General features: G+C 39.2%; 186 protein-coding genes, 2 tRNA genes and 1 riboswitch (2 of these 189 running past the window's edge). Of the genes, 98 read left to right on the plus strand and 90 right to left on the minus strand.

The window, feature by feature from the left end; all coding sequences use genetic code 11:
• The 15 genes from ACQY77_RS14550 to pdxA all read right to left on the minus strand — a co-directional run.
• A protein-coding gene (locus ACQY77_RS14550; RefSeq protein ID WP_421941434.1) for a M28 family peptidase crosses the window boundary here: on the minus strand, nt 1-575 show its start. 1,060 nt of this gene lie to the left of the window's left edge; 575 of the gene's 1,635 nt are visible here — the first part of the coding sequence; it begins with the start codon at nt 573-575; the stop codon falls past the left edge of the window.
• A 27-nt stretch (nt 576-602) separates the two neighbouring features.
• On the minus strand, nt 603-1,040 hold the full coding sequence (rpiB, locus tag ACQY77_RS14555) for a ribose 5-phosphate isomerase B (protein ID WP_421941433.1): 438 nt from the start codon (nt 1,038-1,040) through the stop codon (nt 603-605).
• Between the two features lie 45 nt (nt 1,041-1,085).
• The gene (gene tatC, locus ACQY77_RS14560) at nt 1,086-1,970 is read right to left on the minus strand and encodes a twin-arginine translocase subunit TatC (protein WP_421941432.1); all 885 of its coding nucleotides are present in this window, start codon (nt 1,968-1,970) and stop codon (nt 1,086-1,088) included.
• A 201-nt stretch (nt 1,971-2,171) separates the two neighbouring features.
• Nucleotides 2,172-3,374: an LVIVD repeat-containing protein gene (locus tag ACQY77_RS14565; RefSeq protein ID WP_421941431.1), complete on the minus strand. Its 1,203-nt coding sequence runs from the start codon at nt 3,372-3,374 to the stop codon at nt 2,172-2,174.
• Nucleotides 3,375-3,537: 163 nt separating this feature from the next.
• The gene (gene accC / locus ACQY77_RS14570) at nt 3,538-4,878 is read right to left on the minus strand and encodes an acetyl-CoA carboxylase biotin carboxylase subunit (RefSeq protein ID WP_421941430.1); all 1,341 of its coding nucleotides are present in this window, start codon (nt 4,876-4,878) and stop codon (nt 3,538-3,540) included.
• Nucleotides 4,879-4,999: 121 nt separating this feature from the next.
• Entirely contained in the window at nt 5,000-5,479 is a 480-nt protein-coding gene (gene accB / locus ACQY77_RS14575) for an acetyl-CoA carboxylase biotin carboxyl carrier protein (RefSeq protein ID WP_421941429.1), read from the minus strand.
• 114 nt (nt 5,480-5,593) lie between these two features.
• Nucleotides 5,594-6,592 (minus strand): beta-ketoacyl-ACP synthase III, encoded by a 999-nt coding sequence (locus ACQY77_RS14580; RefSeq protein WP_421941428.1) that lies wholly within the window; start codon nt 6,590-6,592, stop codon nt 5,594-5,596.
• An 18-nt stretch (nt 6,593-6,610) separates the two neighbouring features.
• Nucleotides 6,611-7,549, minus strand: coding sequence for a phosphate acyltransferase PlsX (gene plsX, locus ACQY77_RS14585; RefSeq protein ID WP_421941427.1), 939 nt, complete (start codon nt 7,547-7,549; stop codon nt 6,611-6,613).
• A gap of 101 nt (nt 7,550-7,650) precedes the next feature.
• The gene (rpmF, locus tag ACQY77_RS14590; RefSeq protein WP_039480510.1) at nt 7,651-7,842 is read right to left on the minus strand and encodes a 50S ribosomal protein L32; all 192 of its coding nucleotides are present in this window, start codon (nt 7,840-7,842) and stop codon (nt 7,651-7,653) included.
• 15 nt (nt 7,843-7,857) lie between these two features.
• Entirely contained in the window at nt 7,858-8,388 is a 531-nt protein-coding gene (locus ACQY77_RS14595) for a YceD family protein (protein WP_421941426.1), read from the minus strand.
• 174 nt (nt 8,389-8,562) lie between these two features.
• Nucleotides 8,563-9,411, minus strand: a complete 849-nt coding sequence (locus ACQY77_RS14600) for a sulfurtransferase (protein WP_421941425.1) — start codon at nt 9,409-9,411, stop codon at nt 8,563-8,565.
• A gap of 1 nt (nt 9,412) precedes the next feature.
• The gene (locus ACQY77_RS14605) at nt 9,413-10,618 is read right to left on the minus strand and encodes an MFS transporter (RefSeq protein ID WP_421941424.1); all 1,206 of its coding nucleotides are present in this window, start codon (nt 10,616-10,618) and stop codon (nt 9,413-9,415) included.
• Nucleotides 10,619-10,645: 27 nt separating this feature from the next.
• Entirely contained in the window at nt 10,646-11,362 is a 717-nt protein-coding gene (locus ACQY77_RS14610; protein ID WP_421941423.1) for a DUF4412 domain-containing protein, read from the minus strand.
• Nucleotides 11,363-11,434: 72 nt separating this feature from the next.
• Nucleotides 11,435-13,738 (minus strand): gliding motility-associated C-terminal domain-containing protein, encoded by a 2,304-nt coding sequence (locus tag ACQY77_RS14615; protein ID WP_421941422.1) that lies wholly within the window; start codon nt 13,736-13,738, stop codon nt 11,435-11,437.
• A 345-nt stretch (nt 13,739-14,083) separates the two neighbouring features.
• Nucleotides 14,084-15,163, minus strand: coding sequence for a 4-hydroxythreonine-4-phosphate dehydrogenase PdxA (pdxA, locus tag ACQY77_RS14620; protein ID WP_421941421.1), 1,080 nt, complete (start codon nt 15,161-15,163; stop codon nt 14,084-14,086).
• Between the two features lie 154 nt (nt 15,164-15,317).
• Between pdxA and rsmA the strand changes: the two genes are divergently transcribed.
• Nucleotides 15,318-16,103: a 16S rRNA (adenine(1518)-N(6)/adenine(1519)-N(6))-dimethyltransferase RsmA gene (gene rsmA, locus ACQY77_RS14625; protein ID WP_421941420.1), complete on the plus strand. Its 786-nt coding sequence runs from the start codon at nt 15,318-15,320 to the stop codon at nt 16,101-16,103.
• A 217-nt stretch (nt 16,104-16,320) separates the two neighbouring features.
• Nucleotides 16,321-16,923 carry a thioredoxin family protein gene (locus ACQY77_RS14630; RefSeq protein ID WP_421941419.1) on the plus strand — a complete coding sequence of 201 codons (603 nt, stop codon included), beginning with the start codon at nt 16,321-16,323 and terminating at the stop codon, nt 16,921-16,923.
• Nucleotides 16,924-17,121: 198 nt separating this feature from the next.
• Here the strand turns inward: ACQY77_RS14630 and ACQY77_RS14635 are convergent, their stop codons facing one another.
• On the minus strand, nt 17,122-17,403 hold the full coding sequence (locus tag ACQY77_RS14635; protein WP_421942377.1) for an ATP-dependent Clp protease adaptor ClpS: 282 nt from the start codon (nt 17,401-17,403) through the stop codon (nt 17,122-17,124).
• Between the two features lie 126 nt (nt 17,404-17,529).
• Here ACQY77_RS14635 and ACQY77_RS14640 point away from each other — a divergent pair, with 126 nt between their 5' ends.
• Nucleotides 17,530-18,576: a 3-oxoacyl-ACP synthase III family protein gene (locus ACQY77_RS14640; protein WP_421941418.1), complete on the plus strand. Its 1,047-nt coding sequence runs from the start codon at nt 17,530-17,532 to the stop codon at nt 18,574-18,576.
• A gap of 144 nt (nt 18,577-18,720) precedes the next feature.
• Here ACQY77_RS14640 and ACQY77_RS14645 read toward each other — a convergent pair whose 3' ends face one another.
• Nucleotides 18,721-21,165 carry a hypothetical protein gene (locus tag ACQY77_RS14645; RefSeq protein WP_421941417.1) on the minus strand — a complete coding sequence of 815 codons (2,445 nt, stop codon included), beginning with the start codon at nt 21,163-21,165 and terminating at the stop codon, nt 18,721-18,723.
• Nucleotides 21,131-22,159 (minus strand): hypothetical protein, encoded by a 1,029-nt coding sequence (locus ACQY77_RS14650; RefSeq protein ID WP_421941416.1) that lies wholly within the window; start codon nt 22,157-22,159, stop codon nt 21,131-21,133. Before ACQY77_RS14650 ends, ACQY77_RS14645 begins: the two co-directional genes overlap by 35 nt.
• Before the next feature lie 31 nt (nt 22,160-22,190).
• Between ACQY77_RS14650 and dtd the strand changes: the two genes are divergently transcribed.
• From dtd to ACQY77_RS14665, 3 genes are read left to right on the plus strand one after another with little or no spacing between them, the layout of a single operon-like run.
• A complete protein-coding gene (gene dtd, locus ACQY77_RS14655; protein WP_421941415.1) occupies nt 22,191-22,643 on the plus strand; it encodes a D-aminoacyl-tRNA deacylase in 453 nt (150 codons plus the stop codon).
• 21 nt (nt 22,644-22,664) lie between these two features.
• Nucleotides 22,665-24,215: an ArnT family glycosyltransferase gene (locus ACQY77_RS14660; RefSeq protein ID WP_421941414.1), complete on the plus strand. Its 1,551-nt coding sequence runs from the start codon at nt 22,665-22,667 to the stop codon at nt 24,213-24,215.
• Nucleotides 24,205-24,531, plus strand: a complete 327-nt coding sequence (locus tag ACQY77_RS14665) for a nucleotide pyrophosphohydrolase (protein ID WP_421941413.1) — start codon at nt 24,205-24,207, stop codon at nt 24,529-24,531. Before ACQY77_RS14660 ends, ACQY77_RS14665 begins: the two co-directional genes overlap by 11 nt.
• A 16-nt stretch (nt 24,532-24,547) precedes the next feature.
• Here ACQY77_RS14665 and ACQY77_RS14670 read toward each other — a convergent pair whose 3' ends face one another.
• Nucleotides 24,548-24,850, minus strand: coding sequence for a DUF4286 family protein (locus ACQY77_RS14670; RefSeq protein WP_421941412.1), 303 nt, complete (start codon nt 24,848-24,850; stop codon nt 24,548-24,550).
• Between the two features lie 158 nt (nt 24,851-25,008).
• Nucleotides 25,009-26,832, minus strand: a complete 1,824-nt coding sequence (locus tag ACQY77_RS14675) for a tetratricopeptide repeat protein (RefSeq protein WP_421941411.1) — start codon at nt 26,830-26,832, stop codon at nt 25,009-25,011.
• Nucleotides 26,833-27,059: 227 nt separating this feature from the next.
• Here ACQY77_RS14675 and ACQY77_RS14680 point away from each other — a divergent pair, with 227 nt between their 5' ends.
• The 3 genes from ACQY77_RS14680 (at nt 27,060) to ACQY77_RS14690 (ending at nt 31,380) form a co-directional block, all read left to right on the plus strand.
• On the plus strand, nt 27,060-28,946 hold the full coding sequence (locus ACQY77_RS14680) for a S9 family peptidase (RefSeq protein ID WP_421941410.1): 1,887 nt from the start codon (nt 27,060-27,062) through the stop codon (nt 28,944-28,946).
• Nucleotides 28,947-28,949: 3 nt separating this feature from the next.
• Nucleotides 28,950-30,623: a sensor histidine kinase gene (locus ACQY77_RS14685; protein WP_421941409.1), complete on the plus strand. Its 1,674-nt coding sequence runs from the start codon at nt 28,950-28,952 to the stop codon at nt 30,621-30,623.
• Between the two features lie 67 nt (nt 30,624-30,690).
• Nucleotides 30,691-31,380 (plus strand): response regulator transcription factor, encoded by a 690-nt coding sequence (locus ACQY77_RS14690; protein ID WP_421941408.1) that lies wholly within the window; start codon nt 30,691-30,693, stop codon nt 31,378-31,380.
• 84 nt (nt 31,381-31,464) lie between these two features.
• Here the strand turns inward: ACQY77_RS14690 and ACQY77_RS14695 are convergent, their stop codons facing one another.
• From ACQY77_RS14695 to ACQY77_RS14710, 4 genes are all read right to left on the minus strand, one after another.
• Complete coding sequence (locus ACQY77_RS14695) at nt 31,465-32,721, minus strand: metallophosphoesterase (RefSeq protein WP_421941407.1); 1,257 nt, start codon at nt 32,719-32,721, stop codon at nt 31,465-31,467.
• A 91-nt stretch (nt 32,722-32,812) separates the two neighbouring features.
• On the minus strand, nt 32,813-34,297 hold the full coding sequence (locus ACQY77_RS14700) for a sigma 54-interacting transcriptional regulator (protein ID WP_421941406.1): 1,485 nt from the start codon (nt 34,295-34,297) through the stop codon (nt 32,813-32,815).
• Between the two features lie 72 nt (nt 34,298-34,369).
• Nucleotides 34,370-35,467 (minus strand): vWA domain-containing protein, encoded by a 1,098-nt coding sequence (locus ACQY77_RS14705; RefSeq protein WP_421941405.1) that lies wholly within the window; start codon nt 35,465-35,467, stop codon nt 34,370-34,372.
• A 183-nt stretch (nt 35,468-35,650) separates the two neighbouring features.
• Entirely contained in the window at nt 35,651-36,529 is an 879-nt protein-coding gene (locus ACQY77_RS14710) for a carbohydrate kinase family protein (RefSeq protein ID WP_421941404.1), read from the minus strand.
• A gap of 93 nt (nt 36,530-36,622) precedes the next feature.
• Here ACQY77_RS14710 and ACQY77_RS14715 point away from each other — a divergent pair, with 93 nt between their 5' ends.
• Nucleotides 36,623-37,048: a YybH family protein gene (locus tag ACQY77_RS14715; RefSeq protein WP_421941403.1), complete on the plus strand. Its 426-nt coding sequence runs from the start codon at nt 36,623-36,625 to the stop codon at nt 37,046-37,048.
• 106 nt (nt 37,049-37,154) lie between these two features.
• On the opposite strand, the gene ACQY77_RS14720 is transcribed toward ACQY77_RS14715, so the two are convergent.
• The 8 genes from ACQY77_RS14720 to hemW all read right to left on the minus strand — a co-directional run bounded on the left by ACQY77_RS14720 (nt 37,155) and on the right by hemW (nt 45,101).
• On the minus strand, nt 37,155-38,420 hold the full coding sequence (locus ACQY77_RS14720; RefSeq protein WP_421941402.1) for a DUF5690 family protein: 1,266 nt from the start codon (nt 38,418-38,420) through the stop codon (nt 37,155-37,157).
• Between the two features lie 85 nt (nt 38,421-38,505).
• Entirely contained in the window at nt 38,506-39,120 is a 615-nt protein-coding gene (locus ACQY77_RS14725; RefSeq protein ID WP_421941401.1) for a sugar O-acetyltransferase, read from the minus strand.
• A gap of 96 nt (nt 39,121-39,216) precedes the next feature.
• Nucleotides 39,217-40,095, minus strand: coding sequence for a cupin-like domain-containing protein (locus tag ACQY77_RS14730; protein WP_421941400.1), 879 nt, complete (start codon nt 40,093-40,095; stop codon nt 39,217-39,219).
• 141 nt (nt 40,096-40,236) lie between these two features.
• Entirely contained in the window at nt 40,237-41,028 is a 792-nt protein-coding gene (locus tag ACQY77_RS14735; RefSeq protein ID WP_421941399.1) for a DUF3050 domain-containing protein, read from the minus strand.
• 207 nt (nt 41,029-41,235) lie between these two features.
• A complete protein-coding gene (locus ACQY77_RS14740; protein WP_421941398.1) occupies nt 41,236-42,117 on the minus strand; it encodes a cupin-like domain-containing protein in 882 nt (293 codons plus the stop codon).
• A 178-nt stretch (nt 42,118-42,295) separates the two neighbouring features.
• A complete protein-coding gene (locus tag ACQY77_RS14745) occupies nt 42,296-42,847 on the minus strand; it encodes a fasciclin domain-containing protein (protein WP_421941397.1) in 552 nt (183 codons plus the stop codon).
• Nucleotides 42,848-43,129: 282 nt separating this feature from the next.
• Entirely contained in the window at nt 43,130-43,912 is a 783-nt protein-coding gene (locus ACQY77_RS14750) for an SDR family oxidoreductase (protein ID WP_421941396.1), read from the minus strand.
• 55 nt (nt 43,913-43,967) lie between these two features.
• Nucleotides 43,968-45,101, minus strand: a complete 1,134-nt coding sequence (gene hemW, locus ACQY77_RS14755) for a radical SAM family heme chaperone HemW (RefSeq protein ID WP_421941395.1) — start codon at nt 45,099-45,101, stop codon at nt 43,968-43,970.
• Nucleotides 45,102-45,388: 287 nt separating this feature from the next.
• Between hemW and ACQY77_RS14760 the strand changes: the two genes are divergently transcribed.
• From ACQY77_RS14760 to gldN, 6 genes are all read left to right on the plus strand, one after another.
• Nucleotides 45,389-46,366: a DUF4271 domain-containing protein gene (locus ACQY77_RS14760; RefSeq protein WP_421941394.1), complete on the plus strand. Its 978-nt coding sequence runs from the start codon at nt 45,389-45,391 to the stop codon at nt 46,364-46,366.
• Nucleotides 46,367-46,382: 16 nt separating this feature from the next.
• Entirely contained in the window at nt 46,383-47,153 is a 771-nt protein-coding gene (locus ACQY77_RS14765) for a uroporphyrinogen-III synthase (protein ID WP_421941393.1), read from the plus strand.
• Between the two features lie 223 nt (nt 47,154-47,376).
• The gene (locus ACQY77_RS14770) at nt 47,377-48,702 is read left to right on the plus strand and encodes an SUMF1/EgtB/PvdO family nonheme iron enzyme (protein WP_421941392.1); all 1,326 of its coding nucleotides are present in this window, start codon (nt 47,377-47,379) and stop codon (nt 48,700-48,702) included.
• A 36-nt stretch (nt 48,703-48,738) separates the two neighbouring features.
• On the plus strand, nt 48,739-49,545 hold the full coding sequence (gene gldL / locus ACQY77_RS14775; RefSeq protein ID WP_421941391.1) for a gliding motility protein GldL: 807 nt from the start codon (nt 48,739-48,741) through the stop codon (nt 49,543-49,545).
• Between the two features lie 43 nt (nt 49,546-49,588).
• Entirely contained in the window at nt 49,589-51,118 is a 1,530-nt protein-coding gene (gldM, locus tag ACQY77_RS14780; RefSeq protein WP_421941390.1) for a gliding motility protein GldM, read from the plus strand.
• A 4-nt stretch (nt 51,119-51,122) separates the two neighbouring features.
• Nucleotides 51,123-52,031, plus strand: a complete 909-nt coding sequence (gene gldN / locus ACQY77_RS14785) for a gliding motility protein GldN (protein ID WP_421941389.1) — start codon at nt 51,123-51,125, stop codon at nt 52,029-52,031.
• A 36-nt stretch (nt 52,032-52,067) separates the two neighbouring features.
• Here gldN and uvrC read toward each other — a convergent pair whose 3' ends face one another.
• The 3 genes from uvrC to ACQY77_RS14800 form a co-directional block, all read right to left on the minus strand.
• Nucleotides 52,068-53,882: an excinuclease ABC subunit UvrC gene (gene uvrC / locus ACQY77_RS14790; RefSeq protein ID WP_421941388.1), complete on the minus strand. Its 1,815-nt coding sequence runs from the start codon at nt 53,880-53,882 to the stop codon at nt 52,068-52,070.
• A gap of 123 nt (nt 53,883-54,005) precedes the next feature.
• Nucleotides 54,006-56,228 (minus strand): transglycosylase domain-containing protein, encoded by a 2,223-nt coding sequence (locus tag ACQY77_RS14795; protein ID WP_421941387.1) that lies wholly within the window; start codon nt 56,226-56,228, stop codon nt 54,006-54,008.
• Between the two features lie 108 nt (nt 56,229-56,336).
• Nucleotides 56,337-59,108: a tetratricopeptide repeat protein gene (locus ACQY77_RS14800; protein WP_421941386.1), complete on the minus strand. Its 2,772-nt coding sequence runs from the start codon at nt 59,106-59,108 to the stop codon at nt 56,337-56,339.
• Between the two features lie 109 nt (nt 59,109-59,217).
• Between ACQY77_RS14800 and ACQY77_RS14805 the strand changes: the two genes are divergently transcribed.
• The 8 genes from ACQY77_RS14805 to atpG all read left to right on the plus strand — a co-directional run bounded on the left by ACQY77_RS14805 (nt 59,218) and on the right by atpG (nt 65,319).
• Nucleotides 59,218-59,445 (plus strand): AtpZ/AtpI family protein, encoded by a 228-nt coding sequence (locus ACQY77_RS14805; protein ID WP_421941385.1) that lies wholly within the window; start codon nt 59,218-59,220, stop codon nt 59,443-59,445.
• Between the two features lie 170 nt (nt 59,446-59,615).
• Nucleotides 59,616-60,005 (plus strand): hypothetical protein, encoded by a 390-nt coding sequence (locus tag ACQY77_RS14810; protein WP_421941384.1) that lies wholly within the window; start codon nt 59,616-59,618, stop codon nt 60,003-60,005.
• A gap of 35 nt (nt 60,006-60,040) precedes the next feature.
• On the plus strand, nt 60,041-61,216 hold the full coding sequence (gene atpB, locus ACQY77_RS14815; protein ID WP_421941383.1) for a F0F1 ATP synthase subunit A: 1,176 nt from the start codon (nt 60,041-60,043) through the stop codon (nt 61,214-61,216).
• A 43-nt stretch (nt 61,217-61,259) separates the two neighbouring features.
• Entirely contained in the window at nt 61,260-61,466 is a 207-nt protein-coding gene (gene atpE, locus ACQY77_RS14820) for an ATP synthase F0 subunit C (protein WP_010601523.1), read from the plus strand.
• 91 nt (nt 61,467-61,557) lie between these two features.
• Nucleotides 61,558-62,052 carry a F0F1 ATP synthase subunit B gene (locus ACQY77_RS14825; RefSeq protein ID WP_421941382.1) on the plus strand — a complete coding sequence of 165 codons (495 nt, stop codon included), beginning with the start codon at nt 61,558-61,560 and terminating at the stop codon, nt 62,050-62,052.
• 95 nt (nt 62,053-62,147) lie between these two features.
• Nucleotides 62,148-62,687 carry an ATP synthase F1 subunit delta gene (gene atpH, locus ACQY77_RS14830; protein WP_421941381.1) on the plus strand — a complete coding sequence of 180 codons (540 nt, stop codon included), beginning with the start codon at nt 62,148-62,150 and terminating at the stop codon, nt 62,685-62,687.
• 87 nt (nt 62,688-62,774) lie between these two features.
• Nucleotides 62,775-64,349, plus strand: a complete 1,575-nt coding sequence (gene atpA, locus ACQY77_RS14835) for a F0F1 ATP synthase subunit alpha (RefSeq protein ID WP_421941380.1) — start codon at nt 62,775-62,777, stop codon at nt 64,347-64,349.
• Nucleotides 64,350-64,434: 85 nt separating this feature from the next.
• Nucleotides 64,435-65,319 (plus strand): ATP synthase F1 subunit gamma, encoded by an 885-nt coding sequence (gene atpG / locus ACQY77_RS14840; RefSeq protein WP_421941379.1) that lies wholly within the window; start codon nt 64,435-64,437, stop codon nt 65,317-65,319.
• A 79-nt stretch (nt 65,320-65,398) separates the two neighbouring features.
• Here atpG and ACQY77_RS14845 read toward each other — a convergent pair whose 3' ends face one another.
• On the minus strand, nt 65,399-66,121 hold the full coding sequence (locus ACQY77_RS14845) for a hypothetical protein (protein ID WP_421941378.1): 723 nt from the start codon (nt 66,119-66,121) through the stop codon (nt 65,399-65,401).
• 152 nt (nt 66,122-66,273) lie between these two features.
• Between ACQY77_RS14845 and ACQY77_RS14850 the strand changes: the two genes are divergently transcribed.
• From ACQY77_RS14850 to ACQY77_RS14860, 3 genes are all read left to right on the plus strand, one after another.
• Complete coding sequence (locus ACQY77_RS14850; RefSeq protein WP_421941377.1) at nt 66,274-67,041, plus strand: 5'-nucleotidase, lipoprotein e(P4) family; 768 nt, start codon at nt 66,274-66,276, stop codon at nt 67,039-67,041.
• Between the two features lie 57 nt (nt 67,042-67,098).
• A complete protein-coding gene (locus ACQY77_RS14855; protein WP_090885190.1) occupies nt 67,099-67,317 on the plus strand; it encodes a hypothetical protein in 219 nt (72 codons plus the stop codon).
• 465 nt (nt 67,318-67,782) lie between these two features.
• The gene (locus ACQY77_RS14860) at nt 67,783-68,625 is read left to right on the plus strand and encodes a DUF4349 domain-containing protein (RefSeq protein ID WP_421941376.1); all 843 of its coding nucleotides are present in this window, start codon (nt 67,783-67,785) and stop codon (nt 68,623-68,625) included.
• Nucleotides 68,626-69,139: 514 nt separating this feature from the next.
• Here ACQY77_RS14860 and ruvC read toward each other — a convergent pair.
• Entirely contained in the window at nt 69,140-69,727 is a 588-nt protein-coding gene (gene ruvC / locus ACQY77_RS14865; RefSeq protein WP_421941375.1) for a crossover junction endodeoxyribonuclease RuvC, read from the minus strand.
• A gap of 43 nt (nt 69,728-69,770) precedes the next feature.
• Between ruvC and ACQY77_RS14870 the strand changes: the two genes are divergently transcribed.
• From ACQY77_RS14870 to ACQY77_RS14880, 3 genes are read left to right on the plus strand one after another with little or no spacing between them, the layout of a single operon-like run.
• The gene (locus tag ACQY77_RS14870) at nt 69,771-70,748 is read left to right on the plus strand and encodes a hypothetical protein (protein ID WP_421941374.1); all 978 of its coding nucleotides are present in this window, start codon (nt 69,771-69,773) and stop codon (nt 70,746-70,748) included.
• Entirely contained in the window at nt 70,726-71,862 is a 1,137-nt protein-coding gene (locus ACQY77_RS14875; protein WP_421941373.1) for a glycosyltransferase family 2 protein, read from the plus strand. The genes ACQY77_RS14870 and ACQY77_RS14875 overlap by 23 nt, the downstream gene beginning before the upstream one ends.
• Nucleotides 71,862-73,004: an ABC transporter permease gene (locus tag ACQY77_RS14880; RefSeq protein WP_421941372.1), complete on the plus strand. Its 1,143-nt coding sequence runs from the start codon at nt 71,862-71,864 to the stop codon at nt 73,002-73,004. Before ACQY77_RS14875 ends, ACQY77_RS14880 begins: the two co-directional genes overlap by 1 nt.
• On the opposite strand, the gene ACQY77_RS14885 is transcribed toward ACQY77_RS14880, so the two are convergent.
• A complete protein-coding gene (locus tag ACQY77_RS14885; protein ID WP_421941371.1) occupies nt 72,994-73,344 on the minus strand; it encodes a TfoX/Sxy family protein in 351 nt (116 codons plus the stop codon). The two genes, ACQY77_RS14880 and ACQY77_RS14885, sit on opposite strands and share 11 nt — an antisense overlap.
• A 279-nt stretch (nt 73,345-73,623) precedes the next feature.
• On the opposite strand from ACQY77_RS14885, the gene ACQY77_RS14890 reads away from it, so the two are divergent.
• From ACQY77_RS14890 to ACQY77_RS14905, 4 genes are all read left to right on the plus strand, one after another.
• Nucleotides 73,624-74,232, plus strand: a complete 609-nt coding sequence (locus ACQY77_RS14890; protein ID WP_421941370.1) for a ribonuclease HII — start codon at nt 73,624-73,626, stop codon at nt 74,230-74,232.
• A 21-nt stretch (nt 74,233-74,253) separates the two neighbouring features.
• The gene (locus ACQY77_RS14895) at nt 74,254-75,456 is read left to right on the plus strand and encodes a glycosyltransferase (RefSeq protein WP_421941369.1); all 1,203 of its coding nucleotides are present in this window, start codon (nt 74,254-74,256) and stop codon (nt 75,454-75,456) included.
• A 223-nt stretch (nt 75,457-75,679) separates the two neighbouring features.
• Nucleotides 75,680-76,759 (plus strand): glycine cleavage system aminomethyltransferase GcvT, encoded by a 1,080-nt coding sequence (gene gcvT, locus ACQY77_RS14900; protein WP_421941368.1) that lies wholly within the window; start codon nt 75,680-75,682, stop codon nt 76,757-76,759.
• Between the two features lie 69 nt (nt 76,760-76,828).
• Nucleotides 76,829-77,545, plus strand: a complete 717-nt coding sequence (locus ACQY77_RS14905; protein ID WP_421941367.1) for a 2-phosphosulfolactate phosphatase — start codon at nt 76,829-76,831, stop codon at nt 77,543-77,545.
• On the opposite strand, the gene ACQY77_RS14910 is transcribed toward ACQY77_RS14905, so the two are convergent.
• The 4 genes from ACQY77_RS14910 to gldB form a co-directional block, all read right to left on the minus strand.
• Complete coding sequence (locus ACQY77_RS14910) at nt 77,542-78,450, minus strand: hypothetical protein (RefSeq protein ID WP_421941366.1); 909 nt, start codon at nt 78,448-78,450, stop codon at nt 77,542-77,544. The genes ACQY77_RS14905 and ACQY77_RS14910 overlap by 4 nt on opposite strands.
• Before the next feature lie 72 nt (nt 78,451-78,522).
• Entirely contained in the window at nt 78,523-79,326 is an 804-nt protein-coding gene (locus ACQY77_RS14915) for a M12 family metallopeptidase (RefSeq protein WP_421941365.1), read from the minus strand.
• A gap of 291 nt (nt 79,327-79,617) precedes the next feature.
• Entirely contained in the window at nt 79,618-80,388 is a 771-nt protein-coding gene (locus ACQY77_RS14920) for a patatin-like phospholipase family protein (protein WP_421941364.1), read from the minus strand.
• Nucleotides 80,389-80,449: 61 nt separating this feature from the next.
• Nucleotides 80,450-81,484, minus strand: coding sequence for a gliding motility lipoprotein GldB (gene gldB / locus ACQY77_RS14925; RefSeq protein WP_421941363.1), 1,035 nt, complete (start codon nt 81,482-81,484; stop codon nt 80,450-80,452).
• Between the two features lie 25 nt (nt 81,485-81,509).
• Here gldB and ACQY77_RS14930 point away from each other — a divergent pair, with 25 nt between their 5' ends.
• Both ACQY77_RS14930 and ACQY77_RS14935 read left to right on the plus strand, forming a co-directional pair.
• The gene (locus ACQY77_RS14930) at nt 81,510-82,184 is read left to right on the plus strand and encodes a porin family protein (protein WP_421941362.1); all 675 of its coding nucleotides are present in this window, start codon (nt 81,510-81,512) and stop codon (nt 82,182-82,184) included.
• Nucleotides 82,185-82,238: 54 nt separating this feature from the next.
• Nucleotides 82,239-83,879: an NAD+ synthase gene (locus ACQY77_RS14935; protein ID WP_421941361.1), complete on the plus strand. Its 1,641-nt coding sequence runs from the start codon at nt 82,239-82,241 to the stop codon at nt 83,877-83,879.
• A 142-nt stretch (nt 83,880-84,021) separates the two neighbouring features.
• Here ACQY77_RS14935 and ACQY77_RS14940 read toward each other — a convergent pair whose 3' ends face one another.
• The 5 genes from ACQY77_RS14940 to rsmI all read right to left on the minus strand — a co-directional run bounded on the left by ACQY77_RS14940 (nt 84,022) and on the right by rsmI (nt 88,107).
• Nucleotides 84,022-84,438 carry an OsmC family protein gene (locus tag ACQY77_RS14940; RefSeq protein WP_421941360.1) on the minus strand — a complete coding sequence of 139 codons (417 nt, stop codon included), beginning with the start codon at nt 84,436-84,438 and terminating at the stop codon, nt 84,022-84,024.
• 80 nt (nt 84,439-84,518) lie between these two features.
• Nucleotides 84,519-85,064 carry a signal peptidase II gene (lspA, locus tag ACQY77_RS14945; protein WP_421941359.1) on the minus strand — a complete coding sequence of 182 codons (546 nt, stop codon included), beginning with the start codon at nt 85,062-85,064 and terminating at the stop codon, nt 84,519-84,521.
• A 9-nt stretch (nt 85,065-85,073) separates the two neighbouring features.
• Nucleotides 85,074-86,702: an apolipoprotein N-acyltransferase gene (gene lnt / locus ACQY77_RS14950; RefSeq protein WP_421941358.1), complete on the minus strand. Its 1,629-nt coding sequence runs from the start codon at nt 86,700-86,702 to the stop codon at nt 85,074-85,076.
• 11 nt (nt 86,703-86,713) lie between these two features.
• The gene (locus ACQY77_RS14955) at nt 86,714-87,358 is read right to left on the minus strand and encodes a PH domain-containing protein (protein WP_421941357.1); all 645 of its coding nucleotides are present in this window, start codon (nt 87,356-87,358) and stop codon (nt 86,714-86,716) included.
• Nucleotides 87,359-87,393: 35 nt separating this feature from the next.
• Nucleotides 87,394-88,107, minus strand: a complete 714-nt coding sequence (gene rsmI / locus ACQY77_RS14960; RefSeq protein ID WP_421941356.1) for a 16S rRNA (cytidine(1402)-2'-O)-methyltransferase — start codon at nt 88,105-88,107, stop codon at nt 87,394-87,396.
• 117 nt (nt 88,108-88,224) lie between these two features.
• Between rsmI and serS the strand changes: the two genes are divergently transcribed.
• Nucleotides 88,225-89,496: a serine--tRNA ligase gene (serS, locus tag ACQY77_RS14965; RefSeq protein WP_421941355.1), complete on the plus strand. Its 1,272-nt coding sequence runs from the start codon at nt 88,225-88,227 to the stop codon at nt 89,494-89,496.
• Between the two features lie 101 nt (nt 89,497-89,597).
• Here the strand turns inward: serS and ACQY77_RS14970 are convergent, their stop codons facing one another.
• From ACQY77_RS14970 to fabV, 5 genes are all read right to left on the minus strand, one after another.
• Nucleotides 89,598-89,912 (minus strand): hypothetical protein, encoded by a 315-nt coding sequence (locus tag ACQY77_RS14970; RefSeq protein WP_421941354.1) that lies wholly within the window; start codon nt 89,910-89,912, stop codon nt 89,598-89,600.
• A 96-nt stretch (nt 89,913-90,008) separates the two neighbouring features.
• Nucleotides 90,009-90,704, minus strand: a complete 696-nt coding sequence (locus ACQY77_RS14975) for an SIMPL domain-containing protein (RefSeq protein ID WP_421941353.1) — start codon at nt 90,702-90,704, stop codon at nt 90,009-90,011.
• 289 nt (nt 90,705-90,993) lie between these two features.
• Entirely contained in the window at nt 90,994-91,446 is a 453-nt protein-coding gene (locus tag ACQY77_RS14980; protein ID WP_421941352.1) for a cold-shock protein, read from the minus strand.
• A gap of 103 nt (nt 91,447-91,549) precedes the next feature.
• Nucleotides 91,550-92,083 (minus strand): GNAT family N-acetyltransferase, encoded by a 534-nt coding sequence (locus ACQY77_RS14985; protein WP_421941351.1) that lies wholly within the window; start codon nt 92,081-92,083, stop codon nt 91,550-91,552.
• A 65-nt stretch (nt 92,084-92,148) separates the two neighbouring features.
• Nucleotides 92,149-93,339 carry an enoyl-ACP reductase FabV gene (fabV, locus tag ACQY77_RS14990; protein WP_421942376.1) on the minus strand — a complete coding sequence of 397 codons (1,191 nt, stop codon included), beginning with the start codon at nt 93,337-93,339 and terminating at the stop codon, nt 92,149-92,151.
• Nucleotides 93,340-93,555: 216 nt separating this feature from the next.
• Between fabV and ACQY77_RS14995 the strand changes: the two genes are divergently transcribed.
• Nucleotides 93,556-94,260 carry a DUF2490 domain-containing protein gene (locus ACQY77_RS14995; protein WP_421941350.1) on the plus strand — a complete coding sequence of 235 codons (705 nt, stop codon included), beginning with the start codon at nt 93,556-93,558 and terminating at the stop codon, nt 94,258-94,260.
• A gap of 85 nt (nt 94,261-94,345) precedes the next feature.
• Nucleotides 94,346-95,233 (plus strand): hypothetical protein, encoded by an 888-nt coding sequence (locus tag ACQY77_RS15000; protein WP_421941349.1) that lies wholly within the window; start codon nt 94,346-94,348, stop codon nt 95,231-95,233.
• Nucleotides 95,234-95,379: 146 nt separating this feature from the next.
• On the opposite strand, the gene ACQY77_RS15005 is transcribed toward ACQY77_RS15000, so the two are convergent.
• The 4 genes from ACQY77_RS15005 to ACQY77_RS15020 all read right to left on the minus strand — a co-directional run bounded on the left by ACQY77_RS15005 (nt 95,380) and on the right by ACQY77_RS15020 (nt 101,725).
• Entirely contained in the window at nt 95,380-96,111 is a 732-nt protein-coding gene (locus tag ACQY77_RS15005) for a head GIN domain-containing protein (RefSeq protein WP_421941348.1), read from the minus strand.
• Nucleotides 96,112-96,318: 207 nt separating this feature from the next.
• The gene (locus ACQY77_RS15010) at nt 96,319-97,974 is read right to left on the minus strand and encodes a M1 family metallopeptidase (RefSeq protein WP_421941347.1); all 1,656 of its coding nucleotides are present in this window, start codon (nt 97,972-97,974) and stop codon (nt 96,319-96,321) included.
• Nucleotides 97,975-97,977: 3 nt separating this feature from the next.
• Nucleotides 97,978-99,846 (minus strand): CocE/NonD family hydrolase, encoded by a 1,869-nt coding sequence (locus tag ACQY77_RS15015; RefSeq protein WP_421941346.1) that lies wholly within the window; start codon nt 99,844-99,846, stop codon nt 97,978-97,980.
• A 7-nt stretch (nt 99,847-99,853) separates the two neighbouring features.
• Nucleotides 99,854-101,725 carry a CocE/NonD family hydrolase gene (locus ACQY77_RS15020; RefSeq protein WP_421941345.1) on the minus strand — a complete coding sequence of 624 codons (1,872 nt, stop codon included), beginning with the start codon at nt 101,723-101,725 and terminating at the stop codon, nt 99,854-99,856.
• 197 nt (nt 101,726-101,922) lie between these two features.
• Between ACQY77_RS15020 and ACQY77_RS15025 the strand changes: the two genes are divergently transcribed.
• The 7 genes from ACQY77_RS15025 to ACQY77_RS15055 all read left to right on the plus strand — a co-directional run bounded on the left by ACQY77_RS15025 (nt 101,923) and on the right by ACQY77_RS15055 (nt 111,074).
• On the plus strand, nt 101,923-102,771 hold the full coding sequence (locus ACQY77_RS15025; protein WP_421941344.1) for a DUF6515 family protein: 849 nt from the start codon (nt 101,923-101,925) through the stop codon (nt 102,769-102,771).
• A gap of 252 nt (nt 102,772-103,023) precedes the next feature.
• Nucleotides 103,024-104,190: an esterase-like activity of phytase family protein gene (locus tag ACQY77_RS15030; RefSeq protein WP_421941343.1), complete on the plus strand. Its 1,167-nt coding sequence runs from the start codon at nt 103,024-103,026 to the stop codon at nt 104,188-104,190.
• A gap of 286 nt (nt 104,191-104,476) precedes the next feature.
• Nucleotides 104,477-105,883, plus strand: coding sequence for a dihydrolipoyl dehydrogenase (gene lpdA / locus ACQY77_RS15035; protein WP_421941342.1), 1,407 nt, complete (start codon nt 104,477-104,479; stop codon nt 105,881-105,883).
• Between the two features lie 171 nt (nt 105,884-106,054).
• Complete coding sequence (locus ACQY77_RS15040) at nt 106,055-107,578, plus strand: choice-of-anchor I family protein (protein WP_421941341.1); 1,524 nt, start codon at nt 106,055-106,057, stop codon at nt 107,576-107,578.
• Nucleotides 107,579-108,038: 460 nt separating this feature from the next.
• Nucleotides 108,039-108,134: riboswitch (TPP riboswitch) on the plus strand.
• A gap of 47 nt (nt 108,135-108,181) precedes the next feature.
• A complete protein-coding gene (gene thiD / locus ACQY77_RS15045) occupies nt 108,182-109,114 on the plus strand; it encodes a bifunctional hydroxymethylpyrimidine kinase/phosphomethylpyrimidine kinase (protein WP_421941340.1) in 933 nt (310 codons plus the stop codon).
• Nucleotides 109,111-109,764, plus strand: a complete 654-nt coding sequence (locus ACQY77_RS15050; protein WP_421941339.1) for a TenA family protein — start codon at nt 109,111-109,113, stop codon at nt 109,762-109,764. The genes thiD and ACQY77_RS15050 overlap by 4 nt, the downstream gene beginning before the upstream one ends.
• A 107-nt stretch (nt 109,765-109,871) precedes the next feature.
• Entirely contained in the window at nt 109,872-111,074 is a 1,203-nt protein-coding gene (locus ACQY77_RS15055) for an MFS transporter (RefSeq protein WP_421941338.1), read from the plus strand.
• 174 nt (nt 111,075-111,248) lie between these two features.
• On the opposite strand, the gene ACQY77_RS15060 is transcribed toward ACQY77_RS15055, so the two are convergent.
• The 5 genes from ACQY77_RS15060 to ACQY77_RS15080 form a co-directional block, all read right to left on the minus strand.
• The gene (locus ACQY77_RS15060; protein ID WP_421941337.1) at nt 111,249-112,052 is read right to left on the minus strand and encodes a hypothetical protein; all 804 of its coding nucleotides are present in this window, start codon (nt 112,050-112,052) and stop codon (nt 111,249-111,251) included.
• Nucleotides 112,053-112,951: 899 nt separating this feature from the next.
• Complete coding sequence (locus ACQY77_RS15065) at nt 112,952-116,140, minus strand: efflux RND transporter permease subunit (RefSeq protein WP_421941336.1); 3,189 nt, start codon at nt 116,138-116,140, stop codon at nt 112,952-112,954.
• A gap of 58 nt (nt 116,141-116,198) precedes the next feature.
• Nucleotides 116,199-117,266, minus strand: a complete 1,068-nt coding sequence (locus tag ACQY77_RS15070) for an efflux RND transporter periplasmic adaptor subunit (protein ID WP_421941335.1) — start codon at nt 117,264-117,266, stop codon at nt 116,199-116,201.
• Nucleotides 117,267-117,327: 61 nt separating this feature from the next.
• Entirely contained in the window at nt 117,328-118,668 is a 1,341-nt protein-coding gene (locus ACQY77_RS15075) for a TolC family protein (RefSeq protein WP_421941334.1), read from the minus strand.
• 96 nt (nt 118,669-118,764) lie between these two features.
• Complete coding sequence (locus ACQY77_RS15080) at nt 118,765-119,370, minus strand: TetR/AcrR family transcriptional regulator (protein ID WP_421941333.1); 606 nt, start codon at nt 119,368-119,370, stop codon at nt 118,765-118,767.
• A 166-nt stretch (nt 119,371-119,536) separates the two neighbouring features.
• Between ACQY77_RS15080 and ACQY77_RS15085 the strand changes: the two genes are divergently transcribed.
• The 4 genes from ACQY77_RS15085 (at nt 119,537) to ACQY77_RS15100 (ending at nt 122,930) form a co-directional block, all read left to right on the plus strand.
• Complete coding sequence (locus tag ACQY77_RS15085; RefSeq protein ID WP_421941332.1) at nt 119,537-119,983, plus strand: sterol desaturase family protein; 447 nt, start codon at nt 119,537-119,539, stop codon at nt 119,981-119,983.
• A gap of 1 nt (nt 119,984) precedes the next feature.
• A complete protein-coding gene (locus ACQY77_RS15090) occupies nt 119,985-120,428 on the plus strand; it encodes a hypothetical protein (protein WP_421941331.1) in 444 nt (147 codons plus the stop codon).
• Nucleotides 120,429-121,245: 817 nt separating this feature from the next.
• Nucleotides 121,246-122,262, plus strand: coding sequence for a UDP-N-acetylmuramate dehydrogenase (gene murB, locus ACQY77_RS15095; RefSeq protein ID WP_421941330.1), 1,017 nt, complete (start codon nt 121,246-121,248; stop codon nt 122,260-122,262).
• A 137-nt stretch (nt 122,263-122,399) separates the two neighbouring features.
• Nucleotides 122,400-122,930 carry an RNA polymerase sigma factor gene (locus ACQY77_RS15100; RefSeq protein ID WP_421941329.1) on the plus strand — a complete coding sequence of 177 codons (531 nt, stop codon included), beginning with the start codon at nt 122,400-122,402 and terminating at the stop codon, nt 122,928-122,930.
• Between the two features lie 297 nt (nt 122,931-123,227).
• Here ACQY77_RS15100 and ACQY77_RS15105 read toward each other — a convergent pair whose 3' ends face one another.
• Nucleotides 123,228-124,709 carry a phytoene desaturase family protein gene (locus ACQY77_RS15105; protein ID WP_421941328.1) on the minus strand — a complete coding sequence of 494 codons (1,482 nt, stop codon included), beginning with the start codon at nt 124,707-124,709 and terminating at the stop codon, nt 123,228-123,230.
• A 284-nt stretch (nt 124,710-124,993) separates the two neighbouring features.
• On the opposite strand from ACQY77_RS15105, the gene ACQY77_RS15110 reads away from it, so the two are divergent.
• The 3 genes from ACQY77_RS15110 to ACQY77_RS15120 are packed head-to-tail and all read left to right on the plus strand — an operon-like array spanning nt 124,994 to nt 126,441.
• Complete coding sequence (locus tag ACQY77_RS15110; protein ID WP_421941327.1) at nt 124,994-125,527, plus strand: hypothetical protein; 534 nt, start codon at nt 124,994-124,996, stop codon at nt 125,525-125,527.
• Nucleotides 125,528-126,208, plus strand: coding sequence for a lycopene cyclase domain-containing protein (locus ACQY77_RS15115; protein ID WP_421941326.1), 681 nt, complete (start codon nt 125,528-125,530; stop codon nt 126,206-126,208). It begins immediately after the preceding gene.
• Nucleotides 126,208-126,441 carry a cytochrome b5 domain-containing protein gene (locus ACQY77_RS15120; protein WP_421941325.1) on the plus strand — a complete coding sequence of 78 codons (234 nt, stop codon included), beginning with the start codon at nt 126,208-126,210 and terminating at the stop codon, nt 126,439-126,441. The genes ACQY77_RS15115 and ACQY77_RS15120 overlap by 1 nt, the downstream gene beginning before the upstream one ends.
• On the opposite strand, the gene ACQY77_RS15125 is transcribed toward ACQY77_RS15120, so the two are convergent.
• Nucleotides 126,438-127,265, minus strand: a complete 828-nt coding sequence (locus ACQY77_RS15125; RefSeq protein ID WP_421941324.1) for a helix-turn-helix domain-containing protein — start codon at nt 127,263-127,265, stop codon at nt 126,438-126,440. The genes ACQY77_RS15120 and ACQY77_RS15125 overlap by 4 nt on opposite strands.
• An 85-nt stretch (nt 127,266-127,350) precedes the next feature.
• Here ACQY77_RS15125 and ACQY77_RS15130 point away from each other — a divergent pair, with 85 nt between their 5' ends.
• Genes ACQY77_RS15130 through ACQY77_RS15140 form a run of 3 tightly spaced genes read left to right on the plus strand, consistent with a single transcriptional unit; the run spans nt 127,351 to nt 131,338 of the window.
• Nucleotides 127,351-128,688, plus strand: a complete 1,338-nt coding sequence (locus ACQY77_RS15130; RefSeq protein WP_421941323.1) for a TolC family protein — start codon at nt 127,351-127,353, stop codon at nt 128,686-128,688.
• Between the two features lie 3 nt (nt 128,689-128,691).
• Entirely contained in the window at nt 128,692-129,750 is a 1,059-nt protein-coding gene (locus tag ACQY77_RS15135) for an HlyD family secretion protein (RefSeq protein ID WP_421941322.1), read from the plus strand.
• A complete protein-coding gene (locus ACQY77_RS15140) occupies nt 129,743-131,338 on the plus strand; it encodes an MFS transporter (RefSeq protein ID WP_421941321.1) in 1,596 nt (531 codons plus the stop codon). Before ACQY77_RS15135 ends, ACQY77_RS15140 begins: the two co-directional genes overlap by 8 nt.
• Before the next feature lie 577 nt (nt 131,339-131,915).
• On the opposite strand, the gene ACQY77_RS15145 is transcribed toward ACQY77_RS15140, so the two are convergent.
• Nucleotides 131,916-132,836: a PfkB family carbohydrate kinase gene (locus ACQY77_RS15145; RefSeq protein WP_421941320.1), complete on the minus strand. Its 921-nt coding sequence runs from the start codon at nt 132,834-132,836 to the stop codon at nt 131,916-131,918.
• Between the two features lie 141 nt (nt 132,837-132,977).
• Here ACQY77_RS15145 and ACQY77_RS15150 point away from each other — a divergent pair.
• Both ACQY77_RS15150 and ACQY77_RS15155 read left to right on the plus strand, forming a co-directional pair.
• Nucleotides 132,978-133,051, plus strand: a tRNA-Asn gene (locus tag ACQY77_RS15150).
• Between the two features lie 104 nt (nt 133,052-133,155).
• Nucleotides 133,156-133,232, plus strand: a tRNA-Asn gene (locus ACQY77_RS15155).
• Nucleotides 133,233-133,828: 596 nt separating this feature from the next.
• On the opposite strand, the gene ACQY77_RS15160 is transcribed toward ACQY77_RS15155, so the two are convergent.
• Complete coding sequence (locus tag ACQY77_RS15160) at nt 133,829-135,757, minus strand: LTA synthase family protein (protein WP_421941319.1); 1,929 nt, start codon at nt 135,755-135,757, stop codon at nt 133,829-133,831.
• A 273-nt stretch (nt 135,758-136,030) separates the two neighbouring features.
• Here ACQY77_RS15160 and ACQY77_RS15165 point away from each other — a divergent pair, with 273 nt between their 5' ends.
• The 4 genes from ACQY77_RS15165 (at nt 136,031) to ACQY77_RS15180 (ending at nt 139,667) form a co-directional block, all read left to right on the plus strand.
• The gene (locus ACQY77_RS15165; protein ID WP_421941318.1) at nt 136,031-136,708 is read left to right on the plus strand and encodes a response regulator transcription factor; all 678 of its coding nucleotides are present in this window, start codon (nt 136,031-136,033) and stop codon (nt 136,706-136,708) included.
• Entirely contained in the window at nt 136,705-137,967 is a 1,263-nt protein-coding gene (locus tag ACQY77_RS15170; RefSeq protein WP_421941317.1) for a sensor histidine kinase, read from the plus strand. The genes ACQY77_RS15165 and ACQY77_RS15170 overlap by 4 nt, the downstream gene beginning before the upstream one ends.
• Nucleotides 137,968-138,017: 50 nt before the next feature.
• Nucleotides 138,018-138,839 carry a phosphatase PAP2 family protein gene (locus ACQY77_RS15175; protein WP_421941316.1) on the plus strand — a complete coding sequence of 274 codons (822 nt, stop codon included), beginning with the start codon at nt 138,018-138,020 and terminating at the stop codon, nt 138,837-138,839.
• Between the two features lie 417 nt (nt 138,840-139,256).
• Nucleotides 139,257-139,667: a hypothetical protein gene (locus ACQY77_RS15180; RefSeq protein WP_421941315.1), complete on the plus strand. Its 411-nt coding sequence runs from the start codon at nt 139,257-139,259 to the stop codon at nt 139,665-139,667.
• Between the two features lie 161 nt (nt 139,668-139,828).
• Here ACQY77_RS15180 and ACQY77_RS15185 read toward each other — a convergent pair whose 3' ends face one another.
• Nucleotides 139,829-140,242 (minus strand): VOC family protein, encoded by a 414-nt coding sequence (locus tag ACQY77_RS15185; RefSeq protein WP_421941314.1) that lies wholly within the window; start codon nt 140,240-140,242, stop codon nt 139,829-139,831.
• Nucleotides 140,243-141,204: 962 nt separating this feature from the next.
• On the opposite strand from ACQY77_RS15185, the gene ACQY77_RS15190 reads away from it, so the two are divergent.
• From ACQY77_RS15190 to ACQY77_RS15200, 3 genes are read left to right on the plus strand one after another with little or no spacing between them, the layout of a single operon-like run.
• Nucleotides 141,205-144,537, plus strand: coding sequence for a SusC/RagA family TonB-linked outer membrane protein (locus ACQY77_RS15190; RefSeq protein WP_421941313.1), 3,333 nt, complete (start codon nt 141,205-141,207; stop codon nt 144,535-144,537).
• Nucleotides 144,538-144,545: 8 nt separating this feature from the next.
• Nucleotides 144,546-146,036 carry a RagB/SusD family nutrient uptake outer membrane protein gene (locus ACQY77_RS15195; RefSeq protein WP_421941312.1) on the plus strand — a complete coding sequence of 497 codons (1,491 nt, stop codon included), beginning with the start codon at nt 144,546-144,548 and terminating at the stop codon, nt 146,034-146,036.
• A 37-nt stretch (nt 146,037-146,073) separates the two neighbouring features.
• Nucleotides 146,074-147,459 carry an arylsulfatase gene (locus ACQY77_RS15200; protein WP_421941311.1) on the plus strand — a complete coding sequence of 462 codons (1,386 nt, stop codon included), beginning with the start codon at nt 146,074-146,076 and terminating at the stop codon, nt 147,457-147,459.
• 153 nt (nt 147,460-147,612) lie between these two features.
• Here the strand turns inward: ACQY77_RS15200 and ACQY77_RS15205 are convergent, their stop codons facing one another.
• Nucleotides 147,613-148,365, minus strand: coding sequence for a response regulator transcription factor (locus tag ACQY77_RS15205; RefSeq protein ID WP_421941310.1), 753 nt, complete (start codon nt 148,363-148,365; stop codon nt 147,613-147,615).
• 184 nt (nt 148,366-148,549) lie between these two features.
• Here ACQY77_RS15205 and ACQY77_RS15210 point away from each other — a divergent pair, with 184 nt between their 5' ends.
• Nucleotides 148,550-149,197 (plus strand): DUF1349 domain-containing protein, encoded by a 648-nt coding sequence (locus ACQY77_RS15210; protein ID WP_421941309.1) that lies wholly within the window; start codon nt 148,550-148,552, stop codon nt 149,195-149,197.
• Nucleotides 149,198-149,518: 321 nt separating this feature from the next.
• On the opposite strand, the gene ACQY77_RS15215 is transcribed toward ACQY77_RS15210, so the two are convergent.
• Nucleotides 149,519-150,040: a DinB family protein gene (locus ACQY77_RS15215; protein ID WP_421941308.1), complete on the minus strand. Its 522-nt coding sequence runs from the start codon at nt 150,038-150,040 to the stop codon at nt 149,519-149,521.
• 85 nt (nt 150,041-150,125) lie between these two features.
• Entirely contained in the window at nt 150,126-152,399 is a 2,274-nt protein-coding gene (locus ACQY77_RS15220; protein ID WP_421941307.1) for a GH92 family glycosyl hydrolase, read from the minus strand.
• Between the two features lie 354 nt (nt 152,400-152,753).
• On the opposite strand from ACQY77_RS15220, the gene ACQY77_RS15225 reads away from it, so the two are divergent.
• A complete protein-coding gene (locus ACQY77_RS15225) occupies nt 152,754-154,520 on the plus strand; it encodes a S8 family peptidase (RefSeq protein WP_421942375.1) in 1,767 nt (588 codons plus the stop codon).
• 42 nt (nt 154,521-154,562) lie between these two features.
• On the opposite strand, the gene ACQY77_RS15230 is transcribed toward ACQY77_RS15225, so the two are convergent.
• The 7 genes from ACQY77_RS15230 to ACQY77_RS15260 form a co-directional block, all read right to left on the minus strand.
• Nucleotides 154,563-155,336 carry a polysaccharide deacetylase family protein gene (locus tag ACQY77_RS15230; RefSeq protein WP_421941306.1) on the minus strand — a complete coding sequence of 258 codons (774 nt, stop codon included), beginning with the start codon at nt 155,334-155,336 and terminating at the stop codon, nt 154,563-154,565.
• Nucleotides 155,337-156,269, minus strand: a complete 933-nt coding sequence (locus ACQY77_RS15235; protein ID WP_421941305.1) for a glycosyltransferase family 2 protein — start codon at nt 156,267-156,269, stop codon at nt 155,337-155,339. It abuts the gene before it with no gap.
• On the minus strand, nt 156,266-157,450 hold the full coding sequence (locus tag ACQY77_RS15240; RefSeq protein WP_421941304.1) for a glycosyltransferase family 87 protein: 1,185 nt from the start codon (nt 157,448-157,450) through the stop codon (nt 156,266-156,268). The genes ACQY77_RS15235 and ACQY77_RS15240 overlap by 4 nt, the downstream gene beginning before the upstream one ends.
• Before the next feature lie 84 nt (nt 157,451-157,534).
• Entirely contained in the window at nt 157,535-158,227 is a 693-nt protein-coding gene (locus ACQY77_RS15245) for a sensor histidine kinase (RefSeq protein WP_421941303.1), read from the minus strand.
• Nucleotides 158,228-158,851: 624 nt separating this feature from the next.
• The gene (locus tag ACQY77_RS15250; protein WP_421941302.1) at nt 158,852-159,526 is read right to left on the minus strand and encodes a response regulator transcription factor; all 675 of its coding nucleotides are present in this window, start codon (nt 159,524-159,526) and stop codon (nt 158,852-158,854) included.
• Nucleotides 159,527-159,529: 3 nt separating this feature from the next.
• A complete protein-coding gene (locus ACQY77_RS15255; protein WP_421941301.1) occupies nt 159,530-160,381 on the minus strand; it encodes a hypothetical protein in 852 nt (283 codons plus the stop codon).
• Nucleotides 160,382-160,392: 11 nt separating this feature from the next.
• Complete coding sequence (locus tag ACQY77_RS15260) at nt 160,393-160,677, minus strand: hypothetical protein (RefSeq protein WP_421941300.1); 285 nt, start codon at nt 160,675-160,677, stop codon at nt 160,393-160,395.
• A 191-nt stretch (nt 160,678-160,868) separates the two neighbouring features.
• Between ACQY77_RS15260 and ACQY77_RS15265 the strand changes: the two genes are divergently transcribed.
• Both ACQY77_RS15265 and ACQY77_RS15270 read left to right on the plus strand, forming a co-directional pair.
• Nucleotides 160,869-161,660 (plus strand): DUF4382 domain-containing protein, encoded by a 792-nt coding sequence (locus ACQY77_RS15265; protein ID WP_421941299.1) that lies wholly within the window; start codon nt 160,869-160,871, stop codon nt 161,658-161,660.
• Nucleotides 161,661-161,690: 30 nt separating this feature from the next.
• Nucleotides 161,691-162,203 (plus strand): hypothetical protein, encoded by a 513-nt coding sequence (locus tag ACQY77_RS15270; RefSeq protein ID WP_421941298.1) that lies wholly within the window; start codon nt 161,691-161,693, stop codon nt 162,201-162,203.
• A gap of 49 nt (nt 162,204-162,252) precedes the next feature.
• On the opposite strand, the gene ACQY77_RS15275 is transcribed toward ACQY77_RS15270, so the two are convergent.
• Nucleotides 162,253-162,423 carry a quinol oxidase subunit 4 gene (locus ACQY77_RS15275; RefSeq protein WP_421941297.1) on the minus strand — a complete coding sequence of 57 codons (171 nt, stop codon included), beginning with the start codon at nt 162,421-162,423 and terminating at the stop codon, nt 162,253-162,255.
• A gap of 209 nt (nt 162,424-162,632) precedes the next feature.
• On the opposite strand from ACQY77_RS15275, the gene ACQY77_RS15280 reads away from it, so the two are divergent.
• The gene (locus ACQY77_RS15280) at nt 162,633-164,138 is read left to right on the plus strand and encodes a M60 family metallopeptidase (protein WP_421941296.1); all 1,506 of its coding nucleotides are present in this window, start codon (nt 162,633-162,635) and stop codon (nt 164,136-164,138) included.
• Between the two features lie 74 nt (nt 164,139-164,212).
• Here the strand turns inward: ACQY77_RS15280 and ACQY77_RS15285 are convergent, their stop codons facing one another.
• Nucleotides 164,213-171,538, minus strand: a complete 7,326-nt coding sequence (locus ACQY77_RS15285; RefSeq protein ID WP_421941295.1) for a LamG-like jellyroll fold domain-containing protein — start codon at nt 171,536-171,538, stop codon at nt 164,213-164,215.
• A 758-nt stretch (nt 171,539-172,296) separates the two neighbouring features.
• On the opposite strand from ACQY77_RS15285, the gene ACQY77_RS15290 reads away from it, so the two are divergent.
• The 3 genes from ACQY77_RS15290 (at nt 172,297) to ACQY77_RS15300 (ending at nt 173,994) form a co-directional block, all read left to right on the plus strand.
• The gene (locus ACQY77_RS15290) at nt 172,297-172,581 is read left to right on the plus strand and encodes a hypothetical protein (RefSeq protein WP_421941294.1); all 285 of its coding nucleotides are present in this window, start codon (nt 172,297-172,299) and stop codon (nt 172,579-172,581) included.
• A 14-nt stretch (nt 172,582-172,595) separates the two neighbouring features.
• Entirely contained in the window at nt 172,596-172,832 is a 237-nt protein-coding gene (locus ACQY77_RS15295; protein WP_421941293.1) for a hypothetical protein, read from the plus strand.
• Between the two features lie 340 nt (nt 172,833-173,172).
• The gene (locus tag ACQY77_RS15300) at nt 173,173-173,994 is read left to right on the plus strand and encodes an alpha/beta fold hydrolase (RefSeq protein ID WP_421941292.1); all 822 of its coding nucleotides are present in this window, start codon (nt 173,173-173,175) and stop codon (nt 173,992-173,994) included.
• A 109-nt stretch (nt 173,995-174,103) separates the two neighbouring features.
• On the opposite strand, the gene ACQY77_RS15305 is transcribed toward ACQY77_RS15300, so the two are convergent.
• Together ACQY77_RS15305 and ACQY77_RS15310 are read right to left on the minus strand one after the other, a co-directional pair.
• Nucleotides 174,104-175,690 carry a family 43 glycosylhydrolase gene (locus tag ACQY77_RS15305; RefSeq protein WP_421941291.1) on the minus strand — a complete coding sequence of 529 codons (1,587 nt, stop codon included), beginning with the start codon at nt 175,688-175,690 and terminating at the stop codon, nt 174,104-174,106.
• 131 nt (nt 175,691-175,821) lie between these two features.
• Nucleotides 175,822-176,160 carry a hypothetical protein gene (locus tag ACQY77_RS15310; protein ID WP_421941290.1) on the minus strand — a complete coding sequence of 113 codons (339 nt, stop codon included), beginning with the start codon at nt 176,158-176,160 and terminating at the stop codon, nt 175,822-175,824.
• A gap of 243 nt (nt 176,161-176,403) precedes the next feature.
• Here ACQY77_RS15310 and ACQY77_RS15315 point away from each other — a divergent pair, with 243 nt between their 5' ends.
• A complete protein-coding gene (locus ACQY77_RS15315) occupies nt 176,404-176,544 on the plus strand; it encodes a hypothetical protein (RefSeq protein WP_421941289.1) in 141 nt (46 codons plus the stop codon).
• Between the two features lie 108 nt (nt 176,545-176,652).
• Nucleotides 176,653-177,108, plus strand: a complete 456-nt coding sequence (locus ACQY77_RS15320) for a hypothetical protein (protein WP_421941288.1) — start codon at nt 176,653-176,655, stop codon at nt 177,106-177,108.
• Between the two features lie 258 nt (nt 177,109-177,366).
• On the opposite strand, the gene ACQY77_RS15325 is transcribed toward ACQY77_RS15320, so the two are convergent.
• Both ACQY77_RS15325 and uxuA read right to left on the minus strand, forming a co-directional pair.
• Nucleotides 177,367-177,660 (minus strand): hypothetical protein, encoded by a 294-nt coding sequence (locus tag ACQY77_RS15325; RefSeq protein WP_421941287.1) that lies wholly within the window; start codon nt 177,658-177,660, stop codon nt 177,367-177,369.
• Nucleotides 177,661-177,845: 185 nt separating this feature from the next.
• Nucleotides 177,846-179,042, minus strand: coding sequence for a mannonate dehydratase (gene uxuA, locus ACQY77_RS15330; RefSeq protein ID WP_421941286.1), 1,197 nt, complete (start codon nt 179,040-179,042; stop codon nt 177,846-177,848).
• A gap of 246 nt (nt 179,043-179,288) precedes the next feature.
• On the opposite strand from uxuA, the gene ACQY77_RS15335 reads away from it, so the two are divergent.
• The 3 genes from ACQY77_RS15335 to ACQY77_RS15345 are packed head-to-tail and all read left to right on the plus strand — an operon-like array spanning nt 179,289 to nt 185,890.
• Complete coding sequence (locus ACQY77_RS15335; protein WP_421941285.1) at nt 179,289-182,375, plus strand: SusC/RagA family TonB-linked outer membrane protein; 3,087 nt, start codon at nt 179,289-179,291, stop codon at nt 182,373-182,375.
• Nucleotides 182,376-182,401: 26 nt separating this feature from the next.
• The gene (locus ACQY77_RS15340) at nt 182,402-184,210 is read left to right on the plus strand and encodes a RagB/SusD family nutrient uptake outer membrane protein (protein WP_421941284.1); all 1,809 of its coding nucleotides are present in this window, start codon (nt 182,402-182,404) and stop codon (nt 184,208-184,210) included.
• A 21-nt stretch (nt 184,211-184,231) separates the two neighbouring features.
• Nucleotides 184,232-185,890, plus strand: coding sequence for an endo-1,4-beta-xylanase (locus tag ACQY77_RS15345; protein WP_421941283.1), 1,659 nt, complete (start codon nt 184,232-184,234; stop codon nt 185,888-185,890).
• 71 nt (nt 185,891-185,961) lie between these two features.
• Here ACQY77_RS15345 and ACQY77_RS15350 read toward each other — a convergent pair whose 3' ends face one another.
• Genes ACQY77_RS15350 through ACQY77_RS15380 form a run of 7 tightly spaced genes read right to left on the minus strand, consistent with a single transcriptional unit; the run spans nt 185,962 to nt 196,513 of the window.
• Nucleotides 185,962-187,887, minus strand: a complete 1,926-nt coding sequence (locus ACQY77_RS15350; protein ID WP_421941282.1) for a sialate O-acetylesterase — start codon at nt 187,885-187,887, stop codon at nt 185,962-185,964.
• Between the two features lie 6 nt (nt 187,888-187,893).
• On the minus strand, nt 187,894-189,513 hold the full coding sequence (locus ACQY77_RS15355) for a DUF5597 domain-containing protein (protein WP_421941281.1): 1,620 nt from the start codon (nt 189,511-189,513) through the stop codon (nt 187,894-187,896).
• A 54-nt stretch (nt 189,514-189,567) separates the two neighbouring features.
• Nucleotides 189,568-190,665, minus strand: a complete 1,098-nt coding sequence (locus tag ACQY77_RS15360) for a glycoside hydrolase family 43 protein (protein WP_421941280.1) — start codon at nt 190,663-190,665, stop codon at nt 189,568-189,570.
• Nucleotides 190,666-190,696: 31 nt separating this feature from the next.
• Nucleotides 190,697-193,564: a glycosyl hydrolase 115 family protein gene (locus ACQY77_RS15365; protein ID WP_421941279.1), complete on the minus strand. Its 2,868-nt coding sequence runs from the start codon at nt 193,562-193,564 to the stop codon at nt 190,697-190,699.
• A gap of 1 nt (nt 193,565) precedes the next feature.
• Nucleotides 193,566-194,693 (minus strand): endo-1,4-beta-xylanase, encoded by a 1,128-nt coding sequence (locus tag ACQY77_RS15370; protein ID WP_421941278.1) that lies wholly within the window; start codon nt 194,691-194,693, stop codon nt 193,566-193,568.
• A gap of 48 nt (nt 194,694-194,741) precedes the next feature.
• On the minus strand, nt 194,742-195,482 hold the full coding sequence (locus tag ACQY77_RS15375) for an SDR family NAD(P)-dependent oxidoreductase (RefSeq protein ID WP_421941277.1): 741 nt from the start codon (nt 195,480-195,482) through the stop codon (nt 194,742-194,744).
• Nucleotides 195,479-196,513: a LacI family DNA-binding transcriptional regulator gene (locus tag ACQY77_RS15380; RefSeq protein WP_421941276.1), complete on the minus strand. Its 1,035-nt coding sequence runs from the start codon at nt 196,511-196,513 to the stop codon at nt 195,479-195,481. The genes ACQY77_RS15375 and ACQY77_RS15380 overlap by 4 nt, the downstream gene beginning before the upstream one ends.
• 215 nt (nt 196,514-196,728) lie before the next feature.
• Here ACQY77_RS15380 and ACQY77_RS15385 point away from each other — a divergent pair, with 215 nt between their 5' ends.
• From ACQY77_RS15385 to ACQY77_RS15455, 15 genes are all read left to right on the plus strand, one after another.
• The gene (locus ACQY77_RS15385) at nt 196,729-197,289 is read left to right on the plus strand and encodes a sigma-70 family RNA polymerase sigma factor (RefSeq protein WP_421941275.1); all 561 of its coding nucleotides are present in this window, start codon (nt 196,729-196,731) and stop codon (nt 197,287-197,289) included.
• Between the two features lie 112 nt (nt 197,290-197,401).
• A complete protein-coding gene (locus ACQY77_RS15390; protein ID WP_421941274.1) occupies nt 197,402-198,049 on the plus strand; it encodes a hypothetical protein in 648 nt (215 codons plus the stop codon).
• A gap of 17 nt (nt 198,050-198,066) precedes the next feature.
• Nucleotides 198,067-199,278 (plus strand): DUF4374 domain-containing protein, encoded by a 1,212-nt coding sequence (locus ACQY77_RS15395; protein WP_421941273.1) that lies wholly within the window; start codon nt 198,067-198,069, stop codon nt 199,276-199,278.
• A gap of 249 nt (nt 199,279-199,527) precedes the next feature.
• Nucleotides 199,528-201,912 carry a TonB-dependent receptor domain-containing protein gene (locus tag ACQY77_RS15400; RefSeq protein ID WP_421941272.1) on the plus strand — a complete coding sequence of 795 codons (2,385 nt, stop codon included), beginning with the start codon at nt 199,528-199,530 and terminating at the stop codon, nt 201,910-201,912.
• A gap of 38 nt (nt 201,913-201,950) precedes the next feature.
• A complete protein-coding gene (locus ACQY77_RS15405; RefSeq protein ID WP_421941271.1) occupies nt 201,951-203,156 on the plus strand; it encodes a DUF4374 domain-containing protein in 1,206 nt (401 codons plus the stop codon).
• 10 nt (nt 203,157-203,166) lie between these two features.
• Nucleotides 203,167-204,291 (plus strand): PepSY-associated TM helix domain-containing protein, encoded by a 1,125-nt coding sequence (locus ACQY77_RS15410; protein ID WP_421941270.1) that lies wholly within the window; start codon nt 203,167-203,169, stop codon nt 204,289-204,291.
• Nucleotides 204,292-204,296: 5 nt separating this feature from the next.
• Nucleotides 204,297-206,786, plus strand: coding sequence for an outer membrane beta-barrel protein (locus ACQY77_RS15415; RefSeq protein ID WP_421941269.1), 2,490 nt, complete (start codon nt 204,297-204,299; stop codon nt 206,784-206,786).
• A 422-nt stretch (nt 206,787-207,208) separates the two neighbouring features.
• A complete protein-coding gene (locus tag ACQY77_RS15420) occupies nt 207,209-207,901 on the plus strand; it encodes an RNA polymerase sigma factor (RefSeq protein WP_421941268.1) in 693 nt (230 codons plus the stop codon).
• An 84-nt stretch (nt 207,902-207,985) separates the two neighbouring features.
• Nucleotides 207,986-209,119 carry a FecR family protein gene (locus tag ACQY77_RS15425; protein ID WP_421941267.1) on the plus strand — a complete coding sequence of 378 codons (1,134 nt, stop codon included), beginning with the start codon at nt 207,986-207,988 and terminating at the stop codon, nt 209,117-209,119.
• Between the two features lie 47 nt (nt 209,120-209,166).
• Nucleotides 209,167-212,775 carry a SusC/RagA family TonB-linked outer membrane protein gene (locus ACQY77_RS15430; RefSeq protein WP_421941266.1) on the plus strand — a complete coding sequence of 1,203 codons (3,609 nt, stop codon included), beginning with the start codon at nt 209,167-209,169 and terminating at the stop codon, nt 212,773-212,775.
• Nucleotides 212,776-212,780: 5 nt separating this feature from the next.
• Complete coding sequence (locus ACQY77_RS15435; RefSeq protein ID WP_421941265.1) at nt 212,781-214,205, plus strand: RagB/SusD family nutrient uptake outer membrane protein; 1,425 nt, start codon at nt 212,781-212,783, stop codon at nt 214,203-214,205.
• A gap of 69 nt (nt 214,206-214,274) precedes the next feature.
• Nucleotides 214,275-214,811, plus strand: a complete 537-nt coding sequence (locus tag ACQY77_RS15440; protein WP_421941264.1) for a DUF3347 domain-containing protein — start codon at nt 214,275-214,277, stop codon at nt 214,809-214,811.
• A 58-nt stretch (nt 214,812-214,869) separates the two neighbouring features.
• Nucleotides 214,870-217,314 (plus strand): zinc-dependent metalloprotease, encoded by a 2,445-nt coding sequence (locus tag ACQY77_RS15445; RefSeq protein WP_421941263.1) that lies wholly within the window; start codon nt 214,870-214,872, stop codon nt 217,312-217,314.
• Between the two features lie 889 nt (nt 217,315-218,203).
• Nucleotides 218,204-219,556 (plus strand): Gfo/Idh/MocA family protein, encoded by a 1,353-nt coding sequence (locus tag ACQY77_RS15450; RefSeq protein ID WP_421941262.1) that lies wholly within the window; start codon nt 218,204-218,206, stop codon nt 219,554-219,556.
• A gap of 123 nt (nt 219,557-219,679) precedes the next feature.
• Entirely contained in the window at nt 219,680-220,765 is a 1,086-nt protein-coding gene (locus tag ACQY77_RS15455) for a phosphotransferase enzyme family protein (RefSeq protein WP_421941261.1), read from the plus strand.
• A gap of 13 nt (nt 220,766-220,778) precedes the next feature.
• Here the strand turns inward: ACQY77_RS15455 and ACQY77_RS15460 are convergent, their stop codons facing one another.
• Nucleotides 220,779-221,483 (minus strand): NUDIX hydrolase, encoded by a 705-nt coding sequence (locus ACQY77_RS15460; RefSeq protein WP_421941260.1) that lies wholly within the window; start codon nt 221,481-221,483, stop codon nt 220,779-220,781.
• A 148-nt stretch (nt 221,484-221,631) separates the two neighbouring features.
• Between ACQY77_RS15460 and ACQY77_RS15465 the strand changes: the two genes are divergently transcribed.
• The 5 genes from ACQY77_RS15465 to ACQY77_RS15485 form a co-directional block, all read left to right on the plus strand.
• Nucleotides 221,632-222,684, plus strand: coding sequence for a UDP-glucose--hexose-1-phosphate uridylyltransferase (locus ACQY77_RS15465; protein ID WP_421941259.1), 1,053 nt, complete (start codon nt 221,632-221,634; stop codon nt 222,682-222,684).
• A gap of 3 nt (nt 222,685-222,687) precedes the next feature.
• Complete coding sequence (locus ACQY77_RS15470; protein WP_421941258.1) at nt 222,688-223,872, plus strand: galactokinase; 1,185 nt, start codon at nt 222,688-222,690, stop codon at nt 223,870-223,872.
• A gap of 37 nt (nt 223,873-223,909) precedes the next feature.
• Nucleotides 223,910-225,586 carry a sodium/sugar symporter gene (locus ACQY77_RS15475; RefSeq protein WP_421941257.1) on the plus strand — a complete coding sequence of 559 codons (1,677 nt, stop codon included), beginning with the start codon at nt 223,910-223,912 and terminating at the stop codon, nt 225,584-225,586.
• 772 nt (nt 225,587-226,358) lie between these two features.
• Complete coding sequence (locus ACQY77_RS15480) at nt 226,359-229,364, plus strand: SusC/RagA family TonB-linked outer membrane protein (RefSeq protein WP_421941256.1); 3,006 nt, start codon at nt 226,359-226,361, stop codon at nt 229,362-229,364.
• A gap of 34 nt (nt 229,365-229,398) precedes the next feature.
• Nucleotides 229,399-230,686, plus strand: partial view of a RagB/SusD family nutrient uptake outer membrane protein gene (locus tag ACQY77_RS15485; RefSeq protein WP_421941255.1) — the 5' portion only. The gene runs 224 nt beyond the window's last position; 1,288 of the gene's 1,512 nt are visible here — the first part of the coding sequence; its start codon is at nt 229,399-229,401; the stop codon falls past the right edge of the window.

The raw sequence follows: 230,686 nt of genomic DNA on the forward strand, positions 1-230,686 counted from the left end.
GAAGTTTTTCTGGCTCTGGCCATTAAAAGCTGACGTCCGGTTTGTTTTTCGGCAGATTTTACGGTTGGATCACCACTAGCGAAAATCAATACTACTTTTCCTTCTACATTTAAGCCTTCGTAATCGTTATAACCGTCTTTAGTTACACCGTAACCTGCAAACACAACATCATCTGTACTAAAAGTAAAACCATTTAAACCTACAGCATTACTTGCAATTACAAAATCTTTATAAGCGACTTTAGGTTGGCCATTTATGGTTAACATGCTTTCGCTTACACTGTAATTAGCCAAATCTACAGGCTGAAAATAGGAGCCATTAACAGGTGCTTTTAATCCTAATGATTTGAAATAATCGCGGATGTAATCTGCTGCCATCCACGCACCTTTGGTTCCTGTTTCACGACCTTCAAAAGCATCAGAAGCTAATACTGAAAGGTGCTTATAAGCGTTATCCGGATTAATAGCTTTACTGAATCGAATGGCGTCCTTATTGGCAATAAGGGGTTTTACTTGTGCAAAACAACTTGCGTAAAGCACAGTAGCTAAGCCAAGGGTTAAAAAATTTTTGTTCATTATGATAATAGTTAGTTGAGTTATTGGTTAACAGGAAATTTTATCAATTCTGTTCTGATGGCGACCTGCCTCAAATTCAGTATTTAAAAAGGTAGTGGTAATTTCCTTAGCTAGTGCTTCTGATACAAATCGGGCTGGGATGCACAATACGTTCGCATTGTTGTGTTTACGCACCAATGAGGCTACCTCATTTTCCCAGCACAATCCCGCTCTAATGCCTTCATGTTTATTGGCTGTAATGGCTACACCGTTTGCAGATCCGCAAAGTAAAATTCCATAGGTAAATTCACCACTTTCTACTGCTGCAGCAACAGGGTGGGCAAAATCCGGATAATCTACAGAATCAAGAGAATAAGTGCCGAAATCTTTAAGATCGTAATCTTTTAAGAAACCCTTCAGCACTTCTTTGTATTCAAATCCGGCGTGGTCAGCACCGATGGCAATTTTAATCTTTGTATCAGACATGTTCAAATTTAGAGAGAAATATAAAATCTATTCGTAATGTTTTTGTTAGTTAGCATAGAAAGCAGCTTCGGCCTTTTTCTTTTTCTTTTCAATGAAAGCAGAAACAAAAATACTCAACTCATAAAGTAAGAAAAGTGGTGTTGCTACAATGAGCATTGTCATAATGTCTGGTGTAGGCGTAACAATTGCTGCAATAATCAGGATAATTACAGCCGCATATCTTCTGCTCGATCTCATCAGTTTTGGTGTCATTAGACCCAGTTTAGATAAGATAAAAATGATTACCGGAAGCTCAAAAATAATACCTGTTCCTAAGGTAAGTGTGGCTACCGAAGATAAGTAAGAATCAACAGTGAAGGTATTTTTAATTTCCTCGCTCACTGTATAACCAGTTAAAAAGTTAACTGATAATGGGCATACTACGAAATATCCAAATAGAATACCGATTACAAAAAGTACAGAAGCAAAGAAAACAAAACCACTTGCAGATTTACGTTCATTTTCATGTAGTGCAGGTTTAATGAAACGCCATACTTCCCAAAGGAGATAAGGAAAACCCACTACGATGCCGCACATTACACAAACGTTTAACTGCAGGTTAAACTGCCCGGCCATTTCCGTGTTAATGATTTCACCATTTATCTTGGTGATACACATGTCTTTACCTAAAGAGGGGAAGCGTTCAACCAATTTACACATCATTCTGTAAGTCCAGAAATCAGGTTTTTTAGGTCCGAAGATGACGTTATCGAGGATTTCTTCATTAAAATAGAAAGCGATACCCGTAAAAACGGCGACGGCGATAACTGCTCTAATCAGGTGCTTACGTAAAACATCAAGGTGATCAAAAAAGGACATCTCTGCCTCTAAATTTTTACCCTTTTCTCCTATAGCTTTTATTAGTGATGATTTTTCTTTAGTGCTGCTCATGTTGAAAACAAAAATACCATTCTAAACGAATAGAATGGTATTTACGTGTTAAATATAGAAATAGTTTATATTATTCTGAGAATTGCTTGGCAAAAATAGCTTCAAACGACAAAAATAGGAAGCGAAGCATTTGAAATTTTTGTGCTGTGTTTAATTTTATGGAGAATTCTCACTTCCTGCTTTTAGTTGAAAATTGGAAACTTAATAAGTAAGCGCTTTAATTACACTCATTTGTGACAAGTTTGCGGGATTATTATAGTTAAACTGGTATACGCCATCTTCGCCGGTAACAATTAAAGATTTCGGACCTGCAATTACATCATAGCTTTTAATCTGGCTTAAATGCTGCAGCATATTGTTTCCAATTGCGCTTTTATTTTCGATATTAAAGCTTTTGATCCCAAAAGGGCCCTCGCAAAGAAAGAGGTTATTGTTAATCACACTCAAGCCATGTGGATTTTGCATCTGAAAAACGGCGAGCTGTTTTGGTTTGGTAGGGTCTTCAATGTCTACAACTTCCAGTTGATTAACGGTTTGACGGCAGAAATTGCCCGTACGCAAAGTAACGAAGGCATATTTTCCTTGTACAACTACTGGATCGCAGGCAAAAATATGGCTATAAGTAGATAGTTTTACCGGATTGGCGGCATCAGCAGCACTGAAAATATGCATACCTGTATTGGTTCCGATAAATAACTTGTTTTCGTAAGGAAATATCGTTTCTACACCCCAGCCTAAATTTATTGTTTTTACGAAAGTTGGATTTGAAGCCGTTTTTATATCAAAAAGACTTAAATCCGATTGCCCAACAGTATACAGATAATCGCTTAACAAGGTAAATCTGGCCATTGAGCCTCCCTGCCCGGATGAACTGCCGGTTGAACTGCTGTAACTTGCATCAAACGAGATATTTTTGTAAGTTTCTTTTCTAACAACGGTGTCTTTATAAATAACCACATATTTCAGTACACTGGTTGTAAAAAACTGTTTAAAAACATCATTTACCCTTTTAATTTGCTTGATATTGTTCATCGATGAAATATCAAAAGCCAGTAAATCTACGTAACTGTCAGCATAGAGAATGTTATCACGGATGGCAAGATCAACATTGCCGGGAATTTGTAAAAATGCGAGGTTAACAGGGGCATTCGGATTAACATTGTTATAAATGTGAATACCCTTGTTTGGTTCGTTTATAAAGAGGTAATCATTATATACATAGATTTTCCCGGTTTTTTTTGCTTTGACAGGACTTTTTATACCCACAGGCAATGCTCTCATCTCTTGCAGAGAAATTGCTTTCGCAATTTGTATAACTTCAAATTCATCGGTGTTTTTTTTGCATTGAGTAAGTACAGCCATCGCGAAGATTAGCAGTAATCCGTTAAGTAGATATTTTTTCATGTTGGTTAGGTTTTTTACTAAAACGCAGGCTGTTGTTAAAACGCTACAAGATAAGAAGTTAATGTTTGATTAAAACGGTGAAGTTGTTTTTAGGTGTAATAAAAAGGGCTGTATCAAAATCCTGATACAGCCCTTTTAAAGTTTCAAACTTGAAAAAGTTTAATTATTCTGATAATTCAAATGTTTCCATGAATTTAGTAGTGAAATTTCCTGCTCTGAAATTAGGATCTTTCATCAATTGTAAATGGAAAGGAATAGTTGTTTTAACGCCTTCGATTACAAATTCTCCCAATGCACGCTCCATGGTACAAATTGCCTCTTCACGTGTTTGCGCAACACAAATCAATTTAGCAATCATACTATCATAGTTAGGTGGAATTTGATAGCCTGCATAAACATGGGTATCTACGCGCACACCATGGCCACCCGGAGAGTGGAAATTGGTGATTTTTCCCGGTGAAGGGCGGAAGTTGTTAAAAGGATCTTCTGCATTGATACGGCATTCAATGGCATGCATATCAGGGAAATAATTTTTACCGGAAATAGGAATTCCTGCAGCAACCTTAATTTGTTCTTTAATTAAATCGAAGTTGATTACTTCTTCTGTAACCGGATGTTCTACCTGGATACGTGTATTCATCTCCATGAAGTAGAAGTTACGGTGTTTATCAACCAAAAATTCAATGGTTCCTGCGCCTTCGTAATTAACGGCAACAGCTCCTTTAATGGCCGCCTCACCCATGCGAACGCGTAACTCATCCGTCATGAAAGGTGAAGGCGATTCTTCTACCAATTTCTGGTGACGACGTTGGATAGAACAGTCGCGTTCTGATAAGTGACAGGCTTTACCATATTGATCACCAATAATCTGAATTTCAATGTGGCGCGGATCTTCGATGTATTTTTCCAGGTATAAACCATCGTTACCGAAAGCTGCTCCTGATTCCTGACGTGCGCTATCCCATGCATTTTCGAAATCTTCATCTTTCCAAACTACACGCATTCCGCGGCCACCACCACCGGCAGTTGCTTTTAGAATAACAGGATAGCCCATTTCGTTGGCTATTTTAATACCTTCTTTAACACTGTTTAATAAACCTTCAGAACCTGGTATAGTAGGTACCCCGGCTTTTTTCATGGTTGCTTTCGCCGAAGCCTTATCACCCATGTCGTCTATCTGCTCTGGTGTTGCGCCGATAAATTTGATGCCATACTCTCTGCAGATATTTGAAAATTTAGCATTTTCAGATAAAAATCCGTATCCGGGATGGATGGCATCAGCATTGGTTAACTCTGCTGCAGAAATGATATTAGGTATATTTAAATAAGAATCTTTACTTGGGGGAGGACCGATACAAACAGCTTCATCAGCAAAACGTACATGTAAACTCTCGCGATCTGCGGTAGAATAAACAGCAACAGTTTTGATGCCCATTTCCTTACAGGTACGGATAATACGCAAAGCGATTTCACCCCTGTTGGCAATTAATATTTTTTTAAACATGATTTTTTATTTTTCGTCAATCTGTTTTAAAATAATCGTCATGCTGACTGATCAGCATCTATAATAAAAAGAAGACCCAAATCCCGATGTGTCGGGACTGGGTGACGTCAATGTTTTATAATTAAATAGGCTCTACTAAAAATAATGGTTGATCGTACTCAACAGGAGAAGCGTTATCAACCAAAATCTTAACGATACGGCCAGAAACTTCACTCTCAATTTCGTTGAAAAGTTTCATTGCCTCAATGATACAAACTACTTTACCAGTACCGATTTCATCGCCAACATTAACAAACATTGGTTTGTCAGGGCTAGAAGAACGGTAGAAAGTACCGATCATTGGAGATTTGATGGTAATGTATTTCGAAGTGTCTTCAGCAGCAGGAGCAGCCGGAGTTGAAACAGCAGCTGGTGCAGTAGGTGCAGAAGCTACAGGGGCTGCAGCTTGTACAAGTGGAACTTGTGGTACTGTAGCATGAACAACTGTTGGGTTTTGGTTTGTTTTGATGGTAATTTTAAAGTCTTCTTGCTCAATAGCAACTTCGTTTACCCCAGAACGAGAAACAAATTTAATCAGTTCCTGTATTTGTTTAATATCCATTTTTTAGGCTAGTTATGTAAAAAATAGTGTTTATATGATTTAACTAAGTTATACTTTTTTTGTTTTATTTTTCATCTGATAATCAGACTATAAAGTTCCGGCTATGGATTCAGATTAATTAGAATCGTATGCCCACTTGAGGTAAATTGAGCCCCATGTGAATCCACCTCCGAAGGCAGCCAAAACAATATTGTCGCCTTTTTTAAGGCGGCTTTCCCATTCCCACAAACAAAGTGGGATAGTTCCGTTAGTGGTATTACCATAACGTTCAATATTGATCATTACTTTATCAGTACCTACGCCCATGCGGTTGGCAGTTGCATCGATAATGCGTTTGTTAGCTTGGTGAGGAACTAACCAGGCTACATCATCTGCAGTTAAGTTATTACGCTCCATGATTTCGGCAGCTACATCAGCCATGTTGGTAACGGCGAATTTGAATACCGTTGGGCCTTCCTGGTGTGCAAAGTGTTCACGTGCATCAACACTTTCATGTGATGCAGGTTTTACAGAACCACCGGCTTTCATGCCTAAGAAGTCCCTTCCTGAACCATCAGTTCTGAGAATAGAATCCTGAATGCCCAATCCTTCTTCATTTGGTTCTAAAAGTGCACAACCGCAACCATCACCAAAAATAATGCAGGTTGTACGGTCTTCATAGTTAATGATTGAAGACATTTTGTCTCCACCAACTACTAAAACTTTTTTATGCTTTCCAGATTCAATAAACTGTGCACCAGTGCTTAATCCAAAGATAAAACCCGAACAAGCAGCTTGTAAATCATAGCCCCAGGCATTTGTGGCACCTACCTTATCGGCCAGTACGTTTGCCGTGGCAGGAAAAGTAAAGTCGGGAGTAGTGGTGCAAAAGATAATTAATTCGATTTCCTTTGCATCAATACCTCTTTTTTTAAGCAATCCGTTTACAGCATGTACAGCCATATCAGATGTACCCAAACCTTCACCTTTTAAAATCCTGCGTTCCTTTATACCCGTTCTGCTGGTGATCCATTCATCCGAAGTATCAACAATGGTTTCTAACTCTGCGTTGGTAAGCACATAGTCGGGGACGTAACCATTTACTGCTGTTATAGCAGCGTGAATTTTACTCATTTTAAAAAATTAAATAAACTATTTGAATGCCGTTTTAATTTTATCTACTAATCCTGTTGTAATCATTTCTCTTGATTGAAGGACCATGTTTTTCACTGCTAACGGGCTCGATATACCGTGGCCAATCACTACAGGTGCATTAACACCTAAAACCGGGCTGCCACCATATTGCTCATAATTAAAGCGATCGAAAAACTCATCCTTCATTCCCTTTTTAACAGTCATTACATAAAAAGATTCTGCTAATTTAAGCATAACATTTCCTGTAAAACCATCGCAAACAATTACATCCGCTTTATCGTTGAATAAATCTCTTCCTTCTACGTTGCCTACAAAGTTAAATAAGTTTGTATCTCTCATTAACGGAAAAGTTGCCATGCTTAGCATATTGCCTTTTTCATCCTCTTCACCAATATTCATGAGGGCTACCTTAGGATTGTCTATTTGCAATAAGTTTTCTGCATATAAACTGCCCAGGGCACCAAATTGAAGTAAGATGTCAGGTTTGCAATCGGCATTTGCACCAACGTCTAATAATAAACCGGTGCCGCCTTTAATTTTAGGAAGGATTGTGCATAAGCAGGGGCGGATAATGCCCGGAATAGTTTTAACGCTAAAAACAGCGCCAACTAACATAGCGCCAGAGTTACCTGCACTCGCAAATGAGTCGATTTTTCCTTCTTTTAAAAGGTTAAAGCCAACAGATATGCTCGATTTTGGTTTCTGAACAATTGCTTTTGTGGGGTGTTCGCCCATACCAATAACTTCATCAGTATGAACGTATTCAAAATGATCCGGATTAAAACCTTCTTCTGCAAGGATGGGTTTAATCTGTTCGGTATCGCCGATAAGAACTAAATGTTCTCCGGTATTTAGCGATTGATGAGCAGCTATTGCTCCCAAAACGATTGCTTTGGGAGCATAGTCTCCGCCCATTATGTCGAGGCCTATTTTCATAGAAAAAATCTGTTTGTGTTAAATTAGGGTTAATCCTAAATTTTTCAGTTGACTAAGGTATGACTAAAGCCGCTGAAAACACAAACAATTTTTTAAGAAAATTACCCAATCTGAGTATTTTCAATAACCAGTTTGCCGTTGTAGTATAAGTTACCATCAACGTTATAAGCACGGTGAGGTACGTGGATAGCACCTGTTGCCGAGCATGTTGCTAAAGAAGGAGCCACAGCTTTATAGTGAGTTCTTCTTTTATTTTTTCTCTGTTTCGAGATTTTCCGTTTTGGATGTGCCATTGGTGTATAATCTAATTATTTTTTTAACTTATTTAATGCTTCCCAACGTGGGTCGCTTGTTTGTTCGTTCTCTTCACTCTGATTTTCGATAGAAAGTTTCTCTAATCGATCAATCATTTCCTGGTCGCAATCTTGATTAGCCTGCTCACAGTTCTTGATATATGGAACTGCAACGTTAATCATTTCATATAACGGTTCAGCGATATCAATTGCTGTTTCTTTTCTGCTTAGCGAGATAATTTCATCATCATCGCTCTCCAGCTCATCTTCAGCAAATTTTACAATCTGTCTTTCGTACAGATTTATCGGCAATGGAAATTCAGCTAAACATTTGTCGCAATCTAAATTAACGGTACCGGTTACTTTAAACCTCAGAATTAACATGGTCTCTTGTTTCTCAAGCTCCAGGTTAACCTTCAGGCTGCCACTTTTAATCAGCGAATACTCAAAAGCATTAAAAAAGCGGTCATCAAGCTCAAAATCAAAGTCATGAGTTCCCAATTTTAATCCGGTAAACGGTACTGAAAATTGTTTTAGCGGGTTCAAAGTACTGTAAAATTTTAGCCTGCAAATGTAGGGATAAAATAATTAGATTAAAAATGTTTTTTAAAAATTATTACAAGGCCTGGTTGATTAGTTCATTGGTTCATTGGGCATTGGGTAACTGGATAAGTAATTTAAAACACCAGTTCCATGTTCCCAACCGGATTTAGTCAAAATTTACGCTCCCGGGGCCAAAATCATTTCCTTGTTATTTCTACTCCACTCACTCCATGAGCCTACATAAAGTTTTGGAACAGGTAAACCTGCGTAATCTAAAGCCAACAAGGTATGGCAAGCGGTAATTCCAGATCCACAATGCACAATAACATTTTCGGTTTCTATGCCAGCTAAAGCCCTGGTGTATTTTGCCTTCAATAGTTCGGGCGATAAGAAGGCTCCGGTTGCATCCAGATTTTCTGTGAAGGGAATGTTCGTGGCTCCCGGAATATGGCCTGCTATCAGATCTATTGGCTCTGTTAAGCCTGCAAAGCGATTGGCATCCCTTACATCAATTACCATGTAGTTGTTTGTTTGGGTTATTTTCTCTACCTCATCAATATCCGCTAATGGTAATTCCCAGCTTTTAATCGGGTAAGGCCTGGCTGCTTTTGCGGTTTCTATATGATTAGTGGTGGGAAAACCTGCTGCAACTGCTGCACCGAAGCCGCCATCAATTACCTGAACTTTTTCATGCCCAATGGCTTTTAACATCCACCAGAGTCTGGCTGCAGCATTTCCACCATTTTTGTCATCATATATTACCACATGGCTATCTGGCGAAATGCCAAACTTCCCCAAAATTACTTCAAACTGTTCAAAAGTAGGTAGGGGGTGCCTTCCTCCATCGGCGAAATCTCCTATATTCGCGAGATCGTTGTTTACATCAGCAAATAAGGCTCCTGTAAGGTGATTTTCATCGTATCTCGCTTTTGATCCGGCACTGGCATCAATGATGATGATTTCTTCGGATCTACTTAGCTGAATCAGGTCTACTGGTTTTATAATTGGTGATAATTTTGAATGCATTTTAATATTTATTTTTTCGGTAATTATTTTTCAGTGCCCAAAGTCCTAACACCGGACCTACACCCAGAATCATATAAAGATATTGAGAATTCAGCTGTTTTGATAACACATTAACAATTTGAATACTAACAATTGTAAGGGCAAAGCCAATACAATTTACAATGGTAAGGGATGTTCCACGTGAAGCTTCAGGCGCATTTTGAGCAATTAAAGAAGAAAACAGCGGGGAATCTGCGGTGACTACCAGCCCCCAAAAAAATAGTGCGGCCAGCAATATGAAAACAGAATCGGCATATAAAAAAAATGGAGAACACAGGCAGCATAAACCTGATAGTAATAAGGCTGTTGTGGCTACATTTTTAGCTCCAAATCTTTGAGAGAGCAGCCCGCCCAGCATGCAGGAGATACCACCCGAGGCAATGATCAGGAAGGTAAATAAAGGAATATTGATTGTGCTATTCGCATGGTTGGCATTGTAAACCAAAAATATATTGGGTAAAAATGCCCAGAAAGTATACAGCTCCCACATGTGGCCGAAATAGCCAAATGCGGCAGATCTGAACTGCTGGTTTTTAAAGCCATCTAAAAAGGAACTCAATTTGAGCTGCTGCCCAGCTTTTCTGAATGGTCCATTAGGTACAAAGAGGAAAATCATTAATCCGCCAATTAAAGCAAGCAATGAGGTCGCATAAATGACATATTCCCAGGGGAAATTGGCTGTGAGTGTTTTAAGTAAATGTGGAAATGCAGTACCAAGTACCAGAGCACCTACTAAAAAACCTAAAGATTTACCCAGGCCTGCCTGAAAATAATCGGATGCAATTTTCATTCCTACCGGATAAATCCCGGCAAGCATAAACCCGGTTAAGAACCTGAACAGGAGTAACCAGGTTACTTCGTTTGCCACTAAACAGATCCCCAGATTAAAAAAAGCCGCTGCCAAAGCACATACAAAGAATACTTTAGCGGGAGAAAATTTATCGGATATGGCTAATAATGCAAATATGAATGTTCCGGTTATAAAGCCAAACTGCACCATACTGGTTAAATTGGCTAAAAGATTTACACCGGATGTAAAGTTCTTAACCAGATCGGGGAGTACTGCATTGCCTGCAAACCACAATGAGGTACACAGGAACTGACCAATAACAATAACAGGTAGAACAAATTTGGGTGATGAGGTGCTGATCATTTTTTCTGAGGGCACAATTTTAGCTAAAATTAGCCAGTGTCACTAATGTTTCATTTGTTCTTTCATCAATTTTTCCATCATTTCCCTTTTTTGTTGAGTGGTCATATTTTTGAGCTTATTGGCGTCAAAGTCTACGCTGCTTTTTTTGTAGCCGGCAGGAATGGTAAAGAGTGACGGGCTTAGGTCTTTCGCCTCATGTTTGGTCAGCAACATAGTCAGTGTAGGTGTTTTGGTGCCAGGTTTATACATCACCACTTTTACTGGCATACCTGATATACCTTTGCTTTTTAATTGAGCGAGAACTTTTTTCGTGTTGGCATTATTTCCCATCATTGGAAAATCAAAGGTTGGCAGTTCTTTAGTATACCAGGCATCCCATGATTTACCTTCGGCAGTCATTCTTACATGAGAACAATTGTAGTTGCCAATTTTTTCATTTCCTAAAACGGTAATGTCAATATTTCCACCTGCGTTATTACTCATTTTTGCTTCGGTGTAGGTTTTGTTCATCGAATTAAAAACAAGCGTTACTCCTGGCCGATTTTTAAGCATAAGCAGTGTGGTAGACATTTGCCTGCCTGCAATAATCATATTTGTTTCAGTACGCAGATCTCCATTTTTACCATACATCTTGCTGGTAATGGGTTTACTGCCCGAGGTTGTCATGGTATATTCCAGGTATACGTCTAGTGCAAAGGCACGGTTACTCAATAAAAAAATTGCGCATAGGCTGGTTATTATAAATAATTTGGTTTTCATTACTGTAGTTTTTGGTTTATTAAAGTTAAGCAATGAAAATTCAATCTTAGCTTAATTTGTTGGGTTTACCATTTATTTAATAATACTCAAGCTACCTTTTAAGATTTTTTGCCCATCTAAGTTGATAACGTAGTAATAAACACCCGGTTCACAGGCGTTGCCACGGTAGTCTCCTTTCCATGGATGATCATAACCTTTGGAATAAAATATTAGCGTTCCGTATCTGTTAAAAATCGATACTTTACAATTGGCAAACGAGTGAAGATCTGGGATCTGCCATAGATCGTTTACGCCATCGCCATTAGGACTAAAAGCATTTGCGGGATTAATTTGGACAACTTTGATAACATCAATGTTTAGTATATTAGAAGTTATGTTATTCAGGATTGAGCATGGGGTGGTAACAGTTAATTTACATTTGACCTGATCTCCTTGTTGTAGATTGTTTTTACTGAAAAAACGACTGTTTTCTCCGGTTTGAATTCCATTGACAAACCACTGGTATTGTGGATTTGTTCCCGCGTTGGTTGTGGTGGCTGTAAAATTAACTGTAGATGTGCTGTATATCTTGCTAATGTCGCCCTCTATGCTAATCCCTGGTGTAAGCATGGGATTGATTGTAACGATAATTACATTGCTCGTTGCGCTAGAAGTTACCTGGCAATTTTGAGCATTGCTAACAATTGTACAGCTTACTTTATCCTGATCTTCAAGATCATCAATTTCCAGAATGTCTGAATTCGCATTCAGGTCATTTCCATTTATTTTCCACTGGTATAGCGGGTTTTCTCCCGCCCGGACTGCTGTAGCCTTGAATTTGATGGGTGTTCCCTTACACACTGTCGATTGGTCTGCCTGAATGGTAACAGCCGGAGCATCTGTAATTGGACTATTTAGTGAAATACTGCTGCTGGATATCAATCTATTTGTGACACAGGTTTCGGAACTGATCAGCGTACAGGTTACGACATCGGTTGATGTTAGCCTGCTTGGTTTAAAAGTGTTCATGGTCTCTCCGGAAACATCTCTTCCATTTATTTGCCATTGTAGCACTGGATTAACCCCACCAAATTCAGTAACCGCAGTAAATGTTGGCTGGAAAAGATCACAAACTATCTCTCTGTCTGCCGAAATGGTTATCTTAGGAACAAGGTTTTCACTTATCTGAATGGGATTTGAAGTTGTTATACAGCCATCAGTTGTTGTTATTTTTGCCCGATAGGTTCCGGCTTTTAAAGTAGTGTATGTTCCCGTGAAGATGTTGGAGAATTTAATGATGCGGCCGTTTAGGAAATCTGAAACATATAGGTTATTGAAAGCATCCATTCCAATGCCCGTAGGCATGATCTGGTTTGGGCCGTTCCCCTGGCCGTTGCCACCGGCAATGATAGTGCCTGAACTTGCGCCAGGCAGCCACTTTTGAACCGCGTAGCCTGTATAATCTGATACATAGATATTTTTACTTCCATCTACATATACGCCAAGGGGATTGCCAGAAGTACGGGCAACAGTTGTTCCGGCGCTGGCGCCTATAATCCACTTTTGTACTCGGTAATTGTCTGTATCACAGATGTACAAATTGCTTCCTTCTATGAATAAACCGGTAGGGGCAGCAAGCTGATTAGCAGCGCTACCGTAACCATTTCCTCCGGCAACTATTATTCCTGGGGCCGTTCCTGAGGTATATTTTCTAACCAGTTGTCCATTTTGTTCGGATACATAAACATTATTTTGTGCATCAATACAAATTCCGGTAGGTAAATTGAGAAATGAGGCTATTGTTATTCCAGAGGTTGCTCCCGGCCTGAACTTTTGAACGCGGGAGTTGGATTGATCTACGACATAAAGATTTCCGAGGCCATCAACCGCTACAGCAGTAGGTCTGTTAAACTGGTTGGAAGCATTTCCTGTGCCGTTTCCTCCTGCTATAGTAATACCAGCTACAGCTCCGGGAGCCCATTTCTGAACTCTATTGTTGGCCATGTCAGGTATATATATATTTCCAGCTCTATCCACAAATATTCGATTTGGATTATAGAGTTGGTTAGGGGCAGCGCCACTTCCATTTCCTCCTGCGACAATGACACCATTATTTTGTTTAATGTTGCTTTGTTCTAATATTGAAACATCATCCAATAACCAGGAAATAGTAGCAATGGCGCTGGTGCTGGTTACAGTGAGCTCACTGCCAACACATCCGTTTCCTGTTAACGTAGCCGTGCAGGAGTAGATTAACTTTGATTTATGTGAGCTTGAGCGCTCTTGAACAGGTTTAGGCTGTACTAAATGGTATGTATCCTTTTTATAAAATGCAGCGGAGAAGAATGCCAAAAAAGACAATAGGATTGCATAAATAAAGCATTGGGCAGTTTTCAATAAGAGTAGCGTTTGGTTTAATGCCCGCAAATTAAAGATTAAAAGTTTACTTTCAAAAACCCTTTAATCTTCGCCCTGTCTGGAGTTAAGTAAACCTCATAGTAATGGGAATCCTTTTTGAAATACAAATCTCGCAAAGCTTCTGATGCTTACAAAAAGATTGAAATGAATAGCAGGGCGAAAGTTGCCGATAAAACAAGGTTTGCTTTTCTACTAATTAATCAGCTTATTGATTGAGGGTATTAAAAAAGGTCATGCTAAAATGCTTCGGGCATATGAGGTGGTGAGTATTGAGTAGGTTAAGCCCCCAGCCTCATAACTCACAACCCACATCTTGTAACACCATTAAGAAGCATCGTCCTTAATGTCAAACTGTGTTTCTACAATTTTTCCACCAGATCTCAATTGATTTCCTAACATTTCTTCTTGCTCACGTCTATTTTTTACAATGTGGATGGCTGCAAAAAGTGCTTCTCTGAATGAAGTTTCATCTGCGAGGTTTTTCCCTGCAATATCGTAACCTGTTCCGTGATCTGGTGAGGTGCGTACAAAGTTTAGTCCTGCAGTATAGTTAACACCATTGCTAAAAGCCAGGGTTTTGAAGGGAATAAGGCCCTGATCATGATACATGGCCAATACAGCATCGAATTGTTTGTAACTGCTGTTCCCAAAAAAGCCATCGGCTGGATATGGGCCAAAGCACATGATGCCTTTATCAAAGGCTTCCTGAATGGCCGGGGTAATGATTTCGGCTTCTTCGGAGCCTAATAAGCCATTATCGCTGGCATGGGGATTAAGCCCAAGAACAGCAATTTTCGGTTTTTCAATCCAGAAATCCTTTTTTAGGCTTTCATTAATGAGTTTAAGTTTATTGATGATTTTATCTTTGGTTATTGCAGCAGGAACATCTTTTACCGGAATGTGCCCTGTTACTACACCTACACGAAGACCCTCACTTATCAGGAACATCAACACATCTTTGCTGCCACTTTTTTCCTGTAAATATTCGGTGTGCCCCGGGAAGGCAAAAGTTTCTGATTGGATATTGTGTTTGTTGATAGGGGCAGTAACCAATGCGTCTATATCACCGTTTACCAAATCGCTGGTGGCTTTTTCTAAAGATAAGAGCGCATATTTGCCGCCCGTTTCGGTTACCTGTCCCAGTTCAATCTTCACATCCTCTTCCCAGCAGTTAATCATATTGGCTCTTTTAGCTTGTGCCTGATTGGCATGGTTAATTACGTTGAAGCTAAAATCTCCGAGGCTATTTGCCTTGCGGTGAAACGAGGAAACTTTGGTGTGGCCATAAACAATTGGTGTGCAGTAATTTAAAATAACGGGGTTAGATAAGGTTTTAATAATTACCTCTAAACCTATACCGTTTACATCGCCAATACTGATACCAATTTTAAGTTTATTGCTCATAATTAATGAAAAATTTTAGCGCAAATTACTGATTTTAGCTTAAACACTTTAAAAAAAATGAATCAGGCTAATGTGGGGAGTTATTTGCAAAGCAATAATAACGCTATCTTTGTGCTGATATTTTCAATTTTAAAGCTCCTTTTGGGGTTCAGGTATGAGTTTAGTTAAAGCAAAGAAACATTTAGGGCAACACTTTTTAACCGATAAAGGCATCGCCAATCGCATTGTTGAAAGTTTGGTGAATACTGATAAATATAATCAGGTACTGGAGGTAGGACCGGGGATGGGGATTTTGTCTGATTTTTTATTGCAACGTGAAGATTTGCAGACCTATCTTATCGATATCGATACCGAGTCGTTTCATTTCCTGAATGATAAATACCCGCAGCTTGGCGACCGTTTAATTAATGGCGACTTTTTAAAGCTCGATTTTGATTCTATTTTTCCTAACCAGTTTGCCATTATCGGCAATTTTCCATACAACATTTCTTCTCAGATTTTATTCAAAATTTTAGACAACAGAAATAAGGTAGTAGAAATGGTGGGCATGTTTCAAAAAGAAGTGGCTCAGCGATGTGCCGCACCAGCCGGTACTAAAGAGTATGGCATTCTAAGTGTTTTTCTTCAGGCTTACTATAAAATTGAATACCTGTTTACCGTAAAACCAGGAACTTTTAATCCACCGCCCAAGGTGCATTCTGCTGTAATCAGGTTAACGCGAAACGAAACTGAGCAATTGGATTGTGATGAGAAGTTATTTTGGCGGGTGGTCAAGGCTGGTTTTAACCAGCGAAGAAAAACCTTGCGCAATGCAGTTTCGGCTGTAATGCCAAAGGATAAGATGGATAATCATATTTATTTTGAGAAACGTGCAGAACAATTAACGGTTGCAGATTTTGTAGCCTTAACGCAGCATGTAAGTAAATTGATGTCTGCTTAAATGGTTCCTAGTCAAAGCTTGCAAGTTGTGTAGCGAGTGTTTCATTTCCAATTCGGATGAATCCTGCATGAATTGTTAAATAGATGCTTTGCTATCGGCCGGGATGACAGAAAAAAACTTCTGACAAACCATTAATTTTTCCTGTCGTTTTCTTGCAAACGGATGATTATTTACACCGTTTTTCTCCTTTCCTTTGCGCTGTAATTTTGAAAATGTTATGGTTAATTATCGCGAAATTTTTGAGGAACAAGGATTAGATTATACTACTTACCGTGAAATGGTAGACCGCTTGCTGGCAGAAGGTAAAACAACAGGCCCAGATAACACTGAAGCAATGTTGCACTACAGCAAAATGAATGTTCAACGGATGAGCAGGGTAGATAAAACAGCAAACTTAACCGACGAATTAATTTTAACCATTGAGCGTTTGAAAGGTAATTACAAATTGCTGGTTATTACCGAAGGCTGGTGTGGCGATGCAGCGCAGATTATTTCTGTATTTAACAAAATAGCCGTGGCTTCCGCCGGAAAACTGGATTTAAAATTTGTACTTCGTGATCAAAATCTTTCTTTAATTGATGCACACTTAACCAATGGGGGAAGGGCTATTCCTGTACTTTTGGTATTAGATGAAACTGGTAATGAAGTATTATTGAGCTGGGCTCCTCGTCCTCAAATTTTACAGCACCTTTTAAAAGAGTGGAAGCAGGAAACCAGTGAAATGACCGTCATTGCTGAAAAGCTTCATGGCTGGTACGCTAAAGATAAAACACAAACTACGCAATCAGAGATGAACGAGTTGTTTAAAAAGCTGGGGTAGTTGTTCCTTTAGATTTTTTACTGATTTGAATTCTGCATCTGGTAAGAACACCTTTTCAGCCAATTCACATTCCAGATAACTATCCGAAAGGTCATTGAGGTATTTGTTTTTAACCGGCTTAGCTTTTTGGCACTAAACCTCACCAGGCATGATCGGAAGTAATTGGTTTTGACTAAAGATGTGAATTACAAAACAGAACTAGTCAACAGAAACCGTTAAACCTTCTTGTTGCAAAATTTTCCTGTAAACTTCCATCTCTGTAAATGAACCTTCCAGTACGGCACATTTACCTTCGTTATGTACTTTCCAGGCAATTTTTTCTGCTTGAGACTCACTGTAATCCAGATATTTCATCATGCAAAAAATAACATGATCGAAAGTATTTACATCATCGTTCCATAATATCAGGCGATGTACCGTTTTAAGGGAAGTTAAAATTTCTTCGAGCGTAAAGGTCTCTTCTTTGGTTTCTGTAGACATATTTGCAAAAATAATCATTAGTATCAAGTATTTAGTATCAAGTTTCAAGATTTTGTTGCTGAAGGCTCAATAATACCTTCGTTAATAAATGATTAACTTTGTAAGACCAAATTATAAATAATGACCATGCACCAATCTAAAATTGCGGGAATAGGGTATTACGTTCCGAAAAATGTATATACCAACAACGATTTGAGCCGTTTCATGGAGACGAGTGATGAGTGGATCCAGGAACGTACCGGGATCAAGGAGCGAAGGTTTGCAGATCGGAATGAGGAAACCACTACCACCATGGGTATTGAGGCTGCGAAAATCGCTATAGATCGCGCAGGCATTACACCGAAAGATATCGATTTCATAGTTTTTGCTACACTGAGTCCAGATTATTACTTCCCAGGTTGTGGTGTTTTATTACAACGTGAAATGGGAATGGGAGAAATCGGTGCTTTGGATATCCGTAACCAGTGCTCGGGTTTCGTTTATGCCCTATCGGTAGCAGATCAATTCGTTAAAACAGGTATGTATAAAAATGTTCTGGTTGTTGGGAGTGAGAAGCATTCTTTTGCAATGGATTTTGAAACCCGAAGTCGAAATGTATCCGTTATTTTTGGTGATGGCGCCGGAGCTGTTGTTTTACAACCTACTGATGAGCCTGGAAAGGGGATTTTAAGTACCCACTTGCATAGCGATGGTGCTGATGCTGAGATTTTGGCGATGTATTATCCTGGCTCTCATGCCAATAAATGGATGAAAGATAAACCTGCTTTTCCTGATCAGGAATTGGGTGGTTTATTTATGACCGAAGAAATATTAAACAGTGGAGCAGCATTACCTTATATGGATGGACCTTCAGTTTTTAAGAAAGCCGTTGTGAAATTTCCCGAGGTGATCAAAGAAGCTTTGGCAGCCAATAACCTTAGCGAGAAAGATATCGATATGTTGGTGCCGCATCAGGCCAATTTACGGATCAGTCAATATGTACAACAACTACTTGGTCTAAATGATGATCAGGTTTTTAATAACATTCAAAAATACGGCAATACCACCGCCGCATCGGTTCCCATTGCCCTTTGTGAAGCCTGGGAAGCTGGAAAAATAAAAGAGGGTGATCTGGTTTGTCTGGCAGCCTTTGGTTCTGGTTTTACCTGGGCCAGTGCATTGATCAGATGGTAGATTAAGCCCTCAGTACTTAGTCAGTAGTCTTGTGTCCTTAAAAGAAAGCGTTAAGAGTAGGATTAACAGCCCCTCTTAACGCTCTGATTGATTTTCTCATTTTCTAAATACAGACTCCGGACTAAAGACTTCGGACTAATAAACCTATTTTCCGATAAAGTCCCCTAAATAACTACATTCACCAGATGCCTTTTGATAGAATGGTGTCTGTTTGTATTTCAGTCTTAGTTCTTTGAAGTAGGGATTGTTATAATTAGCTGTTATAAAATCTTTAAACTTCACATCATCTTTGTCGTACCAGCTAAATGATAATGGATAGGCATTCAGAATAATCTGTTTTTGTGCACATTTGGCCAGCATAAAAGTACACTTAGCTTTAAAATCCGGATCATTGCTTAATGCGCGGGCCTTTAAATACCAGGCTTTGGCTGTTTGTGCCTTTTTATAATCTACATCGTAGTTATATTTAGGTTTGCTAAAATTATCATAAGATGACCAATCGTAGCTTATTAAAAACCAGCTGTTGCCGTAATATCCTGTTTGGTATATTGCATTGGCCATTTTATAATAGTAGTAAGCTGCATTTTTCTTATCGCTAAGCGTTAATTTTTGCAAACGCAACATCTGCTGTGCAAACGTTCTTTTAGTCGTTGCAGTTTTACTACTGGCGTAATTTTTAGGATAATCTTTTATGGTCTCAATAAATGGATTGGCGAAGAGTTTGTTGTCATCTCCGGCGTACCAGTTTTGAGGACTAAAATATTGATAATTAGCTGATATTTTGCTGAACATTTCCACAGCCTTGTCATATTGATGGGTTCTGAGATATGTTGTCCCATACAATTCATAAAAATCATCATTACTAAGCTGATTCAAGGCTTTCGATAATAATCCAGGCATATCTTCTGTGCCTGATTTCGTTTTGTAGTTGCTCAAACCCTGCATGCTTTTCGGACTTAAATATCGTTGCCAGAACGAAAGCGTTTGGTAGCTCATGTTCTTGAAAAGTGAATTTTGCGACAAGATTTTGTATTTTAAATCGCCCTTAACCATGGCCAATGCAGCTTTAGCCGTATCGCCTAAACTCATGTATGCTGGCGCTAAAATCTGTTGGTAGAAATTCCTGGTTGTCAGGGTAAATCTTTTGTCTGCATTGCCCCAGGAATCATAATAGTCACTCTTTGGGGCTACGGGGTTTTCTGCGAACCTTTTTTCATCTAACCATTTTAAGCTGGCAACCAATTCATTTTCGTTAAATGTAGCTCCCTTTTTAATTTTGCTTGATTCTAACAGCAATTTCACAATCCTCACCTGATCTCTCAATCGAGTGCTAAGCTTCTCAGAATTCTTAATATTGGATAAATACAATGTTCCCTGATCTGGCTTGTTTTCGATCCAGGATAAATATGCAGCGGTCACATAACCTAGATCAGGTTCAGGATATTTCTTTTCTTTGGCCAGTTTTAGGGAGAAATCCTTGGTGGCCAGGAGATGCTTTAAATTAGCTGCTTTAAGGCTGTCGTTATATTTAGAAGATCTTCCTTCTTCAAAATAATAGCTGTAGGAAACCTTGGCGATATCGCTGCTTTTAATAAGTGCCTCTTCTAATTTATTTACTTCTCGTAATAGCAGCACTCCGTTGATCACACTTTTAGGTTCGAGCTGGTAAACTTTGTTCAAGCTTTTGAGGTCATAATCATAATTCCCAAAGCCGTTAATCGCCCAGATATTGGCGATTTCTGCATCACCCTTGGCATACTTTAATGCAGCATCTGCAGGAGCATCTGTATAATAATAATTTCTGTAAGCCTGGTTTCTACGTTCAGGGTTAGCATTAAACACCTTAGAAAACAAATAGGCGGATTGGCCAGGGTTGCCGGTTTTTCTAACTGCACCAGCGTAAAGTGCCAGTGCCCAGCCTTTTACAGGGCTATTGCCTTTAGCCGTTTTAATATATTGCTCATAAGTAGATTTACACATAGGGTAGTCTCCGCCATAATGAGACATTCTTGCAGATTGGTAGGCGTAACGAAGTTTCAAAAAATCGTCCTTAGTTGAGCTAACGAATTTTAAAGCTTCCTGAGCTTTGTTTTGCATTGCGGCAGTATCCCGGGGTTTCGGATCCCACAAATCGAATGCTACGTTCGCCAGCGGTTCACAAGCCTTTGCAAACTGATAGTATTGTAGCAAATCCTTTTTTCTGGCCATCGCCTGTAAAAAAGTATTGTTCTTAAGACTATCTGGTAACACATTTAGGTTTCCATTGAAAGCCGATAATTTTACTTCGGTTGCACTATCCGTTTGATACATTACCTGTTTAACATCTTGTGCTTTTACATTAAGATTTTTAGCCCAATCCTCGCTATTCACATCCGACTCAGCTTTAACCTCCTGATCATCATAAAGCGAAACCATTTTGTTGAATGCAAAAGGCGCATATTCATCCCCCTGGATGTTGTTGTGAAAATAGGTAATGTAATAATCGTAGGGATCTGCTTCGCCGCCACAGGCAATATTTACGGCAATTTCTCCAAAATAAAAAAGGAAGAAAACGCTAGAAATTAGCGATAACTTTTTGAAAGTCGTCATGGGTATAATGTTTTAATAGGTCGATGTCCAGATGATAAAAAACCAGGTTTCGATCATCTGGCTTTAAATATCGGGATAAAAATTTGGATGAAGCAAGCAAATCGTCTGGAGTAATCTCTTCCCAGCGCACTGCGTCCCCTTTTTTAAGTCCGGCTTGAGGAAGATTAACCAACAGATCAAATAAGATTGATGATCCCCTTCGCTTAAAAATTTTTGGATCTAAAATCTGCTTTTTGTTCAGGCGTTTAGAGATCCCGGCATACGCTTTATTTCTAAAAATAACGGCCCATTCAAATATCGGTAAGGCCACGTCTAGCTTCAGCGGATAATTTTCCAGATCTTTTTTAAGGTAGGTATTCATTTCTTTTAAATCTAGAATGGAATTCTGTTCGCCGTATTTACGCAGGTTCCCCATATTATAGCACATTAAAATAGCCTTCTTTACAGGAGGGATGCCACTGGAAATGATATTTTTTACCTGATGTAGTCGTAAAGTGACCGATATTGATTTATTTTTTAGCAAAGGTTGATCCTGAAGTTGGCGCAGAAAAGTAAAGTAGCGATCTCTCGTGGTTTTGGTCCAATCACAATCAATTTGTAGCTCCGAATAGCTGGTTTTTCCTGCTTGCTTAACCTTTGCATCAACAAATCTGGCAATATGGTTGGCAAGAACATTGCTTTTATTTGAATCGATCGAGTTAAATAGGTTATTTACCAGGTAAACTACGGGTATGATTGTAGTTTTAACAGGTATGGGGTCTCGAAAAGTAATGGGTGAAACAGGTGCAGGTTCTAAAGTATTAGGATCGATGTCTACGTCCATTATGCGAACATAAAGCGCGGGCGATTTGAATCTATTGAGGTAGTCGGTTTCTACTTTTTTATCCTGATAAATGGTTTTCCAGTAATAGAATGTGGGGTGTATAATGGATTTCTCTTTGCAACCTGTTACCAATAAAAAGGTAGAAATTATTAAAATACCTATCTTGCGCATATCAATTTTATTCCTCCAAAAATAGTATAAAATGCGGGCAGTTTTACAAAGGGTTACACAAGCAGGTTGCGTAGTTGATGGAAATACCACAGGCGAAATTAAAACAGGATTTTTAGTTTTATTGGGGATTGAAGAAGCCGACACAGTTGAAGATTTAGACTGGCTGGCTCAAAAAATCGTCGGTATGCGGGTATTTAGTGATGAAAATGATCTGATGAATAAAGCGTTGGCAGATGTAGATGGTGATATTTTGCTCATCAGTCAGTTTACCTTATTTGCCTCAACAAAAAAAGGGAACAGACCAGGCTTTACCAGAGCGGCAAAACCTGGTGTAGCCATTCCGTTATATGAACAAATGATTCAAAAACTTGCTGTGCTAACCAATAAGAAGATACAGACAGGTATTTTCGGTGCGGATATGAAAATCACATTGGTAAATGATGGTCCGGTTACCATTATGATCGATACCAAGAACAAAGAATAAGTAAAATTTAATCGTGAGATTATGCTAGAGACAATCAGAAAAGACAGCCATCTATATAAAGATCAGTTGATATTGTCTTTTTTTCTATTCCTCAAAATAGCTTTGTCTTTCCTGTTGGTTAATAATATTTATGAACTTCATCGAGATGAATTCCTGCACCTCGATCAGGCCAATCACCTGGCAGCAGGTTATACCTCTGTTCCGCCCTTAACAGCTATTTTCTCCTGGTTGATTAAGGTTATGGGTAATGGCTATTTTTGGATAAGACTTTTTCCTGCCCTGTTTGGCGCATTGACCATCTACTTTTGCTGGAAAAGTATCGGGTTGTTAAAAGGCAATCTTTTGGCCAGGTGCCTTGTTGCCATTGCTTGTTTGTGCTCTGCTTTTTTAAGGTTAAATACGCTTTATCAGCCTAATTCATTCGATGTGCTGGCCTGGACAGCTGTGTTTTATTTCCTTTTGGTTTATTTTGGACAAAAAGATCACCGGGCAATATATTGGGCGATAATTTGGCTGGCTTTGGGCTTTCTGAATAAATACAATATCCTCTTTTTGCTGGCTGGATTGTTACCGGCCCTATTGTTGACTTCAAATCGTAAAATTTTTACGCACAAACACTTTTATTTTGCTGCATTGCTCGGCTTGCTGATCATCTCCCCAAATGTAATCTGGCAGATTGTTCACCATTTTCCGGTTATTTCCCACATGAAGGAGTTGCAAAGGAGCCAACTGGTAAATGTAAGTCGGGTAGATTTTTTATTGCATCAGATACTCTTTTTTGCGAACACCATTTTTGTATTATTAGCTGGGGTACTCAGCTTAATATTTTACAAGCCGTTTAAAGCTTATCGATGGGTAATGTTGACTTATATTTTTACCCTTTCGGTGTTCTGTTATTTCAGGGCAAAAGATTACTATGCGCTTGGTTTATACCCCATCATACTGGTTTTTGGAGCAAGCTACTTAGGAGAAAAATTGGCTCGGCTTAAAATACTGGCGGGATTATTAATTTTGTTTACGATTGGTTCGTTTATCTATATTTTGCCACTCATTATGCCCGTATATTCACCAAAACAAATCATTGCTCATCAACATCGATTTGAAAGGGTAGGGGCGTTGCGTTGGGAAGATGGTAAAAACCATCAGCTTCCGCAGGACTATGCAGATATGCAGGGTTGGAGAGAATTGGCCCAACTTACAGATATGGCCTATGCGCGGGTGAAAGATAAATCGGCAGTTTTGGTGAGATCAGATAATTATGGTGAAGCAGGAGCGATTAATTATTATTCAAAATTTAAAAATATAAATGTAGTTTCTTACAATGCCGATTATTTGTATTGGTTTAAGCTGGAGAAGCCTATAAAGCACGTAATCTTAATTAGAGCGCCCTATGAAGAAGATCCGGAAAGGAAAAAGGAACAACCCTTTTTTGAAAGGATTATCCGGATTGGGGAAGTAAGAAACCCCTATGCCCGGGAAAAGGGGGCAAGTGTTTTTTTACTCGAAAATGCGAAGATTGATATTAACAGCAGAATTGAAAAAGAAATAGAAGAGGACCAACATGACCATTAAAGAAGCACAAGAAACCGTAGATCAATGGATTAACACAACTGGCATCCGTTATTTTAACGAATTAACCAATACCGCAATTCTGATGGAAGAAGTAGGTGAGGTAGCCCGGATTATGGCCCGAAAATATGGCGAGCAATCTTTCAAAAAAAGCGACGAAGAGGTGAATTTAGCAGATGAGATGGCTGATGTTATGTTTGTGCTCATTTGCCTTGCCAACCAAACCGGTATAGACTTAACCTCAGCATTGGAGCAGAATCTGGAAAAGAAAAGTATCCGCGATGCAAACAGACACAAGAATAATCAGAAACTACGCTAATTTCTGGAGACTAAAGTTAGCCTACAAATTCCATTAATGTACGATAAGCAACGAAGCGATTTTTATATCTTTCGTTTAGTTCTGCCTGTAGTTCAGGAGCGTATTTATCTTGATATTCATTATAAAGGGAAAGGTTGTCTACTACATATTGTGCGCAATAGGTAACACCCTCATTAGGTGAATCGACCACTTTTAGCAATCGGTGAGAAACGAACATACCAGTGCCCATTACTTGTGGAATGTGTACTTCCTGCATCCATTGAAGCCATTCTTCGGCTACAGAATCTTCTAAAATTAAAGTTACGTTGTATAAAAGCATGTGCAAAGATAAGAAAGAGAATGAAGATTGAATTATTGAATGAGTGGATGAATGAATGAGAGAATGATTGAATGAGTGGATGATTGAATGAAAGAATGGATAAATGAGGGAATAAACTAATGGCCATTGACCAATGAACTAATGCCTAATGATCCATATCAAACTCCATCACCCCTGAGGGTTCTAAATCTTTTTCTGGCCTCGGCACTAAACATGCTTCCCGGGTAATCGGTAATTAATTTTTGAAAGTATAGCTTTGCCTGTACAATATCGTTCAGCTTTTTTTCATACAAATCAGCCAAAGTAAACAGGGCATCATCCGTCCAGATACCATCTTTGAACGTTTCTGTAAGTTTCTTTAGGATATCTGCTGCCTTTTGAAACTCATTGGTTTTGATGAAAATCCTTGCTTTGCTCATCATAATCGCATCTGATAAACTATTTTGTGGATAGGCGATGGCAATACTATCTAATTTTTTGACAGATTGTGCAGGAAGATTTCTAAAGTTGAGCATTTCTGCATCTGCGTACATTTTTAATGCGCTGCTATCGGTAGGGGTTTGAATGTTATCAGAAATTAACAGACTTAAATTCAATGCATCATTAGCAATCAACTGTGAGGTGGCTGATTTCAAAACCAGACATTGCCCGTTACTATACTCGAAATTTCCCTGATAAAAAGAGAGTTTCGCGCTGCGGAAACGCGCTTCATTGCCAATGGGTTGTCCTTCAAATTGCTTACTCACCTGCTCGTACACTAAAAAAGCTTCCCAGGGTTGATTAGTTAGGATATATACATCACCAAGATCGAGTTTAATTTGTCCAATATCCTGAAGCGTAAGTCCTGGCAATTGAAGGGCCGCTTCAAGTTCAATTTCTGCTTTTGACGGCTGATTAAGATAATATGCCTGAAGATTCGCCAGTCGCTTGATTGCAAATAGTGTTCCCTTATTTTTTCCGTTTTCCTCCATTAAAACCTGATAGTCTTTAGCTAAAAGATCCAGATCAGTCACATTGTATTTGCCAGAAAGCTGCAAATTGTATTTAGTATTAAGGAGTTCTATTTTTGAAGGGAGGTAATACTGATTTTCCTTCCCTTTTGTTAAAAGGTATTCATAGGCCTTAATTGCTGTTTCATAAGCGCTGTTGTCTACAAATGTATAAACGGCATTAAAAAGCATGGTGCCATCAGATTTAGTTCTTTTGTCATAGGCTATCAGCTGGCGGAGGGCCATGTCAAATTCACGTTGCTGAATATAATTCCAGGTTAAAAGCTGCACATAAATCTCTGCATCCGGCTCTTTTTGGATTTTTTTTAGAATAGCCGCCTGGAAGTTTTCATAGTCGCTTTTATCATCAAAAACCAAAGGAAGTACCGATTGTGCCTGAGCCAGTAACTGCGGCATAGCGCCCATAGCATCAAGGTATTCCTGCATCAGCATGGCTTTATCTTTCTTAAAACGATAGATGTTTAAAAGTTCAAAAACGAAAATCTGATCATTGTTTAATAATTTGCGACCCTGTTTAAAGGTTTGTACAGCAAAATCATAATTCTCAAAACGATAAAAGTTATTGGCCAGCATCCTGATTTTAAATTCATCTTTAGGGAGCCTGCTTATAATATCATTAAAAACTTTACTGGCATTTTGTATATCTCCCCTTTCCTGATAAAGTTTTCCTAAGGCTATGGGGTAAAGATCTGAACCGGGATTTTGTTTAATTGCTCTTTTTACCGCTTTTTCTGCTACCTCATATCTCTTTAATTTGATTAAAGCTGTAAAATAAAGATCGAAATAGGCTTCGTTGTTAGGAGAAGAAAATAGTTTTTCTAAAAGTACAACTGCTTTTTCATAATCGCCATCCTGATAGTATTGAACTGCTAAAGCACTTTCATCCGGCGCCACCTGCTGCCCTGGCCGAAAAATCTGGGCAGATGCATTTACAGTGAAAATGAGTAAAAGAAACAAAAGCAAGCGATTCATAAATCAAATTTATATGGTTTAAATGTAACATTTTAATACATCTTTCAATAAAGCTCAGATAACAATAAAACGTATTTTAAATGTTACCTGTATTCTGTTTTGTGTATATTTTATAAATACTAAATTGAACCCGACCGTAATTTGCCAAACGCAAGGTAACATTGTTGGTGTATATCGTTTTTAAGCAGTAGGGATAGTTATTTTTGTTGTCCCGTAAAGATTTTTTTATGTTGAAGAGAATAATTGTGTTGGTATTAATCGTTATGGTTTGGGCTTGTAAAGGTTTCAAAGAAGAGAAGATTATACCCGTTGATGATTTCTTCAAAACACAGGACAAAGCCTATTATCGAATATCTCCTGATGGAAAATCTTTATCGTACCTCAAATTACAGGATAAAAAACTTGATCTTTTTGTAGAAAATCTTTCTTCAGGAAAAATTGTTCAGCTTACACACTTAACCGATAAAAGCATCAGTTTTTATTTCTGGACCAGCAACAATGAATTGGTTTATTACACGGAAGATGATGCTAAAGAAAGAAGATCTGATCTATTTGTAATTAATAAAGATGGCAGTAAGCAGGTTCAGTTAGGCTCAAATGAAAAAAACAGGCTTCAGGTAATCGAAGATCAGCTCATTGATGATAAATATATTATTGTGGCATCGAATCGTCGCGATTCGACCGTTTTTGATCTATACCGGTTAAATGTGCGGAACGGAAAAATGGATATTGCCGCAAAAAACCCCGGTAATGTCACAGAGTGGATGACGGATAATAAAGGTGTTTTAAAAATTGCTGTTGCAAGCGATGGGGTTAACGAAACATTGATGTACAGGGAAAATGAAAGTCAGCCATTTAGCCCGGTAATTACCAATAACTTTAAAACTACATTGCAACCAATTGCCTTCTCCGAGGATGAACCGAATGTGCTATTTGCGATTTCCAATGTGAATAGAGATAAAAATGCATTGGTTGCCCTTGATTTGAAAACTGGGCAGGAAAAACGCGTGCTGTTTGCCAATGATACTTTAAATGTTGTAGATGCAAAATATTCCCGTACCAAACGGAAAATGATTTTCGTAACCTGCGAAACCTGGAAAAAGAATAAGTTTTACCTGGACGAAAATACTAAACAGGCGTATACCAAAATAGAGCAGTTGCTGCCGGGCACAGAATGGCGCATCATGGATAAGGATAAGCTGGATAGTGTTTTTGTGGTGAGAACATTTACAGATAGAAACCCGGGCTCTTATTACTTGTATACAGCGAGCCAGAATAAGCTGAAAAAACTAACAGATATCAACTCTTCTATCAAAGAAGAGGATATGAGCGAAATGAAACCTATTTGTTATAGGAGCAGAGATGGTTTAACTATTAACGGTTATTTAACTTTACCCAAAGGGAAAAAGGCTTCCAATTTACCTTTAGTAGTAGTTCCCCACAATGGTCCCGGCCAGCGGAATTCATGGGGGTATAATGCTGATGTGCAATTTTTGGCCAACCGCGGATACGCTGTGCTCCAAGTTAATTATCGGGGATCATCCGGCTATGGAAAAGCTTTTTATGCTGCGGGGCTTAAGCAGTGGAGCGATAAAATCCAGGAAGACGTAAATGACGGGGTAAGGTGGCTGGTTGCAAAAAACACCGTCAATCCGAAAAAGGTAGCCATTTATGGAAATGGTTTCGGTGGTTATATTGCATTAAACTGTTTGTATAAAAATCCCGATATTTATGCTTGTGGAGGATCAAATTCAGGCGTAATCAATTTATTCAGTTATCTGAAAACCATTCCACCATTCTTAAAGTCGAATTTACAGATGTACTACGAAATTGTGGGTAACCCCGTTACAGATACTGAATACATGCGTTTTGCATCACCTGTATTCCATGCAGATAGATTTAAATCTCCTGTTTTTATTGCTCAAAACCCTAAAGATCCCCGCGTTAACGTTGCAGAAGGGGTTCAGTTTATCAAAGAACTAAAAAAACGCAATGTTCCGGTAACTTATATAGAGAAGGAAGAAGGGCCGAATTGGGTGATGCGCCAACAAAGCAGAACAGCATTATACAAGGCTTTAGAAGAATTTTTACACGAAAACCTAAATAAAAAATAGGTTATGGCCTTGGATAAAAAAGCAGGTTATCGTAAGAATTTCTCCCTTGGAATAATCTTTATCGGCTTGATATCGATACTTTTTATTCTTTCCCTGTTTTTAGCATTTAATTACAGTAAAAAGTCAATCGAAAATGATTTTGTTGCTGAAAAAGTAAATGTTCTGGAACAGAGTATTAAGCCTTACAACGATTTTTTTCAGAATAAAATGCCCGAGATATCCTATTATAATGGCTACCTCGATTCTGCTACCGCTTCGAGATTTGTTGACACGGTGATTCTAAAATATCCTTTTGTATCTAAAGTTACTTTTTACGATACTGAAGTAAAGAACGTTCCAGTGAGGGATGGTGTAAACGCCAATCATCTTGGAATAGGTCCCAAGGCGATTTTTCAATTTGGTAAAAACGTTGTCCCTGATTCTGTAAAAATCTATTCAGAAGATAATACACGATCTTTCAATGTGGGCGATGATTTTAATGCCATGGCCATTAAGCTGGCCACATTTGTAGAAGATCTGGATACTACAGCAGTGCCTACCCAAGAGGAATTATTTACCAATTTTTCTATTGTTAATTCTAACGACAATAAAATTACTTATCTCAATATTCCCCGGAGGGAAGATTTAAAAACCTATAAAGATATGGTTAGGCGAAAGCTTGATCCAGCCCCTGTTTACCAGCAGGATGTGCTGGTTTTTAAACTCGACGCCAATAAGATTAAAATTGTAAATACCAGGCCACTGTTGTATCAAACCATCCGCATTGAGCCGCTTACATATGACCCTATTGATACTTCGGAAGAAAGCATCACAACAGAAATCGCACTTCCGGGTGCTTTTTCCGACTTTAAGTTATACCTGATCTCCTCAAAGTCATACATTAAGAAAGAGATTTTTATATACTTCATGCCAATTGCGCTGGTGCTCCTGCTGGTTTATGGCGTTTTATTATTAGTGGCTTTCCTCATATATAGAAATCTTAATATCAATAGTAAGATGTTTAAACTGCAGTACGACTTTGTGAATAACCTTACGCATGAATTTAAGACGCCTGTTAGTGTAATTAAAATAGCAGGAAACAACATTAAAAGTGCCACAAACTTGTCTGAAAGAGAGCTTAATTTATATGGGAAAATTTTAGATGAGGAGGCTGACAAGCTTAATGGCTTGATGAATAAGTTACTGGCATTTACCCAGATTGAGAATAAAGCCATAAAACTAAACCAGGAAGAGGTAAATATTGAAGATTTTATCGAAAGTACCATAGAGTCTCATACACTAAAGCATCCTGATTTTCAGATTACCTACGAGGTATTGGGCTTCAAAACCTTTATTACCGATCCGGTGTTATTGGGTAGTTTATTCGATAACTTAGCAGAGAATGCGTATAAATATTCGAAGCCTGAGCAGAAAAAACTTCATATTTCGGCGAAATTGATTAAGGGAGTATTGGTATTCAGGTTTGCAGATAAAGGAATTGGAATCCCTGCATCAGAATTAAATAATATCTTCAAAAAGTTTTTCAGGATTCAGAATGAATATAACCAAATGGGTAGCGTTGGACTTGGTTTGGCTTTCTGCAAAGAACTGGTTAACTTTATGGAGGGCGAAATTACAGTAAAAAGTAAAGTTGGGACAGGTACAGAATTTAAAATTGTACTCCCATATAATAATTAAATTAATATGTTATTGCTGTTTCTACTTGTAATAAATGTACGAATAGCGGTAAATTAAATACACAAAAATGTCTAAGGAAGTAAAAATATTAATTGTTGAAGATGATGAGAATCTTCGTTTTTTAGTTGCCCATCGCTTAAAAGCTGAAGGCTACACTATTCTGGAAGCTAATGATGGTGAATCTGGAGAAAGAATGATCCTGGCAGATCAACCAGACATCGTTTTGTTAGATTGGATGATGCCAGGCAAACAAGGCGCTGAGGTTTGTGAAAATGTACGCAAGCAAGGCTTTGAGAACCTGATTATCATGATGACAGCGAAAGCACAAGATGTAGATAAAATCGATGCTTATAATTTTGGAGCATCCGATTATATTACCAAGCCCTTTAACATGGATGTACTCGTAGCCATGCTAGAAAGCAAAGTTAAATTCATTGTGAATAAAGATTCTGCAGAAATCCATCGTTTTGGTAACATGGAGCATCACCCTAATATTCATACCTTATTCAGAGAGGGCAGAAAGATTGAATTAACGATCCTGGAAAACCGTATCTTATTGTATTTCTTGAGAAATCCAGGAAAAGTAATCAATCGGGATGAATTGATGTTAGTGGTTTGGGGTTATAACTCTGATGTGAACACCCGAACTTTAGACATGCACATTGTACGTTTACGTAAGAAGATAGAACTTAATCCAGATAACCCTCAATTATTACAAACAGTTAGGGGTGTTGGATATCGCTTTAACGCAGGATAGGGGATATTGAATGATTGAATGAGAGAATTATAGAATGAGTGAATGGGGGCTTGAACATTCACTCATTCAAAATTCAATCCTTCATTATGCTCTTTTGAGTGTAAAAACAGTAATTTCTGGTAAGATTCCAACGCGGCCCGGATAACCTAAAAATCCATAACCTACGTTTACATAAAGCTGTTGGTGTTGCTCTTGGTATAAACCTGCCCATTCTTTGTAAATGTATTGAACAGGGCTCCATTGTGCTTCTTTAAAACGTACACCAAACTGCATACCGTGGGTATGGCCACTAAACATTGCATCTATTTGAGGATATTTTTGAAGTACTTCCCCTCGCCAGTGTGAGGGATCGTGACTTAGCAAAAGTTTTACGGGCAAATCATCAGTGTGTTGTACCGCTAATTCCATTTTTCCGTATTTCGGAAAACGACCCATCCCCCAATTTTCTATACCGATAATGCCAATTTCTTCACCATCAACCTTTAACCTGCGGTTTTGGTTCATAAGCAAATCGTAACCCATTATTTTGTGAACATCTACCATGTCTTTCAGGTTTTTCGTTCTTGCAGGAGATGGATTTTTTCCGAAAGTATAATCCCCATAATCATGATTGCCCAAAGTAGAGTATACGCCCAGTGGAGCTTTTACCTTCGCAAAAATATCCTGATAATCCCTCACTTCATTGGTTAAGTTGTTTACCAAATCACCTGTGAAGAATACAAAATCTGGTTTTTCTGCCAACAGCATTTCTACACCTCCCTTAACGGCGGTTTTATTATAGAAACTACCTGAATGGATATCCGAAATTTGGGCCATGGTAATCCCGTCAAAAGCTTTTGGTAAATTAGGGAGGATCAGGTTTACCTTTCTGATCTGATAATCGTATGCGCCAGAAACAATGCCCCAGCTTAGCGAGGTAAGTGGAACAGCTGCGGCAACCAGTCCGGCTTTCACTAAAAATTCTGAACGGGTAATGGGCTCAGCCTCACTGATGGCCTGTGTTGCTGTGGGTTTGTTTTTCTTTTTAGTTATCCTTAATACCTTGATTATACCCCTTCTCAAATCATCAATCAGCAGGAATGGGAGCATAACCAGCTTACAGGCAACAGTTAGAAAGAAGGCTACCAGTATTACCGCACGCAGGGTGAGAAAAAGATTGAGATAGATTCCGCCAAACACGCCGATAATCAGCAGGAGGCTATATCCCCAATAGGTTATAGCGAAAAATTTCTTGGTATTGGGCTTCCATTTCTTAAAAACAGCAATTATGGCCTTATAACAGTAAATGTCAAATACAATTATGAAAATGCAGGCGGCCAGTAGTAGAGGTAATCTTCCCATTTTAGATATAATAGTGATATAAAAAAAGCTTTGAGCGATTCCTTTCATTGAAGAAATTGCTCAAAGCTAAATAAATTAAAGAAATTGGCGGCTATCGAAAGTCGTCTTCATCTTCCTGGTCAAATTCGGCATTAAACAAACTGCCAAACATATCTGAGAAGCCAAATCCACCGTTAAGGAAGTTCTTACTCAACTGCGAATATTCAGCAAGGCCGTGTAATACGAACTCCATCAATAACAGGGTTTGGTTTTCGCTTAATCTCGGATGGAACTTTTTAACCAAATCATATAAACTTGGTACACTCATCAATGCTTTTTTGTACTGGGCATTGGTTAAAGTATCCGTAACATCCAGATTATTTCCTTCAGTAAACCACTCTGCTATTTCAGTATATGGATTTGCATTTTTGCTTTTCTTTGCTTTCTCCGGATCCGGGAAATACCTTGCAAAATGAGATTTAATTGCTTTTCCAATTAGCGTGGTAGCTACATGAGCAGGACCTTCCAGTTCTCCTTCATATACCAATTCAATTTTGCCGGTTATGGCCGGAATGATTCCCGCTAAATCTGATAACCGCACAAAAGTGTCTTTTTCTCCAGCAATAATCATTCTGCGTTCTGCAGTACTGATTAAATTTTCGTAGGCAGATATCGTTAAACGGGCAGAAACTCCCGATTTTTGATCGATATATTCACTTTTTCTTGCTTCAAATGCAATCTGTTCGATTAAATCTTTAACCAGACCATCGGTTTCAATATTGGCTTTTTGTTCGGCAGTTAGTCTCGCCTCCTGAAAAGTGATTTTTCTGGAAATTTCAATGCTTTTAGGGTAATGCGTTAAAATCTGACTCTCAATTCTGTCTTTCAATGGTGTGACAATGCTTCCGCGATTGGTATAGTCTTCCGGATTAGCGGTAAATACAAACTGGATATCTAATGGTAAACGCAGTTTAAATCCTCTGATCTGGATATCCTTTTCCTGTAGCATGTTAAATAGGGCTACCTGAATACGTGCTTGTAAATCTGGTAGCTCATTAATCACAAAAATACCCCGGTGCGCCCTCGGAATTAAACCAAAGTGAATCACGCGTTCATCATTATAGGTTAATTTCAAGGTTGCAGCCTTAATCGGGTCAACATCCCCGATAAGATCAGCAACTGTTACATCTGGTGTGGCTAATTTCTCTGTATAGCGTTCATTTCTATGCAGCCAGGCAATTTCTGTATCATCACCTTTGGTTGCAATTTCATTTTTTGCATACCAGGATATAGGATTTAGGGGATCATCAAAAATTTCACTTCCCGCAACATAAGGAATATATTCATCCAGCAAATTAACCATCAGGCGGGCGATACGGGTTTTCGCCTGCCCGCGTAAGCCTAAGAGTAAAATGTTGTGGCGTGATAGTATAGCCGTTTGCAATTCAGGGATTACAGTTTCATCATAGCCTATAATACCTTCGAAATCTGCTTTATTTCCCCTCAGTTTTTTGATGAGGTTTTCACGCAGTTCTTCCTTAACAGATCTTGATTTATAGTCAGTTTTTTTGAGTTGGCCTAATGTTGTGTTTTGCATTTCGTCGTTTAATGTTTGAAGTTAATTTAGAGCAGTCCTTGTAATATTAACACGCAGGTTTTAAAGTTTTGGCTATTTCACAGTTCTTCTTCTGTTTTTGATATAATCTTCAAAAATGTATTCTCCCAGTCCATTTAGAGAACTGTAAAAAGCCCTTCCTCCATTAATTTGCGTAAACTGTCTCACAAATTGTTGTAAATACGGGTCTTTTGCAATCATAAATGTCGTAATCGGAATTTTTAACCGCTTACATTGAGCAGCCATGTTCAGTGTTTTGCTAATCACTTTGCGGTCTAAACCAATACTGTTTTTATAATACTTACCATTTTCCTTTAAGCAAGTGGGTTTGCCATCGGTAATCATGAAAATTTGTTTGTTATGCGTTTTACGTCTCCTCAGTAAATCTGTCGCCAGTTCGAGGCCTGCATAAGTATTGGTATGGTATGGGCCAACCTGGAGATAGGGCAGGTCCTTAACTGTAATAGGCCATGCATCATTGCCAAATACAACAATATCTAAGGTGTCTTTTGGGTATCTGGTTTTAATCAGTTCTGCAAGTGCCATAGCCACTTTTTTAGCTGGCGTAATGCGGTCTTCACCATATAAAATCATGGAATGGGAAATGTCGATCATCAAAACCGTTGAAGTAAGGGTTTTAAAATCCTTTTCTTCTACTTCGAGATCTCTTTCTGTTAAGGTGAAATTTCCGATACCATGATTGATTTGCGCATTGTGAATAGATGCAGTCATGTCAATCTGATCCAGGCTATCGCCAAAATTAAACTCTCGGCGATCGGCATTTTTCTCCTCACCAATACCCGATTGGTTACTGTTGTGGTTACCCTTGCCTGCTTTCTTAAGTTTTCCGAAAATCTCTTCTAATGCAGATTTGCGTATGGTTTGCTCAGTTTTAGCTGTAATCTTAAACTCACCTGTTTGGTTATCTTCAGTAAGGTAGCCTTTATCTTTTAGCTCATCAATAAAATCACCGATACCATAATCGTTATTAGTGAGTTTGTACTGTTTGTCCAGTTCGTTCAGCCAGCTCAAGGCTTCGGCAGCATCTCCGGCGGTATAATTGAGCAGCTCGCTAAATAATTTTAGCAACTCCTCAAAGCCCCCTTTGGGCGAATCGCCCGGCTTATAATCTGAAAAACGAAAACCTCTCATTTGCTTTTATTAACGAATAATCGAAGATAAAAGTTTCGTTTTGCATTAATTTAAGCGGGATGTCATAATGTAAGGTTAATGTTTAATTGTGTAAACTACCAACTGGTAACTGCTTAACTGTTTAATTGGTGAATTGCGGAAACTGTAAACTGCCATCTGTAAACTGCTAACTGGTAACTGGCATTAAAGCGCCATCTGATAAATCTTTTTATTATACTCCGGATTCGCGCCTGGTTGCGAGGCAACAAATGCTCCTACTTTGCAGGCATAATCCAGGATTCGCTCCATTGGATATCCTTGAAGATAACAGGCAATGAATGTAGCCAGGAAAGAGTCTCCAGCACCAACCGTATCCACCACCTGAACTTTGTATCCCCTGTGTTTAAAAAGCTTACCATCTTTTAGAACACAAGCTCCTTTATCACCCAAGGTTAAGCAAATGATATCTATGTTGAACTGATTGGAAAGTTGCTTAAGCAACTGCTCATCGCTGTTTCCTGTTAAGCCAAATGATTCTTTTACCCATAAAATCTCATCTTCATTAATTTTTAGGATGTTTGCCTGTTTAAGCAGTTCTTCAATCAATTCTTTGCTGTAAAATGGTTTTCGAAGATTAATGTCAAAAATCTTTGTCTTGGCGTACTTGAGCAAGCTAAGTACAGTATTCTTTGACGATTCTTCCCTGCATGTCAGACTGCAATACACCAATGCATCCGAGGATTTTACAGCCTCTATATTAGCATCATTTACTTTGATATCATCCCAGGCAACTGGTTCATTAATGGTATATGTAGCTTGATGCTGCTCATCCAGCTGAACTTCTACTGTACTCGTTGGTAGCTGAGGGTGTGCTTGAATCAGGTGTATGGGATATTGACTGGACTGTAAAAATGCAATAAGTTCATTGCCATTCTCATCATCGCCTACCGCGCTAATAAAGTTACTTTCTATATTTTGTTTATGGAGGTTTAAGGCCACGTTCATACTCGAACCTCCCGCTTTTTTCCCTTCGGGGAAAACATCCCAGAGGATCTCACCTATTGTAATAACTTTATGTTGCATGTGTATAGATTAAAGGCGTAAATAAAGAATTTTTAATGAGGGAACGAAATAATTGTTCATATCTTTATTGTGATCATTCAAGTTCTATTTACCATGAAAAAAATCTTAACCCTTGTCCTGCTGATTATCTCTTTCAATGGCTTTGCCCAAAATCAGAAAGATAAGCAAGCCGTATTGGATGTATTGGAGAAGCAAAGGATTGCCTGGAATAATGGCGATGTAGAAGCATATATGCAAGGCTATGCTAAAACAGATAGTTTACTTTTTGTAGGTAAAAGCGGACCAACATACGGCTGGCAAAAGACGCTCGATAACTATAAACGGGGCTATCCGGATAAAGCAGCGATGGGTTTTTTGACCTTTGGCATTAAAAAAGTAGAATTTTTAAGCAAAGAAACTGCTTTTGTTTTAGGAAGCTGGCACCTTAAGCGTGAAAAAGACGAACCCCAGGGATATTTTACACTTTTGTTGAAGAAAATTGCCGGGGAATGGAAAGTTGTGGTGGATCATTCAAGCTAATTGCCTAACCACATAAATCCTGAAAACTCAGCAAAAGTATTTTCAATTTTTCCCATCAAATCAATTTGTCAGGTATGTTTTTGCAATTCAGGAATTATCTGGTATCCTAACGCTTTTTTTTGTTGTATTTATTTGTAAAATAGTAAAGGCAAAAGAATGTGATTAATACCCCGAAAACAGATAGAATGATTACACTGTTAGTGAAAAATGTGACCCAGTTTAATTGAATTCTAAATATTTCTTTACTGATTAGTACCCCAATGCTACCTACATAACCGAATGAATCGGCGATGTATATTAAAAAGCCAACATTGCTGGCGTATTTGAAGGTAGAAATTAAGCGATCAAAGAAAATGGCATTAAAAGGAATATATACCATATACAAGCCTAAACCTACAGTGGTCATCCACCAGATGGGAGATAATAGCTGATACTTAAATAACAGGCTACAGGCTCCGGCAATGATAAATCCGGCGACAATAAAATAGTGAGCAGTTTGGAGTGCTGTAAAATTGTTTTTGATCAGCACCATACTTCCGATCAATATCAGTACAATTAAGGTGATTGGGGTTTCTGTTTTAGAGAACAGGGCAGGCTGATTAAAAAATCCCATCTCCTTCCACATTTCAGGACTAAAATTATCTCTGATGTCTCTAAAAATGGTAGCAAAGCAGTAAATAAACACGCAACCAACTAGTCCCCAAAAGAAGTCTTTAATAAACAGCCGTCTGTCCTGGCTATTCATAGGAATTCTGTTGGCCCGATATTCAATATCCAGATCGTTTGGTGCCGGGATTTTTTCCATCAGGTAGACGAAAAAGATAAGCGGTAACGCAAAAATTAAACCTGCATAAAAAGGAATCCAAAATTCATTAACGGCAAAGGTTAGTCCAATCCAGGCGCCAACGGATTTAACAAAACCTGAAGCGAATATAAAGCTTACAGCCAGGGTAGCGCCAATAAAATCTGTACTTTGTCTGCCTTCAACATAGGAGAAAACCACACCCCAGAGCATGCCCAGCGGAAAGCCGTTAATGAAAAGAAAAACTATATTATAGGGTGGAGGAACCAGTGCAAAAAACAACCAGCTTACCCAGGAAATACCTGTAAGCAGGAGAATTATTTTGCCCCTGCCAGTTCGTTTAAGTTCAGAAATGTATTTAATTCCATAAAACTTGGCCAGGAGATAACCAAGCATCTGACAGATAACCAGAATGGTTTTGTAATTATAGCCTATAACTGTGATTCCATCGAAGGTACCTACAGTAAAGGTTTTTCGGAAACCAAAGATCATGGTATAGGCCAGAAATACAACAATGGCTGCGTATAAGCCGGTTTTAATCTGGCCGTTAACTTTCAGTTGCTTGGTCATCTATATTTCGTTGGGTTTGATTATCGAAATATAGGATTAAATCGGTAGGAATGGAAACCGGCAATATTCTGATAAATATATCCGGCTATTCCCCTAATTTAAAATTCTTGTAATAGAAATCTTTATCCTCATCAGTAATCTCACGGATTACCTTGCATGGATTACCAAAAGCCAAAACATTATCCGGAATATCTCGTGTAACTACGCTGCCTGATCCAATTACTACGTTAGAACCGATTTTAACACCAGCATTGATGACAACGTTACCGCCAATCCATACACTGTTGCCAATCGTAACCGGCTGTGCCCATTCGTATTCCTGATCGCGGAGATGCGCATGAATTGGGTGTCCTGCGGTGTAGATGGCTACATTGGGTGCAATAAAAACATTATTCCCGATGCTTACTTTGGCGCAATCTAAAATAACCAGATTGAAGTTCGCATAAAAATTATCTCCAATCTCAATGTTATAACCATAATCACATCTGAAAGGAGGTTCAACATAAAACATCTTTTCTGTTTTACCAAAGAGCCTTTTAAGCAATTCTTTTCGTTGCTTAATGAACTTTGGTGCAAGGTTATTAAACTCATAAACAATTTCTCTTGCTTTTAACCTTTCTTTGGATAGTTCAGCGTCGCCTGCCTGATAGGCTTTACCTGCCAGCATTTTTTCTTTTTCCGTTTGTACGATAGATTCCATGGCGGCTAATTTAATGATAAAAGGATTTATAACCCATTCAAATAAAAAAACGGGATACCGTGGCCGATATCCCGTTCAAAATAAAGTATCAATAATCTATGGTTTACCTTTAGCTAAAGCGCTTTCGGCAATTTTAACCGCTTTTTTCTCTCTCCAATGGGCATATTTTTCTTTGAAAGCCATTTTAATCAAGCTATCAATAGCTCCGTGTGTGAATAAACTCCAAACACTGGCTACTTTACGGGTGATTGACTGATCCCAGGCCCTTAAACTCAGTGAGAATGATCCGTCAACGTATTTCATCCAATGCCACATTCCTGTTGGCATAAATAAAGTATCGCCATGCTCTAAAAACACTTCATATCCTTCAACCCCATTTAATGCAGGGAATTTTTCAAAATCCGGATTGTCAACTTTATAGTCTTCTAATGCATAGGTGGCATTTGGAAGGCAGTATAAACGATCTTTCCATTTATAATCGAACAGGATAATGTGCTTTCTTCCACCAAAATGCGTATGGAAAATATGCGGAAGATCGATGTCGTAATGTAAGAAGGTTACCGAGTTAGAACCCCCAAAAAACATAGCTGGCATACTTTCAATAAAGCCACCCATCAAATCTTTAGGGATTTTAATGTCGTTAATCAAACTCGGAACTTTTTTAAACAGGTTGAAGAAAAAGATTCTCAACTCTGTAGGCTCGCGCTTAATCAAATCCAGGTAATCGCCAAATTTCATATGTGCAGTAGCAGCATTGATTGGTTTGGATGGATCAGCTTTTGAATTATCATAAAGTGGAACCTCTAAATCTCCACCAATTTCTTTCAGATATTCAGTAGTCCATTTTTCTCTCGCAGGCCAATCTTTAGTTAAGCCTTTAATCACTAAGGGACGTTTAGTTTTCAGATAATTTTTCTTAAAATCCTCTGGAGTTATACTCTCAACTGTATCTACGGGTTTTAAAATGAAACTCATGTTTGCTATTCGGTTATTTGCAGCCGAATAGCAAAAGTGTAAATTTTATTTTACAAATAGAATATCCCAAAAGAAATGTGACGCAAATTACTTTAGCACTAATCCGTTTTACCTAAACAGAATTGTAATTCCGGTTTATAATTAAGCCAGCGCAGCTTCCTTGTTTTTAACGATTTCTTCATGTGCAGCATCCCAAAGATCAATGCGTTTTTGTAAGGCCGCTTTCGCTGTTTCTTCTGCGGCTAGCCAAAAATCTGGATCCACTGAACAAAGTTTCTCTGTCATGCTTAAAGCTAAGTGACTGTGGTGATCTCCATCCACCTCAATGTGGCGCTCCAAATAATATTTAAAGTCAGATACTTGTTCTGGTTGAGTACTGTTTAAATCATTTACCATGCTTAAAAACATGTTCGGAATCAGATCTTCACGACCAAAAGTAAAGCTGGCTGCCTGAAGATGTGTTTGGTTACTGTTTATGGTTTCAAAAGTAGCATTGATAAAAGCCCTTCCTGCAGCAGGTACCTGTGCAAGTTCAAAAGCCATTTCTAAGCTTCTGCCATTGTTTAAAGAAATGATGAATTTGTTAATCGTTGAGGTATCTGCACCACATTGCTCCATCGCATCAAGATACATTTCGAAATGGCTTTTAACCTGGCCATGTGCATCCACATCGGTTTCTTCACCGGCAACAATCTCATTGATAAGTTGTCTTGTAACGGCATCACCAACCGGAACCCAGGGTAATGTAGTACAGGTTAAGTTGATCTGCAATGACTTTAATAGTGACATAAAATCCCATACCGCATAAACATGGTGCTCCATAAAAATGCGAAGGTCTTCTAATTCACTAATTTCAGTGTAAACCTGGTGATTGATAATTTGCTGCCTTAAGGGCGCTATACTTTCCTGGATTTTAGTAATGTTGGGGTGCATCTCTTTTTTTAGTTTTTAATTTTCAGTCCGTTCGAATTGCTATCTCCAACACTCAACCTCAATTTTTATGTAATAGTTAGTTTTATTTATTGTAATAAGGTGTTTAGCATCGAATATTAGTATCAGGTATCATGAATAGAGACAGGAAAGCCTCTTGATGCATTTTAACTGCTCCTTACTTCTTGTGCTTAAAATTCCTGGCTAAACCTACCTCGGTAAACCCTTCTCAATGGCTCTATTTGCTCTTTTGATGGCCAGTTTTTCTTTCCAGCCCATGTATTTCTCGCGATAGTTGGCTTTCATAAAGTCGTCAAATTTACGTTGCAAAGTTAAGTTGTATAAACTTTTTGCTTTCACTTTCCAGCTTTTATCCCAGGCCCTTAAGCTAATGGAGAAAGAACCGTCCAGGTATTTCATCCAGTGCCAGTAACCGGTTGGCACAAATAAGGTATCACCATGGTCTAGAAAAGCTTCAACTCCCTGTACCCCCTTTAATGCAGGAAATTTGTCGAAATCTGGATTTTCAATATCATAATCTTCTAACGCATAGGTGGCGTATGGAATCTGGTACAGCCGATCTTTCCATTTATAGTCAAACAAAATGACATGTTTCCGTCCGTTGAAATGCGTATGGAAAATATGTGCTAAATCAATATCATAATGAAGAAAAGTAACAGAACCCTTTCCTCCAAAAAACATATTGGGATAACTATCCAAAAAGCCACCCATCAAGTCTTTCGGTGCAATGTAGTCATCCAGCAAACCAGGGGCATGTTTAATAGGATCAAAAAGGAAAATACGTAAATCAGTAGGGGTATTCTTAATAAGATCTATATAATCGGAAAATTTCATTTCCGCGGCAGAAGCATTGATCGGTTTTGAGGGATCAGCCTTTGAACTGTCATATAAGGGAACAGTTTTATCGCCAACAACCTCTTTCATGTACTCCAGTGTCCATTTTTGGTAAGCAGGCCATTTCTTAGCCATGTTTTTAATAACCAATGGCTTTCTGGGCGACAAATAATTTTTTTCAAAGTCAGCTTTTGTTATGTCTTCTACAACATCTATCGGAGATAAATCGAATTTCATGTTAAATTATTCTTAAGACAGGACAAAATTAAAAACATGAAAAGATCTAACAGCACAATTTAAAAATCGTGAAAATCAGCTGACAATTAATCGAAAAAAGTCAGAAAGTAACCACTAGGTGCAAAAAAAAACGCCCTTGCTTTTGGCAAGAACGTTCACTTATATTGGGGATGATTAACTATTTCGGCATTAGTACTGTATCCACAACATGGATAACACCGTTTTTCTGGTACACATTGGCAATGGTTACGGTACTGGTTCCACCTTTTTCATCTTTCAGAACCAATTTTTTACCTTCCATCCAGGCCCATAATTTGCCACCTTCAACAGTTGTTAATTCCGCTTTTCCATTACCTGCTTTAATTGCTGCGGCAATTGCTTTGCTATCCATTTTTCCTGCTACCACGTGGTAGGTTAAAATTTTAGTTAACGTAGCTTTGTTCTCTGGTTTTACTAAAGTTTCAACAGTTCCTTTTGGTAATTTATCGAAAGCTGCATTTGTAGGTGCAAAAACAGTGAAGGGACCAGCACTTTTTAGGGTCTCTACCAGGCCGGCAGCTTTAACTGCAGCAACTAAAGTGGTGTGGTCTTTAGAATTTACAGCATTATCTACAATGTCTTTCGTTGGGTACATAGCAGCACCACCAACCATTGGATTTTTCTGTGCGAAAACTTGGGTTGTAAATGCCATCACAGTAACGGCACATACAGTTAAAATTAATTTTTTCATTATTTCTATAATTTAATCGTTGTTGTTTGTCAGCATTTACGACGAGCTGCTATAACCCGGTTTTTATATTTATAGAAAAAATTAATAACAACCTGTTTTTCAGTTGATTAAAATTTGTTTTTGTGTTTTGTAAAGCTGCAGTAGTGCTCGTCGGAGGTGGCAATCCGTCTTTCCGCTAAATCTTTTTCTGCCAGGAAATGGCAAAAAAGTATACCGCTTCAATACGGTTTATTTTAGATCAGACAGTGGCAATGATCGAAGGTTGAATGCCTGATATGCTGGCTAAACTACTTTTGCTTCGCGTATTTTTTTAGAGAAAAATGCCGGAAAAAATCGCTTCAGAAAAATGGCTTTCGTTTCTTTCCCGCCTATGTAAACTTCTTCCTTCTTGGCGCTTATGGCTTTAACTATCTCTGATGCACACTTTTCAGCGCTCATTCCATTGGCCTGAGCATCGTCCATTGTACCTTGTGTTTGTCCTGAAGCAGTTAAGGCATTAACTGAAACCTGCGTTTTAATAAAACCAGGGCAAATGATGGATATGTCGATATTTTTATCATAAACCTCTGATCGTAAAGAATCGAAATAGCCATGTAAGGCGTGCTTGGAAGCTGAGTATGCAGAACGGAATTTGGTTCCAAATTTACCAACTAAACTGCTAACACAAACAATGTGGCCAGCACCATTGGCAATCATTACCGGAAGTACAGTTTTGCTCAATACAACAGTTCCCCAAAAGTTGGTATCCATTATTTTTTGCTCGGTCTCCAGGTTAGTTTCCATTGCTAAACTCCGCTGACTAACACCTCCGCTGTTGATCAATAAATCTATTCTCCCAAAGATCTTAACCGCGTCTTCAGCTTTGCTTTTTAAAAGCGCTGTTTCACTTAAATCAAAAGGTAAAACATGAACATTGAATGAGTTCTGACAATTGCTTTTCACCCGAAAGAGCTCATCGCGGTTACGACCCGAAATAATCAATTTATTTCCAGCTTTAAAATACTCATAAACCAAAGCCTCACCAATTCCTGATGAAGCACCTGTAATCCAAACAATTTTCGACATATTTCAATTTAATCATTCAAAAATCACCCGCTCTCTAATTCACTAATTTAATTACTCAATATTCGCTCAGTACAAATAACGCTGAGGCAATATGATCTGCAAATAATTTCCCTTCCGGGCTCAGCCTAACTGTAGTTCCTTCCGTAATAAGCCAATCTTTATTGTCTAGTTGAGCAATATTATGCGCCGTTTCCGAGGAGAAATCTTTGCCAAAATCTGCGTTTATTTTTTCCAAATCTATTCCCCACATGGTTCTGAGCGAGGTCATGATATACTCGTTAAAACGGTCATTTAAACTGAGCTCCTCAACCATTTCGGGAAGTTGGTTGCTGTTTAGCTGTTGCATATACAGCGCATTATTGGCTGGGTTATGATACCTGTTCTGTCCATCAAAACCATGGGCAGATGGGCCAATGCCTAAATAATCTATTCCTTTCCAGTAGTTGGTGTTGTGTATGGCATACTTCTGTGGAAGCGCAAAGTTAGAGATTTCATAGTGTTCAAACCCTGCGTTCCGGAGCTGATCCATTAAAATAACAAACTGGGACGCACTCTGATTATCGCTAACCGGGAGCTGTTTTCTGGTTTTTATGGCATGCGCCAATGCGGTTTTGGGTTCAACTGTGAGCGCATAGGCAGAAATGTGCGGTACCTGAAGTTCAATGGCCTTTGCAATATTATTTAACCATTTGGCGTCTGTTAAAAGCGGATATCCATAAATCAGATCTAAGGTTAGATTTTCGAAACCTGCATCCTGGCTGCGCTTAATACAGCTTTCGGCCTCCTCTGCATTGTGTGCCCTGTTCATCCACACCAGGTCTTCATTGTAAAAAGATTGAATACCAACACTAAAGCGGTTAACGGGCAGTTGCCGAAGCTCTTTAAGTTTTTGAGCAGTTAAATCGTCAGGATTGGTTTCAATGGTAATTTCGGCATTCGAATCAACGGCAAAAATGTGATTAATGGTATCGAAAATTTTTTGCAAATGCTGTTGCGAGAGAATAGATGGGGTTCCTCCACCTAAATAAACACTGCCAACTGATCCCGTTATCCGGTCTTTCTTCAATATGATTTCCTTACAAATGCTATCTACCATCTCATCTGCATATTGCAATGAAGTGCTAAAATGGAAATCGCAATAATGGCAAGCTTTCTTGCAAAAAGGGATATGGATATAAATGCCAGGCATTTTGCAAAGATAAGCTTATGTACTTAATATACCCGGGTGCGGTAACAAAGCATCGTCATTTTTTTAGCGCGATAGCAAATAAATAAAAGCATTAAAATGTACAGTTTTGACGCCGCGTTATCGATTAGTTTAGTTTTAGGTATTGAGCAATATTGAAATTTCTCCTATAAAAAATGCATAGCAGGCACTGACGCTCTCTTTGTAAACATAAAACTATGATCTGGATTTATTTTATTTAGGTAAAGAATGAATAATCAACTATTTTTGCGGCTAAAGTTTTGTTTTAAATGCAGAAATATCTATTTGTTTTATTGGCAATTGTGCTCTCTTTACAATTTGTAGAAGCTCAGGAATTGCCTGCACAGGTGGATACAACTGTGGTAGCACCAGTTCAATACCGCCGTTACAGGCCAGATTCTGCTACTCTTGCCCGGCAAAAGTTCGTTACAGATTCAATTATGACGCATACCTGGATACTCCCGGATAGTCTGATTAATAAAACCGCGCTTTTGGATAGTGTACAAAAAGAATATCTTTTTCCAAAGTTAGACCTTCTGGCCTGGCACCAGAAATATAAACATTTAAAGAAGAAAGAGAATCCCTATCAGCTGGGTAAGTTGATTCCTAAAGGAAATGTGGGTTTGCTGGGATTCATTTTTGCCATGTTAGTCATTTTCGCCATCCTAAAAAATGCGTTTTCGAAGCAATTATCGGCAATCGTCCAATCTTTTTTTAGCAATAGGGTACTAAACAATATTAACAAAGAAGATAACCTTTTTAGTTCCTGGCCTTTCTTGTTGTTATTTATCCAGTTTGGCTTTATACTGGGGATGTTTTTCTTTCTGGTTGCCCAATATTACGATATGTATCAGGTGAAGGAAGGGTTCAGGTTTTTCTTTACTATTTCAATAACGATTATCGTTTTTTACGCGCTTAAGTTGATTATACTGAGGTTTTTGGGCTATGTATTTAATGTGCAGAAGCCAGTGGGGGAGTATATTTCAATATTATATTTAAGTTATTTTAATGCGTCATTATTGTTCATACCGCTCGTAGTAGCCTTTGCATTATCCCCCTTAAAGTATGGTGTGGTGTATATTGCATTGGCATTCTTGCTGTTAGGCATCATCTTCGCCTTTCAGTTACTGAGGGCAGGGATCACCATACTTTCTAATAATAAGTTTTCGAAAATGCATTTATTTTTGTACTTTTGCGCCCTCGAAATATGTCCTATTTTGATACTAATTAAAACGATAGGATTGTAGCAGGAAAAAGGAAAAAATGCAAGAAAAGAACGACTCTAGAATTCGTAAAGTAAAAAGTATTTTAGTTACTTTACCAAAACCTGAAACAGAAAAATCTCCCTATTACGACTTGGCGAAGAAGCACAATCTTAAGGTTGACTTCAGGTCTTTCATACATGTTGAAGGTGTGCCGGCAAGAGATTTTAGGAAAGATAAAATCAACCTTGCCGATTTTACAGCAGTAATTTTTACCAGTAGAAATGCCGCTGATCACTTCTTCAGGATTTGTGAGGAGATGAGATATGATGTGCCTGCAGAATTGAAGTATTTTTGTCTTTCAGAGACAATCGCTTTATACCTTCAGAAGTATATCCAATATAGAAAACGCAAAATCTTTTTCGGTAAGCAAACTGCTGCAGATTTAGCAGAAGTATTGAAAAAACATGCAAATGAGAAGTTTTTATACCCTTGTTCGGATGTTGCTACAGAAGACACCATGAAGTTTTTGGAGAAAAGTGGTTACAATTTTACACCTGCCGTTCTGTTCAGAACAGTAGTGAGCGACCTATCCGATCTTGCTGAGGTTTTTTATGATGTAATTGCTTTTTTTAGTCCATCGAGTATCCAATCTTTGTTTAAAAATTTCCCAGATTTTAAACAGAACAATACGCGTATTGCTGCCTTCGGAACAAACACCAATAAGGCTGCTACAGATATGGATTTAATAGTAGATATTGCCGCGCCAACCCCTGGAGTCCCTTCCATGACTATGGCTATCGAGAACTACATCAAAATATCTAATAAATAATACATTGTATAATTTATTTTAAGTCAACACAATAAATGCTTAACTTTACTGTTATTAGTGAGTTAGCATTTATTTGTAACAAAAAAATTAGGTAAAAAGGCACTTAACTAACGTCTTTTGACCTTTTATTAACATTTTGAATTAAATAATTTGCAATTGTTGATAATTTGAGTGATTTTTGATGTAATTGCTTCTAAACCGTGCTGTGCAGACTTTTAAAAATATGAAGAAAATTTACCTTCTGGCTATTATGGGGATAACCGTGTTGCTAGCAAGTTGTGGTCATGGGGGCCAAGGCGAACTAGTGGGGGCTTATAACCGAAAATTCAAAAATAACCGAATTCCTCTGGGGATGGTTTACATTCCACCTGGTCACACACCTCTTGGAGGGTCTGACGAAGATATCACCTTTTCTCAAAATGGCCCAAGCAGAATGACTACCATTAGTGCATTCTTCATGGATCAAACAGAGATTTCTAACGCAGAGTATCGCCAGTTTACCAACTGGGTAAGAGACTCTATCGCAATCGCAATGATGGGAAACCCTCAGCAATTTATGGTAACACCAAGAGGTGCTGCTGCCAACGCTGTTGGTGGAGATAAGTATATCGACTGGAAAAGGGTTGGGCCGAATGGCGCTAACATCTGGCGCAATAAAGGCAGAGGAGCTGCCGCCGCACAAGCCAGCCAGTTAGATGGAATGTATTATTCCGGTTTGGATGCCCTTCCTGGAAGAAAAGAAATAGATGTGCGTAAGTTAGAATATGCTTACAGCATTCTTAATATGGATAAAGCAGCTTTAGGCCACAAAGATCCGAACAGCAAAAGACAAGATTATATCGATCGCTACAATATCGCGGTGTATCCGGATACGATGGTTTGGAAAATAGATTTTTCTTATTCCCAAAACGATCCAATGGTTCGCGGATATTATAACCATCCTTCTTATGATGATTATCCGGTAGTTGGTGTAAGCTGGGAGCAGGCAAAAGCTTTTTCACACTGGAGAACTCAACTTTATCAAGGTGTAGCTTCAGCACGTAAAATGCCAATGAACGCAAGGTTGGATTATGATCTGCCAGCTGAAACTGAATTTGAATATGCTGCAAGGGGTGGCAATACCAAAACCAAGTATCCTTGGGGCGGCCCTTACATCAGAAACACAAAAGGCTGTTTACAGGCAAACTTTAAACCAGGCAGAGGAGATTACTCAAGCGATGGTGGTATTTATACCGTTGGTGTAAAATCATATTTTCCAAATGATTATGGTTTGTACAACATGGCAGGAAACGTTTCGGAATGGACAAAAACTGCATATAATAAAGGGGCAAGCCCATTACTTCATGATTTGAACCCGAACTTTACCTATGTGGCCGGGAAAAATGACAGCAAATACCTTAAGCGTAAAGTTGTAAAAGGAGGTTCATGGAAAGATACCGGTTACTTCCTTCAAAACGCAGTATCAATATATGAATATCAAGACACACAAAGATCTTATATTGGATTCAGATGTGTATCAGCATACCCAGGAACAGACTTAAGAAACTAAACCAAACAAAAACTAAAGAAAAACAACACATTTTTTATGGCAGCAAAACAACAACCAGGTTGGTTACACAAGGCAATTTCGTGGGGAGCAAGTATCGTAATTTTAGGTGCTTTGGCTAAGATTCTTCACATCGGTGGAGCAATGGCTAACTATTTAATTGGTGCAGGTCTAGGTGTAGAGGCATTATTGTTCTTTTTAACGGGTTTCTTCCCCCCAGAACCAGAACCAGCATGGGATAGGGTATATCCTGAATTAAGAGAAGATTTTAAAGGGGAATTGCCAACAGCATCAGCACGCCCTGTTGCAGCAGTAGGTACTTCAAATACGGCCGCTTTAGATAAAATGTTATCTGACGCCAAAATTGGCCCGGATTTAATTGAAAGTTTAGGCAGTGGCTTACGTACTTTTGGCGATAAGGTTGCTACTATTTCTAATGTAGCAGATGCTTCAACAGCAACAAACGAATTTACAAACAAAGTGAAAACTGCTTCTGCTGGTTTCGATAATTTAAGTGTAGCATTTGATAGTGCAACGGCTAACTTAAAGGCGATGGGAGAAAGTAAAGTAGACTCTCAGGCGTATCACGATCAGGTAAATAATTTAGCTAAAAACCTATCGGCATTAAATGCAGTTTATGAATTGGAATTACAGGATTCAAGCGCTCATTTAAAATCGATGAACAAGTTCTATTCTAATTTATCGCTTACCATGCAAAACTTCAACGAATCGATGGAAGATTCTAAGCAGTTTAAAGAAGAAGTGAATAAATTGGCTAAAAACCTTTCATCTCTTAATGCCATTTATGGTAACATGCTTTCGGCTATGAATCAGCCGCGCGTTTAATTAATTGTTTCTACTAATCGAATATTAAAGAAAACCATAACTAATGGCTGGAGGAAAAGAAACAACAAGGCAGCGGATGATCAATATCATGTATTTGGTATTGCTGGCCATGCTTGCCCTAAATGTGTCTGATACAATTTTAAATGCCTTTAAGAATTTGAATGATAGTTTGGAAACGTCAAAATCCAACGTAAACCAGGGTATCGATCAATTATTTGCAGCTTTTGAAAATTCAAAGTTGAAAGAAGAGCCTGCTCGTGCTCAACCTATTTATGATAAAGCTAAAAAGGCAAAGGCAATTGCTGATGACCTCAATAATTACATTGATAACATTAAAAAAAGATTTACTGAAGAAGGTGATGGGATTGATCCTGAAACCGGTGATTTGGTAAAACGCGATAATATGGATATCGCACCTCATATCATGATCAATGGTAAAGAAGGTGAAAAATTAAAAGCAAAAATTAATACAACAAGAGAACAGTTAATTGCATTATTAGATAAGGAAGATCGCAATGTATTGTTCTCTTTAGAAGCAAAAGATCCGAGAAAAGGTAAAGGGAGCTGGCAAGAATCAAATTTTGGTGAAGGAACACCATTAACTGCTGCCATGACTGCCTTAACTAAGATTCAAACCGATACCAAGAATGCTGAAGCAGAAGTTGTAAAGAAACTTTTTGGTAACATGGATAAAGCAGTGGTTAACATTGATAAGTTTGCTGCTGTAGCGGTAGCACCAACTTCTTATGTTATTCAAGGGCAACCTTATGTAGCAGAAGTATTTTTAACTGCGAGTGATTCCAGATCTAATCCGGTAATTACAGTAGGTGGAAGTAACCTGGCTGTAAAAGAGGGTAAAGGAACATATTCTGGTGGGACTGGAAGTGTGGGTGTTTTCAAATGGGTAGGTACTATCCGCGTAAAGCAAACAGACGGTCAGGTTAAAGAATACAAAACACCTGAACAAACATATCAGGTAGCTAAACCATCATCTAGTGTATCTTCAGATAAGATGAATGTGATTTATGCTGGTATTCCTAATCCATTTTCAGTTTCAGCAGCAGGTTTTCCATTGGAAACCGTTAATGCCAGTGCTTCTGGTGCTTCAATGAGTAAAACAGGTGCTGGAAAGTACAATGTATTGGCTGATGGGAGCAAGGTTGGAAGTGAAGTAACGATTAATGTTTCGGCTTCAAATGCAGGCAAAACCATTTCTCTTGGAAGTACCAAATTCAGGGTAAAAGGAATCCCTGCACCAGTAGCAAAAGTAGGTGGACGTGCAGGTGGTGATATTGCATCTGTACAGTTGAAGAGCGAATCAGAAATTGAAGCAGATTTAGATGATTTCCCATTTGATGTAAAGTTTAGAATTTTACGTTATAAATTAACCGTAATTAAACCGCGCTCTGATGCAGTTACGATTGCAGGTAGCGGAGGTAGCTTTACAGGAGCGGTTAGAGGCGCTCTAAACGCTATCACTCCCGGAACAAGGGTGTTTTTTGAAGATATTGTTTCTCAGGGTCCTGATGGCCGCCAAAAGATTTTACCTTCATTGGCATTTAGTGTAAAATAAGAAGATGATGAAAAGGATTGTAAGTATTGTCGTTTTAATGTTGGTTACAGCATTTGCATTTGCTCAGAAAAAGCCAACTAAGTTGACTCCTAAGCCTGCTGCCGTTGCAGCTGCTCCGGTTGATACCGTTAAAGCCCCTGTTAAAACGGCTAAAAAGAAGTTGAAAGTACCACCAAAGGATGGCTACTATGCCCGTAAGGATATAGACAGTACTGAAATGGTTCCATTGGCTGATGTTCGTGAAGAGGATGTTTTTTATGCAAAGCGGATTTGGAGAGAGATTGATTTGCGCGATACAGTAAACTCTGTACTGAAATCTCCTAAATCTAGATTGATCGATGTATTGGTGAATGCCATTAAATCTGAAGAATTAACCGCATACGCGCCAATTGACAGTGCTTTGAACGAGGATGATGCATTTAACAATCCTATGTCTGCAGATTCAGCTGTAAATTCGGCTGCTGGAACCGTTGAGGTTTCCGATAATAAGACAGGAACTGTTAAAACTGTAACTAACGATTTTAACGCAGATTTATTCTTGAAATATAGAATTAAAGAAGATTGGATTTTTGATACCAAGCGCTCTATATTTGAGCCTCGTATAGTTGGTATTGCTCCATTGAAATTCAATGAAGTTTCTAAACAATGGCAACCTGTATTTTGGGTTTATTATACCGAAGCACGTGAAATCTTAACGAAGAAACGTTTGATTAACACCAATAACGATGCCTCTTCTCTAAGCTTTGACGACTTCTTTATCCGCAGATTGTTTGCCAGCTATATTGTTAAGGAATCAAATCCTGGTGATAATAAAATCAGAGATATCATTACTGACCCAAGAGAGCGTTTAATGGAATCTGAAAGAATTAAAAAATCAGTTCTGGATTACGAACAAGGTCTTTGGGAATACTAACAAAAAGGCTTCGATGAAAATCGAAGCCTTTTCTTTTTACTTAATTTGTTCTTCATCCTTGAAATACTCAAGCAAAGTAAGGACCTGTTTTTTATTTAATACTTCTGCTAATTCTTTTTCGGAAGCTTCTCTGATTTTTTTAACCGATTTAAAGTGTTTTAAGAGCTTATCAGCAGATGACTTGCCAATACCATCAATTTGCTCAAGTTCTGTCTTCAGCGTGCCTTGATCACGTTTCTTGCGGTGGAAAGTAATGCCGAATCGGTGGGCTTCATCCCGTAATTGTTGTATAACCTTTAAAGTTTCTGATTTTTTGTCCAGGTATAGCGGATACGAATCTCCCGGATAGAAAAGTTCTTCCAGTCGTTTGGCAATACCTATCACAGTAACTTTGTTCTGAATTCCCAGGAGTTTCAGACTCTTAACGGCTGAAGACAATTGGCCTTTACCACCGTCGATGATAATCAGTTGGGGGAGTGGTTGATCTTCATCCAGCATTCTTCTGTATCGGCGAAAAACTGCTTCTTCCATGGTAGCAAAATCATTTGGGCCCTCCACCGTTTTAACATTAAAATGGCGATAATCTTTTTTTGAGGGTTTGGCATCTTTAAACACAACAATTGCTGAAACCGGATATTTGCCCTGAAAATTCGAATTATCAAAGCATTCAATATGCTTAGGGAGCTGCGTTAAACGTAAATCCTTCTGCATGGTTGTTAGTATGCGGTCGGTACGCAAATCTGGATTTAGCTTTTCATATTGGTTCAGTTTTTCCTTTTTAAAGAAAAGTACGTTCTTTTGTGATAATTCGAGGAGCTTTTTCTTTTCTCCCAATTTGGGAACAGTAAATTTTAGGTTTTCATCTTCCAGCGAAAGCTCAAATGGAACAATGATTTCTTTAGAAGTACTGTTAAACTTTGTCCTGAATTCCAGCATAGCCAGGGTCAGAATCTCATCATCGCTTTCATCCAGTTGCTTTTTAACCTCTATCGTTTGCGTTTGGATAATGGTTCCGTTCATCACCTTCAGGTAATTCACAAAAGCATAACGCTCATCAGATGCGATACTTACTACATCTACATTGGTTATCGCGCTGTTTACTACCGTTGATTTACTTTGATATTTTTCCAGCACCTGCAGCTTGCGCGAATACTGATGTGCCAGTTCAAAATTTAGCTCTTCTGATGCTGTTTTAATAATGGATTTAACCTCGCGGATAACATTCCCGATTTTGCCATTTAAAATTTCCTTGATCTCAGCAATATTTCTGTCGTAATCTTCTTCCGACTGATAATTCTGGCAAGGCCCTTTGCAGTTCCCAATCTGGTACTCTAAACAAACTTTAAATTTGCCCTCTGCAATGTTTTTTTGATTGAGCGGTAAATTACAGGTGCGTAAGGTATAGGTTTCCTTGATGAGGTCTAAGATGGTATGCATCATGCCTATTGAGCCATAGGGGCCAAAATAGGTAGATCCATCTTTAATGACTTTCCTGGTCCAATAAATTCTGGGGAAATTCTCTTTTTTAACGATAATCCAGGGATATGTTTTATCGTCTTTTAAATTGATATTAAATTTAGGTTGATGTTTCTTGATCAGGCTATTTTCTAATAACCAGGCATCAATTTCGGTATCAACAATGGTAAAGGTAATTTTTCTGATCCTTGAAACCAATACCTTGGTTTTGCCATTAAACTGATGACGATCCTGATTGAAATAAGAACCCACCCGGTTGCGCAAATCTTTAGCCTTCCCGATGTACATTAATTTGCCATCAGCATCCCAGTATTGGTAAACACCTGGTTTATGCGGAATAGCGGTTAATGCTGTTTTATGGTCGAAATTGCTCATGTTTTACAAAAATAAGATTCGATACTTAAGTTGCGAAGATAAAAAGCGGTAAATATTACCGTTGTAAATAAAAAGCCCCATTTTTAAAATGAGGCTTTAAATGTTCTTATGATCTTGTAGGATTTAAAACCCTAATTTCTCATCCAGTTCAGTTGGGGTACCTTCTTCTTGTTGCTGGTATTGATTACAATCATATACGATAGATACGCCTGATTTTGGCGCTTCGAAATCGGCATGACTAATTTTCAAAGATGGATTGGCATAAACACGCTTAATAAAACCGGCAAAAATTGGTAAGGCTGTATTTGCTCCCTCACCCTGGCCGGTAGTCAGGAAGTGGAACGCCCTGTCTTCACAGCCGGTCCAGATACCGGTTACCAGTTGTGGCGTTACCGCCATAAACCAACCATCAGAGTTGTTTTGGGTCGTACCTGTTTTACCGCCTATAGGTGCATTCACTTTATATTTGTAGTTTAATCTCGATCCGGTACCGTTCGTTACCACACCTTTCAGCATCCTTGTCATCACGTACGCCACTTCTTCACTCATAATTGGTTTAGGGATTTCCTTTTGAGAGAAAAGCACTACGCCGTTTTTATCTTCTATTCTTAACAGGTAAATAGGTTTGGTATAAATTCCCTTGTTGGCAAAAGCTCCGTATGCACCAACCATATTGTAAACGGATGAATCGAAAGTGCCCAGGCAAATAGAGGGGTAAGCAGGTACATTTGGGATACCCATTTTAGTAGCCAATGTTGAAACTGCCACCGGCCCAACCTGTTTCATGAGGTAAGCCGTAATGTAGTTTTGAGAATACGCAAGGGCTTTTTGTAAGGTTATCGATCCTGGCAATGGTTTACCAGAGTTTCGCGGAGTCCAGGGATCTCCATAACCTTCAATTGTTACGGGTACATTAGGTACGGTGTAACAAGGCGAATAGCCATTTTCTATAGCTACGGCATAAGTAAATGGTTTTGCTGTTGAACCAACCTGCCTGGTTCCCATTTTTACCTGATCGTATTTGAAATGTTCATAGTCAATTCCACCGACCCAGGCTTTAACGTGCCCATTTGTGGGATCCATAGACATCATGGCATTTCTCAATAACATTTTATAGTAACGTACAGAGTCAATGGGTTTCATTAATGTATCTATATCACCTCTCCAGGTAAAGATGGTCATTTCAGTTTTGGTATTGAAATCTTCTTTGATCTCTTCTTCCGATTTGCCTTCAGCCTTTAAGGATTTATAACGATCAGATCGTTTAATCCCTTGTTCAATTTGCAATGCTTTATCCTTAAAAGGATTTCTGCCTTTCCAGCTATTGATAAATTGCTGTTGCAGCTGCTTCATGTATTCTTTTTGAGCTTCTTCGGCATACACCTGCATGTCATAATTCAGCGTGGTATATATTTTTAAACCATCACGATCTAAATCATATGGCGTTCCGTCTGGTTTGGTAATGGATTGCTCCTGGAAAATTGCTTTTATATCATTTTTTAGCACCGAACGGAAATATGGTGCGATACCATCATTCACAGTTGCGGCATTAAAATGAAGGTTCAGTGGCTTTTCTTTCTGTTCCTCAAACTCCTGCTGGGTTAACAGATCAGATTTAACCATCATTGCCATTACTGTATTTCTTCTGTCGCGGGAACGTTCCGGATGACGGGTTGGTGAATACATGGTAATACCTTTTTGCATTCCTACCAAAGTTGCTGCTTGTGTAAGGCTTAACTTATCTGGGGTGGTATTAAAATATACCCTTGCTGCCGATTTAATACCATAAGCCTGGTTACCAAAGTCAACCGTGTTGAGGTACATGGTAATGATTTCTTCTTTGGTATAATTTCTTTCGAGTTTGACTGCAACAATCCACTCTTTGAACTTAGTGAGTACTAAAGACAAGAAATTCAGATTTGATTCCCTTGGGAATAAGTTTTTAGCCAATTGCTGGGTAATGGTACTCGCACCCTGTTTTTTTCCGATTAAGTTATAACCAATGATGGTGAAAGTCCTTTTAAAATCGATTCCTGAATGTTCTTTAAATCGTGTGTCTTCAGTGGCGATTAAACCGTTGATAACGTTTGGAGAGATCTCTTTATAAGTTACATTAGAACGATTTTGTACAAAGTACGTTCCGAGGGGTCTGCCGTCTTCAGCAATGATTTCCGATGCTTGATTACTCTTCGGATGTTCTATATCTCTGAAAGAAGGAAGTGCCCCAAATAATCCAAACCCAATCATCGAAATGAAAATAGCAAAAATGGCTATTCCGGCAATCAGGATTTTCCAGATGCGTAAACTATATTTTTTCGTTTCCTGTGGAGATAGGGGTTTCTTCATTTTGTGTTGTTGTTATTCCGTAATCGAATCAAAAATTGATTCGAGCGACAAATTTATTCATTTTTTAGAGAACATTTGGCGTACAGCTTCCAACATACACTGTAAGTATTACTGATAATTCTCTTTATAAAAGTCTAAATATTCGTTAATACGTTGTCTATCTGTAAGCTTTTCAAAGTTTTCTTTGCTGATGATAAAGCCTTTATATATAGACGCAGGAACCTTCATAATGTTCTTCAATTGACCTTTGATGCTTTCTTCGTAAATTTTTGCATCTTCCAGATCAACGAAACTTACAACATAGATTAACTGATCATTATCTAGCTCAACCAATTTATGCGTGAGATCATTATCCGGATAATTTCCCCGGTTAAACTGACCTATACCAAAACGTGAAGAACTAAGTGTTAGTGTTGCATCTGCAACATCAATTACATAATAATATTCTTCAGATTTAGCTACGCTAAAGATGCTGTTGGCTTTAACAGGCTCTGCTACTTTAACATCAGCGGCTTTTTCAGGTACCTTTGCAATCTCTGCTATAGGTTTATCCGCGGCATTGATATCTGTTGGTATCGGTTTAGGCTTTACATCTATTGGGCTGGCCTGACTTACAAAACGCGGTTCATTATTGTCAAAATCTACCAGCGCAAACGTACGTAATTTAAAATCCTCGATGTTGGCTTCGATGTATTTTAAATGTTCTTTTACCAATGGCGTAATAATTTTATCTTCAGGATAATTAGTCGTGATTAGATTAAATTCAGTTATCAACGCATCTACTTTAGCGGTTCGGCCAACAGCAATGGCTTTTAAATAAGCATATTGCGGAGCAAGTTCGTTTTTAGGGAATGCCTGAATATTATCATTCGCTTGTTTAATTACCCCCGGATAATCCTTTTTTGCGTAAGCATCAAAAGCGACGTTGTAATTGTTGTTGGCAATGTTATCTATTTCACTTTGCTTAGCTGAGTAGGATGGGTCAAGAATAGTCTTTGCAAAATTAGATTCTGGGAATTTAGTCAGAACCAGTTGCTTGTATTCATCTGCTTTATACTGATCTATACCTTGATTATTGAGATATAAACTATAATAGATAGCTGCAAGGTGGTTGTTCTCCGGATAGCGCTTGAGCAATTCCAGGTAAATCTTATTGGCTTCAGGTTTATCATTCAGCTCCTGCTGATAAAAACTGGCCATTTCAAAATAGGCATCAATAATTTTTTGGTTTGAACCTGCCAATTGCTCTGGCGTTGTTGGAAGTGCTTCCAGATACTGTTTTTCTAAAGAAGTTTGTTGTTCAGCTAATTGCGCTGCATTACCATTTGCCGGATTAATCTCATTGGCAACTTTGCCACCGGCTAAAACCTGGTTGTTTTCCTGTGCTGATGACCGGATGCTCTGACGCCAATTGTCTTCTAACTGCCTGTTTCCCCAGCGTTTTTTGAAGTCGCCAAAACCACTGCTAATCGCAGCATTATTATTAAAATAGAATGTACTTCCAATATTTGCTGCACCGGTATTCAATGTTTGTTTAGGGAAGTCGGGATCATCAACAAATCGGTTGCCGCCTGTAACTGCAGTGTTTGCACTAACTTTAGGCGCTAAATAACTTTTTATCTTCGCTTCCCTTTCAGCAGCAGGTAATTTAGCAATGAATTGGGCGGTATCCTCTCTGGCAATAATGGTATAACGATCTGTTAAATATTGCAAATTGACTGCCTTTTTAACAATGTTATCATAGTCTGGGAAATTTTTAGGCAGAATCGTAACCGCACTATCGTAATATAACTTAGCCTTGATGTAATTTTTAAATTCTTTAAAATTAAGGTCCGCAATTCTCAAATAAGAAATTGCTTTCTGGTTTTGATTTCGGGTGCTTTGCTGTATGGATTTGTTGTAGTTCTCTGAGGCTTTTATAAAGTTACCTTCGGCAGAGAAAAGTTCTCCCACCTGGTAGTAAATCTGATCGGTATAATCTGAATTCTTATCATCTTTAAGCAAGGCCAGCAATTGCTGCTCTTTATTTAATTTTTCGCCACCTAATAAGGCCTTTAACTTGATGCGATTAAGATTCGCGTGGAAATACATCTCAAAGGGGGCATTACTTTTCTCAACTTTAGTAAAGTTGGCATAAGCATCCTGCAAATTATTTTCTTTCTCCTGAAGCTGAGCAAGGATGAAGCGCCATCTGATGCGTTGTTGTTGCTCATTTGAACTTGCGATTGCAGATTCCAGAAGCAATATGGCCTCTTTATTTCGCTTTTGATAAATCCGCATTTGTGCGGTAGTGGCCAGCGGTTCTGCCAGATCTTTTTTAAGTTGGTCTGCAGCGCGCAACATGGTATCTAAAACCTTATCAGCAAAGCTCATGTTATTCAGTTCCATCTGGCTCCTGGCTTTCCAGTTCATGGCCATAATAAAAACCTTAAGATTGCTATTGTATGTTTTGGCTACATAATCGAAATATTCAGAAGCGATAAAGAAATTTCCTTTCAAATAATTGGCTTTGCCCAGCAGCATGTAGGCGTCATCAATATAATTACTAAAGCTTTTATCGTTAATAACAGCCTGGCCCTTCATAATAACATCATCCAGCTGTTTATTGGGTGCGCCAGGTGTTAGAACCAGATTAACCTGTGGCTCGGGATCCTGATAAACAGAGAGTATCCGCTCGTAATCATCCGTGTAACTTTCGCTTAGGCTTTGGTTATACTCGGTAAGTAGTACATTTGAATTATAGATATAGTTATATCGAGCTGTCAAATTTTGCATCTTACGACTAAAAGAAGTATCTTTTGGTGTAATGCAGCCATAAAAGAACAGCAAGCTAAAACAAATGAAGAGGGGATGTGAGGCTTTGTTGGCGTAATTTTTCAAGTATAGATAATCTCTTTAGTGAATATACAATAAACAAAAAGTATGCAAAATTATTTTATTTGGCAACAAATTTTAATTATTCAAAGTTAATTTAATTATTGTATTAAAGATGGAAAATCCGAAAGAAGAAAACTCAGGCAAAAAGGTTAATAATGCTGCAAAATACTCAGCCATAGGTTTCCAGATGATTGCTACCATCGGACTATTAACGTTTATTGGGTACAAAATAGATCAGAGCAGGCAGAGTAAATCTAATATAATTACCGCTATGTTCGCTTTGGCTGGCGTTGGAATTGCGATTTATCAGGTGATCAGGCAGGTAACGCGGAATCAATAAAAGGGCTTTATTGGAATTTAATTACTTCATTATAGCTGTATATTAACGCAAATGATATTGCTAATAATCAATCCATTCAACAATAGCAACAATTTCTCCGGGTTAACTAGATACTTGATTTTAAAAAGCTTATCTTTGCAAAAGTTTTTATCGCTAAAGAAATTACTCCATTGACTCTAGCCAAATTTACCAGTATTTACTTTGTTTTTGTCGGTATTTTAATCGGTATTGTTGCGGTCTTACCTGTACTTTTTCCAAATGTACAAATACTTGCCCCTAACTTCTGGCTGCTTTTTGGGTTTATTGCCGGGATCACTTACATCGCCTATGTGCTTGTGGATCTGGGACTGAAACGTAATCCTCAGGTTGGAATAATGGCGATCATGGGATCAATAACAGTGAAGATGATTTTTTGTATGGCTTTTGTGCTGATTTACAGTATTAAAGTGAAGGAAAATGGACTTCTTTTTATACTAAATTTTTTTTCACTTTATTTATTGTTTATAGTGTTTGAAATGTACTGTTTGTTGCGTAACTTGCGCCACCAAAATTTAAAGTAGAAAACTGCCAATAAATGGATTTTAACCAAGTTTTTATGTCGAAAGTTAAGAAGGTAATTGTTGTTTTTACGCTTTTTATAGCGTTTTTATCTATCAAAAATGATACTTTCGCACAAGTTGATAGTGCCGTTGTACCTGTGGATAGTGCTAAGGTTGCAGCGCATGGAGAAGTAGTTCCTGCAGCGCATCACGAAGGAAGTGAAGCCAAAGAAGAAGGTTTTAACATTACTTCATTTATTTTTCACCACATTAGTGATAGTCACTTTTTTACACTTTGGGGGCATGGAGAACACGGGTTAACTTTACATTTGCCTGTAATTCTTTGGACAAACAACGGTTTGGTAACATTTAATTCTTCAGCCTTTAAATTTAATGATGATGGTAAGGTCTTGGTAGAACAAAACGGTCAGCGTTTTGCTATTGCTCACAATAAAATCTACTATGCTAACCCGGTAGCAGATGCTCATGGTTCGTATGTGTCTCATGAACTTGTGGATGGGGAAGAAAAGGTTACTAACGCTCGTCCAATTGATTTCTCCATCACAAAGAACGTTTTTAGTATGTTGTTATCAATTGTTGTGTTAATCATTATTTTTACAACAATTGCTTCTTCTTATAAAAAGAGAGCAGGTAAAGCGCCTAAAGGATTACAGTCATTCTTAGAGCCGATTATTATTTTTGTTCGCGATGATATTGCCAGGCCAAATTTAGGACATAAATATGCTGCATTTATGCCGTATTTATTATCTGTATTTTTCTTCATCTGGTTAAACAATATTTTAGGTTTGGTTCCTTTCTTTCCGGGAGGTGCTAACGTAACAGGTAACATTGCGCTAACAGTAGTTTTAGCTGCTTGTACATTTTTAATTGTTACTTTTAAAGGTAATAAGTATTACTGGGGTCACATTCTTAATCCTCCGGTTCCTTGGTGGTTAAAACCATTAATGATACCTGTAGAGATTTTTGGTATTTTCACCAAGCCAATCGCATTAGCAATCAGGTTATTTGCAAACATTACTGCAGGTCACATTTTGGTAATGTCGTTACTTTGTTTAATTTTTATTTTTAACTCACTTTGGATTGCTCCGGCTTCAATTTTCTTCGCTGTGTTTATCGGCTTAATTGAATTCCTGGTTGCTTTTATCCAGGCGTTTATATTCACCATTCTTTCGGCTTTATTTATTGGTATGGCTGTAGAGGATCATCATTAATCAATTGAACATTATTGTTAAATAAATATAAATAAATCAGAAAATGACTGGAACATTAGCTGCAATCGGCGCGGGCTTAGCTGCAATAGGCGCTGGATTAGGTATCGGTAAAATTGGTGGATCTGCAATGGAATCAATTGCTCGTCAACCAGAAGCCGCTTCTAAAATTCAAACTGCTATGCTTATCGCTGCTGCCTTTATCGAGGCGGTTGCTTTATTCGCGGTAGTAGTTTCTTTGATCGCAAAATAATCAAAGAAAGAATTCATACAAGAACCTTTTCGGGATTGCCGTTAAGGTTCTTGTTTAAATTGTATAGTAATCAGAATATTAAATATATAAGATGGATTTATTAATTCCGGAAATTGGTTTATTGGTATGGAATACCATTGCTTTTTTATTGTTGTTGTTCTTATTAGGCAAATTTGCCTGGAAACCAATTATGAAAGCAATTCATGAGCGTGAACAAAGTATTGATGATGCTTTAAACAAAGCTGAATTGGCTAAACAAGAAATGGCTCGCTTAACTGCTCAAAACCAGGATTTGATGCAACAGGCACGTGCTGAACGCGATGAAATTTTGAAGGAAGCTAAAACACTTAAAGATAGTATCTTAAACGAAGCTAAGAAACAAGCGCAGGTTGAAGGTGCTAAATTGATTGAAAAAGCGAAGATCGAAATTGAAAACCAAAAGAAAGCTGCATTGGCTGAGGTTAAAGATCAGGTTTCTTCATTATCATTAGAAATTGCTGAACGTGTGTTACGTAACCAGTTAGATGATAAAGCTAAGCAAGAAGCATTGGTAGCTAATTTGTTAAAAGACGTTGAATTAAACTAAGTTCAAAGTACAAAGTTTAAAGTACGAAGTGCAGAGTCATTCACCATTGGGTTAGACTTTAAACTTTTTAACTTTCAACTTTCAACTCAAAAAATATGTCAGAAATAAAAGTTGCAGGCAGATATGCCAAATCATTAATAGACTTAGCCAGCGAAAACAATGCGCTGGAAGAAGCTAAAAATGACATGGTGTTGTTTGAAAAGGTAGTTGATGAAACTCCTGAGCTTGAAGCCATATTAAAAAATCCTATCGTACCGCTTGATAAAAAAACAGGTATTTTAAAAGGAATTTTTGCAGATAAGGTGGGCAAACTCACCATTACCTTTTTTACTACAGTAGTAAACAAAGGAAGATCGGAGATTTTATTCGCAACGGCTAAGCAGTTTATTCAACAGTATAACTCGATTAAAGGTATTGTAACTGCAGATGTAACTACAGCTACTCCTTTAAGCGCAACTGCAAAAGAAGAAATTGTTGCTATCGTAAAGAGAGAATTAGGTGCTAATCAGGTTATCATCAATGAAAAGTTGAATGAGAAATTGATTGGTGGTTTTATTTTGAAGGTAGGAGATAAGCAGTTTGATGCGAGTATATCAAGCAATTTAAGTAAACTAAGAAAAGAATTTGCACATTAGTGCGTATGCGTAAGGCAAATAGCGAATAATAGCTAAGGCCAGGCGTTTAACAATAATAACATTTACAAAAAGATATAAAGTAAAATTATGGTAGAGGTAAGACCAGACGAAGTATCGGCAATTATCAGACAGCAATTGGCGGGCTTCAAATCAGAAACCGAACTTGAAGAGGTTGGTACCGTGTTGCAAGTTGGCGACGGTATTGCCCGTGTTTACGGTTTAACAAAAGTTCAATCGGGTGAGCTTGTTGAATTTGAGAACGGCCTGCAAGGGATTGTATTAAACCTTGAAGAAGATAATGTGGGTGTGGTATTGTTAGGTTCTTCTGAAGAAATTAAAGAAGGTGATACTATCAAACGTACTAAGAAAATTGCATCAATTAACGTTGGTGAAGGTATGCTTGGTCGTGTAGTAAATACTTTAGGTCAGCCTCTGGATGGTAAAGGCCCTATCTTAGGTGATACTTATGAAATGCCACTTGAGCGTAAAGCACCAGGTGTAATTTATCGTCAGCCAGTAAATGAGCCATTACAAACAGGTATCAAAGCTATTGATGCAATGATTCCAATTGGTCGTGGTCAACGTGAGCTGGTTATCGGTGACCGTCAGATTGGTAAAACTGCGGTTTGTATCGATACCATCATCAATCAAAAAGAATTTTATGAAGCAGGCCAGCCTGTGTACTGTATTTATGTAGCTATTGGTCAGAAAAACTCTACCATTGCAAACATCGTACGTACATTAGAAGAAAATGGCGCTTTACCTTATACAGTAGTTGTAGCAGCTTCAGCAGCAGATCCTGCACCAATGCAGTTTTATGCACCATTCGCAGGTGCTGCAATTGGTGAGTTTTTCCGCGATACAGGAAGACCTGCATTAATTGTTTATGATGATTTATCTAAACAAGCGGTAGCTTATCGTGAGGTATCTTTACTACTTCGTCGTCCACCGGGCCGTGAAGCTTATCCTGGAGACGTTTTCTACCTTCACAGCCGTTTATTAGAAAGAGCTGCGAAAATCAACGCCAACGATGATATCGCAAGAAACATGAACGATTTACCTGAGTCTATCAAAGGTATAGTAAAAGGTGGTGGTTCATTAACCGCACTTCCAATTATCGAAACTCAGGCTGGAGACGTTTCTGCATATATCCCAACCAACGTAATTTCAATCACTGATGGTCAGATCTTCTTAGAGTCGAACTTGTTCAACTCAGGTATCCGTCCTGCAATTAACGTAGGTATCTCGGTATCACGTGTGGGTGGTAATGCACAGATCAAGTCAATGAAAAAAGTTGCTGGTACTTTAAAGTTAGATCAGGCACAGTACCGTGAATTAGAGGCTTTCTCTAAATTCGGTTCTGACTTAGATGCAGCTACAAAATCAGTATTGGATAAAGGTGCACGTAACGTTGAAATGTTAAAACAAGCACAGTTCTCTCCTTATACTGTTGAGAAACAAGTGGCTATTGTTTACGTAGGAACTAAAAACCTAATGCGTAACGTACCAGTTAATAAAGTAAAAGAATTTGAAACCGAGTTTTTAACACAGTTAGAATTGCGTCATCCAGAAACTTTAAAAGGTTTAAAAGCCGGTAAGTTCGATGATAGCTTAACCAGCGTTTTAGACACAGTTGCAAAAGAAATTTCAAGTAAATACTAATTAGATAAAAGTATATAGTATCAAGTATCAAGACTCAGACCATTTCTAATCTTGATACTCGATACTCAGTACCAGATACTAAAATATGGCTAATTTAAAAGAAGTAAGAAACCGTATTGCCTCGGTACAATCAACACAGCAGATCACCAAAGCTATGAAAATGGTTTCGGCAGCGAAGTTGAAACGTGCTACCAATGCAATTATCGCTTTACGTCCTTATGCTACTAAACTAAAGGAGATTTTAGGAAATCTTTCTGCAAGTTTAGAAGGCTCTTCGTCACCTTTTATTCAGGAGCGTGAACCTAATAAGGTTTTAATTGTTACTGTATCATCAAACCGTGGTTTAGCTGGTGCATTTAACATGAACGTAATTAAAGCAGCCAATAATTTAATTGCAGAGAAGTACAGTGAGCAACTGAAAAACGGTAACGTTAGTATTATCTCTATCGGTAAAAAAACACAGGATTTTTACGAGAAACGTAAATACAACGTTATTGGCAACAACAACGATGTATATGCAAGCTTAACTTTTGAGAACGTAACCAAGATTACCGATGCCATTATGGCTGGTTTTATTAAAGGCGACTTTGATAAAGTAGAGTTGGTATATAACCGCTTTAAAAATGCTGCAGTTCAATTTATTACTACCGAGCAATTACTGCCTTTAGCTAAGACAGAAGAGCCTGCAGTTGCAACTAAAACAGCCAATGTAGATTATATCTTAGAACCATCGAAAGAAGAGATTGTGGAACAATTGATCCCGAAATCAATTAAGATCCAATTATACAAAGCTGTTCTTGATTCTCATGCCTCTGAGCATGGTGCGCGTATGACTTCAATGGATAAGGCAACTGAAAATGCTGGTGATTTATTGAAGGCATTGAAACTTTCTTATAACCAGGCACGTCAGGCGGCCATTACAACTGAGTTAACTGAGATTGTAAGTGGTGCAGCAGCATTGAACGGATAGTCAAGTCTTGAGTCTGGAGTTTTTAATCCAGAGTAAGTAAAATATAAAAGCCCATTTCAATTAAGAAATGGGCTTTTTTTTAATAGTTTATCCTGTCCAGATTCATTCTAAACCTAAAATATCCGTTTTCAATCTGATGTGGTTGCTCGTGTTGATCAAAAACTAACAATTTAAATTTTGCTTCCATTAAGTACAATCCTGATTTCAATTTCTTTTGGCTAATAAGCGCAAATTCTGATTTTTTTTGGGCGTCTTTAGTGATGGTAGTTGGTTCAATCCAAAAGCCATCCTGACCCGAAGATTTGAACCCTGCACCTTCATGGCGGATTGCTATCGCGATACCATTCTGCGTATTCTCTTTAAACAGGTCGACGGCATAAGGGTACGCGCCAGAATAAAATAAAGTATGCAAATTTTTAGGCCCCATGAGGGCATAAGCGCGCATCTCATTATTGTGATACTTTTTAACAAAGGAAATTGAAATGTAATGTTGACGTTGCAAGTCCCACAGTTGAAATTTTTGCCCATACATTACAGAATCCTTATCGCCCGAAATGTATTTGGCATACTTGGTAACCGAATCAACTTTTGAATTGGGTTCTACGAAGAACGCTGATCCATAATCGACACTGTTAAAAGAAATCTGTTTGCCATTCAGGGTGTAGGAACAAGAGTCTTTCAGCAGCTCAACGGGGTCGGGTTTTTCAATTGGGGGTACAGGATCAATGGGTTGATCCTCTTTGCTACAGGCCGCGAAAAGCGCAAGCCCTGCAGCAAACCAGAGCAGTTTTCTAGATTTCATAAGAATAAAATTTAATTTGTGTGTGTCTATAAAGCTATAAAAAAAACCTTATGTAGAAAATTTAACAGTTAAAATTTAGCTGAACTCATCCTTGTGAAAGATGAAGTCGGCATGACGAGGAGTTTAATATCTTTGTAGTTTAATACCCATTCATGAAAAAATACTTATTCTTTGTTTTGTCGCTTACAATGCCTTTTATGGCAGTAGCACAAAATCCGGCAAGAGACTACACTAATGCTGTGCTCTGGCAGCAAAAATCTGGCGAATACAGGGCTTTATGCTTCCAGGCTTATAACTTTGCCCGTCTTTCTTTAAAAGAGGCACTATGGGCTGATACCAGCAAGAAACCAAACTGCGTAATTGTTGATATAGATGAAACCGTTCTGGACAATTCTGCATTTCAAGGTCATGAAATTAAGAAAGGTTTAAGTTACACACCAGAAGATTGGACCCAATGGACAAATCTTGCTCAGGCAGATACGGTTCCCGGTGCGCTATCTTTTCTTCAATTTGCGGCATCTAAAAACATTGAAACTTTTTACGTGAGTAATCGGGATGAAAAAGATTACACTACAACTTTGAAAAACCTCCAGAAATTTGGATTTCCTTATGCAGATGATGCACATCTGATCGTTGCTAAAGGCACTTCTAATAAAGAGCCAAGACGTCAGAAAGTGGCCGAAACCCATAATGTTTTAATGCTTTGTGGTGATAATCTGAGTGATTTTAGCAATGTTTTTTATCGTGAGGGTAAAGATACATTTGAGCAGGTAAATGGAAGTCAGGCATTATTTGGAACCAGATACATTGTATTGCCAAACCCCATGTATGGCGATTGGGAAAAGCCTTTATATCAGGGAGAAAAGCTGAGCGAGCAGGATAAAGCCAGGCAGAGACTGGAAAGATTAAAAAGTTATTAAGTACTATAAAAATTCAGCAATAAGTATTACTTTTGCTGCATCATAAAAATAAATATTATGGAGAACAAAGAATTAAAACACAATACAGAAAGTATGCAAACGGCTAATCAGCCAGGTATTTATAAATTGATGATTGTTGGCGTTTTGATTAGCATTTTAGGTACTTATCTGCGTTTTGCTCATGATTCTTGGCAAATGTCACTGATCTCATGGATTATTCTTTTTGTAGGAGCCATTATCGCTATCAAAGGTGTTTTCAAAATTTTAGATGCATAACATATTTTCTCTCTAAATATCAAAGCCTGTCATGTTTACTCACGACAGGCTTTTTTGTTTTTATAAGAGTAAGTGACTGAATGGTTGAAAGAATTGTTGAGTGGATATTAGGAAAGCATGGTCAAGCAAGTAGATTAATGTTACTCCTGCTTTTCGCTTTACTTCGTTGCACTCCGTGTTCGCTACAATCAGGTTTAGGTGGCTACCTTTGGCGCTACTATGCAGGTTTTTCCCTAAAGGTGCACTATAAGATATCTAATCTTACCACCTGTTCTTTCTTCTTTGCTCCTTGTTATTTGCTCTTTTCCCCTTGCTCTTCTCGCTCCTTCAACCGCCCCATGGGTTACCTAAATCGAATTTTTGTATAAAGGGTACACAACGTTTTTAACCGAATATATGTTAAACTTCTGATGGCCATCTGAAGCAAATATTTTAAAATGATTATTTACCTAAAACCATTGAATCATGAAAAGGAATATTATTGCTATAGCCATTTTAGTAACATTTTTTGGCTGTAATAGCTCGAAAAAAGATTATGCGGAGAGTAGCAACATGGGGGCAGATACCATCTCCAGTGACAGTATAGCCAATGAAAAAATAGTAAAAACCGCTGATATGCGTTTCCGAGTTAAGGATGTTCAGCAAACGAAAGAAACATTGAGTGCTACACTTAAAAAACAGGGCGGTGCTATAGCCGAATTCTCCATTAACAGTACCATTCAGGAAACTGATAAAGTTAAACAATCAACAGATTCTCTTAAAGAAATTACATCTTACCGCACAGAGGGCTATCTTGTGGCTAAAATTCCCTCAGAACGATTAGATGAGTTTACAAATACGGTAGCAAGGATGGCCGTATTCGTTGACAATCAATCGATGAAAATGGATGATCAAAGTATATTGTATCTCGCTAATAAGTTAAAAGCTCAAAATAGGGTGGAAGCTGTTGAAAGGATCAATCAGGTTGCGACGAAGAAAAGCGCTAATGTAGAATCTGCATTGATCATTAAGGATGACTTTATTGACAAAAAGGTAGAGAATATTCAGATTGATAACCGAGTAAAATTCAGTACCATTACGCTCAATTTTTATCAGGATAATACCGTAAGAACGATGATCGTGGCCAATGATAACCTCTATGATTACCGTCCAGGTTTTGGTAGCAGATTATGGTTAAACATTCTTAACGGCTGGACCATCTTCAAAGAAATGATTTTGGCCCTGGCCAATGTGTGGATGCTGGTAGTTTTAGGAATAGCAATTTTCTTTGGAGTTAAACAGTACAGAGCCAAACGCGCTGGTTTATAAAATACTTAAGAGGATTCATTAAGTGGATATGTAAATGGCTCCCGCAGATCAAAAGTGATTCTTGCAGATAGTTAATCTGTGTTAATCTTCTTGATCTGCAGGATAACTTTTAAATAAATTTTAATGTTTATTACTATTTGTATAATTATCGTTTTGTTTTTACCCTATCTTGCAGTACCAATTTCTATTGCGTACCGCAATTTCAACCTGACTAGTCAAGATAAAGCCCTCCCTTATTTAACCACATCGTTAATACTTTTTTGTTGGCCAATTTTGTTTTTGTGGCTTGTCGATATTTTGTCACCTTACGATAAACAGAAGACATGCTTTTCGCCAGAGGCTGGATTTCTGGTGTTTAATATATTTTTTATAATTCCTGCAAGTTTACTTATTCAGTTGTCAGCCAGTACATTATTTATAAAAATCAACTCCAAAAATACGCAGTAATAGGTTCTTTAATTAATCTACTGCTTGGTTTGTAAATTCGAAGCTACAAATTGACTAACGGATGTATTTATTTCTTCACTTTAACTGGTAGTCCTTTAACCTTAGTTTTATTGTCGCTCACAAAAGATTCCCAGCCAGAGTATGTTTTTGATTTTCCACCGGTAGTAATTTTTTGAAAAGAATGGCAGACTGCAACGGCTAGTCCATCGGTTGCATCCAGAAATTCTGGTGTTTCTTTAAAATTGAGCAAACGTTGCAACATGGCTGCCACCTGTTCTTTTGTGGCATTTCCGTTGCCGGTTATAGATTGTTTAATCTTCCTGGGTGAATATTCCGTAACCGAAATGTTTCTGGACAGGGCCGCCGCGATAGCAGTACCTTGTGCCCGCCCCAGTTTCAACAATACCTGGATATTTTTACCGTAAAAAGGGGCTTCAATTGCCAAAACATCAGGTTTGTACTGATCTATGAGTACCACTGTTTTCTCAAAAATACGCTGAAGCTTTAAGAAAGGATCATCCAGATGTGTCATTTTGACCACGCCCATGCTGAGTAGTTCGGTCTTATTTCCCTTTTCTAAAATCACACCATAACCCATCACTGCGGTTCCGGGGTCGATACCCAAAATAATCCGTTCCTTTTTTTCGCTCAACATTTACAGCAATATTAAGCATATTTGCAAACTAAAAAAGATAATCTTGACTGTTAAGCAAAAAAAAATATTCTCTTTACTCATTAAAGCTGCAATTGTTGTCTTTGCCTTCTGGTTCATTTATCACAAGCTTATCTCCAACAAAAATCTACAGAATTTTAAGTCTTTATTACAGGATATTCCTCAGGTAGAGATTATCAGTGTAATTGGAGTTGTATTTCTATTCATGTTTGTCAATTGGTTTTTAGAAGCAGCAAAGTGGAAACGGCTTATAGAACACATTGAGACTATAAGTTTTTACCGGGCCATAGAATCTGTTTTTTGTGGATTAACCTTAGCTATCTTTACACCCAACCGACTGGGAGAATACGGTGGGCGTGTTTTTTTTCTTTCCCCTAAAAGAAGGATTATCGGGATTGTGGCCATGACAGTCGGGAACATAGGTCAGCTGGTACTTACAAATGTATTCGGCGCCATTGCACTGAGTTTCTTTATTTACCGCTTTATTGATTTAGATTACCGCCTGTTTTTCGCAATCCAGATTTTGGTATTTGCCTTTTGCGTGTTTTTTATCATTTTCTTTTTTAACATCAGGTGGCTTAATGGAATTTTACTTTCCATTAAATTCACCAGGAAGTACAAGAAGTTTTATGGCATATTAGGTCGATACAGGAAAACGGAACTTTTTAAGATTTTGATGTATTGTTTAGCGCGTTATGCCGTTTTCAGTTCTCAATACTTTATCCTTTTTACCTGGTTAATCCCGGGTCTGCACTATGCGGATATTATCATGATGATTTGCATCTTGTTTTTTGTTCAATCTACCTTGCCATCATTAGATTTATTCGATGTAGGGATCAGAAGTGTCACAGCATCATACTTTTTTAGCTTTATTACCAAACAAGACGTGGCAGTAATTGCATGTACAGCCAGTATTTGGCTAATAAATATTATAATTCCTGCTATATTAGGCACTTATTTTGTTTTTAAACTCAATTTTTTTGGAACTTCTAAATCTAACTAGTCTATTATCTGCTGCGCTGACCCTAATTTATGGTTTTCTCGTTATTAGTTTTATAAAGGGTTGGCACAACCTTAAATATTTCAAGCCTAAAGTTACAGAAGCAAAGACTAAGGTATCGGTTATTGTGGCCGCAAGGGATGAAGAACAAAATATAGGTAAAACCATTGATGATCTGGTGGCCCAACTTTATCCAAAACACCTGACCGAAATTATCATTATTGATGATCATTCTACAGATAGAACGGCAGATATTGTTTTAAGTTATGCCAACCAAAACGTTCGTTTAATTAAATTAAATGAGGCTGATGCCTTAAACTCTTATAAGAAGAAAGCGATTCAAACTGCCATCGGTACTTGTTCCGGAGATTTAATTATCACCACAGATGCAGATTGTAGAATGGCTGAAAACTGGTTGAGTACCATTGTGTCCTTTTATGAGGAAGGGGATTACAAGATGATTTCTTCACCTGTTGCATATTTTCAGGAAAAGAGCTTCTTTGAACGTTTACAATCGCTGGAATTCCTCTACTTGATTGGTCTTGGTGCATCTACCATTGGAAACAGGCAACCCTCTACCTGTAATGGTGCTAACCTGGCATATGAAAAAGCTACTTTTTACGAGGTTGGCGGATTTCAGGGCATTGATGATTTAGCTTCCGGAGATGATGAGCTCCTGCTGCATAAGATTGCTGCTAAGTATCCCAACCAAATCGGCTTCTTAAAAAACAGAGCAGCCATTGTTTATACCCATGCCAAAGAAAATTTAAAAGCTTTTATCCAGCAACGTAAGCGTTGGGCATCTAAAAGTACACGTTATAAAAACAAAGGGATTATTGTTTTGGGAGTACTCATTTGGTTATTCAATCTGAGTATGTTGGTGAATTTCATAGTTGGGGTTTTTATTCCCGGCTTTATAAGCATTACCTTTTATCAGTTATTAGTTAAGATGTGCTTAGAAACATTATTTTTATGGGATGTAACAGGCTTCGCTAAACGACGCAGTTTATTACTATTAATGCCTGTACTAAATGTACTTCATATTATTTACATGGTATATATAGGTATTGCAGGCAACAGTGGAAAATACAATTGGAAAGGTAGAATGGTTAGGTAATGGATAATAGCCCCTCAAAAAAAGTATGGTTAAAATTTAAGCGAAACAAGCTTGCTTTTACAGGCCTTGCTTTTATTCTACTGTTGATGTTGATGGGGGTTTTAGGTTATCTTATCATGCCGGATGATTCTCCAAATGCCAATACCATGCATCTTCAGCTTAGCAACAAAAAACCGGGAAGAACTTTTCAGTTTTTAATAATCAGTAAAAATCCAAATATTAAAAAGGTCAGCTTTTTTGAGCGGATGTTGTTTGGGCAAGAACCAGACTTTAAAAGTATTCCGATTACCGATTATCGTTTCGTGAAGGATAGCATCGCTGTACGGGAATATATCGGGGATGATGAAAAGGCAGAAGAAGTAAAGTATAGCCTTAACGAGATTTTTAGCAATTGGATACCGAAGATAAAAATGCCACATCAGCCGGATGATTTGACTAAAATACTGCTTTATAAAAAGAAATTTCTTTTAGGAACAGACATTTACGGTAGAGATTTGCTGAGCAGATTAATCCTGGGCATTCGGGTTTCGCTTTCAGTAGGACTGATGGCTGTTCTGATTTCTTTATTTATTGGTGTGGGATTGGGGGCTGTAGCCGGCTATTTCGGTGGAAGAATTGATGCAGCCATTAGCTGGTTTATGAATGTAGTATGGTCTCTGCCTTCCTTACTATTGGTTATTGCCATTTCTTTTGCGCTAGGGAAGGGCTTCTGGCAGATTTTTATTGCCGTAGGCTTATCCACATGGGTTGATGTAGCCAGGCTCGTTAGGGGGCAGGTAATGGCGCTTAAAGAAGTAGAGTTTGTAGAGGCCGCCAGGGCCTTAGGTTTTAGCACCGGCCGAACCATTATTAAACATATTTTACCCAATATTGCCGGTCCTATCCTGGTGGTTGCTTCATCTAACTTTGCCTCAGCCATATTGTTGGAAACTGGTTTAAGCTTTTTGGGATTCGGTGCCCAACCTCCAATGCCTAGTTGGGGAAGTATGATTAAGGAACATTATGGCTACATTATTATGGATGCCGCTTACCTTGCTGTACTCCCAGGTTTGGCCATCATGTTTACAGTATACGCTTTTAATGTATTGGCTATTGGCTTACGCGATGCCTTTGATGTTAAAGGACAAAATGTTACGGTTTAACTTTCTTTTTAGAAGCCTTGGCAAAAGGATTGTAAGCTAAGGCCAGGCTAATCCAGAAGTCTAATTCTGTATTTTGCTGAAGCACATCTTCTGAAACCAATATATAGCCTTTCATTGGGCGGGTGCCACTCCACATTTGCTCCCAGCCATCTTTGTCTACTAATATGTTTAAAGTATTGGGATCAATTCTGAGCATAATTTTATCTTTCATTACGCCAACGCACAGTTTCCCATCTACCATATAAACTAAACCACTAAACATGAATTTTTCTTCCACATCTGGAAGGTTTATTAATCGTTCGGCAATTCTGTTGGCAAGTATTTCGTTGTATTTCATCATTCATTAGTATGTTTAAAAGGTACATTTCTAATTTTTACGACCAAAATTTATCTTTAAGAACACAATCAGTATTCAATTTCCATGTAAATCGTGTCCTGCTAATCCTTTGATAAAAGCTATTTAATTTTAGATTGAGCAACAACATTACTGTCAAAAGGGATTACCAGTATCATCGTGTTTAAGATCTTCAGCATATTGGAAATAATAAATGTTTAAAACTAAGTTAAACCTTAATCATCTGCCTGACAAAATTTTCACGTTAATAATTAAATTTGCAACATGTTATTGAATTGCTATCAGGAAGAGTTTTTAGAGGCTGGCTGCGATGAGGCGGGGAGAGGTTGTTTGGCGGGACCAGTATTTGCGGCTGCCGTTATTTTGCCTAAAGGTTATGTGCTGGAAGGATTAAATGATTCTAAGCAATTGTCTCATGAACAAAGGGATTTGCTTCGTCCGATTATTGAAAAAGAAGCTTTAGCCTGGGCAGTAGCAGCTGTAGACCATGAAGAAATTGATCGTATTAATATTTTAAATGCCTCTTTTTTAGCCATGCATCGGGCCATTGAACAGTTGCATACCAAACCCGAGTATTTGGTTATTGATGGCAACCGGTTCAAAGCTTATCCACAAATTCCACATAGCTGCATCATTAAAGGCGATGGGAAATACCTGAATATCGCAGCAGCATCCATATTAGCGAAAACCCATAGAGATGAATACATGACTAATCTGCATCATGATTTCCCTCATTACAACTGGATCAGTAATAAAGGCTATCCGACTATTGCACATCGCAAAGCGGTTTTAGAGATTGGATTGTCACCATTTCACAGAAAAACATTTAATGTGAGTGATCCTCAATTGGATCTGTTTTCAAAAAACGTCTAAATTTCGTAAATTCACAACATTGTGAAAATTCTGTTAATTACTAAGCGGATCCCCTTCCCGCCAAACAGTGGTTACCCCATCGTGGTATACAATACCATGAAAGGCTTGCTTCAGCTTGGCGCAGATATCACTTTGTTCAGTCTTAACCCCTCTAAAGCCAAAGTAGATGTAGATGATATTTATGATCCTGTTTTTGAACAGATCAAGTTTCATACACATGAATTAGATACTGACGTGAATGTGTGGTCAGCTTTCTTCAATATTTTTACGAATGAATCTTACAATGTTTCCCGGTATTACAGTGAAGATGCGGCGAAACAACTGGAAAACTTACTGCGGGAAAATGCATTCGACATCATTCAGTTTGAAGGGCTTTTTGTTGTACCCTACTTAGATATTGTTAAGGCCAATAGCAATGCAAAATTAATATACAGGGCTCATAATATCGAATTTACGATGTGGGAACGTCTTTCTCATTCAGAGAAGTTCTTAGTCCGCAGGAAATACCTGGCTTTTCTGGCTCAACGATTAAAAGCTTATGAAACTGATCAGATAAATCGTTTTCATCAGATTTTTGCCATCAGCGAACCCGATAGGCAAAGTATTTTAAGGTTTGGCTGTAAGGTGCCCATGTCGGTTTTCCCGGTAGCAATTGATTTAGATAAATACAAGGTAGATAAAACCAAAACCAGTTTTCCAACACTCTTTCACCTGGGCGCAATGGATTGGCGGCCCAATCAGGAGGGCTTAGAGTGGTTTTTGGATGATATTTGGCCGGATATAGAAAAACTCAATAAAGATCTTCGGTTTTACATTGCAGGTAAGAATATGCAAAAGCATTTTTTTGAATATGATTCCGAAAATCTGATAGTTGAAGGAGAGGTTTTTGATGCGGTAGAGTTTATGAATTCTAAAGCGATTATGATTGTGCCCTTAATTTCCGGAACCGGCATGCGGGTAAAGATTATTGAGGGGATGGCTATGCAGAAATGTATTATCGCTACTACCACTGCTGCAGAAGGCATCAATTGCCGTCATGGGCATGACATCCTGATAGCAGATTCTGCGGATGAATTTTATCGATCCATCCTGCAATGCATTATAAACCCTAAAAGGTGGGTAGAAATTGGGGATAATGCCAGAAAAACTGTAGAAAATGATCATGGTGTACATCTGATTTCTTCCAAAATGCTTAAAATTTATGAAGAGTTGTTAAGTGCCTAGTTCTTCATCTTCATGTTTCCTGCCTCGCGAACCATATCGGGTAAGCGGCCACAGGTTCGTGAATCACTGAGCAGGGATTAATTTTTTGCTTCTCCCCTTTGCTCCTTGTTCAATTCCTCATTCCTAATCAAACGTTTGAGTGTTTTCTTTCCAAAAACAGATTAAATTAACCCCAAAACATTGCCTTTTTCTTAGTATTTTTGCCGCCAACTAAAAATTAAGCATGAAAAATACCGCATTAACAGAAAAACACATCAGCCTTGGCGCGAAAATGGTTCCATTCGCAGGTTACAATATGCCTGTACAATATGAAGGCATTAATGCCGAACATCAAACTGTAAGAAACAGCGTAGGTGTTTTTGATGTGAGCCACATGGGCGAATTTATTCTGAAGGGCGAAAATGCTTTAGATTTAATCCAGCGTGTAACCAGTAACGATGCCTCTAAATTATATGATGGCAAAGTTCAATATTCATGTTTGCCTAACAATGATGGCGGCATTGTCGACGATCTTTTGGTTTATCGTTTAGATGATAAAACTTATATGTTAGTGGTAAATGCATCTAATATCGAAAAAGATTGGAACTGGATTCAACAATTCAACACTGCAGGTGTAGAAATGCATAATATTTCTGATAAGACTTCACTTTTGGCCATTCAGGGACCTAAAGCTGCAGATGCCTTACAAAGCTTAACAACTGTTGATCTGGCATCTATGGAGTATTATAGCTTTAAAAAAGGCACTTTTGCAGGTGTAGATAATGTAGTCATTTCAGCAACAGGTTATACCGGAGCTGGTGGTTTCGAAATTTATTTCGAAAATCAATATGCTGATCAAATCTGGGACGCCATTTTTGAAGCTGGTAAGGCGCATCATATTAAGCCTATCGGATTAGGTGCAAGAGATACACTCCGTTTAGAAATGGGTTTCTGCTTATATGGTAACGACATTGATGATACTACTTCTCCAATTGAAGCAGGATTAGGCTGGATTACCAAATTTTCTAAACCTTTTACTAATTCTGAAGCATTACAAGCCCAAAAAGAAGCTGGTGTAACCAGGAAATTGGTTGGTTTTGAAATGATCGACCGCGGGATTCCTCGCCACGATTATGAAATTGTAGATGCAGCAGGAAATAATATTGGTAAAGTAACTTCCGGAACACAGGCACCATCTCTTCAAAAAGCTATTGGAATGGGCTACGTAGCAAAGGATTTTGCTAAAGAAGGTACCGAGATTTTTATCAGCATCCGCAATACGCCAATTAAAGCTAAGGTTGTTAAGTTTCCTTTTTATAAATAAGATTTTTCTCTGAGCAATAGCTTTTCAAATCCAGAGAAGCTATTGCTTTTATTTCATATCCCATTTAACATGTCGAAAAAGATAGAAGTTTGTTTAACGCCCGCGCTGATTGATTTATATGATATTGAACAAAGTATTGTAGTGGTTATAGATATTTTGCGTGCAACATCTTCCATCACTTACGGCATTCAGAATGGGGCAACAGCGATAATACCTGTTGCTAATGTAGAAGATTGCCTGAATTACAGTGATAAGGGTTATCTGTTAGCTGCAGAACGCAATGGTGAAGTTGTAGCAGGGTACGATTTTGGAAACTCTCCTTTTTCTTACACGCAGGAAAAAGTAGCGGGTAAAACAATAGTATTGACCACTACAAATGGTACTAAAGCGCTTCATTTGGCCAATAAAAGGGCCGCTCAAGTTGTAATTGGTTCTTTTTTGAATTTAGATTCCCTTTGCGAGTATTTGGAAAGCCAAACGCACAACGTGTTGTTACTTTGTGCAGGTTGGAAAGATCAGTTTAACCTGGAAGACACACTTTTTGCCGGAGCGGTTGTGAATAAATTGCGTCAGGGATTTGAACATTTTGATGATTCCAGTGTCGCAGCAGAAGATTTGTATCTCTTGGCTAAAGATAATTTAAGAGGCTACCTTCATAAATCATCCCATAGCCACCGCTTAGCGCAATTGAACATCGAAGAAGACGTGGTATTTTGCCTTCAACTGAATATATGTACCGCTATTCCGGTTTTAGAAGCTGAAAGTTTGGTTGCCCTAAAGCGCTAGAAGCTAAAGGTTAGACCCAATAATAATGCATTAGAATTGAATGTTGCACCATTAAAAAGTGTTTCAACAGCAGGTTGGTTAATATAAAACGCCCTATCCACTCCCGAATGCGTGTTAATCCTGTTAATTTTATAATCTAATTCCAGTTTTAAATTTTTATTTAATGGAACAGACAGGTTTAGGTTTCCCGCTATACTAAATGAATTGGCCTTGTGTATAAAGCTCACAGGCTTTTCAAAATCTGGAATAAGGTTCCAATTGGCTTTTGCCGAATATTTGTAAAATCCAGCCAGCAGCCCGGCGCTGATTGCGAATGATTGAGTACTGAATACGAATTCTCCTCCAAGATCAATTCCGGTGTAGGTTGTTTGGTAAGTAGACTTTAACCCTGCCGTACCCGGATTGCTGAGGCTTTCCAGCAGATAAAATTCCTGCTTCCTGTATGCAGCACCAATTATGGGATTTATACTAAATTGTTCAATCTTAAATGCCTGATAAGAAAGTTGTAAGGTCGTTTTAAACAGGTGGCCTTTGCCCGCGTTAAGTACATCATGATAAAAGGCGCTTTCCCTGTTATCATCGGCATAATCTGTATCCGTAGCTTCACCGGTATGGATGGAGTAGTATTCACTGCTGGATTTAACAGCCAGATTTTGGATGATCTTGTAGCCAACATCCAGTCCATAACCCATCCCTTTAACATCCTTCCATATTAACTCCGAAAGTATGTTGGGAGAAGTGCCAGCGGCATTACCAGCAATAGACCAGTCGAAATTAGATTTCTGGAATCCAACGGTCGGTTTAATGCTCCATCGCAGACTGTCTGTTTGAGCGATAGCCTTTAGGTTCAGGAGCGCCAAAAATAAAAGTTGTATCAGGAGGCAATTTCTTATCGATTTGGACATATTATGGGCTGACAGGAAATAAATACACCTGGCAGACAATAACTCCTGCCAGGTGTAAAATACTATATTTTCTTAAAATGGATAAACTGAAGCTATAAAAGATTTATCTGTTGCAGATAATACTGTATTCCAACCCACTTCAAAATCGCCAATGGTCAGTTCGTTTGGAACTGAATAGTGCATGATTGATGTTTTGTCATAAGCGCTGTAATTGGTTTGGCTGGTACTGTATTTAGCAAAGAGGTTATTGTCTACCTGTGCTTGTGTCCAATAGTTTGGTGCGCCGGCATAATAAGCATAAACAGCAGGTTTATCCCATGGAATAGCCACCAAAGGATGTTGGTGTTCATGTATCATACCTAAAGCATGGCCAAATTCATGAATAACTACTCTGCTATATTCAGAATCAGCAGTTGTTGAAGTTAGCCAGCCAAAATTCATGGTTGCATTGTTTCGAGAGATTGAATTGGCATCTGTTCCGATATAAGACCATGAACCATCACCACTTTTGAAGCTAACCCTGATACTGGCGGTTCGGTCATTGGTAACAAAGTTAAATTTGATGTTCGCATATTTTTCCCATTCTCGGGCATACTGTATTACTTTATTGCGAATTGCGGTAGTACTGCCATTTAAACTCACTTTGATTGTGGTTCCTGGTACCCATTTTTTTGATGCGAGTACCGCGCCTCTTGGTGTGGTACCGTCTAAGGTCATTTCGGTACAAATCTTAATATCCCCGAGTGGGTTTACACTAAGTGATTCTGGGTTTTCAAGTGTCTCGGTTTCAAGAGGTTTTTCTTTTTTACAAGAATAGAGGGCAGTAGTTAGTGCAAGGCCAATAAATAAGGCCCTGGTAAGGTTTAGTTTTTTCATGTTTTTGAATTTATAAGTTAATGATTTGATTGGGGTCGAGACCAATCAGGCTAGAATACCGCGAACACCGGCACTCTTCTCCTTTGGAGGAAGATAAACAGGGTAAAAATCATAAAATACACCATTAGGATAATTAAATTTTTTACAAATTATAATCCGAATGTAAAATATACTCTCTGATTTTACAAAAGAAATGTAATAAAAATTTTACTTAGTGTAGGTTTTACAATTATATTTGTGTATCAATATATATTGTTTTTCATACTTATTAATAATACAGAAAATGCGTTTTTATCTGGTAATTAATTCTCTGATTGTTGGGCTATTTTTGATGGTAATCAATGCTTCTTCATGTGCCAGCCAATAAATTTCTTCTGCCCGTTTCATATCAAAGGTACTAATCGCGCCTAAACCTTTTGGTTCGATCAGGACATTGCAGAATTTTGCTTTACGTTCCATGTCATGATTGATAGACATGATTCCTGCGCGTCCCATTAAATTGGTTATGCCGGTGATTTTATCCACAGGTTTCAAATGATTACAGGATGATCCAATAATAAAATCACATTCGGCTAGCAAGGGCTCAACAGGGAAGTTGTTTAGAATGCCGCCATCTACATACATCTGACCATCAATCATAATAGGTCTGAAAATACCCGGGATGCAACTTGAGGCGTGTATCGCTCTGATGAGGGGGCCTTTTGTAAAATAAACCAACCTGCCTTCACTAAAGTTTACTGCAGCAATGGTTAACGGCACTTTGAGTTTCTCAATCGCATCTTCAGGAAAGTATTCCTTTAAAATCATGGAGGTATTTTCGATATTGATGAGACCGAGAGATCCCACTGCTGGCCTTACAAATTTCCAGAGTTTGGTTTTGAGGAAAATATTTAATCCTTCTTCAGGATCAATTCCGGCAGCAAAAAATGCCCCTGCTATTGCGCCGGCACTTGTACCGCTAATGTGACTGAAAGTTATGCCTAAATTGCTGAACGCCTTTAATACACCTAAATGTGCTATGCCCCTAATGCCACCTCCTGATAATACAATGCCAACTTTCATAGAATGAGATAAATTTACTGTTTGAGAAACTGTTAATGATTGATGTTTGTTTTGGATGATTCTATTTAGGCTTCGGCTTATACCGGGATTGATTTAAAATCTTTTGCGCATCGTTATCTGCCATTAATTGTTGAAGTGTAACCTCCGGATGCGTTGCCATGTACTTTTTCACAATCTGCCAGCCTGTCCAAACCCCTAACTTTGGTGCAGAATCACGATTTTCTCCAAGTCCGGGTGTAAAAGGCCCTTCTGATAAGAATACCTGTATTTTTTGATAATCGGTTTCATACAGGAAGTTGTTTTCTAAGAAGTAGGCCCAAATGTTCCCTTCGAAGTTCTGTGCCCATTGGAGTTGATCTGTGGTATAACCTATTTTAATCGAGTCTGCTGTATTTTCGGGTAAAACCTGATCCAGGAAGTATAAAACTTTGCCCTGAAAAATCATTTTAGCCAATAAAGATTTGTTTTCGTCCGGCTCCGGAAAGAGTTCTTCATGAGCATAGGTTTCTGCAACACGTGGAACAATATATTCGGGGCTAAATCTTCTGGATAAATACAAGGGAACACTTTGTATAATTGCTTTATAGAATTTGCTGTCTTTCCCTAAAAACATATCCAAGCCAATGCCTAAATACTGGTCACCCACAGGCATTTGATAAGCAAAACCCGAAACAAACGATATCATTTTCGGAATTCTGGCTTTGGGGTAATAATATTTAATATACTTAAATGTTTCGGTTAAGCCTGCCTCCTGCAGGTTGAGATTGGGATAAACGCTATCCACATCATGTGTCAGATCAGCATAGGCTTTATCCTTAAATAAAATTTCCAGCACTTCCGTGTTAGTGTAATTGGGCGAGCCAATCATTTTATGGATATAGTCGTCATAAAACAATCCATACTTTTGGTTGAGCCTGAGGTCGGTTTGCTGGATATCATTTTGCAGGGATTTGGCCAGTTCCTGATCAAACCGCTCGATTTTAATATCCACATTAATGTTGCTTACATCGGGGCGCTTACCGGACTTACAGGAAATAAATGTGATGGCGAAAAGAAAAATTAGATAAATTTGCCACTGTTTTACGTTATACATCATGTAGAACAAATATATCACATAAAGCATGAAAAGACTAGTTACCCTTTTAATTTTATCGTTTACAGCAATCGGCGCCTGGGCGCAGTATACACCACTTAATAACTATGGTTTCAGACTGGGATTAACTGCTACACCCACCATAGGATGGATAAAACCAGAGCAGGGGAAAACCAATAGTGTAGCTTTAGGTTTTTCTTATGGGATTATGGGTGATTTTAATTTTGCACCTAATTATAGCTTTGCAACTGCTTTAACCATTACCACGATCAATGGAAAAAGCAGCGAAGTAAATGTATCTCCTTATACCGCAAGTCAGAGCAGTACCGATCCGGTAGCTTATGATCTTAAGTATCGCTTGCAGTACATAGAATTACCATTAACCATCAAATTGAAAACCATTAAAGAAGATGGTAAGCGTTGGTACGGACAGTTTGGTTTATCCAATTCATTTATGATTGGTGCCAAGCAAGATGCTGTAAGGAATAATACAACTGTAGGAGATAACCTGAACATTTCAGATTATACAAAATTTTATCGCGCGGGTTTGGTAATTGGAGGCGGGGGTGAGTTCGATGTATCTGGAAATACAAGTATTATGGCTGGTTTAACTTTTAACAATGGATTTACTAATATTGTAACAGATAAGAACAGGAATGTCAAAAACCATTATCTTGCACTCAATTTCGGATTTTTCTTTTAATCAAACACATCGAACAGTTTTGCTGTTCCCTTCATAAAACCTAAATAATTACCCATGAAGATAGCTTTAGCGCAACTTAATTATCACATCGGAAACTTTGAAGCCAATACCCAAAAAATTATTGAGGGAATTAATGCAGCTAGAAGTAAGGGTGCCGATTTAGTTGTGTTTGCCGAACTGGCAATTTGTGGTTATCCACCACGGGATTTCCTGGAGTATGAAGAGTTTATTGCGCTTTGTGAGCAATCTGTTTCGGCAATTGCAACCCATTGTGTAGGTATTGCCTGTATCATAGGCTCACCAGTTAAAAACGATGTGCTACAGGGAAAGGATTTGTTTAATGCAGCCTACTTTATTGAAGGTGGGGAAGTAAAAGCCATAACCAAAAAAGCTTTGCTACCTACTTACGATGTTTTTGATGAATACCGTTACTTCGAACCCGCTACTTTTTTTAATTGCATAGATTTTAAAGGGAAAAGAATTGCTTTAACCATTTGTGAAGACCTCTGGAATATCAACGATAATCCCTTGTACGTATCTAATCCAATGGATGAATTAATTAAGGAAAAGCCAGATGTAATGATCAATATCGCTGCTTCTCCTTTTTCCTATACCCATGATGATGAGCGGATTAAAGTGCTTGGAGATAATGCATCAAAATATCAGCTGCCACTCTTTTATGTGAACCAGGTAGGGGCACAGACTGAGATTATTTTTGATGGGGGTTCATTGGTTTTCGACGCCGATGGATTTATGAAGGCCGAGATGAAATACTTTGAAGAAGATTTACAGGTATTTGATCTCGCTGAGATAGAAAATGTGAAGAATAAATACCCTGGGCAACAACGGGCAAATGACATTGAACAAATTCATGATGCATTGATTTTAGGCATTCGGGATTATTTCCAAAAATCGGGTTTCAGCAAAGCTGTGCTTGGCCTGTCGGGAGGAATTGATTCGGCAGTGGTTTGTGCGCTCGCCTGCCGTGCCCTGGGAGCTGAAAACGTAATGGCTGTTTTAATGCCCTCTAAGTTTTCTTCAGACCATTCTGTACAGGATGCCTTGGATTTAGTAAACAACATTGGCTGCATGCATGAAATCGTGGCGATTAAGGAAATTGCCGAGGCATTCGATCAAACATTAGCTCCGGCCTTCAAGGGCTTACCCTTTAACCTGGCTGAAGAAAATATCCAGGCAAGGATTCGTGGAATCATCAACATGGCCATGAGTAATAAGTTTGGCTATATTTTGCTTAATACCTCTAACAAAAGCGAGTGTGCAGTAGGTTATGGTACCCTCTATGGCGACATGTGTGGTGCCATAGGTGTAATTGGAGATGTGTATAAAATGCAAGTTTTTGAACTTGCCAGATATATCAATAAAGATGGCGAAATCATTCCGGTGAATACCATTGTAAAACCACCTTCTGCTGAGTTAAGACCTGATCAAAAAGATTCTGATTCGCTACCTGAATATGAAATTCTGGATAAAATATTGTATCAACACATTGAAATGAAACAAGGTACAACAGCAATTATCAACCAAGGTTATGATGAAGCACTGGTAAAACGGATCCTTAGAATGGTGAACATCGCTGAGTTTAAACGATACCAGACACCTCCGATTTTAAGGGTTTCACCAAAGGCTTTTGGTATGGGTAGAAGAATGCCTATTGTAGGGAAATATCTGATTTAATTTTTTCTGAAAGGGTTATTGGCAGAGGGAATACTGAAAACACCGATTTGAAGAGATTGGTTCACTTGGCCCTGAAGTGAAAAAGCACAGGCAATAAATAAAAAAAGGCCACCCATGCGCTGAAAGGTGGCCAATATTGTTATTACGCTAAAGTAGCGTCAACTGTGATCTTAGTATTCAATAACTTAGATATAGGGCAGTTTTTTTCTGCATCAGCTACCAATTCATCAAATTTTTCTTGAGTTAAATCTGGTACAGAAGCAGTTAAAGTTAAGTGCGATTCTACGATTTCACCTTTTGATGGGTCTAAGTTGATTTCGCATTTAGTTTCTAATTTCTCGGCAGTAAAACCTGCTTCGGTTAAATTTGCAGAAAGTTTCATTGTAAAGCATCCTGCGTGTGCTGCGGCAATCAGTTCTTCCGGATTGGTACCTACGCCTTCAGCAAAGCGAGAATTAAAAGAATATTGTGTGTCGTTTAAAGTAGTGCTTTGAGTAGTGATTTTACCATTACCTTCTTTAACTGAACCTTGCCATACGGCTGTTGCATTTCTTTTCATGTTGAGATTTATTTGAGTTGATTTAAGGGTTTAAACAGCTAAAGATAACGATATGTTTGAATCCCTGGATTAATTGTGCATTAAGAATTCTGCTCAGGTGCAGCATCAATGGTTTCTTCTTCTTCCTTTTTATCTTTTTTCAAGTTCTGTCTGAATGATTGTACTAATAAGATGCCAACCCCAATCATAATCGAGATATCGGCAAAATTAAACACACCTGTTTGAAAAATCTGAAAATCCATGTGCATAAAATCGGTAACAGAGCCATGAACAATGCGGTCATATAAATTCCCAATTCCACCCCCGATTAAAAAGCAAATCGCAATTTGCATACTTTTAGGGAGGTTTTTGTGAGAGAAGAGATAATAAAGCCCGAAACCCAGCACAATGATGGGTAAACCTGAAAGGATAACTAATCTTAGGGCATAAGGCATATTGTCTCCCAATGAAAGAAATGCACCTGTATTTTCAACTTTAGTTAAAGTGAAAAAATTCTTGATTAAGGGAATATGTTCGTAGTAGTCAATCTCTCTTCTGGCGATTAATTTAGAAACCTGATCAACAACGACATTTAAAAATAAGATGAGGATCAGTAATCCCTGATTTTTGATATTTCTTGTACTCATGTCTCGGTCTTATTTTTTTAAAGGCTTAATCCATTTTCTAAACGGAATAATTAGCGAAAAGATAACCGCTAATACACAAAGCAGTTTGGCCATAACATCCCCGCTTTTAACATAAAAGGTAATTTCATCATTCAGATGGATATCGGATTTAATGGCCGTTCTGGTCCACCACTCGGTTTTTTGCAGTACATCCCCCCGTTGGTTAATGAAACAGGAGATTCCGGTGTTGGCAGAACGAACTACATCTCTATGTGTTTCTATAGCCCTTAGTTTGGCGTAAAGCATATGCTGATCTTTGCCAGACGTATTCCCCCACCAGCCATCGTTGGTAATAATGGCTATAAACTGTGCGCCTTCCTTAACCGACCTACCTATCCAATCGCCCCACAGGCTTTCATAGCATACCACTGGCGCTGCGCCAATGCCACTCTGGGCATATAACACACCTGGTTCATCTTGCCAGCCCCAGCCGCCTACTGCTCCGCCAAGTTGGGCGAAAACACCATCTAAAAAAGAAAATACTTTCGGAAATGGCATTTTCTCTACCCCGGGAACCAGTTTTGATTTGTGGTAAAATTGCACATTAGCTGAGTTTTCAACTTGCATCGCCGTATTAAAATGATCGATGAAAATATTTCTTTGCGGATCATACTGTGCAGAAAGCGTCTTTTTTTCAGGGTAGAATCTGGTGCTTTCAATGCCGGTGATTAAGGTGCCGTTTTTATACTTGCTGATAAAATTTTGCAGGGTAGTAAAGGTAGTAGACTGGCGAATTCGCTCTTCGTCATCATAACTTGGGATAGCGGTTTCGGGCCAGATAAAATATTCGGTATTCACTTGTGCAACAGAATCAGATAAATGTGTGAGAATACTCATCTGTTCTGCGGGTGGGATAAACTCCAGTTTTTGATAAGGATCTATATTGGGTTGCACCACTACAACGTTACTTGGTGTACCTTTTTCTGTTGCACGATAGTATTTGTTTAGCGATATGCCGATCGGAATAACCAGGATGAGTAACCAAATGCATAAGATTTTAACCCGGGCTAGGCCAGTATCAGATCTAAACTGTTTAATGGCTTCAAAGGCAAGAACATTGCTCAGTAAAATCCAAAGTGAGCCACCATAAACTCCGGTATGATCATACCATTGCGCCAGCTGGTGCATTCCTGCTAAACCATTCCCGAGGGTCATCCATGGAAAGGCTAAATCCCAGCTTTGTTGCAAATACTCTAAGGCGATGTAAAAGGAGATCAGACCTAAATATGCCATTGTTTTATTGACATAAATGCGCAACCGGTAATAGAGCCAGAAAGCAAAGGTCATGAGCAATGCACCTAATCCAAAGGGTATTAAAGAAACCGGTAATGCCACTGCTGCACCATTATAAGCACTAATGGCATTGTATACCCAATAAATAGAAGCAGTATTCCAGACTAAAAAGCACAATCCGGCGGCTAAAAAAACACGCTTGCCTCTCTTCTTGATCTCCTGGTTGGCCATAATATCATCTACTGCAAAAAGTAGTGGGATTAAACCAAAAAGGAGGAGCGGGGCTGTAAAAGGCATGGGTGGCCAGGCTAGCCAAAGCAAGAAAGCGCTCAGTAAGGCGAGCAAGTAGGTTTGTCTTTTTTTCAACGGGTTTGTGATTACAGACTATCTAAAATATTTGCTTTTTTTGCTTCGTATTCTTCCTGTGTAATCAAATGCTTATCGTACAAGGTTTTGAGTTTGCGCAATTTCAATGTAGTTTCATCTTCAGGTTCTTCTATTACTTCTGCAATTTGAATAGGCTCAGGGGCTGATGGCTCTGGTACAGGAATATCAGCTATGGATTGGGCATTGGAGCTAACAGGAGAAGCGGTTGCGCGGTTCTCTTCCAATTTTTGTTGACGAAGAAGCTCTTTGTACTCTTCCAACTGTTGATTAGCTGCCTGGTGTAGTTTTCTGGCCTGAACTTTAGGAATAAATTCAGTAACAATATTTTCTCCATGCTGCGGTACACAGATGAATTTAGAACCAAAAAACTCTTCCTTAAATGAAACTTCTTTAACACTTTTCCAGGAAATATCTTTAAAGTTCATGGTTAAACCTAAGTTTCCGGGTTCGCAATAAAAAATACGTTTATTGGTAATGGCGATACAATCAGGTAACAAGTTTACGGCAGGTTTTTTCTGTACGGCAAGGTATAATATTTCCTCTCCAGTGGTTAAAAGGTCATTTAATTTTCCAATAACTTTTTCTACCGCTTTTGGATCCTGTTCGTCACTTAAAAATCTATCTATGCTAATCATAATGGCAATATATTGATGTGTTGTTAATTCAGATGCTATTCATCAGCATCCGCGTATTTGTTTTTGCTTTTAATATAAGGTTTCCCCGATATGCAAATTACAAATTCTCCTTTTAAAGTATTGTTTTCAAAATGTGATTTTATCTCTAATAAAGTACCCCTCACAGTTTCTTCAAACATTTTAGTCAATTCGCGGCTAACCGATGCTTCTCTGTCGCCACCCAAATATTGTGCAAATTCTTCCAGGGTTTTTAATAAACGGTGCGGACTTTCGTAAAGTATAATGGTACGTTCTTCATCAGCCAGTTTCTTAAATTTGGTTTGTCTGCCTTTTTTAACAGGTAAAAATCCTTCAAAAACGAAAGCATCGGCCGGGAGGCCTGAATTAACCAAAGCCGGAACAAAGGCTGTTGCGCCTGGCAGGCATTCTACGGCAATTTCATTTTTTAGGGCTTCGCGAACCAGGAAAAACCCCGGATCAGATATTGCTGGCGTTCCTGCATCTGAAATTAAAGAAATTTTTTGCCCTTCCTTTAAAAATCTGATGATTTCGGCAGTAGCCTTGTGCTCATTGTGTTGGTGGTGGGCATACACTTTTTTATCAATCCCGAAGTGCTTAAGCATAGGGGCACTGGTACGGGTATCTTCAGCAAGAATCAGATCGCTCTCCTTTAAAATGCGGATTGCCCTGAAAGTCATATCCTCTAAATTGCCTATTGGTGTAGGTACCAGAAATAGTTTTCCACTCATGGTGTTGCGTATCAATGTCAAGTAGCAAGTATTGAGTATCAGGTAATGGTTATCAAGATTGAAAACTAGAAACTAAAAACTGAAAACTCTTGCTATCTTTGCTTAAAAAATTAAATAATGCTGCAAGTTAATTATATCCGCGAAAATAGAGAGAAAGTTTTAGAACGTTTAAGTGTCCGTAATTTTAAACAACCGGAATTGGTAGACGAAATCATTAAAGTAGATGAAGAACGTCGTTCCACTCAAACTTCCTTGGATGCTATCTCTGCTGAAGCGAATGCAGCCGCCAAACAAATTGGCGATTTAATGCGTAGTGGAAAAAGAGCAGAAGCTGAAGAAATCAAAGCTAAAACAGCTTCCCATAAAGAGCAAATTAAAACCCTTGGTGATAAACTAACTGACCTGGAAGCCACACAACATAATTTAATTGTTCAGTTGCCAAATTTACCATATCAATTGGTTAAACAGGGTTCTACTGCAGATGATAATGAAGTTGTGCTGGTACATGGTACCCCTGCAGCGCTACCGAGCAAAGCACTTCCGCATTGGGAGTTAGCCGCAAAGTATGATATCATTGATTTTGAGCTTGGTGTTAAGATTACTGGTGCAGGTTTCCCTGTTTATAAAGGTAAAGGTGCGCGTTTACAAAGGGCATTGATTAATTTCTTTTTGGATCATGCAACTGCTGCAGGTTACAAGGAAATGCAGGTGCCACATCTGGTAAATGCAGCTTCAGGCTTCGGAACAGGGCAATTGCCAGATAAAGAAGGACAAATGTATCATTCTGCTGTAGACGATTTATATTTAATCCCAACTGCAGAAGTTCCGGTAACCAATTTATACCGTGATGTAATTTTGAAGGAAGAAGATTTGCCTATTAAAAATACCGCATATACCCCTTGTTTTCGCAGAGAAGCAGGATCTTATGGTGCACACGTTCGTGGTTTAAACCGATTACACCAGTTTGATAAAGTAGAAGTGGTACAGGTTACTCACCCGGATAAGTCTTACGAAACACTGGAAGAAATGAGTGTTTATGTGCAATCTCTTTTACAGGAACTGGGCTTACATTACCGCGTTTTACGTTTATGTGGTGGGGATATGGGCTTTACTTCGGCCATGACTTATGATATGGAAGTTTGGAGTGCTGCCCAGGAGCGTTGGTTAGAGGTTTCATCTGTATCTAATTTTGAAACCTATCAGGCTAACCGGTTAAAATTGCGTTTTAAAGGCAAAGAAGGTAAATCTCAGCTGGCACATTCATTAAATGGAAGTGCTTTAGCTTTGCCGCGTATAGTAGCCTCTATTTTAGAGAATTATCAAACTGAAAACGGTATTAAAATTCCTGAAGCTTTAGTGAAATATACAGGCTTCGATATGATCGATTAATTTCAGCTCAGTTGTTAAATACAGCAACTAATGGCCATAAAAAAAGCTTTGCAAATTTTGCAAAGCTTTTTGTTTTTTATAGATAGATGTAAATGTTGAGATTACAAAATCAAGATCAATAATAAGATGATGATGATAATTGCACCTACAGAAAGGTAAACACCACCAGAAATTGCACGAGCCTGATTTTTCATTTCTTTTAATTCTTTACGTAAAGCCTTGCGCTCAGCCTTAGTCAAGTTAGATTTGTCCATCTCTCTGATTTCTTCCACGCGGCTTTTAATCTTTTCCAATTGCTGAGCCTGCTCTGCAGTTAACTCAGTAGGGTTTTTTGCTGGTTTATCAGCTGCTTGTACTGTGTTAAAGCTAACTCCCAAACAAAAAACAAGGGCTAAAGTGTAAATGAATTTTTTCATAATATTAAAATTTTAGATTTCAGATGTATGCATAACAAAAAACCTACCAAAATGTTCTGGTAGGTTTGAGAGATTGTTAATTTATAGTTAAAACCTTTATCTGATCTCGAAAACCGCGTTCACGGTAAAGTTGAGTTTAATTTTTTTGAAATCTATCTCAGGAGCGCCAGCTGCATCGCTCATTTCGGCTTTCATCATGTAGTTTCTGTAAACAGGCTGTATAGCATTATCTCCACCATCCTGAATATCTATTACACTACCAAGCTTATCGCCCAAAGCCTCAACCATATATCTGGCTTTTTCTTTTGCAGCAAGCAAAGCTTTAATTTTTAAATCTTTTTTTAAACTTTCAATTTTAGAGTAATCATAACTTTCAATGTTGGTATTTGCTATTCCTTTTGGATCAATTGAAGCAATAATTTCATTGAATTTATTCAGATCGTTTACTTTTAAGCGATATTGTTTACTCGCTAAAAAATCCGGGTTTTTCTTTTTTTCTGTAGCGTAGTTCCAGCTACTGAGGTTGCTAATGGTCAGATTTTCTTTTGAAATTCCTGCTTTTTGGACAGCAGCAAAGAGTTGGTTTTCTAAATCAGTAATCTCAACTTTTTTCTTACTGTTGTTGTCTTTCAAATATTCTTTTAAGGAAATTCCGATATAAATTATATCTGGTGTTACCTCTGTTTCTGCTGTTCCACTTACGTTAATTTTTCTACGTAAATCTGCTTGTTGTGCCTGTGCTGTACTTAGACCTAAAAATGCTACTAATGCAATTGCTATTAACTTTTTCATATGTTATTTTCTTTGTGTGTTTGCTTAATGATGTAAACTGCGCACAAATTCCACACCGAGATTAATAAAAAAAATAAATTTTCTTTAAAAAATCCGGATGTGTGAAGTCTAATTTATTAGTAGACAGTCTTTTGTGTAAGGTAGTTTTCTGTTAGAAAATAACTTAAAAAAGCTATTGAAAGATTTTGGAGGAAATCAAGCGGAAGGTTTTACATCACAATACAATAAAATAGTGTTTAATAAAACCTCACGCGGAATAGAATCTTTTCTTTAGAAAGGAAAAGAGGAATTATACTTTAGAAACTTTAACAGCAGTTGGGCCTTTTTGTCCCATTTCTACTTCAAAAGATACTTTGTCGCCTTCTCTGATTTGAGTAACCAAGCCATTCGCATGTACGAAAATGCTTTCCTGGGTATCTGTATTCTTAATGAAGCCATAACCTTTGCTATCATTGAAAAAAGTTACTGTACCTTTTTTTACCGGATTTTCGTCAACGATATCTTCCTGTCTGGATATACCAATCTGGATATCTTCTGTATTGATGATTTTCTTTTTCTTCGGATCTGGAGGGGTAGAAGAGATGTTGCCGTTTTCATCCACGTATGCCATCATATCTTCGAGCGCTAAACCTTTTTTAGCATTGGCCTGACGCTCTTCTTTTCTTTCCTGTTTTTCGTTTCTTTTCTGTTGCTTTTTTTTCTCGTTTTCTTTTTTACCGAAAGTTGCTTGAGATTTAGCCATATATTAATTATTTTGTTTTAGAGGGATAAAAGAAAGGAGAATTACGCAAAGATAATAAACCTGGAGCATAAATACGATTTTATTACCAAGAACAAAATTTATATTATCCTTTTAACCAGCTGTTTTTCTCTATTTTATAGCCAAAATTCCATTTTACCGGTTCACCATAATAGGCCACTTCAATTTCTTCAAATTTTTCGGCACCCAGTTTTTCTATCGCTTTTTGCGAACGGAAGTTGGTTGCACCGATGTGAAAAATTACCCGATTTACAAATTGAAAGGCATGGTTAATCATCAGGTGTTTGAGTGTTTTGTTATGGCCTCTACCCCAGAAATCTCTTCCCAGGAAAGTATATCCGACTGCGATCTCACTTTTTTCTTCGTTAAGCTCGTAGAACCTCGAACTGCCCACCACACGGCCTGTTGCCTGGTCATAAACGATAAATGCCCCTCCCGATTCCATTGCGCCTTTAAAAAAGTTTTCAAAAACATCCCTTTGGTAACGGTTTTTATTGGGGTGCTGCTCCCAGATTAAGGGGTCTGATGCCACCTGAAAAAGAGGTTCAAAATCATCATGCTTTAAGGGAACGAGTTTGATAAGTTCGTTCTCAAGTATGGGTTGAAGTTCAAAATTCATATCGCAAATTAATAAAAATGGCCGGCGATATCGCCAGCCATTTGTTTTATTCGTGTATTTTTTTGTTAAACCAATCCTTCAATTTCCACCACCTCATTGGCGTCTTTCTGGTAGTCGACACCATCAATTTCGAAGCCGAAAAGACTTAAGAAATCAGCTCTGTATCCAGGTAAATCGCCAATGGCCGGAAGTGTTTCTGTTGTTGCTTCTTCCCAAAGTTGTGCTACTTTGCTTTGCACATCCTCACGCATTTCCCAATCATCAATTCTGATTCTTCCTTTTTCATCCACAGGGATATCTCCGCCCTGATATAATCGCTCTGCAAAAAGGCGTTGAATCTGTTCTATGGTTCCTTCATGGATACCTTCTGCTTTCATCACTTTATAAAGCAATGAAATATATAAAGGGATAACCGGAATGGCAGAACTGGCCTGCGTTACCAGTGCTTTATTTACGGAAACATATGCTTTTCCATTAACATCTTTCAATTTATCAGTAATGGTGAAAGCTGTGGCCTCTAAATGATCTTTGGCTCGTCCGATGGTTCCTTTGCGGTATACTGGTTCTGTTAAAGCAGGGCCAATGTATGAATAAGCCACTGTGGTAGCGCCTTCTGCAAGAAGGTTTTCGGCTTTTAAAGCATCAATCCACATGGCCCAATCTTCGCCACCCATTACGGCAACGGTATTGGCAATATCTTCTTCGTTGGCAGGTTCAATAGAAATGGTAGAAACATTGCCTGTATGGAAATCAACAGTTTTGTTGGTGTATGTACCACCGATAGGCTTTAAAGTTGAACGGTGTAAAACTTCAGTATCCGGGTGTTTTCTTACCGGAGAAGCCAAACTATAAATTACTAAATCAATCTGACCTAAATCAGCTTTGATGAGTTCGATGGTTTTGTCTTTAATCTCTTTAGAAAATGCATCGCCATTAATGCTTTTAGCATATAGGCCCGCCTGGTGTGCTTCATGATCAAAAGCAGCACTATTGTACCAGCCAGGTGAAGCTGTTTTACCTTCTGATGGTGCTTTTTCGAAAAATACCCCAATGGTAGCGGCGTTAGAGCCAAAAGCAGCAGTGATACGGGAGGCTAAACCAAAACCGGTTGAAGCACCAATTACCAATACTTTTTTAGGGCCATTAATTGCGCCTTTTGACTTTACATATTCAATTTGGTTCTTCACGTTTTGGGCACAGCCATCAGGATGTGCAGTTAAACAGATAAAGCCCCTCATTCTAGGTTCAATAATCATTTCTCTTTTAATTGATAGTTCTGAATTAATTGTAGGCAGATTAAAATCACTCATCTGCACAAAATCTTTAACGAAGATAGATTTTTAATCGTTTGTAGTTAAATCAAATTTAACAAAAGCTAGAAACAGGGGATGTTTTAATACTGAGAATCAGATAATATTATTGCCTTTTGTTAATTTTATTTTAATTTAGCAGCACACAGATAAGAAACCTTAATGAGAAAATTTATACTAGCCCTGTTGCTTTCGGTAGCAGTTTTTGGGACGACTTACGCACAAACACAGCACCAGAATACCGGATGGTTCATGTTTTTAAATAACACTAAATTTAACGAAAAGTGGGGCCTGCAATTTGATGTGCAGTTACGTTCTGTTGATGATTGGAAGTATGTACGAAATACTTTGGTACGGCCAGCAGTACAATATTTTATCAATAAGCAGCATAATGTTGCCTTGGGATATCTTTGGCAAACTACTTATAACAAACCTGATGTTGCCGAAAGTACAACACTCAACGAACACCGGATCTTTGAACAATACATTTATACCCATAAGCTTTCGTCTATCTTTGCCAGCCATAGGGTTAGGGTAGAGCAACGGTTTATCGAAACTGCCGGTAATGATATTTTTGCACAGCGTTTTCGCTATTTCTTTCGGTTGATCCAACCATTACAGAAACAACAGCAATCTTTTACCAAAGGGGCTTTTGTTGCGCTTCAGAATGAAGTATTTTTAAATTTTCAGAATAAAAAGGCACTTAATAACAGTGTGTTTGATCAAAACAGGGCTTATCTTGCAGCAGGGTACCGCTTTTCAAAGCAATTAGATCTCGAACTAGGGTATTTAAACCAGGCCGTTAATGGTGCCAGCGCTAATACGTTGAACAACGTAGTTCAGCTTGCCGTATACACAAGGTTTTAATGATTTAAAGTCATTTTTTGTAGATTAAGAAATACGAAAGGTTAAATTTTTTGTAAATGAGGCTGCTTTTCACTCAATTTGCGCCGTGAAAAAATTCTCCATTTTATTCTTAGCACTTCTTTTTGGTAAGCGGATGCAAGCCCAGGAAATTAAACCTTCAACGAACAATGTACCGGCCTCGAAAAGTATTTTTAATCCGGAGCATAAGCGTAATTTCTCCAGAAAGGGAGATTTCTATTTTCATTGGGGATATAATAGTTCATGGTATGGTAAAAGCGATATTCGCTTTACAGGACCTAATTATGATTTTACACTAAAAGATGTTGTGGCTCATGACAGGCAATCGAAATTAAGCTGGGATTGGTTAAATCCGGGATTGATTACCGTGCCTCAATATAACATCAGGGTCGGTTATTTCATCAAAGATAATTACAGTATATCCATCGGTTGGGATCACATGAAATATGTGATGGATATTCCACAAACAGTAGCCATTACAGGGCACATTGGTGCTAATATTTCTCACGACAATATCCCTACAGGTGCATTGGCAGGTGATTACGATGGGCAGATGATTAACGTTAAGGAGAGTATGCTAACTTTCGAACATACCGACGGCTTTAACTATGCCAATGTAGAGGTTGAACGTTATGATGATATCTGGGTAGCGCCTTCTGGCAATACCTCTTTAACCTTAGAAACAGGTTTAGGCGGGGGCATTGTAGTTCCGCGGTCTGATGTACGCTTATTTGGTGCAGGTAGAAATAACCACTGGAATATTTCAGGCTACGGTATTTCGGCTAAAGTTGGACTTAAATTTTATGTGTGGAAGAATTTATATTTACAGAACACGACTAAATTTGGTGCAACGAACTTAACCAATATCCACACTACTGGTTGGGATGATTTAGACAAAGCCAGCCAAAAAATTAACTACATTGAGAATTTGTGGGTAATTGGACTGCAGTTTTAAGCATGCTTACACAAGCTTAAACCTTTAGATGGCGGATTTTGAATAATCGCCGGAGATAAAGAAATATGGGTTATAAATTACGGGTTTAAAGTGCAGATGTATTTAACACCTGTCACCTCCCTCCTAACTTATAACCCACAATTCAATTAAATTTTGTTTACCCTTCCGGAGCCAATAACAGTTTTATCTACAGTTGCGTTTCCAGAGTAGTTAACACTTCCTGATCCGCTGATTACGGCATTGATTCGTTTATCCGCTTTAATATTGATGTTTCCAGAGCCGCTGATTTGAGTAGAAAGATCGTTGGTTGAAAACCCTTTGCCGGCAAAAACACCTGAGCCACTGATGGTAATATTGGCATCATCGGTTTTACCACTGATGTTTAAATTTCCTGAGCCACTGATCACTCCGTTAAAATCGTTTACATTAATGGTGGCCTTAATACTTCCCGAGCCGCTTAAAGTGGCACTAAGTTCAGTTGAATTAATTGAACCGTTTACGGTAATGCTTCCATTTCCACTCATGGTTAAGCTTCTGATGGTTTTGGCCGAAACGTGGGCAATAATCTTTTTGTTTTCATATTTTTTCTCCCAGCTCTTCCAGCTATTTTGCGGGCGAATAATTAAAACATTGCCTTTTACTTCAGTAATTAAAGTAGAAATCGCATCTGCGTCGCCTTCAAAACGGCAACCTTCTTTGTTTCCCAGAGTTACGATTACAGTTATAGGGCCTCCTGCAGCTACACCATTGAAGTTTTGAACGTCTCTTTCATCATCAGCACTTCTGGATGAGTTGATGCTAAGTTGTTTTTCAGTTGCTGCATTTAATCCGGTTGTGATTGTTAATGTCGCGAATAGAAATAGAAATATTTTTTTCATAGTGATAAAATTTGTTGCTGTTAAAATCAGCGTTAAAGAATAGATTAATTTCCTATTCAATAAGACGATCATTTTAATTAAAAGTTGCACATTAAAGCAAAATCTTGCTGAAAATAATCGCGTAAGCAGTTAAGTTGCTAAATTGAAGGAAAATAAAAACCCAGTGCCTGTTAAAACACTGGGTTCTTTATGGATTTTGACCTGGTTTTAGCTGACTTTTTTGATGTCGATATAAAATTGTGGGTCAGTTTTAAAATTATCCCCATTGATACTGGAGGCAACTTTAATCGTTTTCCACTCGTTGGTTGGATGAATTAAAGTATAGGTACCGGGGTTTAAACTCACCCGAATAGGCATATCAAAGCCTTTTACATCAGTTACCCAGCGGTAAGATAAGTTGCCATTAACAATTTTGTATTCTAATACCGGAATTTTAGTGTAACGTAAATACTGATCAAAAACTTTGTTGAGCTTTAATCCGCTTTGCTTAATGATGTAGTTTTCTATTTGCGCGGTGGTTACCGTTTGGTGATAAAATGTTTTGTTTAAGCCACGAAGAATTTGCCTGAATTTTTCATCGTTGTTTACCAATTGACGGATGGTATGAACCAGGCTAGCACCTTTGGGGTACATATCTCCCGACCCCTCTTTATTTACACCATAAGGGCCTATTACCGGGATATCATTGTCGATAATTTTATGCAAGCCCATGGCGTATTCATTACCTGCGGTTTTACTTGCCGTACATTCGGTGTAGAGCACTTCGGAGTAATTGGTAAAGCCTTCATGTATCCACATATCTGCAATATCTTTTGACGTGATGTTGTTCCCGAACCATTCATGTCCGCTTTCATGGATGGTAATAAAATCCCATTTTAAGCCGTGGCCTGTTCCACTTAAATCTTTACCCAGATAACCTGGTTTGAATTGGTTCCCATAGGCTACAGCGCTTTGATGTTCCATACCTAAATGTGGCGCCTGAACCAACTTGTAGCCGTCTTTGTACCAGGGGTAAGGCCCAAACCAGTATTCAAAACATTTTAACATGGGTTTTACATCGGCATCCCAATGTGGGCGTGCTTTTGCACTATCCGTTTGAAGTGCCCAGTAGTCAATGCTCAGCCTACCATTTTCACCATCATAGCTGTCTGTCCAGTGCGCATATTTCCCGATATAAAAAGTAACATCGTAGTTGTTGATTGGATTGCTCACCAGCCAATTGTGTTTTTGGTAGCCATCAGGCTGATCGACCGTACTTATTAATCTGCCATTGGATATCTCCTGCAAAGTTTTAGGCGCACTGATACTGATTAACATACTGTCTACTTCATCGCTTTGGTGATCTTTGTTAGGCCACCAGCAACTGGCACCAAAACCCTGGCAGGCCACCGATACAAAAGGATTGCCAGCGCTGTCTTTTTTGAAGATAAAACCGCCATCCCATGGTGGATTACGGGCCACAACAGGATTGCCGGCATAAAAAACTGTGAATTTATCTTTGGTACCTTTTCTGATCGCTTTTGGGAAGGTTACAAAAACAGCATTGTATTCTCTGCTAAAAGGAATATTTGCCCCTTTGTAAACTACTTTTTCTACTTTCAAATTGGCGAAAAGATCGAATTGTAACTTGCTGAAATCCTGGGTTGCTGTAAAAGCAAATTCATTACTTCCGCTGATGTACTTTTGATCAATATCTATTTTAACATCTAAGTGGTAATAATTAAGATCATAACAGCTTCTCAGTGCAGTAAGTGTTCCTCTAAGGCTATCTGCCCTAGAGTTTACCTGGTTTTTACCCAATATCTGTGCATGGGCTGATAAAATGCCCAGCGTTATTGCCAGTGATAATAATATTCTTTTCATGGATTACTTAATAACGTCAACTTCGATGAAGCTATCGTTGAAAACAGTTTGTGTAGCTTTAATATAATCAGTTTCAATGGCTTTGTAGGGGTTTTCTACAAATTTCTGTGGGTTGCGTGCGAAAAGGGGAAATGCTGTACTTTGAACCTGGATCATAATTCTATGACCTTTTTTAAAGGTATGCAGCACGTCTTGTAGTTTCACGTTCACATCTGTTTTCTGGTTGGCCACCAATGCTTCAGGTTTTTCGAAACTGTTTCTAAAACGTGCAGGCATTATTTCAGAGCGTACCATTTGCCAGTAATTACTCAAGATTATGTTCTTATTGGGCATGTAGGCATTGTTTTGCTCATCGGCCGGATAAACATCGATCAGTTTTACAATAAAATCGGCATCAGTGCCTGTCGTAGCAATTTTAAGGTGCGACATGATTTCGCCCCCCAGGGTGATGTCGTTATCCAGTACCTCCGTCTGATACACCAATACATCCGGTCTGCGGCCGGCAAATCTTTGGTCTTCACTCATGTAGTTGTGTGGTGTGAAGCCTGTAGTGGTGGTTAAATCTTCAGTGTAAGGAACAGGTTTAGCCGGATCGCTGATGTAGCTAACAGAACCAGTGCTTACCGGCGCAGTCAGGCTTAATTTGCCATCTGCAGCTAAATAGAATTTTTGTTTACTTGCTTTTTCTGTTGGCCATTTGGCGAAGGTTTCCCAAGCTTTCTTTCCCGTATCAAACATATATGCTTCCGGTAATCCTGAATTTTTATCTCCATTGCCTTTCAGGAAATGGTTGAAAAACTTAGCTTCAATCTCTTTTTGGTAGAATGTGGCAATGCTATCGCCGAAATATACATTGCTGTGCATGGTGTGGCCAGTTTCGCGGCTCCATCTTCCATGTCCGAATGGTCCCATTACAATTGTATTGTACGCATTGGGATTTTTCTTCTCGATGGTTTTATAAATATTTAACGGGCCAGACAAGTCTTCAGCGTCGTACCAGCCACCTACAACCATAACAGCAGGTTTTATAGAGCTGTAGTGCTTTAATAAGCCGCGTTTCTGCCAAAACTCATCGTAGTTGGGATGGTTCACCGTTTCCTGCCAGAAAAAATTGTCTTTGTAATATTTATCTGCATTGGTTAGCGGGCCTAAATCTAAAGCAAACTGATAGCCATCTTTAGTTTTAGGGTTGATCATTTGATTGTTATACCAGGCTTTAGAAGTAGTATCGGTTTTTTGAACACCAAATACGGGGAAAGTAAAGAAGTAGCTCTGTAAAAATGAACCGTTGTGGTGGAAATCATCAAAAAAGAAATCAGAGATTGGGGCTTGTGGCGATGAAGCTTTTAGTGCCGGGTGGTTACTTAAAATACCTGCTGCGGTGTAAAAACCCGGATAAGAAATACCCCACTGACCTACCTTACCGTTGTTGTTGGCTACGTTTTTAACTAACCAATCAACCGTGTCGTAGGTATCCGAACCTTCATCAACATCATTTTTACTTTTTTTGTTATCAATAACCGGAGTCATGTTGGTCCAGGTACCTTCACTTTTCCAGCGCCCGCGAACATCCTGCATCACCACGATATAACCTTCTTTCATCATTAATTCTGAAGGCCCTAATCTTGCCGGGAATTTATCTTCGCCGTATGGCGCAATGCTATAGCAGGTACGCTGCATCACCATCGGGTATTTTTTAGTCTTCGAAGCATCTTTAGGGGTATATATTGCCGTAAAAAGCTTCACACCATCACGCATGGTGATGTAAACTTCCTTCTTGGTGTAATTGGCTTTGGGGTAACCGGCATCGCCCTGTGCAAAAGCGGTAAATGACCATAACACTAATAAAGCGGTTATTTTAAGGTATTTCATTTTGTTCTTATTTTAAAACTGAAACGGTAATGTACGAACTGTTAAAAGTATCGTGGTAAATTTTATGCGTGGCTTTTTGGAAATCCTGAGGCTCGGCCTGATAAATGTCCATAAATTTCTGTGGATTTCTGTCAGCCAGCGGGAACCAGCTATTTTGAATCTGAATCATGATTTTGTGTCCTTTTTTGAAAGTATGTGCAACATCTGGCAGTGGATAATTCACTTTTGTAATGGCACCAGGAATAAAGGCCTCTGGCTTTTCAAAACTGTTGCGATACTTACCGCGCATAATTTCACCGCGAACCAACATTTGATAGCCTCCCATAATCAGGTTTTTAGGGTTAGGTACAGGGTTTGGTGCATCTTCAGGGTAAACGTCAATCAGCTTAACTACATAATCTGCATCCGTTCCTGTAGTAGAAACCACTAAATTAGCCAATACCGGCCCGGTTAAGGTAATATCTTCAGTTAAAGCATCAGTTTGGAAGGTTTTAACATCTGGTCTGCGGGCTGCAAAACGCTGATCATCAATCATGTATTCGCGGGTACGTTTTGCCTGAATACCATCCTGATAGGGTACCGGATTATTAGGATCGCTTACATATTCATCCCAGCTATCGGTTCTGCCTACTTTTTCAAAACCCAGTTTACCGTTAGGTTGCAGGTATAGATTTTTAGTTTCAGTATCTTTTGGGGGCCAGGTGTCAAATTTTTTCCATTCATTGCTTCCTGTTACAAAGATGTTAGCTTCTGCTGCATTAAAGTCGCCTTCTCCTTTTAAATAATATTTAAAGAAAGGTAATTCATATTGTTGTTGGTAATCGATACTGGTAGTTTTTCCGAAAGGAATATCTCCGAAATAAGAACCATCGCTGCGCACCCAGCCACCATGAAACCATGGGCCCGCAACTAAAATATTTTTGGCCCCGGGATTTTGTTTTTCTATTGCTTTATAGGTATCAAACGTGCCATAAGCGTCTTCTGCATCAAAAAAACCGCCTACAACCATTACCGCTGGCTTTACCTGGGTTAAATGTGGTGTAATCAGACGTGATTTCCAAAAAGTATCCAGGTTGGGATGTTTAAATAAATCGTTCCAGAACTTGATGCTATCGGCAAAGTATTTATCTTTCAGGTTTTTAACCGATCCTGCTTCCAGGAAAAAACGATAGTTATCCTGAATAGGAAGTTGTAAACCTTTAGGGCCTTTATCAGGTGTGATGGGCTTTGGTCTGGGAACGCCAAAAGTGCTCATGAAATTAAAGGCATCCATTAAGAAAAGTGTTCCACGATGGTGAAAGTCATCACCCAGATACCAGTCGGTAACAGGTGCCTGCGGCGATACCGCTTTTAAGGCCGGATGTGAATGTGGTAAGGCCGTGGTTGAATAAAAACCAGGATAGGAGATCCCATAAATGCCTGCTTTCCCGTTGTTGTTTTTAACGTTTTTTACCAGCCAATCTATGGTATCGTAAGTATCTGTACTTTCATCAATGGCTGTTTTTCCTTTCTTCCCAATTACCTGTGGACGAATATCCTCAAAGGTACCTTCACTCATCCATTTTCCACGTACATCCTGGTACACGAAAATAAATCCTTCGCGCATCATTGCAGGGAAGTTGCCTAAGCTGGTTTTATATTTATCCTCACCATAAGGCTGAACGGTATAAGGCGTTCGGTTAAGCAAGAAAGGATATTTTTTAGTTTGATTTTTTGGTATATAAATTGAAGTAAAGAGCTTAACCCCATCCCGCATTGGGATTTGCCTTTCAATTTTAGTGTAATTGTTTCTTACATAGGCAGAATCCGTTTGTTGGGCAAATAAAGAGGAAGATACAAACAGACAAAATAATAAGCTGAAAACTTTGTTCAAGGTCATTTGAAGAATATGATTATTGGAATAAAATTTAAATATAGAACATTAAGCAGGGAATAGAAAAAACATCCCGTAAAAGGTTTGTTAGCATTAAAATGCAGATGTGTCAACACATTATCAAAATTTAGTTAAAAGATGTTAAGGAATAATCTTTTTAACTTTTTTACCGTCATATATGTAATCGATTTAAACACAATAAAATGAATAGGTTATTAAATAAAGGAGTGGTTGTTTTTGCTGTGGCAGCAATGGTTACAACCTTAAGTGTAAATCAGGTTTTTGCACAACGCCCAAGCAGGGCAGGAGGGGCTGCAGGTGGCGGACGGCCAGGTATATCTGCGCCATCAAGAGGCGGCTCATCACGAGGCCCGTCTATGCAGGCACCTTCTGCTGGCCGATATTCTGCACCATCGAGAATGGCCAGGCCAGAAAGAAATGCTTATAATAATACCCGTCCGGGCTACCGTCCCGGGGTAGGTTATCGTCCGGGATATGGCTACAGACCAGGTTATAGTTACAGGCCTGGATATGGAAGACCTTACTACAGACCTTATTACAGTTATTACAATTACTACAGACCATTTTTAGGTTTTAGAATTGGTGTGCTTCCTTATGGCTATTATCCATTCTATTTTGGTGCCAATCAGTTTTATTATTCTGGTGGGTTATTCTATCAGCAAAATGATAATCAGTATGAGGTGGTTACGCCGCCAGTAGGAGCAGAAGTGCCAAGTTTACCTTCCGATGCTAATCTGGTAACCATTAACGGTCAGGATTATTACGAATACAAAGGTGTTTATTATACCCAAAGCACCAATGCAGATGGAAAAACTGTTTATGTAGTTGCCGGAAAAGATGGGGTACTCAATACAGGAGACAATTCAGCCGGGTCCCATCAGATTGGTGATATTATTGATCAGTTGCCAGAAGGATGCCGTGAGGTAACCATTAAGAATGAGCAGTATTTTGTGTCTCCTGACGATGTGTATTATGAAGAGGTGATAGAAGGGGATAAAACAGGTTATCGTGTGATCGGGAAGTTGTTTTAGTTAGTATCAGAACTTGATCCAGGAACAATGATATTAAAACATTAAGGAGTTAAGGTTGATCTATACTAAAGGTTCTTAACTTCTTAATGTTAGGAGTAGCCTGGCATTGAGCAAAAATAAGCGTCAGGTAGTTCAAGGTCGATTTTGCAAATTTATCCACGGCCTTAGTTTCTAAAGCTTAACAATGTAATAACAAGCCATTGGGGCTGGCAGTGTATATTTTTTCTATTTTTGTAGTCTAAATCATTGGATTTGAAATCAGCCAGAATCATAATTGCAGCATTTTATTTCTCACTTATTATACTTTTAGCCTCCTGTTCAGCCAACAGGCTAGGCGCATCCAAGAAAGAAACATCTATTTCATCGCTTAGTTTTTTAAGTGAATATATTCTTCCCTTAAACCAAAAGTTTGAAAATACAGTTGTTGGCGGATTATCTGGGATAGACTATGATATTAAGCGCGATCAGTATTACCTGATCAGTGATGATCCATCACAGCTCAGTCCGGCGAGGATATACACCGCTAAAATTGATATTACCAATAATAAAATTGATACCATAGAAATTAGGGGCGTAATCCCGATTTTGCAGGCCAATGGTAAAGTATATCCAAAACTGGGTACTGATAAAAGGGTAAAACCAGATGGGGAATCTGTACGATATAATCCGCATACCCGGCAGCTTTTATGGAGCAGTGAAGGGGAGCGATTGTTTCGAAATGGCGATACCACAATCGTTCAGCCAGCACTTACTTATATTAATGAGAAAGGCGCATATCTGGATACCATTTCACTGCCTGCTGGATTTCATTTTACAAGACAGGAAAAAGGGGTAAGAAAGAATGCTTTTTTTGAAGGGCTGAGTTATGCCGATGATTATAAAACGCTTTATGCCAGTTTAGAAGAACCCCGTTATGAAGATGGTAAACAGGCTGCATTTGGTTACGGGCAGGCACTAACCAGAATTTTGAAGTTTGACACCAAAACGGGGAAAAATACCGCCCAATATGCCTACAATTTAGGCGAACTGCCCGTTAAGCCTACTGTGGATATGGACTGGAACGTAAATGGCATCTCGGAGATTCTTGCCGTTAACAGCCATACCTTATTGGTGATGGAAAGGGCTTGGGCAAAAGGCCATGATGACCATACTTTTATTAAGCTTTACCTGGTAGATTTAAATGGAGCAGAGAATGTGATGGATAATCCTTCTTTTGTGCAAACACCCCCTAAACCCTTATCAAAGAAGTTGTTGTTTGATTTCGATTCATTAAACAAACATATTGATAATTTTGAAGGGGTAACTTTCGGTCCGAAATTGCCTAACGGGAACCCATCGCTGATTTTTTGTGTAGATAACAACTTCGGGAAAAACCAGGTTCAGCAGTTCTTCTTGTTTGAGGTTAGGCAGGATATGTAGTATCAAGACGCTGGTAACAAGTACAAATCCATATTTTCAGCAGCTGCGGCATATTACACACCTGAGTCAGTTTGGCGTGTAGGTTTGGATATTCATTATTCCAAATAGTTTATACATTTGAGCTCCTGGACTCCAGACCACCTTCTTAGTACAACTTTGCAGCATAGTCAAGCGCTTAGAACTCAAGACTCAAGAGTTCAAACTCATGACTCATTTATGGCGCGATCTAACTTTTACCTTAAACCTTTTTTCCCTACATTTGGGCAATCAAAATTATCAAGAAATTATGCAATACGACGTCGTTGTTATCGGTTCTGGTCCGGGCGGTTATGTTGGCGCAATCCGTTGTGCCCAATTAGGTTTAAAAACTGCTGTTATCGAAAAATATAAAACTTATGGAGGTACTTGCTTAAATGTTGGCTGTATTCCCTCTAAAGCATTATTAGATTCTTCAGAGCATTACCACAATGCGGCACATACCTTCTCTACACACGGTATCAACCTGAAAGATCTGAAAGTAGATATGAAACAGATGATCGCCCGTAAAGACGATGTTGTAGCACAAAATACTGCCGGTATCACCTATCTTTTCAAAAAGAACAAAATCGATGCTTTTGAAGGTGTAGGTTCTTTTGTGGATAAAAACACCATCTTAATTACCAAAGGTGATGGATCTACCGAAACCCTTACTGCAAAAAATGTAATCATTGCAACAGGTTCTAAACCCACAGCATTACCGTTCTTACCTATCGATAAAAAACGTATCATCACATCTACTGAGGCTTTAACACTTAAGGAAGTGCCTAAAAGCATGGTTGTAATTGGTGGTGGGGTTATTGGTTTAGAATTGGGATCTGTTTATGCCCGTTTAGGTACTAAAGTTTCTGTGGTAGAATTTTTACCTTCTATCATCGGCACAATGGATGCAGGCTTGGGAAAAGAGCTTCAACGTGTTTTAAAGAAAACTTTAGGCATGGAGTTTTACATGGGTCACAAGGTAACCGGTGCAACTGTTAAAGGTAAAACGGTAACGGTTACGGCAGATAATGCAAAAGGTGAGCCTGTAACTTTAGAGGCCGATTATTGCATTGTTGCTGTTGGCAGAACGGCCTATACTGAAGGTTTAGGTTTAGATAAAATTGGCATTACGGTAGAAGAAAGAGGAAAGAAAATTCCGGTTAATGAACACTTAGAAACTGCTGTTAAAGGTGTTTATGCCATTGGTGATGTAATTACAGGCGCAATGTTGGCCCACAAGGCAGAAGATGAAGGAACTTATGTAGCTGAAACCATTGCCGGACAAAAGCCACATATTAACTATAACTTAATTCCTGGGGTAGTTTATACCTGGCCGGAAGTTGCTTCAGTTGGACAAACAGAAGAGCAATTGAAAGCAAGTGGAGTAAAATACAAAGCCGGATCGTTCCCATTCAAAGCAAGCGGAAGAGCAAAAGCAAGTATGGATACTGATGGTTTCATCAAGGTTTTAGCTGATGCCAGCACTGATGAAGTTTTAGGTGTACACATGATTGGCCCGCGTGCTGCAGATATGATTGCTGAAGCCGTAATTGCGATGGAGTTCCGTGCATCTGCAGAAGATATTGCACGTACCTGCCATGCTCACCCAACGTATACCGAAGCATTGAAAGAAGCTGCATTAGCTGCTACAGATAATAGAGCGATCCACATTTAAGGTTGTAACGCTGAAAATTCAGCACCCTATATGTTTAATAATTTAACCCTGATTTTATATCAGGGTTTTTTTATGCCCCATAATTGACGATTTCTTAATCAAATCATAATATTGGCCGGCTAAAAGCGATTCTGCGGTATTTTATTTTTGGATCATCAGATTTAAAACCAAATGAACCGAAAAAAATTGTTTGGAGCCTTGTTCCTGGCTTCTATGGCCCTGGCCGCTTGTAAAAAAACAGACCCTATTGATGAAACGAATCCGGAGCCTGTTGTTGCAGAAAATATTTCCAGCTTTAAAGAAATTGCTTCAGTAGATTTAGGAAATACCACAGCTGCAGAAATCTCTGCTTACGATCCTTCTACTAAAAAACTATTTGTAGTCAGTAATGACGGAGGCATAAAGGTAGAGGTGTTAGATTTAACGGCTTATCCCGCAATTGTAAAACTTAAAACTTTAACTTACCCTAATAACGCTGGCATTAACAGCGTTGCGGTAAACAATGGTTTACTGGCTATAGCTTTAGATGGTGCTAATAAACAAGGAAACGGCGATATCGTGGTTTTAAAAACTTCGACATTAGAAGAGGTAAAGAAAATTACTGTTGGGGCTATGCCCGATATGGTTACTTTTAGTCCGGATGGAACTTACATCATCAGTGCTAATGAAGGTGAGCCAAATGATGAATATACTGTTGATCCTGCAGGTTCGATCTCTATCATCAATGTGAAAAATAATTATGCGGTGAAAACATTAGATTTTGCAGGTTTTGAAAGCTCAAAAGCGTCATTGGTGGCAGCTGGATTAAGAATTTACGGCCCTAACGCTAGTTTTGCTCAAGATATAGAGCCAGAATATGTAGCCGTAGCTGCCGATTCAAAGAAGGCTTTTGTTACCCTTCAGGAAAATAATGCTGTAGCAGAAGTAGACCTCGTTGCGGGTACCATTACCAAAATTATTCCATTGGGTGTAAGGGATATCAGTCTGGCTGAAAATGCATTCGATGTGAGTGATAAAGACAGTAAAATGCAGTTGGGTACCTGGCCAATTAAAGCCTTTTACTTACCAGATGCCATATCATATTTCTCTGCAGGCGATGCCAACTACCTCGCATTAGCCAACGAAGGAGATACCCGTGCATGGAAAGGTTATGATGAAGAAGCAAGGGTAAAAAGTTTAAAACTGGATGCAACTAAATTTCCTGCAGCTGCCAGCTTACAACAAGATGCCAATTTGGGCCGCTTAACTGTCTCTAAGGCTTTTGGCGATACCGATGGAGACGGGGACTACGATGAACTTTTCGCCACAGGCGGAAGAAGTGTAAGCATTTTAAATGCAGGTACTGGTCAGCTGGTTGCCAATATTGGAAAGGATTTAGAGCAGCGGGTTATCGATGCCGGAAAATACGATGATGAACGCTCGGACAATAAGGGCGTTGAAATTGAAGCGGTTACAGTGAATCAGGTAAACGGCAGAACCCTGGCCTTTATAGGTATGGAAAGGGTAGATATGATTGCTACTTATGATGTTACCATACCTGCTTCGCCAAAGTTTGTACAATTATTTGCCACAGGCGATGCGCCGGAAGGTGTTTTGTTTGTGAAACCGAAAGATAGCCCTAATGGTAGAAGTTTATTAATCGTATCAAGCGAGGAAGATGGAACAGTAAGGTTTTATCAGCCTGATAAGCTTTAGGAAAGGGAGAGGGGAAAGTGGGACTAGTATAAGGTATAAAGTATAAAGTAGAAAGTATCGAGACAGGGTGCTGATCAAGTTAAAAGTTGAAGGTTGAAAGTGAAAATAGTATCAAGTATCAAGACATGGCGATGGACAGGTTGGCGCTTTGTCTCAGTACTAAATACTGGTACTAAGTACTTACTGGAAGTTTAAAGTGAAAATAGTATCAAGTACGAAATAGAAAGTATCAAGACAGGGCGCTGGACAGGTAGGCGCTTTGTCTCAGTACTAAATACTCGGTACTAAGTACTTACTATAAGTTTAAAGTGAAAATAGTATCAAGTATCAAGACAGGGCGCTGAACAGGTAGGCGCTTTGTCTGAGTACTCACGACTCAGTACTCAAGACTTAAGACTCAGTACTCACTACTCCATACCAAACTGTTTGTCGATTTAAAATTTACTCCTATATTGCAGACATAAAACTTTAGGGGTGCCTTCAATAGATGGCTGAGATTATACCCTCATCACCTGATTCGGTTAGTACCGGCGTAGGAAATAGTTTGCAGATCTAATCGTGCCTCAGGCATTAGAAGACTCCTAAAGTAATTAAGCTAAAATTATGGAGTCTGTTATCACTAAAAATTTATTGCCGCAAAACGCAGAATGTACTCAGCAATGTTATAACAGCATGGATGAGCGTACAGGAAATGTCTCAATTACACAGCAGGAAAATATAGAATATATTAAGGTATTAACCATAGCAGGATCAGACAGTGGGGGTGGAGCAGGGATACAAGCTGATTTGAAGACTTTTTCAGCGCTGGGTTGTTTTGGAACTTCAGTAATCACCGCAGTTACTGCACAAAATACTTTGGGCGTTAAGGGTGTACATGCGGTTCCGGTTGAGATGATTCAGGATCAGTTGATGGCAGTACTGGAAGACATTAAACCTGCGGCCATTAAAATAGGAATGATCAATAAGCCAGAAGTAGCAACACTGATCAGGCAAATTCTGGTTGCTTATGCCCCTCATATACCCGTAATACTCGACCCTGTAATGGTGGCTACAAGTGGTCATCGCTTAATTGAACCCGAAACAGTAGAAACCTTACAACAAGCGTTATTTACCATTGCAACCCTGGTTACGCCCAATATTGATGAGGCCATTATTCTGGCCAGGCACAAGATTAGTAATGTTGCAGAGATGATTGAAGCCGCCCATAACATTATTGCCCAGGGAGCTAATGCGGTGCTGCTCAAGGGAGGACATTTACTTGGTACAACCATTTATGACGTTTTTGTAGCAAAAGGAGAGCTGCCCATTGTGCTCGAAAGCCCCTATATTAATTCTCGAAACTTACATGGAACCGGCTGTACGCTGTCTTCTGCAATTGCTGCAGAGATGGCTAAAGGGAATGATTTAATCACAGCCGTTCAGCTAGCTAAAATTTATATCGCCGGGGCACTGCAGGCTGGTGCAGGTGTTAAAACCGGAGCAGGGAACGGGCCGCTCAATCATTTTTTTGAACCTTTAAAACTTATTGCCAAATGAAATGGAGCGATCAGGCCTGGGAGCAGGTAAATGCGGTTTATGCACAAATAATAGCCATGCCTTTTAATGAGGAGCTGAGCAAGGGTACTTTGCATCCCGATAAATTTGTTTTCTATCTTGCCCAGGATGCTTTCTACCTTTTGGAATTTGGAAAAGCACTGAGCGCCATCAGTAGCCGGTTGCGATCGGCAGACCAGGTTTTAGCCTTTGCCAATTTTTCTTCAGGAGCGATTTTAGCTGAACGCGCCCTCCATGAAAGTTACTTTGAAGAGTTGGGTTTGCCCCATGAGGTGAAGCCTTCGCCAACTACACTTTTATATACCAATTACTTGCTTAATCAGGTGGCTTATGAGCAAGTAGAGGTGGCAGTTGCTGCGGTTTTGCCTTGCTTCTGGATTTATAAAAAAGTGGGCGATCACATCTTTTCAATGCAGGCAGAAAATGAAAATCCATACCAACGCTGGATTGACATGTATGCCGGTGAGGCCTTTGCTAAATCGGTTAAGTTGGCCATAGATATTGCAGATGAGCTTGCAGAAAAGGCTGGAGAGCGAACGCAAAAAAACATGTTAGCGGCGTTTGAACAGGCCACCAAATTGGAGTGGATGTTCTGGGATAGTGCATATAGAATTGAAAAATGGAAAATATGAGCCCTAAAGTCTAATTTTTTAGCAAAAAAATGAATATAAATAAGAAAAAGTGCGGGTATTAACTATAGAATTAAGACCTTTGCATTTTACTTATTATTCATTACATTTTGGAAGAAGCAGCAGGACATCAGGAAAACACAAATCAGTCAATTACTCAACCTGCAGTTGTACCCAGTAGTCCAAACCGTATCCGCCTTGCCGTATCATTATTTTATTTTGGTCAGGGTATTGCATTCGCCTCATGGGCAAGTCGCATTCCGGATATAAAACACACTTTAAATTTATCAGATGGAGCACTCGGAAGTATCTTACTGGCACTTCCACTGGGGCAATTGTGTACCATGCCCATATCGGGTGGATTGGTAACCAAGTACGGGAGTAAAGCTATTCTTACCCTTACGGCACCACTTTATGTATTGGCCCTTAGTAATTTGGGTTTGGCAACTGCCCCCTGGCACCTATTTGCTTTCCTGTTTCTTTTCGGGGTAATTGGAAACATGTGCAATATCGCTGTAAACACACAAGGAGTAGAGGCCGAAAAGCTTTTCGGACGTCCAATTATGACTTCTTTTCATGGAGCATGGAGTATTGCCGGTTTCTCCGGAGCGCTGGTTGGGCTATTAATGGTCAATTTACATGTTATCCCATTGTTTCACTTTTTGGTGATTGTAGCCCTGATCTGGATTAATGTACTCTTAAACTATAAACATCTGGTCCCCGGCAAAGGGGCACAGGCAGAGCGTAAACCAAAATTGTTCGTTAAGCCAGAAGGCGTACTGCTACAACTGGGCATCATTGGCTTTTGTAGTATGGCCACAGAAGGTGCCATGTTCGACTGGAGTGGGGTTTATTTCAAAGAAATTGTTAAGGCTCCTTCCTCTCTCGTGATATTGGGCTATGCTTCTTTTATGGTGATGATGGCTACCGGCCGATTTATAGGCGATTCAATTATTCAACGGATGGGCAGAAAGCGAACCATTCAGGTCAGTGGACTCATAATATCCACAGGGATGTTTCTGTCTGTTTTTCTACCTTACATTGTTCCTTCAACAATTGGCTTTATGCTGGTCGGGATCGGCGTATCCAGTATTGTTCCAACCGTTTATAGTGTGGCAGGTAAAAGCGGCAAAATTGCGCCCGGAATGGCCATTGCTATGGTATCAAGCGTAAGTTACCTGGGGTTTTTAATGGGGCCGCCACTTATCGGATATATTTCAGCGCTATCCAGCCTGCGGTATTCATATGCCGTTATTGGCTGTTTCGGTTTATTTGTGAGCTTTATTGTGGCAAAGATTAAAGCCATGGAATAGCCGCTAAAGGGTCTTCTTGCTGAGTGCCTGAGATGTAGCTGTAGCTGTACGCAACAACGAACTCTCGACTCAAGACTCTCGACTCTCGACTCAGACAGGACTCCCTTCCATCTGCACCCTGTACTCATGACTCAGAACTTACGACTCTCGACTCAGACAGAACTCCCTTTCACACTACTCCCGCTTAATCAGACCCTGTTCCTTTAAAGCTGCCACTGCCAATTCTATCAATCTCAAATGCTCATCTATATGACCGTGTTGCACTTCGACATTGATGTAAGGGATGTTATTTTGCATGGCATAAACAGAAAGTGAGCCATCGTTAGATACAAATTTGGATTGCAGGATTACGTTGACATTGGCTTTCTTTAAGCTGGAGAATAAACGCGGTTCGGTAACATAAACCAGGTCATCTCCATCCATTTGAAAATTGATGTACACCGAATCTGCAGTGCTGGAGAGATCATATCCAGGCAGGTAAGACGAGATGCCAAAACCGCCATCGGCATTGTTGTGAAGGGTTAAAATATAGCCCAGTGATTTTGAATCGTAAAAATCTACAATCTGCTTACCGGCATTCAGAATTGTTTTTTCTACCTCGTTAGAGCTGTACGCGCCCTTTTTTAACCGGGTATTTACGCCAACCTGGGTATAAATGGCATTTGGATCTATGCGGTAATGATCGTCCATGTAGCTGAAATAATAATCCCTCACACTACCATATTGACTGTCAATAAGCTCTCCGCCGTACCAACGGATGTAATCGAAACCGGCTTTCACACCTGTATCTTCATTATCGTGAACCACCAAAAACCTTACGCCATTGGGCTTATAGCTGTATTTTACAAGTTGTACATCCAGATCATAGATCTTAATCAGCGAAGAATCGCTGGTCATTGCAGGGAAAACAGGTGGATGCTGGGCAAAAAGGGTTTGGAAACAAAAAAAACTTAAAGCAATAAGGATAAACTTAAACATGTAAAATATACAAAAAGGGCTATCAAATTGTTTGAAACCAAAAACTATCTGCCCTAAAGGTTAAAAGGATGATAAATTGAGTCTTAATACGCCTAAAATACAAAATGAATCGAATTTAGTATAAGCTGCGGTAGATTTGTAAAATACCTGGTTAACCATTTTTACACCATTTCTGTACCTTTTTCAGACCAAATTATTACCCCAAGGGTAACTAAAGAGTAAGCAATGGGTTAACAAAAGGTTAACCAAGGGTTAACCTGAGGTACAGAAAGGGTAAACAAAGGGTACAGAAAAGGTAAAGAATAGGTACAGAAAGGGTAATGAACAAGTACAGAATGGGTACAGAAATAACATGCTGTTTATCTTTCTGTTAAGCTGGTAATGGCGGCTAATTTTTATAGCCCAACCTGTTCATGGTACCTGAACCTGCCCCAACAGGTGAACGGGAATCAGAACGTAACTTACACCTAGGACGCAACAGGGAATAAACTGAAGAAAGTAAGCCAATATTTGTTATGACAGGCGCATGTTCATATTTTTCTTTGGAGGATTATTTAGAGTCGAATTTTTCCAAATCCTAATGGGGGGCAACTACAAATAATGTCGGAAGAACGCAAATGGAATTGGTTAAAACCTGCTACATATGATGAATTATTTAACAATATAACTTTGCAGTTACCCATTACGCTTAATATACGCTTCAACTACGCTTCACATACGCTTCAAGAGCGCTTCAAGCACGGATGAACATCGGCTTAGCCAAGCTTAAGCTGGCTAACAGTCTTGCCCGCTTATAGCTATAGTTATTCAGCTCTGCCAATTAACCATTAAGCCCGATACAACCAACAAAAAAGGCCTCCTTACGGAAGCCTTTTCGATTGTTATTTTAAGGAGGTATTTTAGTGACCCATTTCCCACTCGTTAACGTCTTTATGATCGTAAGGTTCGGCAATCATTTCATCAATTGTTTTACCTTTTTTGTTGAAACCAAAGCGATCTAACATTCTGTCGAATATTAAGTAAACTACCGGTACAACTATTAAGGTTAAGAATAACGAACTGGTTAATCCACCTACAATTACCCAGGCCAAACCATTTTTCCATTCGGCACCTGCCCCGCTTGCCAATGCAATAGGTAGCATACCGAATACCATGGCGATGGTGGTCATTAAAATCGGACGTAAACGGGCATGGTTAGCCAATATAAGTGCCTCTTTCGTTTCTTTACCTTCAGCCTTTAAGTGGTTGGTAAAATCGACCAGGATAATTGCGTTTTTCGCCACCAAACCCATCAGCATAATTAAACCTAAGATGGTAAAGATACCGATAGAGTTATTGGTTAAGGCTAATGCCAGCAGGGCTCCGATAAGTGCCAGAGGCAGCGAGAACATTACTACCAATGGGTATACAAAACTATCATACAAAGCTACCATGATCAGGTATACAAGAATAATGGCTGCTAACAAAGCAATACCCAAGGTACCAAAACCTTCAGCCTGGTTTTCCTGATCTCCTGCCCAGGTGTAACTTACTCCGATTGGTGCCTTAAGCTTTCCATTCTCCTGAAACTGCTTTAGTTTCTCCTGGAATTCGGCTACAATTGTTCCAGTTGGCCTACCAATAGATTGTGCCTGTACCGAAACGGATGTTGACTTATTTAAACGCTCCAGCTGACTTGGACCTGAACCTTCGGTGATGGTTGCAAACTGCGATAGTTTGATTTGTGCACCCTTATCATTTACAAATATCAGGTTTCTTACATCATCGATGTTTTTTCTGTTGAAATCCTGGTACTGGATGTTAATGTCGTACTCGTACTCACCTTTTCTGTATTTACCATCTGTATTTCCGGCAAATGCAGTCTGCATGGTTGAACCTACAGTAGCCAGGGTTAAGCCTACTGCCGACATCTTATCCCGGTCCACCTGAACATTAATCTCAGGTGTACCTTTCTCTACCGAGAGCTTAATCTCTGTTGCCCCAGGTATAGTTGCGAGTAATTTTTGAGCACCTTGTGCATATTTTAGCGCACTATCTAAGTTGGAGCCCATTACCACCAAGCTAATTGGCGCATTTTCGGCAATACCCAGGATACTGATTGGAACCGTTTTAACTTTCGCCCCAACAAGCTCTTTAGCTAGTGCACGGCTCATTTTAGTCGCAAATACATCTGAGGTAACGCCTTCACGCTCCTCGCGCTCTACTAATTTTACGTTAATTTCTGATTTGTAAGCAGTTGCCTGTGTACCACCAAAGTCACCACTGGCCTGGCCTACGGTAGTAATTAACTGTACAATTTCTGGTTGTTTATCTAAAAATGCTTCTGCTCTTTGGGTAAAGAAGTTGGTTTGCTCTAAAGATGCATCTTTTGGCAATTCAATCTGTACTAAGAACTCACCTTTATCCGATTTCGGGAAAAACTCGTTACCGATAAAACCTGCACCCAATAGTCCGCAAGAACCCAGGAACATTACAAAAACGATAACTAAGGTTAATGCTTTGTGGTTTAATGACCAGGTTAAGATGCCTGTAATCCAGTTGGTGAATTTTCTTAATTGCTTTTCAAACCAAAGGATGAAACGGCCAAACAGGTTTTTACCTTCAATGCGTTCCAGTTTACCATATCTCGAGAATAATAAAGGTACGATGGTAAATGAAGCCAGCAACGAAAGTAAAGTTGCAATAATTACCACGATACAGAACTGACGGAGGATGTTAGATACCAAACCTGTACTCACCGCGATTGGGAAGAATACCACCACAATTACGAAAGTAATGGATACTACAGTAAAACCAATTTCACGTGTGGCGTCAGAGGCTGCTCTCACTTTATTTTTACCCATCTCCATGTGACGCTGGATATTTTCCAATACCACAATCGCATCATCCACAAGGATACCTACCACAAGCGACAGCCCCAGTAACGACATCAGGTTTAAGGTAAAACCGAAAAGGCTAATCCCGATGAAGGTTGCAATTAACGATGCCGGGATAGATACCATTACGATTAAAGCATTACGTAAACTGTGTAAGAAGAACAACATCACGAATGCTACCAGGATTACAGCAAGAATTAAATCGTGTATTACTGCATCAGCAGATTCTAATGTGAAAATTGAACTATCGTTTACAATGTTGATATCCAGTTTATTAGCAGCATATTCAGTTTTTAGTTTGGCAATAATGGCATGTACACCTTTACTTACTTCAACCGCGTTTGCATCACTTTGTTTAATTACCTGTATAGCAATGGAAGCCTGGCGGTTAATACGTGCTAATTTTTCGGTTTCTTTCTTAGAATCCTGAACATCGGCAACATCACCCAAACGAATTTGGGCGCCATCTTTTGTGGTGGTTAATACCAGGTTTCTTAATTCATCGATGGACCTGTATTTACCTGATAAACGGATTAATACATCCTGATTTTGAGTTTTAACACTTCCGGTAGGGAAATCAAGGTTAGAACTTAAAATCATTTGCTGCACCTGAGGCACAGCCAAATTATAACCTTGTAATTTATTCGCATCCAGGGAAACCTGAATTTCACGCTCAGAACCACCTACAAGGTTTACCTGCGCAATACCCGTTACCCTTGATATTACCGGTGCAATACGCTGGTCAATTAAATCATAGAAACTCACATCATCCATGTTCGCAGAAGCTGTCATGGTGATAACCGGTAAATCATCCAGCGAGAATTTACTGAGTGAAGGTGTTTTTACATCTTCAGGTAAATCAGCTAGGATGGCATTCACCTTCCGTTGAGCATCATTTAAGGAGATATCGATATTGGCTTTATCTGTTAACGTAATGGTTACGGTAGATAAACTTTCAAAAGATACCGCATTAATCTTCTTGATGTTTTCCATAGAGGATACAGCATCCTCAATTTTCTTGGTTACTGTATTTTCTACCTCATTTGGCGAAGCACCGGGATATATAGTCGAAATGGATACTACGTTGTTAGAGAATTTTGGTAAAAGCTCATAACCCAACGAAAAGTAACTCAGGAGCCCAAGCAAAGTAAGCGCGGTAAATACCACAATTACCAGCGAAGGCCTTTTTATAGATATGTCAGTAATTTTCATTCTTTTTTAGTTTTGCATGTAAAGCAGCCTGCAAAAGCATCTGCTGGCAAACAATTATTTATTTTACAACACTAACTGCTGTTCCATCAAGTAAGTTGATCTGACCGCTGGTAATTACAGTTTCGCCTTCTTTCAAACCATCTAAAATTTCTACATTATCGCCCAGAATACGGCCTGTAACCACATTGCGAATTTTAGAGGTATTGTTAGATTTATCCAAAACGAATACCTGGTTGCTGCTAACACTACCCACAAAAGAAGTACGTGGAACCAAAATGCTTGGCGCTTGTTGAGGGAAGTTGAACACAGCTGTTCCATACATTCCGGCTCTAAGGCTGTTTTTTGTATTGTTGGTTACTTCAATCTCAATAGGGAAGTTTAAAGTAGCATCTGCTTTTGGTGCAATGAAGGTGATTTTTCCGGAAAATTTCTCATCAGGGAAAATGTTAGATTTAATGCTGATCTGGTCACCAATTTTCAAATTGGCTACCTGCGATTCATTTACATTCACTTTTAGTTTCAGTTTAGAAACATCTACCAGTTCAAATAACTGAGTACCCTGAGCAGTAACAAATGCACCTACTTCAATGTATCTTTTGTTTACGATACCGTTGATAGGTGATTTGATGTTTGCATCACTCAACCTGCGTTGAGAAGCCTGTAAACGCAATTTTGCGTTTCTGGTAGCCAGCTTCGCCTGGTCTAACTGTTGTTGGGTTACACCACCAGTTTGATAAGAACTCTGATATCTGGCTTCATCTCTTAAAGCATTTTGATAGGTAGCTTCAGCAGTTTCTCTGTCTGTATTGATGATTTCAGCATCTAAACGGGCCAAAACCTGTCCTTTGCTTACGCGGGTACCTTCATCTACATAAATAGCAGTAATTCGGCCTGCATTTTCAGATAAGAAATTAAGCTCTTGTTTAGGGATAAAATTTCCGTTAGCGCTGAAATCCAGATCGACTACTTTTTTCTCTACCGGTGCAACACGAACAGCTACAGCACCACCACCTTTGGCAATGAAGGCCGTTTTCTCTTCGTTTTTCTTTTTATTGTTGCTTAATACAAAAGCAATTGCGCCCAGGGCAACAACAACGACAATAATTATGGTAATTACTCTTTTCATCAGTTTTATTGTTTTAATGTTATGATTAGACTGAGCTAATGGCTAGCCCGATCTCCCATATCTATTTTACTAGCGATTTAATATTTCCGTTTGATTTAATTAATTGTATTTCGGCAATTTTATAATTTAATAAAGCCTGTGTATAGCTGTTTTGAGCTTCAGTAAGCGAGTTTTCTGTTTCCAGAAGATCAGTTAGAGATGCTAAACCATTATTGTAGTTGTTCTGCGTACTCCTGTAAATTTCCTCTGCTAGCTGAGCATTTTTACGTTGAGCCTTTATGGTATTCATGTTGTTGCTCAATTGAATTTTTGCATTTTCATAAGCCAGGTTTAAGGAGTTGGTAGATTCTTTTCTATCTTCTCTGGCTTTTCTGATTTCTACATCTGCCTGGCGAATTTTAGAACGGGTTAAGAAACCGTTAAAAATAGGAACCCTTAAGGTTAAACCTACTGCCGATGAACCGAAACCAATAGCCGTGCTGTTAGAACTCAGGAAATCGAAACCATTGCTCTGGCTGGAGTAGGTGTAGTTGCCAGTTAAAGATAGGGTAGGATAATACTCCGATACATAAGCTTTTCGTTGTAATGAAAGCAACTTATCCTGATTATCTAAAAGCTTTATCTCCGTTCTGTTGGCATAATCTAATGAATCTCTGAACTCTGGAAGCTGGCTTACCTCTGTTAATTCTGTCGCAGGTAAACTAATAGCGGTAGTTACCGGCATACCCATTGAGAATTTTAATTGGTTTTCCAACTGGGTAATGGCATTGATGATCTGCTCGCGTTGTGTGTTCAAATTGGTAAGATTCACATTAATACGATCTACATCAATTTTTCTGGCTAAACCGTTTTTGTATTGATTGCCAACAATTTTCTCTACCACCTTTACATTTTTAATGTTGGTATCGATTACATTTAATTGTTGCCTGTTTACCAATACCTGATAATAGTTGTTTGCTACAAGCTCGATAATTTGCTCTTCTGTTAACTGAGAAACCAGATTGTAATATTCTTCACTTGATTTGGCCGCCTGCAAACCTGTAAAAACCTGTTGGTTAAAAAGTTGCTGCGATAGTTGTACACCAGCGTTCGAGTTCCATTTCTGACCAAATTTTAAGGTTTGAAGCTGTCCGCCAAAATCAACCACCTGTTGTCCGATGATTGGATTGTACGTTAAGCCAGAAGTTCCGGTGATTTGAGGTAATGCCTGCGCCCTTACTTCCTGCACCTTATATCTCCCACCTTCTATATCCAGTTTTGACTTGCGTACTTTATTGTTGTTTTGGAGCGCATAGTTGAGCGCATCTTTTAAAGTTATCTGCTGCTGGGCAACAACCAACTGCGGTAAAGCGATGCCTATAAGGAATACGAGCATTAATTTTACCATTTTTACTCTGTGCATAATGTATGATTTTGTTTTCGGGTTTTTGTTTTTCTGATAGAACGTTGTTACGTAAGACGATGGACTTGCTTTTTTACTTTATCCAATTTCAATTTTTTAACATTTAAGCCCTTTGGCGAAAATGGTAGAAAGGTCTTTTTGCTTTTGCGTCATCTTATTCAATGCTTTTTTATCGGGTGAAATGTCTTTTCCGGTTTCCATAATGCACATGGTGGTTAAGCCCATCAGGCTTTCTAAATACAGTTCTGCAATGTGGGTCATGCTTTCGTGTTTTATTTCTCCCTTGGTTTGTGCCTGGCTAAAAATTTCAGCGTAAAAGGCCTTCTCCTGACTTTTTAATGTGGTAAGCTTGCTTTTCATCGCTTCATCATTCAATAAGTCTGGAATGCCTTCTGAAATTTTTAGCATGTAATACTTCTGAAAAAAGGTGTTCCTTACATCAATGGTGTTGAATAAAATCTGCTCTAAACTTTGGTTTGGATTGTATTTTTTCTTCAACAAGGCAAAGTAATCTGTGAAAACTTTTTCTATAACCCCAATGATTAAACTTTTTTTATCAGGGAAATAATAATAAAGAGAAGGTTTTGACACAGATAAGTCTTCAGCTATATCATTCATAGTGGTTTTGTTAATACCAAAATGGATGAAGCGTTTTATAGCGCCATCAATAATCTGTTCTCTTTTTTTATCGGCTACAATCATTTTACTTTTCTACTTTCTGACTTTTTTAATATTTTAGTCAAAAATAGTGCTAAAAATCTGTTTGTTGTGCGGCTCGGCTTAATTCAGTCTAGATAATGACTTTTTGATGACATTAAAAAGCTTTCTGTTTGGTTTTTATATATTTACAAAAGTAAAAATAGTCTGTATGTCAGTATTTGTCCCTTTAGTAGTTGTAGTTTTTACCATCCTCTTTATGGAATGTTTGTCCTGGTTTATACACAAGTATTTATTCCATGGGCCACTTTGGTTTATCCATAAAAGTCATCATAAACACCACGCCGGATTTTTAGAATGGAATGATGTTTTTGCAATTTTATTCGCGTGCATTTCTCTCTACCTGATGTTTATCGATCGGTTTAATTTTGGGTTCAGATTCTTTATTGGTTTAGGCATCACTTTGTACGGATTAATATATTTCGTCGTTCACGATTGGTTTGTTCACCAAAGGATCAGAGCTTTCAAAAGCAAAAACAGCTACCTGAGTTTAATCAGAAAGGCACATAAAATTCATCATAAAAACCAGGGCAAAGAAAATGGAAAGGCCTTCGGGCTATTGTTTGTGAAGAAGAAGGTTCTAAAATCAAATTTGTAATATGAAGAAAAGTATTTGTTTTATGCTGGTTTTGATTGGTCTTATTACCTCTTGTAAGAAGGAAACTGATAAAGAAAGGGCAATAGCCATAGTTGAATCTCAATACGAGCGTAAGGATCAGCAACTTGATTTTGATCAGGCTACATTAGATAGTCTTTATACGATTTCTCCCAAAGCCTATGCAGATAGTATTTTAAAAGGTAACGAGCTGGATTCTATTCTGGCTGTATTGGAGAGTCAAATTGAGCATTTTAATCAACAGGAATCAGATAGTGTTGGGTTAATTAGCGCCGAACTCACCAAACAACGCTACCGTTTGCTCGACCTTGCCAAAACAAAACCCCGGTTTATCGGTTGGAAGCTTTCAGGTGTAAAAGTGGAGGGGTTAAAATCTGAAGTATTGAGTTTTAATTTTGATAAAGCGATTACGAGGATTGTAAAGTAATTGGATTGAAGGGAGTTTTTTGTCCTGGCCGGACAGGCCTCTTTGTTTTGGTGTCAAAAGAAACAAACCGAACCCGATATTACATCGGGGAGCTCATTAATACAATTAAAAAACAATAAACAACTATTAATAAAACATCGGCTTAAAATTATTCAATAGTGTTTATTGTCCTTGATGGTATTCATGAGGGCTACGCCGTTTTTCTTCTAAAGTCAGTGCTGCGGCTGGGGCAGTGCCTGCCGAAAACTTTGTTAGGCCGATCTGAGTGGAACGGAGAAGCAGTGCGGAGGCCTAGCTGGGTGGTAAAGCAGGGTGGCCAAAGCGATGGTAATAAACTTTCTTTATGCAAGAATGATGGTTTGCAAGGTTAGGCATTTCGCTAGCTGCCTTTAATAGTTAACTGACTTTCCCAAGTACGCTTCCGGCCTCGCAGCATTTTGCCGGATAGGACATTTGAATGCTTGTAGTTTCAAACGTTTACCTACTGCCCAAGGGAATAAGCAGCGCGGGTAGGTTTGTGTGGAGGGATGGCCTCTTATTACCGCTAATCGCATTCGGATGCTCCTAGCCAAGAAAGGATGCAAGCCTTGATCTTTTGTTTCTTTTCTATCAAGAGAAAAGAAAGAGCCCTTCCGGCGGCGAGGAAGAAAAGTTGAACTTACATTTTTCTTACATGGTTCAATTATAATGTTTCTTTCCAATGAGCGGCGATCATGCACGCTCAAAAGATCTTTATCTATACTGCGGCTTATCTAGCGCTCCTTCATTCAAAAAACTATTTTTTATCTTACTTTTGTGCGCAAACACAAAAAACAATATGCTGCAGATTCAGGAAAATATTTCACTAAAACCATATAATTCTTTTGGTATTGATGTTAAGGCACGCTTTTTTGCCGAAATATTTGATGAAGCAGATTTGAAAACACTCTTTCAGCAGGAACTGGTAAGAAGCCAAAAGATTTTAGTAGTTGGTGGTGGGAGCAATGTTTTGTTTACTGAAGATTTTAACGGACTTGTTATCAAAATTAGTATCAAAGGTATTAGCGTAAATACCACTGACGAAAAAATATTGGTTACTGCCGGGGCAGGAGAAGTATGGAACGATCTTGTAGCTTATTGTGTTAAACATCATTATGCGGGTGTAGAAAATTTAAGTCTTATTCCTGGTACGGTAGGTGCCTCGCCCATTCAGAATATTGGGGCGTATGGCGTAGAACTTAAAGATGTTTTTGAATCGTGTACCGCCTTTGAAATTGCAACAGGTTTGATTAAGACATTTTCTTTTGCTGATTGCCATTTTGGTTATCGGGAAAGTGCTTTCAAAAATGAATTAAAAGGACAGTATATCATTACTGGTGTAACTTTTCGCCTGTCAGCAGAGGCTAAGATAAATACTTCTTACGGCGCTATTGAGGCTGAACTGGAAAAAAGAGGAATTACTGATCCTGATATTGCAGACGTATCTGCAGCAGTATCGCATATTCGGGTGAGTAAGCTTCCCGATCCGAGTACCATTGGAAATGCAGGAAGCTTTTTCAAGAATCCGGTAATTGAAAAACATGAATTTGCTGATGTTGTGGCGAAACACCCCGATGTGGTACATTATCCCACAGCAGACAATAAGGTTAAACTGGCCGCTGGCTGGTTAATAGAGCAGTGTGGCTGGAAGGGTAAAGTAGTAGGCAATACAGGTACATGGAAGAATCAGGCTTTGGTTTTGGTTAACCATGGAGGTGCCAGTGGTCGGGAGGTTTATGATCTGTCTGCTCAGATAATAGACAGTGTTCAGTCTACTTTTGGAGTCACTTTGGAACGCGAAGTAAATATTCTGTGACCAAAAGGCGGTTAAAATTGGATTAAGCGTTTTGATGATGTGCCAGTTTTTTTTGGTACTAAGTTTGTTTAGGATAAAGACGAATAAGTAATATTATCATTTGTTATTTTATAATCTTACCCCTAAAGCTAAACATCATGACAAAATTTGAATTCAATCATCTGGTTAATCACCACTCCGTATCACTGAGATCATATGCTTTAAATTTTACCAAAGATGCTGAAGACGCAAATGACCTGGTACAGGATACGATGCTGAAGGCAATTACTTACTACAATAAATTTAAAGAAGGTACTAACCTAAAAGGATGGTTATTCACGATAATGAAAAATACATTCATTAATAACTACCGCCGTTTAGTGAAAACCAATACCTTGATTACACAAAGCGAAGATATTTCCTCTGCAAACCTATCGTATAGTGCAACCAAGAACCAAGCGGAAAGTAAATTTATATTGGGCGATATTAATAAAGCACTTGAACAATTGCCAGAAGAGTATTATGTGCCGTTTATCCGTTATTTCGAAGGGTATAAATACCATGAAATTGCCGATATGCTAGAAATTCCAATCGGAACAGTAAAAACCCGTATTCACGTGGCCAGGGGAATTTTGAAAAAATATTTAAAAACGTATTCGAAAGATGTTTTGAATGCGGAGATTAACTAAGATATATCTTTCTATAAAACTGAAGGTCTGGATTTTTTATCCAGGCCTTTTTTATTAAAGAATAGGTTTGGGATAAGGAAAAGGCTATAAAAAGCAAAAGGCCCGGAACTTCCAGGCCTTTTTGCTTATCATATATTTGGTTAGTTGATTCTTATTTTTTATTTCAACAATATTCCTTCTCTCTAATTTCGAAACAAATGAAAACCCTGAATAATTATCTGTTTAATTGAATTATTACAGTGTTTTTGTTTTGTGGTTATAAAGATAAGCGAAATTTTAAATTTGTCAAGCTTTTTTTTAACTTTTATTTAACTTTTTTATTGTTTCTTTTGCTACAACTTGTCCGGAGATGATTGCGGGTGGCACTCCGGGGCCTGGGACGGTTAATTGACCTGTATATAAAAAATTTGTTACAATAGACTTTATTCTCGGTTTCAGGAAAGCAGTTTGTTTGAGGGTGTTTGCAAGTCCGTAGGCATTGCCTTTAAAAGCGTGATAATCCGAAACAAAATCATCCATTGCGTAACTCCGCTTAAACAGCACTGCATCTTTAATTTCATTTCCGGTTAAAGCTGCAAAACGTTCGCATAGCATGTCGAAATACTTTTCACGCTCTGCTTCGCTATCTGTTAGGCCCGGAGCGAGGGGTACGAGGAAGAAAAGATTTTCGCAGCCTGCCGGAGCTACGCCTGGATCACTTATTGATGGGCAACAAGCATAAAATAATGGATTGCTGGGCCATTGCGCTTCTGTATAAATTTCTTTCGCATGCTCGTCAAAATTCTGATCAAAAAAGAGGTTATGGTGCAGAATGTTACTGAGCTTCTTGTTCAGGCCTATATAGAATAGCAGGCAAGAAGGCGCCATTGTGCGGTTATCCCAATATTTTTCCGTGTAGTTGCGGTAAGGTTTTTCTAAAAGTTGCTGGTCGATATGGTGATAGTCGGCATTGCCGATAATAAAGTCTGCTTTAAAATTCCCTTGATTGGTAATCACTTCTTCCGCAATATTTCCCTTTACTTCGATTTTTGAAACTTCCGTATTGAAAATAAATTTTACCCCCTCTTTCTCCGCAATGGTTTGCATGGCTGAAACAATTTTGTGCATACCTCCCATAGGATACCAGGTGCCCAAAATAAGATCAGCATAATTCATGAGGCTGTATAGTGCCGGGGTGTTTTGTGGGGTTGCGCCCAAAAATAAAACCGGGAACTCCAATAGCTTACGTAGTTTTTCATGTTTAAACAGTTGGTGTACATGCTTACGCATATTGCCCAATAGTTGCAATTTTATTCCACTAATGGCTAACCGCGGGTCAAAATATTCTAATACACTATGGGAGGGCTTAAAAACATATTCGTTCATGCCCACCTCGTATTTGTATTTAGCCTGTTTTAAAAAGGTATCGAGATTTTTGCTGCTTCCAGGTTCAAGTGTTTCGAACAGAGTATATAGCGCTTTAGTAGTAGCAGGAACATCCAGCGTGTCATCTTTCCCAAAGTAGATTCGGTAAGATGGACTTAATCTTTTGAGCGTGTAAAAATCGGAGGTTGTATGGTTAAACAGTTGGTAGAAATTCTCAAATACATCTGGCATCCAGTACCAACTTGGCCCCATATCGAATATAAAGCCATCTTTCTCCCAGGTTCTTGCGCGCCCTCCGGCCATTTCATTTTTTTCAATTACCGTCACCTCGTAGCCTTCTTTCGCTAATAATGCAGCAGCCGAAAGGCCTGCGAAGCCAGCGCCTATCACCAAGATTTTTTGCTTTTTATCCATTCTGCTAAATAAAGGAAAATTTGAGAAGATTGTTTGGTGTTTTGTTCAGGTTTCGTCATCAGTACTGAAGCGACTGTTTTAAGATTTCCTGAATTTCTACATGCTCTCGAATGACAGGTATACAAGGTTTGCATTTCGCTAAATAATTAACAGATTTCTGCTAAGTACGCCTCCGGTCTGGCATCCTATTGCCTGATAGACATTCAAACGCTTCCCGTCTCAAACGTTTACTCGCTTTAGGAGCAATAGATTTGGCCTCAGGTTTGCTACCTTTGTGATTGCAAATGAATAAACGTATCCTATTTCTATTATTTTCTGTTCTCTTTGTATTCAAATCGGCTCAGGGGCAACTCTCTGGTAAAGAGATTACAGTGCTTAAAAGCGACATGGTTAAGGCCGTGGAGAACTCCAGACTTACAGATTCACTTTTTAGCAGATTAGACAGGCTCCCTAATAAAACTGCGCTCATTACTGGTTATTTAGGTACTTTAGAAGCGCTGAAAGCGAAACACGCCTGGAATCCATATAACAAGATTAAATATGTTAGTCGTTCGCTTAAAACCATGAAGAAAGCCATTGCAATGGATAAGGAAAATATGGAAATCAGGTTTATGCGTTTTTCTATCGAGCATTTTACCCCCTCATTTTTAGGCTTCAGTAAAGATTTGGATGTAGATCGAAAGGAAATTGTAAAACACTACCAAAATCATAACTTTGGCCTTGCTGATGAAACCCTGGTGAAAAACGTAGCCAAATTTATGGTGGAGAGCAAACGCTGTACGGCCGAAGAAGTGAAAGTGCTAAAAAAATACTATTAAATGAACTATATCTATTTGCTGATTAATCTTGGTGTTATCTTTTTCCCTTTAGCTTTATCGTTTGATAAGAAGGTTCATTTTTTTAGCAAGTGGAAGTTTGTTCTACCAGCAATCTTTCTTACCGGAATTGTATTCCTCATCTGGGATTTGCTTTTTGTGAAGCTGAATGTATGGTCTTTTAACCCAGATTATATTATAGGATTCAAAGTATTGGGTTTGCCTATTGAAGAAATCCTTTTCTTTTTAACGGTACCTTATGCCTGTATTTTTATATACGAATGTTTGAATGCTTATTTTCCGGCCAATGCCTTGCAGCGATATAGTTTAGCCCTTAGTAACCTGCTTGTTGGATTATGTATCGCCATTTTGTTTTTTGGCTACAGTAGATGGTATACACTCATCAACTTTGGGTTTTTGTTGCTGGTGCTGATGTATGTAGAGTACGTAAATGTAAAATTCAGGTTTATGTATAAATTTTACAGGGCTTATCTGGTTTCGTTGATCCCATTTTATATTGTAAATGGCTTTTTAACCGCCATTCCTGTGGTCATTTACAACGATAAAGAAATTTTGGGCATGCGGGTAGGAACCATTCCATTTGAAGATCATTTCTACTTATTGAGTCTTTTATTGATGAATGTGTTCTTGTATGAGTGGTTTAAAAACCGGAACACGAAATAATGGAACTTCCCATTTATACCAGACAGCAGCTGGCATTGCGGAATGGCCAGGATAAACCTCAAATCTGGGTGGCTTTTAAAGGTTTAATTTATGATGTAACCGAAAGCCGTTTATGGCGAAATGGAAAACATTATGAGCATTGGGCGGGTCAGGATTTAACTGATGAGCTTGCAGATGCCCCTCATACAGATGCAGTTTTCATAAAATTTACTGCGATTGGTATTTTAGCCTAAACCAGATTGAGGCTGCTTAGAGAAGATTGCTTGAGCTCCTTAAATTCTGAAGGGCGTTTCCCTACCATTTTAAAGAAAGTGTTACTAAAGGATGAAATACTATTGTATCCTACCGAATAGGCAATTTCGCTGATGGTAGCGTCGCTTTCTAATAGTTTCTCCATCGCTTTTATCATTCGAGCCAATTTTAAGTACTGAAAAAAGGAGACATTCAATGCAGACTGGAACAATCTGGATAAGGTTCTGGTGCTGAAGCTGGTTGCTTTTCCAACACTTTCTAAACTCATGGTATCCTGAGATAAATTTGTTGCAATATAGCGAAGCACAGGCCTTAAGCGTTCGTTTTCAGTTGTGGGTAATGCAATGGGGAGGGGATGTTGGCTCACAACCGGCAATATATTTTTAAGGGTATTGAGAAAATCATATTCCTTTGTTCCGGGGCTGATATTACCGTTCCACCTTTCAGAAAATAAGAACATTTCGAGCAGCAAATTATTTACGGGATAAATGCCTATCTGTTTGTAAAAGGGGTTTTCATCATCCGTAAAGGTGTCAAAATAAATGTTTCTTACGATAGCTGCATGGAAGCGATGTTGCAAATGGTGTTCTACCCCCGCAGGGATCCAAACATAATGCCTTGCGGGGAGAAAATAGGATTTCTCTTTGGTGTAAAGGAATATTACCCCACCTTCTACATAGGTAAGTTGTCCTTTTAAATGGGTATGATCCTGAAAGCGATCTTCAAATTTGCTATGCCAAACATACATGGTATCTGGTTTTTCATCTATTGCAAATAAAAGCTCTTCGTTGCTAACTTTAATCATTTGGCTGGTTTGAATAAATATCTGTCGATTTAGATAAAACAAAGAAACAAATCTCTGTCGAAATTTGCATCATTAATTAACAGATATGAATTTCGAAACGGTAAAAAGACTATTTGGATGGTGCATTCCTTTTCTTTTATCTCCAATTTTAAGCCATGCACAGCAGGTACTGAACGATAAAAATCTAACCATCAGCAAGGTATGGGCGATGGCAGACAGCAATAATAAAAAGAATCAGATTCAGCAATTACAGTTACAGGCAAGCGATGTGCACATTAAATCGATTAAGGCAGAGCGCTTACCCGAAATTGCTGCAGAAGGCACCCTGGCACATGTTTTCCCACTTCCAATTTATGAAAATGGTTTATTCCATACACCTGAACAATTCCCTGTGGTTTCTAAATATTATAAAGTGGGGGCAGATGCCTATTTAAACCTTTACAATGGGGGTAAAACCAATACAGAAATCGCAGCTGCTAAAACAGAATCGGCGCTGAATACCATTAAGAAAGGGCAGCAGATGCAGGAAACACATTACCTGGCTGCAGTATACTTTTATGACGTTTACCGCAATCTTTCCTATCAGTCTTTATTGAAACAGGATATTAAAGAGCGCGAAAAGCAATTGGCAGAGATTAATCAGTTGTATAAAAACGGAACGATCTTAAAGAGTGATGTATTGCGCGCTGAGCTTCGTTTATCAAAGCAAAAGATGTTGTTAACAGAAATCGAAAACAGCATTAAAATAGCCCGGCAGAAGTTGAACATATTAATAGGCAGAGAAGACGATGCTGAACTTATTCCGCAGATAGGAGAAAATGAAACAGATGTTGTTGCATTAAAGCAGATAGAAGATTATGTGCTGCAGGCTAATGTTTCTTCTTTTCAAATGCAGCTTTCAGAAAAAGAGCAGGAATTAAGCAAGCTTAAACTTAAGGCAGTAAAGGCCAACGTGCTTCCAACCCTTGGTTTTTTCGCCGAGTATATGTATGCCTATCCGCAAATCCAGTTTTATCCCTATGCCCTTTCGCTCTACAGCAACGGGATGGCCGGCTTAAAGTTGAAGATTCCCATTTCATCCTGGTATACCAATCAACACAAAGTAAAAGAAGCCGCCATTCAATTGAAACAGCAGGAAGTGGCAGACGGTGAGGTGAAGGATCAGGTGAGGCAGCAGGTAAAAGAAAACTATATCCGGTATAAGGAATCGGTGCAGAGAATCGGTTTGGCAGAAGAAAATATCAAACAGGCTACAGAAAGCTACCGCATTGTTCAGAATACTTATTTCAATCAGCTTTCATTGCTAACCGATTTGCTCGATGCGGAGACGCAGTTGCTGCAATCTAAGTTTGAACTGACCACAGCAAAGGTTAATGCCAAAATCCAATACTATCAATTATTAAAAACTACAGGAAATCTATAAAAAATGAGCACTCAAAAACAAAGTAAGGCTGATTTGGCCATCAGCCGGATCACCACAATAATTGCATTAATTGTATTGGTCGTTCTGTTGATCTGGGGAGGGAAAACCTTGTTCGGTTACATCAGGTATGAAGAAACCAATGATGCCCAGGTAGATGAATATATTAATCCGGTTACGGCAAGGGTAAGCGGGTACGTTAAAGAAGTAAGGTTTGAAGAAAATCAGGACGTAAAAAAGGGAGATACACTTGTACTGATTGATGATGATGATTATACGGTGCAGCAGGATGAGGCCTCGGCTTCCTTGTTGAATGCCGAGGCGCAGGTTGCAGTTCAGCAAAGCAACATTAAAACGGCACAGGCGGGAGCAGCAGTTGCTGCAGCTAAAATTTCATCGGCAAAAGCCAGATTGTGGAAACAACAGGCAGAATACGATCGTTACAAGAAGCTCTTTGATGTAGAATCGGCCACTCGCCAGCAACTGGAAACGATAGAAAGTTTGTTGCAGGTAGCTCAGGCAGAATTTTTAGCAGCTAAAGAAGATTATGCTGCAGCCATGTCGAAAACCAATGATATCAAGGCTCAAAGCGAAGTGTTGCAATCGGAAATAAAAAGGAGGGCAGCTGTTGTTAAACGCAATAATTTGAATACCTCTTACACAGTAATAGTGGCGCCTTATGATGGAAAAATGGGCAGAAGGACAATACAACCGGGGCAATTGATTCAAAATGGTCAAACACTGGCGTACATTGTAGATAGAAGCCAGGGGAAATGGGTGATAGCAAATTTTAAAGAAACTCAAATTGCCAAAATGCGTGTGGGCGAGGCGGTGAGTGTAGAAATTGATGCTTTCCCAGACGAAGTTTTTGCAGGAAAAATTGAGTCGCTTTCTGCTGCTACCGGATCGAGGTTCTCTTTGTTGCCTCCTGATAATGCTACCGGAAACTTTGTGAAAATTGCACAGCGGATCCCTGTTCGTATTCGTTTGGAGGAGAATCAGGTAGATTTTGCGAAGTTGAATGCAGGAATGAGTGCCATTGTAAAAGTTAAAAAGCATGGCTAAAAAACTAACCATATTTAAAAGCAAAGTGCCCGAATGGCTAATTATGGTAAGTATATTTGGGGTGCTTCTATCTTCGGTTTTACTGTTTGCCTTATCAACAGCAGATGGTACTGCAGCTGCAGGATACTATGGAGCCGAACCATCTGATATTCAGTTTTCACTGTTGATGTTTTATGCTGCCGTGGCAAGTTTTGCAGTAGTAGAGCGGCGTTTTTTTGCCCGTGTGGTGACCAAAGATTACCTCATCATCTGCATCCTGCTAGAGATTGGTATTGCTTACCTTTGTTACCATACCCGTGAGTTGTGGTTAGTGTTTGTATTGCGTTTCTTACAAGGTATTGTGAATTGTGGTTTAACCAGTATTTCATTGAATCTACTTTTCAGCAGATTGAAAACCGAGCATGCCAAAGAAACAGGCTACACCATTTTTTATGGGATGATCTTATGTGTTTCTCCCATCACGGCCTTGTTTTCTGTTCCTTTAGTGGAGAATTACGAATATAACACTTTGTATAAAGCCATTATTTTTTGCTTTTTGCCAAGTGCATTGTTGTTGTTTAGTGTGATGAATAGGGTGCATGCCGTTAGGAAAATGCCCTTGTATAAGATAGATTGGCTAAGTTTTGCGCTTTTTGGTGCTATGCTGGTGTTTATCGCCTATGTATTAGTATACGGGCAGGAAAAAGACTGGCTGGATGATGTTTCTATCCGCTATTCAATTATGGCAGCTATTGCCTTGTTTTTGGTTTCTATAGCCAGACAGCTCAGCTTAAAAAGACCCGCGGTTAATTTACATGTCTTTAAGTCACGCAATTTTGGGATTGGAATTGTTTTTCTGGTAATTCTTTATTTAATCAGGGGGGCTTTTACACTTACTACATCTTATTTTATTACTGTTTTAGGGATGGATGCTTTGCACGCTAACGAAGTGATGTTGTTCAATATTTTTGGGGTAATCTGCGGTTCGGTGGTGGCAATTCGTTTTTTGATCAGGTCGAAACATTTAAGGTTGTTATGGCTGAGTGGATTTGCCTTGCTTTTGGTTTTCTTTTTATGGATGTGCAGGCTTTTTGCAAGTGAAGCCGGAACCTCACATTTCTATCTGCCATTATTTTTGCAAGGATTAGGTGCCGGCATGGTTATGTCGCCAATAGTGATGTTTATCATGTCGTCGGTGCCCGAGAAGTTAAGCCAGTCAGCGGCTTCTGTTGGTATTTTTGTCCGTTTTTCTACTTTTAGTTTGAGCCTGGCTTTTATCAATTTTTACCAGTTGTACTTTAAAGGTAAGCACAGCGACGAGCTTCGCAATCACCTCTCCGCTTTAGATTTTAATCTGCCAGAACGTTTAACGATGTATCAAAATACTTTACATAGCAGAGGGCTGCCAATGGACCAGGCCGGAAAAGCTGCGCTGGCACTTTTAAATAAAGCAGTACAGAAACAAACATTTTTAGAGTTTTGTGTAAGTTATTATGAGCTGATAGCGGTATTGTGTTTGGTTAGTATTTTATTAATAGTGATACAGCCTGTGATTAGCAGAACCGTGATCAATTTGAGGAACAGGCAGCCAGCTGCAGTAGGATTTTAAAGTGTTGTTATGCGGGGCTGAGATGAAGGAATATGTGTTTATAAACCTATCAGTCAGCTAGTCGTGTGAGTTTAAATAAATAAAAAGTAAAAAATATAATTGAATTATATAAGCCATATAAGAACATATAAGTTCAAATACTCATGCTTAGTGTAATTGCTTTGCTACCCAGCTAAGCCTCAGCACTGTTTCCCCGTTCCACTCGGATCGGCCTAATAAAGTTTTCGGGTTGCACAATCCAAGCCAGAGCACTTACTTTGAAAGAAAAGGTTTAAGCCGACACTTTATTAATAGTTGTTTATTGTTTTTTAGTTGTATTAATGAGCTCGCGAAGGGCTCGGTTTGTTTCTTTTGGTGTCAACCTGCGCAGCAAGCTTGAAGGCCGATGAAAACATAAACACTACTGAAAAAAGAAAGACGCCCGTCTGGCCAGGACAAGGTAATTCGGGGAGACTTAATACATTTGCTTGGCAATCCTAACAACTTACATCTTTTTATCTGGAAAGCGTGCCCAAAAAAAAGCCGCAAATCGATAAGTTAAATTACCAACTTGCGGCTTTATTGTATAGTGGTTAAATTAAGCTTCTATTGTGAAAGCGCTCAGGTTTACAAATTCCTGAATTCTTCCTGCAACTTCTTCATCAGTTAAGTTTAATAACTTTTCGGTGCCAAATTTCTCTACGCAGAAAGAGGCCAAAGCTGATCCATAGATGATGGCATTTTTCATGTTATTGAAATTGATGGTCCCTACTTTAGCAAGGTAGCCAATAAAGCCTCCGGCAAAAGTGTCGCCAGCGCCTGTTGGGTCGAAAACCTCTGCCAATGGTAAAGCTGGTGCAGAGAAGATTTTGTCTTCATGGAACAATAAGGCACCGTGCTCACCTTTTTTAATGATCAGGTATTTTGGCCCCATGGTTAAGATTTTCTTAGCTGCTTTTACCAAAGAATATTCTCCTGATAATTGACGGGCTTCTGCATCATTAATGGTTAAAACATCTACCATTTTAATGGTTTCTAATAAATCGTCCATCATAATGTCCATCCAGAAGTTCATCGTATCCATTACGATTAATTTTGGGCGGTTTTTAAGGCGTTTAATTACCGTTTGCTGCACTTGTGGGGTAAGATTGCCTAACATCAGGTATTCGCAATCCTGGTAGCTTTCAGGAATGATTGGGTCGAAGTTCTCCAATACGTTTAATTCGGTGATTAATGTATCGCGACTGTTCATGTCATTGTGGTATTTACCCGACCAGAAAAATGATTTTTCTCCTGCTTTAATTTGAAGGCCTTCGGTATCGATGCCGTGATTGTTAAATGTATCGATATCTGCTTTTGGGAAATCATCACCTACAACAGCAACAATTTTTGCTTTGTCGTAGAAGTAAGAAGCAGCTAAACTGGCGTAAGTTGCAGCACCACCAACAATTTTGTCTGTTTTTCCGAAAGGAGTTTCTATAGCATCGAAAGCCACAGTACCTATGATTATCAGGCTCATATATCTTTTTTTAATTTTTTTTAAAAATTTTTCACTGCAAATATTGCATAAATAATTTAAAAGCCCTAATATTGCATTCCCAAAACGAACGAGTGTATAGCTGCTGTAAAGCACAGGAAACAAGTTTTTTTGGAACCGGATTCCTTCTTAGCTCAGCCGGTTAGAGCATCTGACTGTTAATCAGAGGGTCGCTGGTTCGAGCCCAGCAGAAGGAGCAAACCCCACTGGCCTGTGGGGTTTTTTATTTTTCTTTCTCGAAAGGGAAAAACGCCAATGGATTTTGGCAACATTTTACTGAAATAACCGTTAAAAAACATAGTCCTTCTTAGCTCAGCCGGTTAGAGCATCTGACTGTTAATCAGAGGGTCGCTGGTTCGAGCCCAGCAGAAGGAGCCAAAAGCCAACTTTTTTAGTTGGCTTTTTTCGTTTGGGGCTGGGTCCCGGTTTTACATCGTGGAACCCAGTAGAAGGAACAAAGATTTGCAAGTCTGAAATTGCATAAAACCTCATTTCTAGCTAATATTTTCAAAGATTTTATAAGAGCATTTTGGGTATAAATATTAGTATTGCTCCGCCTTTTAATTCAACATGCTATTGAAATATAATATAAGATAAACGATTATGAGTCGTTTATCTTGTTGATATTTTGCATATTTTAATATTAAGAAAAGTTCAGATTTTGTTTGAAAATGAGGCAATCGTAAACTTCGGTTTGGAGACTTCGTTTATGGAAAGGAATTTAAGTGATCTTGCGGAACGCCTAAACCGGAATAGAAACTTAAAACTAACTAATTATGAAAATACTATTTTCAGTTGTAAGGTATGGTATGCTTTTTTGCTTGCATTAAATTTGTTCTTTTGGGCAATGGCACATGGAAGTGGACATATTATCCCATCAAAAACTAATCTGGCGTTTGGGCTAAGCGCTATAGTCATGTTGCTTCTGTTTTTTGTTAGCACGTTTTTTTACAAGAAATGCAGATAAAGAAACACTATCTGGAAAAACCGAGCAGACCTTTTTGATATAAATAGGACGCCATCTGATAGTTGGCAATTGTTTCATTGATGAGTGTTTGATCTGCTGGAATAGCTAGAGCACTCCCGGTTTTAAAATTAGGTTTAAAGGTGGCAGCTTTTTTATTGGGATCAAGGATAACCAGTTTTCCGCCTTTAATGTAACCCAAACTTTGGTAGGTGCTGATAAAAGCCCGCTCATCACCATGTTTCATATGAAATATATCCTGTCCGAAGAATTTACTGGTATAATTAAATCCCAGATATCCGAGGATGGTTGGTCCAATATCAATCTGGGCTGTTAATGGGTCGAATTTTCCAGGCAAAATGTGTCCTGGGCTATAGAAAATCATCGGAATATGGTATTTGTCAACCGGTAATTCCACTTTGCCCGCACTTGATGCGCAGTGATCTGCAACAATGATGAAAAGCGTGTTAGAGAACCAGGGTTTAAGCTTAGCCTCCCTGATAAATTTTCCAATAGCATAATCCGTGTATTTTACAGCACCCTCCCTGCTGGTATGAGAAGGAATATCTATCCGCCCTTCCGGGTAAGTATATGGCCGGTGATTAGATACGGTCATAATCTGCGCAAAAAAAGGTTTTTTATTTTGGTAATCCTGGTCCAGTTCCCTTAATGAGAGTGTGAACAGGTCTTCATCGGCAACGCCCCATATATTGGAATAATGAATTTCGTTATCCTGAAGCGCACTGCGATCCGTTACCTGATAACCATTGTTGGAAAAGAATTCGTTCATGTTGTCAAAATAACCGTACCCACCGTATATAAAACGGCTATTGTAGCCCTTAGATCGAAATACACTGCCCAGTGTAAATAGATTTTTGTTATCAGGGCGTTTGATAATCGATTGCCCGGGTGTTGGTGGAAGGCAAAGCGCAAGCGCCTCCAAGCCCCTTACCGTTCGGGTACCCGATGCATAAAGATTGTCAAAGAGCAGCCCCTCTCTGGCCAACGAATCGAGTTGAGGAGTAAGATGCTGTGTATTGCCAAAACTACCTAGAAATTCTGCACTGAGGCTTTCTACACTGATTAGCACAACATTCATTTTGTTTTCGGGTGTTAAGCTATTGATCTTTCGGGCGATGTAGTTGCCACTTAGCCTGGTATTTGTATCATTCGCCAGCAAATGATGCATAATTTGTATAGTGGCCTTTAAAGGAAGTGTTCTGTAAAAAGTATCGTAATCCAGCTGGTTATGCCAAAAAGCAAAGCCGAAATCGTACATGCCATTTCCGGCAAGTTCATTGTCGAATTGATTGTTACTGTGATTTTTCCATTTATGGTTTACACCGAAATATGCGATTACCGGAACGCAGAGAATCAATAAGCTGAGCTTACTGCGTTTTTTCCATCTCATTTCAGTTTGGGTAGAGCTTAAAATGATTTTCCTTAAGAGATAAACAATTACTGCGGTAACGATCAGTAGTATAGCCATAATGCTATTGATGGGGTAAGACTGACGGATGTTACCGATAACTTCTGTGGTATATACCAAATAATCTACAGCAATGAAGTTATATCTTACCGAAAACTCTTCCCAGAAGAACCATTCAGAAACGGCATTAAAGATTAGGGAAAACACAACAACAAAAAAATAGACATACAGTAAAATTCTGCTTAACCGGCCTTTATACCATTTGGAGGGGAACAGCCAAAGATAAATGACAAATGGTATAAGGGCAAATGATGCTGCTGTAAGATCATATAAGAGCCCGATGATAAATATTTTGATCAGGTTGAAGATAGACCAGTCTACCTGACCGGCGCTAAAGCAGAGTAAAGTTATCCGGGTTAATAGAGCGGTAACACACAATAAGGCAACGGCTAATACAAGCGGGCCGAACCTGTTTGCAAATATTTGGATTGTTTTTTCTCTGATGGTCATATTGGGGATGTTTTGCTGTAGAAGGGATTAAAATTCGCCCTTTCTATGACCTGCAAAAGTAGATTGCAATTCTGTAGAAATTCTGAAGAGGGAGGATAGGTAAGCTCAGGGTTGGAAGGCTACAGCATAAAGCGCGAATCCTGGTATTCAATGCCTGCTGTTTTATTTGGTATTGCAACTTCAGCTTTGCTTCAGAATTATGGGTTATTCTTGTGCATAGTACTTTTAAATGGATAGACTTTTGCATTTCGCTTTATTTCAATAATTTACATCATGAAAATTTTGATCATCGAAGATGAACAGGGATTGTTAGAAAGTATATTGGCCTACTTTACAGGTGAGGGCAATATTTGTGAGTGGGCTAGTGATTTTGTACAGGCTGCTGAAAAGATAGCACTTTATAACTACGACTGTATCTTGCTTGATCTTGGCCTGCCCGGAGGAGAAGGATTGGAGCTGTTGGCCAAACTCAAAGCGATGAAAAAAAGAGATGGAGTAATGATTATTTCTGCCAGGCATTCACTCGATGACAGGCTTGCCGGACTGGACCTCGGAGCCGATGATTATTTGGTGAAACCCTTTCATCTTTCTGAGTTAAAAGCAAGGGTAAGTGCCATTGTCAGGCGTAAGAATTTTGATGGAAATAATGTTATCATTTTTAATGAAATCAAAGTTGATGCATTTGCAATGAATATTTACGTTGGTGATAAACAGGTGACATTAACGAAGAAAGAATTTGATTTGCTGGTTTATTTCCTTTCTAACAAAAACAAAGTGGTAACCAAAAATGCAATGGCCGAGCATCTTTGGGGAGATGAAATGGATCTTTCTGATGATTTTGATTTTATCTACACACACGTAAAGAACCTCAAGAAAAAACTTACAGAGGCAGGCGCAGCAGATTATTTGCGTTCAGTTTATGGTATAGGTTATAAATTTGGTGATCTATGAGGCTTTCGGTAAAATACAATAGGGTAAACCTGGTTACCTCACTGGTTGTATTAATCATCACCGGGATTATTTATTATATTTTTATCCATTTTATCCTCACCGAAAGGCTTGATCGCGATCTTGCGGTAGAAGAGAACGAAATCAGGCAGTACACTGCTATTTATAAAAAGCTTCCGCTTCCGGCCAGTTTCATTGATCAACAAATTTCCTATAAACCCTTTCATGGCGACACTACCGATATCCGGGTGTTCAGCGATACCACTTATATCAATCCAAAAGGCAAAGAGGCAGAGCCGGGAAGGATGCTGATCACTACAGTAGTGCTTAATAACCAGGTGTATCAGGTTACCATTACCAAATCCAGAGTTGAGTCTGAAGATCTGGTGAGAATTATTTTGCTGATTACCCTCGGCGTAACCATGGTATTGTTAATTGCGCTCCTGTTCGTTAACAGGTTCCTCCTCAACAGGCTCTGGAAACCTTTCTTTACCATACTTAAGCGGATGAAAGGCTTTGAGGTAGCCAAAATGGAGAATATTCAGGAAGAACCAACGTCCATTGATGAGTTCAATGAACTTAACCGATCGGTAAATGAAATGGCCGCAAAGGTGAAGCAAGACTACAAAGAGCTAAAAAGCTTTACCGATAATGCCTCTCATGAAATGATGACGCCCCTTGCTGTGATCAATTCAAAATTGGATTCACTGCTTCAAACCGAATCTTTTACTCAACGTCAGGGCGAACTGTTAGAAGATATTTACCAGGCAACAGGCCGACTTTCCAGGCTTCACCAATCGCTCCTGTTACTGGCTAAGATCGAAAATCATTTGATAGCAGATGTTCAACGCTTTGATCTGAAAGAACTGATAGTAAACAAAATCAGCCAGTTCCAGGAGCTTGTTGAACGTAATAACCTCCATTTGGAGTCAAAACTCGAAGATCAGCAGGTAGAGATGAGCAGGTATCTGGCCGATATTATGCTGAATAACCTTGTTGGCAATGCTATCAGACATAACCTGCCTGGCGGCGATATTTCTATCCGGTTAAACAGAGATAAACTTAGCATTTCCAATACCGGGAAAAATGGAGCATTGCAGTCGGGCTATTTTGATCGTTTTTCAAAATCAGCCGAATCGGAAGGAATGGGGCTTGGCCTGGCCATCACTAAGCAAATATGTAATCTTTACAGTTTTGATATTGTTTACGAGTTTAAAGAAGGGAAACATTTTTTTATAGTTTATTTTAAACCAGTAGATTAACTTCAGGATTGCTACAAAATTCAGCCATAGTTTTGATGGAAATTAAAACTATGAAAAGGATTTTTGGAATGGTATTGTTGATGGGTGCAATGATTATATCAGTGCATGCTCAACAGGTCTCTGTAATATCTTCGTTAAACAATCAAAAAGATTCGTTAAGTAGCGTAAATGGCGATTCAACCGGTCGCTGGTACGCCGGCGATGATATACCCAAAAGGAAATTCAATACCAGGGCTTTTATCATCCCTGCCGTATTTATCGGTTATGGATTTGCTGCAGTTTATGACCATGGAGCCCTTAAGCAGCTTGATTTAAGTACCAAAGATGAACTTCAGGAAGATCATCCCCGGTTTGCTGCCCATGTTGATGATTATTTGCAGCTCGCACCAGCAGCAGCGGTGTATGCACTTAACTTATCGGGTCTAAAGGGTAAGCATAATTTATTCGATGCTTCCATGTTGTATTTAACATCTTCTGCTATAATGGGATTATCAACCCATCTCGTTAAACAGGGAGTAGGGAGAATGAGGCCAGATTTTTCTGGAATAAACTCCTTTCCTTCGGGTCATACGGCCTCTGCATTCATGGCAGCAGAATTTCTCCACCAGGAGTATAAAGGCGTTAACCCCTGGATTAGTTATGCCGGTTATTTTGTAGCAACAACTACAGGAGCACTTAGGATGTACAACAATAAGCACTGGTTCAGCGATGTAGTAGCAGGAGCGGGCTTCGGTATTGCCTCTACAAAAATTGCCTGCCTGATATATCCCTATATGAAAGGAGTTTTTAATGTAAAGAAAAGGAGCGGCTTTAGCCTGATGCCATTCTATCAATCAGGTACTACCGGGCTAATGCTGGCAGGAAGATTATAGATTCAGTATATCAAACACACTGCATATAATATCGGACATTATTTGGCTCATCAAAATGTACTTATTGACATAAACCAGCAAAACTGATAGTTATGGTTGCAATATTTTTGTCTTTTTTAAATACCGATGAAAAAAAATATCCTGATTTTTGTTTTGATGCTTACCTTTTTTGTTAAAAGCCTTAATGTGTTGTTAATTTTATATTTAGATTCTGTTAATCTTAGTTAACTCGTTTGTGTTGGTTGTTTTTTGTGAGTTAAATTGGATTATTTCTTTATTTTTTTGTGTTTTTTACAAAACATTTGATTTGAAATGATTGTTTCCTTTGTGTAAAAGCCTATCTCCAGTTTTTTTATTTGAGAATTATGATGATTAGCGCTTTTATTTAAAAATATATGCCGTTACTATCATTTTATTATGACGCTCAAATTCATCCTAAAAGCATTTGCTATCACTGCAATTTTTATTTTAAGTATTCAAAAGCTCAAAGCTGCAGATGATTTTCCCTATGGTTGTATCATTTACTATAACGGTGCAGAAAGAGTTTTTACCGATTTTCAGTTTATTGATGCGACATCATCACGGCACTATTCGCTCAACACAAGCTATAAACAAGGAACTGGAACCTGTGAAGCAACAATTACCTACGGCTCTCCATTGGGTAGCGGCTGTACGGTAGATGGAGCAACAACGGGGACAATGGTAACCATTACCGCTTTGGTTAATTGTCCGATAGATGACCATACACCCGTGCTAATGTTACTATCGGTATTTTTTAGTGTTCTACTTATCAGAAAACATGAGCGGCTTATTGCAGATATTCATTAACAATAATAAGCGTTCCAGGGGTTTAAGTTAAGTGGTTTCTTATAAACGATGCACGTGTAAAAAATGCCGCCCAACTTAGTCAGACAGCACCTTTCATTTATTGCCGCGTGGTAATAATCCCTTTGTTTTTAACCTAAGGGGTAGCAGTTAGTACAAATTTGTTATCCCTGTTGTTCAGGCATACCATTAGGATCCATCCATACATATTCCCAGTGGTGGCCATCCAGATCATCGAAGCTGTGTTGGTACATAAAGCCATAATCGGTAGCCGGATTAGGAATATTGGCACCAGCAGCAACTGCTTTAGCTACCATTTCATCAACAGCTTCTTTACTGTCGGCAGATAAGGCGATGGAGCATTCAACCGCTTTGTGGGCATCTGTAATTTCTTTTTTTGTAAAGGTTTGAAAATAGGATCGGGTTAGTAGCATCACGTAGATCGTATCACTGATGATCATGCAGGTTGCTTTTTCATCGGTAAATTGTGGGTTAAAAGTATATCCCAGTTTGGTAAAGAACTCCACAGATTTATTGAGGTCTTTAACCGATAGGTTTACAAAGATTTGAGTTGACATATTGTTTTTCTGATTTAGTATACTCAAAGGTAAGGGGATGGCAGCTATCTAAAAGCCTGTAAAAACGACAAGTTAAGGGGTTAAATGCGACTTTTGAGTTTATGAATATATTAATGGGAACTGTTAGCTTGCTGGAACAGGTAAGTGATTACTATGAATTAACCCTTAATGAGCAATGGTTGTAACCTTGACCTGACCTTGACTTAGCTTTGACCTGGCTTTGACTTGACCTTGACTTGAGTGCTGTATTTTCTTAAGTTGGAGGGCTTTTCGAAGATCAAATCAGCTCAATATTGATCATCAAAAATTTCATTGCGACTTACTTTTACTAAAATACGAAATTAAGGCGACAAGATAGCGTGCTGATCAATTTATAAATAGCATAATTTTTATACGCATATTTTTTTACGCCATCGTTACCGGAGCTTTAAAAATTATCAAAGTCGTAATTTTTGTTAAATGTTTGTCTGGCATGGTAAGATAATATAGTTTTGTCTACTAATACGATAGACTTTATATATTATGACTGCCGAAACATTTGTCTCTCCCTTTATTTCGCTCCAAGACATTCGCTCTAATATTTCTGGTTGTTGTTGTTGATTCATGCTGTATACCCGGAGATGGGATCGTTTTTTGTATGATCTTTTCACGGAGTAATCCGGTTGTCTGGCAATAATCAGCTTAAAGAAATAAATGTTTAAACGTTTTATGAAGATATCAATTAAGATAACAAGATACTGAGTTATAGAAAGGAGCGTACAAAGCGGACAATTTACTTAAAATACAATAGGGAAAATGCATTGCTGCACTCTCCCCATTTTGACCATTAACCGGAGATCAATTGGCGTTGCTTCCGGTCAATTTATTCAATGATCATGCTAAAATTATGAATTTTACGGGGGAATTCTTCAGACAACTGAACCTTGTTGCAATTTCATGATTGGCATAAAACCATACAAATTATGAAAATAAGCGGAAAGTCCTGGAAGGGCTCGCAAAACATACCTTTGTTTAATATTTTTTTACTGACTGGATTATCGGGTATCTTATTCATTCCTGCAACCTCACAGGCTTTGGTAAAGGAAAATAACAAAGTAGAAAATAGTTATTTCCCATCTCATACTGAAGTAATAAAAAGCGCAACTTTAGCAACTTCAATAAAAGGGAAGGTTACTGACGAAAAAAACCTCCCTTTACCTGGTGTAAGTATCAGGGTTAAAGGAACAGCGCTGGTTGTATCAACCAACACCAATGGCGAATTTCAATTGACTACAGACTTGACGGAGCCTACCCTGATTTTTAGCTATGTAGGCTATAAAACAAAAGCGCTGGTTTATAAAGGCGAGATACTAACCGTAAAGCTAGACCCTGATCAAAGTAGTCTGGAGGAAGTCCTAGTTGTAGGATACGGAACCCAGAGAAAGAGTGAGGTTTTGGGTTCGGTGGCTTCTTTTAATGCAAAAGCTGTTGAAGAAAAGCCAATTGCAAGGGTTGAGCAGGCACTTATCGGACAGATGGCCGGTGTTCAGGTTCGGCAGCAAAGCAGTACGCCGGGGGCAGGCTTAAGTATTCAGGTGCGTGGCGCGGGTTCCATCACAGCGGGTAACGAACCACTTTATGTGCTTGATGGTTTCCCCTTAGATGTAGCCAGTCAAAATGGTGCCGGCGGGATTTCGAATAGTCCGTTGGATAACCTAAATCCCAACGATATTGAAAGTGTTCAGGTGTTAAAAGATGCTGCTGCGGGAGCAATTTACGGCTCTCGTGCAGCCAATGGAGTAGTAATTATTACCACCAAAAAAGGTGTGGCCGGGAAGCCCAGAATTAGCGTGAATGCCAATGCAGGTATCAGTTCGGTAGCCCGGAAAATTGATATGTTAAGTGCTGATGAGTGGGTTGCACAGGCTACAGAGCTGGCTAATGCTGCATGGGTAGCTTCCGGTACGGGTAGAACCGCTAGCCAAACCAATGCCGAAAGAGCGGCAATTTTAGGTCTGACTGCCGGTACCATTAATACCACTTACATGACCGACCCCCGGTGGGCACAGCCCGGTCATCCGGGATTGGATTATGTAGACTGGCAAGATGCCATTTACACACAGGCACTCTATCAAAACTATGAGGTTTCGGCAAGTGGGGGTTCTGAAAATGTGAACTATTTTATTTCTGGCAATGTACTTAACCAAAACGGCACCCTGATTAACTCTAACTTTAAAAACTATGGTTTAAGGGCCAATGTAGAAGCCAATGCCAGTAAAAAACTTAAGTTTGGGATCAACCTTGCACCATCCTATTCCATCAACAACGCACCTCCAGGAGAAGGGAAGGATAATCAGCTGATGAATGCGCTGCAAATGGTTCCAATTGTTGAAAGCTCGGCCGGACTCAATTCAGGAGCTTATGGAAACAGCGTTTATACCTGGGCAAGTCCAAGGCTGATCAGCCCTTATGCCTATTTAGAAACGGCTATCAATAAGGTTAAAACATCCAGGTTACTGGCTTCAATTTATGCCGATTATCAAATTGTTAAAGGCCTGTCACTTAGGTCAAGTGTAAACTATGATAATGTAGATAGAAATACATCAAGATATACATCCGATCAGGTTACTGTTGGTGCGGCATCGGCCTTGTTAACAAACCCTGGCCTTTATTCTACCGGTGCTTACCTCGTAAATAAGAAACAAAACTTTTTAAATGAGAACACCCTCAATTACAGTACAACAATTGCTGGAGTTCACAAAATTTCTGCTATTGCCGGAGTATCTTATAATATTGTACATACAGAAGGTGTAAGTCTTGCCACAGCAGGAGGTTTTGCTAACGATATCATCAAGACATTAAGTAATGCCATTGCCAACTCAGCAGGTGTAACAACAACCGGAACTTCAACTGCGGCCAATAACACCTTATTTTCTTATTATAGCAGGTTACAGTATGCTTATAAAGATAAATATCTCTTATCGGGAACCATTAGAAGGGATGCATCTTCTAAATTTGGTTCCGAAAATCGTTGGGGAACTTTTCCTTCGGTATCTGCGGGTTGGAAAATTTCAGAAGAATCTTTTCTCAAAGATGTTAAGGCCATCAGTGAGTTAAAACTGAGGTTGAGCTGGGGTAAATCTGGGAATAACAATATTGGCGACTACAATGCCATCAGTACCCTGGTCAATTCGAATTATGTTTTTGGTGGAAACACACCAACAACAGCAACAGGGCAAGTAGTATCAGGTCTGGCAAACAAGGCCTTGAAATGGGAAACATCCAATACTTACGATCTGGGTATTGATTTAAGCCTTTTGGCCAACCGGATCAATTTTACTTTTGATGCCTATCATAAAAAGAATACCGATCTCCTGCTCAACTTGCCAGTGCTATCTGCCAGTGGTTTCAGTACCAGTTTGCAAAATATCGGTGCGGTGGTAAACAAAGGCCTGGAGTTCGGACTGAATACTGTAAACGTAAAAACGGCCAGATTTAGTTGGTCAATGAATGCAAATATTGCCTTTAACAAGAATACCGTAACCGATCTTGGTCCTACACATGCCGATATTGAAATTGCTTCGGCTTATAGTGGCAGTAATGCGCCATACTTGTTGAGAGAGGGTCTCCCGGCATTCAGCTATTACATCACCAAAACAGATGGGATTTTAACCGCTGCTGATATAGCCAATCCAGCTGTAGCAAAGGTATCCGGACAAAAAGCTGGAGATGCGAAATATGCTGATACCAATGGTGATGGAAAAATCAGTTCGGCAGACCGGGTTGTAGGCGGGCAACCTTCTCCCAAATATACCTGGGGTTGGACCAACAACTTTAAGTATGGAAATTTTGACCTGAGTATACAATTGTATGGTCAGCATGGAGGTTCAATATTATCCTATCTGGGGCGTGCAATCGACTTTTCAGGTAGTACTACAGCCAATGTTCTCGGTATTTGGAGAGACCGCTGGACGGCTGCAAACCCCGATCCGGAAGCACCCAGAGGCAAGCTGGGAGCCACCTATACTTATCCTCATGTAACCTCCGATTGGGTTTATTCCAGTGATTTCTTCAGGGTACAAAACATCACGCTTGGGTACAACCTGAAGGGATTAATCAGAAACCGTGGTATTTCTTCTGCACGGATATTTGTGGCATTGGAAAACTATTTCTCGCATGATGAATATAAAGGTGGGGCGAATCCCGAAGCGCAGAATACCAATGTAAGCGGCGATGCAAGCTACGCGATATCTGGTGATTACGGTTCTGCACCATTAAGTAAAACAGCCTCTATTGGTATAAACATTGGCTTTTAGTAAATAAGATGAAAACGAAAATATACTTAACCCTGTTTTCCATATTGCTGATTTTAAGCAGTTGCGAAAAACAATTAAATCAAACCCCTGAATCGAGTTTAGCTACGGATAATTTCTTTACCAATAACAACGATTTTCTCCAGGCAGTAAACGGCGTTTATTCGCAACTGAGCAACTACCCCAGTCAGGCGCTGTGGCTCAGCGAAATGCGGAGCGATAACCTCAACGCAACCTCCGATGGAAACCGGGACTGGGATGGCATAAATAATTTTACACCCAGTATTACCACTACAGGGTTTATTGCAACAGCATGGAAAGCCAATTTCAATGGAATCTACAATGCAAATACGGTTTTGGCTGCATTAGAAACCAAAGGGAGTGTGCTAACCGCTGCAAATGCCACGCGTTATGCTGCTGAGGTACGCTTCTTGAGGGCATTTTATTACTTTTCTTTGGTGAGGACTTTCGGATCGGTTCCATTAATTTCGACCGTGAAGAGCGCTGCAGAAGTGGCTACTATCCCCCGAAGCCCGGTTGCGGATGTGTATGCGCTTATAGAATCTGATTTGCAATATGCCGCAGCCAATTTGCCACCCACCTTTACCGGAACTGATTTGGGAAGACCAACTTCTTATGCCGCAAAAGGATTATTGGGATTGGTTTATTTAACTAAGTCGGGACCTACCTACGGCATAAATGGCCCTGGGCTAAATAGTAATGAATACGATAAGGCGGCCACTTTGTTTGATGCCGTACTTACGGGGAGCCCGTATAGTTTTGCCACAAGTTATACCTCAATCTTTTCTTACACCAATGAAAATAATAGTGAGGTTGTTTTCGATATACAATTTGCTTCGAGTTTAAACGGTGCAGGTTTCCCTTCTCATCTGGTACCTGTAGCTTATTGGACCAGTAATGGAATCTCTAACAGCTATGGAAATGGTTATGGGGCAAGTACCTTTCCTGTTTCGAAGAGCTTGGTGAGCTCCTATACAACCAATACGGTAAGCGGAACTGATCTTAGATATCCTTTCAATGTGGCAACAACCTACGCGGCAGGGCCTTTTATTAAGAAATATATCGATGTAGCCAAAAAAGGTCTTTCAGGAAGAGATTGGCCGATTAATTTTATAGTTTTACGTTATACAGATGTGTTGCTGATGAAGGCAGAATGTATCCTGCATGGCGCCGCGGGCACCCAATCAGATGTTGATGCCAGTGTAAACAGAGTAAGAGCGAGGGCAGGAGTTGGCGCTTTATCAAATGTAACGATCCCTGTTTTGATGCAGGAAAGGCAAAGAGAATTTTTAGGGGAAGGGTTAAGATGGAACGACCTGGTACGTGAAGGACTGGCGGTTTCGCAGATGAATGCCTGGAGGATTGCAGATGCTATTACGAAGATTAACGAGGTGGTGCCTAATTATGTGATTTATCCTGTACCTGCATCAGAAATTCAGACGGTGCCAGGTCTGTATATTCAGAACCCGGGCTACAATTAATTTACATTTATAAAGAGAATTGATCTCGATTGAAAAAATGATGAGAAGAAGTTTAATCATGATTGCCTTACTTTTGCTCTGTAAGGAAGCAACATTTGCTCAGCGTAAGCCAGGGCAAAAGCCCAACATTGTTTTTATTCTGGCAGATGACCTGGGCTATGGTGATGTGGGTGTTTATGGGCAAAAGCAAATCCTTACACCCAATATTGATAAGCTGGCCAACGAAGGAACAAGGTTTACCGATTTTTATGCGGGTGCTCCGGTTTGCTCACCATCAAGGGGTTCTATCCTTACAGGATTGAATACCGGTCATGCTACCATTAGGGGCAATGCAACCCAGCAAGGTGGAATTGCAGGCAGGAAAGGGAAAAATGTAGTGTACAGGGCTAACCTCACCAGGGAAGACTATACAATTGGAAACCTGCTTCAAGATGCCGGGTACAATACCTCACTTGTGGGGAAATGGCATGTTGATGGCTACGATTCTTTAGCTACGCCATTGCAAAGAGGCTTCGACAAGTTTTCAGGGTGGCTGATTAACATCCCCGAAACTTATGCCAGTACCTACTGGCCGGACCACCGTTACGTGAACGGAAAGCTTTTGCCGGTAGAACCCAATACGAATGCCAGAAAGGGCTATTATGAAACCAACATTTGTACAGATGAAGCGCTTGCCTACCTGGAAACGCAGAAAAACAGCGAAAAGCCTTTTTTCTTAATGCTGAATTATAATAATCCACATTCACCATTGGATGTACCGGATCAGGCCATTTATAAAAATAAAGACTGGCCTGAAGATATGAAGACTTATGCAGCCATGGTTTACTACCTGGATCAGGCCGTAGGAAGAGTAAAAGATTATCTGATTAAAAGCGGCCTTTCAGAGAATACGATTGTCTTTTTTGCCTCGGATAACGGCCCCAGATCAGAACCCACCAGCCAGTTGAAAGCAGTATCTGAATTCTTTGATTCGAACGGGAAGCTCAAGGGATATAAAAGAGATATGTATGATGGAGGAATTAGAATTCCCTTTATTGCATGGGCTCCGTTTGTGAAAAATGCCCCAAAAGTAAGCGATGTTCCAGGATATTTCCCTGATATCATGCCAACCTTTGCCGAACTGGCAGGTAAAACAAACGGATTTAAAACTGATGGTGCAAGTATCTATCCGGCCATAAAAGGCGAAAAGGTTAAAAAAGACCGTTTTTTATACTGGGAATTTTTTGAATTAGGGTTTGAACAAGGCGTACGCTACGGGAGATGGAAAGGGGTAAAGAGGCATCACAAACTAGAACTCTACGACCTTAAAAACGATATCGGCGAAACTCAAGATGTGGCCGCTGCTCATCCTGATATTGTGAAGACGATTGAGGATTACCTCTTAACTGCGAGGGTAGACTCTCCTTATTGGACAGTAAAATAAACATAGTGAATTTAGCTGGCGCTTTTCCTGAGGGAAACTGGTTAGCACAATGACCGAATATGACCCCCATATTTTGCCGGGTTATATTCGGTTTTGTAAATAAACTGATGGTGCTAATTTTAATATCAGAATCTTCCTGTTAAAGTTACTCCATTACAGCAAACCCGTTGTTTCTGCAATCCTGCAAGCCTCTAAGGCATTCGTAACATTCAGCTTTTGGAAAATATTTTGCCTGTGGCGATTTACGGTATTGATACTCAATTTCAGTTTATCGGCTATTTCTTTACTTCTGCGGCCATGTTTAATCAGCTGTAAAATTTCCTTCTCCCGATCAGATAAGATGTCGTTAAAACGTTGCTGATTGTTGTCAATTATTTTTCCGGTTTTGATATTCACAATTACACCTTGAGGGATATTAAAGTCCGGGTGATCATAAATCACATTGTACAGACAAAGCGCTAACCAAATACTTCCATCTTCGGAGCTATCGATGTAGAGCAAACGGTGTTTAATAACGATGTATTTTCCTTCTTTATTGCGGATTCTAAGCTTGGTAATTACTTGGTAATCTGTTCGCTCCGAAGGCGGAACAGCGTTTATCAATCGGAAAAACTGAAACTCCAGCCTGTATTTCTTTTGTAAATCATCAGGATGTACCCTGTTCAGTAACTCGTCTTCCCAAATGGATTTAATCTCAGTTTCCTGAGGATTCAGGCCAATTTCGGTAGCAATAGGGCCATAGTAAATAAAACTTTTTCTGGCTTTCATATCGCTGAGTACACTCAGGCAATTTTCCAGCCGGGTATACATCTGGGCAATGCGTTTGCAGTTTTCCAGTTTTTGCTCCGGATTGGAACTTGCTTCAAAAGATTGAGACAAGAGTTTAATATCGAGCAAATCTCTCATTTATCTATATGGTTTATGGTTATTTATCACCATTGAATTTAGTTTAATCAGTAAATAACTTTGCGAACTTACAAAAGTTGAATGGTGATTTGCTAAAATAATGTTCGGTGAAAATAAATTCCTTTTGCCCCTATGTTTACCTGTGATTGGGCCAGGTCAGCATTCAACAATTAAATTTACTAAAATGAAGAAACTCTTTTTTGCACTGGGCTTATTGTTCAGTTTTAATGTAATAAAAGCACAAAGTTTAGAGAAAATGCAATGGTTTAATGAACCGGAGCAGTGGCAAATTAAAAATAACAGCCTCATTATGCAGGTCACGCCTAACAGTGATTATTGGCGTATTTCGCACTATGGCTTTACGGTAGATGATGCTCCCTTTTACTACACTACTTATGGCGGTGAGTTTGAGGCGAAGGTAAAACTAACAGGAGCTTACAAGGCGCGTTTCGACCAAATGGGATTGATGATACGCACCGACCACAAAAATTATATCAAAACCGGTGTCGAGTTTGTAGATGGAAAGTTCAATGTAAGCACAGTAGTTACCCACGAAAAAAGTGATTGGAGCGTTTTAACTTTAGAAAAAGTACCACCCTTTATCTGGATTAAAGTAGTACGCAGACTCGATGCGGTAGAAATTTTTTATTCTTTGGATGATAAAAATTACATCATGACCCGAAATGCTCCGCTCCAAGACAATGCACCAGTGATGGTTGGTTTAATGGCCGCAAGTCCGGATGGTAATGGTTTTGAAGCTAAATTTGAAAACTTTAAAGTGAAGCACCTGGCTGATCAGCGTAGGCTGGAATGGCTCAAGAACCACCAGTAAATGAGTTGTGGTTACGTGTTATGAGTTACGGGACTATTAGCCTAACTTCTAAACGCTATCCGCTCAAAACACAAGAAAAAGGGAATTGGGAATAGGAATAGCCTGGGTTGCAAACTTAGCTGGCCTTAGATGTCTTAGGTGGTTAAATTTTTATTAGCTGTGTCTCTTGGACAGGGCATGAATCCTTTACAACTAATAACCTTTAAGTTCTCTGTATAAAAATTAGGGCTGCATGGTAAAAACGGGTTGCAAGTTGCGTGTGATGCTGCATTGGTTTAACCGACCAGGCTCATAACACATAACCAGCAACCCATCCCCCAATTAAAAGAGTTTTTCTTGCGGTGGTTTTACACCTGCCAGGCGAAGGTATACTGTAGCCTGACCTCGGTGATGGGTTTGATGTTCAAAATCTTTTACAAATACCATTTCCTTTGTCATTTCAAAACGCCCCATGAACTTTACTTTTTCATTCATCTGTGCGGCTGTGACTTTTTTTAGCCCTGCAATCACGTAATCGTATCCGGCCATTACCTCTTTTATTACATTTGCTTTAGACTTATCAGCAATTTTTTCTACCTGACCTAAAGCAAATGGGCTTTTCTCTCCGGTGGCAACTGCGGTAAAACCATAGTTGGCATCTGTTAAATGAAGCATCTGTTCTGCAAAAGAGCGCATTTCTGGCGTAGGCTTTAGCGAATAACCAGAATCGGGCATAGCGTCTAAATACTCTTTAGTATAGGCTTTCGCTCTTTCCCATTCAGCAACAGTAGTAGCCGCCTGTCCTTGTGCATTTGCAATACCTACCAAGCCGATCAGGCAAAATAGGATTAAAAATAATTTCATTTTTTTCATTGTTTGTTTTGTTAGTTAATCAAAGATACACAGAAGTACCACAGATTTCATGAACAAAAAATGATCATTTTTGAGCTTATTTAACAGGCATTTTAAATGATGGGGGAACAGCCTTTGCGTCTGCGGCCCATTGTTTGTTTGGCCTTTTTCCCATTACTAACTCGAGTTTTCCGCCCTTCATTAAATCCTCGTGAGCGAACCATGATTTATTCCACACCTGCCCATTTAATTTTGCCGACTGGATATATTTATTATCTGGAGAATAGTTTAAGCAAGAGAGCTCGAATTTTTTACCATTTCCAATATCCAGTTTAACATTTTCAAAAGCCGGACTGCCAATAACGTACATGGGTAAACCGGGTGTCATCGGGTAGAAACCCATTTGTGAGAATACAACGAAAGAAGTTAAACCACCGCCATCTTCATCGCCTGGTATTCCCATTACATCGTTACGGAACCATTGTGCCAGTAAGCTGCGAACCCTTTTTTGGGTGCGCCAGGGCTGACCAGCATAATTATATAAATAGGGGATATGCATGGCGGGTTCGTTCCCCATCGAAAACTGTCCAACATTGCCCGTGTGATCCGGTAACTGCGAATAGAAATCAAACCTACTTTTGCCCAGTGGCGTATTATACATTTTTTCCAGTTCATCAACAAAAGCTTGTTTGCCACCAATCATTTCTACTAAATCGCCAACATTATGCAATACATCCCAGCGATATAGCCAACCATTATTTTCATCATACGTTTCTCTGGCGCCCAATCCACCAGAAAAGCGATAATCAAGGGGCTCTATAAATTTTCCACTGGCATCCTTCGGATGAAAGAATTTCGTATTGGGATTAAATACCGTATGATAGCTTAAACTTTTATCCAGAAAATGTTTGGCCTCATCGGTTTTGCCCAATTGTAAAGCGATGTTGCCTAAACACCATTCATCATAAACAGTACCTAAGGTTACAGCAATTGGCTGGCGTTTCTCAAAGTCATGAACCTCTGGCGCCGTTTCTTTATCGCCGGGAGCTAATGCCGGGAAATACCCATTGTCTTTAAAAAACTGATCTAAAACTCCGGCCTTTTTACCTGACCAGGGCGCCAACGTTTTTTCGGTTATACCAGCTTTGCAATACTGATATGCATCCGCTAAATTAAACGATCTTAAGCCTTTATTGTAAGCATCAATAATTGTTGCGACACCATGGTTGCTATTCATCCGTCGGCTATCTCCCGTCACTTCGGGGAAAGTTGGCATCCAATGATCGTCCATTTGCTGGGCCATACGCAGATAAGAATTAATCATATGGCCCTCCATTTGAGGTTCTATTATCACGCGAAGCGGATGAGTAGCCCGATAAGTATCCCAAATCCAATCGTCGGTAAAAAAAGGAGTGCCATTGTCATGGTGAATTTTTCCATCAAAAGCACTAAAATATTTTCCATCCTCAGATAAATTGATCATCCTCTCGTATGTGCGATAGAGTGAAGTATAGAAGATGGTTTTAGCCGTTTCATCTGTCCCTTCTACTTTAATTTTTCCAAGGGTGGCATTCCAGATTGCTTTGCCTTTTTGTGAAAGGACTGTTAGATTATAGTCCTTTATTTCCCTGCGGAGATTGTTTTTGGCCTGTTCTACACTGATGAAAGAGATTCCATAGCGTGCCTTTACCTGTTTAGTGCTAACAGGATATTTAAGCACCAGATAAGCATTACGCCCAACTGCAGATTTGTTTTTTGAATCAATCGACTCATTTGACTGCGTTCCGGATTCAACGGGCTGCAAATCTGTTTCGAGGTAAATGTATACTTTGGTATTGTTATTTAATTTTTGAAAACCACTTACCTGATTTTGATTAACCGAAAGTTCACCATCTCTGGTATTAAAAATTAAATACGGTGGAAGGTGATTTCGACTGAAGTTAAGTTCATAAAGTCCGGATTGATGTGAAGGTGCAAATTTTACGTTAATACCGAAATCATCCAAATCTACTTCATAGTAATAAGGTTTTATTACTTCGTTATCATAGCCATAGCGTATCGTGTTTTTAATGTCTTTTTGTTCGCCCTGAAAGGGGCTAAGGTTAAAGGCGGAACTTCCCCTATGGCTGGTAATTATAAGCGGTAAGCCATTAATGGTATTGCTGGTGAAACTTTCCCGCTCGGGATATACACGAAGCATGCTGTTGGGTAAGTGTACCGTAGGATAGGTTGGAACAAGTAAATGACTGGTGTTCCCAATATATGGATTAACATAATCTACCGGTTGTTTGATCGGCTGTGCCTGCGTAGCATTGATGGTAAGAAGAAAGAAAAACAGGGGAGAGAATAAGGCGTAAAAAAACTTTTTCATGATTAGAATTTCCGTAGGTTAATGCAAATCTACTGTTTTTCGAAAAAGATTATGAACCTCCCTTACCCCGCAATTGTATCAATTGTGATGGATAGTAAAACGATTTAATAGCGTTGACTAGTGGTTGCGCCATGAATGTTTAATTGGTGAATTGTTTAACTGCGCCTGCTTTCAGCTTAGCGTATGTTGAGAAGGGGATGGCAGGGAAAGGCATCTGCTTTATGTACTAACGACTAAATATTAACCATTAGCAAGAAGTATCTGCATGAAACCTAAATCCATGTTAAAAAATGCTAAATTTTTCAGCCCAGAGGCAATAAAACCGTATTATTGTATTTATACGTACATGATGTTATGTGGAATAAGGATTTAAAAAAGATAATACTTCTGGTGTTTTTACTGGGCTTCCAAACCCTTGTTTTTGGGCAAAGTAAAAAAGTGCAGCTCCCGGCCAATTGGTTTAATCTGGATCTGGTAGAAAGCGGCTATTTTGGAATAAGCACTGAAAAAGCTTACCGGGAGATTTTAAAGGATAAAAAGCCTAAGGAAAAGATTATTGTTGCAGTAATTGATGGCGGCGTAGACATTCAGCATGAAGATTTAAAAGATGTGCTGTGGACCAATAAGAAAGAGATTCCGGGCAATGGCATAGATGACGATGGAAATGGCTACATAGATGATGTACACGGCTGGAATTTTATCGGTTCGAAAAAAGGAAATTTACAGTTTGATAATTTAGAATTGGTAAGATTGCTCAGGATTTATACGCCTAAATATCAATCTACAACCAATTTAACTCCTTTAGATAGTGCACAGAAAGAGGAATACAGGCTATATAAAAAAATGGTTGGCGATTTTGGTAAAAAATATGAAGATGCCAGTAAGACCTTTCCTGTATTGATTGCCATTAAAAAGGTAATGGACTCTGTGGCGAAGATTAATAACAAACCCGTAGCAAGCTTAGAGGATATTGACAAATATGTTCCGGATAATGAAGATGAGGAATATGTAAAAACCATCATCAAGAAAGGTACAAAAGAAGAAGGAACCATAGAGAAGTTTTATAAAAGCATTAAGGATGGATATGATCAGTATGATGCGATGCTGAAATATAACCTGAATCCTAAATACGATCCGAGAGCAGAGCTGGTTGGCGATGACTACGCCAATGCTAACCAGAGAAATTATGGTAATAATGATGTTAAAGGACCGGATGCAATGCACGGTACGCATGTTGCCGGTATTATTGGCGCAAACAGAAACAATTCTTTGGGCATATCAGGAGTGGCCAATAATGTAGAAATTATGGCCATCAGGGTAGTTCCAACAGGAGATGAACGAGATAAGGACGTGGCCAATGGCATCAGATATGCTGTTGATAATGGTGCTAAGGTGGTAAATATGAGCTTTGGAAAAGCCTATAAATGGGATAAAAAGGTGGTGGATGAAGCCATAAAGTATGCGGAAAGCAAAGGCGTACTTTTGGTACATGCAGCTGGTAACGACAATCAGAACAACGATATTGAAGAGAACTTTCCGAACAAATATTTTGATAGTAAGGAGGCAGAAGCGTACAAAGAAGCCCATAAAAAACCTTTTAAGCCAGATTTTACACCTCCACGCCCGATTAACCAAAATGGAATGGGTATGCGGCCACCACTGGAGCGAAATTCAATCATTAAACCTGCTCCATTAGATTCTGCCAAGTATAGTCTGCCGCATGCCAGTAACTGGATAGAAGTAGGCGCAAGCGCATACAAAGACGATGATAACTTAAAGGCCGACTTCTCAAATTATGGCAAGTATAATGTAGATGTCTTTGCCCCGGGTTTCCTGATCAACTCCACTGTTCCTGAAGGTAAATACGAAGAACTTGATGGCACCAGTATGGCATCGCCGGTTGTGGCTGGATTATCGGCTTTGATTTTAAGTTATTATCCTCATTTGAAGCCGGACCAGGTACGCGAAATTATAATGAAATCGGTAAGTAAAGTGAACCACAAAATCAAATATAAGAACGAAAAGGATGAAACTGTAAAGGTGCTTTTTTCTGATATCTGCGTTAGCGGAGGTGTAGTAAATGCATATCAGGCATTAAAGCTTGCTGAAAGTTATAAATAATACAGTGCTCAGTTGGCCGTTTTCAGTTCTGAATTAACAGGTTTAAATGTTGCGAATGAACTCCTGAAAAGTACCAAAGGGATAGCCTTTAGCTTTCATCCAGGCGATTAATTGTTCCATACGTTTAATCATTTTTATTCCTGTATTTTTTCGAACGTATCCCGGGAAACCAAAACGTTCAACATCATCCAGATCGGTGAATTCCCAGGGGTGAAAGTAAATGTTCAGGTACCTGTCTTTTTTGTAAGTCCAGCTGGCCAAAAATTTGTAAATACTGAGTGGTAAATTATGAAAGGATAACCAAAACAAAGGAAACCTAATCAGCGGACTTACTGATGCAGGGATTTGTAATACCTGATCCTTTTTGAAGAAGGTTCTGGAAATGTTAAAGTTATTATATCTACCGGGTAAATAAGTAGGGTTAATCGAGGTATTGTAAATATATCCCGCTTTCTGAACTTCTTTTTCATCTACAGGCATCATTCTCGCCATGCGGTAACCTATAATTTCTACTCCGGATAATTCCTGAAGTTTAAGCTTTGATTGTAGCAGGTGTTCTGGTTTAAAATCCGAATGGTAATAGCCATGCGAAGCCAGTTCATGCCCGCTTTCGATGATCCTTTTAATTAAATCAGCGATGTTTTCGGCAAAAGTAACAGTACAGAAAAAGGTAGCTTTAACCTGGTATTGGTCTAAGAGATCAAGGATAGCGATGGTGCCTGCGCGGGAAATCGCAATCTGATCTTCAAACGTTATCTCTTTGCCGTATTCAAATGGCATATCAAACTCTTCTATATCAAAACTCAGTAATACCATTTATTTACCTTGAATATTGGTTGAACGGATAATGTAATTTGGACGGTTTTTGCTCTGCATGAACATTTTGCCTACATAGATACCAATGATGCCGAGAATAATCAATTGCAAACCTCCAAAAAAGACAATGGTCATGATCACGGAGGCCCAACCAGAAACTTCTACATGATTTAAAAAGGCGTATAATACATAAGGGACGTACAGTACTGAAGCAAAAGAAAGGATAAAGCCCAGATATACTGCAGAGTAAAGTGGTTTGATGCTAAATGAAGTCACCCCATGCAATGCCAGTCTGAACATCTTTTTAATGGTGTATTTGCTTTTACCAGAAAACCGTGCAGCAGGATTATATTTAATGGCATACTGTTTAAAACCTAACCATTTTACCAATCCCCGTAAGAAAGGTTCGTTTTCCTGAAAGTTGCGAAATACGTTAATTACTTTCTGATCGAGTAGCCTGAAATCAGCTGCCCCAGATTCCAGTTCAATGTCTGAGAGCCAGTTTAGCAGTTTGTAAAACAAACTGGAGGAACTTCTTTTTCCTTTGGAGAGGTTCTTGTCATCTTCTCTGATGGTATATACCACCTCGTAGCCTGCTTCCCATTTTTCAAGCATTTGCGGAATCAGTTCCGGAGGGTGTTGCATATCACAATCCATAGAGATTACACAATCGCCATAGGCGTGGTCCATACCGGCTTTTACTGCCAGCTGGTGCCCAAAGTTTTTAGAAAACTCCAGGAAAAAGATATTATCAGCTGTTGCTGCATATGCCTTTATTTTTTCGAGTGTATGGTCTGCACTGCCATCATCTACTAAAATCAGTTCGTAGTTATAGTTAAGAGTAGCAAATACGCCCTTAATGCTTTCTGCGATTACAAAAATATTATCGGCCTCATTATAGGCAGGAATAACTATGGAGACTAATTTGTTCATTTATCGGTAATCTGGTAAGTTCCAAAATCTTCTTTGAGCATTTGATAAATCAAAGTTAGCCAAATGAGCACACATGGCAGTGCTTTAAGCGAATTTAGCCGAATAAATTCTTTCAGGGTACGTGGAAAGATATCGGTAGGTGATAAACTGGTCAGCAAAAAAGCAAAAACAAACAATGCTATTATCCATGCTGATTTTGGATTGGGTTGAACAATAAACCATATGGCTACCCCTGCAAAGGCAATAATATATGTTGGCGATTCGGAACCGCTGCTGAAAATAACTGTAAAAATTAGGGTTGAGGCCAGCAGCATAAGTTGAAATCCTAAATTTTTATATTGCCTGATACGGATATAAGGTAAGGCAAATAACAGAAGCCCGGCAAGTAAAAACGGCCCGTTAGGAATGGTTACATCTCCTGAGATTCTACGCACCATGCCCATTAATGAGATGTCTTGAAAGGAGGTTAAAGATGCATTTAAGGAGTTTTTATGTGCCAATGACTGGTACCAGTCGCTATAGCTTTGTACAATGAAGGCAGGGGATGAAATGGCCATTGGCAAAGCAAACAACACCAGAAAGGCTGCAATTCCGCCAATAATAAATTTGAATTTATTCCGGGTAAAGAAGAAAAAGGCAAGGCCTACTATACCGTATAATTTGATCAATGTACCTAAGGCAATAAAAAATGCAGATTGAACTTCTTTCTTTTTCACCGCATAGGAGAAGCTAAGGATAATAAGTCCTGTTAACGCAATATTGAACTGGAAGCTAAATAAGGCTGTTAAAGCTTCATGTGCACAAATCCAGGCGATTATTGTTCTCTTGTTTGGTGAGACAGGCAAGCTATAAACTCCCCATAGGAAAATAGCAACATTAGCAAGATTCCACAACAGGGTTCCCAAACCATCGGGAAGCAGTGCGAAAGGTGCTACGAATAGAGAGAAAACCGGGCCGTAATGGTTACTATCCAGGTATTCCGGGTACTGGTTGTAAAGGTTTTCAGCATCTAAGGTATGCCAGAAAACATATTTATAAATGAGGTAATTGTTAAAGCTATGGTGCAGGTATTGTTTTCCAGCAGCTATAATGGCCAGTAAAACATAAAGAACAATGATACATTCTTTTCTTAGCAGAAAAGCGATAGCTTTTTGAAAATTTGGTTTGTTTACTAGGGTCATTGTGATTTTGCCACAATATAAGGATTTTCTGCCTACTGAATCGGTGGCTGCAGGCAATATAATCTGGATTTGAGATGCCAGTCTTTAGATATTGTTATTAAAACCGATTACAAAACTAGTGCCTTCCTGTTCAGTTGATGAAACTTTAATCGTTAGTTTTAGATAGCTGCCAATGCTCTTAACAATGGCAAGCCCGAGTCCATAACCCGCATTTTCAGCATGTCCGGTTTTTTTAAAGCGATCGAAAATTTGTGGAATTTCCTCAGCTTTAATACCTTGCCCACTATCCGTAACAGCAATTAAATAAAGATTTCCTTCTATGCTGTCGGTGATTTGTATGTAACCATTTTCTTTATTGAACTTGATAGCATTGTTAATGAGGTTGTAGAAAAGCTGGAAAAGCAGATCGTGGTTCATGCGGTCCAGTGTTTTATGGTGTTTCAGGTCAACATCAATACGGATGTTTTTTTCTTCGAGTCTGTGGCCTATTTCCTCAACAATTTCATCAAAGAGCTTTTCAGGCACAACTTGTTCGTGTTTGGAAAACTGTTCGTTTTCAATTCTGGAAATCAGAAGGAGCGATCGCGAAATTTTCTTTAGTCTTTCAAGCGTTTTCATCATATCAACAATGTGCTCCTGAACTGTTTCGGATGCTGATTCTTCGGTGAGTAAATTTTCCATCTTATTTTGTAAAATACTGATGGGCGTCATAAACTCATGCGAAGCATTGGCTGTAAATTCTCGCTCTTTCTCAAAAGCTTCATTAATCTGATCCATTAATGATATGAGCGAATGATCGAGATATTTAAAATCCTGGGTACTGGTTTTGATGTAAACCTGTTTCTTCTTGAAAGGGAACCTGGTATTTGCCAGCCTCAATTTAATAATCCGGCCGAGTGGTTTAATTAACTGGCGCGTGAATACTAAATCAATGATAATGCTTAGCGCAATAAGTATAATGAGGACATATAACGCAAATCGCTGCAGGGCGTCATTGTAAAGGTTAATACTTGCTGTTGTTTTTCCAATTTCTAAAAGGTAGTTTTTTTTATTCTTGGTGAAGGTAAAGCTGAGCACACGGTAAGCGAGGGTATCCTGGTCTACAATTCTCCTGGTATCGCGTATGGTATCTAACCGAAGGTTTGGAGCTGCTGTTTCGAGTGCAATGTATTCATCTTTAAGCATGGTATAGCTTCCATAGCTCTCCTCGCCTTCCAGATAAGTGTCAATTCCCTTACTGTTAATGTTCTGGATAACCTTTTTCTGTTGGTTCCTAAGAGAGAAATTGGTGTAATTAGATGCAATTTGCGCAATTAAAAAAGGAAGTAACAGGATGAACAGACCTACAATTGCAAGTTTAGATCCGGTAATAAATAAAGTAAGTTTAGTAGTTAATTTCAATTACTTTTTAATTCTATAGCCAACGCCCCTTACGGTTTCGAGCCATTCGGTAGGCGCATAAATATTTAGTTTTTTTCTGATGTTTTTAATATGTGCATCAATGTAATTAGAATCATAATCATCATCAACAAAGTTTCCCCAAATGTGTTCACTTAACTGAATTCTCGTGAGCACCCTGTTTTTATGCAGTAAAAGATAACTTAACAAATCAAATTCTTTTCTTGAAAGTTCAATCTGTTCTTCGCCAAAAAATACAAAACGTTTTTGGAGGTCAATGCTGAAGTTACCCAGGGGAATGAGTTCTTCTGTAACCTTAAATTTTCGCCGGGCAATGGCTTGCATACGGGAGTGGAGTTCGGGTAGGAAAAAGGGCTTGGCTAAATAATCATCTGCCCCCATATCCAAACCGGCTACCCTGTCTTCGAGCTTACCTCTGGCGGTGAGAATAATGTACGCCGCATCGGGATTGCTTTTTTTGGCTTTAGTTAGCAGATCAAAACCATCTCCATCTGGTAAATTCAAATCAATCAACACATAATCATACTGGTTCATCTCCAGCTTTTCAACTCCTTGTTTATAACTATGGGAAAGATCACATAAGTAAAATGCCTTCCTGAGAAATTTTTCCATCTCAAAGGCAAGTGTCTTTTCATCTTCTATGATTAATACCTTCATCTGTTAAAACTGATAGTAAACAGCTAAACCAAAAAAAGACTGCTGATGTTTAACATCCTCCTGGTTTCTGTTTCCGAGTATGGAAAACTGATAGCTGGCCTCTGCCAGAAAGTTCCCTGTGCTCCAATTTAGTGGTAATTTAAAGTTGTATGCCAGTAATTGGAATTGATTGGTTGAGTTTTCTATGGTTTCGGTGGTGTTGCCATTAATGATTCCGGGGGCAGATCCACTTTTGCCATTCCCATTCCCATTTGAATTTTGTCTTTTACTTTTCTCAATAATATATGTTTCATAAAAGCGCGTAGTACCTGCTGTAATTTCTATTGCCGGTGTTATTGAGAGGAGATTATTTTCATTAAATATGCTTCCCAGTTCTATTTCTTTTGAATTACTTAAACTGAGAAAGAGGTCACGCTGTTTTCCAAAAGCAAAGTCGAGACTGAGGTCTGTTTTTAACCATGGCCATTGATAAGCACCTGATGCATTAATATTATTACTGTTGGATGCCTGCAGTAAAGGTGAGTTTGCAGGAAAAAAGGAATGGGTGTAGGCTAAGCCGGCGGTAAATTTATCATTAAAATCATGATCGTAGCCAATCCCTAAATCAGTTTCTGAAATCGCTGAACCATAATTTAAAAGTTTGTAGCCGCCCCCCGAAAAATATAAACCATTGTGAAATCTCAAGGTTGCATTGAATAGTACATAAGGATATTTCTCAGCAGTTACCTGGCCGTAGTAACTGATGTTACTGTTGTACATGGCTGCAAGCGTTAGCGTAGCTTTTGTAGAATCTTGCTGGGCATTTGCTTTAGCGATTACCAAAAATAAGCAAAAAATTAAGAGACGGATGTTCATAGGTTGATCCTTTAAGGTCTTTTAATCTTTGGTTTAATCACCTTTATTGTTTTTACTTTAACATTGGGTTTTACCGCCATTGGCTTAAGTTGTCGTTTAGCTTTCGGCACTTCTTTGATTTGAATTTGCTCTGGTTTTTTCTGGTCGGATTGTTTTTCCTTTTTTTTCTTATCCTGTACTTTGATTTCCTGTTCTTCCTGATGAGGCAGATTAGGCATGGTTAAAACAGCATCCTGTGGCCAGGCGCTTATTGCGCCAGATAATATCAGGCAAAAAATAACTGCAATTCGCATCATTTTATAAATATAAAAAAGTTTACCCCATAAGGAGGTAAACTTTTACCTAAAACCACCATAACAATGGCGCTATATTCAAAAGTAGGTTGCCAACATGAAAATAAGATGAAAAAAATAAATTTAAAATTTCATGTTGGTTTCATCTTCGGCCTTCAACTTTGGGTATAAAACTTTAAATAAAATCTACAATTATGAAAACAAAATTTGCCTGTACTATTATAGCCGTATTAGTGGGACTAATGACTTTTAACGGATGTAAGAAAAATGAATCCAGTCAGGGAACGACTAAAGTTCAGATTAAAATGACTGATGCTCCAGGAAACTTTGATAAGATTAACTTAAGTGTTAAAGAAATTGTGCTGGTTTCCGGAGATAAACCTTATGTTTTTGCAGCAAGTACCGGAATATTTGATATCCTGGACTTCAGAATCGGAACCAGCAACCCGGATATTTTAGTTGCTTCAGGCGAGATGCCTTCAGGAGAAATCACAGAAATCAGATTGGTGCTTAACGAAACCGGCAATACCATTGTTGTAAATGGCGTTCAGCAGGATCTTAAAACTCCTAGTGCACAAACATCAGGCTGGAAAGTAAAATTAACGGCTAATCCTAATTTAGTGGAGGGCGCAGCATATACACTTCTTTTAGACTTTGATGCTGCTAAATCTATTGTAAGTACTGGGAATGGAAAATATTTATTAAAACCTGTTGTACGCGGTGTAACAGCAGCAACTACAGGGTTGATTTCGGGTACAGTTTTACCTTTGGCAAGTCATCCTGAAGTATTGGTTATCGCCGGAACAGATACGGTTGGTACTGTAGCTGATCCATTAACAGGTAAATTTACTGTTGGTGGTTTGGCTTCAGGTACTTATTCTGTAAAATTTGTACCAGTTGTGGGCTATAAAGACAGTACAATCACTGCTGTAAATGTTGCCCTTGGGCAGAATACAGCCTTGGGTACAATCACTTTAAAACAATAAACCCTGAAATTCACATCTAAAGATAAACACATGAAAAAGTTAGTTTTGCTGTTATTACTCGCATTGGGTACCAGCGTTTCTTTCCAATCCCAGGCACAGGTAAGCGTAAATGTAAATATAGGTTCGCAACCCCAATGGGGCCCTGTTGGGTACGATTACGTAGATTATTACTATTTACCCGATATTGAGAGCTATTACTATGTGCCCAAAAAACAGTTCATTTATATGGGTACAGGAGGTTGGGTTTTTACCACCTCACTGCCACCTCGTTATAGGGGGTATGATTTGTATAGCGGCTATAAAGTGGTGATTAATTCGCCCGAGCCCTATCGTTATTTTACTACACATAAGGTAAAGTATGCTAAGTTTAAAGGCAACCATGGCCAATCGGTAATTGCGAAGAGCAAAAGCAAAAAATATGTAGCTGGCAATGGAAATGGGAAGTCAGTTTCCTATCAAAAAGCTAAGCCTGTTAAGGTACAGTACATTAACAAAGGGAATGGCAAAGGACATGGCCAGGGTAATGGCAAAGGAAAACATTAGTTGTTTGTGTTATCAAAAAAGAAACCCTCCAAATTGGAGGGTTTTTTATTTAATTCTTTCTTTGCTGCCCCGGAGCAAAGGGTTTCGCTGATTTCGAACCTGTCCCTTTTTTCGCTTGCCCGGGAGGAACTTTTCCGCTGTTACCAGCCGTTCTGGTGGTATAACATGCACTGGTTAAAAGCATTGCTGATAATGCCAGGATAAAGTATATCTGTTTCATAATTTTTAATTGGATTGTACTATAACTGTGCCAAATAAATATCTGATGGCAGAATAGCTTTTTGGAGATTAATCGCTTGGGTAACAATAAAAATAGTCAATCGTTTGCGCTGTTTTTAAGTTTGTTTTTGCTTTCGTTGTGGACTACTTTTAAGTAAGTCAACCCTAATCGGATTGATAACAACCAAACACTCAAAATTAAACCCAATCATGAAAACAGTATTCGGAATAGCGCTGGCTGCGTTATTTACTATCGAGGCAGGCGCACAAACTAAAGATCCTGCAAGTGTAATGATCTCCCCTGGTGAAACCTTATCTAAGCAAGACACTATCTTTAGGTCAGCCATTAGCAAATGGAGTAATCAGGCACTAAAAGAAAAGGATTACAAATTGGTAAAGGCACATCCATCAGCGGATAACTTTCCCGGTAAGGTTAAGTCTGGTTATAAGTTTATCGATCGTGAAGTCAAGATAACGCACCAGAAAATCAGTGATGCATTAGTACCTGTTGTCTCTAAATTAGATTATTCAGGTCAATGGAGTAATAATTTATACAGTACAGGACTCTACGCTGTTGCTGGCGAATATATTGAAGTTACGGTTCCAAAAGGTATAGACACAAAGGATTTGATTGTACAGATTGGATCACACAGCGATCGTTTAGATCAATGGGTGGCAGGGAAAGAAGATTGGCGCCGTATGCCATTGGTGGTAAAAAGAGAAGAATTGAAAAATGGAACAGTTAAGCTTGCTTCTCCTTTTGGCGGATTAATCTATATTGGATATCCTCCGCGTAGCGAAAACTGGGAAGCTACTTTTAAGATTAAGCATGTTATCGCCTCACCCAGATTTATTTTGGGTGTTACCTCAGCAGCAGACTGGAAGAAACAACTGGATGAAAATAAAGCGCCCTGGGGAGAATTAGCTACCAATAATGTGATTATCACGGTTATGGATAGTGTACTTCAAAAGGTTACTGATCCGGAACATACCATGAAATTGTGGGATCTGATTATAGCTGGAGAAATGGATTTGGCGCAGATTCCACTGCCTTTTTACCGGGCACAACGATTTGTTGTGGATGAACATATTGGAGGTGGTTTTATGCACAGTGGTTATCCGATGATGGTGCATCATTCGCCAAGCAGAAAAATGATTTCAGCAGATGTGATTGCCAATCCTGAACTGTTAATGAAGCCCAGTGGTGGTGGTGCAAACTGGGGCTTTTTTCATGAGATTGGGCACAATATGCAAAATATGGATTGGGTATTTGGCGGTACAACTGAGGTAAGTAATAACCTCTTTTCGCTATACATGTTCGATAGACTGGTAGGTGGAAGGGATAACAGCCATACCGCAATTTCTAATGCCAATACACAGAAAATGTTGAAAACTTATTTTGCGGAAGGGCCATCGTACGAGAAATGGAAAAAAGATCCCTGGATTGGTCTGACTACCTTCCGTCAGCTTCAGGAAGGCTTCGGATGGGAAACTTTTAAAACATTTTTCAGGGCTTATCATCAACTTCCTTTTAAAGATGGCAGGGCTAAGGACCAGCAAAAGATTGATTTCTTTGTGAAGACCTTTTCTCAATCTGCGAAAAGAAATATTGCACCCTTCTTTGTTAAATGGGGAATCCCTGTTTCTGATAGTGTGGCTAAAGAATTGGAGATATTTCCAGGATGGATGCCTTTTAATTTTCCGGCTATGAATTAAGTGACCACCATATTATTTTATACTAGTAAATCAAAAGCCCCGATTTTTTCGGGGCTTTTGATTTGTAAAATAATCTATCTCAATATCGTGATAAAACCAGTGTATTTATCTTTTTGATTGAGGACAATCCTATAGAAATATGTTCCGATGGGTAGCGGGTTGCCATTATAAAGTCCGCTCCAGAAGTTAGATTCGTTATTGTAACTACTGGTTTGAAAGAGTACCCGTCCGGTTATACCGAAGATGGTAACCTGATGGTTAGGGAAATTAGATATGCCCTCAATTACCCACTTATCATTCTGACCATCACCATTAGGTGTAATGAGATTGCCAACCCTGATGGCATCTTTCTTCTTCGCTACATTGATGGTGATTGGATTAGAGCTGCTCATCAAATCTTTGTTGTCTGTAGCTTTAGCCGTTATGGTATAAATTCCCTCATCAAAAGGTGTCCAGGTAAATGTGTAGGGCGGCTGGGTTAGCGTAACCAAACGTCTCGGACCTTCATAAAACTCAATCATTTTGATTGTTCCATCGGCGTCTGTTGCAGTTGCAGTGAGCGAAACCCTTTTGTTCGGATGAACCAGGGAGCCATTGCCTGGTGCCGTAATCGAAACAGTAGGTGCTTGATTGGCCGCCACAATAACAATACGTATTGGGTTGGAAATGGTTTGTAAACCATTGTTGTCTACTACACGTGCGGTAATAAAGTGTTCCCCTACACCAGCTCCGTTCCAAACCGATCCTCCGGATACAGATTCATTTTGTTGCCCTATTTTAGTTTCACCATCGTAAAATTCAATCGTCTTAATGTATCCGTCTGCATCAGCGGTATTTGCTTGTAAGGTAATGGATTGTGAGGTGTCAAAAACGGATTCATGAACAGGTTGACTAATGGCAACCTGGGGAGCCTGATTTTCACTTACAGTTATGTTCAGGGTATCTGCTCCAACTAAACCACTATTATCTGTTGCTGAAATAATTAACTGATGATTACCCAATGGCAAAGTACCCAGGTTGTATTGGAAACTACCGCTTGTAAGGTCGGCTATTTTGGTGCCGCCATTAAACAGCGCTAACTGGATGATACTTCCATCAGTATCGGTTGCTGTTCCGGTAATTTTTACAGAATCGACAGTTTTGTAATTGGTATTATTTGCGGGAGAAGTAAATGTAAGGTTTGGTGCAAGGTTTTGTGTTTGTCCAAATAACAGGTGACTGCTTAATATATCGCCTGAAGCAGGAAAAGCCAATCCGTTTTGTTGTTGAGTACCTGAAATGCCAGCGCTCCAGGTGCCTGTTGTAAAAGTATCGCGTTTAAATAATTTAAGGTTTACATTTGGATCATTTGAACCTGTTCTTTCAGCAGTGGTTAAGGCATTAACATCAGCGAAATCATAATTTCTAACTATCCAATAAGCATTCCCATTATTGGTAACTCCTGCAGGTGCATTGTATGGATTACTGTTTAACTTACTTACCACCACATCTCCCTGAGGATAGCTGGCAGAACTGGCGAAATTGAGTGCTAAGCCTTCCTGGTCAAAATCATACCTCCCGGCAGCAGTTATGGTTAACGTTTGACTACTTCCTTCGGCCACTGGTGCGGCAGAGGCAGGCCGATCGATTGTTCCAACTACTTTTACATTGTAATGGTTCGAAGATACATCTATCAGATTGGTCGATTGAAGGGTACCTTGTCCTTGCAGATAAAACTTCAAACCTGTTTCATTCCCCTGAAGGGTTAAGTGCTGGTGCTCTCTGATCTGCTGCTGGGTACGTTCGGTAGACCACATTCTGAATTCATCAATTTCGCCATTGATAGAGTTGTTTCCTGCTTCACCAATTTTAAAAGTAGCCCAGGTTGGTGGCATTGAAGAGGCAGCTTTGCTACCCACCAACTTGCCATCCATATATACTTTAGCCGATCCGTTGTTAAACGTGTAAGCAAAGTGATGCCAGACATTGGTTTGGTTAAAAGCATTGGGTACTACTATGCGTGATGCTAAATTATTGGCTACCCCAATATTTAAATTTCCTGACCCATCAGCGTGCACCAGGAAAGAACCCCAGCCATTTCCGATACTTTGGTTATAACTTTTATAAGATTTTGGCTTATGCCACCATTCAATGGTAAATACTGTAGGTTTCCAATTAAGATCCTGGATTTCTAAATGATCACCTGTTTCATCAAAGCTCATGGCTTTCCCGGCCAGTTTTTCTGCTGGTTCATATCCCGGTGTTTTATTAACAGCAAATTGTCCGAATGTGCCAAGTGTGTTATAAGTGTCAAAATTAAAAGTTACCTGATTTGTAGAATCTACACTCGCGGCTTTAGGTATCCAGGTGGCACCCACAGCATTAAAGAGCCTGTTGCTTAAGCGATACACACCTGCACCGGATATATTTAGATTTTTAAATGTTAAACCGGTAAGGCCTGTAAAGCTGGCGTTATTGCCGTAATTATTAATGACGTAATAAGTACTATCCATCACAGGTGGGTTTATATTTTCGATAGGAAGAGCATGTAATTTACTGATTACTACCTCTCCGTCCGGATGTGTACCCGTACCTGAAAACTGTAAGGCTACACCCACCTGGTTATAATCTGTTAAGCCCGCTGCGGTAATCTGTTTAGTTTCACTGATGCCTTTTGCTACAGGTACGAATGAGGTGTCTCTGACTGTATTCCCAAATAAAGCAACTTTATAGCTATTGTTAGAGACATCTACTACAGTATTGGCTGCATTTTGGAATTGAAGATAAAGCTTCAAATCGGCCTCAGCACCTGTAGCGGTGAGGTGCATATTTTCTCTGATCTGCTGTTGGCTTTTCTCGGTCGTCCACATTCTAAACTCATCAATTTCTCCATCAATACTATTTCCGTCGGATCCTCCGATTTTAAAAGTTTGCCAGTTAGACGGCAATGAAGATGTTGTTTTAGAAGCCATGAGCTTACCGTCTCTGTAAACTTTTGCTACACCATTGTTAAAGGTATACGCATAGTGGTGCCAGGTATTCACATCAGTAAAGGCATTTGGGATAATCATTCTGGATGCTGTATTATTGGCAACACCAATATTAAGCGCCCCATCTGATGAAGCGTGCACCAGGAAGGATCCCCATCCGTTACCGATAGATTGGTTGTAATTTTTAAAGGTTTTAGCCTTGTGCCACCATTCGACGGTAAACACAGTTGGTTTCCAGTTTAAATCCAGGACTTCTAAGTAATCGCCTGAACCATCGAAAGCCATTGAGTTTCCGGCATTGTTTTCCGGCTGGATCCCTCCTTGTTTAACCGCTACGCTAGAAAGTAGCTGTGTGCCAAGTCGTATCTCGATATTGCCTGAATAAATCATTCCCTGTGTTGGTGAAAATTTAACAAATACTTTTTGATTTTTCAGTTCACCGTTAACCGGACTGATGTAAAGCGCTGAAGTTGAGCCCACATAGGTGGTGTCGTTTAACGAAATCAGGTACCCTGAAGGGGCTGTGATTTTAATGTTTATAGCTGGTAGGTTAGCACCTGATAATGTAAAGCTTGCTGCTTTGGTGGTTACACCTACCCGAACATCATTCAATGAAAGTGCATCTATGTTACTGTATAAGAAGGCCTGTGTGTCTTTTACAAAAAGATACTGCCCATACGCTTTTAAATTATTTACTGTAATGGTGTTGTTAACAGAATCAACCGCATTGGCCGTAGTGGTATATTGCCATTTACCACTGCCATAGGGAAGTCGGGTAAATACCAGGATTTTTCCTGGGTTGAGGAAGTCGTTATGGCTTAGGTCAGCAGAAGTTTTAAAGGTCAGGTTCATGTCCAGATTGGTGTTGCTCCCAAATCTATTTCCCACCCAATAATCAGTTCCCAGCTTGGTCGCAGAAGCAGCAATACCATTAAAGGTGGTTGAGCTGAAAGTAACTTTGGAAAATCCGGCAGGCACAGGTGTAGTACTGTTGTAAAAGGCCGTTATATCAACCCCATTTCCGTAAGTTATATTACCCAATGCCTCGGTTTTAGTATCGGAAGTCCCGATTCCAAGTGGAAAGTCTGCTATTGGCCTCGATGCAATGATGGTTTGTGGTAATGCTTTTTTACTCACTACATCGTATACTTCAGGCTCAGTGTTGTCAAAGTTGAAATAATAAATTAAGCCATTCTCATTTCCGTTTGCAGGATGATGGAAGCCTTGCTGGATTTCTGCAATGGTTAAGGCTTTATTCCAGACTTTTACTTCATCAACTTCACCATTAAAATATTTATTACCAGAACCACTGTTCCAAACGCCCAACTTGATAGTGCCATTTAAGGTACTTAGCGCAACTGGAGAGGGAGCAAGCTTGAGCTCACCATCATAATAGAAACTAACATTGCTACCATCAAATACGAGGGCGTAATGGTGCCATTCATCTTTACTATTGGGTAAGGTAAAGTCTTTATTGTTGTTCCAAAAAGTTGCTCTCCAAAGATTTTCGGTAGTGGTTGTGCGCAACGTAAACTCTCCTAATGATGTTCCTGGTGCAGCGCCTGACGTAAATATAGCGCCATCATTAAAAGCTTTGGCTTTTGCCCACACCTCTATGGTTTTGGGTTTATTGCCATCTATAGCTGTATTGCTGCCAAGCGTGAGAATACCATTTCCAAAACCATCGAATGCTACAGCCTGACCCGGCGCCGGGTAAAACTTATGGTCTTCACCAAAAAATTGTTGTCCGTTTAATTTGCCCTTGATACGGTAATGCCAGATTTCACCTGGATTCATGTTGATTGAAATCTGCTGTTGCACATCGACAAAATTAGTGCCGGTAAAGGTGTTGGCCAGGGTTGTTTGTGCCCCATAGGCAGTTGTTGGACCATACTCAAATGCAACACTATCCAAAGTACTGCCAAAAGCATTTACTGTGGCCGTGAGCAATGCAGTTGTTTTACGGACATTAAAAGCTGTACCCGTTTTTACAGGTGCATTATTAAATAGCACACTATCTTTAAGTATGGCTGTACTTCTTAGTCCTTTTAGCCCGTTAGCTGCCAGGGCCCGTATTGCATACCATTGTTTTTGATTTGGATTTACATCCGCAATTACAATAGAAGTATCTGCAGTAGTGGTTAAAGTGGTCATGTATTTTTGACCTAACTTAAAGATTTCATATTGAGTTGCATTTGCTTGCTTGTTCCATATTAACTGGAAGGAGGTATTGGTAATCCAATTTACTTTAAGTCCCTTTGGTACATCCAGTATATTTACATCAGTGATGATTTTCTCTTGTGTGCCCCGTTTAATTCTGATCTGTATTTTGGATGCCAGATTGGGTACTGTCCATTTGTATTGTTTAACATTGGCGGCTACATTGGCAGCGATAACATTCCAACTTGCTCCGTTATCGATAGAGTAATCCAGGTTGTAAGTGCCTGGTGTACCATAAGCATCCCAACGGAGATATTCCTGTGTACCGGGCGTCATTGATTCGCCACCCAGCGGGTAGGCCATTAGAATCTCATCCTTTACAAATTCATACGTAATGTAATACTGTTGAGGCCCCTGTGGAATAAGATAGCCATTAATGTTAATGTTGTAGTTTCCTGCTGCGGGATTATCTATGGTAATTTGTTCAGCATTGTTAATGTGGTCTGCTTTTCGGGTAGGTAAGGCATTTAAACTTACTGCATTGGCAGCTGTATCCAGTCCCCAGGGTAAAATCAGGTTATTTGATGGGTCGGTGACTGTTAAATCCAAATCGTTTACCAATGCCTGAGCGGCGTTCTCTGTCGCTTCGTAATCATGCCAGTAGAGCATAATCTTAACCTGTGCTGTATTTGCAGGCACCGCTATGGATAAATTGTTTGATGCACCATTGGCAATCTGCCCGGAGCTAAATTGACTTTCTTTAATTACGTTATAAGCTCTTCTAACATTTGGTCGGCCGAAACCGGTTTTAAAATCGATTCCTTTATTGTAGATGTCATCGGCTGTATTCATTACAATTGCCTTAATTAACGCTGAAGGAGCAGTAGCAGATGCAGTTTCTGTTTTATAAGCCTGATTTAGTATGGCCAGAATTCCTGAAACTTTTGGTGCAGCGTGTGAGGTTCCACCGGTTCCCTCTATGGTGAGTTCGGGTTTAATCCTGCCATCGTATGCCGGGCCTTTACAAGTCCATTCCATATAGAGGTCATCATCATCAGTACCACTTACGGTAATTAAGTTTTTAGCATGTTTGGCTTTACCAGTTAAGTTACCCCAGCCGACTAAACCATTGTATTTTCCCCCTATAGGAGCAACGCTGCCATCATTGCCAGAAGAATACACCAACATGGCTTCTGGTTTAGTCCGAATAAAGTTATCATGTTCGGCGGAGGTGGCATTGTATCCTGCATCGGGTCCCCAGCCGTAAGACATATTGGTAATGCGGATTTTCTTATTGGGGTCATCGTAAACCTGCGCAAAATTTGTATTACCCAATGCAAAAAGGTTTGCTCCCCAGGCGTTCGAACGATCTCTCTGGTCAAGGTTTCCGGCATTCCCTAAATACTTGGCTACACCAAATGCATGGCCGCCTGGAGGGTTACTAACAGAACCAGAAAGCACCCTGCCCTGAAAGTCGATATCGTAAAAAAAATCACCTTCACGTACCTGAGTATTAACCCCTTCGCCATTGTAATTAAGCCCGTTGTGACCGCTGTTTAAGAAATTGGCGCGTCCCATGTTATTGCTGAATACATCACCTCCGGATGCTTCTCCCTGTGGGTCTTTTTCTGGTTTTGGAGTATCGCTAAGCGGTGCAATAAACTTAATTTCTTTAATTGCAGCGAGAGATTTTACTTGATTAAGCGGAATGGAAATGACCCAGTTTTTTGAGTTTAATTTGGCTTTAATTGTTGCTGTTCTGTTAATTAATTTTTCTGCTGCCTGTAAATCTGCACCTTCAAAGAAGGTAATTTCCAGTTCAATGTTTTGTCCTTTAAGGGCATGCCTTGGAATGTTGTTCTTATAAATACTTTCTGCGAATTTGAAGCTTTCCTCTACTGGCATAACTGTACGGATGTTGAGCGCTGCGAATTCATCAGAATTGATCTCTTGCTTCAAATGGGCGTAATAGGCATAGTAAGGAACGTAGTCTAGGAGTTTAACACCCAGTGATTGTAGCTGTGCTTTAACTGCTGCACCGGGTAACTCGTTAAACTGGATCAGAAAATAATTGCCTTTTTGATACTTAACCCGGTTGGGGTTTCGGCTGTCGCGCTTGCTCAACTGATCATCAGCCCGAAAGCCTTTGTCGGGCTTGAACTTTCTGTTCATTTGTAAGATCCGGTAGTCCCGATCTTTAGGTTCAGGATTTTGTGCAAAAAGAAAAATGGGGATGCACAATCCGATCAGGGAAAGTAAAGTTTTCTTCATAAAGTTTGATTAGGTTGGTTTATTATCTGGATAAGGTAAAAAGGATTTTATTCCTCAGCTATGGTGTAGCGCATTTCATGATGTTTTAGATTAGTTTGAGTTTGTTTGCCAAAAACCTTTGTGCAGTTTTTGTATTACCTAAGTTATATGGATAATACTACAAGTGTTAATGATAAGTATGCGCAAACGTTTGATGTTTTTATTACACAGTATTAGTGCTTACTGCGGATACACGCAACTGGCTTAAACCGAATTATGTTAGGACAATGTTTTATTAGGCCTATTTCAAACATGATTTGATGCTTAAAACCATTGGGAATAAATGCGGGAAGTTGCAGTTTTTTTTAGAGCGCAAAAGCTTAAGAGTAACCATTTTACAATTAATAACTGGCATATTAGTATGCGGTAAGAAAAAGATTACGCAATCGTTTGATTTAGGTTGAATAACGATTTATGTTTAAGGTATATTTGAGAAGCAAATGCTTAAGCTTACAAATTCATGACAAAATAGATTAATCTTTTGCTGATTTCAAAGTAAGAATTGTGAATTGAGTATAGTACTTTCGAATAAGCTAAGTCTGGAGCATGAATTCGATGATATTCAAATCAGTATTTTGTATACTTCTGTTAAGTGGTTTTTTTAGTGTAGCGCAAAATAAAAAACAATACAATGTATTGGTCATCCTCACAGATGATCAACGATTTAATAGCATCCATGCTCTGGGCAATAGCGAAATTCAAACGCCAATATAGACCGATTGGTTAAAAGTGGTACTACTTTTACGCAAGCACACATTATGGGTTCTTTGGCTGGCGCAGTATGCGCACCAAGCAGAGCTATGCTCATGACAGGACGTTCCGTATTTCAGGTTCATCAGGATGGCGGGCTTATTCCAGCGAAGGAGAAGACCTTCCGGAAGTTTTTAGAGCAAACGGGTACCACACTTTTGGAACAGGCAAATGGCATGGTGATAAGCTATCATATAATCGGTCATTCGCCAATGGAGATAACATTTTTTAAGGTGAAGATTCCAGGTTTTTAGTTCCGAATACCTCTATGAAAAAAACTTTTATGGATGGGCGCCTGGCTGCTACGCTGCAATGGCAAAATATGGATTTGGGAATGAATCAATCTAACCGGCAACGGATTACCACCATGGGGAGTAATTTTTATACGACGACCAATCACATTTATGAAACAGATGTGGTGGTGTTGAACCTAAGTTTTAACCTGAACAAATTAATGGGGAAAGCTAAGTTGCCGAATAGCGAATTTGGAGATAAGGAATTTTAAATTGCGTAATGGTAAGAACAAAGTGCTTGAATTTATCAAAGGAATCGAATAGCCAGAATTAATGGCCTCAATCGCAGGAAGGTTAAATATTTAGTACTCAGTATTTTTAAATGTTTAATTCATTTTGTATCATTTTTTGATACCGTATTTGGTATTGGTTTATCTTTTATTCGTTATTTTTATTTCTTCTACAGGCTTTGTCGCAGGCATCATCCCATTTATTCCGCTTAGCGCAGGGCACACTAACCGATGCATATTAACTAACCAGTTCCGAATTCTTGCGTATGAGCCAGCAGATAATTTAATTTTTTTTTCACCCCTATTATTAAAATTAAAAGAAATGAGTAAGATTACAGTAAAAGACGGTACCGAAATTTATTACAAAGACTGGGGAACCGGACAGCCCCTTTTCTTCCATCACGGTTGGCCATTATCTGGCGACGATTGGGATGCACAGATGATGTTTTTCCTGAATAAAGGATTTAGGGTTATTGCACACGATCGCCGTGGGCATGGACGTTCATCACAAACTGCCGAGGGGCACGATATGGATACTTATGCAGCGGATGTTGCTGAACTTACTGCAGCACTTGATTTAAAAGATGCTGTTCATATAGGTCACTCTACCGGCGGTGGCGAAGTAATCCGCTATGTAGCGAAATATGGTAAAGGTAGGGTAGCGAAGGCTGTTTTAATCAGTGCAGTGACTCCTTTAATGGTACAAACTGAAAATAATCCTGAAGGAATTCCGCTTTCAGTATTTGATGAAATTCGGGAAGGAACAGCCACCAACAGACCGCAATATTTCCAGGATTTTACACTTCCTTTTTATGGTTACAATCGCGAGGGAGCAAAAGTATCGCAAGGGGTTAGAGATAACTGGTGGCGTCAGGGCATGATGGGAGGTATTAAAGCGCATTATGATTGCATCAAAGCTTTCTCAGAGACTGATTTTACTGAAGATCTTAAAAGTGTTGAGGTGCCAGTATTGGTATTACATGGTGAGGATGATCAAATTGTTCCATTCGAACTCACCGGTGCTAAAGCTGTAAAACTGGTAAAAGATGGAAAGTTAATTTCTTATCCGGGATTTCCTCATGGAATGCCAACTACTGAAGCCGCTACAATAAATGCCGATTTGTTGGCCTTCATTCAAGGCTAGAAAGCAACACAAGTTCATTGTCCATAATATTTTGTACATGAATTTGCTAACAAAAAGACAGCCTTGAGATTTCGAGGCTGTCTTTTTCTTTTAAAAAATTAATTAAGAATCATTTTGTTCTGACCAATACCACATCATCCACATAACAAAAGGCATTAGCGTTACCCTCTGCCACGAAACCTATTTCTACCTTTCCTGCCTTTACCGGAATATCTGTTAGTTTTATGGTTTGCCAGTTGGGATTAGCCGTTTTAATACGGGACTGAAACATGGCTCCAACACTTGAGGCATACATTTCGAGAAGGTTAAAGCCATCACTGTTTTTTATTCTGGCACTCAGTGTATACAGTCCATCTTCCAGCTTTACAAAAGGGGATGAGGTAATGTTTTGGAAAACTTTTCTTTTAAAATTAACCTGATCGCTCAGCTGCAGGCTTTTCTCACCAATTACCTGTTTACGGTCATTCTCTGTATTGAAGTAATTTAGGGCTGGAGATTTAGTAGTGTCTAAACTTACTTTATTGCCTTCCAGCACATCAGTAGCCCAACCGGTTAATTGTTCCTGTACAGGCTTGGAAGTGCTTGGAATACGTCTGCGATCTGCCTCAAAGCTTCCGTTTTTTACATAGTTATTGTCTTCTGCAACGTTCCATTTGCCAGTTTGGATATTCAGGTTCCAGGAATTAAGGGAGTTAAAATAGGGTTTCTGACCTTCGAAAGAAATGGGGCACCATTGGTTATAACCCAGGCCGTTTCCTGCAAAATTGGCCCAACGATCGCCACAGTAGATTACCGTTTCTTGCTGTGCATTTTTAAGGGTGTAGAAAAAACCAGTTTGAGATACATGTGCATAATCTTCTGCGGCACCGTTCATAATCTGCATATTATTTGCAGGCAGGTATGGGCCACGAATGTTGTCAGCAACCAGATAGTAAGCATGAGAAGCATCCCAACCATAAATATTGGATGCACACATATAGTAGCGATTTTTGTATTTGAACATACAATTCCCTTCTCTGCTCTCACCTTTAAAGATTTCGGTACAATCCAGGAGGTTTACCTTCCCATCTTTAACGCCAATTTCAGAAACATAAATTTTATTTCTCCCTCTGCCATATGAATAAATGAGGTATGATTTTCCGGTATCTTCATCCGTAAAAACAGTCTGATCGCCGGTATTTGATGTACCGATCATCTCTTCCATACTGATTTCCTGATGCCAGGTAAATTGTCCTGTAGGGGTATCCGAAGTGGTAAAGAGTACTTTATTTCCATGTTGAACAATCAAGGCATATTTTTTCAATTCAGGGATAAACGCAACACCCAAACGGCCTATCCAGGTTTTACTGGGTTTATTTACTTCTTCGGGTGTTAGTACATTACTTTCAAATTTCCAGTTAACCAAATCTGTAGAACTGTAACACGTTACAGCCTCAAAATTAGCTTTGGGTTGTGTAATTGCTGGATTGCGGCGATATAGTTCCGCTTCTTTATAATGAACACCGTACCAATAGTATTTTTTTTCTCCCGATCGGGGATCTGCAAAACTAAAAATCCCACCTCCCTGACTGTAAATCGGTTGTCCGTCCTGGGTGTTCCAGAAGGCATCATTATTGATGTTAAGGTTTTGAGCGTAAGTGAGTTGGCTGAGGGAAACTCCCAGCAAAAGGAATAAGGAAAGCAGGGGATGTTGCATTTTTAATTTTATTGTTTAAACCGGAGGCTTCAAATTGTTCATTTTGGCTTTAGCCCTGATTCTTCAGCACTAAAACGCCTTTGAAGTTAGTTAATTAAGCTGCTATGTGGAAATGAACAGGCTGATTTATATTAATCCCAAAGCGTCCCATCCAAACCTAATACAGCACCAAGCCACAGGGCGATGATAAATCCAATTACACTGACCACTATTGCCAAAATCTTTCGCCAACCACCCTTATAGCTGATATGATCCATAATGTAATAGAATAATCCCCCCATTGCTCCCGCAAAAGGAACCATAAGCAGCGGTCTGATCATCCAAAATTTGCCCCACTCGGGCTTAGCATCATTTACACCATAGAGGAAGATGCCAATTAAAGTTAAACCTATAGCAGCGCCAATGAGCATGCGTTTAGACAATGACGCCGGATTAACAGATTTTGCAGGTAAATTGTTTCGTTGTGTCATAATCGAGATTGATTTTTTCTAATTAGTATTGGTATTTAAAGTTAATAAAAAGTACTTTGTATTTCAAAGCTTGTTGAAGAAAATAAGTGCAACAGAAATTTTATACGGGATATTGCTGATCGCCGTTGCGAATAACTATATTAGGGTACTATTTGATTAGATAGTGAAAAAGCCTCATTAGCACCTGACATTTACCAGCTAAGGCAGGCACAATATTCCAAACCATCCAAGCAAATAAAGTCTATGTCCATTTATTTAGAATTCCCGTCCATTCAAAACTACCCGATTTACAAACCATTGGAAGATGCTTTATCAAAGGCAATTAACTGTTTGGTTACTACAGGCGGTACCGAAGTGCAAGAGCAACAGTTAGAGGAGCAGTAAGAAAAGTAGCTCATTCAGGTTAAAGTATAATAGTTATAGCTTAAAGCAGAAAGGTTTTGAGGTGGCAATACATTTTTGCTAAATTTGATTAAACCTAAAGCAAAATCTATGAAAAATACATTGATCATACTGTTTACAGTATGCGCGCTATTAAGCTGCAAGAAAAAGAATGATGATATTACCAAAGAAACTTTAAGTGGAAAGTGGACTACATCTGGCTATACCATCACCCTTTACAATTCATCTAATACCATTGTAAGTCAGGTGGTGACAGATGCGATAAAAACCTACTGGACTTTCAGCGATACGCAGATAAGTTTAAGCACCGATAATTATGTAATGCCCAGATCGGCTGATTACACTTTAACCAATACACTCAATACGAGAAGACTCCATATTTCAACAACTGAGATTGCCATGTATACCGATTGGGAAATTACAGAGCAAACCGATAATTTAATCGTGCTATCTACTGATGTAACCGATAAAAACATGCTTAATTACGGCAATGGCCAAGTGGCAGCAAGAGGGAAAATCATTATACGGCTTACTAAAGTGAACTAATTGTAAACGTAATAAATTTTAGTTTGTATATTTTTTTGTACAAAAATTGTATTATTTGTAATTCAAAATATTTAATTTTTGCATAATTAAAAAATAGTTGTACATTTGTACCCGAGAGCGTTAATTTAGATACGGGCGTATATGCTTAGGCAGTACGTCCGTTTTTTTTGCCTGTTTATTTTTTAACACAACTGCGCGCTTAATCTACTATTTCATTGGTGTTATCCCGGTAAGCAACTCATTCATCAGTTTAATTTATCAAGGTCCTTTTTCCAATTGAGAAATCCGGAAGATTTCCCGGGTAATGATGGCTACATTGTCTTTAAGTTCTTCGGTACAGCAATTGATTACACTAATGGGCACAACTATCCCTGCAATCTTTTCACTTAGCTCAATTTGTATACAGCATGCAGATATAGGATCTTTCTTTCCTTTTAGCATTTTAAAGATACTTTTAGCTTCTTTTCGGTTACTTCCCAGCTGGAAAAATCCATAGGTATGAATTCCCACAGGTACCTGCAGGCTTAACGTTATCGAATAGCCAGTGTGCATTTTTATTTAACGTTTTTATGGTGCCTCTAGTATGGGTTTGGATGGCATAAAGTATCTAGTACCTAGTATCTAGTATCAGGTATCAAGTACAAAGTACCAAGTATTAAGAAGAGACTAGCTTAGTAAAAGAATCAGGGACTTTCGCGGGCAATTGTCATTCATTCAGCTAGTCATTCCCTCACTCATTAATTCTTTGATTTTTTTATTAATTCATTCCCTTCCATCATTCTCGAAATCCCTTCTTCGAGGCCTCTGATTTCGGCTAATCCTTTTAGCCTGCCAATGGCGGAATAGCCCGGGTAAGGATTTTTACTCAAATCATCCAACATCTGGTGACCATGGTCGGGCCGCATTGGAATACTTCTATTCTCCTTTTTCATCAGGCTAACAGCTTCCTTTACCAGGCTAAACATATCTGCATTACCTTCCAGGTGATTGGCTTCATAGAAATTGCCTTCTTGATCTCTTTGGGTACTGCGCAAATGAAGAAAGTGGATGCGTGAGCCCAGACGTTGGATCATTCCTGGTAAATCGTTATCGGGTCTGGCACCAAAAGAGCCACTACAGAAGCACAAGCCATTGGATTTTGCAGGTACCTGATCTAAAATGTGGCGGGCATCGGCTTCGGTACTCATAATCCGGGGTAAGCCCAATATCGGATAGGGGGGATCGTCAGGGTGAATGGCCAGCTGTATGCCATGCTCATCAGCCGCAGGCGTAATTTCTGTTAAGAAGGAAGTTAGGTTTTTTCTTAACACATCACTGGTAATACCTTTAAAGCCCTCCAATAGGTTTAATACCTGCTCAGGGGTGAAATGATCTTTACTTCCCGGTAATCCTTGCAAACAACTATTTGTTAATGCTTTTTTGCCTTCTTCATCTAAATTATTGAAGTGCTGTTTAGCCTTTTCCACTTCGGCAGGGGTATAATCTCGCTCAGCATTGGGTCTTTGAAGTAAAAAGAGGTCGAACGCCATAAAGGCAGCCTTTTCAAATCTCAAAGCAAGGGCGCCTGTTGGGGTTTCGTATTTTAAATTAGTACGCATCCAATCCAGCACTGGCATAAAATTATAAGTAACGACCTTAATGCCACAACTGGCAAGATTGGCCAGGCTTACCTTATAGTTATTAATGTAGGTTTGATAGTTTCCAGCTCTTTTCTTGATGTCTTCGTGTACAGGAAGACTCTCAACTACGCTCCATACCATATGATATCGGGCTATTTCATCAATCCTCTTTTGAATTTCTGCAACTGGCCAGATATCGCCAACTGGAATATGGTGGAGTGCAGTTACAACTCCGGTACAGCCCGCCTGGGCGATGTCTGAAAGGCTCACAATATCGTCTGGCCCATACCAGCGCATGGTTTGAATCATCTTCATCACATTTGGTTTTTAGTTAGATTATGCAATCGGTACAATATAAAAATACATCATTTTTAAGGTGCTAAAGTACAAAAAAGGAAATAATAAAAATATTTTATGCAATCGGTTGCAAATTAATTTTTTAATATTTACTTTTATCATAACCAAATATTCTTAAGTAAGCAATCCATCTCTAACCTTGGATGAAAACTTAAGTGCATTTAAAACAGCAGTAGTAATACTGCAGATTAAATAGAACCTTTTATGAGAAAACCTAGACAAAAAAAATTTTTGAAAAGTGTGGTGCTGCTAATGTTTTTATTAGGCCTGACACCCACCTTGCTTTTTGCCCAAAAAATTTTGAAAGGAAAAGTATTGGATGAGAAAAACCTGCCATTGCCTGGAGCAGGTATTAAACTCAAGTTATCAGGCAAATCTACCGTAACAGGAGATGATGGTAGTTTTACGATCAGTGCAGCTGAAAATGAAAAAACGCTTATAGTTTCCTTTATCGGCTATCCAACCCGTGAAATTGAAATTAAAGCTGGTACTAACACTTATTCCATTGCTTTATCTCCCGATTCGAAAAACCTGAATGATGTGGTGGTAATTGGTTATGGAACAGCCAAGCGTAGAGATGTAACAGGGTCAGTTGTATCTATGAGTGGTGCTAACATTAAGGAGGTGCCTGTGGCCAATGTTCAGCAAGCCTTACAGGGAAGACTCGCTGGGGTTGAAGTGCAGAACCTGGGTACCACTCCCGGTGCAAATGCCCAGATCAGGATTCGTGGAGAGCGTTCCATCAATGCCTCCAATAACCCATTGATTGTTGTAGATAACATTCCTTACAATGGGGGATTAAATGATATCAATCCTGATGATATTGCCAATATAGATGTATTGAAGGATGCTTCTGCAACCGCTATTTTCGGATCTCGTGGTGCCAATGGGGTTATTTTAGTAACAACCAAACGCGGCGTTTCCGGAGATACCCGTATAGCCTTTAATACTTATTATGGAATTAGTGAGCTTACCCGTAAATATAATGTATACAATGCCGACCAATACCGGGCATTGAGAGACTATTCTGTTTATAATCAGGATTATTTAGCAGATGAAAAGCAAGGGATTGCTACAGGCAGAAATACAGATTGGCAAGACTTGCTGTATAAAGACGGCTTCATGACTGATAATAATGTAACGGTATCGGGAGGTAGCGATCAGAGTCAATTTTCTTTCGGAGGAGGTTTTTTTAAGCAAACTACCATTTTACCAGGTCAGGATTTTAGCCGTGGAACATTTAAAGCAACAGGCGATTTTAAAATTGGTAAAAGAGTAAAAGTTGGTTTCAATAATCTTTCTAACTACAGCATTACCAACGGTGCACAGTTTGGCTTAAATATCTTTCCGTTGTTGTCATTAAGTCCGCTTTCATCACCTTACAACCCAGATGGAAGTGTAAACAAAAAGCCAGCGGGAAACTTAGATGACCTGAATACCACCTACAACCCGTTAATGTTATTGAATAACGATAACCAATGGGTAGATAGAATCCGCCGTTTCAGGACCTTTAACAGTTTGTATGGTGAGGTTCAGTTAATGGATGGTTTAAAATACCGTTTAAACGCAGGTTTGGATTTTAGTCAGCAGGAAGGCAATCAGTTTAGAGGAGCCGACAGTTATTTCAGATCTGGATTAGGCAATACCGCTGCAGTTACCAATGCAACTACAACCAAATACTCTTTGGATAATTTAGTTACTTACGATAAAACTTTTGCTGAGAAACACCGTGTATCCATTACTGCATTATTTGGAATAGAGCAAGAACAATATCACAACAGCTCGGTGAGTAAGGATTCCATAACTTCAGACTTTGTGCAGTTCTACAACTTAGGTTTATCATCTGTTGGCCCTGCTGCTGTATTGGGAGGGAGCGAATCTTCTTCAACATTAATCGCAGCCATGCTGAGGGCAAATTATGTGTATGATGATAAATATATGATTACACTTACCGGTAGAAGTGATGGTTCATCCCGCCTGGGAGCTGGCAATAAATGGAAACAATATCCTGCTGTTTCTGCGGGTTGGAGCATTAGCAATGAGGAGTTTATGAAAGGAATTAAAGCAGTTACCAACCTGAAATTAAGAGCAGGTTTTGGTGTAACTGCCAACCAATCTATCGACCCTTACAGCACTTTAGGAGGGGTAACTTCTAATGGAACCCGTTACAATTATGGATCTTCTTCACAAATAGGATATTATGTTTCGAGAATTGTTGATCCTAACCTGGACTGGGAATATACCAAAACAACTAACATTGGTTTAGACTTTGGTATTTTGAACAACAGAATTACCGGTAGCATTGATTGGTATACGGCAAAAACCGATAAACTTTTATACGGTGTTGCCCTTCCGCCAACTGCTGGCTTAAATGAGCCCTATTTAACCAATGTGGGTAATGTAAGTAATAAAGGTTTGGAGTTCACCCTATCGAGTACCAATATCCAAACCAAGAGTGGCTTTTCCTGGAGTACAGATTTGAACCTCTCTCTAAATAGAAATAAACTGGTTGCCTTAAATAACAATACCACTCAGGTTATTGCAAGTCAATTATTTGTAGGCGAGCCGCTAACAGCCATCTTCGACTATAAAAAATTAGGAATCTGGCAAACAGATGAAGCTGCGGAGGCTGCAAAGTATGGTTTTGTTCCCGGACAGATTAAACTGGAAGATCATAACGGTGATGGCAAACTGACCGTTGATGATAAATATGTAATTGGTAACGGACAAGCAGATGTTCAGGGTGGTATGACCAACCGCTTCAGTTATAAAGGATTTGATTTCTCTTTTGTATTGTACGCCCGTTTCGGAGGTACGCTGATTAGCCAGGTACACCAACCTTTGGCCGGGTACTTAACCATTAACGATGGAAGAAGAAATCAGTTGGCTGTTGATTACTGGACACCAACAAACCCTACGAACTTTTTTCCATCTCCAAACGTTGCCGGAGGCTTGATCAGTTCGCCATTAACCAGTGATGCCGGAACAACTTTAGGTTATTTCGATGCCAGTTTCATTAAAGTAAGGAGCATTAACTTTGGTTACTCTTTTAGCAGCAACCTGGCCAAGAAAATTGGTGCACAGAAATTTAAGATTTATGTAGCTGCACAAAACCCATTCATTCTTTACTCTCCTTATGTTAAAGCAGGTGGAATCGATCCGGAACCTACCGGAATAGGAAATCAGGGCGTTCAAAATCCTGGAAATATTTCTACCACGAGAGGATTAACCATTGCAGGTGCCACTCCAACAACGAGAACCTTCCTGGCTGGATTAAACGTTACTTTCTAATGGCCATCATTTTAAAAGTTAAGCACATGAAAACAAGATATTTTATCAAATCAATTTTACTTTCAACAGTCATTATGTTTTGCGGCTGTAAGAAAGTTTTAGAGGAAAAGCCTTACACCGCTTTTACTACCGATTACTTTAAAACCCCAGAGGGGATTCAATCTGCGATCAATTCGGTTTACTCTGGAATGCGCTATGATTATGGGCCCATTGGAGCTGTTTTATTAGCCAATATGGGAACTGACGAATGGACATTTGGTGATCAGGGAAATTCGGGGCAAACCCTGGAGCTGGGAACTTATCAGATTCCGGCAACAAATGGTTCTATTTTAACCCCCTGGAATAGAAATTATTCTAATATTAACCTTTGTAATGCCATTTTGAAATTCGCACCACAGGTGAGCATGAGCGATGCTGCACGAAATGTAATCATGGCTGAAGCACGTTATTTACGTGCACATTATTATCTTTTACTGGTGCAAAACTTTGGGGCTGTACCTGTAGATTTAGGATCTGGAGATTTAACATTCACTGATGTTCCTTATCTGGGATTCAATCGCTTGCCATTCAACGATATTCTGAAAAAAGATTATCAGGCCATGATTGAAGATTTAACTTATGCCAGTCAGAATCTTCCGGTTACGCGTCCGGTTGCTGCCTTTAAACTATCACAATCTGCTGCACTCCATCTGTTATCTAAAGTTTATTTGTTCCGTGCTTATTCAGACGTAAAAGAAAGCGGTGATTTTAATAAAGCCTATACTACGGCGATGGAACTGATCAACAATAAAGCTAAATATGGAACCGATTTATTGCCAGAATATAGCCAGATCCATAAGCAGGGGAACGACTACAATAAAGAAATTTTATATTCTGTGGAGCGTTTACCTTTGAATAATGCGAATAATGAAGTGCCAAGTCCGGGTACAGAATTTGCCAATAAAGCCAATCTTTCTAACAACCTGTTCAATGCCAACTATCAAAATGCAGTTACGGTTGGTGGCGTTTCGCTGATTGATGATCGCCCTTTACAATATGGCCGCCCATTAAGACAGCTGGCTCCAACACCTTATGTTTTCAATACTGTTTTTGCTGATAAAGTAAACGATAGCCGCTTTGATGGAACCTTTAGGGTAATGTGGCGTGTAGCAACTTTGCGTACAGGAGCAGATTTGGATGCTTTCAAAACCAAGCTGGCAGGTGTAGGATTTGCAATCGGTGATACTGCAATTTATCTGGCACCAACCGATGCCAGAGCAAGCCAGTTAAAGGCAGCAGGTAAAAAATATAAAGTATTAGGTCCTTCCGAATACTGGAGTAACCAAAATAAAACCAATCAACTCTATCCAAACCTTAAAAAGTATGATGATAGTGTTCGCAATAACTTTCAAGATGTTTCTGGTCGTCCCTTTATCGTAGCCAAATTATCAGAAGTTTATTTGTTAGCAGCGGAAGCAGCACTGCAGGACGGTCATCCTGCAGATGCCGTACCGTTGATTAATGCCTTAAGAGAACGGGCAGCTTTCCGTACCGGACTAAGTGCATCTGAATTGGCTACCCGAAAAGCAGCAATGCTGATTACACAAAGTCAGATTACTTTAGATTTTATCCTCAATGAGCGTACCCGGGAGCTGTGTGGGGAAAGCTTGCGCTGGCCAGATTTAGCAATGCGTAAAAAACTGGTTGAAAGGGTAAAACTTTACAATCCTGATGGCGCACCTAATGTGAAAGATTTCCATAATCTGCGTCCTATTCCTCAAGATCAGATTAATAGTGTAGTTGATCCGCTAGGTGATCCAAATAGAAATAAATACCAAAACCCAGGTTATTACTAGTCAATTAAACAGAAAGTTAAAATGAAAAAGAAATTATTGATACCTGGCTTACTGTTATTGACAGCAGTTGGGATGTACGCTTGCAAAAAAGATATTTACAACGGTGCTGACAGCACTGTAAATGAGCAGTTCACTGATAGTACCGGGACATTAAAATCCTTTGTATCTTTCCCAATGGGATTGGCTGTAGAATATCCTTTATCATCGTCTAATGCAAAGTATTGGTCGATTGTAAAAAGAGAAGCCGCATGGATTACCTATGGCAATGAACTGAAAAATGCCTCAGTTGTTAAGGCAGATGGTAGTTATGATTTTACTACTGCTGATAATTTTTACAACCTGGCCACAGCTGCGGGACTAAAAGTTTTCGGACATACCTTAGTTTGGCATTCACAACAAAGAGCAAGTTATTACAATAGCCTCATTGGTGGTAGCGGGGGAGGTGGCGGCGCCACCAACCTGATCGTTAATCCGGGTTTTGAAACCACTACTGTGGGCACAACTGCTGAACCTGCAGATGGCTGGCAGGTATTGAACGGAGCAGGGCAGTTTGTAAGCACCGCAAGTAACATTAACGGTGGAGCCAAAGCTTTACAGGTAAATGTTCCAGCTGGTGGACAAAATTATAATACCCAGATCATCACCAAGGCACAGATTCCGGTAACAGCAGGAAAAACCTATACCATTTCCTATTATATTAAAGGAGCAACCGGGCAGAACATTCAGTTTGAGATCAGGCCATATACTGGCAGCACAGCCGGTTCGGTTAACTATCAGGGAGGGAAACCGGTAAACGCAAATTATACGAAGATTTCTTATGACTATGTTGTGCCAGCAGGTGTTACAGCTATTCAACTGGCCTTTGATTTGGGTGGTACTTTAAATACCTTGTATTTAGATGATGTAAGCATTACTGATGCTTCGATTGTAGCTCCACCAACCGGAGGCGCATTAACTACAATAGTTGATAATGCTATGAAAAACCACATTCAAACCGTAGTTAATCGTTACAAAGGAAAAATAACGGCCTGGGATGTGATTAATGAACCTTTTACGGATGGTGGTGCAGAACTTAGAAATAACACCAATACCCCGGCAGGTACACGAACAGATATCTTTGTTTGGCAAAATTATTTGGGTAGAGATTATGCAGCTAAAGCATTTACCTATGCTAAAGCAGCCGATCCCGGTGCCGATTTATACATGAATGATTTCAACCTGGAATCGAGCGTAACTAAACTGGATGCTTTTGTGGCATTAGCCAAAGAGTTAAAAGCTGCCAATACAGGGATTACCGGTGTAGGTACACAAATGCATTGCAGCATCAATACTTCTTATGCAGCCATTAATGATATGTTCCAGAAGTTAGCCGCTACAGGCTTAAAAGTACGGATATCAGAACTGGATGTCAGATTGAATCCGAGTGAAAAAGTAGGGAGTGTGGCTACATCTGCAACCCTGCTTACATTGCAGGCAGCCATGTACAACTATATTGCTAAGGCTTATTTAAAGTATGTTCCTGAGGCGCAAAGAGGGGGGATAACCGTTTGGGGAGTTGGCGATTCTGATAGCTGGATTACCACCAGTTTGGGTAAGAATGATGCACCACTTTTATTTAATGGTAGCTATACTAAAAAGCAGGCTTTTGCAGGTTTTGCACAAGGATTAAAAGGGCAATAATATTGTTTAATTAAACGCAAAGGGCCGTTCCAAAATGCTGGAACGGCCCTTTTTATTAAAAAGTGTTTTAGTTATTTGATTTTAGCTTCAAATGGTGCTGCGGGTAGTCCTGCTTTGTTAAACAGATTTGCACCTGCCGGATTATCTGCCCATGCATAACGGATGTATTGGGGCTGAGAAATCTCATCGTTCCAAACCACTACCTGATTTCCTTTAATGGCGGCTTTAGCCCAGCGATATTTCTGATCACTACCTGCTATAGCGAAATGGCGAAGCTCCTTACCATCTTTCATGGTTAAGCCTGAACCACCATTATCAAAACTGACGATAAGTTTGTTCCCGTTGGCAGCTAAAGCCTTAAAAGCCGGACCTGAAGAAACAAGCTTTTGATTGCCATAAACCAGATGCTCGGCCTGTAATGCCAGGCGATGGCCCACATCCTGTTTATTTAAAGGATGGATATCATTCCATTCGCCTAAATCGATGGTTACAGCCATGGCCACATGAGGTAAGGAAGATAATTTTTGTTGTTGTGCTCTCAACGCAGCCCAGTTGCTTTCTGCCGGTTTATCTTTCGCTTCCATAAAGTTGGGGAGCTGAACAGAAAGAAAAGGGAAATCCCCCTGGTTCCAGCCTTTTCTCCAATCGGTAATCAAAGTATTCATCAGGTTAAAGTATTCGCCTGGATTACCTGTATTGGCCTCGCCCTGATACCATAGCGCACCTTTAATGCGGTAATTTTGTAATGGAGCAATCATCGCATTGTAAAGCCCCGTAGATTTCCATCTCACAAAGGTTTGTCCTGGAGTGGCTGACATTTTAGCCCCTAATTTATATTTCCAGACTCCTTTTAAATCAATGGTGTCTGTACCCGAAATTAGCTGATAGGGTTTGTCTAAAACGAAGCCTCCTTTGCCTCCATTATTAATTACTTTCACTACAATGGTGTTTTTACCCTCCTTCAATAAGTTCCCATTAAAAAGGTATCTTCTTGGCGGGTATTGGTAACTGGTTGTTCCGGCAAACTCACCGTTGATGAATACAGAATCGGCATCTATAATGCGGCCAAGAAGTAGTTTAGCAGGCTTTTTAAGCATACTTTTCGGAATGTTAATCTCTCTCCTAAACCACACCACACCATTAAGCATACCTAATTTACCATCTGCCCAATAGCCCGGTATATTCATCTCATCCCAACCCTGGTCATTTAACGTTGCTTGTTTCCAGTTATGCTTAATCCCCTCGTCTAATAGGTTTAATTCGTGATACCAGGCATTGGACCTGGCTTTGTCTGCAGATTCAATATCGGCTATTAATTTATTGTCTTTAAATTTTTCAGCTTCAGCGGCATATTCGGGGAATTTTTGAATGGCCTGTCCGCTAATCCACGATTGGGCCGGAGATCCGCCCAATGCAGCATTGATCAATCCAATGGGGATTTGATATTTTTTATTGATTTCAAGCGCGAAGAAATAAGCTACGCCAGAAAAGGCGAGTACGTTTTTAGGATTTGCAGCCAGCCATGTTCCAGCAGAAAGATCTTTACGGGGAGCTTTAAAATCGTACTCATCCGGTACTAAAAATTGCCGGATACTGGAGTTTTCCGATTGAGCAATTACGGCAGGGTATTTATCTGCCAATCTATCTAAAGCGAGCTCCATATTAGATTGTCCGCTGCATAGCCAAACATCACCAAACAGGATGTCTTTCAATACAATTCGATTACTAGCTGTCCATTCCATCTGATATGGTCCACCCGCTTTTTGTGGTGGCAGTTTGAGGAGCCAATTCCCTTCAGCGTTGGCAATGGTGTGGTATTCTTTATTATTAAAACGAAGTTTAATTTTTTCTTTGGGGCTTGCCCAACCCCAGAGGTTGGTAGTGTCGTTGCGTTGAAGTACCATTCCATCACTAATTAACCTCGGAAATTTAATCTGTGCATTTGCCCCCTGAGCCGATAACCATAACGCAAATAATATCGTGGTTCTCTTTTTCATATCTGCTTATTGGTAGGTGTAAAGTTTCACTTTTTGAATGCTATAATCACCCTCTGGTATCCTGAGGTGCCTTCCCTGGTGATTCTGATCCCCATTCATTCTTAATCCCGGAATCCATTTTCCGTTTTTAAAAACTCCCTCATCTATCTGGGCAATTCCTGCCCTCGAGGTTTCTTTTAGTGGATTAAAAGTAACTACCACCCCAGAACCGGCAATGATAAATTCGTCTGCGGCAAGCTGAATCACAATAGCGCCAGTCATAGGCCAGTGCTCCTCCTTCGCTTTTGGCGACCAGCCCAGACTCAGGTCATGATTAAAAGTTAAACGGTAATCCCCCAGTTTGATTTCTTGCTTGGGTGTGCTTTTTTGGTCAAATAAAACGCCTTCAATGGTGTTTTTCCCCTGATGTTGTAGAATTAATGGTTTAAGTTGATCCATTAAATGGTAGGCATTGGTAATTTCTGCATTATTTTCCTTGCTACCGTTTTCAATGGAAAATGGAGAAAAGCCCACAGAACTGTAGTGACCAATTGCATATAAGGCTTTTGCCCCTACGCCTTGTTCATATCTGATTTCGGGAATAAAAAGCTGATTATCACCTCTTACATACAGGTCATTCCAATATTTAAAATCGAGGTTATAGAAATCTGGCGAGAGCATATCAATTTTTGGTGCTCCTGCTTTCCAGACATCCATAATATGTGGCAATGGGCCGGCACTTGGATATTCTCCGGGTTTTGCTTCTTTCTTATAATTGAGGGCAGCATTGAGGTACATGGGTAAATTGTATTCCTTTTTGCCAGCATCTGTTAACTTATTAATGAAGTCAGCATAATACCAGGCCATAAATATTTCATCGGTTGCGAGGCTTTTACCAAATACGGCTTCCCAATTCCCTGTAGTTTTCGAGCCGTTTTTCGTCCAAATGGCTTTCAGTTCAGGTAAAAGATTATTTTGATTCGTTTTGAGGTAGTTGAGGAAATTTGGAGGGATATTTTTGGCGAATGCTTCATTGGCAGCTGTGCTGTGATCCCTGGCATCAGGCAGCATGCCAATTTCATTTTCAACCTGGATCATCACAACAGTTTGTTCTTTGCGGTCTATTTCTCGAATATGTTGCATCAAGGCTTTAAAGGCTTTGATATCGGCTTGGAGACTGTTTTCCGAAAAAGGACTCAGTATTTCCTGTGCTGTACCGTTTTTACTTCTGGCCCGAGGGAACTTCGCCTGATCTTTTTTTACCCAATAAGGGGCATAGCACGACATGCTGTTTTTCCATACACCAAACCAAAGCAAAACCAGCTTAATCTCGTGTTTTCGGGCGTTGTAAATTAAACTATCTACCAGTTCAAAATCAAACCTACCTTCTTCGGGTTCCAGCAATTCCCAGTATACCGGGGCCAGCAAGGTATTCAAATTCATGGATTTGATTTTAGGCCATACTGGTTGCATGTAAGCACTACTGGAAGCACTGGAATTGCCCAGTTCACCCCCCAGCATTAAAAAGGGTTTTTCATCCACGTATAATTGTTTCGCAGATCCCTGATTTTTGAGGGAGGGTTGAGAAACGGCCGACATTGCAGTTAATACTAGGCTGGAACAGGCTAACAGGGCTAATTTATTCATCTTGGGTTAAGTTTTATCGTTTCGCTGGTTAACTATAAGCTGGCATATTAAGCCCTATTTTTTCATAGGCGCTATCAGTGCAATTGTACCGTCAGGATTGTGTGTTAATTCCGTAACCTTTATATTTCTCAAATGGGTTTTGTTTGAAATTTGGGTATCGTGATAAAAGATATACCACTTCCCTTTAACCTCAATAATGGAGTGATGGGTAGTCCATCCCTGAACAGGATTCATAAAGGTTCCCTGATAAGTAAAAGGCCCGTAAGGATTATCGCCTATTGCCGATGCTAAAAAGTGTGTATCTCCAGTTGAATAGGTGAAATAATATTTGCCGTTGTATTTATGCATCCAGCTACCTTCAAAAAACCTGCGGTCGTGGTCATTGGTTAAAAGCTGTTTGCCGTTTTTATCCAAAATAATCACATCTTTAACAGGGCCATCAAAACTGAGCATATCTTTACTCATTTTGGCTACTTTTGCAGAAAGTGCAGGTTCGTTTTCCTTACCAGAATCTGTTTTAGATCCATTTGCATCATATTTTCCATTATTCCAGCGTTGTAGCTGACCGCCCCATATACCGCCATAGTACATGTATGAATTGCCATCATTATCTGTAAATACGGCTGGGTCGATACTGAAACTGCCTTCAATGGGTTTAGATTCAGCTTTGAAAGGGCCAGCAGGTGTTTTAGCGGTTGCTACACCAATTCTGAATACATCATTTTTATCTTTAACAGGGAAGTAAAGGTAGTATGTACCGTTTTTAAAAGCTGCATCAGGTGCCCAAAGTTGCCGACCAGCCCAGGGAATATCTTTAACACTCAGTGCTACACCATGGTCGGTTACTTTTCCGTTGATGCTATCCATACTCAGGATATGGTAATCGCGCATATCAAAGTGGTCGCCATTGTCATTTTCTTTTACACCCGCTTCGATATCATGGGAGGGATAGATGTAAATTTTTCCCTCAAATACATGTGCGGAAGGGTCGGCAGTGTAAATTTCGCTGATAAGTGGCTGCGAAAGATATTTTGAACGCATGCTGGTATCAGCAGTTTCTGTTTGGGTTGTTGTGTTATGCTGTTGGCAGGAACTGGTTGCAGCAGCCGCCAGGAGGAGCATTATTCCAGGTAATTTTCTTAAATGATTCATGGTCTTATTCAGTTTATAAATGGTTAATATCTTATGGTTTTAATGATAAAGGGCTTTGTACCGGGCCTAAAAAGCTGGGCTTTAAACCACCCATATCAAGTACCAGTTTTTGAAGTACCACACCAGGGCTAATCATCCAGTATTTTATGGTGTGTTTTCCTGGGTCTTTAAATTTTAAGGCAGTTTTGAATATTTTAATGCTGTTGGCGACAGATTTTCGCCAGGCCATTTCGGTTTTATAATCGCTGCTGATGTTGACTTCGACAGGCTGTTCATCATCCACAGAAACCGCGAACCTCAAACCTTCACTATTTGTGAAATCTATTGTCGGAGAGATGTAGGTATTAAGTTCAAAAGTTCCGGCTTCTTTAAGGTAAATGTTATATGCTAAATGGGGGGTGTGGCTACCTAATTGCTGAACTGGTGAAGTAACAGGAACAGGAATTACGCCACCAAGGGTTTTGCCATAGTTTGGGATGGTTTTCCAAAATATCGGGCGGTTTCCTATGGCTTTTGAATAATTTGGTGCCTCAATCGAAATGGTACCATTTTGTGGCAGGTAAACATTTGCTGCAATATCATTAAATCTCCTGTTGTCTAAATTTAACCGGATTTTAATGCTGCTGCCATCACTTCCAGCTACGGTAACCCAGGTTTCGGATTTACCTTTGGGTGCTTTCGCCCAGTCAATGCTGAGTCGAATTCTTTTCTCATCACTTACTTCTCCCTTTGGTTGATCTGCTATAACAAACGCAGGTGCTTTAACCTGGTATTTGAATGACCCTTTCCTGCCGTTAAAAAGTTCGAAATAATGGCTTTGGTTACTGTAATAATCAAATGTGGGTAAAGCATGGTTTGTTTTGGTTTTACCCGTCCAGGAAGAGTCGCTACCTTCTATGGCTAATCCCATTTGAGCTTTATTCAGGTCGCCGGTAAATGTCAGTATTTGAGTCTTGGGCATCGCATTTTTTTCAGGCTGTTGCCAGTAGGTGTACCCAATATGCGTTTGGTCCATCATGTGGTCCCATTTACCATTGGCCATAGTTTTATTGTAGTAATGGGTAATTTCTTCATCCCTTTGATAAAGGGTTTTGGCCTTATCTGCCCATGCGTTAGCCGCAAACCGACCTTGTTTGGCATATAATTTATTTTTGGCAACGGCCAGATAGAGTGCATATAAATTGGCACTTGCCTCTACAGGATGAAGTACCAACTGATAGAAAGCATCTTTTTGAGCCGTTGGAATCTGATTGTAAATGCTTTTGGCTAATAATTCCAGTTTTTGATAATCTGCTGCTACCTGTTCAAATTCGTTGTAATCCGTTAAGCTATAAGTACTGTCATTAAGCAGTTCGGGTTTTATCCGGCCGTTATATTTGGAATATGTATCTAAAATATCGGCAGTTTCGATGGCATAGTGGTCTCCAAATTGTTTAGTTGCCCAGTTAATAATGTATTGCCGTAACTTTTCTGCCGGAATGGCATCAGGTGCCCAGGCGTAATCTAAGAAGAATTCGATTGGAAATTCCATGGGTTTTAAGTCTCCTACATTCACTATCCAGATTTGATTGGCATTGTACGCATAAGCAAGATTCATTTGCTCCCAGATTTTTTGAATGGGGTTCGTGTTTACCCATTTATAGTTACGTGGATCTCCAACATAGTCGAAATGATAATATATGCCATAACCACCTGCTCTTGGCGCTTCATCAAGCTTGGGAAGCTTCCTGATATTTCCCCAGTTATCGTCGCAAAGAAGGAGTGTAATGTCATCGGGAACGCGCATGCCTTTATCGTAATAAGCTTGTACCTCTTTGTACAATGCCCATAGTTGTGGCGTTTGTGCTGCAGGTTTTTGAGTTACTTTTTCAATAATCTCCCGCTGATCCTTAACGATTTTTTCTAATAGGGCCGTTGCTGTTCCTTCGGTCATGGGTTCATCACCATCTCCGCGCATGCCTACGGTAATGATTTGTTCTTTATCGGCCACACGTTTTAGCCCTGATTCCCAGAATGCGCGCAGTTGCTGAGGATTTTGGTCGTAATTCCATTTGCCTCCCTTGTACCTTTTCCATTCATCGTGCGCCCTGCTTAAAGGCTCGTGGTGTGAGGTACCAATTACCACTCCATACTCATCTGCCAATACCGGGTTTAGCTTATCATCATCGTTAAAGGCATTTCCCCACATGGCAGGCCATAAATAATTGCCTTTCAAACGTAAAATCAGTTCAAAAACCTTTTCGTAAAACTGATGGTTGAACCCACCAAATTCTTTCTTTGACCAGCCTGATAAGGCAGGTGCCTCATCGTTTAAGAAGATGCCACGATATTTTACTGCAGGGGAAGCCAGAACTTGTTTGCCTGCATTTACAAATAGTGCAGCGCTCTTTTTTACCGGTACATCTGCCCAATAATACCAGGGTGAAACACCAATTTGATAAGACAATTCATAAATGCCGTAAATGGTTCCGCGTTTGTCACTACCAGCGATTACGAGTGCAGAATCAACACCCTCAACCGGATTTGCAACCACTTCAATTAATGTACTTTCCCATTTTCCTGCAATGCCAGCCACTTGTATTTTATGAGTGCTGATGAGCTGGTCAATGATTTTACTTTTGCCAATTGTTCCGATGATTATCGGCATTCCCTCAGGTTTGCCATTTAAAAATAAGGGTTCAACACCCGTTACTTTTTGGAGATCAAGCTGCAGGTTTTTTGCTGCCCGGGTTACGCCCGGCCAGTCGTTATCACTAACAAGTAAAGGGGATACTTTGCCCTTGTTGAAAACGGCGAAGCTTCCCTGACTATAGTTTTTGGATATAAATGGATCAGCTCCTGCAGCATAACAAAAGGTTTTTAATCCGATGAATAGTAGGATAATGAGTACTGGCTTCATATTAGTGCGGTTTAAAATTGATCACTTCCCAATAAGCTTTTTTGGGTTGTAGGTTTTGGTCGAAAAGCAAAGGATAATTCTTTCTGCCCATCACGGGATATTCATCCAGCCAACTGTGCCGGTCAGAAATATTCCAGAAAGTAACATTGGTAATCACATCTTTAAAAGATCTGAATACTTTAAAAACCATGGCATATTGCTTCAGTTGTTTCTGCTCCAGTTCGGTAGTAAACTGATCAGTTTCATTTGCTTTACGCTCTCTTCTGTTTTTTTCCCAGGGATAGATAGAAATATCCAGTTCTGTAAACTGAATCTTCAATCCTAATGAGGCATACCTTTTAATTGCTGATACCAGTTCATCTTCAGTGGGTTCTTGCAAGGACCAATGCGCCTGTAAACCAATACCGTGAATGGGTACTCCTTTATCTTTCAGGCGTTTTAACAGCCGATAAATCCTTTCCCTTTTTTCGGGTCGTTCAGTATTGTAATCGTTATAAAAAAGTTGCGCATCGGGATCGGCAGCGTGGGCATATTCAAAAGCTTTAAGGATATAATCTTCTCCACAGATTTGATACCATCTGGAATTCCTTAAATCATTGTTCGGGTTATCGTCAATGGCTTCATTAACTACATCCCAGGCATAAATTTTGCCTTTATAGCGATTAACAACAGTTGTAATGTGAGTCTTTAAACGTTGAAGAAGTATGGCTTTGGTTACCTCCCCGCCAACTTTTCCTTTAAAAATCCAGTTGGGTGTTTGTTCATGCCAGCAGAGATTATGTCCTCTTACTTTTATACCATTCTGTTGAGCAAAGTTTACTATGGAATCAGCGTTTTTCCAATAAAACTTACCTTCAAAGGGCTGCAAATTGCCCATTTTCATTGCATTTTCAGCGGTGATACTGTTAAATTGATGACGGATCAGCCTGGCTTCATCCCCGACTAAATTTTTGGGTCCGAGGGCAACTCCAATAGAAAAGTATGCCTGATAGGCCTCCTTCAGGCTCTTGTAATCAGTTGTTTGTATTGGTGTAAGTTGTTGCGCCTGAGCATATTCAAAACCTGTAAGCGTTGAAAAGTAAAGCCATAGGGTTACAATAAACCTGAAAGTTTTAGTCCTGCTCATCATATTTGGTTTTTTTAGTTTAGCGTTCCCTTATGCGAACGCCGTTTTAATTTAAAATCCGATAGAGTTGCCCCCATCAACAGGCATAATAACACCCGTTACGTATTTAGCACCTGGTGAGCAGAAGAAATAAACGGCTTCAGCTACATCATCAGGTTCGCCCATTTTACCCATTGGAGTTCGGGAGAAAACCTTGTTCTTGCGTTCCGGATCGGCATCAAGTGCTTTTGCCGACATAGCGGTTTTAATAAAGCCGGGCGCTATACAGTTAATCCTTATACCCAAGGGAGAAAGCTCTGTTGCCATGGCCCTGGTCATGCCTTCAACCCCTGTTTTAGCTGCCGAGTAAGCAATTACCTTGGGTATACCATATTGGGCAGCCATAGAGCTGATGTTTACAATGCTGCCTTTTCCGACATCAATCATCTTTTTAACCACTTCGCGACTTATGGCGAACACCGATGACAAATTCGTTTGAATTACGCTGGCAAAATCTTCATCAGTAACCTCGATGAAAGGCTTTTTCATGTTGATTCCTGCATTGTTTACTAAAATGTCTATCTGGCCAAATTCATGATGTATCTCATCAATCAAGGCTGGTATACCGGCTAGATTTTGAAGATCAAATGCTTTATAGCTGCATAATTCGCCCAATTCTGTGGCCGTAGCGTCCAGTTTTTCTTCATTTCTGCCTATCATAATTACCAGGATGCCTTCCTGTACCAGCTTTTTGGTAATAGCCAGGCCTAATCCGGTGGCGCCTCCGGTAACAATTGCTATTGTTTTGCTCATGAGTTTTGTTTTCTTTGTGAAGATGCCCTTACAATCAATTCAGTATTCAGAATAACGGTACTGGTGAAGCTTAAATCGCTTTCTCCGTCTAAGTGGTTAACCAGGATCCGGGCAATGCTTTCGCCCATTTCATTACCGGGATAATTAATAGTGGTAATGGCAGGCTCAGTAACCCTTGAAATTAAGTCGTTATTAAAACCTACGATCGCAATATCTTCAGGTACTTTTAGGCCAGCTTCTTTAAATATGGTTAATGCAAATGCGGCAGAAGAGTCATTGGTGATGAATAAGCCGTCGGGAAGTTTATCCCGTTTAAGGATATCATTTTGTATTACGTCCTGTATGGCTTGCTCGGTAAGGTCGTTGGTAATAAATAAATCAGGGCGATACGGAATGTTGTGATCTGCAAGTGCTTTTTTATAACCTTCAAATCTGTCCTGATAAACATTACGGGCGATGTTTCCTGTAATGTGCAGAATTTCTTTACAGCCTTGTTGAATTAAATGTTGGGTGGCAAGATAGCCGGCTTTGAGATTATCAATTAATACTTTTGTTGTGGTAATTTGTTCTGCAATACGATCAAAAAATATAACCGGGATATTTTTTTTGATGAAAGTATCGAAATGGCTATAATCTTGCGTATCAGATGCCAGCGAAACAATAAGTCCATCCACCCGGTTATTGAACATGGTGGTGGTATTGGTTTTTTCTTTGGCTTCCTGTTCAAAAGATTGACTGATAATTAGGTTGTAGCCCGCATTATTAGCGATTTTCTCAATACCAGAAAGTACCGAAGACATGAACAGACTGTTTAAGCGAGGTACAATTACACCAATGGTATGGGTTTTCTGCTTGCGCAGATTACTGGCAAATTTGTTGGAACGGTAACCAAGCTCCGCTGCCAGGTCAAAAATGCGTTTCTTCGTTTTTTTATTAATCGCTGGATGGTCCTGTAAACCCCTGCTCACTGTAGTGGCAGAAATATTCAGCTTCTCCGCCAAATCGTAAATGGTAATTTCCTTATCTTGCATACACCTGTCGTAAACCTGTTTTCATTGGTTGGAGAGACCAAAGTACTGAATAATTTTAAATAATGCAATCGGTTGCAATTTTTTTACAAGTTGTAGGCTCTTGCGAAGAAAGACCAACTATACTGCTTTCAGATAACCTATCGATATGGTTATTACCAGCATCTTACTATTAATTAAGTTGCTTGCTATTTTTAATTAATCTAAATAATCTATATTTGTCGAATCATATAAAGGTTTTGGACAAACAAACAACATCAACATTTTCGGGTAATTACGTCAAGATTGATCGGAGGTCTTTCGAGCAGATCTATGATTTACACTGGGAGAAGGTGTTGGCAGTTTGTTATAACAATATCAAAGAATTGGAGCCCGCAAAAGGGATGGTACAGGAGATTTTTAAATCACTTTGGGAGCGTAAGGAAGAACTTCAGCTTCAAAATGTAGAACATTACCTGATTCGAGCTGCTAAATTTAAGACCTTTGAATACATCCGGAATAAGGTAAACCGGCAAAAACATCTGGAATTTCAAATGATGGACTGCAGGCATGCCAGCAACTGTACCGAAGAACAGGTTCTATTCAACGATTTGAAAGAGAAATTAGATGATCTGGTAGATACCCTCCCTTGCCAGTGCAAACGCGTGTATAAAATGAGCAGAGAGCAGGGTATGAGCAACGGTGAAATTGCCAATCTCCTTTTCATTTCTGAAAGGGCAGTAGAATATCACATTACCAAAGCCATGAGCAGAATTAAATCAGGTTTGGCTCATTATTAATATTTTTTTGTGAATAGTTACGGAATCAGGCGGGTTGCGCTACTTATATTTAAAGGCAATATTTTATTAAGTTTGCAAATGGCGCAGATCATTTTAAGCAAGAGATTTATTAATGGCGGTTAATCAAGAACTTTTAGAACGGTATCATTCCAATCATTGCACACCAGAAGAACGAAAACTGGTGGAAGATTGGCTGTTCAGTGCTGAGGTAGATGATCTTGAGCCCTTACCATTGAATATGGATAAGAACAAGCTTAAACAAAATATCTGGGAAAATATTGATACGGGCAATGAAGAAGAACTGACACCACTAAAAGTAAGAAGCAATACTTATTTTATGTTTAAGGGCGCCATTGCTGCCTCACTATTTATAGCTCTAATTGCGGGACTTGCTTATTGGCTAATAGGAAAAACCGGTCAGGATAATGACTTTTTATCGCTTAATAATTCTTCTACACAACAGGTTAAACATGTTGACTCTAAAGGTTATAATGTAGCAGTGGGACCTAACACGGTGGCCAGAATCAATAATATTGCCGGGGTAATTGATTTATCGGGAAGCCTGCTGATTTCTCCGAAAAAAGACATCGATTTATTATTTGAAGGCACCAAAAAGAAAGTGACATTAAAAAAAGGGCAAACCTACATTATCCTAAAAAATAAAGCAGGTGCAGAAAGCATTATTGTGGTTAGTGAACGCAATCTGATGGATCTTCCGCCAGTAATGCAAAAACAGATTACGACCCAGTTTGATATTTAAAATCCGCTTCAGTTTACATGATTAATCTCCACCTTCGTCGCTTTTCTATACCAATGCTCTTACTTTTGATTTTATCAGGAATAATTGGCTGTGAAAAAAAGCAAAATTCAGATGCAAAATATAGCTTTTATATCCTTGCAAAAGATGGGAATGAATACCTGTTAACCAGTAACTCCTTAGCCAGCGGGCTTCTTAAACCTGAAACGGAAGGCGTATTACTGGATATGAAAGACATGGATCGTGATGTGATCGTTAAAGATGGCCACTATTATCATTTAAATAGAAGGAAAGGGATTTTCTCCAGGTTTAAAATTGATAATGGTTTATTGAAAGTTTCAGCTACGCTGAGTTTAAAAGATTACTCGATTGAAAATTTTAACTGGATTGGAAAAGATACATTATTACTGACTGCCCTCAATAATTCAGGCTACAATACTACTAAATTTGCCTTGATTGACACCAAAGCATTCCAGGTCATTGCTGAAGGTGAAATGGATATTCCAAAACCTTCTGGTAGATTTACCACCCTTTCCATTGGTTTGGTTGAAAAGCGAAAAAATCATCTCCTGGTGGGGTACACTTATCATGTTTCAACCGGAGTATCCAACTATGAAACCAGCGACACCATGTACGTTTCTCAGTTAACCTATCCGGATATGAAGCTGATTAAAACACAAAAAGATATCCGCTCAACATATCCTGGTGGAGTAAATACCATTCAATCATACAATTTTACTGATATTCATCATGATTATTATTTCATGTCCTGTCCGGGAATTGCTTTGGGTAATCGTCCGGAAATCCCAACGGGTATTTTTCGTATAAATGCCAATAGTGATACCATTGATCGTAATTATTTTTTCGATATATCGGGTTCTGTAATTCAGAATCACGCTTATGGTATGTGGTACTTAGGAAACGATAAAGTGATTGTCCGTTCAGAAAGGAAAGATCTTTTTAAAGGTTTAGGCGATCACTATAGTACTGCTCATTTCGAATTTTACGAGCTCAATCTTCAAACTAAAGCCATTAAAAAACTGGCTCTTCCTTTAGATAAAGGAACCAGAAGAGAATGTGTTTTGGTAGAGGGGAATATTGCTTATATCGCAGTAAATTCTACTAAAGAAGGTAATTACATCTGGCTTTATAACATCCAAACCGGTGCGCTTAAAAAAGGGTTGCAGCTAGCGGGAGATACTGATTTTATCCTGCGGATGGATAAGTTGTAAGTAGCACAATACCGGCTGCTTTAACCATTGCATCGAAGCCCTTCTCCTTTCCGTTTGAGCTTCAGTGGCTAATTTTTACCACAAAGAACACGATTTTTTCACTGATGAAATGTGGGTTCGGCACTCAGGCTGCCAACTCCGAACCTCCGGTTCTTTCCCTGCCTTAAATTATTTTAAAATTTTTCGCCCTGGAACCTTCGGTTAATTAGAAGTTGTGCTACTCCCTTATAAATGCACAAACTTAAAATAATGTTTAACGGAAGAAATCTACTAATCATCTTACTAAGCGTCATCACTTTTAGCGCTTTTGCACAAAATCAATCTACCATTTCTGGCTATGTAAAAGATGGAACCGAAAGTATTGTCGGAGCCTCTGTCATAATAAAAGGAACAAAAAATGGCGCTACCACGAATGGACAGGGTTATTTTGAGTTCAAAAACCTGCAAGCAGGGAGTTATACTTTAGCGGTTTCTTATTTAGGTTATGTAAAAGAATCTAAAACGGTTACCATCCAGGCAAATGAAAATTTTAAACTTGATTTTAAACTGAAAAGAAACCAGGAGCAATTGAATGATGTAGCAGTTCAGGGTAAAACCAAAACTCAGGAAATTAAGGAATCGGGCTTTGCGGTAAATGCCATCGATACCAGGAAATTTGCCAATACTACAGCAGATTTAAACCAGATTTTAAACCGCAGTACGGGCATCAGGATTAGAGAGCAGGGCGGATTGGGTTCCGATTTTAAATTCTCTATCAATGGCTTATCTGGTAAACAGGTTAAGTTTTTTATTGATGGTATTCCCATGGATGTAATGGGAAGTGCTATGTCTTTAAACAATATTCCGGTAAACCTCGCCGATCGGTTAGAGGTTTTTAAGGGCGTAGTTCCTGTACAGTTAGGTGCCGATGCCATGGGGGGAGCGGTAAACGTGGTTACCAACCAAAAAGCCAGCAGTTACCTCGATTTAAGTCACAGTTATGGCTCTTTTAATACCAACCGCTCTTCATTAAGCGGTCAGTATGTGGATAACAAAACCGGGATTATCATTAAGGGAAGCGGTTTTTTCAACGCATCGGATAACAATTATACCATGAAAGGCGTAGATGTGATTAATGGTGGAACCCGGATTGGGAACTACATTGTTGATTTAAACGGGGCTGAATTCGCTTCTGCAGATGTAAAGCGTTTCCACGACCATTACAAATCGGTTTTAGGTCAGGTTGAAGTAGGCGTTACCAACAAAAGCTGGGCCGATGTACTCTTTATTGGAGGTGGATATAATGAAGCGAACCAGGATCTACAAACAGGTTTTGACCAGAATATTGTTTACGGTGAAGTAACACGTGCCAGCAAAGCAGTAAGTGGTACGGTTCGATATAAAAAAGATAACCTGTTTACTAAAGGATTAAACCTGAGTGCGTTTTTTGCACGCTCCAGGGATAAATACAAAACAACAGATACTGTTCAGCGGAATTACAACTGGGACGGTACTTACTTTGATAAAGGCTATGCCGAAATGGGCGGGATTAAAGCGGTTGCACACATTATCCGTCCGCGAACATACGGAATGGCTAACCTCAGCTACCTCATTAATGAACAACACTCTTTAAACCTGAACTACACTTTAGATCGTTTAAAAAACGAAAACTACAATGAGTTATTAACCGATCATGATGCTATGCCAGGCCGTTTGAACAAGCAGATTGTCGGCATTGCTTACCAACAGGATTTACTGGATAAACGATTAGTGAATACCTTTTTTGGTAAACTGTATCATTTAGGTTTGGATCGTCCGAAGTATATCAATAATGTATACACCCAAATGGATACTACATTTAGCAACTATGGCTATGGTGCAGCAACCCGTTACAAAATTACGAACGATTTGGGCGTTAAAGCATCATATGAGCATGCATACCGTTTGCAGGAAGCGGAAGAGATGTTTGGCGATGGGTTAAATTTACAGGGAAATCCAGACCTGAAACCAGAAAGTAGTGACAACATCAATTTAGGGGCATATTATAATTTAAAGATTGGTAAAAGCACTTTCTTTATAGAGGCATCAGGTTTTTACCGCAATGCAAAAGACTTTATTTTTCCGGTACCCGATGAGCGCTCAAAACTTTTAAAAAACCGCAATCAATCCAGTGTTCGGATTACCGGATTTGAAACCGAAGTGCGTTACAGCTACGATCAATTACTTGCGTTAAACGTAAATTTAACTTATCAGAATGCCATTAATACGACCAAAACAGGCTCAACAGATTCTTACTATGTTGAAGGGACATACCTGAACAAAATTCCCAATCAGCCCTGGTTATTTGGAAATGCCGATTTCAGCATCGGTAAAAACGATTGGTTAGGAAAGGATACCCGTTTGCAATTTAACTGGTTTACACAATATGTTAACTGGTTCTACCTCACCTGGGAAGGTAAGGGTAACCCGAATGGTAAATCAGACATTCCAACACAGTTTATTCATAATGCTTCTTTAAGCTATTCCTTACAAAACGGCAGATATAACATCTCTGCAGAATGCAGAAACTTAACAGATGAGCTGGCTTTCGATAATTTCAGGTTACAAAAGCCGGGAAGATCTTTCTCCGTTAAATTAAGATATTTTATCCAGTAATGTTCAGCTATCCAAATTCAAAAATCATAATCATTCAAATGAAAACATTATATCGTAATACCACTAAACTGCTATTAATGGCTTTGATGGTACTTTCCATCAGTAGTTGTGAGAAAAGAAACGTTGGACAGGTAGAAGAAGGAACTAAATACTCGGCAGTATTATGTGTAGGTTCATGGCCAAACACGGCCTATTATATTGCAGGGATTCAATCTTTAACCGGCGGCACAGTAAGTTTAGCCGGTAACGGAGCAGAAATGACCGGAAAGGTTTATGCTCAGGATGTGATCCAGAAAGACGGTTTTTACTACCATTGTAATGCCGGGAGTGGTAGGTTGGGCAAGTACCATGTAGAAAATGGCGCTTTGCTTATTGATAAGGAAATTCCTTTTGCCTGGTTAAACTGGAGTTCGTTCACCTGGGTGGATAACAATACCCTGGTTATTTTTGGTGAAGGAAAGGGAGAAGCCCGTTATGCTGTGATTAAAGTCGATAAAATGACGATCAAAACCGGAAAATTAAACTTAGCCGCTTTCCCGGCTGGTTTTAATGTTTATAATATGGGCTTTGCTGAATACAGAGGTAATAAGATTTTCTTAGGCTATGGTTTTGGTTCTGATGACTGGTCGCAATATCCGAACATGCCCGTATTTCAAAAAGGGTTAATTGCTGTGATAGATTATAACACCATGACGGTTGAAAAATCTTTGGAAGATACACGTACCAATGGATTTGGTGGTCCCAATGTTTATGCACCTATGTCATTTGTAGATGAAAATAACGATTTGTACTTTATCAGCGATCCGGTTGGTAACTATGACTATAAATCACCGTCGGCAATGTACCGGATCAAAAACGGCACTACCGAAATTGATCCTACTTACTACTTTAACTTCTCGGCAGTTAGTAACAATGAAATGGTTCCGGCCATGTGGTATATCGGTAATGGTAAAGCCATTGTACGTTCGAGAATTGCGGGAACATCGATAGATACTGATCACTATTTCTGCGTAATCGATGTTAAATCAGGTGCCTTGATTAAAAAGCTGGATTTGCCGGCTGATAAAGGCGAACGAATGGTTAACGGTGTAATTGTAGAAGATGGTAAAGCTTTTATTGCGGTTAATGCTGCAGACAGGGATTACATCTGGCAATACGATCCGGCAACAGATAAACTAACCAAAGGTGTGGAATTTGTTGGTGGAATCGATTACATTTTAAGAATCGAGAAATTAAGGGACTAGAAAATTATTCATGACTTTTAAAAAGATTAATGCCTGGCTACACCTTTGGCTTGGACTGGTTTCCGGAATTATTGTGGTGATATTGGGCCTTACGGGTTGCGCTTTGGTTTTCGAACAGGAGATTAAAGCCTGGAGTAACCCTTTGATTCATGCTGAACCATCTGCCAGCGGTAAAATGCTCCCGCCATCAATATTATACCAGGCGGTTCAAAAGGCATTGCCAGGAGAAGAAATTGAATCAGTATGGTATTACGGTCATCATAAATCGGCACGTTTTAGCGCTCATGAGGTAGATTCTGTAATTTATGTAAACCCTTATACAGCCGAGGTATTGGGGATGAAAAAGGAAAATGATGTTTTCAAATTTTTTAAGGACGGACATTATTATCTGTGGTTTCCGCAAAAAATTGGTCACCAGATAGTGGGTTGGGGCACTTTCATCTTCTTTCTTCTGTTAATTTCAGGCATTATTTTGTGGTGGCCCAAAAAGTGGAACAAACGATCAAGAGATCAAAGTTTCAAAATCAGGTGGAGGGCTAAGTTTAAACGGGTCAACTACGATCTTCACAATGTATTGGGTTTTTACAGCATCGTAATTGCTGTGTTGTTGGCCTTTACCGGCCTGATGATGAGTTTCAGCTGGTTTAATAACAGCGTTTATTGGCTGGCTGGCGGAACAAAAAAAGAACGTATTGCAGCTGTATCTGATAGTACTACTAACATTAAAGTTAACTTACTTAATCAAGTTGACAAAGCCTGGCACATGGGAATAACTGAAATTGCGGAGCACAATCCTTATGAAATTATTCTGCATTTCCCTGAAAAGGCATCGGAGGCCATTTATGTTTGTACCGATATGTATAAAGGTACCTGGCGTGATGTTTATCTGGATCAATATACCCTTAAAGAACTCCCAGCCTCGAATAAAAGATTGCGGGATGAAGACCTTCCCTCCTGGATAAGACGTTCCAATTACGGCCTTCATGTTGGCGAGATTGGGGGCTTAACCACCAAGGTTATCTATTTCATGGCTAGCTTAATCTGCGCGAGTCTTCCCATTACCGGATTTTACATTTGGTGGGGTAAGGGCAAGAAAAAGCCCGGGAAAAAACCTTTACCGCAACCTTTAATTTAATATTTATGATAGATACTTTACAACCCACAGCAGGAAAAATTTCTGCTGCGGGAAAATTACTGCCTTATTTTTTGATGCTGTTCCTTTATTTGATGAGCCATGTCCCTGTTTTTGCACAAAGCGAAACTTCCGTTACAGGATCGGTAGTAATGGCAAACGGCGCGCCCATAGAATACGCTTCTGTGGCGCTGCAAGATGCCAACGGTAAAGGCATAAAAGGGATGCTTACTGATTCGTTGGGTAGATTTAATTTTTCGGGCCTTCCACATGGTAAGTATGCGGTAAAGGTCACAAGCATGGGATTTATATTGCATCAAAGTGCTCATTTTGATCTCTCTATACAAAGAAGCAAAGTTCATTTAGGACTGTTAAAACTTGTTGAAGATGCACAAACTTTAAATGCAGTTAATATCTCTGTTCAGCGGAAAGTGATTGAACAAGGCCTGGATAAAACCGTAATTAATATTGAAAACAGCATTTTGGCTGATGGCAATAATGCACTCGAACTTTTAGAAAGGGCTCCGGGTGTAAAGGTTGATGAAGATGGAAAAATCTCGCTCAAAGGCAGGGCAGGGGTAAACATCATGATTAATGGTAAACTCACTTTTCTTTCTCCAGCCGAACTGAGTGTGATGTTAAAGGGAACTAATGCTTCTTCCATCTCTAAAATTGAAATCCTTGCTAATCCTTCTGCAAAATATGACGCAGCCGGTAATGCCGGGATGATCAACATTGTGATGAAGAAAAATCAGGCAAAGGGTTGGAATGGTTCTGTATCGGCTAATGGAGGCGCAGGTCGTAAGGCGAGATATGGCTCGGGCTTTAACCTCAATTATCGAAACGATGGAGTAAATGTTTTTGGAAGTTATAATTATGCTTTTCGTGGCGAAACTGAATATCTCGATTTTACCCGTAATTTCTACGATAGCGGAACTATAACAGGCCTGCCAAACCGGGTTTCCGATCAACATACCAAAACCAATGAGCCGCTTAATACCCACAATTTTAGGGTAGGAATGGATTGGGATATCAATGCTCATAATGTACTGGGCATATTGGTTAATGGAAATGTTGGAAAATACCTCCACAACAGCAAAACAGGTAATTTATTGCGAGATCAGACGGGTAATTTGATCTCAGCATTGCAAACAACTAATTATGATCAGCAAAGCTGGAAAAATATTACTTACAACCTTAACTACTTGCACAAATTTAAAAAGGAAAGCCAGACATTTTCTGCTGATGCTGATTTTGCCAGTAATAGCTTTACTTCCAACCTCAATTTGGATACCTATACTTTACCCAATAGTATTAATCCAGCAGGAGCAACCAATAAAAGGAAAGGCTATATTCCTGCTAAAACCGATGTTTACATTGCTAAAGTAGACTATGCCGATCTGTTTGGCAAAAGTTTTAAGTTTGAAACCGGCTTAAAAAGTTCATTAATCTACTCGGATAATAATTTGGTTTATCAATCGCTGCAAAATGAGAATTGGGTTTACGATGCCACAAGTAGCAACCACTTTAAGTACCGTGAGCAAATTCACGCAGGTTACCTAAATGCCAGCGAGGAATTTGAAAAATTTAGCATACAATTAGGGTTACGGGCAGAGTATACCAATACCTTAGGAAATCAGATCAGTACAGGGTCTTCCTTAAAAAGAGATTATTTCCAGCTTTTTCCTAATGTGGTCATCAATAAACCTTTTGGTGAAGCGCATCAATTGCAACTGGCTTATAATAAGAGAATTCAACGACCCGATTATTCCGATCTGAATCCGTTTAGGGTGTTCAGAGATCCCTTGCTTTATTACGAAGGAAATCCTTATTTGAAACCTGAGCTAACACAAAGTGTAATGTTTAATTACGTGTATAAAGGAAAATATACTGCTTCCTTAAACTACAGTAAAACTAAAGATGTTATTACCTGGATTACCGGGCAGATTGATAACATTAATACGACGTATGAAAGTCCGCAGAATTTGAAAAACCTGATTAACTATGGCATCAGTTTTACAGGCCAAACCAATTATTTTAAATGGTGGTCTGCCACTAACTTCTTTAATGTTTTTAAAAATGAATATACTGGCGATGGTGCCATAGGCAATTTCAGCAATAGCATGTGGAGCTATAGCTTTAATTCACAAAATTCTTTTAAGGCTGGTAAAGGTTACAGTTTTGAACTGAATGGGTATTATAACTCAAAATCTGTTTATGGTACGGCGATAGAAAAAGGCTATTACGCAATTTCTGCGGCGGTACAAAAAATGATTTTAAAGGATAAAGGCAGTATTAAGTTATTGGCGAATGATATTTTTCAAGGGAGCCAATATCGCCACATTACGCAGTATCAGAACATCGATATGAAAAGCCACATTAATGTGGATAGCAGGCGGCTAATGCTTTCATTCTCATACCGCTTTGGAAATTCTTTCCAAACGAGAGAAAGAAAATCAAGCAATGAAGAAGAACAAAACCGGGTTAAGGGGAATTAGTTTATTGGTCACTAGTCACTGGTTATTAGTCATTGGTCATTAGTCATTGGTCACTGGTCATTCACTCATTTCCATTCACTCATTCACTAATTCAATTATTCACTCATTCAAAAAATCACTCATTTATTTTTTCGCTCTTAATTCTTAGTAGTCTCGGTCGGTACGGATGTATCGGCCGATTCTTTTTTATTGGATTATGGGATGTAAATAAACAGCTAGGGAACAATAATGTAGGCATGACTTTGCTTTTCAATCTGCTAATTAATTTAAAAAAATCAGCCTCAAATAGTGTATTCTTTATTTTCGCCAGTACTACATTATAACTACTGGAAAAATATTCTAAAAGGAAAATCTTCATTCGTTCTTTTTGAGTTAGTTAATGATTACAGGGCATCTAATGAAGTGATGCTCTGTTTTTTAGTATGCGTTCTCTTTCGTTCTGGTCTACAAATAGGTATCTTTGCAAAATAGCAGATAGATCGATTCTTTTTCAGGAGGAACCTATCACAGTTCATACCATATTGACTAACAATCATCAGATAGGAGAGACCCAGCTTTTGCAAAGCCTTAAGGAAGGCGACAGGGAAGCATTTGCTTCACTATATCGGTTTTATAGCCCCAATTTGCACCATAAATTAGACCGAATGGTGAAGATTGCAGAAATTGCGGATGAGCTCCTTCAGGATGTTTTTTTAAAGGTATGGCTAAACCGGGCATCCATCGATGCTGATCGTCCCTTTGCCCCCTGGCTTTACACCATTGCTCGAAATACAGTTTTTGAATACTATCGCCGCCTGGCGCTCGATAAAAAGATGCAGGCACATTTAACAGCAACTTTTGTAGAGTTTTATGATCAAACGGAAGATTATATACTCAATAAAGAGCGAAATATGGCACTGCAAGAGGCCATTGATCAATTACCACCACAACGTAAGGAAATTTTTCGACTGTGTCGGATAGAAGGAAAGTCTTACAAAGAAGCTGCAGAACTACTTCATATAAGCCCCTCTACCGTAAGTAATCAGTTGGTAAGTGCTACTAAATCCGTAAAAGATTACATCTTTCTTAACTCTAAAGAATTTTTGGTTTTCATGATTGCCATGTACCTCAAATAGCCTCAATTCTAGCCCGATATATTTTTTTTAATTTTTTTAATTTTTCGATAGTGTGTTTTCACTTTTCGATAGTATATACTATAAATGGACAAACAAGATCGTTTAGATTTTTTATATCAGAAGTATCTGAATAATACGGCAACAGCTGCCGAGCTTCAATTGCTATTTCAAGAAATGGATAGCGCTGAGGAAGGCAAGCTGAAAAACCAGATTATGCAGGAGCTGGAGAAAGCAGATTTTTCCATTGCTGCTGATGATAACCGTTTGGCCGCTGTTTTCGCTAAGCTGGAAGATCAGATCAGCGAAGCGCCAAAAACCATTTCTTTATGGAGATTACCTGCATGGGCTAAAGTTGCTGCTGTAGTAACCGCAGTACTGGGACTTGGGCTTTTAGCGAGGCCTTATCTGGTTTCTGAACCAGAGGTGATTGTTCCTGGTGGTTTTCATGCAGCACTGCAATTGAAGTCCGAAGATGAACCTGTTGATTTGAATAAAGCTGCTTTTAAGAGAAATATCGGTGGGATTCAGATTACAACCAGTCCTGAGGGGACTATTACCTATACCAGAAAATCAGATGATACTACAGGGCTTCAAGCCATGAATGTGTTGCAAACACCTGCAGGCGGCATGTATAAAATCACTTTGAGTGATGGTTCCGCAGTAATGTTGAATTCAAAATCAAGCTTAGAATTTCCGGTTGGATTTTATGGCCCCAACAGAAGGGTGAAACTTAAGGGTGAAGCCTATTTCCAGGTGGCTAAGAATAAAGAAAAACCTTTTATCGTAGAAATTGAACAAGGGAATGTACAGGTTTTAGGTACAACTTTTACTATTAATACATATAACGGGCAATCTGCCACCACTTTGTTTGAGGGCAGTGTGCGTTTAACATCAGCCCAGCAGGTACAATTGCTTAGTCCCGGAGAGCGTGGTATTATCCAGAAAAGGATAATTACCGTGGCGCAAGTCGATACGGCTGCTGCACGTGGCTGGACCAAAGGACTTTTTGTTTTTAATAATGCGCCATTGGGCGAAGTACTGGCACAGGTTTCACGCTGGTATGATATATCGGTAGACTACGCTTCTCTTCCTGATCGCAGATTGCACATGCGCCTCAACATGGACACCCCGTTTGAGGAGGTATTGCAAATGCTGTCGGCAACTACAAGGCTGAAATTTAAAATGGAAGAAAGGAGGCTCAGTGTCGTAAATCCTTAACCCAACGCTATCTACCAAACCATTCTACAACCAACTAACAGACTTTAATGAATACATCCCATACCAGGGCAAAGCAGAGCTTTACCCGTAGATTATTTTTGGCAATATCGTTGACTTTGATGGTATTTGCTATTACCAACAACGCCTCCGCACAAAAGGTTTATACCTTGAGTTTCAAAAATGCATCGTTGGAAAGTGTGATCACTTCCGTGGCAGATAAAACTGGATACCAGTTTGTTTACGATGCGGCTTATGCACAGAAATTTAAAGCATTAACTGCCGAAATCAGTACAACTGATATCAACCAGATTTTAAACAGAATATTTAAAGACCAGGCTTTCACTTACAAAATTACTGGTAAGGCCATATTACTAACACCTGCTTCTAACAATGCGCAAAGGTTTACCATTCATGGTATGGTGAACGACAGTACAGGTGTTTATTTGCCTGGTACCACCGTTAGGCAAAAAGGAACCAATAACATTGTTAACGTGGATAGAAATGGCCATTTCGCCATCACTGTCGATGAAAGTAATCCAATATTGCAATTTAGTTATCTGGGCTATGAAACCAAAGAAGTTAAATACAATAAAACAGTAACTGCATCTGTCGTTGTTGTTACCCTTAGTTCTTCAGCAGGTTTATTGAGCGAAGTACAGGTTACGGGTTATCAGAATATTGCGAAGGTAAATTCCCCTGCTGCGGCAACCACTATAGATAATAAAATTTTAAACGAAAATATCAATACAGACTTGCTATCTGCATTAGAAGGCAGGGTTGCAGGTTTACTTTATAGAAAGAATCCCACAGGATCAGATTCGGATCAACCTGTATTACGAGGCATTGCCACCATTTCAGCTACAACGGCTAGTGGCCCCTTGCTGGTTATTGATGGTTTACCTACAGAATTTAGTTTGGAAGATATTAACCCGTATGATATAGAGAGTGTAACCGTATTAAAGGATGCTGCCGCAGCGTCTATCTATGGTGCCAGAGCAGCTAACGGGATCATTGTACTAACAACCAAAAAAGGAAAAGGTAATTTGAAGGTAACCTTAAACTCCGATTACTTTATTGGCACTAAACCAAATCTTGATGCTATGCATTATGCTAGCACAAGTGATGTAATAGATTATGAACAAGCAGTATATGAAAGGGAAAAATCCAGGTTCGCCAATACTACAACGATGTTTAATGGATATGGGGATATTGCAAATGGAACAATTAAATATTACAGTCCGCTTTATCAGTTAAACAGAGATTTGAGCGAAGGAAAAATTACCAGCCAGCAGTTTAGTAATACGATTAGTCAATGGAGAGGCAACGATTATATTGCTGATTACCGCGATAATGTTTGGCAGAATGAATTTAGACAACGTTATAACCTTTCATTTTCTGGTGGCACCGATAAACAAAATACTTATGTATCCTTCAATTTCGATGATTCCAAAGCTCGTATTCGTTACAATCAAAATCAAAATTACAATCTGTATTACAAAAGTAATTTTCAGATCAAAAAATGGTTGAGCGCCAGTATAGGATTAAATGGTACCTATAATGTTTCTAATACTACAGATGGGGATTATAGCGACTATAACAATATTCAGGCCCGATATGAGCAAATAACAGATGGAAATGGAAATTTAGTGACCTCATCTTTCGCTAATTTGGATGATGGTTTTACTTCAAGTGGAGTGATGAACCCATTGGTTGCAGCTAAAATAAATGCGACCGGAAGTTTAAAGCCTGTATCATTTAATATTCTCCAATCACTTCAGGAAGGTATTGAAAACAAAAAAACTTTGGCTTTAAGAGCATTTGCTAACCTGAATGCAAAAATTTATGACGGCCTAAGTTTTGGTACGCAATTCCAATTCGAAACATCACGCAGCAATGAGGAAAGCTATTTTGATGCAAATTCTTACAAGATGCGTTATGCATTTGATGCATTAGCAGCCTATAATACTTCCACTAATCTATATTCTTCTGCTTTGCCTATTGGTGGACGTTTCTATCAAAGCAACACAAGAAATCAGAGTTATACCTTTAGAAATCAACTCAATTACGACAAGTCATTCGGTGGAAATGATCATATAATTTCAGCTATTGCGGGATTTGAGATGCGGGAAACATTTAATCCGCGAATTCTGGAAGATTTACGTTATGGCTACGATCCGGTAACACTGACATCAACCATTATCAATACAGCCAGTTTAAGCCAAACAGGTGTTCCAAGTTATATATATGGAGGAAACAAGACATTAGGAGCGCTATCAAGAAGTCAGGATGAAATTAAACACCGTTATTTTTCAGTATACAGTAACCTTAATTACACCTATAAATCCAGGTATAATTTGGCTGGAAGTATCCGTGTAGATCAAACTGACTTATTTGGCGTGGATCCAAAATATAAAAACAGGCCATTGTGGTCTGCTGGTTTTGGTTGGAACATCAGTAATGAAGACTTTATGAAATCCATTGATTGGATTAGTGTATTAAAGTTGAGGGGAACTTATGGTGTAGGTGGTAATGTGGACCAGGGATCGTCCCCATACATTAAGGGAATCAGACGGAATGATAACTTGATTACGAACTTGCAATATATCAATATCTCTGCTCAACCTAATCCATTATTGAGGTGGGAGAAAACAGCCACAACAAATATAGGTTTGGATTTCGGGGTTTTAAAAAATAGATTGCGTGGCAGTATAGATGCTTATGATCGCTATAGTACAGATTTGCTTAGCACTACTGATTTAGATCCAACAGTGGGCGCATTAAGCAGAGTATTAAATACCGGAGCCTTAAGAAATCAGGGTATTGAATTTAGTGTGAGTTCTGATTGGTTACGAAAAGGAGATCTGACTTTAAGTTCCACATTCATTCTTGGATTTAACAAAAATAAGGTACTTAAGGTAAATGTAGCCAATTCTACTGCTTATAATTATGTTAGTTCGCCTACCAGCTATTATCTGGAAGGGCAGGCATTTAATTCTCTCTATGCGTATCGTTATGGAGGAACAACCAATGGTTACCCTTATGTGCTTGATGAGAACGGAAATGCATCGGTAACATTTGATGCTAATGGCAACCCTGTTCCAACCTCTGTGCGTACAATCAATAGTTTAGATGCACTGGTAAATATGGGGAGCTTAACACCAACCTACACCGGATCTTTTTCGCAACGCGTTTCTTACAAGCAATTTGACCTGAATATGCTATTGGTATTTTCAGGAGGTAATAAAATGCGGAAAGATGCCATAGATATTAGTTCCTACAAGATTAATAATGCTGGTATTACACAGCGTTACATTAACGGGTTTACCCCAGAGCAACCGAGATTATTGGTAGATTATGCAACCAACATGGAAAACTATGCAGGAACATTGAATACACAATGGCGTTACTCTGATGCTAACGTAGTTGATGCGGATTATGTGAAATTGAGAAATGTTTCTTTGAGCTATAATATGCCTAAATCCTTCGCCAATAAGATTCATATTTCATCTGCGAAGTTGACTTTTCAGATGAATAATATCTGGTATTGGAGTGCTGCCGGAGATGATATTGATCCTGAAGTATTTTCCCTAAACTCTGGAACCAGGAACTTACCGCTCCCAAAAACTTATTTATTTGGCTTTAACCTTACGCTATAATCCTTATGAAACGTTTAAAATTATTTTTCTTATCACTTGCTATTCTAGCATTATCGGCATGCGCCAAATATACCGACATTGTGCCTAAAGGATCATTGGTGGTTGAAACTGCAAATGATTATTACGAATTGGTTTCTCTACCAAATAGAGGATATCCGGTGAGTAATTTCCAGTATTTAACAGATGATCAATGGATGAAGGAGTCTAATGTGATTGGTATTACCCCTAATATTAATACCATTAATTTCCTTTTTGATGAGTCTGCAGATCGGGTTTCACTGATGACTTCATCTAGTTTTTACAGTCAGGCATATGCCTACATCAACAGGTGGAATACCATTATCTCTTTGGTAGATAACAGTAAAGGCGAAGATAATATCAAAGCATTAGCAAAAGCAGAGGCTAAAGTATTGCGTGCTTATGATCACTTCCTGGTGGTTAATATTTATGCCAAAGCTTATGATCCGGCTACTGCTGCTACAGATGGCGGAATTTGTATTATGGATAAATTTGATCTGGAGGCACAACCAACAAAATCTACCGTGAAGGAAGTGTATGATTTTATTCTGAAAGATATAGATGAAGCAATCCCATATCTTCAGGAGAAACCGCTTGATATTTATCACCCTTCTTTAGCCTTTGCTTATGCATTTAAAGCCAAAATTCATTTGTTCAAACGTGAAATTGCAGAAGCTAAACAAGCTGCTGAGCGGTCATTGGCGTTAAATAATCAAATTTTTGATCTGGTTAATTACACTACCCAGGGTGGGCCAAACAGTGTGCCTGTGATTGCGCCCAACAATCCGGAGGTGTTAAGCTATATGTACATGAATGGTTATAATGAATTGAACTTCGGTTATCAGTGGGTCATTAGTCCGGAGTTGCGTAACCTTTTTGGAAACAATGATGCCCGATATAATTTATTCTTTACCAGTACGAATGCGAGTTTCTTGGATATTGGCTCAAATACTGCTTACCATAACGTTCCTTATACCAAGTTTTTTTATGCCACAGTAGGGATGAAAACCACCGAAGTTCATTTAATGCTGGCAGAATGTCTAGCCAGGGAAAATAACTTTTCGGGTGCTGTAGATATTCTGAACAAACTGAGGGCAAAACGCATTACATCGGGTACGGTAAACCTTACTGTACCGGCTACGCGTAAAGAAACCATGGAACTCGTGGTTAATGAGAGAAGGAAAGAATTACTTTTCGGTATGAACCGTTTCTTCGATCTAAAAAGATTAAACAATGAACCGGAATACGCAAAGACGATTACCCGAGTATTCCCAATCGTAAACAAAACGGTTCCTCAACAAACCTATACTTTAAAACCTGGATCGAGATTATACATTATTCCTTTCCCTTTAAATGTATTGCGTAAAAACCCTTCGTTAACCTTAAATACCGACGAACGGATTCCTTTTTAATTTAAAAATCTTTCGCCGATCGGGTAGTTTGCACAGCTGCCTGATCGGTTATTAAAATCACAAACACATATGAAAACATATTTTAAAGTTTTAGGATTGGCTGGCTTACTGGCATTCAGCATACCAGCAATGGCCCAGTTAAGTTCAAAAACAGAAGTAGCTACTCCCGAACTTGCTGCACAGCGTGAAGAACTTAAAAAACAGGTTACTCAAGGTTATTTAGACATCAAAAATAGCCTGGTAAAATCAGATAGTGCAGGTGCAAGCAAAGCGGCACTAGCATTTACCACCTCGCTGAAGAAATTCAAATTTAAAAAGCTTACGTTAGACCAAATGAATGAAGCCACTGCTACCCGTGCAGAACTGATTGCCCTGGCAGATGAGATCGCTAAAACCCAAAAAATCAATCAGCAGCGAAAAGCATTAGGTAAGCTATCTGCTAAATTTTGGCCTATTGCGGCAAAGTTTAAGCCAGAGAATATGCCTTTGTTCCAACAGGTATGTCCTATGACAGGTGAAACCTGGTTAAGCGATGTAAAGGAAATTCAAAATCCTTACTATCCCAAAAATATGCTTACCTGTGGTGAAGTGAAAGCCAGTTTATAAGTAATTAACCTTAGCGCTTCCATTAATCTTATTAAAATCAACACACACAACTGAGGCCATGAAATATCTTTTTCTTTGTGTAGCCCTGCTATGCAACGTAACCCTTTTTGCTCAAAAACCTGCCGCTACACCTGTCAAAACTGATTCTGTAAAGAAGCCTGTCGCTGTACAACCTTACAGCAAAGTAATCCCTGCATCTGCTAAGAAGCAGCAAGGATTATTTACAGTAGTAAACACGGATAACAAGTGGTATTTTGAAATTCCTGATTCACTTTTTAACCGCTACCTTTTAGCCGTAACCCGTTACGTAGGCACTCCACATGGCGATTCAAAAGCAGGGGAGGAAGCAAATGAACAAACCATTTACTTTGAGAAAGCTGCCAATAACAAGGTATTTCTTCGCGCCGTAGTTTACCGTAACGATAGTGAAGATAGTACTCAGGCCATTTACAAGGCTATACAAGCCTCTAACATCAATCCCATAGCCGCCGCTTTTGATGTTAAAGCCTACAATGAAACAAACAAACGGACCGTAATCGAGGTAACCGATCTTTTCAAAAAAGATAACCCGGTAATGGCTATTGGATCTAAAGATAAAGGGATTGCGAAATTAGGAAGCCTGGCCGATGACCGTACTTTCATTAATCGCATTTCCGCTTATCCGATCAATGTGGAAGTAAGAACCACCAAAACCTATAACAGTTCTTCACCTTCTATGTATGCTGCTCAAATGGCCGGGGTGGCCACCTATGAAATTAACGTATCGATGGTTTTACTCCCTAAAACACCCATGAAAAAAAGGCTGTTTGATGAGCGTGTGGGTTACTTTGCCAACCGTTATACCCTTTTCAATGAAGATAGTCAGCGCACCCGTACACAGGATTATATTCAGCGATATCGCCTGGAGCCAAAAGAAGAAGATGTAGAAAATTATAAAAAAGGGATATTAGTAGAACCTAAAAAACCCATCATATATTATATCGATCCGGCAACACCCAAAAAATGGAGACCATATTTAATTGCGGGTGTAAACGACTGGCAAAAAGCCTTTGAAAAGGCAGGTTTTAAAAATGCCATTATTGGAAAAGAATGGCCAGAGCAAGATACAACGATGAGCCTTGAAGATGCCCGTTTTTCGGTGATCCGTTATATGGCTTCTGAGACGCCGAATGCCTATGGACCCAGGATTACCGACCCGCGAAGCGGAGAGATTATCGAAAGTCATGTAGCCTGGTTTCACAATGTGATGAAGCTTTTGCACAATTGGTACATGATTCAGGCGGGTCCGGTTGATCCCAGGGCAAGAAAAATGCAATATGATGATGAATTAATGGGCGAATTGATCCGCTTTGTATCCTCGCACGAAATAGGGCATACCATAGGTTTAAGACACAACATGGGCGCGAGTAGTCAAACGCCGGTAGAAAAGCTTCGCGATAAAAAGTGGGTGGAGGCCAATGGCCACACTGTTTCCATTATGGATTATGCCCGTTTCAATTATGTTGCCCAACCCGAAGATAATATTGGTAAAGCCGGAATTTACCCCCGCATTGGCGCTTATGATAAATGGGCCATACAATGGGGCTATGCTGTTTTACCAGGTGATAAAACGGCAGAACAAGAACAGCAGTTGCTGAATAAACTAATCATTGATAGCCTAAATCGTAATCCTAAATTGTGGTTCGGTGGGGAAGGAAAGAATGAAGATCCAAGAAGCCAGACAGAAGATTTAAGTGATAATCAGGTTAAGGCAAGTGAATACGGGCTTAAAAACTTAAAAAGGGTAATTGCACAATTACCAGAGTGGACCAAAGAAAATGGTGATCTTTATGCTAATCTGGAAGAAATGCATAAAGCTGCGGTAGCCCAGTACAAAAAATATTTAGGTCATGTGATGAAGAATATTTCTGGTCGTTATGTAACGGTTAAAAGTGCAGATCAAGCCGGGGCAGTTTATACCGAAGTATCTGCAGAACGAAAAAAAGAAACCATCCGTTATGTAGGAAGAAATGTGTTTGATGCGCCGTTATGGCTTTATCCAAAAAATATTACCGACAAATTAGGTAGTAAAGGGCTGGATGATCTATTAGAGCAGCAAAACGGGCTGATGAATGTGATGATTAACCCAACAACACTATTTAACTTCAATAACGCAGCTTTACAATCTGCAACACCTTATACTCCTGCAGCTTATTTAAACGATATTAAAAAAGAAGTTTGGAAACCTTTTGGTAAAAATGAAGTAGCAAATAGTTTACGAAGAAGCTTGCAACGTTCATATGTAGAGAAATTGCAGTTCATCATTAATCCAAAGCAGGTAAAAGATGGTTGGATTAGATCGAATGCTCAACGAGATGATACACGCTTAACAGTTATCGCTCATGCAAAGAAATTGCGCGCAGAAATTCCGGCAATGATCCAGCAGAACCCGGGTAATGCAGCTCATTTTCAGGATATCAAACATGAATTAGATAAAATTCTTCACGAAATGAATAAGCTGTAATTACGCTTTAATAATTAAGGAGCCTTCTATTCCAATTATGGGGTAGGAGGCTTTTTTGTGTCAGGCAGTTCGTGTCAGGTATGGTTGTTTTGTTGTTTAACTGTTTAATCGCAGCCATCCCGTGGTCCGTGGGTATTTATAAATTATAACATTAGTATCAGGAATCGGGTATCAGGGATTAAGACAGGACAATTGTAGGATAGGCACACGGGCTAAATACTAACGACTAAATACTGAAAAAGAAGTTTTTGCAGGATTTGACTTCGGTCTCCGGTCTTTCCGACTTCCGGACTAAGACTAGGGTCTGTGGTCCCGGGGGCATTCATAAATTATAACATTAGTATCCAGAATCGGGTATCAGGTATTAAGACAGGACGGCTGTAGGATAGACACCTGGGCTAAATACTAACGACTAAATACTAAGTACTGAAAAAGAAGTTTTTGCAGGATTTGATTTCGGTCTCCGGTCTTTCCGACTTCCGGACTAAGACCACGGTCTGTGGTTCAGGAAACATCCAGCAGTTAACCTTTAATGTACGCTATGTTTGCGCAAACGTTTGACGGTAAACAAACAAATTTATAGCCAGTAATAAAACGATAAACATAGTTGTAAAAAAGTGGTATGAGGGCGGTTTTTTGAAGTCTAAGGTGTGCTCCCCAAAATACCATTTTTGCATTGAAGGCTTAGGAAGACTCAATATTAATTCTGTGTTGATTTGAATAGTAACTATGCCGTTAAATATCCATGTGTTAAGTGGGTAGAGTATGATAATAGGTTGAGTAACAATAAAATTAATCAATCGTTTGCGTGGAGTTAATCGAGGCTTGAACATGCTAATATCCGTATACTTGAAAATCGAACTACTAAACTTTAAAATAAAACACACTAATGGAACGTAGAAAATTTATTAAAAACGGAGCATTAACAGCGGCAGGACTAACCATCTTGCCTACGGGAAGTTTATTCGCATCATCAGACAGTGCCAAAGTAAGATTGGGCTATATCGGTGTTGGTGCACGTGGAATGAGCCATATTTCTGAAGGCGCATTAAGAGATGATGTAGAAATTGTAGCCATCTGCGATACACAAGAACGTTCATTGAAAGTTTGCCGTTCATTCCTTTCTAAAAAAGGCAGACCGGCACCAACAGAATATACAGGCGGAGTTGACGCCTATAAAAAACTATTAGAAAGAAAAGATATCGATGCTGTAATTATCTCCACACCATGGCAGTTTCACCGTGATCAGGCCGTAGATGCCATGCTTGCGGGAAAATATGTTGGATGTGAAGTAATTGCCGGCCTTACACTTGATGATCACTGGGATATTGTAAAAACCTCGGAGAAAACGGGTATGCCATATTCTACTTTAGAAAACGTTTGCTATCGCAGAGATGTAATGGCGGCATTAAATATGGTAAGACAAGGTTTATTCGGAGAGTTGGTTCACTTTGAAGGCGGATATCAGCACGATCTGAGAAACGTACTTTTTAATGATGGCAAGAGTTATTATGGGGGAGGGGTAGAGTTTGGTCCTAACGCATTAAGTGAAGCACAGTGGAGAACCCAGTTTAATATCGATGTAGATGGTGATTTATATCCTACACATGGTGCCGGACCAATCATGCAGTTTGCCAATATCAATAGAGGAAACCGCTTTACCAGTCTGGTTTCTTTCAGTTCAAAAGCAAGGGGCCTTGCCGCTTACGTAGAAGATATGTCTCCAGGTCATCCAAATGCCAAAATCAACTATAAAAATGGCGATGTAACCACCACTTTAATCAACTGTGCAAATGGTGAAACCGTTTTGTTAAGCCATGATACACACTTGCCTCGCCCATATTCTATTGGTTTCCGTGTTCAGGGAACTAACGGAATATGGATGGATGTGAATAAATCAGTTTACATTGAGAAAAAATCAGCGAAACATGATGCTTGGGATCCGGCAAAAGAGTGGTTCGAAAAATATGATCACCCACTTTGGAAAAAATATGAAAAAGAAGCTGTAGGCGCTGGTCATGGCGGTATGGATTGGTTTGTTTTCAACGGATTTATTGAGGCTGTTAAGCAGAAAAAACAACCACCTATTGATGTTTATGATTCGGTAACCATGAGTGTGATTACACCACTTTCTACCAAATCATTAAAAGAAGGCAACATGCCACAAAAATTCCCTGATTTTACAAAAGGAAAATGGAAAGAGAGAAAGAATACTTTCGCTCTTGACGATAGCGGTTTTTAGTCTCGGATGCGGGTGACGCTCTTTTTTGCCGAGCCCGCTCTTTATCTAACTATCTAAATTTAACAGGTATTCAGGTTAAATAGAATCTGAATTTATCTTATTTAAAAATTATTACCACATTATATGTTTCAAAAGGTCTTAGATGTTTATGGGCTTGATTCCAAAGAATTTAATGTTGAACCATTTGGCTCTGGGCTGATCAATCATACTTGGAAAGTTTCGAATTCCGAGCAAGCCTATGTGTTACAAAGCATCAATATTAATGTCTTTAAATCCCCCGGCGATATCGCCCATAATTTACTCTTGTTAAAGAGGCATTTGGATCTTACAGCACCTAAGTATTTATTTGTAGCACCGATCGATACCCTAAACGGGGATCAGTTGGTAGAGTTGAACGGCGATTTTTACAGGCTCTTTCCTTTTGTAAAAGGCTCTCATTCTTTAGATGCGGTTACCAAAAGTGAAGAAGCATACCATGCAGCAAAGCAGTTTGGTAAGTTTACGCGCATGTTGGATGCCTTTGATGTGAAAAAGCTGAAGCCTACCATTAGCGATTTTCACAATCTCCCGTTAAGGGTAACACAATTTAAGGAGGCATTAAAAACCGCTGCCGATGACCGCATTAAACGTGCAGCATGGGCCATTGAAGAAATCATCAGGCATTTAGAAATTGCTAACGATTATCAACAATTAACCGAAGAAGGTAACCTGACTACGCGTGTAATTCATCACGATACCAAGATCAGCAACGTATTGTTGAGCGAAGATACTGGCTTTGGTTTGTGCGTGATTGATTTGGATACGGTTATGCCGGGATATTTCATTAGTGATGTAGGTGATATGATGCGTACATACCTTTCAGAAGCTAACGAAGAAGAGCAGGATCTGGAGCAGATTAAAGTCCGTGTAGAGATTTTCTCGGCCATATACAAAGGCTATATGGAAGAAATGCACCGCATATTGTCAGCTGTTGAGAATAAACTATTTGTTTACAGTGGAAAGTTTATGATTTATATGCAGGCAGTCAGATTTCTTACCGATTTCTTAAATGGAGATGTTTACTATAAAACCACCTATCCGGAGCAGAATTTAAAAAGAGCATTGAATCAAATTGATCTTTTAAATAAATACATCGCAGCAGCGCCTGAATTTAATGAAGCTATAAGCGCAATTGACCTTAAAAAAGGAATCGAAATTAAAACGGTATAACGTTAAATATAAATTAGCCCAGGGTTTTTATATTCGGAATAAGATTTAAAAAAGCCTGGGCATTTGCTTTATATTCCTTTTTATCCAGCTTGTAGTAAAAAGCACCCTTTTTAGATCCAAGTTTATCCTTCTCATTTAATTTGATCAACAATTTAGTAGAAGTTATCTTTCTGCTGAAATTACGTGTATCAATCTTGGTGTCGTTTACTTCTTCAAACAAAATGTGTAATTGTGGAATAGTAAATTTTTTTGGCAGCATCTCAAATAAAATAGGATGTAAGGCTGCTTTATAACGTAATTTTCTCCTCGCATCAGCTACCATCTGGTCATGATCAAAAATTAATTTTGGCCGCTCATTAATCAAAAACCATTCTGCTTCGTAATCATCGTTAAGTTGCTCCTCATACTTGTGAATGTCAATCAAAGCAAAATAACCTACTGATAATGTCCGCTCTATCGGATCTCTCTTAGGCTCACCATAAATCTGCATTTGCTCCAGATAAACACCTTCAAGACCTGTCATTTTTTTGAGTACCCTGTTGGCTGCATCATCCGGACTTTCTTCCGATCCAACAAAACCGCCCATTAAACTCCACTTATTTATTTCGGGCTCCAGCCCTCGTTTAACGAGTAAAATTTTAAGATGTTCCCCATCAAAGCCAAAAACAATGCAATCTACGGCAACTAAATAATGGGGCTGACTGGAGTATTCGATCATGACTGGGGAATTTTGCATGAAGATGTTAAAAATTAGTGAAAATAAAAATTATTATTAAATGTCTATTTGACAATTAATAATTAATTTATACATTGTGCCCAGATTGCAACCATTCTTTCTGCTGCTTTCTCACCAACAAAATTGAACTATGCAACAAGCTTTTGATCTTGATTCTAATCCACACACCAGATTAAACATCCTTACAGGAGAAAGCGTATTGGTTTCCCCTCATCGTACTAAAAGGCCCTGGCAAGGCAAAGTTGAAGAAACAGCGCCTGATAATCGGCCGGAATATGACCCGAAATGTTATTTATGTCCCGGAAATCAAAGAGCAGATGGAGAAACTAATCCTGCTTATGAAACAAGTTTCGTATTTAATAATGACTTTGCTGCTTTATTAACCGATACTCCTGCAGGAAAATACAATGAAGCAGATTTGTTGGTGGCAGAAAATCAAAAGGGCATTTGCAGGGTAATTAGCTTTAGTCCGAAACATAACCTTACCCTTCCTCAAATGAGTACAACCGAAATTGAGGCAGTTGTAGATGTTTGGCAGGCTGAATTTAATGCCCTGGCTCAAAACGAATGGATTAAGTATATTCAGATTTTTGAGAACAAAGGCGATATCATGGGCTGTAGCAATCCACACCCTCACGGACAAATTTGGGCCACAAGTGATATTCCTTTAGAAATAGCGAAAGAAACTGAACGCCAGAAAAGCTATTTTGCAGTGCATCGCGAAAGTTTACTTTCAGCCTATTTACGTCTTGAATTAAAGAAAAAGGAGCGCATTCTTTTTGAGAACGATCATTTTGTAGTGCTGGTGCCTTTTTGGGCAGTTTGGCCATATGAAACCATGATTGTGAGCAAACGCCACATCACCAGCATTAAGTTTTTTACTGCTGCAGAAAAGAAATCGTTGGCAGATGCCATCCAAAGGTTAACAATTAAATATGATAATCTTTTCGAAACCTCGTTTCCATATTCGGCAGGTATGCACCAGGCACCGGTAAATGGGGGCGATCACCCGGAATGGCATTGGCATATGCATTTTTACCCGCCATTGCTGCGCTCGGCAACGGTAAAGAAATTTATGGTTGGATACGAAATGTTGGCTAATCCACAACGTGATATTACGCCCGAGTTTGCAGCAAAAAAAATGCGTGAATTACCAACGGTACATTATAAAAATAAAGCCTAGCAGATGTTAGATCTCAATCTCGAAAACACGCATACAATGGATATCGAAAGGTTAAAGTCCATATTCAAAGATTTGTATCAGGATGAGCCATTATTGGTTAAATCTCCCGGTAGAATTAATATCATTGGTGAACATACCGATTATAATGAAGGGTTTGTATTGCCCGCAGCAATAAATAAGGCAATTTATGTAGCCATTTCCAAAAGAGCTGATAATGAAATTCATTTATTTTCTGAGAGCTATCAGCAATCGCATGTAGCTTCGGTTAATGAAATTCAAAAAACAGATAAGGGTTGGGCAAACTATATTCTGGGCGTAGCCAGTGAAATTCAGAAACGTGGTTACACTTTCGGAGGGTTTAACATCTATATTGATGGCAATGTACCGTTGGGTGCAGGTTTATCCTCTTCGGCAGCACTTGAATGCGCAGCAGGATTTGCCATCGATCAGCTTTTCAGCCTCAATATTCCGAAAATGGACATTGCCCTGATTGCCCAAAAGGCAGAGCATAATTTTGCCGGAGTAAATTGTGGCATCATGGATCAGTTTGCTTCTGTTTTTGGGAAAAAGAACAGTGCCGTAATGCTCGATTGCAGATCAATGGCATACGAGTATATCCCTTTAGCATTAGAAGGTTATAAATTGGTGTTGCTCAATACCAATGTGAAGCATTCGTTATCGGATTCTGCTTATAACACCAGAAGGTCGCAGTGTGAACAAGCAGTGGCCTGGGTAAAAGCGCATCATCCTGCAGTGAACAGCCTTCGCGATACCAGTGTTGCTATGCTTGATGAATTTGTAAAGCCATTAGACGCTGAGGTTTATTCAAAATCGCGTTACGTAGTAGAAGAGATTGAAAGGTTAACCACTGCGGCAAATGAGCTAAAAAGCGGTAATTTGAAGGCCTTAGGTACGCTCATGTTTCAAACGCATGATGGTTTGAGCAAAGCGTATGAAGTGAGCTGTGAAGAACTTGATTTTTTAGTAGATTCGGTGAAAAATTTTGAAGGCGTATTAGGCGCGCGGATGATGGGTGGTGGTTTTGGTGGATGTACCATAAACATTGTTAAAAACGAGGTGATAGATGAGCTTATAGCCAGAATAAGTGAAGCCTATCAGGAAAAGTTCGGATTGAAATTAGATGCCTACGTTGTAGAAACAGCAGATGGAACATCTCAAATTGTATAATTAAAATTTTATATATTACTAACCAAATTATCACTTAATGAAGCACAACTTATTAGAAACGAAGGATTACATAGTTTTTATGATCTACTTCGTTATTGTAGCGGCTTACGGCCTTTACATCTACAACAAGAAAAAATCGGCCTCAACAGGATCAAAAGACTATTTCCTTGCCGAAGGTTCGCTTACCTGGTGGGCCATAGGAGCCTCGCTCATTGCCTCCAATATTTCTGCAGAGCAGTTTATTGGTATGAGTGGTTCCGGATTTAAAATGGGGCTTGCCATTGCCACCTACGAATGGATGGGTGGACTTACCCTCGTTATTGTAGCCGTTTTCTTTATTCCAGTTTACTTAAAGAATAAAATCGCTACCATGCCGCAGTTTCTTCACCAAAGGTATAACGGTACGGTAGCCATGATCATGGCCGTTTTCTGGCTTTTACTTTATGTAGTGGTAAATTTAACCTCGATTCTTTACCTGGGCGCCTTGGCTGTGAGCAGTATATCGGGCTTTAGCTTAGAGCTTTGCATGTATGCCATTGCAGCATTTGCCATCATCATTACCCTCGGCGGAATGAAGGTAATTGGTTATACAGACGTTATCCAGGTATTCTTCCTGATTTTGGGCGGTTTAGCTACAACCTATCTGGCACTAAACCTGGTATCTGAACATTATGGTACTACAGGTGTATTAAATGGCTACGGCCTGATGACCAGTAAGGCATCCGAACATTTCCATATGATCTTTAAACCAGATAACGAGAACTACATCGACTTACCGGGATTAAGTGTGTTAATTGGAGGTATGTGGATTGTTAACCTGAACTATTGGGGCTGTAACCAGTACATTACCCAACGTGCACTTGGAGCAGATTTGAACACCGCAAGAGGGGGGATTCTTTTTGCTGCTTTCTTAAAGCTATTGATGCCGATCATTGTAGTACTTCCAGGTATAGCGGCTTATGTATTATATAAGGATGGTGCTTTTCAGGCAGAAATGCTTCAGGATGGGTCGGTAAATCCTGATAGAGCTTATCCGGTATTATTGAACCTTTTGCCTGCAGGTTTAAAAGGATTGTCATTCGCGGCCTTAACTGCAGCCGTTGTGGCTTCATTAGCCGGTAAAGCCAACAGTATTGCAACCATTTTCACTTTAGATATCTATAAAAAAGTATTGAAACCAGATGCTTCAGAGAAAAATCTTGTGGCTACAGGTAAAATTGCGGTGGTTGTAGCAATGATATTAGGTGTGGTAATTGCACCCTTCCTGGGCATCGATAAAAAGGGTGGATTTCAGTATATCCAGGAATATACGGGCTTTGTATCCCCGGGTATTTTTGCCATGTTTATTTTAGGGTTCTTCTGGAAACGTACCACTTCCAATGCGGCTTTATTTGCAACCATTGGCGGATTTGGTTTATCATTACTATTGAAGGCACTTCCGAATATGACCGACTTGTCATTCTTGTCAGGGATTGGTTTCTCCGTAAAGAATTCAGCAGGTATATATGAAATTCCTTTCTTAGATCGTATGGGTATCGTATTCGTATTCTGTATCCTCGGAATGGTAATTATCAGTTTGTTTGAAAACAAAAATGGTGTGAATCCTAAAGGATTGGACATCGATGCCAAGATGTTTAAAACCACCACCAGCTTTGCAGTGGGGGCATTAATCATTGTCGGATTGCTTGTTGCGCTTTACAGCGTTTATTGGTAGCATTATTTTAACCCAAAATAATTAAGAGATTCCCTTCTATTCATTTAGAAGGGATTTCTTTTTTATATAGTATCGCTAACCAAAGGCATTGTGGCGGTATTTTCGTTTACCACCGGGGGCCCACAGCAGACCGGCACCAACTAACTAACTCAAACAGGCTTAATTTCTTACTAGTCGTATCTGGTGCAACTAAAACCTCTGTTAACCAGTTAAAACACAACTACTGGCTGGGCAATAATTTCCATACGTGCTGTGTTTGCTTAATACCTGGATTTTATATTTCTGCATGCAGCAGGCTGCAATCCACTTTTAGTTGTTGTTGTATTGATGTTTTATAACTCCTGCGGCTGAAGGCAGGGTTATCTATAATATCCTGCTTTTTACTAAAACGTTTAACGTGTTTAGCTTTTTCGCAACAAAATTTCATCAGATTTATTGTTTTGCAACAGGTAAAATACTTAAATAGAGCCTGTTGATAACCCCGGTTATTCAATTAAAACCCAATGAAATTGAAATTTTGATGATTAAAAACGATTGTTATTTGTCAATTTGACATTTATTGATTAGCTAAATTGAAATTTTCATAAAAGTGTCATATTTTGTTAAAACGATTTAGTATTATATTATATTTGATTTAACCAAATAACTAATTATGAGACTAACCTACTACTATTACGACCCGAACTCCTGTCTTTTTAAATTAAGGGACATCTAGCTTTTTCCAGAGAAAAATTTCAATTCAATTTTTTTACCAATTAAAGATCCATTAATTATGCGATACTTATGGCTGTGCTTTGTATTTTTTGTCGCCATTCAGTTAAACGTTTTAGCTGCCCCAGCCTCATTAAAAAAGCTTAACACAACAACATTTAATCATTCCTACTTACAGGATACGACAAAGCGAAAGGCTTTAGGTGAAGAGGATTCGTTGAGACAAGATAGTTTAAGCCGGATCAAAATTAAAACGATCTACAATAAGCTTTCGGCCAATACTGAAAAGGAAACAGAAAACTTATCCATGTTTCCGGCAGTTTCCCTGCAACAATACCTGAAAGGGAATTATGCAGGCTTGTACATCCAGGAGCCTTCCGGCGAACCTGGATCGATGCAAAACATGTTCATTAGGGGTACAGCAATGCCCTTGTTGAATAAGAAGGACCTCTATGCAGCACAGCCACTCGTGGTGCTGGATGGTATTCCCCTTATCATGGAGCATCCATTTGCGTATGATATTCAGCAGTATGATTTTAATCGCATTGGCCCGGCTACCAATTTATTAGCGGGTATTGATATGAATAATATCGCATCTGTAGAAGTACTTAAAGATTTGGCCGGAACGGTTGCCTATGGTCCGCGAGGAGTAAATGGCGTAATTGTATTGACTTCTAAATCGCCAGGTAATGTAAGAAGGATTTCATTCAACTCTTACATCGGGATGGTTCAGAAGCCAACAGTAAATACCATTAATGGTAAGTATGAAAATGAATTCAGACAACGCTTTTATGATATTTACACAACTAACGGCAGATATTCTGATGATGAAGAATATCCGGTTTATTTAAGTGATTCACTTAATAATGTATATAGCGGAAAATCGAACTGGACCGATTTATACTATAGAAATGCATTAATATATGGTATTAACCTGGGCTTATCAGGCGGAACAGATCGTGCAAATTTTAGATTTTCTTTAGGAAATACCAAGAGTGAAGGTGTTGCAGACCAAACTGGCCTTGATCGGTACAGTGCCATGTTCAACATCAACATGAGGCCTGTAAAATGGTTGTTGTTTTCTGCAATGATCAATGCCAACCGAATTAACCGCGACAGGAACAGATCTCTCCGCGATCGTTTTGCTCAGTTAAATTACTTCCCTGACTTAAGTGCGCCATTGGCGCCAAATAAAGACTATTACGCAAGCTATTTGAGTGAATACGACAAAGGTTTCGACGATAACAAAACAAATGCAATCCAGGGGTATGCCAAGCTGGTGGGTACGTTTGGTAAATTGAAACTGAGCTCGGCTTTCAACGTAGACTACAATGAAGGGTACCGTGATATTTTTTATGCAAAGGGCTTGCTTCAGGGCAATAGCTATGCTTCTAACTTCTATGGTTTTAACCAAAGATTGATGATGGATAACAAAGCGAGCTACAATTATAAATTAAATGAAGATCACGATTTCAATTTCACGCTCGGCCAATCGATGATTTGGGATATTTATAAGTATAATAATGCCTACGCTTATAAAGGTGCCAATGATTACATTAAGATCAACCTTTTGGATTCTGATCCGATCAGAGATGGCCAGCTAAATCCTGATTACCTAACGCCAAAAGCTTTTCCAAGGGAATTGACCTATCGTTTCTTAGATAAAACAGAAGATAACCTGCTAACTTTCTCTGGTAAGGTAGATTATGCTTTCCAGAATAAATATTTTCTGTCTGCCACACTTCGTTTAGATGGCTCTTCAAATGCGCAGCCAACCAGCAGGTGGTTTTATTCTCCGGTGCTTTCGGCAGCATGGAACATTAAGAACGAATTCTTAAAGGATAACAAAAGTATTGACGATGTTATTTTAAGGGCCAGTGTAGGCAGAATGGGGCGTACGCATGTGTATGATAACTATGCACAGGGACCTCAATACACTGCTTCTGTTGGTTATACCGGAAACTTAACCGTTCCGGGATATAATGCCTTTGGTGTATTAACCAGATCATATGCTTTTGGTTGGGTAGGTTACGGTGTTCCATGGGCTTATACCGATCAGGTAAATGTTGGCGCAGATGTATCTATGTTAAAAAACCGACTTCGTTTATCGTTGGATGTTTACAGTAAAACAGATAAAAATCAACTGATTGCTCTTCCTTCTTACGCAGAATATGGTTATAAACAAGCTATAGAGAGTGGTTTATCTGTAAATAACACTGGTGTTGATTTAACCGTTAGCGCCCTGGTGATCAATAAAAATAAATTCTCATGGAATTCTGCTTTAAATTTTAACCATAACCAAAATCAATTAAAAGCACTTCCCCGTGGCTTAGATCAGATTGTAATTGGCAATAGATTGTTAAAAGTAGGTGAGGCTGTGGATCAATATTGGTTATTAGAAAATGAAGGTATTTACACTGCTGATGCACAAATTCCGGTAGTTAATGGTCAGCCGTTGAAATACAATGGAACGGTATTGAAAGCCGGGGATCCAAGATGGAAAGACCAAAATGGCGATAATGTTATTGATGAGAAAGATAAAGTGCTGAAAGGAAACATGATGCCAGGACTTTCAGGTGGTTTTGATAATGCTTTCAAATATGGTAACTGGAGTTTAAACACAAATTTATACTTCAACTTGGGCAGAAAACTCATTAACCAGGAAATGGCTAATCGCTTCGACTTTGTAAACAGAGAAGGAAACTCGGAAGTGAACTCCGTTAAAGAAATCACTTTTTGGGAAAAAAGAGGCGATTACAGCAAATATCCACTGTACAACCCATGGAGTACAGTTATTCCTTATCGTGTAGATCAGGACTTATTCCTCGAAAATGCCTCTTTCCTAAAATTGAGGTCTGTAGCAGTTGGTTACGAACTGGGTAATCTGCTTAAGCGAAAAAATATCAAAATCAACAAGTTCTTTGTGTATGGATCCGTAAACAATGTATTTACCATTACACCTTACACCGGACAGGATCCTGAATTGGTGGGCTATGATGGCTTAGATACAGGCTACGGTCAACCCATCCCCAGAACTTACACTTTAGGCGTAAAAATGGAACTGTAATATGAAAGCGAGTAATCAAAATAGATCAACGAAGATGAAAAAGATATTATACGTATTTCTATGCTCACTGGTAGTTTTAACGGGTTGTAACAAGGCCCTTGAAACAGACTCGACAAGAGTAGTTGGTGAGAAAAACATGTGGAACACGGTAGAAGATGCCAGAGCCGGGATTTTAGGTGTATATGCTTTAACACGTGCGGCATTATCTGATAATAACGGACACTGGGTTTACGGCGACGTTCGTGCCGCTGAATTTACAAGTCCGAAAAGACAAGATTTAAAAGCTGTAATCAGCAATAACCTGAACGCATCTTATCCGGTTGTAGAATCATTAAGCGATTGGACCAGATTTTATGCGATTGTAAATGGTGCAAATGTGTTTTTAGAGAATATTGCCCGGGTTAAGGCTAATGATAAGCGTTATACCGATAACACCATGACGGTTGATATTGCACAGGCCAGATTTTTACGCGCTTTTGCTTATTTCTACATGGTTAGGTTGTGGGGCGATGTACCATTTATCACTTCTTCCAATGAAGGGGTGTTTGAGAACAGACCAAGGGAAAACCAGGCTAAAATCCTGGCTTGGGTAGAACAGGAAATGCTTAAAGCAGCCACAGATTTACCATTTGTGTACAGCGGTGGCGATGTACAGCAACCAACCGATTATTACAATGAAACCTCTGGAAGGTGGGGCGGTGCCCTGGCCACCAAAAATACAGCATATGCGGTTCTGGCGCATGTTGCGGCCTGGACTGCCAACTACACCAGTGTAGCCACTTATACCAAGTTTGTAATGGATAATTATAGCAAAAGTGGGATAGGGTACACCTCTACAAATGATTTGACTAATTCTAACGGATTTTTCTTCAATAAAAATACCCGTCAGATGCTTGGCTTTAATTCTGACTGGGGGCATATTGACGGCTCTTCAACCGGCCATATCGAAGAACTGACATTAGCAGAGCCGGTTACCACCAAAACAGTTCCGGATATCTATTTACCGAAAGACTCGATCCTTAAATATTTTAATCTACCCAATGATGATCGTTTCACCATTGACACTTTAGGGCAGGCTGTTTCTGAACGTTACTTCACCAATTTTAATGGTAAATATCCCATTTTCAGCAAAATCAAAGTCATTCAAGGCGGAGGAACAGATCCCAATTTCAGATACTTTACCAGTGCGTTAATTTTTACCCGCCTGGAAGATGTGGTGCTTTTAAGAGCTGAGGCACTCGCTGTTTTGGGTGATATACTCGGAGCAGCTGAGGCGCTAGCACAGGTAGGCGCCAGACGTGTAAGATCAGGAACGACCTATA

It is taken from the genome of Pedobacter sp., from assembly GCF_965279535.1.
In the GTDB taxonomy this organism is placed as follows: domain Bacteria; phylum Bacteroidota; class Bacteroidia; order Sphingobacteriales; family Sphingobacteriaceae; genus Pedobacter.

Coding starts and splice junctions, on each gene's coding strand:
- rpiB (WP_421941433.1), bottom strand. CDS start 1,040: ATGTCTGATACAAAGATTAAAATTGCCATCGGTGCTGACCACGCCGGA.
- tatC (WP_421941432.1), bottom strand. CDS start 1,970: ATGAGCAGCACTAAAGAAAAATCATCACTAATAAAAGCTATAGGAGAA.
- ACQY77_RS14565 (WP_421941431.1), bottom strand. CDS start 3,374: ATGAAAAAATATCTACTTAACGGATTACTGCTAATCTTCGCGATGGCT.
- accC (WP_421941430.1), bottom strand. CDS start 4,878: ATGTTTAAAAAAATATTAATTGCCAACAGGGGTGAAATCGCTTTGCGT.
- accB (WP_421941429.1), bottom strand. CDS start 5,479: ATGGATATTAAACAAATACAGGAACTGATTAAATTTGTTTCTCGTTCT.
- ACQY77_RS14580 (WP_421941428.1), bottom strand. CDS start 6,592: ATGAGTAAAATTCACGCTGCTATAACAGCAGTAAATGGTTACGTCCCC.
- plsX (WP_421941427.1), bottom strand. CDS start 7,549: ATGAAAATAGGCCTCGACATAATGGGCGGAGACTATGCTCCCAAAGCA.
- rpmF (WP_039480510.1), bottom strand. CDS start 7,842: ATGGCACATCCAAAACGGAAAATCTCGAAACAGAGAAAAAATAAAAGA.
- ACQY77_RS14600 (WP_421941425.1), bottom strand. CDS start 9,411: ATGCATTCAAAATTATCACCAATTATAAAACCAGTAGACCTGATTCAG.
- ACQY77_RS14610 (WP_421941423.1), bottom strand. CDS start 11,362: ATGAAAACCAAATTATTTATAATAACCAGCCTATGCGCAATTTTTTTA.
- pdxA (WP_421941421.1), bottom strand. CDS start 15,163: ATGAGCAATAAACTTAAAATTGGTATCAGTATTGGCGATGTAAACGGT.
- rsmA (WP_421941420.1), top strand. CDS start 15,318: ATGAGTTTAGTTAAAGCAAAGAAACATTTAGGGCAACACTTTTTAACC.
- ACQY77_RS14630 (WP_421941419.1), top strand. CDS start 16,321: ATGGTTAATTATCGCGAAATTTTTGAGGAACAAGGATTAGATTATACT.
- ACQY77_RS14635 (WP_421942377.1), bottom strand. CDS start 17,403: ATGTCTACAGAAACCAAAGAAGAGACCTTTACGCTCGAAGAAATTTTA.
- ACQY77_RS14640 (WP_421941418.1), top strand. CDS start 17,530: ATGCACCAATCTAAAATTGCGGGAATAGGGTATTACGTTCCGAAAAAT.
- ACQY77_RS14645 (WP_421941417.1), bottom strand. CDS start 21,165: ATGACGACTTTCAAAAAGTTATCGCTAATTTCTAGCGTTTTCTTCCTT.
- ACQY77_RS14650 (WP_421941416.1), bottom strand. CDS start 22,159: ATGCGCAAGATAGGTATTTTAATAATTTCTACCTTTTTATTGGTAACA.
- dtd (WP_421941415.1), top strand. CDS start 22,191: ATGCGGGCAGTTTTACAAAGGGTTACACAAGCAGGTTGCGTAGTTGAT.
- ACQY77_RS14660 (WP_421941414.1), top strand. CDS start 22,665: ATGCTAGAGACAATCAGAAAAGACAGCCATCTATATAAAGATCAGTTG.
- ACQY77_RS14665 (WP_421941413.1), top strand. CDS start 24,205: ATGACCATTAAAGAAGCACAAGAAACCGTAGATCAATGGATTAACACA.
- ACQY77_RS14670 (WP_421941412.1), bottom strand. CDS start 24,850: ATGCTTTTATACAACGTAACTTTAATTTTAGAAGATTCTGTAGCCGAA.
- ACQY77_RS14675 (WP_421941411.1), bottom strand. CDS start 26,832: ATGAATCGCTTGCTTTTGTTTCTTTTACTCATTTTCACTGTAAATGCA.
- ACQY77_RS14680 (WP_421941410.1), top strand. CDS start 27,060: ATGTTGAAGAGAATAATTGTGTTGGTATTAATCGTTATGGTTTGGGCT.
- ACQY77_RS14685 (WP_421941409.1), top strand. CDS start 28,950: ATGGCCTTGGATAAAAAAGCAGGTTATCGTAAGAATTTCTCCCTTGGA.
- ACQY77_RS14690 (WP_421941408.1), top strand. CDS start 30,691: ATGTCTAAGGAAGTAAAAATATTAATTGTTGAAGATGATGAGAATCTT.
- ACQY77_RS14695 (WP_421941407.1), bottom strand. CDS start 32,721: ATGGGAAGATTACCTCTACTACTGGCCGCCTGCATTTTCATAATTGTA.
- ACQY77_RS14700 (WP_421941406.1), bottom strand. CDS start 34,297: ATGCAAAACACAACATTAGGCCAACTCAAAAAAACTGACTATAAATCA.
- ACQY77_RS14705 (WP_421941405.1), bottom strand. CDS start 35,467: ATGAGAGGTTTTCGTTTTTCAGATTATAAGCCGGGCGATTCGCCCAAA.
- ACQY77_RS14710 (WP_421941404.1), bottom strand. CDS start 36,529: ATGCAACATAAAGTTATTACAATAGGTGAGATCCTCTGGGATGTTTTC.
- ACQY77_RS14715 (WP_421941403.1), top strand. CDS start 36,623: ATGAAAAAAATCTTAACCCTTGTCCTGCTGATTATCTCTTTCAATGGC.
- ACQY77_RS14720 (WP_421941402.1), bottom strand. CDS start 38,420: ATGACCAAGCAACTGAAAGTTAACGGCCAGATTAAAACCGGCTTATAC.
- ACQY77_RS14725 (WP_421941401.1), bottom strand. CDS start 39,120: ATGGAATCTATCGTACAAACGGAAAAAGAAAAAATGCTGGCAGGTAAA.
- ACQY77_RS14730 (WP_421941400.1), bottom strand. CDS start 40,095: ATGAGTTTCATTTTAAAACCCGTAGATACAGTTGAGAGTATAACTCCA.
- ACQY77_RS14735 (WP_421941399.1), bottom strand. CDS start 41,028: ATGCACCCCAACATTACTAAAATCCAGGAAAGTATAGCGCCCTTAAGG.
- ACQY77_RS14740 (WP_421941398.1), bottom strand. CDS start 42,117: ATGAAATTCGATTTATCTCCGATAGATGTTGTAGAAGACATAACAAAA.
- ACQY77_RS14745 (WP_421941397.1), bottom strand. CDS start 42,847: ATGAAAAAATTAATTTTAACTGTATGTGCCGTTACTGTGATGGCATTT.
- ACQY77_RS14750 (WP_421941396.1), bottom strand. CDS start 43,912: ATGTCGAAAATTGTTTGGATTACAGGTGCTTCATCAGGAATTGGTGAG.
- hemW (WP_421941395.1), bottom strand. CDS start 45,101: ATGCCTGGCATTTATATCCATATCCCTTTTTGCAAGAAAGCTTGCCAT.
- ACQY77_RS14760 (WP_421941394.1), top strand. CDS start 45,389: ATGCAGAAATATCTATTTGTTTTATTGGCAATTGTGCTCTCTTTACAA.
- ACQY77_RS14765 (WP_421941393.1), top strand. CDS start 46,383: ATGCAAGAAAAGAACGACTCTAGAATTCGTAAAGTAAAAAGTATTTTA.
- ACQY77_RS14770 (WP_421941392.1), top strand. CDS start 47,377: ATGAAGAAAATTTACCTTCTGGCTATTATGGGGATAACCGTGTTGCTA.
- gldL (WP_421941391.1), top strand. CDS start 48,739: ATGGCAGCAAAACAACAACCAGGTTGGTTACACAAGGCAATTTCGTGG.
- gldM (WP_421941390.1), top strand. CDS start 49,589: ATGGCTGGAGGAAAAGAAACAACAAGGCAGCGGATGATCAATATCATG.
- gldN (WP_421941389.1), top strand. CDS start 51,123: ATGATGAAAAGGATTGTAAGTATTGTCGTTTTAATGTTGGTTACAGCA.
- uvrC (WP_421941388.1), bottom strand. CDS start 53,882: ATGAGCAATTTCGACCATAAAACAGCATTAACCGCTATTCCGCATAAA.
- ACQY77_RS14795 (WP_421941387.1), bottom strand. CDS start 56,228: ATGAAGAAACCCCTATCTCCACAGGAAACGAAAAAATATAGTTTACGC.
- ACQY77_RS14805 (WP_421941385.1), top strand. CDS start 59,218: ATGGAAAATCCGAAAGAAGAAAACTCAGGCAAAAAGGTTAATAATGCT.
- atpB (WP_421941383.1), top strand. CDS start 60,041: ATGTCGAAAGTTAAGAAGGTAATTGTTGTTTTTACGCTTTTTATAGCG.
- atpE (WP_010601523.1), top strand. CDS start 61,260: ATGACTGGAACATTAGCTGCAATCGGCGCGGGCTTAGCTGCAATAGGC.
- ACQY77_RS14825 (WP_421941382.1), top strand. CDS start 61,558: ATGGATTTATTAATTCCGGAAATTGGTTTATTGGTATGGAATACCATT.
- atpH (WP_421941381.1), top strand. CDS start 62,148: ATGTCAGAAATAAAAGTTGCAGGCAGATATGCCAAATCATTAATAGAC.
- atpA (WP_421941380.1), top strand. CDS start 62,775: ATGGTAGAGGTAAGACCAGACGAAGTATCGGCAATTATCAGACAGCAA.
- atpG (WP_421941379.1), top strand. CDS start 64,435: ATGGCTAATTTAAAAGAAGTAAGAAACCGTATTGCCTCGGTACAATCA.
- ACQY77_RS14845 (WP_421941378.1), bottom strand. CDS start 66,121: ATGAAATCTAGAAAACTGCTCTGGTTTGCTGCAGGGCTTGCGCTTTTC.
- ACQY77_RS14850 (WP_421941377.1), top strand. CDS start 66,274: ATGAAAAAATACTTATTCTTTGTTTTGTCGCTTACAATGCCTTTTATG.
- ACQY77_RS14855 (WP_090885190.1), top strand. CDS start 67,099: ATGGAGAACAAAGAATTAAAACACAATACAGAAAGTATGCAAACGGCT.
- ACQY77_RS14860 (WP_421941376.1), top strand. CDS start 67,783: ATGAAAAGGAATATTATTGCTATAGCCATTTTAGTAACATTTTTTGGC.
- ruvC (WP_421941375.1), bottom strand. CDS start 69,727: ATGTTGAGCGAAAAAAAGGAACGGATTATTTTGGGTATCGACCCCGGA.
- ACQY77_RS14880 (WP_421941372.1), top strand. CDS start 71,862: ATGGATAATAGCCCCTCAAAAAAAGTATGGTTAAAATTTAAGCGAAAC.
- ACQY77_RS14885 (WP_421941371.1), bottom strand. CDS start 73,344: ATGATGAAATACAACGAAATACTTGCCAACAGAATTGCCGAACGATTA.
- ACQY77_RS14890 (WP_421941370.1), top strand. CDS start 73,624: ATGTTATTGAATTGCTATCAGGAAGAGTTTTTAGAGGCTGGCTGCGAT.
- gcvT (WP_421941368.1), top strand. CDS start 75,680: ATGAAAAATACCGCATTAACAGAAAAACACATCAGCCTTGGCGCGAAA.
- ACQY77_RS14905 (WP_421941367.1), top strand. CDS start 76,829: ATGTCGAAAAAGATAGAAGTTTGTTTAACGCCCGCGCTGATTGATTTA.
- ACQY77_RS14910 (WP_421941366.1), bottom strand. CDS start 78,450: ATGTCCAAATCGATAAGAAATTGCCTCCTGATACAACTTTTATTTTTG.
- ACQY77_RS14915 (WP_421941365.1), bottom strand. CDS start 79,326: ATGAAAAAACTAAACCTTACCAGGGCCTTATTTATTGGCCTTGCACTA.
- ACQY77_RS14920 (WP_421941364.1), bottom strand. CDS start 80,388: ATGAAAGTTGGCATTGTATTATCAGGAGGTGGCATTAGGGGCATAGCA.
- gldB (WP_421941363.1), bottom strand. CDS start 81,484: ATGATGTATAACGTAAAACAGTGGCAAATTTATCTAATTTTTCTTTTC.
- ACQY77_RS14930 (WP_421941362.1), top strand. CDS start 81,510: ATGAAAAGACTAGTTACCCTTTTAATTTTATCGTTTACAGCAATCGGC.
- ACQY77_RS14935 (WP_421941361.1), top strand. CDS start 82,239: ATGAAGATAGCTTTAGCGCAACTTAATTATCACATCGGAAACTTTGAA.
- ACQY77_RS14940 (WP_421941360.1), bottom strand. CDS start 84,438: ATGAAAAGAAATGCAACAGCCGTATGGCAAGGTTCAGTTAAAGAAGGT.
- lspA (WP_421941359.1), bottom strand. CDS start 85,064: ATGAGTACAAGAAATATCAAAAATCAGGGATTACTGATCCTCATCTTA.
- ACQY77_RS14955 (WP_421941357.1), bottom strand. CDS start 87,358: ATGATTAGCATAGATAGATTTTTAAGTGACGAACAGGATCCAAAAGCG.
- rsmI (WP_421941356.1), bottom strand. CDS start 88,107: ATGAGTGGAAAACTATTTCTGGTACCTACACCAATAGGCAATTTAGAG.
- serS (WP_421941355.1), top strand. CDS start 88,225: ATGCTGCAAGTTAATTATATCCGCGAAAATAGAGAGAAAGTTTTAGAA.
- ACQY77_RS14970 (WP_421941354.1), bottom strand. CDS start 89,912: ATGAAAAAATTCATTTACACTTTAGCCCTTGTTTTTTGTTTGGGAGTT.
- ACQY77_RS14975 (WP_421941353.1), bottom strand. CDS start 90,704: ATGAAAAAGTTAATAGCAATTGCATTAGTAGCATTTTTAGGTCTAAGT.
- ACQY77_RS14980 (WP_421941352.1), bottom strand. CDS start 91,446: ATGGCTAAATCTCAAGCAACTTTCGGTAAAAAAGAAAACGAGAAAAAA.
- ACQY77_RS14985 (WP_421941351.1), bottom strand. CDS start 92,083: ATGAATTTTGAACTTCAACCCATACTTGAGAACGAACTTATCAAACTC.
- fabV (WP_421942376.1), bottom strand. CDS start 93,339: ATGATTATTGAACCTAGAATGAGGGGCTTTATCTGTTTAACTGCACAT.
- ACQY77_RS14995 (WP_421941350.1), top strand. CDS start 93,556: ATGAGAAAATTTATACTAGCCCTGTTGCTTTCGGTAGCAGTTTTTGGG.
- ACQY77_RS15005 (WP_421941348.1), bottom strand. CDS start 96,111: ATGAAAAAAATATTTCTATTTCTATTCGCGACATTAACAATCACAACC.
- ACQY77_RS15010 (WP_421941347.1), bottom strand. CDS start 97,974: ATGAAAAGAATATTATTATCACTGGCAATAACGCTGGGCATTTTATCA.
- ACQY77_RS15015 (WP_421941346.1), bottom strand. CDS start 99,846: ATGAAATACCTTAAAATAACCGCTTTATTAGTGTTATGGTCATTTACC.
- ACQY77_RS15020 (WP_421941345.1), bottom strand. CDS start 101,725: ATGACCTTGAACAAAGTTTTCAGCTTATTATTTTGTCTGTTTGTATCT.
- ACQY77_RS15025 (WP_421941344.1), top strand. CDS start 101,923: ATGAATAGGTTATTAAATAAAGGAGTGGTTGTTTTTGCTGTGGCAGCA.
- lpdA (WP_421941342.1), top strand. CDS start 104,477: ATGCAATACGACGTCGTTGTTATCGGTTCTGGTCCGGGCGGTTATGTT.
- ACQY77_RS15040 (WP_421941341.1), top strand. CDS start 106,055: ATGAACCGAAAAAAATTGTTTGGAGCCTTGTTCCTGGCTTCTATGGCC.
- thiD (WP_421941340.1), top strand. CDS start 108,182: ATGGAGTCTGTTATCACTAAAAATTTATTGCCGCAAAACGCAGAATGT.
- ACQY77_RS15050 (WP_421941339.1), top strand. CDS start 109,111: ATGAAATGGAGCGATCAGGCCTGGGAGCAGGTAAATGCGGTTTATGCA.
- ACQY77_RS15060 (WP_421941337.1), bottom strand. CDS start 112,052: ATGTTTAAGTTTATCCTTATTGCTTTAAGTTTTTTTTGTTTCCAAACC.
- ACQY77_RS15065 (WP_421941336.1), bottom strand. CDS start 116,140: ATGAAAATTACTGACATATCTATAAAAAGGCCTTCGCTGGTAATTGTG.
- ACQY77_RS15070 (WP_421941335.1), bottom strand. CDS start 117,266: ATGAAAAGAGTAATTACCATAATTATTGTCGTTGTTGTTGCCCTGGGC.
- ACQY77_RS15075 (WP_421941334.1), bottom strand. CDS start 118,668: ATGCACAGAGTAAAAATGGTAAAATTAATGCTCGTATTCCTTATAGGC.
- ACQY77_RS15080 (WP_421941333.1), bottom strand. CDS start 119,370: ATGATTGTAGCCGATAAAAAAAGAGAACAGATTATTGATGGCGCTATA.
- ACQY77_RS15085 (WP_421941332.1), top strand. CDS start 119,537: ATGTCAGTATTTGTCCCTTTAGTAGTTGTAGTTTTTACCATCCTCTTT.
- ACQY77_RS15090 (WP_421941331.1), top strand. CDS start 119,985: ATGAAGAAAAGTATTTGTTTTATGCTGGTTTTGATTGGTCTTATTACC.
- murB (WP_421941330.1), top strand. CDS start 121,246: ATGCTGCAGATTCAGGAAAATATTTCACTAAAACCATATAATTCTTTT.
- ACQY77_RS15100 (WP_421941329.1), top strand. CDS start 122,400: ATGACAAAATTTGAATTCAATCATCTGGTTAATCACCACTCCGTATCA.
- ACQY77_RS15105 (WP_421941328.1), bottom strand. CDS start 124,709: ATGGATAAAAAGCAAAAAATCTTGGTGATAGGCGCTGGCTTCGCAGGC.
- ACQY77_RS15110 (WP_421941327.1), top strand. CDS start 124,994: ATGAATAAACGTATCCTATTTCTATTATTTTCTGTTCTCTTTGTATTC.
- ACQY77_RS15115 (WP_421941326.1), top strand. CDS start 125,528: ATGAACTATATCTATTTGCTGATTAATCTTGGTGTTATCTTTTTCCCT.
- ACQY77_RS15120 (WP_421941325.1), top strand. CDS start 126,208: ATGGAACTTCCCATTTATACCAGACAGCAGCTGGCATTGCGGAATGGC.
- ACQY77_RS15125 (WP_421941324.1), bottom strand. CDS start 127,265: ATGATTAAAGTTAGCAACGAAGAGCTTTTATTTGCAATAGATGAAAAA.
- ACQY77_RS15130 (WP_421941323.1), top strand. CDS start 127,351: ATGAATTTCGAAACGGTAAAAAGACTATTTGGATGGTGCATTCCTTTT.
- ACQY77_RS15135 (WP_421941322.1), top strand. CDS start 128,692: ATGAGCACTCAAAAACAAAGTAAGGCTGATTTGGCCATCAGCCGGATC.
- ACQY77_RS15140 (WP_421941321.1), top strand. CDS start 129,743: ATGGCTAAAAAACTAACCATATTTAAAAGCAAAGTGCCCGAATGGCTA.
- ACQY77_RS15145 (WP_421941320.1), bottom strand. CDS start 132,836: ATGAGCCTGATAATCATAGGTACTGTGGCTTTCGATGCTATAGAAACT.
- ACQY77_RS15160 (WP_421941319.1), bottom strand. CDS start 135,757: ATGACCATCAGAGAAAAAACAATCCAAATATTTGCAAACAGGTTCGGC.
- ACQY77_RS15165 (WP_421941318.1), top strand. CDS start 136,031: ATGAAAATTTTGATCATCGAAGATGAACAGGGATTGTTAGAAAGTATA.
- ACQY77_RS15170 (WP_421941317.1), top strand. CDS start 136,705: ATGAGGCTTTCGGTAAAATACAATAGGGTAAACCTGGTTACCTCACTG.
- ACQY77_RS15175 (WP_421941316.1), top strand. CDS start 138,018: ATGAAAAGGATTTTTGGAATGGTATTGTTGATGGGTGCAATGATTATA.
- ACQY77_RS15180 (WP_421941315.1), top strand. CDS start 139,257: ATGACGCTCAAATTCATCCTAAAAGCATTTGCTATCACTGCAATTTTT.
- ACQY77_RS15185 (WP_421941314.1), bottom strand. CDS start 140,242: ATGTCAACTCAAATCTTTGTAAACCTATCGGTTAAAGACCTCAATAAA.
- ACQY77_RS15190 (WP_421941313.1), top strand. CDS start 141,205: ATGAAAATAAGCGGAAAGTCCTGGAAGGGCTCGCAAAACATACCTTTG.
- ACQY77_RS15195 (WP_421941312.1), top strand. CDS start 144,546: ATGAAAACGAAAATATACTTAACCCTGTTTTCCATATTGCTGATTTTA.
- ACQY77_RS15200 (WP_421941311.1), top strand. CDS start 146,074: ATGATGAGAAGAAGTTTAATCATGATTGCCTTACTTTTGCTCTGTAAG.
- ACQY77_RS15205 (WP_421941310.1), bottom strand. CDS start 148,365: ATGAGAGATTTGCTCGATATTAAACTCTTGTCTCAATCTTTTGAAGCA.
- ACQY77_RS15210 (WP_421941309.1), top strand. CDS start 148,550: ATGAAGAAACTCTTTTTTGCACTGGGCTTATTGTTCAGTTTTAATGTA.
- ACQY77_RS15215 (WP_421941308.1), bottom strand. CDS start 150,040: ATGAAATTATTTTTAATCCTATTTTGCCTGATCGGCTTGGTAGGTATT.
- ACQY77_RS15220 (WP_421941307.1), bottom strand. CDS start 152,399: ATGAAAAAGTTTTTTTACGCCTTATTCTCTCCCCTGTTTTTCTTTCTT.
- ACQY77_RS15225 (WP_421942375.1), top strand. CDS start 152,754: ATGTGGAATAAGGATTTAAAAAAGATAATACTTCTGGTGTTTTTACTG.
- ACQY77_RS15230 (WP_421941306.1), bottom strand. CDS start 155,336: ATGGTATTACTGAGTTTTGATATAGAAGAGTTTGATATGCCATTTGAA.
- ACQY77_RS15235 (WP_421941305.1), bottom strand. CDS start 156,269: ATGAACAAATTAGTCTCCATAGTTATTCCTGCCTATAATGAGGCCGAT.
- ACQY77_RS15240 (WP_421941304.1), bottom strand. CDS start 157,450: ATGACCCTAGTAAACAAACCAAATTTTCAAAAAGCTATCGCTTTTCTG.
- ACQY77_RS15245 (WP_421941303.1), bottom strand. CDS start 158,227: ATGGATCAGATTAATGAAGCTTTTGAGAAAGAGCGAGAATTTACAGCC.
- ACQY77_RS15250 (WP_421941302.1), bottom strand. CDS start 159,526: ATGAAGGTATTAATCATAGAAGATGAAAAGACACTTGCCTTTGAGATG.
- ACQY77_RS15255 (WP_421941301.1), bottom strand. CDS start 160,381: ATGAACATCCGTCTCTTAATTTTTTGCTTATTTTTGGTAATCGCTAAA.
- ACQY77_RS15260 (WP_421941300.1), bottom strand. CDS start 160,677: ATGATGCGAATTGCAGTTATTTTTTGCCTGATATTATCTGGCGCAATA.
- ACQY77_RS15265 (WP_421941299.1), top strand. CDS start 160,869: ATGAAAACAAAATTTGCCTGTACTATTATAGCCGTATTAGTGGGACTA.
- ACQY77_RS15270 (WP_421941298.1), top strand. CDS start 161,691: ATGAAAAAGTTAGTTTTGCTGTTATTACTCGCATTGGGTACCAGCGTT.
- ACQY77_RS15275 (WP_421941297.1), bottom strand. CDS start 162,423: ATGAAACAGATATACTTTATCCTGGCATTATCAGCAATGCTTTTAACC.
- ACQY77_RS15280 (WP_421941296.1), top strand. CDS start 162,633: ATGAAAACAGTATTCGGAATAGCGCTGGCTGCGTTATTTACTATCGAG.
- ACQY77_RS15285 (WP_421941295.1), bottom strand. CDS start 171,538: ATGAAGAAAACTTTACTTTCCCTGATCGGATTGTGCATCCCCATTTTT.
- ACQY77_RS15295 (WP_421941293.1), top strand. CDS start 172,596: ATGAAAAAAACTTTTATGGATGGGCGCCTGGCTGCTACGCTGCAATGG.
- ACQY77_RS15300 (WP_421941292.1), top strand. CDS start 173,173: ATGAGTAAGATTACAGTAAAAGACGGTACCGAAATTTATTACAAAGAC.
- ACQY77_RS15305 (WP_421941291.1), bottom strand. CDS start 175,690: ATGCAACATCCCCTGCTTTCCTTATTCCTTTTGCTGGGAGTTTCCCTC.
- ACQY77_RS15310 (WP_421941290.1), bottom strand. CDS start 176,160: ATGACACAACGAAACAATTTACCTGCAAAATCTGTTAATCCGGCGTCA.
- ACQY77_RS15315 (WP_421941289.1), top strand. CDS start 176,404: ATGTCCATTTATTTAGAATTCCCGTCCATTCAAAACTACCCGATTTAC.
- ACQY77_RS15320 (WP_421941288.1), top strand. CDS start 176,653: ATGAAAAATACATTGATCATACTGTTTACAGTATGCGCGCTATTAAGC.
- ACQY77_RS15325 (WP_421941287.1), bottom strand. CDS start 177,660: ATGCACACTGGCTATTCGATAACGTTAAGCCTGCAGGTACCTGTGGGA.
- uxuA (WP_421941286.1), bottom strand. CDS start 179,042: ATGAAGATGATTCAAACCATGCGCTGGTATGGGCCAGACGATATTGTG.
- ACQY77_RS15335 (WP_421941285.1), top strand. CDS start 179,289: ATGAGAAAACCTAGACAAAAAAAATTTTTGAAAAGTGTGGTGCTGCTA.
- ACQY77_RS15340 (WP_421941284.1), top strand. CDS start 182,402: ATGAAAACAAGATATTTTATCAAATCAATTTTACTTTCAACAGTCATT.
- ACQY77_RS15345 (WP_421941283.1), top strand. CDS start 184,232: ATGAAAAAGAAATTATTGATACCTGGCTTACTGTTATTGACAGCAGTT.
- ACQY77_RS15350 (WP_421941282.1), bottom strand. CDS start 187,887: ATGAAAAAGAGAACCACGATATTATTTGCGTTATGGTTATCGGCTCAG.
- ACQY77_RS15355 (WP_421941281.1), bottom strand. CDS start 189,513: ATGAATAAATTAGCCCTGTTAGCCTGTTCCAGCCTAGTATTAACTGCA.
- ACQY77_RS15360 (WP_421941280.1), bottom strand. CDS start 190,665: ATGAATCATTTAAGAAAATTACCTGGAATAATGCTCCTCCTGGCGGCT.
- ACQY77_RS15365 (WP_421941279.1), bottom strand. CDS start 193,564: ATGAAGCCAGTACTCATTATCCTACTATTCATCGGATTAAAAACCTTT.
- ACQY77_RS15370 (WP_421941278.1), bottom strand. CDS start 194,693: ATGATGAGCAGGACTAAAACTTTCAGGTTTATTGTAACCCTATGGCTT.
- ACQY77_RS15375 (WP_421941277.1), bottom strand. CDS start 195,482: ATGAGCAAAACAATAGCAATTGTTACCGGAGGCGCCACCGGATTAGGC.
- ACQY77_RS15380 (WP_421941276.1), bottom strand. CDS start 196,513: ATGCAAGATAAGGAAATTACCATTTACGATTTGGCGGAGAAGCTGAAT.
- ACQY77_RS15390 (WP_421941274.1), top strand. CDS start 197,402: ATGGCGGTTAATCAAGAACTTTTAGAACGGTATCATTCCAATCATTGC.
- ACQY77_RS15395 (WP_421941273.1), top strand. CDS start 198,067: ATGATTAATCTCCACCTTCGTCGCTTTTCTATACCAATGCTCTTACTT.
- ACQY77_RS15400 (WP_421941272.1), top strand. CDS start 199,528: ATGTTTAACGGAAGAAATCTACTAATCATCTTACTAAGCGTCATCACT.
- ACQY77_RS15405 (WP_421941271.1), top strand. CDS start 201,951: ATGAAAACATTATATCGTAATACCACTAAACTGCTATTAATGGCTTTG.
- ACQY77_RS15410 (WP_421941270.1), top strand. CDS start 203,167: ATGACTTTTAAAAAGATTAATGCCTGGCTACACCTTTGGCTTGGACTG.
- ACQY77_RS15415 (WP_421941269.1), top strand. CDS start 204,297: ATGATAGATACTTTACAACCCACAGCAGGAAAAATTTCTGCTGCGGGA.
- ACQY77_RS15420 (WP_421941268.1), top strand. CDS start 207,209: ATGCGTTCTCTTTCGTTCTGGTCTACAAATAGGTATCTTTGCAAAATA.
- ACQY77_RS15425 (WP_421941267.1), top strand. CDS start 207,986: ATGGACAAACAAGATCGTTTAGATTTTTTATATCAGAAGTATCTGAAT.
- ACQY77_RS15430 (WP_421941266.1), top strand. CDS start 209,167: ATGAATACATCCCATACCAGGGCAAAGCAGAGCTTTACCCGTAGATTA.
- ACQY77_RS15435 (WP_421941265.1), top strand. CDS start 212,781: ATGAAACGTTTAAAATTATTTTTCTTATCACTTGCTATTCTAGCATTA.
- ACQY77_RS15440 (WP_421941264.1), top strand. CDS start 214,275: ATGAAAACATATTTTAAAGTTTTAGGATTGGCTGGCTTACTGGCATTC.
- ACQY77_RS15445 (WP_421941263.1), top strand. CDS start 214,870: ATGAAATATCTTTTTCTTTGTGTAGCCCTGCTATGCAACGTAACCCTT.
- ACQY77_RS15450 (WP_421941262.1), top strand. CDS start 218,204: ATGGAACGTAGAAAATTTATTAAAAACGGAGCATTAACAGCGGCAGGA.
- ACQY77_RS15455 (WP_421941261.1), top strand. CDS start 219,680: ATGTTTCAAAAGGTCTTAGATGTTTATGGGCTTGATTCCAAAGAATTT.
- ACQY77_RS15460 (WP_421941260.1), bottom strand. CDS start 221,483: ATGATCGAATACTCCAGTCAGCCCCATTATTTAGTTGCCGTAGATTGC.
- ACQY77_RS15465 (WP_421941259.1), top strand. CDS start 221,632: ATGCAACAAGCTTTTGATCTTGATTCTAATCCACACACCAGATTAAAC.
- ACQY77_RS15470 (WP_421941258.1), top strand. CDS start 222,688: ATGTTAGATCTCAATCTCGAAAACACGCATACAATGGATATCGAAAGG.
- ACQY77_RS15475 (WP_421941257.1), top strand. CDS start 223,910: ATGAAGCACAACTTATTAGAAACGAAGGATTACATAGTTTTTATGATC.
- ACQY77_RS15480 (WP_421941256.1), top strand. CDS start 226,359: ATGCGATACTTATGGCTGTGCTTTGTATTTTTTGTCGCCATTCAGTTA.